Annotated in this window: 212 protein-coding genes, 2 tRNA genes, 1 pseudogene and 1 other annotated feature (2 of these 216 only partly in view); of the genes and pseudogenes, 106 read left to right on the forward strand and 109 right to left on the reverse strand. The window is 54.3% G+C overall.

The features are described from left to right. Positions 1–582, forward strand: partial view of a sugar transporter gene (locus AC6I8J_RS09545; protein ID WP_161735885.1) — the 3' portion only. Its footprint begins 603 nt before the window's first position; 582 of the gene's 1,185 nt are visible here — the last part of the coding sequence; its start codon lies off the left edge, out of view; it ends in the stop codon at positions 580–582. Positions 583–660: 78 nt separating this feature from the next. Here AC6I8J_RS09545 and bhsA (AC6I8J_RS09550) read toward each other — a convergent pair whose 3' ends face one another. Together bhsA (AC6I8J_RS09550) and bhsA (AC6I8J_RS09555) are read right to left on the reverse strand one after the other, a co-directional pair. After that, on the reverse strand, positions 661–918 hold the full coding sequence (gene bhsA / locus AC6I8J_RS09550) for a multiple stress resistance protein BhsA (protein WP_497825306.1): 258 nt from the start codon (positions 916–918) through the stop codon (positions 661–663). Between the two features lie 36 nt (positions 919–954). After that, positions 955–1,212 carry a multiple stress resistance protein BhsA gene (bhsA, locus tag AC6I8J_RS09555; RefSeq protein ID WP_161735883.1) on the reverse strand — a complete coding sequence of 86 codons (258 nt, stop codon included), beginning with the start codon at positions 1,210–1,212 and terminating at the stop codon, positions 955–957. Positions 1,213–1,520: 308 nt separating this feature from the next. On the opposite strand from bhsA (AC6I8J_RS09555), the gene AC6I8J_RS09560 reads away from it, so the two are divergent. Next, positions 1,521–2,171, forward strand: a complete 651-nt coding sequence (locus tag AC6I8J_RS09560; RefSeq protein ID WP_497825307.1) for a TetR/AcrR family transcriptional regulator — start codon at positions 1,521–1,523, stop codon at positions 2,169–2,171. A gap of 34 nt (positions 2,172–2,205) precedes the next feature. On the opposite strand, the gene rhaM is transcribed toward AC6I8J_RS09560, so the two are convergent. Genes rhaM through rhaB form a run of 4 tightly spaced genes read right to left on the reverse strand, consistent with a single transcriptional unit; the run spans position 2,206 to position 6,084 of the window. Continuing rightward, positions 2,206–2,520 (reverse strand): L-rhamnose mutarotase, encoded by a 315-nt coding sequence (rhaM, locus tag AC6I8J_RS09565; RefSeq protein ID WP_161735880.1) that lies wholly within the window; start codon positions 2,518–2,520, stop codon positions 2,206–2,208. Continuing rightward, complete coding sequence (gene rhaD, locus AC6I8J_RS09570) at positions 2,510–3,352, reverse strand: rhamnulose-1-phosphate aldolase (protein WP_285085750.1); 843 nt, start codon at positions 3,350–3,352, stop codon at positions 2,510–2,512. Before rhaD ends, rhaM begins: the two co-directional genes overlap by 11 nt. 10 nt (positions 3,353–3,362) lie before the next feature. After that, positions 3,363–4,619 carry an L-rhamnose isomerase gene (locus AC6I8J_RS09575; protein ID WP_497825308.1) on the reverse strand — a complete coding sequence of 419 codons (1,257 nt, stop codon included), beginning with the start codon at positions 4,617–4,619 and terminating at the stop codon, positions 3,363–3,365. Then, entirely contained in the window at positions 4,612–6,084 is a 1,473-nt protein-coding gene (gene rhaB, locus AC6I8J_RS09580) for a rhamnulokinase (protein WP_497825309.1), read from the reverse strand. The genes AC6I8J_RS09575 and rhaB overlap by 8 nt, the downstream gene beginning before the upstream one ends. Positions 6,085–6,375: 291 nt before the next feature. Here rhaB and rhaS point away from each other — a divergent pair, with 291 nt between their 5' ends. Together rhaS and rhaR are read left to right on the forward strand one after the other, a co-directional pair. Beyond that, positions 6,376–7,197 carry an HTH-type transcriptional activator RhaS gene (rhaS, locus tag AC6I8J_RS09585; protein ID WP_150010171.1) on the forward strand — a complete coding sequence of 274 codons (822 nt, stop codon included), beginning with the start codon at positions 6,376–6,378 and terminating at the stop codon, positions 7,195–7,197. 11 nt (positions 7,198–7,208) lie between these two features. Continuing rightward, the gene (gene rhaR, locus AC6I8J_RS09590) at positions 7,209–8,075 is read left to right on the forward strand and encodes an HTH-type transcriptional activator RhaR (protein WP_161735872.1); all 867 of its coding nucleotides are present in this window, start codon (positions 7,209–7,211) and stop codon (positions 8,073–8,075) included. 529 nt (positions 8,076–8,604) lie between these two features. On the opposite strand, the gene rhaT is transcribed toward rhaR, so the two are convergent. Continuing rightward, positions 8,605–9,639 (reverse strand): L-rhamnose/proton symporter RhaT, encoded by a 1,035-nt coding sequence (rhaT, locus tag AC6I8J_RS09595; protein ID WP_497825310.1) that lies wholly within the window; start codon positions 9,637–9,639, stop codon positions 8,605–8,607. Between the two features lie 358 nt (positions 9,640–9,997). On the opposite strand from rhaT, the gene AC6I8J_RS09600 reads away from it, so the two are divergent. Both AC6I8J_RS09600 and AC6I8J_RS09605 read left to right on the forward strand, forming a co-directional pair. Continuing rightward, positions 9,998–10,321: a hypothetical protein gene (locus AC6I8J_RS09600; RefSeq protein WP_497825311.1), complete on the forward strand. Its 324-nt coding sequence runs from the start codon at positions 9,998–10,000 to the stop codon at positions 10,319–10,321. Between the two features lie 43 nt (positions 10,322–10,364). Further along, positions 10,365–10,463 (forward strand): YoaK family small membrane protein, encoded by a 99-nt coding sequence (locus tag AC6I8J_RS09605; protein WP_008925225.1) that lies wholly within the window; start codon positions 10,365–10,367, stop codon positions 10,461–10,463. A 3-nt stretch (positions 10,464–10,466) separates the two neighbouring features. On the opposite strand, the gene AC6I8J_RS09610 is transcribed toward AC6I8J_RS09605, so the two are convergent. Continuing rightward, positions 10,467–10,733, reverse strand: coding sequence for a DksA/TraR family C4-type zinc finger protein (locus tag AC6I8J_RS09610; protein ID WP_098050469.1), 267 nt, complete (start codon positions 10,731–10,733; stop codon positions 10,467–10,469). Between the two features lie 196 nt (positions 10,734–10,929). Between AC6I8J_RS09610 and aldA the strand changes: the two genes are divergently transcribed. Further along, positions 10,930–12,366 (forward strand): aldehyde dehydrogenase, encoded by a 1,437-nt coding sequence (gene aldA, locus AC6I8J_RS09615; RefSeq protein ID WP_260058239.1) that lies wholly within the window; start codon positions 10,930–10,932, stop codon positions 12,364–12,366. Positions 12,367–12,829: 463 nt separating this feature from the next. Here aldA and AC6I8J_RS09620 read toward each other — a convergent pair whose 3' ends face one another. Beyond that, positions 12,830–14,098 carry an MFS transporter gene (locus AC6I8J_RS09620; protein WP_497825312.1) on the reverse strand — a complete coding sequence of 423 codons (1,269 nt, stop codon included), beginning with the start codon at positions 14,096–14,098 and terminating at the stop codon, positions 12,830–12,832. After that, positions 14,095–15,516, reverse strand: coding sequence for a M20 family metallopeptidase (locus AC6I8J_RS09625; RefSeq protein ID WP_497825313.1), 1,422 nt, complete (start codon positions 15,514–15,516; stop codon positions 14,095–14,097). The genes AC6I8J_RS09620 and AC6I8J_RS09625 overlap by 4 nt, the downstream gene beginning before the upstream one ends. Positions 15,517–15,656: 140 nt before the next feature. On the opposite strand from AC6I8J_RS09625, the gene AC6I8J_RS09630 reads away from it, so the two are divergent. Further along, a complete protein-coding gene (locus AC6I8J_RS09630) occupies positions 15,657–16,571 on the forward strand; it encodes a LysR family transcriptional regulator (RefSeq protein WP_497825314.1) in 915 nt (304 codons plus the stop codon). Positions 16,572–17,085: 514 nt separating this feature from the next. Here AC6I8J_RS09630 and AC6I8J_RS09635 read toward each other — a convergent pair. Next, positions 17,086–18,681, reverse strand: a complete 1,596-nt coding sequence (locus AC6I8J_RS09635; protein WP_497825315.1) for an ABC transporter substrate-binding protein — start codon at positions 18,679–18,681, stop codon at positions 17,086–17,088. A gap of 127 nt (positions 18,682–18,808) precedes the next feature. On the opposite strand from AC6I8J_RS09635, the gene pepT reads away from it, so the two are divergent. Continuing rightward, entirely contained in the window at positions 18,809–20,035 is a 1,227-nt protein-coding gene (pepT, locus tag AC6I8J_RS09640; protein WP_161736914.1) for a peptidase T, read from the forward strand. Positions 20,036–20,071: 36 nt separating this feature from the next. Here the strand turns inward: pepT and AC6I8J_RS09645 are convergent, their stop codons facing one another. Both AC6I8J_RS09645 and AC6I8J_RS09650 read right to left on the reverse strand, forming a co-directional pair. Next, on the reverse strand, positions 20,072–20,848 hold the full coding sequence (locus AC6I8J_RS09645) for a transporter substrate-binding domain-containing protein (RefSeq protein WP_161736913.1): 777 nt from the start codon (positions 20,846–20,848) through the stop codon (positions 20,072–20,074). Between the two features lie 62 nt (positions 20,849–20,910). Further along, the gene (locus AC6I8J_RS09650; protein WP_161736912.1) at positions 20,911–22,077 is read right to left on the reverse strand and encodes a methionine aminotransferase; all 1,167 of its coding nucleotides are present in this window, start codon (positions 22,075–22,077) and stop codon (positions 20,911–20,913) included. Between the two features lie 125 nt (positions 22,078–22,202). On the opposite strand from AC6I8J_RS09650, the gene AC6I8J_RS09655 reads away from it, so the two are divergent. Next, positions 22,203–23,084: a LysR family transcriptional regulator gene (locus AC6I8J_RS09655; RefSeq protein WP_253418684.1), complete on the forward strand. Its 882-nt coding sequence runs from the start codon at positions 22,203–22,205 to the stop codon at positions 23,082–23,084. On the opposite strand, the gene AC6I8J_RS09660 is transcribed toward AC6I8J_RS09655, so the two are convergent. The 4 genes from AC6I8J_RS09660 to AC6I8J_RS09675 form a co-directional block, all read right to left on the reverse strand. Next, positions 23,042–24,706 (reverse strand): methyl-accepting chemotaxis protein, encoded by a 1,665-nt coding sequence (locus tag AC6I8J_RS09660; RefSeq protein WP_497825316.1) that lies wholly within the window; start codon positions 24,704–24,706, stop codon positions 23,042–23,044. The two genes, AC6I8J_RS09655 and AC6I8J_RS09660, sit on opposite strands and share 43 nt — an antisense overlap. A 217-nt stretch (positions 24,707–24,923) precedes the next feature. Next, complete coding sequence (locus AC6I8J_RS09665) at positions 24,924–26,444, reverse strand: carboxylesterase/lipase family protein (protein WP_497825317.1); 1,521 nt, start codon at positions 26,442–26,444, stop codon at positions 24,924–24,926. A 427-nt stretch (positions 26,445–26,871) separates the two neighbouring features. After that, entirely contained in the window at positions 26,872–28,215 is a 1,344-nt protein-coding gene (hglS, locus tag AC6I8J_RS09670) for a 2-oxoadipate dioxygenase/decarboxylase HglS (RefSeq protein WP_161735158.1), read from the reverse strand. Positions 28,216–28,282: 67 nt separating this feature from the next. After that, a complete protein-coding gene (locus AC6I8J_RS09675) occupies positions 28,283–29,617 on the reverse strand; it encodes an MFS transporter (RefSeq protein ID WP_440829300.1) in 1,335 nt (444 codons plus the stop codon). 322 nt (positions 29,618–29,939) lie between these two features. Here AC6I8J_RS09675 and AC6I8J_RS09680 point away from each other — a divergent pair, with 322 nt between their 5' ends. After that, positions 29,940–30,860 carry a LysR substrate-binding domain-containing protein gene (locus AC6I8J_RS09680; RefSeq protein ID WP_161735160.1) on the forward strand — a complete coding sequence of 307 codons (921 nt, stop codon included), beginning with the start codon at positions 29,940–29,942 and terminating at the stop codon, positions 30,858–30,860. Here the strand turns inward: AC6I8J_RS09680 and smrA are convergent. Further along, positions 30,857–31,423, reverse strand: coding sequence for a DNA endonuclease SmrA (gene smrA / locus AC6I8J_RS09685; RefSeq protein ID WP_260058252.1), 567 nt, complete (start codon positions 31,421–31,423; stop codon positions 30,857–30,859). The two genes, AC6I8J_RS09680 and smrA, sit on opposite strands and share 4 nt — an antisense overlap. A gap of 317 nt (positions 31,424–31,740) precedes the next feature. Here smrA and fnr point away from each other — a divergent pair, with 317 nt between their 5' ends. Both fnr and uspE read left to right on the forward strand, forming a co-directional pair. After that, positions 31,741–32,493, forward strand: a complete 753-nt coding sequence (fnr, locus tag AC6I8J_RS09690) for a fumarate/nitrate reduction transcriptional regulator Fnr (protein WP_010244686.1) — start codon at positions 31,741–31,743, stop codon at positions 32,491–32,493. A gap of 117 nt (positions 32,494–32,610) precedes the next feature. Further along, positions 32,611–33,567, forward strand: coding sequence for a universal stress protein UspE (gene uspE / locus AC6I8J_RS09695; protein ID WP_013357947.1), 957 nt, complete (start codon positions 32,611–32,613; stop codon positions 33,565–33,567). 47 nt (positions 33,568–33,614) lie between these two features. Here uspE and pntB read toward each other — a convergent pair whose 3' ends face one another. After that, complete coding sequence (gene pntB, locus AC6I8J_RS09700) at positions 33,615–35,003, reverse strand: Re/Si-specific NAD(P)(+) transhydrogenase subunit beta (protein ID WP_285085742.1); 1,389 nt, start codon at positions 35,001–35,003, stop codon at positions 33,615–33,617. A gap of 3 nt (positions 35,004–35,006) precedes the next feature. Then, positions 35,007–36,539, reverse strand: a complete 1,533-nt coding sequence (pntA, locus tag AC6I8J_RS09705; protein ID WP_161735172.1) for a Re/Si-specific NAD(P)(+) transhydrogenase subunit alpha — start codon at positions 36,537–36,539, stop codon at positions 35,007–35,009. Positions 36,540–37,078: 539 nt separating this feature from the next. On the opposite strand from pntA, the gene ydgH reads away from it, so the two are divergent. Beyond that, positions 37,079–38,032, forward strand: coding sequence for a DUF1471 family protein YdgH (ydgH, locus tag AC6I8J_RS09710; RefSeq protein ID WP_061062532.1), 954 nt, complete (start codon positions 37,079–37,081; stop codon positions 38,030–38,032). Between the two features lie 204 nt (positions 38,033–38,236). Continuing rightward, complete coding sequence (locus tag AC6I8J_RS09715; protein ID WP_222925438.1) at positions 38,237–39,628, forward strand: basic amino acid/polyamine antiporter; 1,392 nt, start codon at positions 38,237–38,239, stop codon at positions 39,626–39,628. Positions 39,629–39,647: 19 nt separating this feature from the next. Here AC6I8J_RS09715 and AC6I8J_RS09720 read toward each other — a convergent pair whose 3' ends face one another. After that, positions 39,648–40,061, reverse strand: coding sequence for a hypothetical protein (locus AC6I8J_RS09720; RefSeq protein WP_161735178.1), 414 nt, complete (start codon positions 40,059–40,061; stop codon positions 39,648–39,650). Between the two features lie 178 nt (positions 40,062–40,239). Between AC6I8J_RS09720 and rstA the strand changes: the two genes are divergently transcribed. From rstA to AC6I8J_RS09750, 6 genes are all read left to right on the forward strand, one after another. After that, entirely contained in the window at positions 40,240–40,965 is a 726-nt protein-coding gene (gene rstA, locus AC6I8J_RS09725) for a two-component system response regulator RstA (protein ID WP_013357953.1), read from the forward strand. Beyond that, the gene (rstB, locus tag AC6I8J_RS09730; RefSeq protein WP_497825318.1) at positions 40,962–42,263 is read left to right on the forward strand and encodes a two-component system sensor histidine kinase RstB; all 1,302 of its coding nucleotides are present in this window, start codon (positions 40,962–40,964) and stop codon (positions 42,261–42,263) included. The genes rstA and rstB overlap by 4 nt, the downstream gene beginning before the upstream one ends. A gap of 19 nt (positions 42,264–42,282) precedes the next feature. After that, positions 42,283–43,770, forward strand: a complete 1,488-nt coding sequence (locus tag AC6I8J_RS09735; protein WP_497825319.1) for a carboxypeptidase M32 — start codon at positions 42,283–42,285, stop codon at positions 43,768–43,770. A gap of 159 nt (positions 43,771–43,929) precedes the next feature. Then, a complete protein-coding gene (gene asr / locus AC6I8J_RS09740) occupies positions 43,930–44,451 on the forward strand; it encodes an acid resistance repetitive basic protein Asr (RefSeq protein ID WP_161735186.1) in 522 nt (173 codons plus the stop codon). Between the two features lie 81 nt (positions 44,452–44,532). Then, complete coding sequence (gene ydgU, locus AC6I8J_RS09745; protein ID WP_008925242.1) at positions 44,533–44,631, forward strand: small membrane protein YdgU; 99 nt, start codon at positions 44,533–44,535, stop codon at positions 44,629–44,631. Between the two features lie 114 nt (positions 44,632–44,745). Beyond that, positions 44,746–45,555, forward strand: a complete 810-nt coding sequence (locus tag AC6I8J_RS09750) for a trypsin-like serine peptidase (RefSeq protein WP_497825320.1) — start codon at positions 44,746–44,748, stop codon at positions 45,553–45,555. A gap of 54 nt (positions 45,556–45,609) precedes the next feature. Here AC6I8J_RS09750 and hrpA read toward each other — a convergent pair whose 3' ends face one another. Further along, on the reverse strand, positions 45,610–49,512 hold the full coding sequence (hrpA, locus tag AC6I8J_RS09755) for an ATP-dependent RNA helicase HrpA (RefSeq protein ID WP_260058258.1): 3,903 nt from the start codon (positions 49,510–49,512) through the stop codon (positions 45,610–45,612). A 256-nt stretch (positions 49,513–49,768) separates the two neighbouring features. Here hrpA and AC6I8J_RS09760 point away from each other — a divergent pair, with 256 nt between their 5' ends. Further along, positions 49,769–50,368: an FMN-dependent NADH-azoreductase gene (locus AC6I8J_RS09760; RefSeq protein WP_161735191.1), complete on the forward strand. Its 600-nt coding sequence runs from the start codon at positions 49,769–49,771 to the stop codon at positions 50,366–50,368. A 64-nt stretch (positions 50,369–50,432) separates the two neighbouring features. On the opposite strand, the gene AC6I8J_RS09765 is transcribed toward AC6I8J_RS09760, so the two are convergent. Genes AC6I8J_RS09765 through AC6I8J_RS09775 form a run of 3 tightly spaced genes read right to left on the reverse strand, consistent with a single transcriptional unit; the run spans position 50,433 to position 53,595 of the window. Further along, on the reverse strand, positions 50,433–50,771 hold the full coding sequence (locus AC6I8J_RS09765; protein WP_253418707.1) for a YdbL family probable chaperone protein: 339 nt from the start codon (positions 50,769–50,771) through the stop codon (positions 50,433–50,435). An 11-nt stretch (positions 50,772–50,782) separates the two neighbouring features. Continuing rightward, the gene (locus AC6I8J_RS09770) at positions 50,783–50,971 is read right to left on the reverse strand and encodes a YnbE family lipoprotein (RefSeq protein ID WP_009090058.1); all 189 of its coding nucleotides are present in this window, start codon (positions 50,969–50,971) and stop codon (positions 50,783–50,785) included. Then, positions 50,968–53,595, reverse strand: a complete 2,628-nt coding sequence (locus tag AC6I8J_RS09775; RefSeq protein WP_497825321.1) for a YdbH family protein — start codon at positions 53,593–53,595, stop codon at positions 50,968–50,970. The genes AC6I8J_RS09770 and AC6I8J_RS09775 overlap by 4 nt, the downstream gene beginning before the upstream one ends. A gap of 145 nt (positions 53,596–53,740) precedes the next feature. On the opposite strand from AC6I8J_RS09775, the gene AC6I8J_RS09780 reads away from it, so the two are divergent. Beyond that, positions 53,741–54,733, forward strand: coding sequence for a 2-hydroxyacid dehydrogenase (locus AC6I8J_RS09780; RefSeq protein WP_161735199.1), 993 nt, complete (start codon positions 53,741–53,743; stop codon positions 54,731–54,733). Positions 54,734–54,779: 46 nt separating this feature from the next. Here the strand turns inward: AC6I8J_RS09780 and AC6I8J_RS09785 are convergent, their stop codons facing one another. After that, on the reverse strand, positions 54,780–55,055 hold the full coding sequence (locus AC6I8J_RS09785; protein WP_003853763.1) for a putative hemolysin: 276 nt from the start codon (positions 55,053–55,055) through the stop codon (positions 54,780–54,782). A gap of 184 nt (positions 55,056–55,239) precedes the next feature. Here AC6I8J_RS09785 and AC6I8J_RS09790 point away from each other — a divergent pair, with 184 nt between their 5' ends. The 3 genes from AC6I8J_RS09790 (at position 55,240) to ttcA (ending at position 58,433) form a co-directional block, all read left to right on the forward strand. After that, entirely contained in the window at positions 55,240–55,896 is a 657-nt protein-coding gene (locus AC6I8J_RS09790; RefSeq protein ID WP_150010231.1) for an MgtC/SapB family protein, read from the forward strand. Positions 55,897–56,128: 232 nt separating this feature from the next. Then, on the forward strand, positions 56,129–56,389 hold the full coding sequence (locus AC6I8J_RS09795) for a hypothetical protein (RefSeq protein WP_497825322.1): 261 nt from the start codon (positions 56,129–56,131) through the stop codon (positions 56,387–56,389). 1,108 nt (positions 56,390–57,497) lie between these two features. Then, positions 57,498–58,433 (forward strand): tRNA 2-thiocytidine(32) synthetase TtcA, encoded by a 936-nt coding sequence (gene ttcA, locus AC6I8J_RS09800; protein ID WP_161735202.1) that lies wholly within the window; start codon positions 57,498–57,500, stop codon positions 58,431–58,433. Positions 58,434–58,477: 44 nt separating this feature from the next. On the opposite strand, the gene ynaL is transcribed toward ttcA, so the two are convergent. The 3 genes from ynaL to AC6I8J_RS09815 all read right to left on the reverse strand — a co-directional run bounded on the left by ynaL (position 58,478) and on the right by AC6I8J_RS09815 (position 61,646). Next, positions 58,478–58,624 (reverse strand): proline-rich small protein YnaL, encoded by a 147-nt coding sequence (gene ynaL, locus AC6I8J_RS09805; RefSeq protein ID WP_272926957.1) that lies wholly within the window; start codon positions 58,622–58,624, stop codon positions 58,478–58,480. Between the two features lie 300 nt (positions 58,625–58,924). Continuing rightward, positions 58,925–59,908, reverse strand: coding sequence for a zinc transporter ZntB (gene zntB, locus AC6I8J_RS09810; RefSeq protein ID WP_161735206.1), 984 nt, complete (start codon positions 59,906–59,908; stop codon positions 58,925–58,927). 118 nt (positions 59,909–60,026) lie between these two features. After that, positions 60,027–61,646 (reverse strand): peptide ABC transporter substrate-binding protein, encoded by a 1,620-nt coding sequence (locus AC6I8J_RS09815; RefSeq protein WP_497825641.1) that lies wholly within the window; start codon positions 61,644–61,646, stop codon positions 60,027–60,029. A 152-nt stretch (positions 61,647–61,798) separates the two neighbouring features. Between AC6I8J_RS09815 and mpaA the strand changes: the two genes are divergently transcribed. After that, entirely contained in the window at positions 61,799–62,506 is a 708-nt protein-coding gene (gene mpaA / locus AC6I8J_RS09820; protein WP_222925433.1) for a murein tripeptide amidase MpaA, read from the forward strand. On the opposite strand, the gene ycjG is transcribed toward mpaA, so the two are convergent. Then, the gene (ycjG, locus tag AC6I8J_RS09825; protein ID WP_161735210.1) at positions 62,481–63,464 is read right to left on the reverse strand and encodes an L-Ala-D/L-Glu epimerase; all 984 of its coding nucleotides are present in this window, start codon (positions 63,462–63,464) and stop codon (positions 62,481–62,483) included. The two genes, mpaA and ycjG, sit on opposite strands and share 26 nt — an antisense overlap. Before the next feature lie 146 nt (positions 63,465–63,610). Between ycjG and tpx the strand changes: the two genes are divergently transcribed. Next, positions 63,611–64,114 carry a thiol peroxidase gene (gene tpx / locus AC6I8J_RS09830; protein WP_161735213.1) on the forward strand — a complete coding sequence of 168 codons (504 nt, stop codon included), beginning with the start codon at positions 63,611–63,613 and terminating at the stop codon, positions 64,112–64,114. Between the two features lie 329 nt (positions 64,115–64,443). On the opposite strand, the gene tyrR is transcribed toward tpx, so the two are convergent. Further along, positions 64,444–66,009: a transcriptional regulator TyrR gene (gene tyrR, locus AC6I8J_RS09835; RefSeq protein WP_161735216.1), complete on the reverse strand. Its 1,566-nt coding sequence runs from the start codon at positions 66,007–66,009 to the stop codon at positions 64,444–64,446. 229 nt (positions 66,010–66,238) lie between these two features. On the opposite strand from tyrR, the gene AC6I8J_RS09840 reads away from it, so the two are divergent. Genes AC6I8J_RS09840 through AC6I8J_RS09850 form a run of 3 tightly spaced genes read left to right on the forward strand, consistent with a single transcriptional unit; the run spans position 66,239 to position 69,012 of the window. Further along, positions 66,239–66,595 carry a GtrA family protein gene (locus AC6I8J_RS09840; protein ID WP_253418714.1) on the forward strand — a complete coding sequence of 119 codons (357 nt, stop codon included), beginning with the start codon at positions 66,239–66,241 and terminating at the stop codon, positions 66,593–66,595. Next, positions 66,595–67,545 (forward strand): glycosyltransferase family 2 protein, encoded by a 951-nt coding sequence (locus tag AC6I8J_RS09845; RefSeq protein ID WP_161735221.1) that lies wholly within the window; start codon positions 66,595–66,597, stop codon positions 67,543–67,545. Before AC6I8J_RS09840 ends, AC6I8J_RS09845 begins: the two co-directional genes overlap by 1 nt. Before the next feature lie 48 nt (positions 67,546–67,593). Continuing rightward, on the forward strand, positions 67,594–69,012 hold the full coding sequence (locus tag AC6I8J_RS09850) for a hypothetical protein (RefSeq protein WP_497825323.1): 1,419 nt from the start codon (positions 67,594–67,596) through the stop codon (positions 69,010–69,012). Between the two features lie 42 nt (positions 69,013–69,054). Here the strand turns inward: AC6I8J_RS09850 and AC6I8J_RS09855 are convergent, their stop codons facing one another. Genes AC6I8J_RS09855 through pspA form a run of 6 tightly spaced genes read right to left on the reverse strand, consistent with a single transcriptional unit; the run spans position 69,055 to position 73,070 of the window. Further along, the gene (locus tag AC6I8J_RS09855; RefSeq protein WP_260058269.1) at positions 69,055–70,116 is read right to left on the reverse strand and encodes a YcjF family protein; all 1,062 of its coding nucleotides are present in this window, start codon (positions 70,114–70,116) and stop codon (positions 69,055–69,057) included. After that, complete coding sequence (locus tag AC6I8J_RS09860; RefSeq protein WP_222925428.1) at positions 70,113–71,510, reverse strand: YcjX family GTP-binding protein; 1,398 nt, start codon at positions 71,508–71,510, stop codon at positions 70,113–70,115. Before AC6I8J_RS09860 ends, AC6I8J_RS09855 begins: the two co-directional genes overlap by 4 nt. After that, a complete protein-coding gene (gene pspD / locus AC6I8J_RS09865) occupies positions 71,491–71,739 on the reverse strand; it encodes a phage shock protein PspD (RefSeq protein ID WP_003853796.1) in 249 nt (82 codons plus the stop codon). Before pspD ends, AC6I8J_RS09860 begins: the two co-directional genes overlap by 20 nt. Before the next feature lie 55 nt (positions 71,740–71,794). Then, positions 71,795–72,145, reverse strand: a complete 351-nt coding sequence (gene pspC, locus AC6I8J_RS09870) for an envelope stress response membrane protein PspC (RefSeq protein WP_013357981.1) — start codon at positions 72,143–72,145, stop codon at positions 71,795–71,797. After that, entirely contained in the window at positions 72,142–72,369 is a 228-nt protein-coding gene (gene pspB, locus AC6I8J_RS09875; RefSeq protein ID WP_161735233.1) for an envelope stress response membrane protein PspB, read from the reverse strand. The genes pspC and pspB overlap by 4 nt, the downstream gene beginning before the upstream one ends. A gap of 35 nt (positions 72,370–72,404) precedes the next feature. Next, positions 72,405–73,070 (reverse strand): phage shock protein PspA, encoded by a 666-nt coding sequence (gene pspA, locus AC6I8J_RS09880; protein ID WP_161735236.1) that lies wholly within the window; start codon positions 73,068–73,070, stop codon positions 72,405–72,407. 164 nt (positions 73,071–73,234) lie between these two features. Between pspA and pspF the strand changes: the two genes are divergently transcribed. Beyond that, positions 73,235–74,236: a phage shock protein operon transcriptional activator gene (gene pspF, locus AC6I8J_RS09885; protein ID WP_161735239.1), complete on the forward strand. Its 1,002-nt coding sequence runs from the start codon at positions 73,235–73,237 to the stop codon at positions 74,234–74,236. A 92-nt stretch (positions 74,237–74,328) separates the two neighbouring features. Here pspF and AC6I8J_RS09890 read toward each other — a convergent pair whose 3' ends face one another. Beyond that, positions 74,329–75,564 (reverse strand): MFS transporter, encoded by a 1,236-nt coding sequence (locus AC6I8J_RS09890; RefSeq protein ID WP_497825324.1) that lies wholly within the window; start codon positions 75,562–75,564, stop codon positions 74,329–74,331. Between the two features lie 421 nt (positions 75,565–75,985). Here AC6I8J_RS09890 and AC6I8J_RS09895 point away from each other — a divergent pair, with 421 nt between their 5' ends. From AC6I8J_RS09895 to AC6I8J_RS09940, 10 genes are all read left to right on the forward strand, one after another. Beyond that, positions 75,986–76,471 (forward strand): Hcp family type VI secretion system effector, encoded by a 486-nt coding sequence (locus AC6I8J_RS09895; protein WP_497825325.1) that lies wholly within the window; start codon positions 75,986–75,988, stop codon positions 76,469–76,471. Positions 76,472–76,474: 3 nt separating this feature from the next. Continuing rightward, positions 76,475–76,891, forward strand: coding sequence for a polymorphic toxin type 44 domain-containing protein (locus AC6I8J_RS09900; protein WP_222925426.1), 417 nt, complete (start codon positions 76,475–76,477; stop codon positions 76,889–76,891). Then, a complete protein-coding gene (locus AC6I8J_RS09905) occupies positions 76,869–77,291 on the forward strand; it encodes a hypothetical protein (protein ID WP_161736798.1) in 423 nt (140 codons plus the stop codon). The genes AC6I8J_RS09900 and AC6I8J_RS09905 overlap by 23 nt, the downstream gene beginning before the upstream one ends. A gap of 335 nt (positions 77,292–77,626) precedes the next feature. After that, positions 77,627–79,249 carry an ABC transporter substrate-binding protein SapA gene (sapA, locus tag AC6I8J_RS09910; RefSeq protein WP_161736799.1) on the forward strand — a complete coding sequence of 541 codons (1,623 nt, stop codon included), beginning with the start codon at positions 77,627–77,629 and terminating at the stop codon, positions 79,247–79,249. Next, entirely contained in the window at positions 79,250–80,215 is a 966-nt protein-coding gene (sapB, locus tag AC6I8J_RS09915; RefSeq protein WP_161736800.1) for a putrescine export ABC transporter permease SapB, read from the forward strand. Continuing rightward, entirely contained in the window at positions 80,202–81,092 is an 891-nt protein-coding gene (sapC, locus tag AC6I8J_RS09920; RefSeq protein WP_013357991.1) for a putrescine export ABC transporter permease SapC, read from the forward strand. The genes sapB and sapC overlap by 14 nt, the downstream gene beginning before the upstream one ends. Further along, positions 81,093–82,088: a putrescine export ABC transporter ATP-binding protein SapD gene (gene sapD, locus AC6I8J_RS09925; RefSeq protein ID WP_161736801.1), complete on the forward strand. Its 996-nt coding sequence runs from the start codon at positions 81,093–81,095 to the stop codon at positions 82,086–82,088. It begins immediately after the preceding gene. Between the two features lies 1 nt (position 82,089). Beyond that, on the forward strand, positions 82,090–82,893 hold the full coding sequence (sapF, locus tag AC6I8J_RS09930; RefSeq protein ID WP_161736802.1) for a putrescine export ABC transporter ATP-binding protein SapF: 804 nt from the start codon (positions 82,090–82,092) through the stop codon (positions 82,891–82,893). A 141-nt stretch (positions 82,894–83,034) separates the two neighbouring features. Then, positions 83,035–83,823 carry an enoyl-ACP reductase FabI gene (gene fabI, locus AC6I8J_RS09935; RefSeq protein ID WP_090960651.1) on the forward strand — a complete coding sequence of 263 codons (789 nt, stop codon included), beginning with the start codon at positions 83,035–83,037 and terminating at the stop codon, positions 83,821–83,823. A gap of 217 nt (positions 83,824–84,040) precedes the next feature. Further along, positions 84,041–85,150, forward strand: a complete 1,110-nt coding sequence (locus AC6I8J_RS09940; RefSeq protein WP_222925424.1) for a CMD domain-containing protein — start codon at positions 84,041–84,043, stop codon at positions 85,148–85,150. A 5-nt stretch (positions 85,151–85,155) separates the two neighbouring features. Here the strand turns inward: AC6I8J_RS09940 and AC6I8J_RS09945 are convergent, their stop codons facing one another. The 6 genes from AC6I8J_RS09945 to AC6I8J_RS09970 form a co-directional block, all read right to left on the reverse strand. After that, entirely contained in the window at positions 85,156–86,052 is an 897-nt protein-coding gene (locus tag AC6I8J_RS09945) for a LysR family transcriptional regulator (RefSeq protein WP_161736805.1), read from the reverse strand. Positions 86,053–86,973: 921 nt separating this feature from the next. Beyond that, positions 86,974–87,543: a DUF4142 domain-containing protein gene (locus tag AC6I8J_RS09950; protein ID WP_161736806.1), complete on the reverse strand. Its 570-nt coding sequence runs from the start codon at positions 87,541–87,543 to the stop codon at positions 86,974–86,976. A gap of 228 nt (positions 87,544–87,771) precedes the next feature. Continuing rightward, positions 87,772–87,957 (reverse strand): con-10 family general stress protein, encoded by a 186-nt coding sequence (locus tag AC6I8J_RS09955; RefSeq protein WP_260058288.1) that lies wholly within the window; start codon positions 87,955–87,957, stop codon positions 87,772–87,774. A gap of 683 nt (positions 87,958–88,640) precedes the next feature. Continuing rightward, the gene (locus AC6I8J_RS09960) at positions 88,641–89,372 is read right to left on the reverse strand and encodes a YoaK family protein (protein WP_161736291.1); all 732 of its coding nucleotides are present in this window, start codon (positions 89,370–89,372) and stop codon (positions 88,641–88,643) included. Between the two features lie 143 nt (positions 89,373–89,515). Next, positions 89,516–91,060 carry a methyl-accepting chemotaxis protein gene (locus tag AC6I8J_RS09965; protein ID WP_497825326.1) on the reverse strand — a complete coding sequence of 515 codons (1,545 nt, stop codon included), beginning with the start codon at positions 91,058–91,060 and terminating at the stop codon, positions 89,516–89,518. Between the two features lie 186 nt (positions 91,061–91,246). Next, a complete protein-coding gene (locus tag AC6I8J_RS09970) occupies positions 91,247–92,833 on the reverse strand; it encodes a PTS transporter subunit EIIC (RefSeq protein ID WP_161736293.1) in 1,587 nt (528 codons plus the stop codon). A gap of 261 nt (positions 92,834–93,094) precedes the next feature. Between AC6I8J_RS09970 and AC6I8J_RS09975 the strand changes: the two genes are divergently transcribed. The 5 genes from AC6I8J_RS09975 to pdeR all read left to right on the forward strand — a co-directional run bounded on the left by AC6I8J_RS09975 (position 93,095) and on the right by pdeR (position 102,142). Next, positions 93,095–95,398, forward strand: coding sequence for an FdhF/YdeP family oxidoreductase (locus AC6I8J_RS09975; protein WP_161736294.1), 2,304 nt, complete (start codon positions 93,095–93,097; stop codon positions 95,396–95,398). Between the two features lie 112 nt (positions 95,399–95,510). Beyond that, positions 95,511–97,445, forward strand: coding sequence for an exoribonuclease II (locus AC6I8J_RS09980; protein WP_161736295.1), 1,935 nt, complete (start codon positions 95,511–95,513; stop codon positions 97,443–97,445). Between the two features lie 199 nt (positions 97,446–97,644). Then, positions 97,645–99,714 carry a carbon starvation CstA family protein gene (locus AC6I8J_RS09985; protein WP_222925420.1) on the forward strand — a complete coding sequence of 690 codons (2,070 nt, stop codon included), beginning with the start codon at positions 97,645–97,647 and terminating at the stop codon, positions 99,712–99,714. Beyond that, a complete protein-coding gene (locus tag AC6I8J_RS09990; protein ID WP_013358002.1) occupies positions 99,707–99,997 on the forward strand; it encodes a YbdD/YjiX family protein in 291 nt (96 codons plus the stop codon). Before AC6I8J_RS09985 ends, AC6I8J_RS09990 begins: the two co-directional genes overlap by 8 nt. A gap of 159 nt (positions 99,998–100,156) precedes the next feature. Next, positions 100,157–102,142, forward strand: coding sequence for a cyclic di-GMP phosphodiesterase (pdeR, locus tag AC6I8J_RS09995; RefSeq protein WP_161736297.1), 1,986 nt, complete (start codon positions 100,157–100,159; stop codon positions 102,140–102,142). Positions 102,143–102,154: 12 nt separating this feature from the next. On the opposite strand, the gene AC6I8J_RS10000 is transcribed toward pdeR, so the two are convergent. From AC6I8J_RS10000 to araD, 3 genes are all read right to left on the reverse strand, one after another. Beyond that, a complete protein-coding gene (locus AC6I8J_RS10000) occupies positions 102,155–103,021 on the reverse strand; it encodes a crotonase/enoyl-CoA hydratase family protein (RefSeq protein ID WP_003853843.1) in 867 nt (288 codons plus the stop codon). A 145-nt stretch (positions 103,022–103,166) separates the two neighbouring features. Beyond that, positions 103,167–104,150, reverse strand: coding sequence for a 2-keto-3-deoxygluconate transporter (gene kdgT / locus AC6I8J_RS10005; protein ID WP_161736298.1), 984 nt, complete (start codon positions 104,148–104,150; stop codon positions 103,167–103,169). A gap of 207 nt (positions 104,151–104,357) precedes the next feature. After that, positions 104,358–105,056, reverse strand: a complete 699-nt coding sequence (araD, locus tag AC6I8J_RS10010) for an L-ribulose-5-phosphate 4-epimerase (RefSeq protein ID WP_222925418.1) — start codon at positions 105,054–105,056, stop codon at positions 104,358–104,360. Positions 105,057–105,404: 348 nt separating this feature from the next. On the opposite strand from araD, the gene osmB reads away from it, so the two are divergent. After that, the gene (osmB, locus tag AC6I8J_RS10015) at positions 105,405–105,620 is read left to right on the forward strand and encodes an osmotically-inducible lipoprotein OsmB (protein WP_003853848.1); all 216 of its coding nucleotides are present in this window, start codon (positions 105,405–105,407) and stop codon (positions 105,618–105,620) included. Between the two features lie 79 nt (positions 105,621–105,699). Here the strand turns inward: osmB and yciH are convergent, their stop codons facing one another. From yciH to pgpB, 5 genes are all read right to left on the reverse strand, one after another. Continuing rightward, positions 105,700–106,023, reverse strand: a complete 324-nt coding sequence (yciH, locus tag AC6I8J_RS10020) for a stress response translation initiation inhibitor YciH (protein ID WP_013358006.1) — start codon at positions 106,021–106,023, stop codon at positions 105,700–105,702. Continuing rightward, positions 106,023–106,742: an orotidine-5'-phosphate decarboxylase gene (gene pyrF / locus AC6I8J_RS10025; protein ID WP_222925417.1), complete on the reverse strand. Its 720-nt coding sequence runs from the start codon at positions 106,740–106,742 to the stop codon at positions 106,023–106,025. Before pyrF ends, yciH begins: the two co-directional genes overlap by 1 nt. Before the next feature lie 196 nt (positions 106,743–106,938). Next, positions 106,939–108,108 carry a lipopolysaccharide assembly protein LapB gene (lapB, locus tag AC6I8J_RS10030; RefSeq protein WP_161736300.1) on the reverse strand — a complete coding sequence of 390 codons (1,170 nt, stop codon included), beginning with the start codon at positions 108,106–108,108 and terminating at the stop codon, positions 106,939–106,941. Between the two features lie 6 nt (positions 108,109–108,114). After that, the gene (locus tag AC6I8J_RS10035; protein ID WP_013358009.1) at positions 108,115–108,423 is read right to left on the reverse strand and encodes a LapA family protein; all 309 of its coding nucleotides are present in this window, start codon (positions 108,421–108,423) and stop codon (positions 108,115–108,117) included. A 134-nt stretch (positions 108,424–108,557) separates the two neighbouring features. Next, positions 108,558–109,316, reverse strand: coding sequence for a phosphatidylglycerophosphatase B (gene pgpB / locus AC6I8J_RS10040; RefSeq protein WP_013358010.1), 759 nt, complete (start codon positions 109,314–109,316; stop codon positions 108,558–108,560). Between the two features lie 227 nt (positions 109,317–109,543). Here pgpB and ribA point away from each other — a divergent pair, with 227 nt between their 5' ends. Beyond that, positions 109,544–110,137 carry a GTP cyclohydrolase II gene (gene ribA, locus AC6I8J_RS10045; RefSeq protein ID WP_161736302.1) on the forward strand — a complete coding sequence of 198 codons (594 nt, stop codon included), beginning with the start codon at positions 109,544–109,546 and terminating at the stop codon, positions 110,135–110,137. A 31-nt stretch (positions 110,138–110,168) separates the two neighbouring features. Here the strand turns inward: ribA and acnA are convergent, their stop codons facing one another. From acnA to topA, 5 genes are all read right to left on the reverse strand, one after another. After that, on the reverse strand, positions 110,169–112,850 hold the full coding sequence (gene acnA / locus AC6I8J_RS10050) for an aconitate hydratase AcnA (RefSeq protein ID WP_497825327.1): 2,682 nt from the start codon (positions 112,848–112,850) through the stop codon (positions 110,169–110,171). A 415-nt stretch (positions 112,851–113,265) separates the two neighbouring features. Beyond that, complete coding sequence (locus tag AC6I8J_RS10055; RefSeq protein ID WP_497825328.1) at positions 113,266–113,445, reverse strand: YciX family protein; 180 nt, start codon at positions 113,443–113,445, stop codon at positions 113,266–113,268. A gap of 4 nt (positions 113,446–113,449) precedes the next feature. Beyond that, positions 113,450–113,608: a YmiA family putative membrane protein gene (locus tag AC6I8J_RS10060; protein WP_003853864.1), complete on the reverse strand. Its 159-nt coding sequence runs from the start codon at positions 113,606–113,608 to the stop codon at positions 113,450–113,452. A 496-nt stretch (positions 113,609–114,104) separates the two neighbouring features. Continuing rightward, entirely contained in the window at positions 114,105–115,079 is a 975-nt protein-coding gene (gene cysB / locus AC6I8J_RS10065; protein ID WP_013358012.1) for an HTH-type transcriptional regulator CysB, read from the reverse strand. A gap of 259 nt (positions 115,080–115,338) precedes the next feature. After that, the gene (gene topA / locus AC6I8J_RS10070; protein WP_497825329.1) at positions 115,339–117,963 is read right to left on the reverse strand and encodes a type I DNA topoisomerase; all 2,625 of its coding nucleotides are present in this window, start codon (positions 117,961–117,963) and stop codon (positions 115,339–115,341) included. 371 nt (positions 117,964–118,334) lie between these two features. On the opposite strand from topA, the gene AC6I8J_RS10075 reads away from it, so the two are divergent. Continuing rightward, positions 118,335–118,583: a YciN family protein gene (locus AC6I8J_RS10075; RefSeq protein ID WP_150015109.1), complete on the forward strand. Its 249-nt coding sequence runs from the start codon at positions 118,335–118,337 to the stop codon at positions 118,581–118,583. Positions 118,584–118,610: 27 nt separating this feature from the next. Here AC6I8J_RS10075 and sohB read toward each other — a convergent pair whose 3' ends face one another. Further along, positions 118,611–119,657 (reverse strand): protease SohB, encoded by a 1,047-nt coding sequence (gene sohB, locus AC6I8J_RS10080; RefSeq protein ID WP_161736499.1) that lies wholly within the window; start codon positions 119,655–119,657, stop codon positions 118,611–118,613. A gap of 171 nt (positions 119,658–119,828) precedes the next feature. Between sohB and AC6I8J_RS10085 the strand changes: the two genes are divergently transcribed. Together AC6I8J_RS10085 and cobO are read left to right on the forward strand one after the other, a co-directional pair. Continuing rightward, positions 119,829–120,590, forward strand: coding sequence for a YciK family oxidoreductase (locus AC6I8J_RS10085; RefSeq protein ID WP_222925413.1), 762 nt, complete (start codon positions 119,829–119,831; stop codon positions 120,588–120,590). Further along, complete coding sequence (gene cobO, locus AC6I8J_RS10090) at positions 120,590–121,180, forward strand: cob(I)yrinic acid a,c-diamide adenosyltransferase (RefSeq protein ID WP_161736501.1); 591 nt, start codon at positions 120,590–120,592, stop codon at positions 121,178–121,180. The genes AC6I8J_RS10085 and cobO overlap by 1 nt, the downstream gene beginning before the upstream one ends. Before the next feature lie 54 nt (positions 121,181–121,234). Here cobO and rluB read toward each other — a convergent pair whose 3' ends face one another. Continuing rightward, positions 121,235–122,125 (reverse strand): 23S rRNA pseudouridine(2605) synthase RluB, encoded by an 891-nt coding sequence (gene rluB / locus AC6I8J_RS10095; RefSeq protein WP_061062581.1) that lies wholly within the window; start codon positions 122,123–122,125, stop codon positions 121,235–121,237. A gap of 781 nt (positions 122,126–122,906) precedes the next feature. Here rluB and AC6I8J_RS10100 point away from each other — a divergent pair. After that, on the forward strand, positions 122,907–123,554 hold the full coding sequence (locus AC6I8J_RS10100; RefSeq protein ID WP_161736502.1) for a serine protease: 648 nt from the start codon (positions 122,907–122,909) through the stop codon (positions 123,552–123,554). A gap of 12 nt (positions 123,555–123,566) precedes the next feature. Here the strand turns inward: AC6I8J_RS10100 and AC6I8J_RS10105 are convergent, their stop codons facing one another. After that, on the reverse strand, positions 123,567–124,187 hold the full coding sequence (locus AC6I8J_RS10105) for an L-threonylcarbamoyladenylate synthase (protein WP_497825330.1): 621 nt from the start codon (positions 124,185–124,187) through the stop codon (positions 123,567–123,569). 12 nt (positions 124,188–124,199) lie between these two features. Further along, positions 124,200–125,084 (reverse strand): RNase RNM, encoded by an 885-nt coding sequence (rnm, locus tag AC6I8J_RS10110; RefSeq protein ID WP_161736503.1) that lies wholly within the window; start codon positions 125,082–125,084, stop codon positions 124,200–124,202. A 153-nt stretch (positions 125,085–125,237) separates the two neighbouring features. Further along, positions 125,238–125,339: a sequence feature (Trp leader region), on the forward strand. A gap of 23 nt (positions 125,340–125,362) precedes the next feature. Here rnm and AC6I8J_RS10115 point away from each other — a divergent pair. The 6 genes and pseudogenes from AC6I8J_RS10115 (at position 125,363) to AC6I8J_RS10140 (ending at position 132,389) form a co-directional block, all read left to right on the forward strand. Continuing rightward, positions 125,363–126,928, forward strand: coding sequence for an anthranilate synthase component 1 (locus tag AC6I8J_RS10115; RefSeq protein WP_161736504.1), 1,566 nt, complete (start codon positions 125,363–125,365; stop codon positions 126,926–126,928). After that, positions 126,928–128,522, forward strand: a pseudogene (gene trpD / locus AC6I8J_RS10120) (bifunctional anthranilate synthase glutamate amidotransferase component TrpG/anthranilate phosphoribosyltransferase TrpD). Before AC6I8J_RS10115 ends, trpD begins: the two are co-directional and overlap by 1 nt. Before the next feature lie 2 nt (positions 128,523–128,524). Then, a complete protein-coding gene (trpCF, locus tag AC6I8J_RS10125) occupies positions 128,525–129,886 on the forward strand; it encodes a bifunctional indole-3-glycerol-phosphate synthase TrpC/phosphoribosylanthranilate isomerase TrpF (protein WP_222925410.1) in 1,362 nt (453 codons plus the stop codon). 45 nt (positions 129,887–129,931) lie between these two features. Then, entirely contained in the window at positions 129,932–131,122 is a 1,191-nt protein-coding gene (gene trpB / locus AC6I8J_RS10130) for a tryptophan synthase subunit beta (RefSeq protein WP_161736507.1), read from the forward strand. Next, complete coding sequence (trpA, locus tag AC6I8J_RS10135) at positions 131,122–131,925, forward strand: tryptophan synthase subunit alpha (RefSeq protein ID WP_161736508.1); 804 nt, start codon at positions 131,122–131,124, stop codon at positions 131,923–131,925. Before trpB ends, trpA begins: the two co-directional genes overlap by 1 nt. Before the next feature lie 149 nt (positions 131,926–132,074). Continuing rightward, positions 132,075–132,389 carry a BON domain-containing protein gene (locus tag AC6I8J_RS10140; protein WP_009089937.1) on the forward strand — a complete coding sequence of 105 codons (315 nt, stop codon included), beginning with the start codon at positions 132,075–132,077 and terminating at the stop codon, positions 132,387–132,389. A gap of 46 nt (positions 132,390–132,435) precedes the next feature. On the opposite strand, the gene ompW is transcribed toward AC6I8J_RS10140, so the two are convergent. Further along, positions 132,436–133,068, reverse strand: a complete 633-nt coding sequence (gene ompW / locus AC6I8J_RS10145) for an outer membrane protein OmpW (protein ID WP_237566755.1) — start codon at positions 133,066–133,068, stop codon at positions 132,436–132,438. Positions 133,069–133,322: 254 nt separating this feature from the next. Here ompW and AC6I8J_RS10150 point away from each other — a divergent pair, with 254 nt between their 5' ends. The 4 genes from AC6I8J_RS10150 to yciA are packed head-to-tail and all read left to right on the forward strand — an operon-like array spanning position 133,323 to position 135,573. Next, the gene (locus AC6I8J_RS10150; protein ID WP_497825331.1) at positions 133,323–133,739 is read left to right on the forward strand and encodes a YkgJ family cysteine cluster protein; all 417 of its coding nucleotides are present in this window, start codon (positions 133,323–133,325) and stop codon (positions 133,737–133,739) included. Between the two features lie 27 nt (positions 133,740–133,766). Continuing rightward, the gene (locus tag AC6I8J_RS10155; protein ID WP_222925409.1) at positions 133,767–134,501 is read left to right on the forward strand and encodes a YciC family protein; all 735 of its coding nucleotides are present in this window, start codon (positions 133,767–133,769) and stop codon (positions 134,499–134,501) included. Positions 134,502–134,552: 51 nt separating this feature from the next. Beyond that, positions 134,553–135,092 carry a septation protein A gene (locus tag AC6I8J_RS10160; protein WP_161733961.1) on the forward strand — a complete coding sequence of 180 codons (540 nt, stop codon included), beginning with the start codon at positions 134,553–134,555 and terminating at the stop codon, positions 135,090–135,092. Between the two features lie 58 nt (positions 135,093–135,150). Further along, positions 135,151–135,573, forward strand: a complete 423-nt coding sequence (yciA, locus tag AC6I8J_RS10165) for an acyl-CoA thioester hydrolase YciA (protein ID WP_161733963.1) — start codon at positions 135,151–135,153, stop codon at positions 135,571–135,573. A gap of 36 nt (positions 135,574–135,609) precedes the next feature. On the opposite strand, the gene tonB is transcribed toward yciA, so the two are convergent. Then, positions 135,610–136,359 carry a TonB system transport protein TonB gene (gene tonB / locus AC6I8J_RS10170; protein WP_161733965.1) on the reverse strand — a complete coding sequence of 250 codons (750 nt, stop codon included), beginning with the start codon at positions 136,357–136,359 and terminating at the stop codon, positions 135,610–135,612. 197 nt (positions 136,360–136,556) lie between these two features. Between tonB and AC6I8J_RS10175 the strand changes: the two genes are divergently transcribed. Beyond that, positions 136,557–136,853 carry a YciI family protein gene (locus AC6I8J_RS10175; protein WP_003853909.1) on the forward strand — a complete coding sequence of 99 codons (297 nt, stop codon included), beginning with the start codon at positions 136,557–136,559 and terminating at the stop codon, positions 136,851–136,853. Between the two features lie 76 nt (positions 136,854–136,929). Continuing rightward, complete coding sequence (locus AC6I8J_RS10180; RefSeq protein WP_253418760.1) at positions 136,930–137,115, forward strand: hypothetical protein; 186 nt, start codon at positions 136,930–136,932, stop codon at positions 137,113–137,115. 199 nt (positions 137,116–137,314) lie between these two features. Here AC6I8J_RS10180 and ycgZ read toward each other — a convergent pair whose 3' ends face one another. Further along, positions 137,315–137,557, reverse strand: coding sequence for a regulatory protein YcgZ (gene ycgZ / locus AC6I8J_RS10185; protein ID WP_161733969.1), 243 nt, complete (start codon positions 137,555–137,557; stop codon positions 137,315–137,317). A 345-nt stretch (positions 137,558–137,902) separates the two neighbouring features. Between ycgZ and AC6I8J_RS10190 the strand changes: the two genes are divergently transcribed. Then, complete coding sequence (locus tag AC6I8J_RS10190) at positions 137,903–138,220, forward strand: hypothetical protein (RefSeq protein WP_161733971.1); 318 nt, start codon at positions 137,903–137,905, stop codon at positions 138,218–138,220. A 22-nt stretch (positions 138,221–138,242) separates the two neighbouring features. On the opposite strand, the gene AC6I8J_RS10195 is transcribed toward AC6I8J_RS10190, so the two are convergent. Then, positions 138,243–138,416: a YciY family protein gene (locus AC6I8J_RS10195; protein ID WP_095707117.1), complete on the reverse strand. Its 174-nt coding sequence runs from the start codon at positions 138,414–138,416 to the stop codon at positions 138,243–138,245. 170 nt (positions 138,417–138,586) lie between these two features. On the opposite strand from AC6I8J_RS10195, the gene cls reads away from it, so the two are divergent. Continuing rightward, complete coding sequence (gene cls, locus AC6I8J_RS10200) at positions 138,587–140,047, forward strand: cardiolipin synthase (RefSeq protein ID WP_013358038.1); 1,461 nt, start codon at positions 138,587–138,589, stop codon at positions 140,045–140,047. Positions 140,048–140,092: 45 nt separating this feature from the next. Continuing rightward, positions 140,093–140,416, forward strand: a complete 324-nt coding sequence (locus AC6I8J_RS10205) for an HI1450 family dsDNA-mimic protein (RefSeq protein ID WP_003853921.1) — start codon at positions 140,093–140,095, stop codon at positions 140,414–140,416. A gap of 43 nt (positions 140,417–140,459) precedes the next feature. Here the strand turns inward: AC6I8J_RS10205 and oppF are convergent, their stop codons facing one another. The 7 genes from oppF to AC6I8J_RS10240 form a co-directional block, all read right to left on the reverse strand. Then, positions 140,460–141,461 carry a murein tripeptide/oligopeptide ABC transporter ATP binding protein OppF gene (gene oppF, locus AC6I8J_RS10210; protein WP_161733973.1) on the reverse strand — a complete coding sequence of 334 codons (1,002 nt, stop codon included), beginning with the start codon at positions 141,459–141,461 and terminating at the stop codon, positions 140,460–140,462. Beyond that, complete coding sequence (locus AC6I8J_RS10215) at positions 141,458–142,471, reverse strand: ABC transporter ATP-binding protein (RefSeq protein WP_161733975.1); 1,014 nt, start codon at positions 142,469–142,471, stop codon at positions 141,458–141,460. Before AC6I8J_RS10215 ends, oppF begins: the two co-directional genes overlap by 4 nt. An 11-nt stretch (positions 142,472–142,482) precedes the next feature. After that, a complete protein-coding gene (gene oppC / locus AC6I8J_RS10220) occupies positions 142,483–143,391 on the reverse strand; it encodes an oligopeptide ABC transporter permease OppC (protein ID WP_161733977.1) in 909 nt (302 codons plus the stop codon). Between the two features lie 14 nt (positions 143,392–143,405). After that, positions 143,406–144,326 (reverse strand): oligopeptide ABC transporter permease OppB, encoded by a 921-nt coding sequence (gene oppB / locus AC6I8J_RS10225; RefSeq protein ID WP_161733980.1) that lies wholly within the window; start codon positions 144,324–144,326, stop codon positions 143,406–143,408. A 92-nt stretch (positions 144,327–144,418) separates the two neighbouring features. After that, a complete protein-coding gene (oppA, locus tag AC6I8J_RS10230) occupies positions 144,419–146,059 on the reverse strand; it encodes an oligopeptide ABC transporter substrate-binding protein OppA (RefSeq protein ID WP_497825332.1) in 1,641 nt (546 codons plus the stop codon). Between the two features lie 154 nt (positions 146,060–146,213). Further along, a complete protein-coding gene (locus AC6I8J_RS10235; protein ID WP_497825333.1) occupies positions 146,214–147,839 on the reverse strand; it encodes an ABC transporter substrate-binding protein in 1,626 nt (541 codons plus the stop codon). 581 nt (positions 147,840–148,420) lie between these two features. Next, a complete protein-coding gene (locus AC6I8J_RS10240) occupies positions 148,421–149,068 on the reverse strand; it encodes a YchE family NAAT transporter (RefSeq protein WP_161733986.1) in 648 nt (215 codons plus the stop codon). A gap of 448 nt (positions 149,069–149,516) precedes the next feature. Between AC6I8J_RS10240 and adhE the strand changes: the two genes are divergently transcribed. After that, a complete protein-coding gene (gene adhE / locus AC6I8J_RS10245) occupies positions 149,517–152,204 on the forward strand; it encodes a bifunctional acetaldehyde-CoA/alcohol dehydrogenase (protein WP_161733988.1) in 2,688 nt (895 codons plus the stop codon). Between the two features lie 67 nt (positions 152,205–152,271). On the opposite strand, the gene tdk is transcribed toward adhE, so the two are convergent. Continuing rightward, positions 152,272–152,892, reverse strand: a complete 621-nt coding sequence (gene tdk / locus AC6I8J_RS10250; RefSeq protein WP_497825334.1) for a thymidine kinase — start codon at positions 152,890–152,892, stop codon at positions 152,272–152,274. A gap of 408 nt (positions 152,893–153,300) precedes the next feature. Between tdk and hns the strand changes: the two genes are divergently transcribed. After that, positions 153,301–153,711: a histone-like nucleoid-structuring protein H-NS gene (gene hns / locus AC6I8J_RS10255; RefSeq protein ID WP_161733990.1), complete on the forward strand. Its 411-nt coding sequence runs from the start codon at positions 153,301–153,303 to the stop codon at positions 153,709–153,711. A 77-nt stretch (positions 153,712–153,788) separates the two neighbouring features. Here the strand turns inward: hns and AC6I8J_RS10260 are convergent, their stop codons facing one another. The 5 genes from AC6I8J_RS10260 to rssA all read right to left on the reverse strand — a co-directional run bounded on the left by AC6I8J_RS10260 (position 153,789) and on the right by rssA (position 159,297). Next, a complete protein-coding gene (locus AC6I8J_RS10260; RefSeq protein WP_497825335.1) occupies positions 153,789–154,796 on the reverse strand; it encodes an NAD-dependent epimerase in 1,008 nt (335 codons plus the stop codon). A gap of 14 nt (positions 154,797–154,810) precedes the next feature. Continuing rightward, on the reverse strand, positions 154,811–156,151 hold the full coding sequence (locus AC6I8J_RS10265) for a UDP-glucose dehydrogenase family protein (RefSeq protein WP_222925404.1): 1,341 nt from the start codon (positions 156,149–156,151) through the stop codon (positions 154,811–154,813). 22 nt (positions 156,152–156,173) lie between these two features. After that, positions 156,174–157,082 carry a UTP--glucose-1-phosphate uridylyltransferase GalU gene (galU, locus tag AC6I8J_RS10270; RefSeq protein WP_161733996.1) on the reverse strand — a complete coding sequence of 303 codons (909 nt, stop codon included), beginning with the start codon at positions 157,080–157,082 and terminating at the stop codon, positions 156,174–156,176. Positions 157,083–157,275: 193 nt separating this feature from the next. Further along, positions 157,276–158,292, reverse strand: coding sequence for a two-component system response regulator RssB (gene rssB / locus AC6I8J_RS10275; RefSeq protein ID WP_161733998.1), 1,017 nt, complete (start codon positions 158,290–158,292; stop codon positions 157,276–157,278). A gap of 99 nt (positions 158,293–158,391) precedes the next feature. Further along, positions 158,392–159,297, reverse strand: coding sequence for a patatin-like phospholipase RssA (rssA, locus tag AC6I8J_RS10280; RefSeq protein ID WP_161734000.1), 906 nt, complete (start codon positions 159,295–159,297; stop codon positions 158,392–158,394). Positions 159,298–159,393: 96 nt separating this feature from the next. On the opposite strand from rssA, the gene AC6I8J_RS10285 reads away from it, so the two are divergent. The 5 genes from AC6I8J_RS10285 to xthA all read left to right on the forward strand — a co-directional run bounded on the left by AC6I8J_RS10285 (position 159,394) and on the right by xthA (position 162,169). Continuing rightward, on the forward strand, positions 159,394–159,849 hold the full coding sequence (locus AC6I8J_RS10285; protein WP_497825336.1) for a YchJ family protein: 456 nt from the start codon (positions 159,394–159,396) through the stop codon (positions 159,847–159,849). Between the two features lie 56 nt (positions 159,850–159,905). Further along, the gene (gene purU, locus AC6I8J_RS10290; RefSeq protein ID WP_111140030.1) at positions 159,906–160,754 is read left to right on the forward strand and encodes a formyltetrahydrofolate deformylase; all 849 of its coding nucleotides are present in this window, start codon (positions 159,906–159,908) and stop codon (positions 160,752–160,754) included. Positions 160,755–160,898: 144 nt separating this feature from the next. Then, positions 160,899–160,983, forward strand: a tRNA-Tyr gene (locus AC6I8J_RS10295). 36 nt (positions 160,984–161,019) lie between these two features. Further along, a tRNA-Tyr gene (locus AC6I8J_RS10300) sits at positions 161,020–161,104 on the forward strand. Between the two features lie 258 nt (positions 161,105–161,362). Beyond that, entirely contained in the window at positions 161,363–162,169 is an 807-nt protein-coding gene (gene xthA / locus AC6I8J_RS10305) for an exodeoxyribonuclease III (RefSeq protein ID WP_161734004.1), read from the forward strand. 33 nt (positions 162,170–162,202) lie between these two features. Here the strand turns inward: xthA and AC6I8J_RS10310 are convergent, their stop codons facing one another. The 3 genes from AC6I8J_RS10310 to AC6I8J_RS10320 form a co-directional block, all read right to left on the reverse strand. After that, positions 162,203–162,514, reverse strand: coding sequence for a DUF1496 domain-containing protein (locus AC6I8J_RS10310; RefSeq protein ID WP_161734006.1), 312 nt, complete (start codon positions 162,512–162,514; stop codon positions 162,203–162,205). Beyond that, positions 162,511–164,427, reverse strand: a complete 1,917-nt coding sequence (locus AC6I8J_RS10315; RefSeq protein WP_253418784.1) for a DNA topoisomerase III — start codon at positions 164,425–164,427, stop codon at positions 162,511–162,513. The genes AC6I8J_RS10310 and AC6I8J_RS10315 overlap by 4 nt, the downstream gene beginning before the upstream one ends. A gap of 192 nt (positions 164,428–164,619) precedes the next feature. Continuing rightward, a complete protein-coding gene (locus AC6I8J_RS10320; RefSeq protein ID WP_161734010.1) occupies positions 164,620–165,171 on the reverse strand; it encodes an NAD(P)H nitroreductase in 552 nt (183 codons plus the stop codon). 173 nt (positions 165,172–165,344) lie between these two features. Here AC6I8J_RS10320 and sppA point away from each other — a divergent pair, with 173 nt between their 5' ends. From sppA to pncA, 3 genes are all read left to right on the forward strand, one after another. Continuing rightward, positions 165,345–167,207 carry a signal peptide peptidase SppA gene (gene sppA / locus AC6I8J_RS10325; RefSeq protein WP_497825337.1) on the forward strand — a complete coding sequence of 621 codons (1,863 nt, stop codon included), beginning with the start codon at positions 165,345–165,347 and terminating at the stop codon, positions 167,205–167,207. A gap of 85 nt (positions 167,208–167,292) precedes the next feature. Then, on the forward strand, positions 167,293–168,306 hold the full coding sequence (ansA, locus tag AC6I8J_RS10330; protein WP_161734014.1) for an asparaginase: 1,014 nt from the start codon (positions 167,293–167,295) through the stop codon (positions 168,304–168,306). Positions 168,307–168,322: 16 nt separating this feature from the next. Continuing rightward, positions 168,323–168,931 (forward strand): bifunctional nicotinamidase/pyrazinamidase, encoded by a 609-nt coding sequence (gene pncA / locus AC6I8J_RS10335; protein WP_161734016.1) that lies wholly within the window; start codon positions 168,323–168,325, stop codon positions 168,929–168,931. Between the two features lie 30 nt (positions 168,932–168,961). Here pncA and AC6I8J_RS10340 read toward each other — a convergent pair whose 3' ends face one another. Both AC6I8J_RS10340 and msrB read right to left on the reverse strand, forming a co-directional pair. Next, positions 168,962–169,243, reverse strand: coding sequence for a YeaC family protein (locus AC6I8J_RS10340; protein WP_013358061.1), 282 nt, complete (start codon positions 169,241–169,243; stop codon positions 168,962–168,964). Between the two features lie 4 nt (positions 169,244–169,247). Beyond that, on the reverse strand, positions 169,248–169,658 hold the full coding sequence (gene msrB / locus AC6I8J_RS10345) for a peptide-methionine (R)-S-oxide reductase MsrB (protein ID WP_222925402.1): 411 nt from the start codon (positions 169,656–169,658) through the stop codon (positions 169,248–169,250). Between the two features lie 342 nt (positions 169,659–170,000). Here msrB and gapA point away from each other — a divergent pair, with 342 nt between their 5' ends. Both gapA and AC6I8J_RS10355 read left to right on the forward strand, forming a co-directional pair. After that, complete coding sequence (gene gapA / locus AC6I8J_RS10350; protein WP_497825338.1) at positions 170,001–170,999, forward strand: glyceraldehyde-3-phosphate dehydrogenase; 999 nt, start codon at positions 170,001–170,003, stop codon at positions 170,997–170,999. A 74-nt stretch (positions 171,000–171,073) separates the two neighbouring features. Then, the gene (locus AC6I8J_RS10355) at positions 171,074–171,973 is read left to right on the forward strand and encodes a D-hexose-6-phosphate mutarotase (RefSeq protein WP_161734020.1); all 900 of its coding nucleotides are present in this window, start codon (positions 171,074–171,076) and stop codon (positions 171,971–171,973) included. On the opposite strand, the gene AC6I8J_RS10360 is transcribed toward AC6I8J_RS10355, so the two are convergent. Then, the gene (locus AC6I8J_RS10360) at positions 171,970–172,821 is read right to left on the reverse strand and encodes an aldo/keto reductase (protein ID WP_161734022.1); all 852 of its coding nucleotides are present in this window, start codon (positions 172,819–172,821) and stop codon (positions 171,970–171,972) included. The genes AC6I8J_RS10355 and AC6I8J_RS10360 overlap by 4 nt on opposite strands. A gap of 72 nt (positions 172,822–172,893) precedes the next feature. Then, positions 172,894–173,643 carry a MipA/OmpV family protein gene (locus AC6I8J_RS10365; RefSeq protein ID WP_222925399.1) on the reverse strand — a complete coding sequence of 250 codons (750 nt, stop codon included), beginning with the start codon at positions 173,641–173,643 and terminating at the stop codon, positions 172,894–172,896. Between the two features lie 420 nt (positions 173,644–174,063). Here AC6I8J_RS10365 and yeaG point away from each other — a divergent pair, with 420 nt between their 5' ends. The 6 genes from yeaG (at position 174,064) to AC6I8J_RS10395 (ending at position 182,814) form a co-directional block, all read left to right on the forward strand. Then, complete coding sequence (gene yeaG, locus AC6I8J_RS10370; RefSeq protein ID WP_003852739.1) at positions 174,064–175,998, forward strand: protein kinase YeaG; 1,935 nt, start codon at positions 174,064–174,066, stop codon at positions 175,996–175,998. Between the two features lie 89 nt (positions 175,999–176,087). Then, on the forward strand, positions 176,088–177,362 hold the full coding sequence (locus AC6I8J_RS10375) for a YeaH/YhbH family protein (RefSeq protein ID WP_110330377.1): 1,275 nt from the start codon (positions 176,088–176,090) through the stop codon (positions 177,360–177,362). A 248-nt stretch (positions 177,363–177,610) separates the two neighbouring features. After that, the gene (locus AC6I8J_RS10380; RefSeq protein WP_161734026.1) at positions 177,611–179,338 is read left to right on the forward strand and encodes a potassium/proton antiporter; all 1,728 of its coding nucleotides are present in this window, start codon (positions 177,611–177,613) and stop codon (positions 179,336–179,338) included. A gap of 78 nt (positions 179,339–179,416) precedes the next feature. Beyond that, complete coding sequence (locus AC6I8J_RS10385; RefSeq protein WP_013358069.1) at positions 179,417–179,650, forward strand: DUF1480 family protein; 234 nt, start codon at positions 179,417–179,419, stop codon at positions 179,648–179,650. Positions 179,651–180,026: 376 nt separating this feature from the next. After that, entirely contained in the window at positions 180,027–181,493 is a 1,467-nt protein-coding gene (gene wbaP, locus AC6I8J_RS10390; protein WP_161734028.1) for an undecaprenyl-phosphate galactose phosphotransferase WbaP, read from the forward strand. Positions 181,494–181,620: 127 nt separating this feature from the next. After that, a complete protein-coding gene (locus tag AC6I8J_RS10395) occupies positions 181,621–182,814 on the forward strand; it encodes a multidrug effflux MFS transporter (RefSeq protein WP_161734030.1) in 1,194 nt (397 codons plus the stop codon). Here AC6I8J_RS10395 and dadX read toward each other — a convergent pair. Both dadX and AC6I8J_RS10405 read right to left on the reverse strand, forming a co-directional pair. After that, entirely contained in the window at positions 182,807–183,877 is a 1,071-nt protein-coding gene (dadX, locus tag AC6I8J_RS10400) for a catabolic alanine racemase DadX (protein WP_161734032.1), read from the reverse strand. The genes AC6I8J_RS10395 and dadX overlap by 8 nt on opposite strands. A 19-nt stretch (positions 183,878–183,896) precedes the next feature. After that, positions 183,897–185,198: a D-amino acid dehydrogenase gene (locus AC6I8J_RS10405; protein ID WP_013358073.1), complete on the reverse strand. Its 1,302-nt coding sequence runs from the start codon at positions 185,196–185,198 to the stop codon at positions 183,897–183,899. A gap of 504 nt (positions 185,199–185,702) precedes the next feature. Between AC6I8J_RS10405 and AC6I8J_RS10410 the strand changes: the two genes are divergently transcribed. Next, entirely contained in the window at positions 185,703–187,238 is a 1,536-nt protein-coding gene (locus AC6I8J_RS10410; protein WP_033732860.1) for a SpoVR family protein, read from the forward strand. Between the two features lie 41 nt (positions 187,239–187,279). Here AC6I8J_RS10410 and fadR read toward each other — a convergent pair whose 3' ends face one another. Next, positions 187,280–187,999: a fatty acid metabolism transcriptional regulator FadR gene (fadR, locus tag AC6I8J_RS10415; RefSeq protein WP_013358075.1), complete on the reverse strand. Its 720-nt coding sequence runs from the start codon at positions 187,997–187,999 to the stop codon at positions 187,280–187,282. Between the two features lie 471 nt (positions 188,000–188,470). Between fadR and dsbB the strand changes: the two genes are divergently transcribed. Beyond that, positions 188,471–189,001 (forward strand): disulfide bond formation protein DsbB, encoded by a 531-nt coding sequence (gene dsbB, locus AC6I8J_RS10420; protein WP_222925395.1) that lies wholly within the window; start codon positions 188,471–188,473, stop codon positions 188,999–189,001. 72 nt (positions 189,002–189,073) lie between these two features. On the opposite strand, the gene ycgN is transcribed toward dsbB, so the two are convergent. From ycgN to AC6I8J_RS10435, 3 genes are all read right to left on the reverse strand, one after another. Next, positions 189,074–189,520: a cysteine cluster protein YcgN gene (gene ycgN / locus AC6I8J_RS10425; protein WP_285088390.1), complete on the reverse strand. Its 447-nt coding sequence runs from the start codon at positions 189,518–189,520 to the stop codon at positions 189,074–189,076. Positions 189,521–189,585: 65 nt separating this feature from the next. After that, positions 189,586–190,245: a fumarylacetoacetate hydrolase family protein gene (locus AC6I8J_RS10430; RefSeq protein WP_222925393.1), complete on the reverse strand. Its 660-nt coding sequence runs from the start codon at positions 190,243–190,245 to the stop codon at positions 189,586–189,588. Between the two features lie 316 nt (positions 190,246–190,561). Next, entirely contained in the window at positions 190,562–190,837 is a 276-nt protein-coding gene (locus tag AC6I8J_RS10435; protein ID WP_161734038.1) for a YcgL domain-containing protein, read from the reverse strand. A 155-nt stretch (positions 190,838–190,992) separates the two neighbouring features. On the opposite strand from AC6I8J_RS10435, the gene minC reads away from it, so the two are divergent. The 3 genes from minC to minE are packed head-to-tail and all read left to right on the forward strand — an operon-like array spanning position 190,993 to position 192,825. Beyond that, positions 190,993–191,706 carry a septum site-determining protein MinC gene (gene minC / locus AC6I8J_RS10440; protein ID WP_161734040.1) on the forward strand — a complete coding sequence of 238 codons (714 nt, stop codon included), beginning with the start codon at positions 190,993–190,995 and terminating at the stop codon, positions 191,704–191,706. A 33-nt stretch (positions 191,707–191,739) separates the two neighbouring features. Continuing rightward, positions 191,740–192,552, forward strand: a complete 813-nt coding sequence (gene minD, locus AC6I8J_RS10445) for a septum site-determining protein MinD (protein ID WP_003852716.1) — start codon at positions 191,740–191,742, stop codon at positions 192,550–192,552. 3 nt (positions 192,553–192,555) lie between these two features. Next, entirely contained in the window at positions 192,556–192,825 is a 270-nt protein-coding gene (minE, locus tag AC6I8J_RS10450) for a cell division topological specificity factor MinE (protein ID WP_008925314.1), read from the forward strand. A gap of 53 nt (positions 192,826–192,878) precedes the next feature. Here the strand turns inward: minE and rnd are convergent, their stop codons facing one another. The 7 genes from rnd to AC6I8J_RS10485 all read right to left on the reverse strand — a co-directional run bounded on the left by rnd (position 192,879) and on the right by AC6I8J_RS10485 (position 201,097). Continuing rightward, positions 192,879–194,000 (reverse strand): ribonuclease D, encoded by a 1,122-nt coding sequence (rnd, locus tag AC6I8J_RS10455; protein WP_161734042.1) that lies wholly within the window; start codon positions 193,998–194,000, stop codon positions 192,879–192,881. Positions 194,001–194,098: 98 nt separating this feature from the next. Next, positions 194,099–195,775 carry a long-chain-fatty-acid--CoA ligase FadD gene (fadD, locus tag AC6I8J_RS10460; RefSeq protein ID WP_161734044.1) on the reverse strand — a complete coding sequence of 559 codons (1,677 nt, stop codon included), beginning with the start codon at positions 195,773–195,775 and terminating at the stop codon, positions 194,099–194,101. 206 nt (positions 195,776–195,981) lie between these two features. Beyond that, on the reverse strand, positions 195,982–196,578 hold the full coding sequence (locus AC6I8J_RS10465; RefSeq protein ID WP_061062628.1) for a Slp family lipoprotein: 597 nt from the start codon (positions 196,576–196,578) through the stop codon (positions 195,982–195,984). 60 nt (positions 196,579–196,638) lie between these two features. Then, positions 196,639–197,337, reverse strand: a complete 699-nt coding sequence (gene tsaB, locus AC6I8J_RS10470; RefSeq protein ID WP_161734048.1) for a tRNA (adenosine(37)-N6)-threonylcarbamoyltransferase complex dimerization subunit type 1 TsaB — start codon at positions 197,335–197,337, stop codon at positions 196,639–196,641. Between the two features lie 44 nt (positions 197,338–197,381). Then, on the reverse strand, positions 197,382–199,298 hold the full coding sequence (yoaA, locus tag AC6I8J_RS10475) for a DNA repair helicase YoaA (RefSeq protein ID WP_260058321.1): 1,917 nt from the start codon (positions 199,296–199,298) through the stop codon (positions 197,382–197,384). Positions 199,299–199,547: 249 nt separating this feature from the next. Further along, positions 199,548–200,285 (reverse strand): carbonic anhydrase, encoded by a 738-nt coding sequence (locus AC6I8J_RS10480; protein WP_260058322.1) that lies wholly within the window; start codon positions 200,283–200,285, stop codon positions 199,548–199,550. Between the two features lie 644 nt (positions 200,286–200,929). Then, positions 200,930–201,097 carry a hypothetical protein gene (locus AC6I8J_RS10485; RefSeq protein ID WP_202604891.1) on the reverse strand — a complete coding sequence of 56 codons (168 nt, stop codon included), beginning with the start codon at positions 201,095–201,097 and terminating at the stop codon, positions 200,930–200,932. Between the two features lie 341 nt (positions 201,098–201,438). Between AC6I8J_RS10485 and AC6I8J_RS10490 the strand changes: the two genes are divergently transcribed. Both AC6I8J_RS10490 and AC6I8J_RS10495 read left to right on the forward strand, forming a co-directional pair. Beyond that, positions 201,439–201,798 carry a hypothetical protein gene (locus tag AC6I8J_RS10490; RefSeq protein WP_260058323.1) on the forward strand — a complete coding sequence of 120 codons (360 nt, stop codon included), beginning with the start codon at positions 201,439–201,441 and terminating at the stop codon, positions 201,796–201,798. A gap of 67 nt (positions 201,799–201,865) precedes the next feature. Continuing rightward, entirely contained in the window at positions 201,866–202,210 is a 345-nt protein-coding gene (locus AC6I8J_RS10495; protein ID WP_260058324.1) for a RidA family protein, read from the forward strand. Between the two features lie 12 nt (positions 202,211–202,222). On the opposite strand, the gene AC6I8J_RS10500 is transcribed toward AC6I8J_RS10495, so the two are convergent. Next, positions 202,223–202,417 carry a YoaH family protein gene (locus tag AC6I8J_RS10500; RefSeq protein WP_013358092.1) on the reverse strand — a complete coding sequence of 65 codons (195 nt, stop codon included), beginning with the start codon at positions 202,415–202,417 and terminating at the stop codon, positions 202,223–202,225. 110 nt (positions 202,418–202,527) lie between these two features. Here AC6I8J_RS10500 and pabB point away from each other — a divergent pair, with 110 nt between their 5' ends. The 4 genes from pabB (at position 202,528) to pdeD (ending at position 207,794) form a co-directional block, all read left to right on the forward strand. Then, positions 202,528–203,907, forward strand: a complete 1,380-nt coding sequence (gene pabB / locus AC6I8J_RS10505; protein WP_222925385.1) for an aminodeoxychorismate synthase component 1 — start codon at positions 202,528–202,530, stop codon at positions 203,905–203,907. Further along, positions 203,891–204,454: a CoA pyrophosphatase gene (locus tag AC6I8J_RS10510; protein WP_222925384.1), complete on the forward strand. Its 564-nt coding sequence runs from the start codon at positions 203,891–203,893 to the stop codon at positions 204,452–204,454. Before pabB ends, AC6I8J_RS10510 begins: the two co-directional genes overlap by 17 nt. 188 nt (positions 204,455–204,642) lie before the next feature. Then, the gene (locus AC6I8J_RS10515; RefSeq protein WP_161733053.1) at positions 204,643–206,007 is read left to right on the forward strand and encodes an L-serine ammonia-lyase; all 1,365 of its coding nucleotides are present in this window, start codon (positions 204,643–204,645) and stop codon (positions 206,005–206,007) included. Positions 206,008–206,231: 224 nt separating this feature from the next. Further along, positions 206,232–207,794, forward strand: coding sequence for a cyclic di-3',5'-guanosine monophosphate phosphodiesterase PdeD (gene pdeD, locus AC6I8J_RS10520; RefSeq protein WP_161733055.1), 1,563 nt, complete (start codon positions 206,232–206,234; stop codon positions 207,792–207,794). Positions 207,795–207,927: 133 nt separating this feature from the next. On the opposite strand, the gene AC6I8J_RS10525 is transcribed toward pdeD, so the two are convergent. Next, positions 207,928–209,520: a TerC family protein gene (locus tag AC6I8J_RS10525; RefSeq protein ID WP_161733057.1), complete on the reverse strand. Its 1,593-nt coding sequence runs from the start codon at positions 209,518–209,520 to the stop codon at positions 207,928–207,930. 509 nt (positions 209,521–210,029) lie between these two features. Between AC6I8J_RS10525 and manX the strand changes: the two genes are divergently transcribed. The 4 genes from manX to AC6I8J_RS10545 all read left to right on the forward strand — a co-directional run bounded on the left by manX (position 210,030) and on the right by AC6I8J_RS10545 (position 213,267). Continuing rightward, the gene (gene manX / locus AC6I8J_RS10530) at positions 210,030–210,992 is read left to right on the forward strand and encodes a PTS mannose transporter subunit IIAB (RefSeq protein WP_222925383.1); all 963 of its coding nucleotides are present in this window, start codon (positions 210,030–210,032) and stop codon (positions 210,990–210,992) included. A 63-nt stretch (positions 210,993–211,055) separates the two neighbouring features. Further along, complete coding sequence (locus tag AC6I8J_RS10535; protein WP_033733019.1) at positions 211,056–211,856, forward strand: PTS mannose/fructose/sorbose transporter subunit IIC; 801 nt, start codon at positions 211,056–211,058, stop codon at positions 211,854–211,856. Between the two features lie 15 nt (positions 211,857–211,871). Continuing rightward, the gene (locus AC6I8J_RS10540) at positions 211,872–212,717 is read left to right on the forward strand and encodes a PTS mannose transporter subunit IID (protein ID WP_161733061.1); all 846 of its coding nucleotides are present in this window, start codon (positions 211,872–211,874) and stop codon (positions 212,715–212,717) included. A 91-nt stretch (positions 212,718–212,808) separates the two neighbouring features. Continuing rightward, the gene (locus tag AC6I8J_RS10545) at positions 212,809–213,267 is read left to right on the forward strand and encodes a DUF986 family protein (RefSeq protein ID WP_161733183.1); all 459 of its coding nucleotides are present in this window, start codon (positions 212,809–212,811) and stop codon (positions 213,265–213,267) included. Here the strand turns inward: AC6I8J_RS10545 and rlmA are convergent. The 4 genes from rlmA to AC6I8J_RS10565 all read right to left on the reverse strand — a co-directional run bounded on the left by rlmA (position 213,264) and on the right by AC6I8J_RS10565 (position 216,363). Beyond that, positions 213,264–214,073: a 23S rRNA (guanine(745)-N(1))-methyltransferase gene (gene rlmA, locus AC6I8J_RS10550; protein WP_161733063.1), complete on the reverse strand. Its 810-nt coding sequence runs from the start codon at positions 214,071–214,073 to the stop codon at positions 213,264–213,266. The two genes, AC6I8J_RS10545 and rlmA, sit on opposite strands and share 4 nt — an antisense overlap. Positions 214,074–214,210: 137 nt before the next feature. Beyond that, positions 214,211–214,420, reverse strand: a complete 210-nt coding sequence (cspE, locus tag AC6I8J_RS10555; protein WP_003852684.1) for a transcription antiterminator/RNA stability regulator CspE — start codon at positions 214,418–214,420, stop codon at positions 214,211–214,213. A 647-nt stretch (positions 214,421–215,067) separates the two neighbouring features. Then, positions 215,068–216,072, reverse strand: coding sequence for an MBL fold metallo-hydrolase (locus AC6I8J_RS10560; RefSeq protein WP_497825339.1), 1,005 nt, complete (start codon positions 216,070–216,072; stop codon positions 215,068–215,070). A gap of 18 nt (positions 216,073–216,090) precedes the next feature. Further along, on the reverse strand, positions 216,091–216,363 hold the full coding sequence (locus tag AC6I8J_RS10565) for a YebO family protein (protein ID WP_497825340.1): 273 nt from the start codon (positions 216,361–216,363) through the stop codon (positions 216,091–216,093). A 204-nt stretch (positions 216,364–216,567) separates the two neighbouring features. On the opposite strand from AC6I8J_RS10565, the gene AC6I8J_RS10570 reads away from it, so the two are divergent. Next, positions 216,568–216,804 carry a YobH family protein gene (locus AC6I8J_RS10570; RefSeq protein ID WP_161733067.1) on the forward strand — a complete coding sequence of 79 codons (237 nt, stop codon included), beginning with the start codon at positions 216,568–216,570 and terminating at the stop codon, positions 216,802–216,804. A gap of 30 nt (positions 216,805–216,834) precedes the next feature. On the opposite strand, the gene kdgR is transcribed toward AC6I8J_RS10570, so the two are convergent. Next, complete coding sequence (gene kdgR / locus AC6I8J_RS10575) at positions 216,835–217,626, reverse strand: DNA-binding transcriptional regulator KdgR (protein WP_222925382.1); 792 nt, start codon at positions 217,624–217,626, stop codon at positions 216,835–216,837. Positions 217,627–217,813: 187 nt separating this feature from the next. On the opposite strand from kdgR, the gene AC6I8J_RS10580 reads away from it, so the two are divergent. Beyond that, the gene (locus tag AC6I8J_RS10580) at positions 217,814–219,184 is read left to right on the forward strand and encodes an MFS transporter (RefSeq protein ID WP_161733071.1); all 1,371 of its coding nucleotides are present in this window, start codon (positions 217,814–217,816) and stop codon (positions 219,182–219,184) included. Between the two features lie 341 nt (positions 219,185–219,525). Here the strand turns inward: AC6I8J_RS10580 and htpX are convergent, their stop codons facing one another. From htpX to AC6I8J_RS10600, 4 genes are all read right to left on the reverse strand, one after another. Continuing rightward, entirely contained in the window at positions 219,526–220,407 is an 882-nt protein-coding gene (gene htpX / locus AC6I8J_RS10585) for a protease HtpX (RefSeq protein WP_161733073.1), read from the reverse strand. 244 nt (positions 220,408–220,651) lie between these two features. Next, entirely contained in the window at positions 220,652–222,691 is a 2,040-nt protein-coding gene (gene prc / locus AC6I8J_RS10590) for a carboxy terminal-processing peptidase (protein WP_161733075.1), read from the reverse strand. Between the two features lie 19 nt (positions 222,692–222,710). Then, the gene (gene proQ / locus AC6I8J_RS10595) at positions 222,711–223,412 is read right to left on the reverse strand and encodes an RNA chaperone ProQ (protein WP_033732888.1); all 702 of its coding nucleotides are present in this window, start codon (positions 223,410–223,412) and stop codon (positions 222,711–222,713) included. A gap of 96 nt (positions 223,413–223,508) precedes the next feature. Continuing rightward, complete coding sequence (locus AC6I8J_RS10600; protein WP_161733077.1) at positions 223,509–224,009, reverse strand: GAF domain-containing protein; 501 nt, start codon at positions 224,007–224,009, stop codon at positions 223,509–223,511. Positions 224,010–224,223: 214 nt separating this feature from the next. Here AC6I8J_RS10600 and yebS point away from each other — a divergent pair, with 214 nt between their 5' ends. The 3 genes from yebS to rsmF form a co-directional block, all read left to right on the forward strand. Beyond that, complete coding sequence (yebS, locus tag AC6I8J_RS10605) at positions 224,224–225,468, forward strand: membrane integrity lipid transport subunit YebS (protein ID WP_497825341.1); 1,245 nt, start codon at positions 224,224–224,226, stop codon at positions 225,466–225,468. Then, complete coding sequence (locus tag AC6I8J_RS10610; protein ID WP_161733081.1) at positions 225,437–228,070, forward strand: PqiB family protein; 2,634 nt, start codon at positions 225,437–225,439, stop codon at positions 228,068–228,070. Before yebS ends, AC6I8J_RS10610 begins: the two co-directional genes overlap by 32 nt. Before the next feature lie 329 nt (positions 228,071–228,399). Beyond that, positions 228,400–229,348, forward strand: the 5' portion of a protein-coding gene (gene rsmF, locus AC6I8J_RS10615) for a 16S rRNA (cytosine(1407)-C(5))-methyltransferase RsmF (protein WP_497825342.1). Its footprint extends 479 nt past the window's final position; only the first 949 of its 1,428 coding nucleotides appear in the window; it begins with the start codon at positions 228,400–228,402; its stop codon lies beyond the right edge, outside the window.

The following is a 229,348-nucleotide window of genomic DNA, read 5'->3' on the forward strand; positions in this document are numbered from 1 at the left end:
GTCCCGATGCTGTTTCGTCGTCCGGCGCTGGTCAGCATGTATCTGCTGGTGACGCTGGTGGTGACCGCGCATTACACCGCCTACAGCTATATCGAGCCATTTATGCAGACCGTCGCGCACGCCAGCGGCAATTTCACAACCCTGCTGCTGCTGCTGTTTGGTTCAGCGGGCATTATCGGCAGCCTGCTCTTCAGTACGCTGGGTAACAAATTTCCTTCCGCCCTGCTGATTGCTGCCATTGCGCTGATCACCCTTTGCATGGGCCTGCTGATCTTTGCCGCCGTCCGCCCTGCAGCTATCTCCACGCTGTGCGTTGTCTGGGGAGTGGCGATGATGATGATCGGGCTGGGTATGCAGGTGCGGGTACTCTCGCTGGCACCAGATGCCACGGATGTTGCAATGTCGCTGATGTCCGGTATCTACAATATTGGTATTGGCGCGGGCGCGCTGCTGGGTAACCAGGTCAGTCTCCATCTGGGCATGGCTGAAGTGGGGAATGTCGGCGGGATGATTGGTCTGGTGGCGTTGCTGTGGTGTGTTTATATTTTCCGACGCTATCCGCAGTTACGCAGTAACGGATAATCAGCGCGGTACTAAATAAAAAAGGCTTCAGATAAGTAGGTTTATCTGAAGCCTTTTTATGATTATTTATAGCGCCTGTTACTTATAAAAAACGGCTGTGCCATGCAGGTTGTTGCTGCCAGAGGTCGAAGTGATGCGGAAAGACTTTGCGCCGACATCGCTGGCCTTCTCTGACAGCTGCTGCTCCAGCGAGGTCAGATTCGTGCTGCCCGTTGCGCTGATGACACCGATTTTTTGCTGATCCAGCGGGGTGCTGCTTACCTGTTGGGCCGCCACGCTGGCAAAGGAGAGGCCACTTAGCACCGCCGCCGCGACCATCATATTGATACGTTTCATAACGAACCCCTTCTCACTTCATCTGTTGAAACCAAATTACTGATAAATCACAGCCGTGCCGTGCAGTTTATTCTGGCCGCTGGTTGAGGTGATGCGGAATGATTTCGCACCGGCTTCATCAGCTTTGGCACTCAGCTGTGATTCAAGGGAAGTCAGGTTGGTGCCACCTTGTACTGAGATGGTGCCTACTGGCTGCTGATTAGACGGCTCACTGGTCACGAGATCAGCGGCATAAGCGCCAAAGGTCAGGGTAGTCAGTAGCAGTGCTGCCAAAGTAGTTTTGATGGTTTTCATAAAATTCTCTCTATTCGGTATTTGAATTCGGATGGTCTGAGTCAAGTTGTCGTCGTTTAATTAACGAACGTTAAATAAATGATAGACTCTGATCCGATTCGTCGTCAATATTTATTTAATGAGCGTTATTTTATTCGTGATGTGGCGTGATTATGGGCTTCAGCCCCTTTTCTGACTTAACCATAGGGGCGGTAAGATTGCGCCGACGCACAAAATGACAACGCTTGTGGGTGACGTTTTTAATGGACCTTGCACATTTTTATAATGATCGGTAATTTAATAAGATGTTTTACTGTCTGAGAGGGTGTATGAGTCAGGTTCAGGATTGCGATGTAAAAAAATGCCGCGGCCGACCCAAAGTGTTCGATCGCGAAGCCGCGCTTGATAAAGCTCTGACCCTGTTCTGGACGCACGGTTACGAGGGAACCTCTCTCGCCGATCTGGTCGCCGCAACCGGCGCAAAAGCGCCAACCCTCTACGCAGAATTTGTGAATAAAGAGGGACTATTTCGCGCAGCGATGGAGCGTTATGTAGAGAAGTTCAGCGCATGGCGTAAAGCGGCATTAGGCGATGATCAGTTACCGGTGGATCGGGCCATTGAAGCCTATTTCCGCTCTACTGCAGCCTGTTTTACCGAACGTGACTCTCCCGGTGGGTGCTTCTTTATCTGCACCTCAACTGCCCTGTCGGCGGCGTCGGCAGAGATTGCCGCCATGCTACAACAGCAACATCAGTCGCAGGAGCATGTGCTGAGTGATTTTTTGCTGGCGCGCCAGCGACATGGCGAACTGAGTGCGGCAGTAAATATTCCGGCGCTGTCACGTTATCTGAGTTGTATGCTGCAGGGCATGTCAGTGCGCGCGCGCGAAGGCGCAGAGCGTGACGATCTTGAGGGTATTATTGATACGCTGATGGCCATGTGGCCAACGCTGACCGGCTTGTGTCAGGCTAAGCGTTAGAGTATCAGGGCGGCGATGCCGCCCTTTCCCTGCTTTATTCCAGAAAGAACACTGGTTTCAATGACTGACTGATCGGGCTGTTATCCGCATTAGACGGCATCACATCTTTCATTGATGCCCACCAGCGCTGACACACCTCGGTTTTTGCCACCGCTTCCCAGCGTGCTTCAGATTCAATCTCAACGCTGGCGAACAGCAGACTCCGCTCTGCGTCCAGCCAGATGGCATAGTTATGCGCGCCGTGTGCTTTCAGCGTCTCAGCCAGTTCAGGCCAGATTGGGGAGTGACGACGCTCATACTCTGCATGACAGTCGGCATTCACCTGCATCACAAAGGCTTTACGCAGCATTGGCTGGCCCCACATCCAGCGCCGGTTGCCACGGCTTCACGCCAAAGCGCTCACCCAAGGCAATCAGCTGTTCGGTGGTGATGCTCTGGCGAATTCCGCCCATTGAAAGCACTTTGACGATCACTTCTGACGATTTTTCCGCCGTATCAATCAGACCAAAGGTTTCATCGAGTGTCGGGCCTGTGCCAAAGACGCCGTGGAATGGCCACATCACCAGGGTGTGAGACTGCATCTGTCCGGCAGTCGCAGTGCCGATTTCATCGGTGCCAGGAACCATCCATGGCAGCACACCCACGCCATCCGGGAAGACCACCAGACATTCGGTACTGCCTTCCCACAGCAAACGGGTAAAGCGTGCAGAGTCCATCTCAACCACGTAACTCAGAGCCATAAAGTTGGTCGCATGGCAGTGCATTATCACCCGATCTGCGCCTTTGCTGACGGCTTTACGTACCGCATGAGACTGAAAGTGTGATGCCAGCTCAGAGGTGGGCAAACCGCCATTCGACAGGCCCCAGTGAATTTTATAGGAAAGTCCCTTGTCATCCACCTGCAGCAGTGCCAGACAATCCGCCGGATCCAACTGGACGTTGCGCATGAATTTACCTGACCCGGTTACCAGAAACCAGTCATTCGCCAGCGCTGGCGCTGGCTGTGTCAGCTCAATGCAACGCGGCTCCTTATAGAAATCGGTGGCGAAGGGCTTAACCTCCTCCTCCAGCAGACGGAGGCTGACGTTACCGCCGTTACGTTCGTCCCAGCCCTTGAGCCACATGTCGCTGGTCGCTTTGACCATTCCCTTAACAAATCCGGAAGAAAGAATGCTTTGCATAGTGAAATCCTTAACGTTGGCTCAAGATCTGTTGTTCATAATGACGGACATCGCCTAACCAGCTGGCATCAGCCGGGACGTCATGGCGCAGGCACCACGCTTCCCAGACCGCCTGCCATGGCAGTGATTTTTGCTCTTCCAGCAGGGTAAGCCGCGCGGTGTAATCGCCGCTGTTCTCGGCCTGCCGTAAGCGGTCGGTTGGCTCCAGTAAGGCACGCAGCAGCGCTTTTTTGGTATTACGGGTGCCGATAACCCAGGCGGCAATACGGTTAATTGAGGCGTCGAAGAAGTCGAGGCCGATATGCACTTTGTCGAACAGCTGGTGACGGACAATCTCACTGGCGATAGCCTGGGTCTCATCATCCAGCAGCACAACATGGTCGCTATCCCAGCGCACCGGACGGCTGACGTGCAGCAGCAGGCGCGGCACATAGAGCATGGCGGCGGAAATTTTGTCGGAAATCACTTCAGTGGGATGGAAATGTCCTGCATCCAGGCACAGCGCCGTCTGGCGACTGGCGGCATAGCCAAGATAAAACTCATTAGAACCTACGGTGTAGCTCTCAGCGCCTATGCCAAACAGCTTGCTCTCAACCGCATCGATATGATGCTGCGGGTTGATTTTTTCTGAGATGATTTCATCCAGCGCACTCATCAGGCGCTCACGCGGGGCAAGCCGATCCACGGTGATATCTTTCATACCGTCCGGCACCCAGATATTCATCATTGAGGGGGTGCCAAGCTGCTCACCAAATGAAGCGGAGATGCGGCGACTCGCTTTGCAGTGGTCGATCCAGAACTGACGGACGGTTTTATCACTGTGCGATAGCGTAAAGCCATCAGCGCTCTTTGGATGCGAGAAGCAGCTTGGGTTAAAATCGAGGCCCAGCTTATTCTCTTTGGCCCAGGCGACCCAATTGGCAAAATGGGCAGGTTCAATGGCATCCCTGTCCACCGGCTTGTCGCTTTCAAGGTAGATAGCGTGCAGGTTCAGGCGTTTAGCGCCAGGAATCAGCGACATAGCCTTGTCGATATCACTGCGTAGTTCACTGGCATTCCGTGCCCGTCCTGGGTAGTTACCGGTCGCCTGAATGCCGCCGGTCAGTGCGCCCTGGGGGTTCTCAAATCCCCGGACATCATCACCCTGCCAGCAGTGCATGGAGATCGGAATGCGATCCAGCTGGCGGATGGCCTGCTCAACATCAACCCCATTTTCAGCGTAGCGTTGTTTAGCCAGTTCAAAAGCCTGTTCAATCTGCTTAGTCATAAGCGGGTTCCTTAGCGGGTTGACTCAGCGTCGCGAAGCGTGCCTGACTGGCACTGAAGACGCTGTGTGTTTGCGGTTCGAATTTTTCGAGTGGGAAGTTGTTAATGACGCTGCAGCGGAAATCAGCCACATCGGTCAGCTCGCCCAGTGCAATCAGCTGGCAACCAACGTTACCCAGCGTGGAGGCTTCAACCGGGCCTGCCAGGACCGGGATCTGGCAGGCATCGGCGCAGAGCTGATTAAGAAAGTGGTTCTGGCTGCCGCCTCCCACCACGTGCAACTGGCTGAAAGGCTTGCCGCGCAACTGAGCCAGCTCCTGGATTACTTCACGGTAGAGCAGCGCCAGGCTATCAAATATGCAGCGAGCCAGCGCAGCGGCAGATTGTGGCACCGGCATGCCCTGCTCTGCGCAGGCGTTCTGAATCTCATTGACCATGCTGTCTGGATTGATGAAACGCGCATCATTGGGACTGATGAGTGAAACACAGGCGGGCTGACGGGCTGTCTCTTCAATCAGCATGCTGAGATCGTCAATCTGCAGTTCGCTGCAGATTCGCTGCAACAGCCACAGCCCCATGATGTTTTTCAGTACGCGATACCCCTCTGCGCCGCCTTCGTTGGTGATGTTGGCGCGCAGTGCAGTATCGCAGGCATAGGGCTGCAGACTTTCGAAGCCCATCAACGACCAGGTACCCGAGCTAAGATAGGCGGCGTCGTCCTGCATCAGCGGCGTTGCAAGAACTGCGCTGGCCGTGTCGTGAGTGGCGACGGCGATCACCGGAACCGCCGTGCCTGCGCGATTGATCCAGTGACCGACGGTATTGCCTGGTGCCTGCGGCTGGCCAAACCATCGCGCATCAACGCCCGCCCAGGCGAGCAAATCGCGATCCCACTCACCGCTGTGAATATTGAGCATTTGCGTGGTGGTCGCGTTGGTGTATTCCCAGTTGAGATTACCGGTCAGGCGATAATGCAGGTAGTCAGGTATCATCAACGCATGCGCCACGCGGGCCTGCCAGTCGGGCTGCTGCTGATGCAGAGCGCGCATCTGATAGAGTGTATTGAACGGCAGAAACTGAATGCCGGTTCGGGCATAAATGGCGCTACGGCTGAGCTCGTGCTGCGCCTGCTCCATCAGGCCATGCGTGCGCGCATCACGATAGCTGACCGCTTCACCCACCGGCTCACCCTCTGCATCCAGCAGCACCATATCAACACCCCAGGTGTCGATGCCGATACTGTCAGGGACGATGCCTTCATCATCTAACTGAGCCAGCCCGGCGCGTATCTCCTGCTCCAGCATAGACAGATCCCAGCAGTCATAACCGGCACGACGCTGGCGCTTATTTTTAAAGCGCCGGACCTCACGCAGTGCCAGCTGGCGCTGCGCGGCATCCCAGCTGGCGAGCATAACCCGTCCGCTGGATGCGCCGAGATCGATAGCAACAATGTTTCTCCTGGTCATGGCGACTTTTCCCTGTGATTAAGTGGTCACAGAGTAAAAATCTTGCCTGGTCGTCACCTTCCCGAGAATGCCAACAGGCGTTAGTGGCTGGCAGATGGGCAAAGAACTTCGTGAGAGAGATCACAGAGATGGCAGCAGAGGCGATGTGACCCCTGCCGCAAATCTGTTAACTGCCAGGGATTTCTTGAAAAATCAGCATGATTCCTGCTGAGTCCAGCTGAAAATTCAAGGTAAGGTAACAGCGTCCTGATTAGACTGCGTTACGGTTTTGTTAAGCAGCGAGAGACGACGATGACCATATTGCACAGTGCAGATTTTTTTCCCGAAGGCGATTACGCGATAGCGATTGAACCCCGCATACCGCAGGCAGCTTTTCCGGAACATCATCATGATTTTCATGAGATTGTACTGGTGGAGCAAGGCTCCGGCATTCATGTGTTTAATGGTCAGCCGCAGACGCTATGTGCGGGCTGTGTCTGCTTTGTGCGCGATCACGATCGTCATCTCTATGAGCAGACCGACAATCTTTGCCTGACCAATGTGCTTTATCGCAGTCCCGGCGCGTTTCGCTTTCTCTCCGGGCTGCAGGCTTTGTTGCCCTGCGATCAGGACGGGCAATATACCTCTCACTGGCGTATCAATCATAAAGTAATGGCGCAGGCGCTGAGCGTGACAGCGAAAATGCAGCAGGACGATACCTGGTCGCTGGAGAAACAGGCGCACCAGGAACAGCTCTTTTTACAGTTGCTGGTGCTGCTGCGTGAAGCCTGTATTGACGGGCAGAGTCAGGATCAGGAGGCACGGTTGCATCGCCTGCTCGACTGGCTCGGCGACCATTACAGTGACGAGATTGTCTGGGAGGAGCTGGCTGATCGCTTCTCCCTGTCACTGCGAACCCTGCATCGGCAGATGAAACAGCAAACCGGCAGTACGCCGCAGCGCTATCTGAACCGTTTGCGGCTGTTACAGGCTCGTCATCTGCTGCGTCACAGTGATATGCGAATTACCGATATCGCCTTCCAGTGTGGATTTGGTGACAGTAACCATTTCTCAACCCTGTTCAGGCGCGAATTTGGCTGCGCACCGCGAGCGGAGCGCCAGCAGATGTTGTAAAGGAGCAAAGTATGGCGTTGATACTCAGTCGGGATGACTATTTTCCCGCCGCCAGTTTACCGGTGGCGGTTGCCGAAAGGATGCCCCAACCCTCCTTTCCGCCCCATCAACACGAATTCAGCGAAATCGTGATTGTCTGGCGCGGTAACGGCCTGCATGTCCTCAATGATCGTCCCTGGCTGATAACCTGCGGCGATGTTTTTTATATCCGCGACAGTGACTGCCATAGCTACGATAGCGTCAACAATCTGGTGCTGGATAATATCCTCTACTGCCGTGACCGCTTTGGCCTTAGCCTTGACTGGAATCAGCTCCTGCCACAACAGGGACCGGACTCGCCCAGCTGCTGGCGTCTGACCACGCGCGGCATGTCACTGGCCCGTGGTGTTATCAGCCAGCTGGAGCGTGAAAGCCGCAAAAGCGATCCGCTGTCAGTGCAGCTCTCTGAGGCACTGTTTTTACAGCTGGCATTGATTCTGCGCCGCCATGGTTACGCTGCCGATCGCCCCTGGGCATTGCCGGAGGGGGAACAGCTCGATCTGCTAATGTCAGCCTTGCAGGGTGCCCTTGCCCGTCCCTTCGATCTGGCGGCATTTTGTCAGCAGAATCAGCTCAGTGAGCGGGCGCTGCGGCAGCTTTTTCGTCAGCAGACCGGAATGACCATTGGTCATTACCTGCGCCAGTTGCAGCTCTGCCAGGCAAAATATCTGCTGCGCACTCAGGATTGCCTGATTAGTGAGGTTGCCGCCCGCTGCGGCTTTGATGACAGTAACTATTTCTCGGTGGTCTTCACCCGTGATACCGGTTTAACGCCCAGCGCCTGGCGTCAGCGATTTATTGCGCCACGGCAGGTTTTGAAAAGTGCCGAGTCTGAATAAAAAGGGCCTGTGTTGGAGACCCATTCAACACCCTTGCGGCAAACAATTTAGCGCACTGAGATTGCCGCAATGAATGAGCAGCAATGCACATGCTACAAAGCGCAGGGAACACGGTCAGAAGAGGAAAGCGTCCCGCACCATGGACAAAAACGCCAGGCGTTTTTGAACAACGCAGAGCGCTGGCCCGGTAACGGGCGCACCTCAGGGATGAGGTGCGTACTAAAAACGCCGGGAGCGTTTTTGAACAACGCAGAGCGCTGGCCCGGTAACGGGCGCACCTCAGGGATGAGGTGCGTATTAAAAACGCCGGGAGCGTTTTTGAACAACGCAGAGCGTTGGCCCGGTAACGGGCGCACCTCAGGGATGAGGTGCGTAATTGTGCGGGTAGAGCATGCCATGGATGGCGGCTTTTGCGTCTTTCCGATCTGATCGTGTTCCCTGAGCGCGCACGATCTGACCGCATCTTTGCTAACGCTAAGGGCCTGTTATTCAGGCCCTTCCTGCATAAAGACAGCATTACTCTTCGCAATCAGGCCGCCATACCCAGCCCGACGATGTTAGCGGCAATGATGATCACCACACAACCGATCGATAACACGCTCACCGGGCGACGCCCTGCTGACTTCCACTCTTTCATCAGCAGGCCCACCAGGCCACCACACAGAACGTAAAGGCTCATGTGCAACATCCAGCTGACGTAGTCATACTGCGCCGGGATTCTGGCGTGGCCCCAGGCGTAAAAGAAGATCTGCAGATACCACATGGTGCCGCCGAGCACCGCAAAAGCGGTATTGGCAATCAGCAGCGACTTCCCGACAGAGAAATCTTTACGTACCGACAGCTCAGGCCGGGTGGCCAGCCGCCAGAAACAGAAGGCCAGATTCACCAGTGCACCGCCGCCCATGATAATGACGTAGCTGGGTAAAGCCACATAAAGCGGATCGATGCCCAGATTAGCGGCGGCCTGATGCATCGGTTTCGCCGCATCCATCGCAAAGGACATACCCGCTGAGAAAATGCCGCACATTACCGCCAGCAGCAGTCCTTTTCTGAGATTAAACTCTTCGGCGTTTATTCCCAGCGCCCGCTCCTTTAATAGCCCGGCACGTGTCACAATCCCAACGCCAATCAGCGCCACCAGCACGCCCAGCAGGGTTAACCGGCCCCCCGCCGAGGCGAACAGTTCGCCAAAACGGCCCTGCAGGAGTGGCGTCATCAGCGTGCCGACCACCAGGGTAATGCCAATTGCGATACCGATTCCCATCGACATGCCGAGGTAACGCATGGTCAGGCCGTAGTTAATATTGCCAATGCCCCACATCGCGCCAAACAGAAAGACCGGCGTCAGTTGCGACAGCGTGAAACTGCTGTAATAGGTCATAAAGTCTGGCAGTAAAATGGCACTCACCGCCCACGGCAGGATCAGCCACGACATCAGGCCACCAATTGACCACATGGTTTCCCATGACCATCTTTTCACCTGTTTAAAAGGCGCGTAAAAACATGCGGCGCTGGCAGCACCGACAAAATGCCAGAATATACCTGCAATAATGGCGCTGTTCATTGTTATTCCCCGGTTAGGTTGAGGCCTGTCGGAAACCTGTCAGCTTCCGTTCAGCATGCAGTCTACGTTTTGCAGGAATTCCTCAGCCTTTGGATAAATGCCGGAAGCCGCAGCGAAGTGGCAATATTTACCCGTTATCAACGTTAAGGATCACAATTTCAACGTTGTCAGATAACCGGACAATGAATATGTTAAGTATCTTATTATTCTGACTTTTTTATCATTTTGCTGTGTGGCGCAGCACACTTTTAAACTGACTGCCATTTAAACTGGTATGGTGGCAAAAGGGCAAAGAAGCCTTCTTTACCGCAGAGAAGGTCGTATAAACTGGGGCAAATTGATTGGATCAGGGATTGGGATGACAACGAAGTGGTTAACACTGTTTCTTTCGCAGTCAGTCAGCCGGGTGATGCTGGATGATCTCCGGGCGATATTACCTGCAGATGCGATAAAGGTGTTTGTGAATGGTCTGGATGAAACGCACTATGCCACCATTGAGTGTGTGCAGGCGGAGCAACATTGCGCCCTTATCACCTCGGCGATTGTGGTCTGGCGTCAGCTCGGCCATGTACATCATATTATTTATAAAAAAGGCGAGGTGCTGCGTGAGGAGAACGAGGCAACGCAGTTCCAGCTTTTCACCCTGCTGAAAACCCACCGCGCAGTCCTCCAGATCTCATGATAAGATCGCGCTCCCTGAAATCGCTGTTTGCAGCAGGTTGAATATGAGAATTGGAATTCTGTTTCCGATCGCCATCATCGTGGCGGGCGTGGGCTTTCTGGCGTGGTTTATTGGCAGCGGCCTGGCGATGCCAGGCTCCTGAGAGTTAGCGCAGCTGACTGTCTTTACTGCCCCGACGGTTATATAAGCTGCTGGTCTGCTGCTGTTTGTCGATTTTTTCCTGACACGCCACGCAGTAATGTACCCCTTTGAGTGCCTGACGGCGCGCTTCGGGAATCGGTTCGCCGCAGAGTTCACATTCGGTGGCGCTTTCGCCCTGCCCGAGCGATTGTCTGACCCGCTCAATCCCGTCGTTAACGGTGCTATCAATCTGTTCCTGTACTGCGCCTTCTGCCGCCCATCCGCTTGCCATGATTTAACCCCTTTTTCACGATTTCACTCCTTTAAATCTACAACAGATTGACGTTTTTGCCGCATAACTCACCGATATCTGTGATTGGCTGCCATCCGGACCACCAGGCTGGCAATAAGCTAAAGGTCACGTTTAGCGATCTGTTTCACCCTGCTATCACATTACTGCAACGTATCGATAGCGGAGAGCTAAGCGAATGACAACACATCATCAACATTACATTAATGGCGAGTTTGTCGCCCATCAGGGTGACCAGTGGATTGAAGTCACCAATCCGGCCACTGAAGCGTTGCTGTCACGCATACCCCAGGGCACCCGTCAGGATGCCAGCCTTGCGATCAATGCCGCCGAAGCCGCTCAGCCGGCGTGGGAAGCGCTGCCTGCGGCAGAGCGCGGCGTCTGGCTGCACAAAATCGCCGGCGCCATCCGCAACCGCGAGCCTGAACTGACGGCAACCATCGTGGCGGAAGGCGGCAAAACCCAGGGACTGGCCAGGACGGAAGTGCTGTTTACCGCCGACTACCTCGATTACATGGCGGAGTGGGCCCGCCGTTATGAAGGCGAGATCATCAACAGCGACCGCCCCAACGAAAACATCTTCCTGTTTAAAAAAGCGATTGGCGTCACCACCGGGATTTTACCGTGGAACTTTCCCTTTTTCCTGATCGCCCGCAAAGCGGCGCCAGCCCTGATCACGGGCAACACGATTGTGATTAAACCCAGCGAGCTGACGCCGAACAATGCCGCACTGTTTGCCGACATTATCCAGACGCTGGGTCTGCCCACTGGCGTCATCAACATTGTCTATGGTCTGGGACCGGAAGTGGGACAGGAACTGGCGGCAAATCCTAAGGTCGGGCTGGTGAGCCTGACGGGCAGCGTCGGCGCAGGTATCGCCACCATGGAAGCCGCAGCTAAAAATGTGACCAAAGTGTCGCTGGAATTGGGCGGCAAAGCGCCCGCCATCGTGATGGAGGATGCCGACCTGGATCTCGCGGTGCGATCTATTATCAGCTCACGAGTTATCAACAGCGGCCAGGTCTGTAACTGCGTGGAGCGCGTCTATGTGCAGGAAGGTATTTACGATCGTTTTATCAGCGCACTGACTACCGCATTTCAGCAGGTGACGTTTGGCGATCCCGCCGAACGCAGTGATATCGATATGGGACCGCTGATTAATGCCGCCGCACGGGATCGGGTCGAGCAGAAAGTGGCAGACGCCGTTGCCGCAGGCGCAAAAGTAGTACTGGGCGGCAAGCGTGCCGGAGAGCGAGGCTTTTTCTTCCAGCCCACGCTGCTGACCGATGTCCGTCAGGAGATGGCGATTATGCAGGAGGAGATTTTTGGTCCGGTGCTGCCGGTAATGACCTTTAAAACGCTGGATGAGGCAATTGCGCTGGCCAACGACTGCGAGTACGGACTGACCTCCTCAATTTATACGCAGAATCTCAATACCACCCTGATTGCGCTGCGCAAACTTAAGTTTGGCGAAACCTATGTTAATCGTGAGAACTTTGAGGCGATGCAGGGCTTTCACGCCGGATGGCGTAAGTCGGGTGTCGGCGGAGCCGATGGAAAACATGGTCTGGAGGAGTATCTGCAGACCCATGTTGCCTATCTGCAATTCAGTTAAGCGCAGGCTCGATTTTCAGACCTGACAGAGTCATGACAAGACTGAATCAGTGTGAGTGTGGCAGCACCCTATAGGCTCAACGCGCAGGGAACACGGTCAGAGCAGGAAAGTGTTCCCCGCCACGGACAAAAACGCCGGGAGCGTTTTTGAACAACGCAACGCGTTGGCCCGGCAACGGGCGCACCTCAGGGATGAGGTGCGTACTAAAAACGCCGGGAGCGTTTTTGAACAACGCAACGCGTTGGCCCGGCTACGGGCGCACCTCAGGGATGAGGTGCGTACTAAAAACGCCGGGAGCGTTTTTGAACAACGCAACGCGTTGGCCCGGCAACGGGCGCACCTCAGGGATGAGGTGCGTAATCGCGCGGGCCGGGCATGCCAGGGATGGCGGCTTTTGCGACTTTCCGATCTGACCGTGTTTTCTGCGCAGGCTCGATCTCACCACAGAACGTTTCTGATTCTGCTATGACACCCGCTTACTGCAGCGCAGCAGCGCGATACCGCTCAGCACAGCCACTGCCATCAGGTAGTAGCCTGGTGCCAGACTGCTGCCGGTGGCGGCAATCAGCATGCTGCAAATCAGCGGCGCAAACCCGCCGAATACCGTTACAGCCACGTTGTAACTGATCGCCATCCCGCTGGCGCGGGTAGTCGCCGGGAAGAGATCGGCCATCACCGACGGCACCGTCGAGAAGTAGATCGACTTCAGCAGCGCCATCCAGGCCACCAGCAGGATCAGCGTGGTGGGCGTGGTATGATCGACCATCCATTTAAATGCGGGATAGATGGTGACCACCAGTAACAGCAGCGATCCCCACATCAGCGGCAACCGGCCAATACGCTCCGCCCACAACCCCATGATGGGCGTTACCACCGTCAGGATAATCCCCGCTATCAGCGTGGCGGTGAAGGCGACCGAGCCTGGCAGGTGCAGCGTTTTGGTGGCATAGGTCGGAATGTAATTGAGCATGTAGTTGACTGCGGTCGAGATCACCATCACGCCAATTGCCAGCGCGATCAGTGCTTTCTGCCGCCCGAACAGCGTTTTAAGCGGTGCGGCTTCCTTTTTCTGCGATGCAAAGCTGGCAGGTTCCTGCACATGACGGCGAATGTAGATCCCCAGAGGCCCAATCAGTAAGCCGAAAGCAAACGGGATACGCCAGCCCCACGCCTGAATCTCACTTTCGCTCAGCCACTGTGTCAGCCCCAGCCCAAAAACCGATGCCATCAGCGTGCTCGCCCCCTGGGTGGCGAACTGCCAGCTGGCGATAAAGGCTTTGCGCTCAGGAAAGTGCTCCACCAGGAAGGCGGTCGAACTGCCAAATTCGCCGCCGGCAGAGAAGCCCTGAATCAGACGCGCCAGGATGATCAGCAGCGGTGCCGCCAGACCGATGGTGGCGTAGCCCGGCATAAAGGTAATGATCGCCCCGCCCAGCATCATCAGGTTAATCGACAGCAGCAGCGCCTTTTTGCGACCATGCCGGTCGGCATAGTTGCCGAGCACAATGGCTCCCAGCGGACGGATCAGGAAGGAAATACCAAAACTACCAAAGGTCAGCAGCAGCGATACCGACGGATCGCTGACCGGGAAGAAGACGTGCGCGATATAGCTGGCAAAAAAGCCATAAACCGCAATGTCGAACCACTCCAGCGCGTTACCGATGCAGGTGGCGAACAGCGTTTTGTGCAGGCTCGGTTTCACCTGCGGGGCACTTTGCGCGATGCTGCTCATTGTTCACCTCTCCGCCACTGATGGTGGCGCGTCATCAGCTGTTCGCCCTCTTCTCCCAGTTGCCAGAACAGCCGGGTCATGATTGCCAGACCCTCCCGTGCAATCGAGTTGAGCATATGTTCGTTAATGCCATGCTGGCCGCAGGCGGGATAGGAATGTGGCACCCACAGCGTCGGCAGTCCCAGAATGTCGGCGAAGACCTCATTGGGAAGCGAGCCGCCGAGATTGGGCAGCAGTGCCGGTTTTTTGCCGCTGCTACGGGCCAGCGTATCCAGCGCCCAGTCCACCAGCGGATCCTGCGGATCAAGCCGTGTTGCCGGTGAGCCGCGCAGAAACTCCACGCTGACGTTATCGAAACCGTGCTGATGCAGATGACGTTCGACATGCTCAACAAGATTTTCCCAGTCGGTGCCGACCACAAAACGCAGCTGACATACCGCTGTGGCGCTGCCCGGAATCGCGTTCATGGGTCGTGCCGGATTGCCGGTTTCAAAGGCCAGCACCTCCAGCGTGTTCCAGCCATAGAGCCGCTCGGCAGGTGTCAGACCAGGCTCGCCCCAGCCGTCAGCAAGTGTGGGATCGCCCGGCTTGCCGCCCACATCAATATCACTGAGGATGGCGCGCACGGCGTCGGTCAGAGAGTCCGGTTTCAGCGTGGTAACCTGTAATACGCCCTGCGCATTCACCAGGCAGGCGATCGCACTGGCCAACTGGGTACCGGGATTGCTCAGCAATCCGCCCCAGTTGCCGGAATGGTAGGCGTTGTCACGCGCCCGAATAGTCAGACGAAAGTTCACCGCACCGCGCGAACCCAGAAACAGTGTTGGCCGCTGCGCATTAAGACGCGGGCCATCCGAGGCGATAAAAAGATCGGCCTTTAACAGCGCCTGCTGTTGATGGCAGATCTCAGCCAGCCCCGGCGAGCTGATCTCCTCACCCATTTCAAACAGGATTTTGCAGTTGAAGCCTAGCGCGCCGCCGCGTGCCTGCCACACCTGCTCCAGCGCCGCGAAATTAACGCAGTGTTGCCCTTTGTTATCCGCGCTTCCCCGTCCATACAGGCGGTCGCCTTCAGCTGTGAGTTGCCACGGCGATAATCCTTCTCGCCAGTTTTCATCGTCGCCAAACACGACATCGCCGTGGCCATAGCAGAACAGCGTCGGTTTTAGCGGATCTTCAATGCGGGTGGCGATCAGAAACGGCGGGCTGCCGGGTTGCGGATTGTCAAACGGGTGCAGCGTAAACCCCATCTTCGCCAGTTGCGGGCCAATTTCCTGCTGCAGATAGTGGTCCAGCTCTGTCCGTCGGTTGGTGAGCTGGCTTTCTGTCACGCAGGCGACACGCCGTGCCAGCAGCTTCTGAAACTCACCGCTATCGAAATAGTGCATCGCCTGGTCAACTGCCTGTTGCTCTGTCATGTTTGCCCTGTCTGTTATTTTTATCGTGCTTTATCTTTGACAAACTTCACCCTTTGCCACAATTATCAATTTATCGAGTGCGCTTTGCTTTTAAAGCAAGGCTATGCTGCCCTTTTATGATGCATTTTGTCGGAGTGACCATGTTAAGCAGCGAGATACGCTATTTCCTGGCGGTTGTTGAGAGCGGCTCGCTGAGCGCCGCCAGTGAGAAACTGTTTGTCGCGGTGTCGGCGATCAGCCGTCAGATTCAGCGGCTCGAAGCGCAGGTTGGTGTGCCCCTGTTTGAGCGGCATGCGCGCGGCATGGTGTTGAATGAGGCGGGTGAGATTTTTGCGCATCACGTGCGTAAAAGTCAGCTTGATATGGAATATGCGCTTGCGGAGATTAAGGGCTTGAAAGCGGTACGCCGCAGCCTGATCCGTATCGCCTGCACGGATGGCATGGCGTTTAGTCTGTTGCCTGGCCTGCTGGCGGAGTTTCGACTGGCGAATCCCGGCGCACTGTTTGCGATTATTGTGACGCACTCCCAGGGCGTGGCGGCATGTGTCAGGGCGGGTGAATGCGATGTGGCGCTGCAATTCAGTCTCCAGCCTGAGCGCAGCGTTGAGGTGCTTGGCTCGTGGCCTGCCCCGGTGTTACTGGCGATGCATGAGTCACATCCGCTGGCGTCACGTGAGGTAACACTGGGCGATCTGCATCGCTGGCCGCTGGCGCTGCCGGGCCATCACACGACCGTGCGGCAGCTGTTTGATCTCTCCTGTCAGATGAATGACTCCGTGGTTGAACCGGTATTGACCTGCGACTATTTCGCTACGCTTTATCACTTTTTGCTGCATACGCCGCAGGCGGTGACCATCTGTAGCGCGTTTACCCTGTTGTTTGAGCGCGAGTCCCGAAATCTGGTGTTGCGATCGATGGGGGTGGACCAACTGAGTCAACGCACGCTGCAGCTTCAGACAGTGTCGGGACGTCAGCGCAATGCGGCTCTGACGCTGTTTTTGCAGTTTTTGCAGCATCGGCTGACTGAGATGGATCAGCAGGTGAGGATGGGATAAGGGGTACACTAGCGTGGGTATTTTGAATGGTATTTAAGATCTGCGCCGATTCGCTGTGAGACGGTGCCGGCTAAGGGAATACGACCAGACCGGAAAGTCGCAACAGCCGCCATCCATGGCATGCCCGGCCCGCGCGATTACGCACCTCATCCCTGAGGTGCGCCCGTTGCCGGGCCAACGCGTTGCGTTGTTCAAAAACGCTCCCGGCGTTTTTAGTACGCACCTCATCCCTGAGGTGCGCCCGTTGCCGGGCCAACGCGTTGCATTGTTCAAAAACGCTCCCGGCGTTTTTAGTACGCACCTCATCCCTGAGGTGCGCCCGTACCCGGGCCAACGCGTTGCGTTGTTCAAAAACGCCTGGCGTTTTTGTCCATGGCGCGGGACGCGTTCCTCCTCTGCTCGTGTTCCCTTCGCATTCAGCTTATTTGTTGCGGTTAGAATCAAACTCATGTGAGTTTGTCAGCAGTTGCAATGGCCCACTGATGTGCGGGCCATTGAAGTTAACTGCTACGGGTTACTGCTTAATATCAACCTGATAGAAGATGTGTTTGCCGAACGGGTCGACCTGATAGCCGCTGACCGATTTGCGCACCGGCTCAAAGATGGTGGAGTGTGCAATCATTACGGCGGGCATCTGGTCATGCATCATCTGCTGCGCCTGCAGATAGAGCGCAGTACGTTTGCCCTGATCCGGCTCAGCACGGGCTTCGGTGATTAACTTCTCGAACGGCTGATAGCACCATTTTGAGGAGTTGGAACCACCCTGTGCAGAGGTGCAGCTGTAGAGCGGGCCAAAGAAGTTATCCGGATCGCCGGTCGCGGTGGTCCAGCCCATCAGCGCCGCCTGATGCTCGCCGCTGCGAACGCGTTTCAGGTACTCGCCCCACTCATAGCTGACGATACTGGCTTTGATGCCAACTTTGGCCCAGTCCGACTGAATCATCTCCGCCATGCGGCGTGCATTCGGATTGTAAGGCCGCTGAACCGGCATCGCCCAGAGTGCAATCTCGGTGCCCGGTTTCACACCCGCCTGTTGCAGTAACGCTTTGGCCTTTTCTGGATCGTAGTCGTAATCTTTCAGATCTTTGTCCGCACTCCAGACGCCTGGTGGCAGGATATTTTTCGCGACCGTGCCGGTGCCTTTAAATATCGCCTCGATGATCGCCAGTTTGTTGATCGCCATTGCCAGCGCCTGCCGCACTTTAACGTTGTCGGTTGGCGCTTTGGTAGTGTTGAATGCCAGGAAGCCGGTGTTCAGACCCGCCTTCTGTTCCAGGGTGATATCCGGATTGGCGCGCATTTTGTCGAGATCGGCGGGATTCGGGAATGGCATCACCTGGCACTCGTTCTTCTCCAGCTTGGCATAGCGCACAGAGGCATCCGGCGTGATGCTGAACACCAGTCGATCAAGCTTCGCCTTACCCTGCCAGTAGTCCGGGAACGCTTTGTAGAGGATGCGGGAATCTTTCTGGTACTGCACCAGCTCAAACGGGCCGGTGCCGATCGGGTTCATATCGACCTTCTCCGGCGTCCCCGCTTTCAGCATGGCATCTGCGTATTCAGCCGAGTGGATTGAGGCGAAATACCACGCGAGATCGGCAAGGAACGGCGCTTCAGGATGGGCGAGCGTAAAGCGCACGGTGTGGTTATCAACCCGGTCGATACTTTTAATCAGCGTGGAGAGTTCGAGGCTTTCGAAGTTGGAATAGGTGCCGCCAGAGACGTTATGGTAGGGATTTTTCGGGTCCATCTGGCGCATAAACGAGAAGATCACATCATCGGCGTTAAAGTCGCGGCTGGGTTTGAACTGTTTGTTGCTCTGGAACTTCACGTTTTTGCGCAGATGGAAAGTGTAGACGGTGCCATCCGGGCTGATCTCCCAGCGTTCTGCCAGGCTGGGCACCAGGTCGGTGGTGCCAGGCGTAAAGTCCACCAGCCGGTTAAAGACCGGCACCGCACTGGCGTCAACACTGGTTCCGGAGGTATAGAGCTGAGGGTTAAAATTCTCTGGCGATCCCTCAGAACAGTAGACCAGCGTTTTGGCGTTAACGCTGCCAGCCAGCGCTATCCCAGCCGTAACAAGCGCTAAGGTGGCTATCTTGATTTTCATTATCATCCTCGCTTTGTATTGACTTCCGGTGATCACAATATCTAAATGAATCATTCAGATGCTTCATTGATAGCACGATTCGGCACCATAGCGAACCCCGCCCATGGCTGACTAATAAGGAATAGTGATGACAGACAAACTTGAGTCGCAACTCACCGAACGTTTTTTCCGTTACCTCGCCGTCAGCAGTCAGAGCGATGCCAAATCCACGACTCTGCCGAGTACGCCGAGCCAGCACGCCATGGCGGAACTGCTGGCGGACGAGCTGCGAGCGCTGGGGCTGGATGAGGTGGTGCTTGATAAACATGCTACGGTGACCGCGGTGAAACGTGGCAACCGTCCAGACGCACCGCGCATCGGGTTTATTACGCACATCGACACCGTTGATGTCGGTTTGTCGCCCGATATCCACCCGCAGATTCTCACCTGGCAGGGTGACGATCTCTGTCTGAATGCAGAGCAGGATATCTGGCTGCGCCGCGATGAGCATCCGGAGATCGCGCCTTACGTCGGCCAGCAGGTGATCTTTAGCGATGGCACCAGCGTGCTGGGCGCAGACAATAAAGCGGCGGTCACCGTGGTGATGACGCTGTTGGCGAACCTCAAAGGCGATCATGGCGATATCGTGGTGGCCTTTGTGCCGGATGAAGAGATTGGCCTGCGCGGTGCGAAAGCTCTGGATCTGGAAACGCGCTTTAATGTCGATTTTGCCTGGACCATCGACTGCTGCGAACTGGGCGAAGTGGTGTACGAGAACTTTAATGGTGCCGCGGCAGAGATTGTGTTTACCGGTGTGCCGGCACATCCGATGTCGGGCAAAGGCGTGCTGGTCAATCCGCTGTTGATGGCGCATGACTACATCAGCCTGTTTGATCGTCAGCAGACACCGGAGCACACCGAAGGCCGCGAAGGTTACATCTGGTTTAATGAGATTCAGGCCAACGCCAGCAAGGCGACGCTGAAGGCTTCAATCCGTGATTTTGATCTGACAAGCTTCGCAGCCCGTAAGCAGCAGTTGCAGCAGGCGGCAGCGGATCTTGCGGCGCGCTATCCCACCGGCGAGGTCAGCATCACGATCAGCGATATCTACAGCAACATCAGTAATGCACTGGGTGAGGATCGCCGGGCAATAGATTTGATCTTCAGCGCCTTTGCCGCGCTGGAGATTGAGCCGAAAGTGATTCCGATGCGTGGCGGCACGGACGGCGCGGCACTGTCCGCCAAAGGGCTGCTGACGCCGAACTTCTTTACCGGCGCACATAACTTCCATTCACGTTTCGAGTTTCTGCCGATACCGTCGTTTGTGAAGTCCTATCAGGTGGCAGAAAAGCTCTGTTATATGGCGGCGGGTTAAGCAGGGAAATCGGGCGCAGAACGCGCCCGATTGCGATTATGGCTTCGCGCTGACATCAATACCCGGGAAGTATTTTTCAGCCAGCTTTTTGAGGGTGCCATCGCCCTGCACTTTGGCGATCGCCGCGTCCAGCGACTGCTTCAACGACGCATCATCTTTGCGCAGGCCATAGCCGATGCCTGAGCCGAGAATCGCGTCATCTTCGACGGGCTTGCCCACAAAACCAAACCCTTTGCCCTGTGGCTTATCGAGGAAGCCAGACTGACCGGCGGCAGACATCACCAGCGTGCCATCAAGGCGGCCCGCGACCATGTCGTTGTAGACCTGGTTCTGATCCTGATACGACGTCACCGTCACGCCCTGCGTCTCCCAGTGCTTCTTCGCATAGGTTTCCTGAATCGATCCCTGCAATACACCAATGCTTTTGCCTTTCAGACCTTCGGCGGTCGGGGCCAGATTTTCACCCTTTTTCGCCACTAACATGGTCGGAATACGGTAGATTGGCTGCGTAAACGCGATGCTTTTGGCGCGCGCTTCAGTGATATTCATCGCCGAGTTAATGGCGTCGAACTTTTTCGCCTGAAGTGCCGGGATCAGCGCATCAAAGCTGCTCTCAACCCAGTGGCAGCTGAAGTTGCCTGCCTTACAGATGGCATTACCCAGTTCAATATCAAAGCCTTCCAGCTCACCTTTAGCGTTGCGGCTTTCAAACGGCGGATACTGTGACTCCACGCCGTAACGTAAATCCTGAGCCAGTGCCTGTACCGTTGTCATCATGCCCAGAGCGAGAAAAAGCGCGTTCAGTTTTTTCATTATTTATTTACCCCGAAAAGTCCTGGTTACCTGTTCCCCGTACTGAATCACGCTCGCGTGATTCAGTGAGAAAAAGCACATAGCGCAGCCGCGCCAGCCTCTAGTGTCGCCTCGTCTTTCGCAAAAGAGAGACGAATCAGTTTGTTGTCTGTGCCATCCATATAAAACGCCGACAGCGGTATGGTTGCCACACCGTGATCGACGATAAGACGTTTTACCATTTCACTGTCCGGTTCGTCACTGAAATGTCCATAGCTGGCGAGCATAAAGAACGAACCGGCGCTCGGTAGCAGCCGGAACGGCGAGTCCTGCATCAGAGCAATTAGCCGATCGCGCTTCTGCTGATAGAAAGCGTTAAGTGACAGGTAGTTCTCTGGCGTCTGCAGATAGTGCGCGAACCCAACCTGCATCGGCGTATCGGCGGCGTACATCATAAACTGATGCACCTTCACCAGTTCGGTCATCAGCTCTGCCGGTGCCAGACAGTAGCCTACCCGCCAGCCGGTGACGTGGAAGGTTTTACCAAACGAGGAGACGATGATACTGCGTGCGGCCAGCTCCGGATGCCTCGCCATGCCGCAGTGCGGCCGGCCGTCAAACAGAATATGTTCATAAACCTCATCGGAGAGCACCACGATATCGGTGTTGCGAATCAGAGCCGCCAGCTGATTGAGATCGTCGGGCGTCAGCACCTGCGCGCTGGGGTTGTGCGGCGTATTAATAATGATCATCCGGGTGCGCGGCGTGATCGCCGCACGCAGCTGATCCCAGTCGATAGCAAAAGACGGCACCTGCAGCTTCAGGCCTATCGGCGTACCGCCCTGTAACCGCACCACCGGCGCGTAGCTGTCAAACGCCGGTTCAAAGAAGATCACCTCATCGCCCTGATGAACCAGCGCGGTAATCGCCATATAGAGTCCCTGACTGGCGCTGCCGGTGATCAGTACCTCACTCGCGGCATCATATTTCTGTCCATAGAGCGTCTGCACTTTGCCGGCGAGTGCCTCGCGCAGGGCCGGCAAGCCCATCATAGCGGCATACTGATTGTGCCCCTCCTGCATGGCACGGCTGACCGAGTCGACCAGCGCCGGATCGCAGGGGAAACTGGGTGCGCCCTGCGACAGGTTAATCGCCTGATGCTGCGCCGAAAGCTGACCAATTACGCTGAAAATAGTGGTGCCGACGTCCGGCAATTTTGAGTGAATAGCGACAGGCGTTTTCAGGGACATATTTTCTCCGTCAGGTGCATAACTGTTCAGATGCGATAAATCGTTATTCAACGGGCTGTGGCTTGAGTCGGCAAGCGAAATGTCGTCATAATAGCCATGACAAAATTGCATAGCTGAGGTCCACCGTGTCACGCTCATCGCTGCCACTCAATGCCATTCACGCCTTTCTGGTAACAGCTCGTCACCTTAATCTGACCCATGCTGCCCGTGAGCTCTGCCTGACCCAGGGCGCGGTCAGTCGTAAGATTGCCGCGCTGGAGCAGTGGCTGGGCGTGACGCTGTTTGACCGCCATGCGCGCGGGCTGCGGCTGACCCCGCAGGGTGACGCGCTGCTGCCTGAACTCAGCCAGGGCTTTGATCTGATGGTCCAGGCCAGCGAAAAGGTCCGTCGCAGTCAGGTCAGCCTTCGCCTGAAAGCGCCGACCTGTGCTATGCGCTGGCTGGTACCGCGGCTGATGGCGCTTGAACGTCACTGCCCTGAACTGCATGTGGCCCTGACCACCACGCTGGATCATGCGGCCCAGCTTGAGAACTTTGATGCGGCGATTATCTATGGCAAGCCGCATCCTGACGGGATCTGCCTGTTCAGCGAGTCGCTGACGCCGGTGATAGCGGCTGGTCAGCCCTGCCCGGAAACGACGGCGGCGCTGGCCGCCATGACCTTTTTGCATCCCACGTCAGACACGCGTGACTGGCAGTGCTGGTTACAGGCGCAGCAGGTGACGCTCAGCATGAAGCGAAATCAGCATTTTGCCACGATGGATTTAGCGATCAGTGCCGCGATTCAGGGGTTTGGTGTGGCGATTGCCGACAGCAATCTGGTGGAGAGTGATATCGCCAGCGGCAGGCTGCTTAAGCCGTTCGCTGGCGAGGTCAAAACCGGAGCCGTTTACAGTTTACTGCAACGGCCCGCGCCGGATGCGCCACCGTTCCTGGCGGAACTGGTGGCGTGGCTGTGCAGGGATCAGAAGGTGACCCAGTCGCCGTTATCCGCCGGTTTAGCCTGAGGCGCATTCAGCACGGTTGCTTTCGGCGCGGCAGGTTTATTCGTGATGACCGGTGCGGTCTGGCGGTTGCTGGAGAGACGGAACTTCGACACAGAGGCCTGCAGCGCTTCTGTCTGCAATGCCAGTGCGCTCGCCGCGGCAGAAACCTCTTCAACCAGTGAGGCGTTCTGCTGGGTCACGCTATCCATTTCGGTTACCGCAGCACCCACCTGAGAGATGCCTTTGCTCTGCTCTTCCGAGGCGGAAGCAATCTGTTTCATGATCGCATCCACATCCTGCACTGATTTCAGAATATTGTTCATGGTGCCGCCGGTGGTGCTGACCAGCTCCGCGCCTTTCCCTACACGCTGCACCGAGTCTTCAATCAGCGTCGCGATCTCTTTGGCGGCGTTGGCGCTACGCTGTGCCAGGTTACGCACTTCAGATGCCACGACCGCAAAACCACGCCCCTGTTCGCCGGCACGTGCCGCTTCGACCGCAGCGTTCAGCGCCAGGATATTGGTCTGGAAGGCAATGCCGTTAATCACGTTGGTAATCTCAGCGATCTTCTTCGAGCTGCCGGAGATGCCATCCATGGTGCTGACCACTTCACTCACCAGCTGACCGCCACGTTGTGCCGTGGTGGTGGCGGTTTCTGCCAGCAGGCTGGCCTGACGAGCGTTATCGGCGTTGAATTTCACCGTGGCCGTCAACTGCTCCATGCTGGCCGCAGTCTGTTCCAGCGCAGCGGCCTGCTCTTCGGTACGTGAAGAGAGGTCATTGTTACCGGCAGAAATCTCTGCAGCACCGCGCGAGATGTTCTCGGTGCCGCTGCGAATGGCGCTGACCGCTTCCCGCAGACTATCCTGCATAGCGCTCAGCAGCGGCACCAGTTTACCGACACAGTTGCGACCGAAATCGGCTACCGGCTGGCTGAGATCGCCTGTCGCGATCACCGCGAAGTGGGTACGAATACTTTCCAGCGGACGAACCAGCATCGCCACCAGATAGCGGTCGGTAAACAGCAGAATCAGCAGGCCAATAATCACCGTGATGGTAATAATCGTTTTGGTCATCGCGGTGAGGTGATCAACTTCAACCCGGGTTTTGTCCAGTTTTTCGGCTGCGCCCTGGTTAAACTTCTCTGCGCTGACGCCAAAGGCACGACTGAGCGGCGGTGTGACATTGTTCGCCTGCTGGCGATACGGGTCCGGTGAGGCCTGGCGGGCCAGTTGCAGTTGTGGCGTTACGCCCTCATCCACCAGCTTTTGCCAGCTCTGAATTACGCCATCGACGACTCCCGGATTCATCGGACCGGGTGCAAGCTGTTTAAAACGCGCCAGTTGCTGAGTCATGCTGTCCAGCGCCTGCTGCACAGGGGCATAGGCCTCATCAGTCAGCGTTTTACCTGCTGCTTTGCTTTCCATTACGCGGGAAAGGCGCGTGATAACACGAAAATATTGATCGTTGCCTTTGCTCAGCACCGTCATTTGCTCAACCAGATGACGGTCAACATTGTTGCCTTCGCTGAGCGCGCCAAGCGAGTGGATGCTGTACAACCCGACGCCGCTCCACAGTAAACAAAACAGGCCCAGAATAGTGAGCATCACTGCGCGAATGGTAAAATTTTTGAGCATTCCCATACCAAAATCCTATACACGTTGACCCGCAAGCGTCGGGCATAGGAGATTTATCGGCATGAGATAGTGAAAATGTAACTGTTTTGTTACCTATTAATTTACAGCGTCAACGATGAGTTAATCAGTAAAAAATCCTTAAATTCATAAAGTTAAAATTAAATAAGTAGATTAATTGCATTCGCATAACTTAATGGTTAGCAGGCTAATTTTCATCATCTGCTTAAAGCCTGACCATACGCGTCATCAACAGCCTGAAAAGCCGCATACGGGCGCGCATAAAGTTTCTTTTCAGAGTCAACCCGCTCATACGCTTATCCCCAAGTGACATTGTCACGTCATTGCCTGGATGCCAGGCTGGCCAGATAACTTCGCCTTCAAGCTGATGCTTATATTCCGTGGCGTCACGGGCAAAGGTAAACCAGTATTCGCTGACACGTGCCGCAAAAGCGCGATCGGCTTCACTGAATGGCCGCGCTTCATTGGGATCCGGCATCTGACTCAGGGTGTTCAGGACATAAGGCATTTCGTTACCGTGCCAGGTGCCATGGGGATAAAGGTCGCGAGCGTGCTCAGAAACATAATCGAACCAGTAGCGCCAGCCCGGCATGCCGGCATTGTGCTGCGCCCGCATCACCAGCCACGGCACCAGGCTGAAAGCCATATCACGCGCCACGGCACGTCCCAGCAGCTGATCGTCATGGATGTCATACATCCATTTCAGCGTCCGATAGGTGAGCCGGTTTTTATTGCGCAGCTGATGCAATACTGCGGTGGCATCCACGCCAAAATATTCCAGCACGCTGGCTTCATCGCTGTTACTGCCCGCCATCAGCGGCAGGCGATGCTGTTTAGCTGCCATAAAGGTTTTCAGCATCGGCTCAGGCAGCACGGCATCACCGGCAATCGGCACCGGCGGGATCGCCAGTGGCCCTTCCAGCGACCAGAAGGCATCGGCAGGCAGTGCGCGCAGGTCATCCGCGCTGGCATCGGGCGGCAGACCAAAATGGCGGGCTACCGCTATTCCCTGCTGACGCGCTTTTTTCAGCGGCGTATCCGGCAGGCTATAGGCACTTTGCACGATCCCTTTATGGAACAGCCCTTCAGCCAGCGGCGAACAGCAGTGGGAGAGCACGCTGCGCGCGCCAGAGGATTCACCGAAAAGCGTCACATTGTGGCGATCGCCACCAAAAGCTGGAATGTTGCGCTGCACCCACTGCAGTGCGGCAATCTGATCGAGCAGGCCAAAATTGTTTACTCTACCCGCAGCAGGGTATTCCGCATCCAGCGCAGGATGGGAGAAGAAACCGTGGTGACCCAGCCGGTAATTCAGCGTGACCACCACTGCACCACGTGACGCCAGCGGCTTACCGTTGTACGGCGCCAGCCCGCCTGCACCGATGGTGAAGCCCCCACCGTGCAGCCACACCATTACCGGCAGCGGCTTTGACGGCGCCACATCGGGTGTCCAGACATTCAGGTAGAGGCAATCTTCACTAAACTCACCGGGATCGCCACCGCCCACCGCCTGACAGTATGTGCGATTTTGCCAGCCAGAAGCCCCAAATGCGGTGGCATCGCGCATCTGATGCCAGGGCGTGACCGGCTGTGGTGGACGCCAGCGCAGCGCGCCAACCGGAGCCGCCGCATAAGGTATGCCTTTGAATACGAAAAGGTCATCGTCCATGCATCCACGCAACTCCCCCTCGGCCGTCATGATCCTCAGACCTGTTTCGTTTTTCATTCCCGTTTCCCTGTTCAGACGTTCCTCCATTATTTGCAGGCCCGCCACCATTGTCCAGGTATGGAGGGGATTTGCAGATTATGCCGAAACATCAGAGGCGGGCGTGAATATGCTCATCAACAGGTTCAGAGCTACTGTCTCAGTCAGGGTTTAGCATTGTTTATCCTTTTACCCAGGATGAGTACCGTGCCATATCGCCTGAAAGCGGTGACCGGCTGTGATTCTGTGCAGTTTTTAACATCGTTAAGTAGTCAGAATGCTAACCGATTAAGATACTTACGCCGCGAAATCTGCGCTGGCCGGTAAAGGGTAATTTTTCTTTAATGAGATCAGTCTGTTTCCCTGTTGCTCTGCTTCAGGAGCAGAGCTTTAATATCCGGATTAGTTAAGCTGTTACGGGCAACGGAGGTGTTGCCCGAGGATAACATCAGGACGGCCGTACTCCGCACTGTGCCAGCGAGCGCTGCTGGCGCTCTTCGTATAACACCATCTCATCCAGCACCGCAGAGCCCAGCGCTGCTTCAAACGTCTGCCGGCTCGCCTGTCCCGCTGAACGGACCTGCGCCCGATCGCCGAGGTTGGACTGAAAAATTCCCGCCGCGCTGACGGGCAGAAAATCTTCATAGACGATCGGGTCTGCCAGTACACGCCCCTCCCTGATCAGATCCTCAAGCACTTCACCCTTGTCCGGCGGCGTGGCAACGCCCTTTTCACTCAGGCGATAGTGGAACCAGGCCAGCCCCTGCTGGCGTAGCGTGGTCTCGTCGTCGGGAAAGTCGCGGAATATGGCCGCCAGATGTTGCTGGTGCTGCTGATTGTCCTGACCACTCCCCGCCTCGCTGAGCAGCCGATCGTAGAGCGCACGACCTGCAGGCGTCAGCGCCGCGCCGCGCTGCTCAATTTCACCGAAGCGCGCTGTATGGGTGCCCTGATGCCCGTCCTTAAAGATGATCGGCTCTTCCAGCGCTTTGAAGCTGGTCTGACGCAGCAGAATCGGCACCTGACGACGCGGCGGTCCTTCGATCAGCGTTTTCGGATCGATGCCGCGCGATGGCATCAGTTGCTGAACGCGGTCAATATCGAGCGTGCGCGGGGTGAGATGGTTGATGTGGCAGCCGGGAAAGCAGACGACATCTGCGATCAATCGATGCTGCTGGTTCAGCGCCTGATAGGTCTGACTGTCCACGCTACTGTGGGCGTGCCAGCGGAAGGTTTCCAGTGCTTCGGTAACAAACTCGGTAGCCTGAACGTCAGTTAATCCGCCCTGCTGCTCATGCAATTGCAGCAGCGCCCGGCAACGGGAAGTGAATATGTCGCGTGCGGCCAGAATCTCCGCCGTCTTTTCGCGCAGCGCGGGATCGTCGATCAGTTCAGGACGTAACAGCGAGGTAAAGACCCGGAAAGGATTGCGCCGCAGCGCCGCATCGGTGACCGGCCGGAACGCCGTAGAGTGCACCGGCACACCCGCCTGAGAGAGATCGTAATAGCCAACCGGATACATCCCCATCACCGCAAACAGCTGCCGCAGCGTGGCTAATTCGTCTGCCGTGCCCACACGGATTGCGCCGTGTCGTTCAAGGCTGAGTCGGTCAATTTCATCGGCGGCCGTGAGACGATCTTTCAGCGCGATATCGGCTTCCAGCGAGCGCTCGTTGACGGTGGCGACCAGTTGCATCAGCGTGCCATACTGCGGCACCTCCTGCTGGTACATTGCTGACATCGCCTGAGAGAAACGGGTGCGGATGAGATCCGCACTGATAAACTTGTCCATCTTATCCACCTGACACCATGAGCGTTGCTGCTAATGTAATGCAACGCGCTGGCCTCAGTGGAAAAAATCACGAATCTGTGATCGGCTTAAAGCCGTAGCGGTTTTTTAACAGCAGCATCAGGGTAGTGATCACAGCGGGTATCGCCAGCAGCAAAAATATCACGCTGAAAGACCAGCCGAGTGACATCATCTCTGCGCCGACGAAGGCGCTCAGAATTGCGCCGATGCGCCCCACGCCATGCATCCAGCTGGAGCCGGTGGCGCGAGCGTGTGTAGGATAGTAGCTGGCGGATAAGGCATTCATCCCGGTATTAGCACCGTTAAAACAGAAGCCACTGCAAAAGGCGATCGCGCTCATTATGCCGACTTCGGCGGGCGAAAAGCCAAGCGCCACAATAAACAGTCCGCCGCAGCCGTAGATGGCCGCCAGGGCCAGATTGGCATTGAAGCGATCCATCATCCAGCCCGCAAAGAGTGAGCCCAGCGTTCCGCCTGCCTGATACATGGCGGTGATGATCGCCGCTTCGGTCACTGACATACCCAGGGTATTCACCAGAGATGGCAGCCAGCTGCCAATCAGGTAGACCATGAACAGTCCCATGAAATAGCCCCCCCACAGCATTGTGCTGCCAAACAGATAGCGGCGCGACAGGACGGTGCTAATCGCGCCGCCTGCCGGCAATGTCGCTTCAGGCGCGTGAAATGCGCAATCAGGCGCCGTTTTTCCCGGCATCATCCGTTCGAGGATGGCGTGAATGCGGGCAGCGGGTGCGCCACGACTGATAAGAAACCGCACTGACTCCGGCAGGCCGCGGAACAGGAATGGCAACACCAGCAGCGGCAGAATGCCACCCAGCAGCAACACAGAGTGCCAGTTATAACGCGGTAATAGCCAGGATGCGGCAAATCCACCACTGGCGGCACCAAAGGTAAAACCGCAGAACACCACAGTGATAATAAAGGCCCGTCTCCGTTCAGGCGCATATTCCGCCACCAGCGTACCGACGTTGGGCATTGCCGCACCCAGTCCCAGACCGGTCAGGAAGCGGAAAAGCATCATCTGCTCGATGTTCTGAGACAGCGCTGTTGCCAGTGTCCAGAGACCAAAAAAGAAAACGCTGAGGATAATCATCATACGTCGGCCATAGCGGTCAGCCAGCGGGCCCGCGACCATGGCTCCCAGCGCCAGCCCGATCAATGCTGCGCTGATGACAACCCCGAGCTGGTGATTGGTGACGCCCCATGCAGCTTTAAGTGTTGGCGCAATAAATCCCATGATCGCAATGTCCATGCCATCGAGTGCCACCACAATAAAACAGAGCGCAATGAGCCGTTTTTGCCAGTGGCTCAGGCTCTGCTGGTTGATAAGCTGGCGGACATCTACCGCCCCGATGCTGGTCAATGAACACTCCCTGGCAATAGCGCAATCTGGCATCAGATTAAGTAAAAAAAACGGCGTTTATGATAGCCCATCGTTAACCTTAAGCGGTCAGATTTTTATATGATAGTGAGAATTATTCAACTTTAAGCCGTTAAGCTCTTGATATATCGTAGTCTCAGAAACCAGTGCGTCTGTGACAATATGAGATGAGCGCTTCTTAATCAGAGAGTTAGCGGATTAAGTAGCCATTCTGCCACGCTTGTTAAAATAAATTTGCAGCAAAGTTAACAGAATTCATTTTAAACAGTTGCCTGTAAGCGGTCATTCTCATTAAGTTTAAGGTATGGAAAAAAATATCCTTTTCAATCAGCGCATTCGCTTGCGCCATCTACATACCTTTGTTGCTGTCGCGCAGCAAGGCACACTGGGCCGGGCAGCAGAGACGCTGAGCCTGAGTCAGCCTGCTCTGTCCAAAACCCTGAATGAGCTGGAAGAGCTGACAGGCGTTCGTCTGTTTGAGCGGGGTCGCCTGGGTGCCCAGCTCACCACGATGGGAGAACAGTTTCTGACGCATGCAGTGCGGGTGCTTGATGCGCTGAATCATGCCGGACAGAGCTTTAATGAGCAGTCGGGCGATGCCCCAGTGATTATCCGGCTGGGCGCGCTGACTACTGCTGCGATGGGCATGCTGCCCCGCATCCTTGATCGTTTTCATCAGCTGCAGCCTAACACCACTATCCAGGTGGCGACGCTGCATAACAATGTGTTACTGGCGGGATTGCGCGGCGGCGAGTTTGACATCGGTATTGGCCGGATGGCGGACAGCGATATGATGACCGGGCTGACTTACGAACTGCTGTTTCTGGAGTCACTGAAGCTGGTGGTCAGGCCCGAACACCCATTATTGAGTGACAATGTCACGCTGTCGAGGGCAATGCAGTGGCCCGTGGTGATTTCCCCGGAAGGCACCGCACCGCGCCGGATTGCGCAGCAGATGCTTGATGAACAGGGCTGCACGCTGCCACCCCATTGCATTGAAACGTCGTCGACTTCACTGGCGCGCCAGCTGGCGCTTCGCTACGACTACATCTGGTTCGTGCCGTCCGGCGCGATTAAAGAGGACCTCAGCCATAACGCGGTCTGTGCGCTGCCAATCAACTCCTCCGGGCCAGGCGAGCCAGTGGGCATCATTACCCGTACCGGCGCAGAGCTGAGCCTGAGTGCTGAAGTGTTAATGTCCACCATCCGTAAGTTTCACAGCTAGCGGCTGCGTTTCGCATGCCGTTCGCGGTTTTCAAGGCGCGCCTTATCGGTCTTCCGCAGTCCCACATAGAGCGCCCCGGCTCCGCCATGGCGGGTCTGGGCCACGCAGTAAGTCTGCACGTCATCAAACTGCTGTAACCAGCGCGCCAGATAGCTGCGCACAATATTGGCATGGGATTCGTCATCACGGCCCTTGCCATGAATGATAAGCAGATTCCGTAAGTCCTGCTTTTGCGCCTGCATCATAAAGTTAAACAGCGCCTGACGGCAGGTCTCCACTGGTTGCCGCAACAGGTTGAGACTGGCATCCAGTTTGTACTCACCCCGACGCAGCTTATCCAGAATACCCTGCTGTATGCCGTCGGCTTTATACTCCAGCGGTGTGTTAAGCGGGATAATCTCCAGATAACCCCGTGTCAGGAAATTCTCCTGCTCCTTCTCTCCTGGCGGTTTACGGGGCGCTTTAGTCGAGGGCGACTTAAGCCATAACGTTGTGGTGGTGTCTTTTAACGGCGTGACATCGCCCATGGCATCCCGAAAGAGATCGTTGTCATCAAGGTTCATGGTTTTCTCACACCTGATTAAAATTGATGGAACCTACAAAACAGGCTTAAGCAGTTAGCGTAGCAAAAGCTGCAATCGCCGGGCTACCCCGCTTTTATCCATGTTGCCGCTGATGAAGATATGGGTAACAGATCACAAAAGCGGAAACTTTTCGTGACAGTTAACGGTAACGGCATTCTGAGAAGCCCGTCACATCAGCGTTTATCGATGTGTGCTTCATCCATAATGTTTGTGGGTGTAAAACTGCTCGGATGAGTTCCCTTCAGCACAAAAAATGTTAAAATTGACACCAGTCAATAATCGTCGAGCAAACCATTATGATCCCTGAAAAACGCAGCATTCGTCGTATTCAGTCGGGCGGTTGTGCCATTCACTGCCAGGATTGCAGCATCAGTCAGCTCTGCATCCCCTTCACGTTAAATGAACATGAGCTGGATCAGCTCGACAATATCATTGAGCGTAAAAAACCAATTCAGAAAGGGCAAACCCTTTTCAAAGCAGGCGACGAACTGAAATCTCTGTATGCGATTCGTTCCGGCACGATCAAAAGTTACACCATTACCGAGCAGGGTGATGAGCAAATCACCGGTTTCCATCTGGCGGGCGATTTAGTCGGCTTTGATGCCATCATGGGTTCCAGCCATCCCAGCTTTGCGCAGGCGCTGGAAACTGCAATGGTCTGTGAAATCCCGTTTGAAACCCTGGATGACCTGTCAGGAAAAATGCCTGCCCTGCGTCAGCAGATGATGCGTCTGATGAGCGGTGAAATCAAAGGCGATCAGGATATGATCCTGCTGCTGTCGAAGAAAAATGCCGAAGAGCGCCTGGCGGCGTTTATCTGGAACCTTTCCCGTCGTTTCGGCCAGCGCGGTTTTTCTCAGCGTGAATTCCGCCTCACCATGACGCGTGGTGACATTGGTAATTACCTGGGCCTGACGGTTGAAACCATCAGTCGCCTGCTGGGTCGTTTTCAGAAGTCCGGTATGCTGGCGGTGAAAGGGAAATACATCACTATTGAAAACCACGCCCTGCTGGAAGAGTTAGCCGGTCAGAGCCATCAGGCCGCCTGATCCGCAGCCGGATCAATAAATCTTATTTTGTTGATCCGGCAGTAACTTTTTCCCTTCTTCCGCTGTGCAACATAGGCTATCTTTATTCCAGTCGCTCTGGTTTAAGGAGAACGCCTCATGTCCCAGTACCAAAATATTCTGGTCGCCATTGATGCCCAGCAAGACGATCAGCCCGCGCTGCGACGTGCGGTCTATCTGAATCAACGCATTGGCGGAAGGATCAAAGCCTTTCTGCCTATCTATGATTTCTCATACGAGATGACCACCCTGCTTTCGCCTGACGAACGCGCATCAATGCGCCAGGGCGTCATCAGCCAGCGCACTGAATGGATCCGTGAGCAGGCCCGCGCTTATCTGGATGCCGGTGTCGAAATTGACATCAAAGTGATCTGGCACAACCGTCCTTTTGAGGCCATCATTCAGGAAGTGCTTGCCCATCAGCATGACCTGGTGCTGAAGATGGCTCATCAGCATGATCGTCTTGAATCCGTGATCTTCACCCCGACTGACTGGCATCTGCTGCGTAAATGCCCGTGTCCGGTCTGGATGGTCAAAGATCAGCCGTGGCCGGAAGGCGGTAAAGCTATTGTCGCGGTCAATCTTGCCAGTGAAGAGCCACATCACGATGGCCTGAATCAGAAGCTGATTCGTGAAACGGTGAAACTGGCAGAAAAAGTGAATCAGACCGAGGTGCACCTGGTCGGCGCTTATCCGATTACGCCTATCAACATCGCTATCGAACTGCCGGACTTTGATCCCAGCGTTTATAACGATGCGATTCGTGGTCAGCATCTGGTGGCGATGAAAGCGCTGCGGCAGAAGTTCTCGATTGGTGAAGAGTTCACCCATGTGGCTAAAGGCCTGCCGGAAGAAGTCATCCCGGATCTGGCGGCGCATCTGGGTGCTGGTGTGGTGGTGTTGGGTACCATAGGACGTACCGGCCTGTCGGCAGCCTTCCTGGGTAATACGGCGGAACAGGTGATTGATCATCTGCGCTGCGATCTGCTGGCGCTCAAGCCTGACGATTTCAAATCGCCGATTGACCTGGATGATGAAGAGGATGAGGAGGATTGATTCTCCCCTGATAGAGGACGGGCGGCGGATTAGCCGCCCTTTTTTTATTACAGCGCTTTGAGAATGGCTTCCACGCTGGCTTTGGCATCGCCAAACAGCATCTGACTATTCTCTTTGAAGAACAGCGGATTCTGTACGCCAGCATAACCGGTGTTCATTGAGCGTTTAAACACCACGACATTGTGCGCTTTCCACACTTCCAGTACCGGCATGCCCGCAATCGGGCTGCGGGGGTCATCCTGCGCCGCCGGGTTAACCGTGTCATTGGCACCGATAACCAGCACCGTGTCGGTGTCGCTGAAATCGTCATTGATCTCATCCATCTCCAGCACCACGTCATAAGGTACTTTGGCCTCGGCCAGCAGCACGTTCATGTGACCCGGCAGACGCCCTGCCACCGGATGAATGCCGAAGCGCACGTTGATGCCGAGTGCACGCAGTCGGGCAGTAATTTCCGCAACCGGGTACTGCGCCTGCGCCACTGCCATACCGTAGCCAGGGGTAATAATCACCGAGCTGGATGCCTTGAGCATCTCTGCGGTTTCTTCAGCTGTGATTTCACGATGCTCGCCCGCTTCCTGACTGTCATCGCCGCTGCTGACTTCCGTGCCAAACCCGCCCGCAATCACGCTGATGAACGAACGGTTCATCGCTTTGCACATGATGTAGGAGAGAATCGCACCCGACGACCCCACCAGTGCACCGGTTACAATCAGCAGATCGTTGCTCAGCATAAAACCGGCAGCGGCAGCGGCCCAGCCTGAATAGGAGTTCAGCATCGACACCACAACCGGCATGTCCGCGCCGCCGATAGAGGCAACCAGATGCCAGCCAAACGCCAGCGCAATCACTGTCATCAGGAGCAGTGCAAACACCTGAGCACCCGTGCTGCTGGTGTTAACAAACCACAGCAGCAGCAGGAACGAGACGACCAGCGCCAGCAGATTCAGCTCGTGACGATGCGGTAACGCCAGCGGTTTTGAAGAGATTTTGCCGCACAGCTTGCCAAACGCTACCAGCGAACCGGTGAAGGTGACAGCACCAATAAAGATACCGATAAACACTTCGCTCAGATGGATATTCTCCATCACGGCTGGCAGGCCAGGCGCGTGGTCGATGTAACTGTTGATGCCGACCAGCACAGCGGCCAGGCCGACAAAGCTGTGCAGAATCGCGACCAGCTCCGGCATTTCTGTCATTTCGACTTTCTTCGCCAGACGAATCCCGATAGCGCCGCCAATGACCATCGCCAGCAGGATCCAGACGACATTTCCGCTGTCCGGGCCAAAGATGGTGGCAACCAGCGCAATCGCCATGCCGCTGATACCAAAAATATTCCCGCGCTTTGAGGTCTCGTGACGCGAGAGACCCGCAAGGCTACAGATGAAAAGAATTGCAGCCACAATATAGGCTGCAGTGACTAATCCGCCAGACATGTGTTACCCCTTACGAAACATTTTCAGCATGCGCTGGGTGACGGTAAAGCCACCAAAGATATTGATGCTGGCAATCAGCACGGCAATAAAGGAGATAAAGGTGACCCAGCCACCGTGGCCCATCTGCAGTACCGCACCGATGACGATAATGCCGGAGATGGCGTTGGTAACGGACATCAGCGGCGTATGCAGCGCGTGACTGACGTTCCAGACCACGTAATAACCCACTACACAGGCGAGCGCGAACACGGTAAAGTGGGAGAGGAACTCAGCTGGCGCTACGTTTGCGAGGCAGCCAAACAGCACGACAGCCAGTGCGATCAGCAGGTAGTTACGCCACGGAGACACAGGCTTTGCTTCAGCCTTCTCTGCGGGTTTCTGGGCTGCCGGTTTAGCCTGTGGCGCAGCAGAGACCTGAATCGGCGGTGCTGGCCAGGTGACTTCACCCTCACGCACGACAGTCACGCCCCGCACCACTACATCGTCGAAATCGACCTGGATTTCGCCATTTTTCTCTTTACACAGCAGCTTAATCAGATTGACAAGGTTGGTGCCGTAAAGCTGGGAAGATTGAGTTGCGAGACGGCTGGGCAGATCGGTATAACCGATAATTTTCACGCCGTTAGGCGTTACGGTCACCTGATCAGCGACGGTCAGCGCACAGTTGCCGCCGGTCTGCGCCGCCAGATCAACAATTACGCTGCCTGGTTTCATGCTGGCGATCATCTCTTCGGTGATCAGTTTCGGTGCCGGTTTACCTGGGATCAGCGCCGTGGTGACAATGATGTCCACCTCTTTAGCCTGGCTGGCAAACAGTGCCATCTCCGCTTTAATGAACGCCTCGGACATGACTTTAGCGTAACCATCGCCACTGCCCGCTTCCTCTTCGAAATCGAGTTCAAGGAATTCGGCACCCATACTCTGCACCTGCTCTTTAACTTCAGGGCGGGTATCAAAGGCCCGGACAATCGCGCCCAGACTGCCCGCTGCACCGATCGCGGCCAGCCCTGCCACACCGGCCCCAATCACCATAACTTTGGCCGGTGGCACTTTTCCGGCGGCGGTGATCTGACCGGTAAAGAAGCGTCCAAATTCATGGGCGGCTTCGACGATAGCGCGATAACCGGCAATGTTCGCCATCGAGCTCAAAGCATCCAGCGACTGCGCCCGCGAAATACGCGGTACCGAGTCCATTGCCATGACGGTGACCTGACGCGCAGCCAGCTTTGAAAGCAGGTCGGGATTCTGTGCAGGCCAGATAAAGCTGACCAGCGTGCTGCCCGCCCGGGTGAGCGCAATCTCATCCTCATCCGGTGCATTCACCTTCAGAACGATATCGGACTGCCATACCTGTTTCTGGTCGCAGAGTGTGGCACCTGCTGCTCTGTAGCTTTCATCATCAAAGCTGGCGCGTTGACCGGCGTCATGCTCCAGGGTGACGCTGAAACCCAGCTTAATGAGTTGTTCCACGGTCTTTGGCGTGGCAGCCACGCGCGACTCGTTTGGCAACCTTTCCTTGGGGATTCCAATTAACATAGTGTTTCCTTTCATCGGTTAAGGATGATGGCCCGGATCTGCATGACGACATCGCAGCTAAAACAGCGTTTCAGCGACTTATAGTCGGAATGCATGTATTTCAAAGTGTTTATAACCTACTTAAAATGTGACGAGCGATCCAGAGCAGCTACGCAGAGTAGTGACATTCACATGATTATTCAGGATTCTGCTAAAAAAGCTGCGTAATCCCACTGCGAAACAGTCCTGCAAGCAGATAATCTGCCAGAATAAATTGTGCCCGGCCGAATTAACCTTCAATAAAAACCTTTATTTAACAATGCATTAACTGTTTAAGCGCTAACAGTTACCGCTTTTAATGGTAACCCGCACGAAAACACGCCATAACTGTGTTTGATGACAAACAAATGAAAAAATCATGGTTGAATAACGCGATCTGACACAAAAAATCGCTGCGACAGTCTGTTTATAACATGCAATAATCAGCGGCTAATCTGTTATACATCAAGAGTCCAGCACGTTTTCGTACTCATTTTTGCGTAAGGCGAAGGATTATTTTTATGAAGCTGAAGAACACTATTCTGGCGTCCACTCTGTTGTCTCTGCTGGCAGCCAATGCATTCGCTGCGCAGGAGTTAACGCCAGAAAAAGCGGCCGCGCTGAAGCCATTCGAACGTATTAATATCACCGGTCGTTTCAACGCAATTGGCGACGCAGCCGATGCGGTCTCTAAGCGTGCAGATCAGATGGGCGCTGCCTCTTATTACATCCAGGCGATCAACGACAGCAACGGCAACAGCGGTAACTGGCGCGTTACGGCTGACCTCTATAAAGCTGATGCCCCGGCAGCCACCCAGTCCACGACCTACCGTCGTTTCAATGGCGTCAATGAACTGCCAAAAGCAGAAGCGTATAAGCTTGAACCGTTCGATACCGTTTCGGTCAGCGGCTTCTTTGCCAGCCAGCCGGATGTGAACGACGCGATTTCAAAAGCGGCTAAACAGAAAGGCGCGGCCTCCTTCTTTATCGTTCGCCAGATCGATGCCAACAGCGGCGGCAATCAGTATGTCACCGCCTATGTTTATAAAGCGGATGCTAAAGAACGCAAGGTGCAGACACCGAATGCGATTCCTGCCGATTCAGAAGCGGGTAAAGCCGCTCTGGCTACCGGTGGCGCTGCGGCGGCTAACGTCGAAATTCCAGGCGTGGCCTCGTCTGAAACGCCAAGCAACAAAGTGGGCCGTTTCTTCGAAACCCAAAGCTCTACCGGCAAGCGCTATACCGTCAATCTACCAAACGGTAAATCCGTACAGGAAGTGAACGCAATCACTGCCGCGCAGATGCAGCCGTTTGATACCGTCACCTTCACCGGGCACTTCGGTACACCAACGGCGATTTCAGAAGAAGTGGCAAAGCGTGCAGCCGATAAAGGTGCCAAGTTCTACCACGTCACCCGTCAGTGGCAGAACCAGAGTGGCGGCAACCTGACCGTTACGGCTGACCTGTTTAAGTAATCCCTCCAGGGCGGCACCCGCCGCCCTGCTGTTTGCATAATTCCTGCGCTGTTTTGCATAGTCACGCATTGCCATCCCCTGCCACTCTCCGTAAAATCCTCCGCCTGTTTACCGGATATTGTCCCTGTATTCTGCCTTTGGTGTGACATAACCCAGCGACAGAATCCGATTTACCCAGCCATATATGCTAGCGGGAAGGTAGTTTTGGAGAAAAAATTAGGTCTCGGTGCGCTGACGGCGCTGGTGCTCAGCTCAATGCTGGGCGCAGGCGTGTTCAGTCTGCCGCAAAACATGGCCGCAGTGGCCGGTCCGGCCGCGCTGCTGCTGGGGTGGCTGATTACCGGTGTCGGCATTATTTTTCTGTCGCTGGCGATGCTGCTGCTGACCCGCCTTAAGCCCGAACTGGACGGCGGCATCTTTACCTATGCACGCGCCGGGTTCGGCGAACTGATGGGCTTCTGTTCCGCCTGGGGCTACTGGCTATGCGCCGTAATCGCCAATGTCTCCTATCTGGTGATTGTCTTCTCTGCCCTGAGCTTCTTCACCGATACACCCGACCGGATTATCTTTGGTGATGGCAATACCTGGCAGGCGATGCTGGGTGCGTCCGTGCTGCTGTGGCTGGTTCACTGGCTGGTACTGCGCGGCGTGCAGACCGCGGCCAGCATCAATCTGATGGCGACGCTGGGCAAGCTGGTGCCGCTGCTGCTGTTTATTGTACTGGCGGTGATGGCGTTCAACTATGATCGTTTCCGCTTCGATTTTTCCGGTGTCACGCTGGGAAAACCGCTCTGGGAGCAGGTTAAGCAGACTATGCTGATTACCCTGTGGGTCTTTATCGGGGTTGAAGGTGCTGTGGTCGTCTCTGCCCGTGCACGCCAGAAAAAGGATGTGGGCCGCGCAACCTTATTCGCCGTGCTGGCTGCGCTGCTGGTCTATCTGCTGGTGACACTGCTGTCGCTTGGCGTGGTGCCGCGTGCTGAACTGGCTGAAATGCGTAACCCGTCAATGGCCGGATTAATGACCCGACTGATGGGGCACTGGGGCGATGCGGTGATTGCGGTGGGTCTGATTGTTTCCGTGTGCGGTGCCTATCTGAGCTGGACGATTATGGCCGCGGAAGTGCCGCTGATTGCCGCGCAACAGGGTGCTTTTCCCCGCAGTATCGCCCGGCAGAACCGCCATAACGCGCCAGCTGCCTCGCTGTGGCTGACCAACGGCAGTATTCAGCTCTGCCTGATCCTGATTGCCCTGACCGGTGCTGACTACAACAACCTGCTGACCATCGCCTCGGAGATGATTCTGGTGCCCTATCTGCTGGTGGGGTTATATCTGATCAAAGTGGTGCGCGGACAGCATAAGCCGCTGGCGATGGCAATCGGTGTGGGTGCCAGCGTGTATGGCATCTGGCTGTTGTACGCCTCGGGACCCATGCACCTGATGATGTCAGTGGTGCTTTACACACCGGGCCTGCTGCTGTTTCTGTTTGCACGACGCGGCGGCCGCGGCGATATTGCGCTGACCTCGCTGGAGCGCATTGCGATGGGATTGCTGATTGCCGCGACATTGCCCGCCGTGTGGGAGCTGACGACTTAACGCCCGATAAAAAGGGGTCTCAGTGTGCCTGCACTGGAATGGATACACACAGCAGGTCATCCTGCTGTGTGAGGTTCAGCGGCTTCGCATACTCATAGTGGATGGCATCCAGCTGCTCCGCCGAAAGCGGATAAGGGAGCTGGATATCAAAGCGACTAATATGCTGTTGTTCTGCGAGAGTAATCAGGCGCGCGATATTAATTTCGTCGCTAACCTGAGTGGAAATGATTTGTAATGCTAATTCTTTTAACGGGTCGTCACTGCCCTGTAAACGGTGTGCCGATTTACGTGTCACCATGCCAAATATCGGCATCACACCATAAATAGCATCGACGAAGCTCCAGCGCTTTTTGCAGGAAGCGGAAAGAAAGTCACTGTAATTGAAGCAGATGCGGTCAGGGTATATGGCTGATGCCAGCTCTTTATCAGACACACTAACGCTCCTCATGGTAATCATCAATATCCCAAACCTGGCGCAAAAAGGCCGCGCTAATGATTGCACATTTTGCCGGTTATATACCAGCAAGCCACGGATATTTCGTGCGATAACGTAGAGCTCAGGACCAGGAAAAGATATGCTTTCATTCATCCCTGACTCTGCCCTGTGAACTATGAACAAAATTGTTTATGTAGAAGATGAACCCGAAGTGGGTTCGCTGATTGCGGCCTATCTTGGCCGTCACGATATTGAAGTCATTGTTGAAACACGCGGCGACCGTGCTGAAGCGGTCATCGCCGAACAGCAGCCCGACCTGGTGATGCTGGATATCATGTTGCCGGGCAAAGATGGCATGACCATCTGTCGCGACCTGCGGGCCAACTGGCAGGGACCAATCGTGTTGCTTACCTCACTGGACAGCGACATGAACCATATTCTGGCCCTGGAGATGGGTGCGCAGGATTACATCCTGAAAACCACACCACCCGCTGTGCTGCTGGCCCGCCTGCGCCTGCATCTGCGCCAGTCCCAGCATGGGCAGCCGGAAGATGCGCCTGCTGCGCCTGCCGCGAATCGTATGCTGCGTTTTGGCTCGCTGACCATTGATGCCCTGAACCGTCAGGTGACGCTGTTTGACGAGCAGATCGCCCTCTCCACTGCGGATTTCGATCTGCTGTGGGTTCTCGCCAGCCATGCAGGTCAGACGCTTAACCGTGATGCACTGCTGAAAACATTGCGTGGCGTCAGTTATGACGGCCTGGACCGCAGTATCGACGTGGCCATCTCCAGGCTGCGTAAAAAGCTCCACGACAGTGCCACCGAGCCGTTCCGCATTAAAACCATCCGCAATAAAGGCTATCTGTTCGCACCCCAGGCCTGGGATACGCGCGAATTATGAGAAAGCTTTTTATTCAGTTCTATCTGCTGCTGTTTGTCTGCTTTCTGGTCATGGCGCTGCTGGTGGGTCTGGTCTATAAGTTCACCGCTGAGCGCGCGGGCCGGCAGTCGATGAATGATCTGATGGCCAGCTCGCTCTACCTGATCCGCAGCGAACTGCGTGAGATCCCGCCGCGTGACTGGAACAAAACCATCAAGAGTCTTGATCTCGGCCTGTCGTTCGACCTGCACATTGAGCCGATGAACAAATATCAGCTCGATGAGACCAACATGCGGCGGTTACGGGCAGGCGAGATCGTGGCGCTCGACGATCAATACACCTTTCTGCAGCATATTCCGCGCAGCCACTATGTCTTATCGGTGGGGCCGATTCCCTATCTCTTTTATCTGCACCAGATGCGACTGCTGGATATTGCTCTGCTGGTGTTTATTGGCATGTCGCTGGCGCTGCCGGTGTTTATCTGGCTCCGCCCGCACTGGCAGGAGATGCAGCGCCTGGAAAAAGCGGCACAGCGCTTTGGCCGGGGCGAACTGGATGTACGTACCCATTTCGACAGCACCTCCAGTCTGTTCCGGCTGGGTATCGCCTTTAACCAGATGGCCGAGAACATCAACACGCTGGTCGCCAGCAAGAAGCAGCTGATTGACGGTATTGCCCATGAGCTGAGAACGCCGCTGGTACGCCTGCGCTACCGGCTGGAGATGAGCGATAACCTTACGGATGGCGAACGGGTGGCGCTGAATCGCGACATCGGCCAGCTTGAAAGCCTGATTGAGGAGCTGCTGACCTATGCGCGTCTTGACCGGCCGCGCGTCGATCTGAATCTTAAATCGCTGGATCTGGCCAGCTGGCTGAGCGAGCGGCTGGACGATTTCCGCACCATCAACCCGGACATGCGACTCGACCTTGATCTGCCGCAGCGTGAAAACATCGGCATTTCTGACACCCGATTGATGGAGCGGGTGCTGGATAACCTGGTGAACAACGCGCTGCGTTATGCGCAGCAGCGACTGCGCGTCAGTTTATGGTTCGACGGTCCGGTCGGTTGTCTGCAGGTTGAAGATGACGGCCCGGGCATTCCGACCGACGAACGTGAACGGGTTTTCGAACCTTTTGTCCGGCTTGATCCCAGCCGCGATCGCGCCACAGGCGGCTGCGGACTGGGCCTGGCCATTGTTCACTCCATTGCCCAGGCACTCAGCGGCAACGTAACCATTGAGTCCAGCCCGCTGGGCGGTGCCAGCGTTCGCTTTTGCTGGCCGGTTGATCTAACCTTGCGTGAAATTCCGCTGCGTTAAAATCCACAAGGAGTCTTACGTGACCTCAGCGTATCAACAACTTACCAAAACGTTCCAGCGCCTTTCCCGTTTCAGTCACGTCACGGCCATCGCTGGCTGTGACATGCAAACCACCATGCCACCTGGCGGCAGTCAGGCGCGTGGTGAAGCGCTGGCCGAAATGAGCGTATTGCAGCACCAGATCCTGACCGCCCCACAGGTCGGCGAGTGGCTTAAAGCCGCCGAGCAGCAGTCGCTGAACGATGTCGAGCGGGCCAACCTCAACGAGATGCAGCGCGCATATCAGCAGGCCACCCTGCTCCCTGATGATTTTGTTGAAGCCAAATCGATCGCCGGTTCCGTATGTGAACATGCATGGCGCACTCAGCGTCCCGCCAACGACTGGCAGGGCTTTGCCGCCAACCTCAAAGAAGTCGTACGACTGAGCCGCGAAGAGGCCCAGCGCCGCGCTGACGCCCGTGGCTGTTCGCGTTACGATGCGCTGCTGGATCTCTATGAGCCGGGTATGACCCGCGCCCGACTGGATGAAACCTTTGGCGAGCTGAAAACCTGGCTGCCCGATCTGCTGCAACAAGTCGTGGATAAACAGGCACAGCAGTCATTTATCACGCCGCACGGGCCGTTCGCCGTTCCAGCGCAGCGCCAGCTCGGTCTGAGCATTATGGAGACGCTGGGTTTCGACTTTAACCATGGCCGCCTCGACATCAGTGCGCATCCCTTCTGTGGCGGCGTCCCGGAAGATGTGCGCATCACCACCCGTTACAACGAGAATGAATTTCTCAGCGCCATGATGGGCGTGATTCACGAAACCGGTCATGCCCGCTATGAGCAGAATCTGCCGCAGCAGTGGCGCGGTCAGCCAGTGGCGCTGGCGCGCTCCACGGCTATTCACGAATCACAAAGCCTGTTTATGGAGATGCAGCTGGGTCGCAGCCGCGAATTCCTGCAGCGCATTTTGCCGCAGGTGATCGCTACCTTTGGCGATCAGCCCGCTCTGCAGGCGGATAATTTCGTGCGCCTGACCCAGCAGGTGAAACCCGGCCTGATCCGGGTTGACGCAGATGAACTGAGCTACCCGGCGCATGTCATTCTGCGCTATGAAATCGAGCAGGCGCTAATTGAAGGCGAGATTGAGGTTGAGGACATCCCGGCGCTGTGGGATGAGAAGATGATGCAGTCACTGGGTCTGGATACCCGGGGTAATTATCGCGATGGCTGTATGCAGGATATCCACTGGACCGACGGCGCATTTGGTTACTTCCCGACCTATACGCTGGGCGCGATGTATGCCGCACAGCTGTTCCGGTCAGTTCAGAAGGCCATCCCTCAACTCAGCGAGCTGATTCAGCATGGTGAACTGCAGCCGGTATTTGACTGGCTGCAACAGAACATCTGGCAGCACGGCAGCCGTTTCTCCACCGACCAGTTGCTGATCAATGCTACCGGCGAAGCGCTGAATCCGGCTCTCTTCCGCCAGCATCTTGAACAACGCTACCTGAATAGCTAAGCTTCCGGGCGGTCTGCTGACCGCCCTTTTCCGCCTTTGTACAATCGGTTACACGCCGATACCAAACACCCACGGACACCGTTCATTGATTTCCCTATAGTCTCTTCACCGGCCCCGCAGTGGGCTACACATGAAAAAACAGTCTCCGAGGGATTTGCAATGAAAAAATTATTTGCACTGGTTGTCGCCGCTGCTATGGGTATGTCTTCTGTTGCTTTCGCTGCTGACACCACAGCTGCTCCAGCTGCTGCGCCAGCCGCAACAACAACTACCGCTGCAGCACCGGCTAAAACCGTTCACAAAACTGCGCACAAGAAACACCATAAAGCAGCTCAGAAAGCCCAGGCTGCTAAGAAACACCACAAAAAAGCAGTGAAAAAAGATGCCGCGCAGAAAGCGCAGGCGGCTAAAAAAGTGCACCACAAGAAAGCGGTAAAACCTGCTGCACAGAAAGCGCAGGCGGCTAAAAAAGTTCACCATAAAAAAGCAACTAAACCAGCCGCTCAGAAAGCCCAGGCTGCTAAAAAAGTTCACCATAAAAAAGTAACTCAGCCAGCTGCTCAGAAAGCCCAGGCTGCTAAAAAAGTGCACCACAAAAAAGTGGTAAAACCTGCTCAGAAAGCGCAGGCCGCTAAAAAAGTTCACCACAAAAAAGTTGTGAAACCAGCAGCTAAAAACTAAGGTCGCCTTCAGCGCACGGCCACGAGATGATAATTAAAAACACCCGGTTATGCCGGGTGTTTCTTTACTGGAGTGGATGAAATGACGAGAGTGGATGAAATAGTGCGTCGCTATCGCTTCGAAATTATTCTGCTTGTTATGATCCTGTGTGGCATTGTTGCAGCCAGCTTTTTTATTTAGCCGCTGTAGCGTACTGATTAACCAATAAAACTCCCTTTTTCAACGCTCACCGACTATAGTTACCGTACTTACGTAATAACAATAACGTTAATTTTTGTCGCCATTGAGATTTCTATGCGCCTGGCTACCCTGTTAATGGTTGGACTCTTCAGCTTTGCCACCACGGTTCACGCCGATGATGACGATGACTCGCCTACTCCTGCTGAAATTAAGATGCTGTTCTTCGGCAAGGATCATCGCCAGGCAATCACCGATATTACCGCTGCCCCCTGGGATGCCATTGGTCAGCTGGAAACCGAAAGCGGCAACCTCTGTACTGTCACGCTCATCTCTCCGCATCTGGCGCTGACGGCCGGACACTGTCTGCTCTCTCCACCGGGTAATTTCGATAAGCCGGTGGCACTGCGATTTATGGCCAGTGATAAAGGCTGGCGTTACGAGCTTCATGATATTGATGCGCGCGTTGAACCCTCGCTGGCGTCAAAATTAAAAGCGGATGGTGAAGGCTGGATCGTGCCGAGCAGTGCTGCGCCCTATGATTATGGCATCGTGATTTTACGCAATCCGCCCTCTGCAATTACGCCGATTCCATTGTTCGATGGCTCACGCAGCGACCTTACTGCGGCGCTGAAGCTGACCGGACGCAAAGTGACGCAGGCAGGCTATCCGGCCGATCATCTGGATACGCTCTATTCTCACAGTGATTGCCTGATTACCGGCTGGGCGCAGCGTGCCGTGCTGTCGCATCAGTGTGACACCCTGCCGGGCGACAGTGGTTCACCGCTGCTGCTCAAAAGCGATAAAGGCTGGCAGTTAATCGCGGTACAAAGCTCAGCACCGGCAGCGAAAGATCGCTATCTGGCTGACAATCGCGCGATTTCGGTCACCTCGTTTAAAGATAAGCTGGAATCTCTCGCGCAGTAGCCTTCCCAACCCTTCACTGTTGATGCGTGCCTGTTAAGGCACGCATCCTGGCTTTTATCCTGCTATCTGCTCCATTGTCTGCAGAATTCGCTTATCTGAGATGGGGTACGGCGTACCCAACTGCTGAGCAAAGAAGCTGATACGCAGCTCTTCAATCATCCAGCGGATATTCTGCACCTCTTCATCATCCTGACGCTGCGGCGGCAATTTGTTACGCCACGCCTGATACGCCTGTTCCACTGCCTGCACTTTTAACATGCGCGCACGATCGCTGTGTGGATCGGCAGGCAGTTTTTCCAGCCGACGCTCAATGCCATGCAGGTAACGCAGCGTATCCGCCAGCCGCTGCCAGCCGTTTCCGGTGACAAAGCCGCGGTAGACCAGGCCACTTAATTGTGCCTTGATGTCGGACAACGCCAGCGCCATCGTCATATCGACCCGGCCCTTCAGACGCTTATTGATGTTGAAGACGGCCGTCAGGATCTGTTCAACCTGCTTCGCAATGGTCACTACAGTCTCATTGAGTTCGCCGCGAACTTTGTCACGCAACTGCTCAAATGAGGTCTGATCCCAGGCCGGACCGCCCGCTTCATCCATCAGTTTGTCGATGCCGCAGGCGATGCAGTCATCAATCAGCTCCAGCACTTTGCCATAAGGGTTGAAGTAAAGTCCGAGCTTGGCTTTGTTCGGCAGCTTCTCGTGCAGATATTTAACGGGTGACGGCACATTCAGCAGCAGCAGACGACGCTGACCGCGCCACATCATTTTCTGCTGCTCCTGCTCGCTGTCAAACAGGCGAATGGCGACGCTCTCTTTCTCATCGACCAGCGCAGGCCAGGCTTTGACCTGATAGCTACCGCGCTTCTGTTCGTAGCTGCGCGGCAGTTCACCAAAGCTCCAGATATGCAGACCACTCTGCTCCAGCCCGTCATCTGCCACTTTCGATAGCGTCTCCTGCACTTTGCCTTTCAGCTGTGCCTTGAGCGCGGTGAGATCTTTGCCTTCCAGCAGTTTGCGGTTGTGCTCATCCAGCACACGGAAGGTCATTTTCAGATGATCGGGCACCTGTTCCCACTGCCAGTTTTCCCGCTCCAGCGTGACACCAGTCATGCGGCGAAACTCACGCGACAGCGCATCGAGCAGCGGCATCTCCATTGCGTTGACACGCCCCAGGAACGCCTCGGCGTAGTTGGGTGCCGGCACCAGGTTGCGGCGCAGCGGCTTGGGCAGTGACTTAATCAGCGCGATGATGAGCTCACGACGTACGCCCGGGATTTGCCATTCAAAACCGCTATCTTCAATCTGATTCAACAGCGGCAGCGGAATATGTACCGTCACGCCATCCGCATCGGCCCCCGGCTCGAACTGGTAACTCAGCTTCAGTTTAAGGTTGCCCTGATGCCAGAAGTTAGGATAATCAAGCTGGCTGACCTTATCCGCGCCCTCTTTGATCAGCATCTGTTTGTCGAAGTTCAGCAGCTCCGCGTTTTCACGGCTGGCCTTTTTCCACCAACTGTCGAAATGCTTCGCTGAAACAACCTCTTTGCCAATGCGCTGGTCATAAAAAGCAAACAGCGTTTCGTCATCTACCAGAATATCGCGACGGCGGGATTTGTGTTCCAGATCTTCGACTTCACTGCGCAGCTTCTGGTTAGCACGGAAGAAAGCATGTCGGGTCTGCCAGTCGCCCTCCACCAGCGCGTGACGGATAAACAGCTCACGACTCAGAGTGGGATCAATGCTTCCATAGTTCACCTTGCGCGCGGCGACAATGGGCAGACCATAGAGCGTAACCTTCTCGGCAGCCATTACCGCGCCCTGCGATTTCTCCCAGTGCGGTTCACTGTAGCTGCGTTTAATCAAATGCTGCGCCAGCGGTTCAATCCACTCCGGTTCAATGCGACCCGCAGTGCGGCCCCACAGGCGGCTGGTCTCGACCAGTTCTGCCACCATGGTCCATTTCGGCGGTTTTTTAAACAACCCGGAGCCGGGGAAAATCGAAAAGCGGGTATTGCGTGCACCGGTGTACTCCTGCTTGTCGGTGTCCTTCTGGCCGATATGTGACAGCAGACCGCTGAGCAGCGCGCAGTGAACAGGCTGCAGTTCAGCCGGCTCGCTGTTAACCGAAATGCCCAGTTCGCGCACTACCTGCCGCAGCTGGGTATAAATATCCTGCCATTCCCGCACCCGCAGATAGTTCAGGAAGTCACTTTTGCACTGGCGACGGAAGAGGTTGCCGGACAGCGCTTTCTGCTGCTCCGCCAGGTAGTTCCACAGGTTCACATAGGCGAGGAAGTCGGAATCTTTGTCGGCAAAGCGCCGGTGCTTCTCATCGGACGCCTGCTTTTTCTCTGCCGGGCGCTCGCGCGGGTCCTGGATCGACAGACCGGCAGTGATGATCATCACTTCACGTACGCAGCCAAATTTCTGCGCTTCCAGCACCATCCGCGCCAGACGCGGATCGACCGGCAGCTGTGCCAGCTGACGCCCGGACCCGGTGAGTTTGTAGTGTCCGCTCTCCTCATTCAGGGTCAGCGCGCCCAGCTCTTCCAGCAGGCGGATGCCATCCTGAATATTGCGCTTATCGGGCGCTTCCACAAACGGGAAGGCGGCGATATCGCCTAGTCCCAGTGAGGTCATCTGCAGGATCACCGACGCCAGGTTGGTGCGCAGGATTTCCGGATCGGTAAAAGCCGGACGGCTCAGGAAGTCATCTTCCGAGTAGAGGCGAATACAGATACCGTCCGAAACACGGCCGCAACGCCCTTTTCGCTGGTTAGCGGAGGCCTGCGATATCGGCTCAATCGGCAGGCGCTGCACCTTGGTGCGGAAGCTGTAGCGACTGATACGCGCCGTGCCAGGATCGATGACATATTTGATGCCCGGGACCGTCAGTGAGGTTTCCGCGACGTTGGTCGCCAGCACGATGCGACGGCCACTGTGCGACTGAAATACCCGGTTCTGTTCCGCGTTCGACAGTCGCGCATAGAGCGGCAGCACTTCGGTGTGCGGCAGGTCGCGTTTGTTCAGCGCATCGGCGGTATCACGGATTTCGCGCTCACCGCTCATGAAGATCAGGATATCGCCGCGACTCTCGCGTCCCAGTTCATCCACCGCATCAAAAATCGCCTGCAGCTGATCGCGATCGCCATCATCCGCTTCTTCAACCACCGGCCGGTAGCGCACTTCGACCGGATAAGTCCGGCCGGAGACTTCAATCACCGGCGCGTTGTTGAAGTGCCGCGAGAAGCGCTGCGGATCGATGGTCGCCGAGGTGATAATCACTTTCAGATCGGGGCGGCGCGGCAGCAGCTCACGCAGATAACCGAGCAGGAAATCGATATTCAGGCTGCGCTCGTGCGCCTCATCAATGATGATGGTGTCATATTGCATCAGCAGGCGATCCTGCTGGATCTCCGCCAGCAGGATCCCGTCGGTCATCAGTTTAATCTGCGTCAGTTCGCTGACCTGGTCGTTAAACCGCACTTTATAGCCGACACAGCCACCCAGTGAGGTGCTGAGCTCATCAGCAATACGGTTCGCCACGGTGCGCGCAGCCAGACGGCGCGGTTGCGTATGACCAATCAGACCCGTGATACCGCGTCCCAGCGCCAGACAGATTTTCGGCAGCTGCGTGGTTTTACCTGAGCCGGTTTCACCCGCAACAATCACTACCTGATGGTTGCGAATCGCGGCGGCAATATCCTGCTGTTTCTGACTGACCGGCAGATTGTCCGGAAAGGTAATGGCTGGCGTAGCCGCGTGGCGCTGGGCCACGCGCTGTTCAGCAGCAATAAATTCCTGCTCCAGCTCACGGGCAATGCCCTGCTGTGCCTCGGAATTTTTAGCTTTTCTGGCACCCTGCAAGCGGCGCTGCAGACGCTGGCGATCGCGCAGCATTACACCGTCGAGCCGTGGCCAGAGCGCTGCCAGTGGGGAAGTATCGGGAGATGACATAATAGTGACGTACCTTACTCAGACGGTGTCGCTGCGAGAAGCAGCGCCCTGCAAGCCGGGATAACCAGCTGATTCAATAAAATAATTGTGCGCATCATAGCACATTCTGAACCGTTCCGGCGGCTGGCCCCGGTTACGCTTATTCAATAAATTCGAACATGGGTCTCGAAATATTGCGCTTTCACCGCGCCATTGATAACCGTAGAGTGTAAACCATTGAGCGGAAAGTCTTCCGCGTAACAGACAGGAAACCACCATGACCAAAGTTTTAGTTCTGAAATCAAGCATCCTTGCAGGCTACTCACAGTCAAGCCAGCTCGCTGACTTCTACGTTGAACAGGCAAAGGCACAGGGTAAAGAAGTCACTGTACGTGATCTGGCCGCTAACCCGATTCCGGTTCTGGATGGTGAGTTAGTGGGTGCAATGCGCCCATCCGAAGCGCCACTGTCACCACGTCAGCAGGAAGCACTGGACCTGTCCGATGAACTGATTGCAGAACTGCAGGCTCATGATGAAGTGGTGATTGCCGCGCCAATGTACAACTTCAACATCCCGACGCAGCTGAAAAACTATTTCGACCTGATTGCCCGTGCTGGCGTGACGTTCCGCTACACCGAAGCAGGTCCGGAAGGTCTGGTTAAAGGCAAAAAGGCCGTGGTGATCTCCAGCCGTGGCGGCATTCATAAAGATACCCCAACCGATCTTCTTACCCCATACGTTAAGCTGTTCCTGGGCTTCATCGGCATCACTGACGTTGAGTTCGTGTTTGCTGAAGGCATCGCTTACGGTCCTGAAGTGGCCAGCAAAGCGACCGCTGAAGCGAAAGACGCTATCAAGCAGATCGTGACGGCATAAGTCTCACTCATCTCAGGATGACGCTGTAAAAGACCGGGCCATGCGCCCGGTTTTTTTTCGCCGGTTACTGACTGCTCTGTGCCACTTTTCTCAGCCACTGACCGTTAATGCCGCGCACATATTCTCCCGCTGCCGCACGGCCCACCAGCTTCTGTCCGGCAATACTGGCGATGTCAGCCGTAGAGAGATTATTCTGCTCTGCCAGCCGCTGATACTCCTGCTGACGTCCGGCATTAATCCGCTGCACCAGCGCCAGCGTTTCACTGTCCTGCGAACGTGCCGCCAGATAGCCGGAAAGCGTTTCACCTGCCCGGCCCGATTGCCGCGCCTCATCGAGCGTCAGTGCCCAGGCAGGCTGAGCTATCGCCAGGACGAGGAACAGCGCCGCGCTTATGCGTTTCATCGTTGCTCTCCTCAGAACAGACCGCTCTGGTTTTTCAGTAACGCTTCCACATCTTTATCGACTTTGATGTGGATCTCATGTTCGATTTTCACGTTCATATTGATGGTGATGGGATCTTTGGGTGCCGTGACTTCAATGCGCGGCACGCAGCCGATGCTCAGCAGTCCGGCTGCCAGAACCAGTAGTGCCCTCAGGCTCATGGTGAAGTGTCCTTGTTCGATGGCAAAGTCGCATGTTGCTCTAACCAGGATTGCAAATTATCGCCAAAGCGCAGGCTGCGCCAGAGCTGAAACAGGTTTTCCTGATGATGATAGTTGAGATTAACCGTCTGACGACGGTTACTGAACGGGCTCACGCCCTGCACCTGCGCCTCCATAGTGAGGTCGCCAAGATTATCCAGATTGATCGTGGCCCAGCTGCGGGAGACTTCCATATAGCGTAACCAGTCCAGCGCGGCGCCCGTCGCCACGTTATTGCCGGTAATGGCATCTGCCATATCTTTATCCAGCCGGAAGGTCAGCGGACCGCTGTTGGCAATCCACCCTTTCTCCACCAGCCAGCGTGGGTTATTGAGCCACAGCGGAAGCTCACCGTTAACCTTGCCCGACATGGCGAACTGTTTAGGCTTCAGCGCCGTGACAAGTTCGCTGAGGCTGATTTGACGCAGCGACACCCGGGCTGGCTCATGCTGAGGCATACGCAGGGATGGCAGCGTGATTTGTCCGCCCAGCAGATCGAGGCTGACATCCTGCAGCGTCAGCGGCGCCTGTTCAGACCATGGCCAGTTCCCCTGCAGGTCGGCGCGAATGTTCTGCATCGCAAACTGGTTCTTAACCTCGGCAATGCGCAGTGATACCGGGCCGTGCTGCCCAAACTGCCACTGCTGATCATGAAATCGGAACGGCAGCGAGAAGTCGATACCGTTCACCTGGCTGTCAGGCGTCCAGACGCTGCCCTGTCTGACCGTCCAGTGGCCTCCGGCCTGGAAGCCCTGATCGCTGGCGGCGGAAAAAGCGACCTGTGCCTGCAGACTGCCGCCCTGAATCTGCATTTTCATGTCGGGGCTGAGCAGTGGCTGAAATACTGTCAGCGACTGAGCGGGCCACCAGGCCTGGCCGCGTAACCGTTCGCCGTCCCAGCGACCATTCACACGCAGCGGGCCGACCTTGCCCGCTTTTAACTCGCCCCGCCAGAGGAAATAGCCGGGATCACGACCTTTAGCCTCAAAGTCGAGCATGGAATCTGCCAGATGTCCGCCATAGCTGAAGCGGGTCTCTCCTGCCTGCAGGCGGAAATGCCCATTGAACGCCGGATGCGCCGCATCACGCTGCCAGTCTACCGGTGCAGTCAGCGTCAGACGCGGTTTTGCTATGTTGACGCTGCCGTACGCCAGCTGATTAAAGCCGGCAGACAGGGTGTCAAGATGGATCAGCGTATCGTGCCAGCCACCGGTTCCTTTAACATCCCAGCGCGCCTGCAGCGGCAGCATCTCGCCTCCGCCCCAGTAGCGCCAGTTCCATTCGCCCTTATCGGGCCAGAAGTCTGTGGCGCGACCATCGAGATGCAGCCGGAAGCGGCCAAAACTGGCATCGTGTGCGTTGAGAATCGCCTGCAGGCGACCATCAATGCCCTGTGAGGAGAGCCGCACACCCGCCAGCGGCCAGCGCGCCTCGTCCACTTCCAGCGTTGACAGCAGCCGACCGCGCAGACGCAGCAGCGATTTAGGTTGCAGCACCAGCTGAGGATCGAGTAGCGATCCACTGAGCACACCAGGAATCGAGCCATAAAGTTGCAGATCGGCCAGTTTGCTTTCACCGGTCAACTGAAAGGGAAGGTTGCTGTTGGTCAGGCTGAGGTTACCAGGACCGACGCCGAGCACCACGTTGCCCTTGCCGCCGCGTCCCTGGGTCAGCAGGTTAACGCGACCGCTAATCTGGCTACTTTCAAGGCCAGACTGCCAGTTATCCAGCGTCAGGTTAACAAACCCTGATAGCGGCTGAGCCTTCAGCGGCCAGAAGTATTCGCCCTTTTCAATCCGAATCTGATCGCGGCTGATCTGCCACGGCAGTCTGAGAAGCGACCTGGTCACTTCGGCCATTGCCACGCGTAGCTCGCCCTGCTGCTGCTGCCAGTTAAGCGTCAGCTTCAGGGGATGCGGCAGCGCGTCCAGCGCCAGCTGTCCGGTCACATCGCCGTTCACCGGCAGATCAGTGGCAAAGGTGGGTAACGCCAGATGACCACTCAGCGTGACGGGGTCAGGCAGTGCAGGATGGGTGAGCGTCAGGCGACGGATAGCGAGCTGCTGACCGGTCAGCGTGGCCGCCAGCTGCAGATTATCGCCCTGGTAACTGAGTTGCTGGCGATCTTTTTCCAGCGTCAGATCCAGCGCGCCCGCATACGTCTGCCACGGCATAACGATTAATTTGCCCAGATGAACGTCGGCGCCAGGCAGCATTGCCTGCCATTCGGCCAGCGTTTTGGGCGCAGCCGTACTGTTACTGGCAGGTAATTGTTGCAGGCAGGCGCTATCCAGCGTCAGCGCTTCAGCATTGAGTTTCCAGCGTGACTGATGCCAGCCCAGTGACACCGCCTTTACGGTGGCCAGTGAGCAATCGCCAGCGAGATAACGGATCTGAGGTAACCACAGGCCACCTTCACGCCAGCGGGGTGCGCCTGACAACGCAATGCGCGTCCCGTCAGGCAGCCAGATGCCGGCCAGCCGCGGCAGCCATTGCGTCACAGTTAAGATCAGGCCGAGCAGAAGCAGGATAACCGCCAGAATGGCCGCCAGCCGTCGCCGGAAAATCCGTGGCATAAAAGCCATAATCCTTTTCCTTACAATATCCTGACAACGATGATGGCATGTAATCTGCCAGAGGTGAAGGCCTGCGCCAGGCGCAAATCAGCAGTTTCAGCAAAGTCGGTCAGAAAACGTTATCCTTGGTTTATCACTCTGCAGGAGCATAACAATGAAGATCGCGGTTTACAGCACTAAACATTACGATCAGAAATACCTTGAGCAGGTCAATCAGCAGTTCGGCTTTGAACTGGTGTTTTATGACTTTTTACTCTCTGAAAGCACGGCTAAAACCGCTGTGGGTTGCGATGCCGTCTGCATCTTTGTCAACGATGACGGCAGCCGTCCGGTACTGGAAGAACTGGCCGGACTGGGTGTGAAATACATCGCGCTGCGCTGTGCCGGTTTCAATAATGTCGATCTGGCTGCGGCGAAAGAGCTGGGTCTGGAAGTCGTCCGGGTTCCAGCCTACTCACCAGAAGCGGTGGCTGAACATACGATCGGCCTGATGATGACCCTGAACCGCCGTATTCATCGCGCTTATCAGCGTACCCGTGACGCGAACTTTTCGCTCGATGGGCTGACCGGCTTCAATATGCACAACAAAACTGCGGGCGTTATCGGCACCGGTAAAATCGGGATTGCGACGATGCGCATTCTGAAAGGTTTTGGTATGCGGTTGCTGGCGTTTGATCCTTACCCAAGCGAACAGGCACTGGAGCTGGGCGCGGAATATGTCGATCTGAAGACGCTGTTCGCTGAATCCCACGTCATCACGTTGCACTGCCCGCTGACGCCGGAGAATCATCATCTGCTTAACGCCGACGCGTTTAAACAGATGCGCGATGGCGTCATGATTATCAATACCAGTCGCGGTGGTCTGATTGATTCACAGGCGGCCATTGACGCGCTAAAACAGCAGAAAATCGGCGCGCTTGGCATGGATGTCTACGAGAATGAACGCGATCTGTTCTTTGAAGATAAGTCGAATGATGTGATTCAGGACGACGTATTCCGTCGTCTGTCAGCGTGCCATAACGTTTTGTTCACTGGCCATCAGGCGTTTTTAACCGCAGAAGCGCTGACCGCCATTTCTGAAACGACGCTGAGTAATCTCAGCCAGCTCGATCGGGGTGAAAACTGCCCGAACCGACTCTCAGCCTGACTGTTCTCGGTGTGACTGCGCGGGCCGGAGAAATCCGGCCCGTTCATCAGCGCGCGCAATTCCCGCCAATCAACGCCTGCTCATCACAGCGGCGTCCATTCACTAACTGACACATTCCCACGCGCGAGCCATCCAGCTGATGCGAAAATGCCAGCGTTCCGCCTGCATTCGAACAGGTGCTTTCTGCCAGGGAAGACATCACCACCCGTGGCTGGATATGGGCGGCGGTGGCTTGTTGCGGTGGCTCGTTATCATCACTGTTGCTGCTACAGGCAGAGAGTAATAGCGCGGCACCGGCCAGCAAAAAGGTGGCTGCTTTCATCAGTCGGACTCCGGGAATTGAGGTAAAAGGCTGGCTCAGCATATGTCAGGCAGCACAAGGGGTCGAGAGGTGAAACAGCTTTTTACAAAATTCTGCAGCGTCATTTGCAAGCAGAATTATCTTGTTTACCTGTTATCACTGAACTGCCACCCTTTTTCAGCCCATATTAATTCGGAGTAAACCCATGTTAATGGATATGTTAATTCGCATAGCGCTGGCCGGTATTCTCGGCGGCCTGATAGGCCTGGAGCGGCAGATGCGGGCTAAAGAAGCGGGATTACGTACGCATATTCTGGTCGGTATCGGCAGTGCCATGTTTATGCTGGTGTCGAAATATGGCTTCGCCGACATGCTCAGCAGCGACCACGTAGCACTGGACCCCAGCCGTATTGCCGCTCAGGTGGTCAGCGGAATGGGCTTTCTTGGCGCGGGCACCATTATGATCCAGAAGCAGGTGGTGAAGGGTTTAACCACGGCGGCCGGCCTGTGGGTAACGGCAGCGATTGGTCTGGTAATCGGCAGCGGCATGTATGAGATCGGCATCTATGGCACGGTGCTGGCGCTGGTCGTGCTGGAAGTGTTTCGCCGCCTCAGTCATCTTTTAATCGGCAAACACCATACACTGCTGGTTTTTCTTAAGCCTAAAAGCGTGCCGCTGGTATTGCTGGTCATGCAGCGGGAAGGCATACGCTACGGCAATGTGACGGTGATTAATCGTGATGAAGAGAGCGGTCTTTGTGAACTCAGTGTCCAGGTGACGCTTTCCCGCAAATCAAACGATGCGTACCTTTATGATAAGGTTATGGAGATCAAGGGCGTTCAGTCGCTGGAAATGATGTGATTCCGCCACAAAAGCCGCTCATACCCGATGTCTCCCTGCAGGCATCCGGACATCGCAGAAGGCGGTGAGTAGCAGCCAGCGCCTTCTGCACTCCCCTATCCAAATCTGGCTGACCGCACATCTGGCTATCCTGTAAAGAAGCTGACTGACTGACCTGAGACATAGTGCGTGCCGATAATTAATGGCATAATCCGTTATTGTTTATCAATGTAATCATTTTACCCGGGGACAAATGCGCCAAGACTCTGACCATTCTGAAGACACCCTGCCTGCTGCTTCGCGCAAAAATTACCAGCCAGCATTAATCTTGCTGATTTTTACACTGATTGCGGGTGCTGCGGGGATCATGATGATACTGGATCATCGGAACTCGGTTAATAACGCGCTGGAGACCGGACAATGTCTGGCTGAAGAAAGTGCGGAAGATATTCTGGAAGTACTCAGGCATTTTTTACATCATGCTTATCGCTGGATTTTTAAGGCCTGCGGCTGAATTCAGTGCAGCATAAAATGGAGTAAGCCATGCCGGTTGACCAGCAGCAGAACACCGCAATACATAACCGCAACATAGCAAAGTAAAAAGAGTATCAGCGTCACAATAAATCTGGTGCCGTACTTTTTTATTTTACGATTTTTATCGGGATGCCTCATAGACATTAAATATTGATTCATTTGTTATTCACATTGATAGCCCGACATTAAACGGCTTCACAGGCAGTCTGTATTGACGAAATGTGCGAACCGACAGTTCACTTTATAAGAGAGTCTGCGTAAACGCATTTAAGCATAAAACGTAAACACCCGCTCTTGCGAAATCTGCTTATCGGATGTCCTTAACATCACCAGATTTATTAAAAAATCACTTTTTAGTGCGTGCGAAGAGATGATAAAACCACCGTTTTAATGAGATGCATAACACGCCAGTACGTCTGAATTTATTATTATAAACCCAACGGGTCAACGCACATTCAACAGCGCCCTTTTTTAAGATTATCACCTGAAAAACGAAAGCAGCGATTAATATCTGACTCTCTGATAATTTAATGAAAACATTTCTTTTGATGTACATCAAATCATAACAATACAACCCGAAATCTATTTAGTCCCGATTGAGTCATGGCAGCGCATGCTGTGTTTTTTATTAATTCGGTAGTGCTGATGAAAATTTTTTTAATTATCTCTGTCATTTTTATGGCCACAGGCTGTGCGGTTAAAAGAGATCATGCGCGGACTGATGCTTACCCGTCATCACCGCCGTCCTGCTCAACGCACAGTGATGAAATTGATTGTCAGTGGAAAGATGTGCCCGTCAGCTGACATCGCGCAGCTGAACGCTTTCCGTTTGCTCACGACGAAGCAAAGCCTGCCCTCTATCCTCACGCGCTTGCTCAGCACCGCATTCCGACAATGATTGCCCAGACGGGTCACGCGGCCTTTGACTCTGACGGCGATTATCCGCTGATTACTTCACTCCGGGCTGGCTTTCGCGGCAACAATCCGTACCATACGCTGCATATTCGTAACATCACAGTGAAGTGACCGGCTGGGCGTGCATCAATTTGCCCTTTAGCTACGCTTTCTGGTTTTTGAGATAGGTAAAAATGCAAGATAATCAAACGGTTGACAAGAAAGAACAGTACAACCTGAATAAACTGCAGAAGCGTTTGCGTCGTAATGTCGGCGAAGCGATTGCAGATTTTAATATGATTGAAGAAGGTGACCGCATCATGGTCTGCCTGTCGGGCGGTAAAGACAGCTACACCATGCTGGAAATTTTACGCAGTCTGCAAAAAAGCGCACCGGTCAACTTCAGCCTGATTGCCGTCAATCTCGACCAGAAACAGCCGGGCTTCCCTGAGCACATCCTGCCGCAATATCTTGAGTCGCAGGGTGTTGAGTACCGGATTGTCGAAGAAGATACCTACTCCATCGTCAAAGATAAGGTACCTGAGGGCAAAACCACCTGCTCACTCTGCTCGCGCCTGCGCCGTGGCATTCTCTATCGCGTCGCGACAGAACTCGGTTGTACTAAAATTGCGCTGGGCCACCATCGCGATGACATCCTGCAGACGCTGTTCCTGAATATGTTCTACGGTGGAAAACTGAAAGGGATGCCGCCAAAGCTGATGAGCGACGATGGTAAGCAGATTGTGATCCGTCCACTGGCCTACTGCCGTGAGAAAGATATCATTCGTTTCTCCGAAGCACGTCAGTTCCCGATTATCCCGTGCAACCTTTGCGGTTCTCAGCCGAACCTGCAGCGTCAGGTGGTAGCCGATATGCTGCGTGACTGGGATAAGCGCTATCCTGGCCGCATCGAAACCATGTTCAGCGCGATGCAAAACGTGGTGCCGTCGCACCTGGCCGATGTCAATCTGTTCGATTTTAAAGGCATCAAACATGGCGATGCAGTCGTTGATGGCGGCGATCTCGCCTTTGACCGGGAAACGCTGCCATCACAGCCTGTCGGCTGGCGGGTCGATGAAGACGATGCACCCGATATCAGCGTGCGTCTGGATGTACTACAGATTAAATAAGTCCGGAAAAGATTAAGGGCGTGCTGCAGGCAGCACGCCCTTTTTTATATGTTGCGATGTGGCGGTGGATCCATTATCGGCGGAAATTCCGGATCGGTTGGTGGATCAGGCTGCGGTTGCGGCTGGGGAATTGGCTCAGGAATCGGGACTGGATCCGTGGGGATCGGCTCGCTGTTAAGAATCGCGCTCATGCCGTACTCCTTTTCTTGCGAATGGACTTTAAGCTTAGATAAGGAACGGCGTTACAGCCAGGCAGACAAAAAAAAGCCGGCACACTGGCCGGCATGTTTCGAATTAAATGTGCTATGCATCAATTCTAAATATGGAAGTAAGACAATATGGAGCGCAACGCCCATCGCTTGACGTTGCATTCACCTGCGGGAGAGAGTTTGCGTCAGCAGCGACAATGGGTTCTTGATGTCGATCAGCTTTTGTTCGCTTAACGGGATTTTCAGCCCACATAGCGGGATTGCCGCATTACCTTTGTCGCATCAGAGCCAGTGCCGTTTACGCAGATAACCTGCGACCCCTACTGCCAGTGCCACCAGCAGCAGACAGAAGATTGAAAAACCATATTTCCATTCGCCGCCCGGAATGCCGCCCAGATTGACACCAAACAGGCCGGTCAGGAACGTGGCGGGCAGAAAGATCATCGCCATCAGTGACATGGTATAGGTGCGGCGGTTCATCGACTCCGCCATCGCAGAGGCGACCTCATCAGCCAGAATCGCAGTGCGCGCCACGCCTGCATCCAGATCATCCAGCCCGCGCCCCAGACGGTCGGCAATTTCCTGCATCCGGCGGCGTTCACTGTCATCCATCCAGGCCAGTTTTTCACTGGCCAGCCTGGCATAGACATCGCGCTGAGGGGCCATATAACGCCGCATCACAATCAGCTGTTTGCGTAGCAGGCCCAGCTCGCCGCGCGCGGGCATCCGCTGATCGAGCAGCGCATCCTCCAGCTCGATAATTTTGTCATGTAACTCTTCAATAAATTCGCTGGTGTGATCGGTCAGCGCATCACAGACATCCACCAGCCAGCTGCCGCAGTCAATCGGGCCATTGCCGTTTTGCAAATCGGTGAGCACTTCATCGACGGCAGAAACTTTGCGCCGGCGGGTGGAGACGATGAGCTTATCGTTGATAAACACCCGCATGACCACCAGCTGGTCGCGACGTGCATCGGTGTTGTGGTTAACGCTGCGCAGCACAATCATAAATCCGTCGCCCAGCCTGCTCACGCGGGGACGCATGCTGTCGCCCGCTAACGCGTCACGCACAGCATCGGGGATTTGTGGCGTGGACTGCAGCCATTCGGCGCTCTTGCGATGGGTATAGTTCAGATGCAGCCAGCAGGGCTGCTCACACTGGATGACTTCATCTTCAGCAATCGGGATCATTCCCCCCTTGCCATCCAGCTGGCAGGAAATGATGGCATCTGAAACCTGTAATGCTTTTCCTTCAATAACGTCCACTCCGTCGCCTCTCTACTAAAATCAATATGATACAGTCTAGCGTGACGGCGTTGAGTTGCAATCTCCGGGCTGTGTAGAAAGATGTCAGCCGATGGCCGGAAAACCGGCCATGACAGGCTTAGTGCTTTTCAATCCAGAGTTCACGGCTGTAGGCGACGTCTTCAGGATTGGTGATGGGGTAGCCTTTGACCCAGGGTTTAATCAGGCGGCCATTAGTGTACTGATAGATAGGGGCAATGGGCGTCTGTTCAGCCAGGATCTGCTCCGCCCGGTTGTAGTCGCTGTTGCGCGCCTGGTCATTTGTCTCTTTGCTGGCTTTGGCGATGGCCGCATCATAATCCGCGTTGCTGAAACGCGAAATATTACTGCTGTTGCCTGAGGTCAGAAGATTCAGGAAGGTAGATGGCTCATTGTAGTCACCCACCCACGAAGCACGAATCACATCAAAGTTCCCGCTATTACGGCTGTCGATATAGGTTTTCCACTCCTGATTCTCCAGCGTGACATCTACCCCGAGGTTCTTTTTCCACATCGAGGCCACAGCAATCGCAATTTTCTGATGACTCTCAGAGGTGTTGTAGAGCAACTTAAGTTTGAGCGGCTTAGCGGGGCCATAACCGGCGGCGGCGAGCAGCGCTTTCGCCTGCGCGTTCAGGGTGTTCTGATCGTGCTGCTGCATGAAAGTGGGCAATGGCTTAAAGCCTGCTGTTACATCTGGTGTAAAGTGCCACGCCGGCTTCTCACCGGTGCCCAGCACTTTTTCAGCAATGACTTTGCGATCGATAGACCATGAAAGCGCTTTGCGGACCCGCACATCGGCAGTCGGCCCCTTCTGCGTGTTAAAAGCATAGTAATAGGTGCCTAACTGGTCAGGTGTGTAGACCTCACCCGGCAATGTTTTTTTCAACATCGCATACATATTTTTAGGGAAGGATTCGGTGATATCGACATCATTTGCGCGATAGCGCTTAGTGGCGCTCGACTCTTCATTGATCGGGACAAAGGTCACTTTTGTCAGCACCGAATGCGCATCATCCCAGTAGTCCGGATTACGGGTCAGGACGATTTTTTCATTTACGGCCCGCTCACTGAGCTGATAGGCACCGTTGCCCACCAGTTTGCCGGGTGCCGTCCAGCTGTCGCCCTCCTGCGCAATCGTCTTCTGAGGAACCGGGAAGAGCGCGACGTTAGCCACCAGCGCCGGGAACCACGGCACCGGACGATCCAGCGTCACTTTCAGCTGCGTTTTACCCTGAGCGACCACACCCAGCTTATCGGGCGTCATTTCGCCTTTGGTAATGGCTGCCGCATTTTCAATGCCGCTTAAACCCGCGAACCAGGCAAAGGGCGAACTGTTTTCAGGAGCGACCAGGCGCTGCCAGCTGGAGACAAAGTCCTGTGCGGTAACCTGATCGCCGTTTGACCAGCGCGCGTTATTGCGCAGGGTGAAGACCCAGGTTTTGTTGTCGCTACTGCTCCAGCTCTGCGCCACGCCCGGCACAATTTTGCCCTGCGCATCCTGATTGGTCAGGCCTTCAAACAGATCGCGAATCACCTGAATTTCCGGCAGTCCGACTGCTTTAAGCGGATCAAGTGAAGCGGGTTCATCTTTAATGTGGCGAACGATCTGCTGCTGTTCAGCCAGCTGTGCGCCAGCGGGTGGATTCGCCGCGATAGCGGGTGTGATAACACTGCTCAGACTGATTGCTGCCAGCGTCATGCGAAAGGTCTTAACCATCATCACTCCTTTACCCCAAAGAAGTGCTGCATCAGTCTGTTGCTGATACAGCTTGTGCAGGGCACTTTAGCGCAAATGGCTGACAGATAAATAGCTATTTTCCGCACACGGCTTTTCCGCTACTTTGAGTAAAATCCTTTGAGGAAATGAGTATGTCACCACTCCATCCGCGACCCCTGCGGGGCAAACTTGACGTTCCCTATCAGCAGTATGGCCGCTCTGTGCTGGGCGCACCGCTGCTGTGGTTTCCGGCCCCATTGGGCGATCCCGACAGCGGTCTGATCCTTGCCGGCACCCACGGTGATGAGAATGCGGCCATCGCGACGCTCTCTGCCGCATTACGCACGCTGCCCGACGGCATGCGTCGGCACCATGTGGTATTAGCGGTCAATCCGGATGGCTGCCAGCTTGGGCTGCGCGCTAACGCAAATGGCGTCGATCTCAACCGTAACTTCCCCGCCGCAAACTGGCGATCAGGCGAGACGGTATATCGCTGGAACAGCGCGGCCGATGCGCGTGATGTGGCGCTCTCAACCGGTACGCATCCGGGTTCGGAACCGGAAACCCAGGCACTCTGTGCTCTGATTCATCAGCTTAAGCCGTGCTGGATCGTCTCATGGCATGAACCGCTGGGCTGCATTGACGATCCGCATCAGGTGGATATAGGCGGCTGGCTGGCCAGCCACACCCGCCTTCCCCGAGTCAGCAGCGTCGGCTATGACACGCCAGGCTCATTCGGCAGCTGGTGTCACGATCTCAGTCTGCCCTGCGTCACCGCTGAAATGCCGGTGATTTCCGTGGATGAAGCCACAGAGACTTACCTTGAGATGATGGTCAACCTGCTGCGCTGGCAGCAATAATCAGTTGACCGTTGCGCACGTTGATCGCCGGTTCTGCATCGGCCGCCAGCCAGGTTGGCCCGTCAAGATCGGCGAAGCGGGTCTGCGGCACCAGCGGCAACGCAGCACGTATCGCCCGCGAGGTGCAGAGCATGCAGCCCAGCATCACCGTAAAGCCCTGCTGCTGAGCCGCATCGGCCAGTGCCAGCGCCTCGGTTAGTCCACCCGTTTTATCCAGTTTAATGTTGACCATCTCATAACGGCCTCGTAGTGCCGCCAGGCTTTCGCGGGTATGACAGCTCTCATCAGCGCAGATCGGTAACGGATGGATAAAATTCTCCAGTGCCGCATCCTCATCCGCGGGCAGTGGCTGCTCAAGCATCGCCACATTGATATCGGCCAGTAGCTGACAGCGTGCTGCCAGGCCTTCGGCGTGCCATGACTCATTCGCATCCACAATCAGGGTCGCGTCCGGCACGGCGGCGCGGATCGCCATCAGCCGTTCGGTGATGAAATTATCGTCAAGCTTAACCTTCAGCAGCGTTGCACCATGCTGCCACAGCGCCAGCGCGCTGCTGGCCATCGCTTCCGGGGTATCGATACTGACGGTCTGTGCGGTGACCACATCCTCAGGCGCGGTAACGCCGCTAAGCTGCCAGAGGCTGCTCTGCTGCTGATGTGCGGCCAAATCCCACAGGGCGCTGTCAATGGCGTTGCGCGCGGCACCAGCAGGCAGTGCCTGTTGCAGTGCTTCGCGCGTCATGCCCTGTTGCAGCGCAGGCAGCAGCGTGGCGATTTGCGCCAGTACTGACGCCTCGCTTTCACCGTAGCGCGCATAAGGGGTCGCTTCTCCGACGCCTTTGACGCCGTCTTCCTCAATTTCAACCACCACCACTTTAACTTCGGTTCGCGTTCCACGGGCAATGACAAACGGCGTATGCAATGGCCAGGCTTCGGGGTAACTTTTTACCGTTCTCATTTCCACTCCAGAATGCAGGACGCAGTGGCAGCCCGCCACGTTAAATTCAACAATTGAACTCGTAAACCCTTAACATTTATGTCATAAACAACGGCTATCTTTAGCCGTTTTGTGTTGGATGTTTTTTCTCATCAAAAGGAATCACTATGTCTCAGACTGTTCATTTTCAGGGTAACGCCGTACCAGTTGCTGGTCAGTTTCCTCAGGCTGGCGATAAAGCTAAAGCTTTTACGCTGGTCGCTAAAAATCTGGTCAACGTTGCGCTCTCTGAGTATGCAGGAAAACGCAAGATTCTGAACATTTTCCCGAGTGTTGATACCGGCGTCTGTGCTTCATCAGTGCGCAAATTCAATCAGGCCGCGAGTGAACTGAATAATACGGTGGTGCTGTGTATTTCAGCGGATCTGCCGTTTGCCCAGTCACGTTTCTGTGGCGCAGAAAACCTGAGCAACGTAGTGACCCTGTCGACGCTGCGCGGCTCAGAGTTTAAGTATGATTATGGCGTGGAAATTGCCGATGGTGCGCTGGAAGGTCTGACTGCTCGTGCGGTGATCGTGCTGGATGAGAACGATAAAGTGCTCTACAGCCAGCTGGTTGATGAAATCACTACTGAGCCTGATTACGACGCTGCGCTGGCCGCGTTGAAGTAATACAAAAAGCGGATAGCCAGGTTATTCGCCGATGTTACAGATAATGTCTGGCTCGATTAGCTGTCAGAACGCGCCTGCACAGAAAATTGGGTCAGATCGGAGAGACGCAAAATCTGTCATCCATGACCGCCCGGCCCGCACAATTACGCACCTCATCCCTGAGGTGCGCCCGTAGACGGGCCAACGCTTCGCGTTGTTCAAAAACGCTCCCGGCGTTGTTACTACGCACCTCATCCCTGAGGTGCGCCCGTAGACGGGCCAACGCTTCGCGTTGAGTTAATCTATGACTGCCAGATTCGCCATGAGTCTGCTAAGAGGAACTGAAAAGCTTATTCGCTTTCGGTACGCTTCTGCCCCAGACCATATTCCCGCAGCTTATTGGCAATCGCGGTGTGCGAAACACCCAGCCGTTTTGCCAGCTTTCGGGTACTGGGATAAGAGAGATAAAGCCGCGTCAGAATCGAACGTTCGAAACGGCTGGTGATCTGATCCAGTGTCCCTTCCAGGGCTTCATCTCCGAGTGACACATCCAGCGCCTGTTCGGGCAACACGATATCCTGCGGACGCAGCTCGTAACCTTCCAGCTGGGTTAATGCCCGATACAGCGCGTTTTTCAACTGACGCACGTTGCCAGGCCAGGCATAACGGGTCAGAAACGCATTGAGCTGTGGCGAGAGACGCGGACGCGCCATTCCCTGCTCATCCGCGAAGCGGGCCACAAACATCTCAGTCAGTGGCAGAATGTCCTGTGGACGATCGCGCAGCGGCGGCAGTTGCAGCGTCAGCACATTGAGACGATAAAAGAGATCTTCGCGGAACTCGCCCCGCTGCACCAGTTCAATCAGGTTCTTCTGTGTGGCGCAAATCACCCGCACATTGACATGCACTTCATGCTCTTCGCCGACGCGACGGAAAGTACCGTCATTAAGAAAACGTAGCAGCTTGGTCTGCATTCTTGGCGACATCTCGCCAATTTCATCCAGCAGAACCGAGCCGCCATTGGCCTGCTCAAAAAAGCCTTTTTTGCCTTCCAGCGCATTCGGATAAGCGCCGGCAGCATGACCAAACAGCTCGCTTTCCGCCACGTCGTCGGGCAGAGAGGCACAGTTCAGCGCCAGGAAAGGATTTTTCCCGCGGGCACTGCGCAGATGACAGGCGCGTGCCAGCATATCTTTCCCGGTCCCGGTGTCGCCAACAATCAGTAGCGGCGCATCAAGCATCGCCAGTTTACGTGCCTGATCGACCACCTGACGCATCTTCGGCGTGACGGCAATGATATGGTCAAACTCCGATTCGTCGGTAACCACCAGATTCTGCAACTGGCGGCCCATACGGGCTGTCGACTTCAGCATCACCATCGCCCCAACCGGCCTGTCGCTCTGGCCCTCTTCACCCGGCAGGTAGATGGGACGTGCCTCCATCAGAAAATCACGCCCCTCAATGACGACATGCTGGGCCTGCGCCTCAACACGATCGCTCTCGAGCCAGCGCAGGAAATTAAAGCCGTTAATCAGATGACCGGCGCTAAAGTTGCGCATCTTCTCTTCATCGAGATTAAACAGGTTCTGAGCAGCGGGATTCGCCAGTTCAACCTTGCTTTTCAGATCGATAGAGAAGACCGGATCTGGCATCGCCACCAGCAGCGCACTCAGCGCGCGATGCTCCCGTTCAGAGGGCATGTACGTCACCGTGCGCACATCTGTTACGCCGGGTGTACGGCGGATTTCCGCCATCAGATTACTGAAGGCGTCAAATTCCAGTGCAGAAAAGTTCAGGTAGATGCGGCCCAGTGCCGTGATTTCGATACCGCGTAAATCAATGTTGCGTGCCACCAGCAGGTCAAGCAGTTCACGCGTCAGACCGATACGGTCCTGACAGAACACTTCCAGACGCATTGCGTTCGCCTTAATCAGGTTCAGATAAAACAATAATACGCTATGTGGCGCACCTGCAGAAAGGTGTCTGTCAGGAAATGTTGACAGTTCTGGCTCGTATGGTGGAGTTTTGTACTAACCTGCTGTCGACGATCATTTCCGGTTGAATGTCAGTCTTTGTCAGCACCGGACTGTTGATTGCGGGCTGATTACGGTATATTTTTCTTAACTGAGTAGAATTGATTTTAAAATGCTGACTTTCTTCGCAAAATATCTGACTGTGGGTATGGTTAATACCCTGATTCATTGGCTGACCTTTTTCCTCGCCCTGAGCATGGGTCTCATGCAATCGACCGCTAACCTGATTGCTTTTTGCATGGCCGTCACCTTCTCTTTCTTTGTTAATGCGCGCTGGACCTTTAAACAGCAGGCCACGGCATGGCGTTATATTCTTTACCTCGTTTTTATGGGCGCGATGGCATTCAGCGTAGGTTATCTGGCTGACCGGTTGGGCCTCTATCCAATTATTACATTGATTGCCTCATCGGCTATCAGTCTGGTATGTGGCTTTCTTTTTTCCCGCTTTGTTGTATTCAAAGGAGAATAATGAAAATCTCTTTGGTGGTGCCGGTATTTAATGAAGAGGAGGTCATCCCTCTTTTTTATGATGCGGTCAGAAAATATGAAGCGCTTGCAGAGTGGCAGGTTGAGATTGTTTTTATCGATGATGGCAGCACAGACGCAACGTATAAGCTGATAACGCAACTGAGCCAGCGCGATCCACTGGTGTGCAGCCTGTCATTTATTCGTAATTTCGGCAAGGAACCGGCGCTATTTGCCGGACTGGAAGCCGCCACCGGCGACGCCGTTATCCCGATTGATGTGGATTTGCAGGATCCGATCGCGATTATTCCCGACATGATCCGAAAATGGCAGGCGGGCGCTGATATCGTGTTAGCCAAGCGGATTGACAGACGTGCCGATGGTCACCTCAAACGCAAAACTGCGCACTGGTTTTATAAACTGCACAACAGTATCAGCGATCCGCAAATAGAAGAGAACGTCGGTGATTTCCGGCTGATGTCGCGTGAAGTGGTCGAGAATATTAAGCTGCTGCCCGAGAAAAATCTCTTCATGAAGGGCATTCTGAGTTGGGTCGGCGGACAGACGGACATCGTGGAATATGTACGCACTGAGCGAATTGCTGGCCGCAGTAAATTCGGCGGCTGGAAGCTGTGGAATCTTGCGCTTGAGGGACTGACCTCATTCTCTACTGTTCCGTTACGCATCTGGTCATATCTGGGTTTCTTAGTGGCCTCGCTGGCCTTTCTGTATGGACTCTGGATGATCGTGGATAAACTGCTGTTCGGTAATCCGGTGCCCGGCTACCCCTCTATTCTGGTTTCTGTGCTTTTTCTCGGTGGGGTTCAGCTTATTGGCATTGGTGTGTTGGGTGAATATATTGGCCGCATCTATATGGAAACCAAAAACCGGCCTCGCTATATTTTGCGAAAATCCGCGACGACCAGACTAACCCCGCCTCAGAACACGGATTAAACCGCGCGTTCAGGCGCAGAGAGATGGCCTGATTAATAAGGATGTAAAATGTTCGCCACTGATACCGTACTGACACACCGTAAGGTTTTTTTACTTATTGCGATCGTTTTTCTGATTGCTTATAGCCCCGCTTATTTAACCCATTACGCCTATACCGATGACTGGACAAATCTCTACTGGGCTAACTCTGACAAGCTCAGCATCTTAAACTGGGACACGTTATCCGGCAGGCCGGTGTATGGCGTTATTCAGTACAGTGCTTCTTTTCTGGTGGAGAGCGTAGAACGACTGGCGCTGTTGCGTTCTGTCGCCCTTGTTCTGCTCATTTTTACCGGGTATTACATCTATACCCTTTGTCAGAAAGATGCGCTGCTGGAGAATCAGGCTCAGCGGATCACTTTTGCATTATTGATTTGTCTGCTCCCTTCATTTCAGGTTTACGTTGCATGGGCATCCTGTTTCCCCTATATCGCTGCGATTTTACTGGCGGGTGCCAGCTACCGTTTGTCGATTAAACCGGGCATCCCAGCCAGGCTGTTAGCATTCTGCCTGCTGACCATCGCTTTCTGTCTCTACCAACCGGTCGCAATGAGCTTTACCTTCTTTGCTGCGCTGGACCTTTGCTTTTCCGCGCGGAAAATTGATAAGAAACAGGCGCTAATCTCACTGATGGTGCTGGGCGCAGGCATGTTTGCTGCGCTACTCGCCTCGAAGGTGCTGCCCGTTCAGCTTTATGGTCACACGCTGCCCCGCTCGGCATTCAGCTACGACATCCCGGTTAAGCTGAAATGGTTTTTTACCGAGTACCTGAAAAACGTTATCTGCAACTTTGATCTCGGTGCAAAAACGGTGTCGGTGATCCTCTCTGCGACCATTATTGGTTTTGGGCTTAAGAAAATTAAAGCCGCAGGCAACGACAAATTTTATCTGATGTTCGTCTTACTGCTGATCGCCGCACTGCCCAATCTGATTGTCAGCGAAAGCATGGCTGCTTACCGCACGTTGATTGCCGGTGCATTGATTACCACCAGCGCATTTATTCTCGGCCTGTTTGAAATCAGCAAAAAGATAAAATGGAAAAAGCCTTTTTATACGCTGCTGGTGATAGCGGCTGGCTCGCTGACGATAAGCCATCTGATCAACGGCTACTCCGTTCCGGCTCGCAAAGAGTTTGCCCTGCTCGATCAGGCAATCATTCAGCAGGTTCCGAAAGATTTTAAGGGCGCACTCTATTATCGCCTGACCGGGGAGTACCTGCCGAAGGTTGCGACGTTACGTAAATATGATGATTTCGGCGGGCTGGGCCTGAGCATGTCATGGACATTCACCGGAATGGCGCATTTTATCAGGGAGAAGAATGGGATGGCTTTTACGCTGCCAGCGGACCCGGTGATCACTGATGAATCTGCCTGTCCGGGTGAGTGCCTGACTATCGATTCGCGGCAGGTCCTGCGTCAGCCGCATTAAATAATAAAGGCGGCAAGGCCGCCTTTATTGTCCTCCAAAGGTTCAGGCGGACTTATTGCCGCCCTTCTGCAGCGCCTCTTTTAACTGGCTCAGCAGCTCACGACGAAAGTCGCCGAGCCTCGGCTTATCCTGCTCCAGCCAGGGCAATGGACGGCAAAGCTCCATCGCTTTTATGCCCAGTCTTGCGGTTAATAACCCTGCACCAATACCCTGCGCGGCCCGCGTAGAAAGCCGGGCGGCAATGTCCTGCGACATCCAGTCCATACCCACTTCCCGCACCAGTTCAGATGCCCCGGCAAAGGCCATATTAAGCAGCACCAGACGGAATAGCCGGATGCGGCTGAAGTAACCCAGCTCAATGCCATAGATTGCCGCGATACGGTTGACCAGCCGCAGATTACGCCAGGCGATAAACGCCATATCCACCAGCGCCAGCGGGCTGACCGCAATCATCAGTGTGGCTTCCGCTGCATGACGGCTGATCTCGCGTCGCGCCTGACGATCCAGCACTGGCTGCACCAGCTGTGCATATAAACGGACAATTTCACTGTCATTGTGGGTTTCGTGCAGTGAAGCATGCCAGCGCTGCAGAGCCGGATGCGCCTGATCCAGCTCCGCCTGCAGCGCCAGCTTTTCGCAGAATGCGCGGCCTTTGCCGATACCATGACTGTGCAGCAGCTCGCGGCCCACATCCCGCTCCTCTGCGCGCTGACGCAACTGATAGAGGCGACGCCACTCGGTGGTCAGCGCGCCCACACCGGCCAGGACGATCAGGCCACCTGCCACGCCGCTGCCCAGCGAAAACCAGTCGCGGGCCAGCCAGGCATCGTGCGTCCACTGTACACCCTGCGCCATCACGCTGACGCCGAACAGCAGCGCGCCTGCCGTCACCATTTTGCGCCACAGGCTCCGCTTAGGCTTCAGCGCGGCTTCTACCGCCCGTTCACCTGCGCCCTCCTCTTCAACGGCGGCATCTTCATCCTGCACCGCCAGAAACGCAGCCTGCGCTTCTGCTTCAAAGGTTTGCGCCGGACGCAGCGGCGTCGTGCTGCTCTCATCCAGCGGATGGGCAAAATCGATACGCGGCTTCAGCGGATCGCTCATCGCAATTTATCTCCCAATAAAAATTCCAGCGCGGCATCCATGCGGATATGCGGCAGCGGACGATCAACGTCAAGCTGCTGCGGCCGGAACTGTTCAAACTGAAAACCCTGCTGCTGCCAGAAAGCGTTACCGGGCAGGCGCGGCGGCACTTCGCCGGGATAGACGGTGAGCGGCTCGCCATCGGTCAGTCGATGACCGCGCAGGGCCGGGATCTTCTCGCCACGGTGATCGACCAGCCCGCTTTGCGTCGCCTGCACTGACGCCAGCCCGATGCAATCCATACTGATGCCTTCAAATGCCGCGTTCTGCCACGCATCCTGCACCAGTTGCTGCAACAGAGACACCATGTTGCCATGCTGATCGCTGGTAATGTGGTCCGCCTTGGTGGCGGCAAACAGTAATTTGTCGATTACCGGTGAGAACAGCCTGCGGAACAGGGTGCGCTGACCGTAATGAAAACTCTGCATGAGTTGCGTAAGTGCCAGTCGCATATCATTAAACGCCTGAGGTCCGCTGTTCAGCGGCTGCAGACAGTCCACCAGCACAATCTGGCGATCAAAACGCAGGAAATGGTTTTTATAAAAGCCTTTAACCACATGCTGACAGTAGTAGTTAAACCGCTGCTGCAACATGCTGAAGTTGCTGCCTTTGTCGGCCTGCGCAAGCTTAGTCAGTTGCGCCTCATCAGAAGTCGGCCAGGGGAAGAACTGCAGCGCGGGCGCGCCTGCCATATCGCCAGGCAGCACGAAGCGGCCCGGCTGAATAAAGTGTAAGCCTTCCGTTTTACAGCGATGCAGGTAGTCGGTCCAGGCGGCAGCAATTTCCGCCAGCTGGGTTTCATCGGCGGGTGCTAACGGGTCGAGTTTTTCGCAAAGTGCGCGCCACGACTTAGCCCACTCAGCGCGATCGCCCTGCAGCAGAGCGTTCATCTGTCGGGACCAGGTGAGGTAATCCTGCGCCAGCATCGGAAGATCGAGCAGCCATTCGCCGGGATAGTCGACAATCTCAAGATAGAGGGTCGCCGTCTCTTTCAGATGGCGCAGCAGTGAATCATTAGGCCGGTAGCGCAGCGCAAGACGCATTTCGCTGACGCCGCGGGTTGGCGTGGGCCAGGCGGGCGGCGTGCTGTAGAGCTGTGCCAGACCTTCGTCGTAGGTAAAACGCGCCGTGCCCATGTCGCGCTGCGGCACCCGTTTCACGCCCAGCAGGCGTTCATCCCGCACAACGGAAAACAGCGGCAAACGTGCGCCGCTGTGAACCGTTAAAAGCTGATTAACCAGTGAGGTGATAAAGGCGGTTTTACCGCTGCGGCTTAAACCGGTGACCGCCAGCCGCAGGTGGCGATCGACGCCACGGTTCATCAACGCCACTAATTCAGTTTGCAGTCTTTTCATCGTTCTCCCTGATGAAGCGCGATGCCACCCGGTTCATCACGCGTTTCAGCAGTGGCTCAAGTGCCACAGCCAGCAACAGACGTAACGGGCGTCGCGCTACCGATTTTACCGCCCAGCCAGTCACACCAGCAGGACCGTAGGTAACAGCATTGATAATGATGAATTTAGCCGCCGACTTCAATGCAGGTGCCGCGCGGTGACGAAAAGCAGTGGATCGCGAAAAAGACATCAACACCTCCATAGAGAGAGCGGACGGGCCTGAAGACGGCCCGGGAATAAAATAATCAAATCTGGCGGAAACGGCTGCGTACGCTGAAGGTTTCAGACGTGACATAGCGCTCCAGGTCGCGCACGTTGCGCTCATCCCGTTGCAGGGTGCTCTCCAGCTGATCCAGCAACTCGCTGGCGGTTGGCTGGCGTTCGCCGTCACTGGCATTGGCAGGCTTCTCATCCAGCACAAAACCCAGCACGAAGTAGGCGATCACCGTAAAGACAAACAGTCCAAAGAACAGCGATAACACCACAATAACCCGCAGCAGGCGAACCGGAATGTCGAGATACTCTGCCAGACCCGCGCAGACGCCCATCAGCTTGCCTTCATCAGGCTTGCGCCATAATTTACGACCTTTCATCATGGCTGCCTCCAGTTAGGATGCTCGGCGTCCAGAATCGCTTCCAGCGCATCAATACGTTCACGCATCCGCTGCGCATCCTGCGTGACGCGCTGCAGGCGCTGGATTTCGCTTTGCGACAGTTCCGAACCGCCGCTGCGTTTGTTGCTGTAATGCAGCCATAACCAGATCGGTGCGACAAACAGCACGAAGATCGTTAGCGGTATGGCGAGAAAAAGTGCGCTCATTGACTCTCCTTAATCACTTATCGCAACGTCGATGATTACTCACTGCGGTTCATTTTGGCTTTCAGCGCATTAAGCTGCTGGCTGATTTCATCATCCGCTTTCAGGTCAGTAAACTGCTGGTCCAGAGTTTTAGGTTTACCAAAACCGTGGCTTTCAGCTTCGGCTTCCATGTGGTCAATGCGACGTTCAAAAGATTCAAACCGAGCCATCGCTTCGTCGATTTTGCCGCTGTCGAGCTGACGACGCACATCGCGTGATGAAGAAGCCGCCTGATGACGCAGTGTCAACGCCTGCTGACGAGCACGCGTCTCGCTCAGTTTTTTCTCCAGCTCGCTGATTTCGCCTTTCATGCGTTCCAGCGTCTCTTCAACCTGGCCCACTTCCTGTTTCAGGGAGGCGATCAGGTCGGTGAGTTTCTGTTTTTCAATCAGCGCCGAACGCGCCAGATCATCTTTGTCTTTGCGCAGCGCCAGCTCCGCTTTTTCCTGCCAGTCAGCCTGTTGCAGCTCAGCCTGATCAATACGGCGTGACAGCTGTTTCTTTTCAGCCAGCGCCCGGGCAGAGGTGGAACGCACTTCGACCAGCGTGTCTTCCATTTCCTGAATCATCAGGCGGACCAGTTTCTGTGGATCTTCCGCACGCTCCAGCAGGGAATTAATGTTGGCATTTACGATGTCAGCGAAACGAGAAAAAATACCCATAATGATGTTCCTCTTTTAATGTTTTAAAACGTGATGCCCTGCCTGATTAATACAATATGCGTGCCAACTTTTTATCATATTGATTTCAATGTAATTTTAAATTTTACAGCCTTTTCGCCTTGTTTTAAGATAGTCAAAATGATTAAGGGATGGCGAAATTCATCATGACAGGCACTAATGATAATCTGCTGGGTGAGTCTAATAATTTTCTGGAGGTACTGGAGCAGGTTTCAAAACTGGCTCCCCTTGAGAAACCGGTGATGGTGATTGGCGAGCGCGGCACGGGTAAAGAGCTGATCGCCAGCCGACTGCACTATCTTTCTGACCGTTGGCAGGGACCCTTTATCTCACTGAACTGCGCCGCGCTGAATGAGAATCTGCTCGACTCTGAGCTGTTTGGTCATGAAGCCGGCGCCTTTACCGGGGCACAGAAGCGCCATCTGGGACGTTTTGAACGTGCTGACGGCGGCACGCTGTTTCTGGATGAGCTGGCAACCGCACCAATGCTGGTGCAGGAAAAACTGCTCAGAGTAATTGAGTACGGGCAGCTGGAGCGCGTAGGCGGCAATCATGCCCTGCAGGTTAACGTACGGCTGGTCTGCGCCACCAACGAAGATTTGCCTGCCCTGGCGGCGGCAGGGAAATTCCGCGCCGATCTGCTGGATCGTCTTGCCTTTGATGTGGTTCAGTTGCCGCCTCTGCGCGAACGTCGCAGCGATATTCTGGTGATGGCCGAGCATTTTGCCATCCAGATGTGCCGCGAGCTTGGCCTGTTGCTGTTTCCCGGATTTACCGCTAAAGCGCAGCAGGCCCTGCTTGATTACCACTGGCCCGGCAATGTTCGCGAGCTAAAAAATGTGGTCGAGCGTTCGGTTTATCGTCACAACAGCAGCGAGTTGCCGCTGGATAATGTCATTATCAACCCGTTCGCTTCACGCTCTGAACCGGTTGTGCTCCCGCGATTCAGTCAGGAGACGCAGCGTGGCGGCCTGCCTGCTCTGCCGCTGGATCTGCGTCAATGGCAGAATCAGCAGGAGCGGGATCTGGTCGATGCCAGCCTGCACCAGGCTCGTTATAACCAGCGCCGCGCTGCCGGATTATTAGGCGTCACCTATCATCAGTTGCGCGCAATGATGAAGAAGCACGATATAAAAGCAGAGAGTTAATTTACGCCACCCCAACCTATGATTTTTCTCGTCCTTGTGAATTAACAACCCGGTATAAACCGGGCTGTTTTTCACGTAGAGCCATCTATCCATTATGTGTTGTGCGACTTAGTCCCCATTTTTTCAGGTTGCCTGATGGCAGGAACCAGACCGACGCCAGCGGTAGCCATCACCACGGCCAGCGCTGACATCAGCAATACAGCACTCATACCAAAGTGTGTTGCCAGCGGACCCGCGACCAGTTGTCCAAAGGGAATGGCGATAAAGGAACCCATCGCATCATAAGCGTACACGCGAGCCAGCTTATCCGGTGGAATATGAGTCTGTAATGCGTGCGCCCAGGTTACGCCGAACAGGCCCAATGACATGCCAGCAATAAAGAACCCTGCTATCAGCAGTGCTGCTGACGCATTCTGGCTCAGCATAAGTATTGGGAGTGCGTAAAGACCTGCCAGCATCGCGCCAATAAAGAGATCACGACGTGGATGCCATCTCATAGCCAGAAATGAACCTGCAATTAAACCCGCGCTATGGGCGGCCACAATAATCCCCCACTGCGCCCGTCCGAAAGAGGCGTCGGCAATCATCGGGCCAAATACCTCTGCAATTCCATTGAACGCGACGTTGATAATGGCAAACTGAAGGACTATCGACCAAATCCAGCTTCGTCCGGCGAACTCTGCCCAGCCTTCTTTGATATCACGCAGGATATTGCCTTGCGAAGCCGCGGCTTTATTCGATTTCACACGGATCAGGAAATAGAGCGGCGCGGAAACGGCAAAACCCAGCGCATCAATTGCCAGTCCCCATCCCGGCCCGACAGCGCTGGTGATAATTCCCCCCAGCGATGCCCCCATTACCGTACCGCCATAAATCCCCAGCTGAATTAAAGCATTAGCCTGACGCAAATCCGTTGCAGGAACCACCTGCGGAACCAGCGCAGACGAAGCTGGCAGAGCGATGCCTGCTGCCGCACCATTCAGGGCACCCAGCAAAGTCAGGCTAATGACGGTTGCTGAACCATTGAGTACAGACCAGGCGACGATAGCCTGAGAAACAGCGGCAACCAGCGCCGATACAACTAATACATGGCTGCGTGAGTAGCGATCGGCAATGACACCCCCTACCAGCAGAAATAGCACGTTGAACAGTGAGCGGGACGCAACAACTACCCCTAAGTCAGAGGCAGAACCACCAATATCCAGTACCGCAAAAGCCAGCGCAATGGGAGCAATTCCATTGCCCAGTACGGTGAAGAGACGTCCGAAAAAGAGGTAACGAAAGGATGAATGCTGAAAAGCCTGAGCGTTTTTTTGGAATTTATTCATTGCCAGGAAGTAGGTGACCAGAAGATGAGCTTATAGTACCTGCGTTTTTGTAAAAGTTAAGCGCGATATTACACTTTCCAGCGTCAGATACATCGAATGCATGCGGATATAAACACAATCTATAATTCAAGGGATTACATGATTTACTATTCTGGTTTGAATCTTAACTAAACTATTGATACCAATATCCGTTAATAGTGAAGTGGCTTTTAATCAGATTTACAGCAATTAATTGAATAATCCATTTCGCACTACATAACCATGGTGTGGAAAGATCCCAGCCATTACATATGAAATTATTAAATATTGATCTTTATCATTATGCCTTCGATTTTTTTAATATGCACTTGAGGTTTATGCGAAGCCAGCATTAACTCTCCTCCAAAAGGAATATAACTTAACCCATTAAAGGATTTTTAATATGGCTATTCCAGCATATCTTTGGTTGAAAGATGATAGTGGTGCGAGCATCAATGGTTCAGTAGATGTTAAAGACCGAGAGGGAAGCATTGAAGTTACGGGTTTTTCTCATAACTTAAGACTGCCGACTGATTCTATGACAGGCAAGCCCACAGGGACAAGAAAACATGCACCCATCATCGTTCAAAAAGAATTCTATTCCTCTTCGCCCTACCTTTATAAAGCAGTGGCAACTGGACAAACATTAAGGTCAGCCGAGTTCAGATGGTACAATATCAACTACGCAGGTCAGGAAGAAGAATACTTCAACATATTACTTGAAAATGTCAGAATTGTCGGTATCTCGCCCATTATGCATGACACTAAAGACCCTGAAAAAGAAAAACATAATCATCTTGAATGCGTTGAGTTTGCTTACGAGAAAATAACCTGGAAGCATTGTGATGGTAACATCATTTTTTCAGATAGCTGGAATGAAAAGGCATAAATCATGAGATATCCTGCCTTAGCGGCATCTCCATCTCCTCCTTATGATATTCTTTCATTTACTCCAGCTGGAGTTTTGTTGATAAACAATATGATGGTTGCACGTTTTCACAGGGGACCCTCAGCCCTGACATATGTCTGGTTTTATAACCAGGTTAAAGGACATGGCCCATGGGATTATAAATTTCAACAGGGGAGCCAATATGAACATTTTGGTAATTTTCATTATGGTGCTGTGGGGCATGCCGCTGGAATAAAAGACGCTGTTCTTCTTCGCGCAGCCGGTTGGGCGCAAAACCGGGCCGGAACCCGCAGAGAGGAATTTGATGTCTGGTATGGCGCAGCGCCTTTTGGAGATGACCCTGACGATCAATACTGGATAAGAGCTGGGATAGATTATGCAAAACGTTCCGGTTTTTAAAAAGCGCACGCTGGTTCTGATGCTGATGACTATTGTCTTTGCAGGCTGGCGGCTTTCGCAGTTATCACCGCTTGAACAGTCAATCATCAGGAAAGTTAACGTCAGCAGCCGGATTAACCTTTACATCACCGAAGCCAGTGCGGGTGCCACAACTGCCTTCTCATACCGTTTTTATCTTTATGATGCATCCCGAAGCGATGAATCTTTTAAAGAAAGTCTGAACGACGACCTAAAGCCTTTCCTGATCACCTCAGATGATGACGTCTTTCCTCGCGTTCGTGATAAGGCGATATATTTGACGATTAACGGCGAGATTTTCGCTTTCCACAATTTGCCTGGTATTCGCATCAACGAGGAGCCCTATTCCGTCCCGGTCTTCCTCACCGCCTCACCACTTTGATCCCCTTTGCTTGCAATCTCTTCCCCGTCCAGACAGGCATGCCACTCTACAAAAGCCAAAAAAAAAGCCCGCCAACAGGCGGGCAACAATACTGGAAGCAATGTGAGCAATGTCGTGCTCTTCTTCGGCAGAGCCACCGTCGAAGTGCAGGTGAATAATAATCATTCTTATTATCATCTGTAAAGCAGTTATTGAGAATCTTTCTCATTACCACACCTTCTGTGTGCGCATTATGCGTTGCGATGACGAAAATCAGGCTGCCAGTGGCTGCAGGTTTTGGGACTATGCCCGCTTTGCGATACACTTCGGTTAATGCCTCAAAATCGTTGAGTTCTATGTTAAAACTACTATGTTCGCTGTTGCTTGGCCTCAGCGCGTTAAGTGCCCCTGCGTGGTCAGCGCCTGCCGGTGATATACGTCAGACCGGCTTTGTCTATTGCGTCAGCGGGACGCTGAACACCTTTAATCCGCAGATGGCCAGCAGCGGGCTGACTGTCGATACGCTGGCAGCACAGTTGTATGACCGCTTACTGGATGTCGATCCCTACACCTATCGTCTCAAGCCCGATCTGGCGTCGAGCTGGGAAGTACGCGATAACGGCGCGACGTATCGTTTTCATCTGCGCAGTGGCGTCCAGTTTCAGCAGACTAATCAGTTTCGCCCGACCCGGCCGCTGAACGCCGACGATGTGGTCTTCAGCTTCGCAAGGATGTTTGACCGTCATCACCCCTGGCATAACGTCAATGGCGGTAACTACCCCTACTTTGATAGTCTGCAATTTGCCGATTCCGTACAGAGCGTGAAGAAGATCGACAACAGAACGGTTGAGTTCAGGCTTAACAGCCCGGATGCCTCGTTCCTGTGGCATATGGCGACCCACTATGCGCCGGTATTGTCGAAAGAGTATGCCGACCAGCTCACCGCTAAGGGCCGTCAGGAAGAGATGGATCGTCAGCCAGTGGGCACCGGTCCTTATCAGCTCAGTGAATATCGCACCGGTCAGTACATCCGTCTGGCGCGCAATCCTCACTACTGGCGTGGGGTGCCGCGTCTGCAACAGGCGGTGATCGATCTTGGCTCCGGCGGAACCGGCCGCCTCTCCAAACTGTTAACCGGTGAATGCGATGTACTTGCCTATCCCGCTGCAAGCCAGCTCAGCATACTGCGCGATGACCCGCGCCTGCGGATGACGCTGCGTCCCGGTATGAACATCGCCTATCTGGCTTTTAATACCCGTAAACCGCCGCTCGACCGCCCTGAAGTGCGGCATGCGCTGGCGCTGGCCATCAACAATGAGCGGTTGATGGAGTCGATTTATTACGGCACTGCCGAAACGGCCGCTTCGATATTACCGCGCGCATCATGGGCTTATGACAATGATGCACGCATTACCGGCTATGATCCCGGGAAGTCCCGCGCCGCGCTGGCTGCACTCGGCATCAGCGATCTTCATCTGAGGCTGGTTGTGCCTGCCGCCTCGCAGTCGTGGAATCCCAGCCCGCTGAAAACCGCCGAACTGTTACAGGCGGATCTGGCGCAGGTTGGCGTCCGGCTGACAATTGTGCCGGTAGAGGGACGTTTTCAGGAGGCGCAGCTGATGGCAATGAATCATGATCTGACGCTGTCAGGCTGGGCAACCGACAGTAACGATCCGGACAGCTTCTTCCGCCCGCTACTCAGCTGTGCGGCGATTCGCTCGCAGACCAATTACGCGCACTGGTGCTCTCCGGCTTTTGACGAAACGCTGCAGAATGCTCTGTTATCACAACAACTCTCTGGCCGCATCGACAGTTATGACAAAGCGCAGCAGATTCTTGCGCAGGAGTTACCGGTGCTGCCGCTGGCCTCCTCTCTGCGACTGCAGGCATTTCGTCATGATATCAAAGGGCTGGTACTGAGTCCGTTTGGCAACGCCTCGTTTGCCGGAGTTTATCGTGAAGCTGATGAGGGTAAGTAAGTGATTATCTATATTTTGCGCCGCCTGCTGCTGCTGCTCATTACCCTGTTCCTGCTGTCGCTGGTCAGCTTCAGCCTGAGCTACTTTACCCCTAACGCCCCGCTGGAAGGCGCTGCGCTCTCCGATGCCTGGTGGTTCTGGTTTAAAGGGATGCTGCAGTTTGATTTCGGCGTCTCCAGCACCAACGGTCAGGAGATTGGGCTGCAGCTGCGTGAGGTTTTCCCGGCCACCATGGAGCTCTGTATCCTGGCGTTTCTGTTTGCGCTGCTGGTCGGTATCCCGCTGGGGATTTGCGCCGGTGTGATGCGCAATAAATGGCAGGATAAAACTATCAGTGCGGTGGCCCTGATCGGCTTCTCTGCACCCATTTTCTGGCTGGCACTGCTGCTGACGCTATTCTTCTCGCTGACCCTGGGCTGGCTGCCGGTATCGGGACGTCACGACCTGCTCTATCCGGTGCAGAATATCTCCGGCTTTGCGCTGATTGATGCCTGGCTGAGTCCTTCGCCCTGGCGGCATGAGATGATTATCAGCGCCCTGTCCCACCTGATTCTGCCGGTGCTGGTGCTGGCGATGGCGCCGACCACAGAAGTGATCCGGCTGCTGCGCAACAGCACCAGCGATGTGATGGATAAAAATTATGTCAAAGCAGCGGCCACGCGCGGTCTTTCGCGCTTTACGGTGATCCGCCGCCATGTGTTGCACAACGCGTTACCGCCCGTCATCCCGCGTCTGGGCCTGCAATTCTCCACCATGCTGACGCTGGCGATGATCACCGAAATGGTCTTTAACTGGCCTGGTCTGGGCCGCTGGCTGATCAACGCGATTCGTCAGCAGGATTATGCGGCGATCTCAGCGGGTGTGATGGTGATTGGCGGGCTGGTGATTCTGGTGAATGTGATTTCTGACGTGATTGGTGCGGCAATGAATCCGCTGAAACATAAGGAATGGTATGCCCTCAGATAATATTTACGCCGAAAAACGCCTGCCCAGCGCGTTTCGTCAGAGCTGGCATCATTTCTATGGCAACCCGATTTCGATGGTCGGCCTGTATGGCTTTGGCGCATTGCTGCTGCTCTGCCTGTTTGGCGGGTTCATGGCACCTTATGGTATCGACCAGCAGTTCCTGGGATATCAGTTGCTGCCGCCGTCATGGTCGCGCTACGGCGATGTCTCGTTTTTCCTCGGCACCGACGATCTGGGCCGTGACGTACTGAGTCGCCTGCTGAGTGGTGCCGGCCCGACGGTGGGTTCGGCGATTCTTGTGACGCTATTCGCTACGCTGGGCGCGCTGGTGCTGGGCGTGCTGGCGGGCATGACGCACGGCATTCGCTCGGCGGTGATGAACCACGTGCTGGACACCCTGCTCTCTCTTCCATCGCTGTTGCTGGCGATTATCGTGGTGGCGTTTCTCGGGCCGCGTCTTGAGCATGCCCTGCTGGCGGTCTGGCTGGCGCTGATGCCACGCCTGGTGCGCGAGATTTACAGTGCCGTGCATGATGAGCTGGAAAAAGAGTATGTGGTTGCCGCACGCCTGGACGGTGCGCGTGGCCGTAATATTCTGCGCTACGCTATATTGCCAAACATTTTACCGTTGCTGATTACCGAAATTACACGCGCGCTGTCGATGGCGATTCTGGATATTGCCGCACTCGGCTTTCTTGACCTCGGCGCGCAATTGCCTTCGCCGGAATGGGGTGCGATGCTGGGCGATTCGCTGGAGCTGATCTACGTTGCGCCCTGGACCGTGATGTTGCCCGGTGTGGCGCTGATGGTCAGCGTATTAATTGTTAACCTGCTCGGTGACGGCATCCGTCGCGCCGTCGAAGCGGGAGTGGAATAAATGCCATTACTTGATATCCGTAATCTGACCATTGAATTTATGACCGCTGACGGGCCGGTCAAAGCGGTCGACCGTGTTAATCTGACGCTGGGCGAAGGTGAAATACGGGGTCTGGTTGGTGAATCCGGCTCCGGTAAAAGTCTGGTCGCCAAAGCTATCTGCGGCGTGACCAACGATAACTGGCGCGTGACCGCCGATCGCATGGTATTTGATGATGTGGACCTGCTGCGCCTCTCCCCGCGCGAGCGCCGTCGCATTATCGGACATAACGTCTCAATGATTTTTCAGGAGCCGCAATCCTGTCTCGATCCCTCTGAGAGCATTGGCCGTCAGCTGATGCAGGTGATCCCACGCTGGACGTATAAAGGTCCATGGCTTAAACGCTTCTGGTTCTGGCGCAAAACCCGCGCTATCGAACTGCTGCATCGCGTCGGCATCAAAGATCATAAAGACATCATGCGCAGCTTCCCCTACGAGCTGACCGAAGGCGAATGCCAGAAAGTGATGATCGCCATTGCGCTGGCTAACCAGCCGCGTCTGCTGATTGCCGATGAACCGACCAATGCTATGGAACCCACGACGCAGGCGCAGATATTCCGCCTGCTAAGCCGTCTGAACCAGAATAACAACACCACTATTCTGCTGATCAGCCACGACCTGCGCAGCATGAGTCAGTGGGCGGACCGCATTAACGTGATGTACTGCGGTCAGACGGTGGAAACCGCTCAGAGCGAAGATTTAATGAGTACGCCGCATCATCCTTATACGCAGGCGCTGATTCGGGCGATGCCCGACTTTGGCCGCGCGCTGCCGCATAAAAGCCGTCTCAATACGCTGTCAGGCGCCATCCCCTCGCTGGAAAGCCTGCCGATTGGCTGCCGTCTGGGGCCGCGCTGCCCCTACGCGCAACGCAAATGTGTTGAAACGCCGCGCCTCACCGGCAGTAAGACACATCTCTTCGCCTGTCATTTCCCGCTGAATATGGAGGGCCAGTAGCATGGAGACCCTGCTGGAAGTGCGCAACCTGAGTAAAACCTTTCGCTATCGCACCGGCCTGTTCCGCCGCCAGCACGTTGAAGCGGTGAAGTCGGTCAGCTTTACCCTGCGCGAAAAGCAGACGCTGGCGATTATCGGTGAAAACGGTTCCGGCAAGTCCACGCTGGCGAAGATGCTCAGCGGCATGATCGCCCCCACTGAAGGTGAGATTCTGATTGACGACCATCCGCTTACCTTTGGCGATTACGGCTATCGCAGCCAGCGCATCCGCATGATTTTTCAGGATCCCTCAACCTCACTCAATCCACGTCAGCGCATCAGCCAGATCCTGGAGTTCCCGCTGCGACTCAATACCGAACTCACTGCGGAAGAGCGCGAAAAACGCATTATCGCTACTCTGCGTCAGGTGGGATTACTGCGCGATCATGCCGGATATTATCCGCACATGCTGGCACCCGGTCAGAAACAGCGTCTGGGCCTGGCGCGCGCGTTGATCCTGCAACCCAAAGTGATTGTGGCCGATGAAGCGCTGGCCTCACTGGATATGACCATGCGTTCCCAACTGGTGAATCTGATGCTGGAACTGCAGGAGAAACACGGAATCGCCTACATTTATGTCACTCAGCATCTGGGCATGATGAAGCACATCAGCGATAAGGTGCTGGTGATGCATCAGGGCGAAGTGGTCGAGCGCGGCGGCACGGCTGATGTGCTCGCCTCCCCGCTGCACGATCTGACCCGACGCCTGATCAGCAGCCATTTTGGCGAAGCACTGAGTGCCGAAGCCTGGCGGCGCGAGCGCTGATTTTTGCTGCATATCGCGGAAATTGCGGGCCGATTTACCTGATTTATGAGAGACGTGCTAGAATCCGCACGTCGATTAACGTCGGTCGCTTACTTTTTAACCATGCGGCCGCCAACTACAATGACCATAAGGATTACAGCTATGGGTTTTCTTTCCGGTAAGCGCATTCTGATTACTGGCGTTGCCAGTAAACTTTCCATCGCCTACGGTATTGCACAGGCGATGCACAAACAGGGCGCAGAACTGGCTTTCACCTACCAGAACGACAAGTTAAAAGGTCGTGTGGAAGAGTTTGCTAAAGATTTGGGTTCAGACATCGTGCTGCCATGTGACGTAGCCGAAGATGAGAGCATCAAATCGCTGTTCACTGAACTGGCAAAAACCTGGCCGAAATTTGACGGTTTCGTTCACTCTATCGGTTTCGCCCCAGGCGATCAGCTGGTTGGCGATTACGTGAATGCCGTTACACGCGAAGGCTTTAAAATCGCGCATGACATCAGTGCTTACAGCTTCGTCGCGATGGCCAAAGAGTGCCGCGAGATGCTGAATCCAAATTCTGCGCTGCTGACCCTCTCTTACCTGGGTGCTGAACGCGCGATCCCGAACTATAACGTCATGGGTCTGGCGAAAGCGTCGCTGGAAGCTAACGTGCGTTACATGGCAAACGCGATGGGCCCTGAAGGCGTGCGTGTTAACGCCGTTTCTGCCGGTCCAATCCGTACCCTGGCCGCATCAGGCATCAAAGATTTCCGTAAGATGCTGGCACATTGCGAAGCGGTTACCCCGATTCGCCGTACCGTTACCATCGAAGATGTCGGCAATTCAGCAGCATTCCTCTGCTCTGATCTGGCTGGCGGCATCACCGGTGAAGTGGTACACGTTGATGGCGGCTTCAGCATCGCCGCAATGAACGAACTGGAACTGAAATAAGTTCTGCAAGGGCGAGCCTGGCTCGCCCTTCTCAATACGCCCGCCTTGCCCTTCCCGCCTGATTTCGCTGCCGTTATACCGTAACGCTATTAATTATCACCGATCATTCTTTTGCCCCGGACGGCCCATCAGCGACGATAAGCCTGCCCTTCGGTTAATGCACATTTTCAGATTGTGCCGCCTGCATGCCGAACCTGAATTTGTAAAAGGATTGATCATGGAACAACGCCGCTATCCGGGCCATAACCACTGGTTTTACGAGAGCCAGACCAGTCCACGTACCGCTCAGGCCGCACCGCTGGTGCCAGAGGCCGCCCATATCGACGATCGTTTCCTCCTGGGCTGCTATGCCGATAACGCCGTGGTGCAGTCATTGCTGCGCACGAATCAGCCAGCCCTGCTGGCAGCACGCGATCTGGCACAGCTGCTGTTTCCCGATCGCGTTGTTACCTCGCTGACGCACACCTTAACGCTCTACGACCGCCTCAGCACCGCGCTGACCGTGGCGCAGGTCGCAGGTGTACAGCGGTTGTGTAATCACTACTCTGCCCGCCTGAATCCGCTGCCCGGCCCTGACTCTTCGCGCGAGAGTAATAACCGCCTGACCCAGATTACGCAGTATGCGCGCCTGCTGGCGATGCAGCCTGAGCTGATTAACGCCAGTGCGATCACCGCTCTGGATGCCGTAGGCCTGACCGAACCCGATATTGTGACGCTGAATCAGGTGATCGGCTTTGTCAGTTATCAGGCCCGCGTCGTCGCCGGATTACAGGCGCTGCAGGCCCAGCCGGTACGCTGGTTACCGGGCACCACTGCCCCATCCGACGCCGACGCCACCGGTTTTGACCAGCCTGCCCACTGGCAGCCCGTGCTGAAGCCGCTGGAGCTGCGGTATGCCAGTGCCGAGCAGCTCGCTGCCGTTACCCGCTGTCAGTCTTTGCCCGGCATGCAGGATGCGGTATGGCTGCTGGTTCACGACCCGTCGACGCTCTATGGCTGGGCGCAGCTGCGTCAGCATCTCTCGCAGGAAAACACCCTGGCAGAGGCGACCGCCGCCCGTATTCTGGGCAGTCGCTGGGCGTTCCGGCTGCTGGCCGGGAATGAGGTTTTAATTGACGGTGTGGACGGGGTATCTCAAGGTGAAGAGCAGCAGATTATTGCGCTGGCAGCGCAGCTGACCCGCTCTCCTGAGCGATTCAGCGCGGCTCACCTGCAACCGCTGATGGAGGCGGGCTGGGAGCCTGAGGCACTGTTCGCGCTGATTCAGCTTGTCGCGATAGGAAACTGGAACAGTCGCCTGTTTTACGCCCTGGGCGAAGCGCAGTAGCCGGGCTAAACCGGCAACAGACCACGTGCTTCGTCAAAAAAGTGCTGAGCCAGCGGTGTGGCTCGGCCAGGTTCGGCGATGACCAGCGCCGCCTGCCGCGCCATCGGCGGCAGCGTAATGGCGCGCTGCTGTAATCCCTGTAATGAAGCGGGCAGCAGATGACCGACCGGCGACACCAGAAGCCCCAGACCGACCTGTGCACACTGCATCAGCTGCATGACAGAGGCGCTCTCCACGATAACCCGTGGCACCAGCGTCGCTTCGCGAAAAGCCATATCAAGATAACGCCGGAAATAGCGCGTCGGCTCCGCCAGGCAAAGCGGCTGCTGTGCCAGCTCGTCCAGCGTAAGCGGAGTTTCTGCCACCAGCGCCGGGAAATGGTCGGGATGGAATATGGCTTCAACGCCCCGATCGGCCAGCATCTCGGTCTGGAAATGAAGCTCCCGTAGCGTCGCCATTTCGAAAAAGCCAATACCGACATCCACGGTGTGGCTGTTTAACGCTTCCAGCAGCTGGTCAGCACTGAGCACCGCAATGCGATAGTCGAGTTGAGGATAGCGCGCCTGCACGGCTTTCAGCAGAAGCGGCAATGCCACGCTGCACTGCGGCACTACGCCAACCCGCAGCGTACCGTTCACCCCATGTTTCAGCGATTCCACTTCCAGCTTCAGTCCCTGATAGACCGAAACAATTTCCCGCGCCCACGCCAGTACCCGATCGCCCTCTGGCGTAAAACCGGCAAAGTTATTGCTGCGGTTAATCAGCGGCAGGCCCAGTTCGCGCTCAAGATTTTTCAGGCGCATGGAGAGTGTGGGTTGTGTGACAAAACTGGCTTCCGCGGCCCGTCCGAAATGACGTTCCCGCTCCAGGTTACACAGGTAAATAAGTTGTTTAATGTCGATGTTCTTTTACCATCAGTAACTTACAGATTAATATTTTAGAGGGGCATACTTTTATGCACTAAGCGATGGATTAAAATTTAACTACCCTCTTACTGCCATTATTACGTTTATATTATGCCTAATGCAGTCATGCTTCAAACTGGCAGAGACCCGACCCGTCAGACAGTGAGTCAGTAAAGCTCCTATCCTGTTCTGCCTGAGCCTGTTGTAAAGCAGAGCTTCCGTCTACACTTTCCCGTAGCGCTCATGACATCAGAATAAATTAATTTGAAAACAAGAAGATATGATTCAATTCTGTTTAGCCGCTCTCACAATTGGCGCATCTGTGGATACAAAGAATTTCTCTGCAGTGATTGATTTGTGTCTGATTAGTTAAAATTCGATGAGGTTAAGAATATTTATGGATGAAGTCGACCAGGCTCAGGTGCGTGAAGAAGCGCATCTTTCCGCATCTCTTGCAGCCCGTAAGCCAAAATTCAAAAGTCTCAAGGATCTCAAGGATTAAGCATGTGATGTAAAGATGAAGCTGTGGTAGCCAGCACTGCGGTCTGTTCAGTTGAGTGCGATGAAGACTATCACAAGTCTCGTCGGGTACAGAGCCAGCTTACAGGCGAATAGCCATCCTGTAGCCCTTCTTAACTCAGGTCTGGCCGAACTTCTGGTCAACAATGCTTTAGACGCGTTCCGGCTCACTACCAGACCTGGAAATGGACACGGTTGCGACCTTTATTTGATAGTCATGGCGGTCTTCTGCTCACACGTGGCGTCAGTCCGGCCCACTATAAAGACCTCTCTGGAGAGACTTAAGCATGCAGAAAGAGGCTAATCAGTCGATATTTCCAGCCAGCGCTGAAAAAGGCGTCCGGTCAGCAACACGGTGTTCACCGGACGGCTTCATTACGCATTAACCGGTTAATCCGGTTACATCGCCATATGCTCGGCAGATTTCAGATGCTGCTCGACTACAGGGGTATGTTCGTCTGCCAGTGTCTTCACATCCGGATCTTTTATCTTCATGGCATCACTCTTCAGCGTCGAAAGCACCATCTTATGGTCCATTACGCCTGCGTTTTCCATATACATTTTATCAAATGCGCCACCGCTCTGCTTTTCCAGTTTATCGGCCATGGCCTTGTGTTTAGCATCCGGCTCAGCAGGCAGTGTCACGCCTTTTTGTTGCGCAACCGCCTTAACTTTTGTCAGGGCGCTACTGTGATCATCGACCATTTTCTGAGCAAAGATTTTGACGTCAGCGCTTTGTGTTTTACTCAGCGCAATTCTGGCTGCGGCAACTTCGTTAATGTTGGCCTGCGCCATATCTTTCAGCGCTTTTTCATCGCCCGCGCTGAGCTTACCTTTGGCAACGGTCTGCTCTGCATTCCCGCCCTGCGGGGCGCTCGTCTCAGTCTGGGCCTGCACGCTGACAGTGCTGAACAGGGTGACGACTGCCGATATAGCCAGCAACCCTTTGAGGGAGTGATTCTTTTTCATTATATTCTCCTTAATATCACGAAGAGATCGATGGCAGATAACGCTCTTTATCATCGACGTGAAATAACAAATGTCATGGTCCATAAAGTGGACCTCCGATTTTAAGAAATCAGTCAGAATGTTGTTCTGCCACTGAATGGCTGTAACTTACGCAAACAGACAATAAAAAAGCAGGCACAAAGTTTCGGACAGAGCACCTTTCAATTAAACCTGACGCCGTTCATCAATTTAAACACGGCCTTCCTGTGTCTTACCCCTTCGACTGACTGAGCCGCCTTTACGGCCGGCCTCAACCGCCCTCTCAGGGTTATTTTTGAAATTTCCACTGCTGGCCTTCCCTCCTTTACTTCCTGCTTCCGCAGCACGCTGTGGATTTTCTGCAAAATTACCTGCCCCGCCCCGATGATTTGTCATATTTTTTCCTCATATATCATTTTAAATAGGGTTTACTCATTAAGCATGGTTGCCTTTGCAGATAATCACAAACATAAACAGATAATTGCAGCAGAACAAAAACATTAAAAATGTCTTCCGCTCCGCTTATAAAGAATTTTTATCTATCATAAGCAACAGCTTCGGAATAAAGCTTGTACAAAAAACCCACTCATTGTACAACTTAATTTAAGTTTCTTTTGAGATGATTCTTATGACCCACTCTTCTGTAACCGGCATTTTAATCAGTTATTATCAGTTTATGAGCTGGTATAAGGGGTCTGCAGAAATGCATGAAAACCAGAGCGGGATAATTTCGACAAAGACAAAAAATAAAATACTGGCATGACCGAACGGGCCATTAACTCAATGATTTATTGATTTTTATATGAGCGTTCAAAGATAAGAAGGAACGCTGACGGGCAGGCGATATTCTCTCAGTTCGTTTTCCAGTTAATCATTGTGTCATGCCGATGTTAATTATCCATGAGCACATTTAAGCGTGTTTGTGCTACTGATTTGGTGGCAGCATTAACCAGAATATAATGCTTATTATTATCCTGCTATAGCTCAGCTCTTTAACCACACGGTTCATCTGCGCTGGCGGAATGATGCAATCCGGATTTGCGCAATCCTGATACAAGCAGCAGAGATAATTGTCTGGCTTAATTAAGTATGCCCTTTGATTTTACTGGCCTGGTAAAGATGGCGTTCAGCGCCAGACAGAGTAACCCGGCTCCCACCGGCAATAAAAAATCATAGCTGAGCAATCTGTAAAGCCCTATACCGGCAATTCCGCCAACCAGAAACGAGAGCAGTGTCAGGCAGTGCAGCCGCAGCCGCCCCAGCCAGATCGGTGCATCTTTCGGTGATACTTTGCGCCGCAGCACCTCAAACAGCATCGCCAGCTCGATTCCAATATCGGTCGCCGTACCGGAGACATGAGTGGTGCGAACGCGGGCATTGGAGATGCGCGTTACCACCGCATTCTGCAGCCCCATCAAAAAACTCAGACTCAGGATCAACACTACACCGGGCGACAGCGGCGGAAAGTGATTCTCAATTATGCCCAGCGTAATCAGCGCGATGCCCTCAATCAGGATAACGAAGGCATAGATAGTACGGATATTCCTGCGGTGCCCGGCATTAATCATCAGCGTTGAAAAAACGGAGCCCGCAATAAACAGCAGGACGATAGACAGAAAAAACAGGCCCGGCCCGAGACTGGCTTTTGCCAGATGATCGGAAAGCAGCGAGACATTTCCGGTCATGTTAGCTGAAAAGAAACCGACAATTTCAAAGGCGGCGGTATTGAGCGCGCCTGCAGCAGCGGCAAGCGTGCAGGCCAGTCGGGTATCGGCGCTGTTGCTGCGGGCACTTTCTGTGCTGATTAGCATGACAACCCCGTATTCAGTGAAAAGCTGTATAATCCGCTCATTCTGCCGCCGTCACAAGGCGCGGAATCAAACATGCTCTTCTCTGCCTGACGAGACGCATCACAGCATCCCGCGCTGCATAGACGCAGCGCGGATGAAACCAGTTAGCTGTTTGCCAGACGGAAGGTGGAGACCGACTGCGTCAGGTACTGCACCTGCTCCTCCAGCGAGGCCGACGCCGCCGCAGATTCCTGAACCAGCGCCGAGTTCTGCTGGGTGACGCTGTCCATCTCGGTGACCGCCTGTTCAATCTGACCGATGCCGCGACTCTGTTCATCAGATGCGGTAGAGATGTGCTCCATCAGCAAATTCACGCGGCTGACTGAGGAGATAATCGCGCTCATCGCTTCGCCCGTCCGGCTGACCTGATCGGAACCGGCGTGGATGATGGAGACAGATTCTGCAATCAGCCCCTCAATCTCTTTGGCTGCGGTAGCACTGCGCTGGGCCAGATTACGCACTTCCCCTGCGACTACCGCAAAGCCACGTCCCTGCTCACCCGCACGGGCGGCTTCGACGGCCGCATTCAGCGCCAGAATGTTCGTCTGGAAAGCGATACTGTCGATAACGGTCGTGATCTCTTCAATCTTCTTCGAGCTGGCGTTAATCAGCGCCATCGATGTCACCACTTCCTGCGAGACTTTTTCGCCGCTTTCCGCATTTTTCACCGCTTCACTGGTCAGACGACAGGCTTCAAAGACGTTTTCAGTGTTCTGTTTCACCGTTGCGCCCAGCTGCTCCATGCTGGCTGCGGTTTCCGTCAGCGCGGCGGCCTGCTGTTCGGTGCGCGAGGCGAGATCGATGTTACCCGCCGCAATTTCCTGCGAGGCGTTAGAGACTGAGCGGGTTGAATCCCGCACCTGCAGAATAATGGCAGTCAGCGCGCTGCGCATCTGCTCCAGCGAACCCATCAGCATCTGAATTTCACTGCGTGAACCCGGTTTCACTGGCACTGTGGCATCCAGAACGCCTGCCGCAATAAGCTTACAATGTTCCTGCGCATCATTGATTGGCGAAAGCACATAGCGCTTCATGAAGATGTAAATGGCGATGACGATGCCAAAAAAAAGCACGCCAAAGAGACCCAGCAGGGTAACACCCGAGGTGAAGTGACTCTGTGCGTCGCTGTTGAGCTTTTTGGCGTAGGTTTCGTGCTGCGCCAGAACACGGTCCAGAATGATTTCATACTGACGATCAAGGCGAACCACGGTGGCAATCTGATTTTTAAAGCGCACCTGATCGTGCGCCTCTGCCGCCTCGATCAACGGCTGTAAACCCTGCTGACGATAGGCCTGATAAGCCTGGCTATAGGCGTCGGCTTCCGCCTCTTCGCCCGGCAGACGCGGCGCGTTCATGTAGGCCTGGAATGCGGCATCCGCTTTACCCGCCACGGTCCGCACGCTGTCCAGCGTGGCGGGATTGCTGGCGTCACTGCCCTCAATCTCCTTCATGTACTCCATCAGACGGACACGCAGCGTACGGCTATGGTTGATCGGGTCAATCACCGAAAGCACCACGCGGATCTCTTTGTTGACCGCATTCAAAGAATGATTGCTCTGAATCAGCAGCCAGGTACTGATTGCCACGCTGGTAAGAAACAACGCCAACAGGAAGGTGAAGATAATCAGGGAGGACTTTTTTAACGACATCGCGAAGTTCCGATAATAAGGAGGATGAGTCGCTATATCGGCAGAAAGATGCGGCCCATTAGGGCTGGGCTTTTTTTAGTTACAATAAGCGGGACGGCAGCGATCTGCATATCTGCAGGAAGAGGTGCTAACCGCCCGCGAGCGCCGGACGGTTAGCGAAGTAATCACGTCTGAAGAGAACTGTCGTTACGCGACGCCCAGCGCCATTTTCACTTCGTTAGCGATCTTCTCAACCTGCGGGCCGTAGATCACCTGAATGTCATGCTCGCTGACGCGATTTACCCCGTTAGCACCGGTGCTCATCAATGTCTGATCGACCACCTGATTCATCTCTTTGACCCTTACCCGCAAACGGGTAAAGCAGCAATCGACATCTTCAATATTGGCCTGCCCGCCCAGCCCGCTGATGATCACCTGTGTCCGCTCATCCGCAGCGACCTGCTGCGGTTTCTCTTCCTCCGACTCGCGGCCCGGCGTCTCGACATGCATCCGGGTGATCACCAGCCGGAATGCGTAGTAGTAGATCGGCGCGTAGATTGCCCCCAGCGCCAGCGTCCACCACCAGTGGGTTTTCGCGCCGCCCAGCATGCCAAACACTATCAGATCGATGACACCACCCTGCACATTGCCGATCATCAGATGCAGCATCGACATCAGCATAAACGACAGGCCGGTCAGGAAAGCATGCAGCAGGTAGAGCACCGGCGAGACAAAGATAAAGCAGAACTCCAGCGGCTCGGTAATCCCGGTGGTAAATGAGGTCAGTGCGCCCGCCATCACCAGTGCTTTGACACGCTGTTTATGTTCGGGCCGCGCGGTGTGGTAGATCGCCAGCGCCGCAGCGGGCAGACCAAACATCATCACCGGAATCTTGCCCTGTGCCAGAAACTGCGTGGCGGTGCGCAGCGTCTCATCGGGGATAGAACCCGGATGAGTCAGCGAGGCATTAAAGATGTTGAGCGCACCGACAACGGTCTGACCATCGACCACCGCCATGCCGCCAATCGGCGTAAAGCGCACGGTTTCATTCAGGATGTGATGCAGACCGGTGGGGATCAGGATGCGCTCAAAGGCACCCAGCAAAAATGCGCCGTACTGCCCGCTTTTGCCAATCATCTGACCTATCCAGGCGATACCGTCACCAATAGTCGGCCAGATCAGGGCCAGTAGTACCCCAACCAGCGGCAGACAGACCACGGTAACGATTGGCACAAAACGCCGTCCGCCAAAGAAGCTGATCGCCGTGGGCAATTGCTGGGTATAGAAGCGATTATGCAGTACCACCGTGATCAGACCGGCAATCACCCCGCCCAGCACGCTCATGTTATAGGTAAAGACACCCAGCATGTTGATATATTCCGCTGAGGTCATCATGGCGGTGGTCTGATCCATCCCCGCCTGCTGCAGTGCTGCCGGTGTGGTGGTGGCGGCGGTGATCCCTTTGGCCGCCAGCGTCGCGCTGATACCGACGTTCATCACGATATAGCCAATCACCGCGGCAAAGGCGGCGGTAGGTTTTTCCGCTTTCGCCAGTCCGATGGCACTCGCTACTGCAAAGAAGACCGGCAGGTTAGCAAACAGCGCCCCGGCGACTTTGCGGATAAACCCAATGATTAACTGCGGCACCTGCATCTGCGCAAAGGCCTCGCCGGTCACCGCCGGGTTCTGCATCGCTGCCGCCAGCCCGAGGAAAATACCGGCGGCAGCGATGACCGAGATTGGCATCATCAACGCTTTGCCGAACGCATGAATCTGGCTGGTCAGCTGTTTCATAGATTTGTGCCCTCTCTGAGAGTGAACAGCAAGTATTAGCGCGTTGTGGTGAGAACTCCCGTTATCAGCCAGTTAAAGGCGAGTAAAATCTGACCACCATCACAAATCTGGCCGATGCACGATAAACGCCAGCTATCGCACCATTAAGTCAATCAATTAGACAAGGTATGAGGATATCTGCAGACTTTGTTTCACCATCAGGCTATAACCTGATAACAAACACCAAACAATAATTCCTACTATAAAAAGCCTGCACTCAATATGAAATTTAAACGCCAAATCAAACCCTACCGCGCGGCTGCGGGCGGCTGGGGTTCACTGGAAGCCACCACGCGTTTCGTTCTTGACAGCAAAGCGGCACTGAAAAATATGCGCAACCTGATGCGCATGAATAAAGCACGCGGTTTTGACTGTCCGGGCTGCGCATGGGGTGATGACAATAAAAGTACCTTCAGCTTCTGCGAAAACGGAGCTAAAGCGGTGACCTGGGAAGCAACACGCCGCATGGTCGACAGCGATTTTTTCGCGAAGCACAGCGTGACAACGCTCTATACCCAGAGTGACTACTTCCTGGAGTATCAGGGGCGTCTGACCCATCCACTGCGCTATAACGCGGAAACCGACCACTACGAGCCCATCAGCTGGGATGATGCGTTTGCGCTGATCGCGCAGCACATTAAGGCGATGGACCATCCGGACCAGATGGAGCTTTACACCTCTGGTCGCGCCAGCAATGAAGCCTCCTGGCTTTATCAGCTGTTTGGCCGCCTGATGGGCACCAATAACTTCCCTGACTGCTCCAACATGTGCCACGAAGCCAGCGGCACTGGTCTGAAGCGCAGCATTGGCGTCGGCAAAGGCACCATTCGCCTGGATGATTTCGACCACGCTGATGCCATTTTTGTCTTCGGGCAGAACCCTGGCACCAACCATCCGCGTATGCTGCACAGCCTGCGTCACGCTGCCGATCACGGCGCGAAGATCGTCACGTTTAATACCCTGCGCGAGCGCGGTCTGGAACGTTTTGCCGATCCGCAGAAACCGCTGGAAGTGGTGACCTCGAAAGCGGGCAATATCAGCTCCTCTTATTACCAGCCGAACCTTGGCGGTGATATGGCAGCGGTGCGGGGCATGGTCAAATCCCTGCTGGAAACCCATCGCGCGCGTCTGGCAGCTGGTGAAAGTGGCCTGTTTGATCAGACGTTTATTAATGCCAAAACCAACGGTATTGAGGCCTATCTCGACGCCGTGGATAACACCAGCTGGATGCAGATTGTGGCGCAGTCTGGTCTGACTCAGGCGCAAATCCGCGAAGCTGCGGCGATCTACCAGAGCGCTGACCGCGTGATCTGTACCTGGGCGATGGGCATTACCCAGCATAAACACTCGGTCGACACGGTGCGCGAAATCACCAACCTGCAGCTGCTGTTTGGTCAGCTGGGCAAAAAAGGTGCAGGCCTCTGCCCGGTTCGCGGTCACAGCAATGTGCAGGGCAACCGTACCATGGGTATTGATGAGAAACCGGCTAAAGCCTTCCTGGATGCGCTGGGTAATCATTTTGGTTTCGAGCCACCGCGTGCGCCAGGCCACAACACCGTTGAAGCGCTGAACGCGATGCTGCGTGATGAAGTCAAAGTGCTGATCGCGCTGGGTGGCAATCTGGCTGCGGCTGCGCCCGATTCACCCCGCACCGAAGAGGCGCTGTCACGCTGTGGTCTGACCGTACATATCAGCACCAAACTGAACCGCAGCCATCTGGTGCCGGGACACGAAGGGCTGATTCTGCCAACGCTGGGGCGCACCGAGCGCGATATCCAGGCGACCGGCAATCAGTTTATCACCGTGGAAGACTCCTTCAGCATGGTTCACGCCTCTGAAGGGATCGGTATTCCGCTGGCGGAAACGCAGCGTTCAGAAACCTCGATTGTTGCGGGTATCGCCCAGGCGGTGCTGGGCGATGAGAAAGTGAAATGGCGCGAGCTGGCGGGTGATTACAACCTGATCCGTGAGCACATTGCCGCGACGATTCCGGGCTTTGCCGACTTCAACGCCAAATGCGATATCCCGGGTGGTTTCTATCTGGGCAATGCAGCAGCGGAATTGCGCTTTAATACGCCAAGCCAGAAAGCGGAGTTCAACGCCTCGGCGCTGCCGACCTCGCTGTTCCCGACGCTGGATCAGGATGTGCCGTTCACGCTGCAGACGCTGCGTTCCCATGACCAGTACAACACCACTATTTACGGTCTTGATGATCGTTACCGTGGCGTGTTTGGTCAGCGTGAAGTGGTGTTCATCAACCCGGACGATATGGCAGATCTGGGCTTCACCGAAGGCCAGAATGTTGATATCGAAACGCTGTGGAATGATGGCATCACCCGTCGTGTCAGCGGCTTCAAACTGGTTCCCTACAATATTCCGCGCGGTAACCTGGCGGCTTATTACCCCGAAACCAACCCGTTGGTGCCGCTGAACAGCTTTGGCGATGACAGCGGTACACCGACCTCTAAATCGGTGCCGGTAAAGCTGGAACGCTCTGAGGCACTGGCCGATCAGCGCATCGCCTGATAGCGCCTTCGCCACTCCCTGAAAAGCCGGTTCGTCCGGCTTTTTGCCTTGCCGCGCGGCGTCGATTCGCGTAAAACTGTCAGCCGCAATCAGCCAACGAAACGTAAAAATTATGTTCCAGGATAACCCGCTGCTCGCGCAGCTGAAAGAGAAGCTCCATTCGCAAACGCCTCGTGCTGAAGGCGTCGTTAAAGGCACCGAAAAAGGCTTCGGCTTTCTGGAAGTCGATGCGCAAAAAAGTTACTTCATCCCGCCACCGCAGATGAAGAAAGTGATGCATGGCGATCGTATCACCGCCGTGATCCACAGTGATAAAGATCGCGAAAGCGCTGAGCCGGAAACCCTGATTGAACCGTTCCTGAGCCGCTTTGTTGGCCGGGTGCAGAAGAAAGACGATCGCCTGTCGATTGTGCCGGATCATCCCCTGCTGAAAGATGCCATTCAGTGTCGCCCTGCACGCGATGTCAGCCATGCATTTGAAAATGGCGACTGGGCTGTGGCGGAAATGCGTCGCCATCCACTCAAGGGCGATCGCGGCTTTTATGCCGAACTTACCGATTTTATTGTCAAAGCCGATGACCATCTGGCGCCGTGGTGGGTGACGCTGTCGCGTCATAACCTTGAGCGTGAAGCGCCCGATGTCAGCTTTGGCGAGATGATGGATGAAAATCTGACGCGTGAAGATCTGACCGCGCTGGATTTCGTCACCATCGACAGCGCCAGCACCCAGGATATGGATGATGCGCTCTATGTGGAAGCGCACGATGATGGCACGCTGCGTCTGACCATCGCCATCGCCGATCCGACTGCCTATGTGGCGGAAGGCAGTCAGCTCGATAAGCTGGCGGCACAGCGTGCGTTCACCAACTACCTGCCGGGCTTTAACATCCCGATGCTGCCGCGCGAACTCTCTGATGATGTCTGCTCGCTGCGTCCGAATGTGCGCCGTCCGGCGCTGGCCTGCCGCGTCACGGTGGCCGCCGATGGCACCTTAAGTGATGACGTTGAGTTCTTTGCTGCCTGGATTGAGTCCAAAGCCAAACTGGCCTACGACGACGTCTCTGACTGGCTGGAAAACAGCGGCACCTGGCAGCCGGAGAGTGAGGCGATTGCGGAACAGATTCGTCTGCTGCACCGTCTCTGCCTGGCGCGCAGCGAGTGGCGCCAGACCCACGCGCTGGTGTTTAAAGATCGCCCGGATTACCGCTTCCTGCTGGGTGAAAAAGGCGAAGTGCTGGAGATCGTGGCTGAACCTCGCCGCATCGCTAACCGCATCGTTGAAGAGTCCATGATTCTGGCAAACGTCTGTGCGGCGAAAGTGCTGCGTGACCGTCTCGGCTTTGGTATCTACAACGTCCATGCCGGTTTCGACGCCACCAATGCTGAGCAGGCTGCCGCCGTGCTGGCCAATCACGGTATTTCCGTGGATGCACAGGCGATCACCACGCTGGATGGTTTCCGCGTGCTGCGTCGTGAGCTTGATGCCCAGCCGACCCAGTTCCTCGACAGCCGCATCCGTCGTTTCCAGACCTTCGCGGAGATCAGCACTGAGCCTGGCCCCCACTTTGGCCTGGGTCTGGAGGCATACGCCACCTGGACCTCACCGATTCGTAAGTTCGGCGACATGATCAACCATCGTCTGCTGAAGGCGATTATTCGCGGTGAGACTATTGCCCGCCCGGATGATGCAGTAACGGTGACGATGAGTGAGCGCCGCCGCCTGAACCGGATGGCGGAACGTGATGTTGGCGACTGGCTCTACGCCCGTTATCTGGCCCCGTTTGCGGCCACTGACCGTCGCTTCAGCGCTGAGATTATTGATGTTTCGCGTGGCGGTATGCGCGTTCGCCTGGTCGAGTTTGGCGCCGTCGCCTTTATCCCGGCACCGTTCATTCACGCAGTGCGTGATGAGCTGGTCCTCAGCCAGGAAAATGGCAGCGTACAGATCAAAGGTGAAGTGGTTTACCGCGTCACTGACGTCATTGATGTCACCATCGCCGAAGTCCGTATGGAAACCCGCAGCGTTGTGGCCCGTCCCGCCGTCTGAACACGGTGTGTTTAAGCGATAAATCTGGCGGGATACCTGGTTATCCCGCCTGTTTCTACCCTACCTGCGTTGCAAAAACGTTAAATTTGTACCCCGCTTCACACTTCTCCACTGATTAACTTTCACTTACATTCCATTACATTAAGTTTAACTCGTTGTTTTCGATCGCTTTCCTCTCGGTCCCTACAAGGAGTTAGTCATGAAAAACGTCAAAACCAGTGTGATCTGGTTAGTAGTGGCGTTAATCGGCGCGGGCGCTTTCGCCATGCTGGCCCTCAGCCGCGGCGAACACGTCAACGCAGTCTGGCTGGTGATAGCCGCTGTCGCCTGTTACAGCATCGCTTATCGCTTCTACAGCCTGTTTATCGCCCGCAATATCTTCGAACTGGACGATCGCCGGATGACCCCCGCCGAGCGGCTGAGCGACGGACTCGATTATGTCCCGACCAATAAATGGGTGCTGTTTGGTCATCACTTTGCGGCTATTGCCGGTGCCGGTCCGCTGGTCGGCCCGATTCTGGCGGCGCAGATGGGCTTTCTGCCGGGAACCATCTGGATTCTGGTTGGAGTCATGCTGGCGGGCGCGGTTCAGGATTTCCTGATCCTGTTTATCTCAACCCGCCGTGATGGCCGCTCGCTGGGCGAGATGGCGCGGCAGGAGCTGGGTGCGTTTGCCGGTGTGGTGACGATGCTCGGCGCGCTGGGTGTGATGATCATTATCCTGTCGGCGCTGGCGCTGGTTGTCGTGAAGGCGCTGGCGAACAGCCCATGGGGCCTGTTTACCATTGCAGCCACCATTCCCATTGCGCTGTTTATGGGCGTCTACATGCGCTTTATCCGGCCCGGTAAAATCGCCGAAGTGTCACTGATTGGCTTTGTGCTGATGATGGCGGCGATTATTTATGGCGGCGACGTCGCACAGCATCCTTACTGGGGGCCCTTCTTTACCCTGAAAGGCACCTCACTGACCTGGGTACTGGTGATTTACGGCTTTATTGCTTCTGTGCTGCCGGTCTGGCTGCTGCTGGCACCCCGCGACTACCTTTCGACCTTTCTTAAAATCGGCGTGATTGTCGGGCTGGCAGTGGGCATCGTTTTTGCCATGCCTGAGATGAAAATGCCAGCGGTGACCAAATTTATCGACGGCACCGGCCCGGTCTTCTCCGGTGCGATGTTCCCGTTCCTGTTTATTACCATTGCCTGCGGTGCGATCTCCGGCTTCCATGCACTGGTCTCCAGCGGCACAACGCCGAAGCTGGTAGAGCGGGAAAGTCATATCCGCTTTATTGGCTATGGTGCGATGCTGATGGAGTCATTTGTGGCGATCATGGCGCTGATTTGTGCCTCGGTGCTGGATCCGGGCGTCTACTTTGCCATGAACTCACCCGCTGCACTGATTGGCACCACCGTTGAAAGCGCTTCACAGGTGATCAATGGCTGGGGCTTTGTCGTGACGCCTGAAATGCTGAGCGGGATTGCGCGGGACGTGGGTGAAGGCTCGATTCTCTCCCGCGCAGGCGGCGCGCCTACTTTCGCGGTCGGCATGGCCCACATCATTACCGAGATCTTTAACAGCCGGGCGATGATGGCCTTCTGGTATCACTTTGCCATTCTGTTCGAAGCGCTGTTCATCCTGACCGCCGTGGATGCGGGTACCCGCGCCTGCCGTTTTATGGTGCAGGATCTGGTGGGAACCGTGGTGCCTTCTCTGGCGAACAACCGATCCTGGCTGGGGAATATGGCGGGTACCACCGTCGCAGTCGCGGGCTGGGGCTTCTTTGTCTATCAGGGCGTGGTCGATCCACTGGGCGGCATTAACACCCTGTGGCCACTGTTCGGCATCGGCAACCAGATGCTGGCGTCGATGGCATTGATTCTCGGCACCGTGGTGCTGTTTAAAATGAAAAAGCAGCGCTACGCCTGGGTAACTATTCTGCCCACCGTCTGGCTGTTTATCACTTCGATGACCGCGGGCTGGCAGAAAATTTTCCATGAAAAACCCTCCATTGGCTTCCTGGCCCAGGCGAGTAAGTTCCGCAAAGGGCTGGATGAAGGGGTGATCATTGCGCCAGCAAAAAGCGTGGCGGATATGCAGACCATTGTGTTCAGCAATCAGATCAATGCGGCGCTGTGCGCTTTCTTTATGCTGGTGGCGGTCACGATGCTGGTCGCCGCGTTCTTTGTGATTCGTCGTGCGCTGAACAGTGCGGTGCCGACCACCAGCGAGACGCCTGCGGCGCTGCGTAACAAGGTGGTACGTCATGTCTGATGCCATTCATCAGGGCCATCGTCCACAGGGTGAGTGGCAGATTATTCGCTGCCACCTGACGGCTTCGCCGATGCCGCAGGCACTCAGCTGGCGGGGATTCTGGCGCGGTCTGCAACAGTGCTTCCGCTTAATGGTCGGGGTCCAGGATTATCAAAAATATCTGCAGCATATGCGTCTGCATCATCCCGACCAGCCGCCGATGAATGAGCGTGATTTCCACCGCTACTGCCTGGATGCCCGCTTCCCCAGCCAGGCGGGTAAATTGGGTAAATGTCCCTGCTGACCGCACGCTACAGCCCCGCGTCGTCGGGGCTTTTTTGTGCCATTCTTATCTGGATGGGAAAATATATTTGGTTTGCATCTTGTGCTGGCGTCAGATGATGAATACTGTTGCTAAAATAATGAGATAACGCCTGCATAGCACTTCCCGGAGGAAGTTTCCATGACCGATGAACACGGGCAAACGTTGTTGTACACTCTTTTTGGTACAACCAGCCCTCATTGGCGTCTGACCGCGGACAGCGATGCGTTGCATTTTGCCGAAGATGAGTCATCACAAACCAATATTGCCCTGCCGCTGACCCCCGGTCAGGCCGCCATGATCCGCGCGATGCCGGTCATCACCTCAAGCATCAATCTGACTATGACCCTACAGGGCATTGACGTGCCGATGCATTTTGTCGGACGTAAAGTGAATCAGGCTTCATGGGCTGGCACCGCCTCTGCCTGGGGTGATACGTCTGCGGTTGCCCGCGATTTAACTCTCGGGCTTTCATTCGCTGAACAGGTGGTTTCTGAAGCTAATTCGGTGATTGTCATCCTCGATCAGCGCGGCAATATTCAGCGTTTTAACCGCCTGAGTGAAGAATATACCGGCCTGAATGAGCACGAGGTTATTGGCCGTAACGTCTTTCAGCTTTTTATGACCAAACAGGAAGCCTCACAGTCACGACGCAACATTGCGGGCTTCTTCCGCGACGGCAACTCTTATGAGGTTGAGCGTTGGGTTAAAACCAAAAAAGGTCAGCGACTGTTTCTGTTTCGTAATAAGTTTGTTCACAGCGGCAGTGGAAAAAATGAAATTTTCCTCATCTGTTCTGGCACAGACATCACTGAGGAACGACGCGCCCAGGAACGTCTGCGGGTACTGGCAAACACCGATACGGTGACCGGTTTACCCAATCGCAACGCCATTCATCAACAGATTAGCCTGGCGCTGGAGCGTTCTGAAGGTGATGAGACCGGCGTGGTCTATCTCGATCTCGATAATTTTAAGAAAGTGAACGACGCCTACGGTCATATGTTCGGCGATCAGTTACTGCAGGCAGTATCACTGGCCATCCTCAGCTGTCTGGGTAAAGACCAGACTCTGGGCCGTCTGGGTGGCGACGAATTTGTGGTGCTGGCTGAGCACACCAGCCAGGCGGCACTGGAAGCAATGTCTTCCCGCATTCTTGAGCGGCTGCGTCAGCCGTTCCGTATCGGGCTAATTGAAGTTTACAGCGGTTGTTCTATTGGCATCGCTTTCGCGCCGCTGCATGGCGACGATCGCGAGAGCCTGATTCGCAACGCGGACACCGCGATGTATCACGCCAAAGAGAATGGGCGCGGCAAGTTCTGCGTGTTTGCGGCTGAGATGAACCAGCGGGTCTTTGAGTATCTGTGGCTGGATACTAACCTGCGCAAGGCGCTGGAACTGGATCATCTGCTGGTGCACTACCAGCCAAAAATCGACAGTGATGGCCAGGTCCGCAGCGCCGAAGCACTGGTGCGCTGGAACTCACCTGAGCGTGGTCTGGTCTCGCCTGCTGACTTTATTCCCTATGCTGAAGAGTCAGGGCTGATTGTGCCGCTGGGACGCTGGGTCATGCTCAACGTGCTGAAGCAGATTATCGCCTGGCGTGAGCAGGGCATTTTTCTGCGCGTCGCCGTCAACGTTTCGGCCCGTCAGCTGATTGATCAGAGCATCTACACTGACCTGAAACAGGCGCTGCACGAAGCTCATGTCACCGACTGCCCCATCGATATTGAGCTGACCGAAAGCTGCCTGATTGAGAATGAAACTGAAGCGCTGAAGCTGATGAAGCAGTTTCAGGAACTGGGCGCACAGGTGCACCTGGATGACTTTGGCACCGGTTACTCCTCGCTTTCTCAGCTGGCACGCGTGCCAATCAATGCCATCAAACTCGACCAGAGCTTTATCCGCGACATTAACAAGCAGCCGGTTTCACAGTCGCTGGTGCGCGCTATTGTCGCCGTTGCCAAGGCGCTCGATTTGCAGGTAATCGCTGAGGGTATTGAGAACCCGGATGAAGAGAAGTTTGTCCTCAAAAGTGGTGTCGATGGGCGTCAGGGTTACTATTACGCAAAACCAATGCCCGCGGAACAATTTGGGCATTGGCTGGCTAAGCATCCTGCCCGCGTTTAACGCTGGTTAAGATTAACCCGCTTTACGCAGTGATGCGCTGTGGCGGTTTTGTAACTGTACCAGGCGTTCCATGTAAGCAATGTCTTTGGGTTCGATAGTAAAGGCATAATCAACCCAATCCTCAGTGATATCCATCAGCTCAGCGCGTGACAGTTGCAGCACGCGCTGGCGCGCTTTCAGCATTGCCCGTACGCCATTGAGCTTAGGCCGTAACGTATCGATAAAGGTGCGTGTGGCACGATAGCTGTCGCCAGGCTGGAAGACTTTATCCACCAGTCCGCGCGTCTCATACCACTCCGCGCTATGGGACTCCCCTTCACAGATTAACTCCTCAGCCAGTTTCATGCCGGAACGACGCGCCACCAGCGAATAGCCGCCCATGCCAGGAAACAGGTTAAAGGCAATTTCCGGGAAGCCCATCCGTGCGTTGTTCTGCGCCAGAATGAAGTGATGCGCCAGCGCCGCTTCAAATCCGCCGCCCAGCGCACTGCCTTCAATCATCGCCAGCGTCACCGCGCCGGTATCGAAACCGCGTGCGGCCGAATGGATACAATCCACACAGGCACGGGCATAGGCTCGCAGCGCCTCACGGCGGTTATTGCGAATGCACTCGACGAAGAAACGCAGATCGCCCCCGGCGTTAAACATCTGCGGCACCAGTGAGCCGGTGACCCAGAAATCAATTGGCAGACCGGAGCGCTGAGCGGCATAGCTCAGATTCATGATCTCCTCAATCAGTTCGTGGTTGAAGCTCGGACGGGGCTGAGCACGCAGCATCATCCACATGGTACGACGCCCTTCTTCGTAATAGGCGACTAACTGCGTGGTATTGCCGACTTCGGTAAATAATCTGCACGTTGCTTGGTTAATAACTGTCATTGTCTCATCCTCTGTTTATATTTTGATGCGTTAAATACGCCACATCAGCGTAATGCAGAGTGAGGCCAGACCAAATGAGAGATTGATTTACAACATAAAATCCAGAGTGATCCCCGACTGGCGCGTCGGGGATTGATTAGGCGGGTTACTTAATAGCGGCACGCTGTCCGACGGCAACATGAAGACGCTTAAGACGTTTTGAATAGATGGCGGTGATGATGGGCACCAGCACAGAGGTCACAATCACGGAAGTGGCCACCAGCGCCGTGGCCGCCGGGGCAACCGGTTTAAACTGTGGCAGCATTTCGGCAATCAGCACCGGTGTAGCCACCGCCGCGCCTGCCGTACTGGATGCGGCCACGCCCGCCGTGCCATCCCCCCCACCAATCAGCCGATCGGCCAGAATAAGCGGGATGCCGGTGATGATGATAACTGCCACGCCCAACATGATGCCCAGCAGGCCGGTTTCCGCAATGACACCCAGGTTAATGGTGTTGCCCAGTGCAAAAGCGAAGAAGGGAATCAGCGTATGTACCGCTTTTCCGAAGAAGTCGCGCAACTCCGGATCAAGATTCCCTAATGCAAACCCCACCACAAACGGCAGGACCGCGCCGACAAACACGTGCGGCTCGAATGACGCGATACCGGCGGTGCCCAGAATCACCATGGTCATTAATGGCCCGGACTCCAGCGACATCAGCACAAAGGCACCGGCTTCCTCTTTAGAACCGTACTGTTGCATGATGGAGGCATAAAGACCGCCATTGGTCATATCCATCGCGGCGACCAGCGCCAGCGTCGATAAGCCGGCAAACATCCCCACTTCTACGCCATTTTCCGGCATCACTCGTGAGGCGATTGCGGCCACCACCCATGCCACGGCAATTTTGGTGAGCACCAGCGTGCCGGATTTGCGTAGTACCGTTCCGGTGGCGCTGAGTTTTATCGACGCCCCCATGCAGAAGAACCAGACGGCCAGAATGGGCACGGTGCCGGTCATCAGACCGTTGGTGAAAGAACCGAAATATTTCCCGGCCCCCGGTGAGAACGTATGGCAGAGTGCGCCGATAAACAGCGGAATGAGCATCATGCCGCCCGGAATTTTATCTATTGCCCGTTTGATGTGCATATACATGTCACCTTTGCTATGCCAGAGGGTGCCCGAAGGCGATGCAGGCAAAGTAGTGACTTGAGGTAATCAAAACAGTGATCGACTCGATAAAATGAAACGCTGTTTTATTTTTAATGATAAGTTGTTTTGTTAATTATGACGGGGATCGCCATACCAGTCTCAAAAGAGACTAATAAAAAGCGGGACGCTATTGCGTCCCGCCTGTTATTTTTGCCCGTACCAGGCATTCTCGCCATGCTTTCGCAGATAGTGCAGGTCAAGCAGCGTCTGGTTAATCGGCGGCAGGTCTGGTGTCAACTGCCGGCTGAACAGGCCCATATAGGCCACCTCCTCCAGCACTACCGCGCTATGCACGGCCGCATGGGCGTCTTTGCCCCAGGCAAACGGGCCGTGCGAGTTGACCAGCACCCCAGGAATTGCCGAAGGTGACAATCCGCGCTGCGCATAGGTTTCGATAATCACTTCCCCCGTATTCCACTCGTACTCGTGCTGAATCTCTTCGTTGCGCATTGCGCGGGTACAGGGGATCTCGCCATAGAAATCGTCAGCGTGGGTGGTTCCCCAGGCAGGAATCGGTCGTCCAGCCTGCGCCCAGATGGTCGCATGCCGCGAATGTGTATGGACAATACCACCGACTTCTGGCCAGGCGAGATAGAGCGCACGGTGTGTCGCCGTGTCCGATGAAGGGCGTTTATCCCCTTCCACTACCTCGCCACTCGCCAGATCGACGACCACCATGTCGTCGCGCTTCATCACGTCATAGCTTACGCCAGACGGTTTAATCACCAGCAAACCCTGTTCACGATCAACCGCGCTGACATTGCCCCAGGTGAAGGTCACCAGGTTGTATTTAGGTAGATCCAGATTCGCTTCCAGAACCTGTTGTTTAAGGTGTTCCAGCATGCCTTTTCTCCTGCTGACAATCGTCCCTGAATTTTGCGGAGTCAGACGCCAAAGGGTTATGGAGCAAATGGCTATAAACGCAGAAGGAATGGCTGTGAATGCAAAAATGTGTCGTGATTTCAGAATTTTCTATCTTCGGAATTTATCCGGAATGCTTAGAATCTTCTCAGGCAATGCCTGGACCTGTCCGGTCCGGCATTGTGCCTCACCCGCTACAAACGGTTTGTCCATGGTGATCACATTTCGATGCCGTCACGGACGCGGCAATGATGCGACACAAGCGGGCTGAGGAAATATCGGAGCTATACTAAGAGTGTTGCCTCTGTGAGCACATCAAAGGAGAAGTGTATGACAACAACAATGAAACGAATCACTGCCGTTGTACTGGCGACCACGTTAGCTGTTGCACTGAGCGGCTGTTCTAACTGGTCTAAGCGTGACCGCAATACCGCCATTGGTGCGGGCGCGGGTGCGATTGGGGGTTCAGTATTGACCAATGGTAGCGCACTCGGCACAGTCGGCGGCGCCGCTGTCGGTGGTATTATTGGTCATCAGGTCCACTAAGGACCTTATTAAAAGAATAATCGGCTACGCTAAGCATCTGCATGACAATCGGGCTACTCTGGTAGCCCGATTTTTTTATTCATCCGCCCGCCAGTTTGACCTTCATCCCTTTGGCTTCCAGCAGGGTTTTCAGCAAGTCGCGTTTATCGCCCTGAATTTCAATAACGCCCTCTTTTACCGAACCGCCACAGCCACATTTCTTTTTCAGTTCTGCCGCCAGCAGCGTCAGAGCCGCATCATCCAGGTCGATGCCGGTGATCAGGCAGACGCCTTTGCCCTTGCGTCCGCTGGTCTGACGCTGGATCCGCACAACACCATCCCCTTTTGGCCGCTCTGCTTTTGGCTCCGGCTGCGTGATGCGCCCGCTGTCGGTTGAATAAACCAGTGGATTGTCATTCGCCATTATTGTGTCTCCAGACTGGCCAGAATCGCCTGCAGGGCGGCGGCGGGGTCGGCGGATTGCGTAATAGGACGCCCGATAACCATGTAGTCTACGTCCGCCTGCTTCGCCTGCTGCGGTGTCATGATACGACGCTGATCGCCGGCATCGCTGCCTGCCGGACGAATCCCCGGCGTGACCAGCGCAAACTCCCTACCCATCACCTGTTTGAAGCGGACCGCTTCATGTGCGGAACAGACCACCCCATCCAGTCCGCACGACTGGGTCAGTTTTGCCAGTCGCTCTGCCTGTTCGGCAGGGGAAAGCGTAATGCCCAGCTCTCTGAGATCGCCTGCATCCATGCTGGTCAGTACGGTCACCGCAATCAACAGCGGCGCATCTTTACCAAAGGGAAGCAGCGCCTCACGCGCCGCGTTCATCATCCGCGCCCCGCCGCTGGCATGAACGTTGACCATCCAGACGCCAAGATCGGCAGCGGCAGCTACGGCATGCGCGGTGGTATTGGGAATATCGTGAAATTTAAGATCGAGGAACAGCTCAAAACCACGCTGCTGCAGAGTGTTAACCAGCGAGGGACCAAACAGCGTAAACATCTCTTTGCCCACTTTCAGGCGGCAACTGCGGGGATCGATCTGGTCGACGAAACGCAATGCGCTGTCGAGGTCATGATAATCCAGCGCTACCAGAATCGGCGAAGCGGTCACGTTGTGGGGTGAAGGCATGGCATTTCCTCTGCAGTAAGCACCCGCAGGCGCGATTGACAAACGGCAAGCATTCTACCCGCGGTGTCTGGCCATCACAATCGCCATTGCCATTCTGCCTGGCAATAAGTGCACGACTGCTAAAGTTGGTTGATGAGTATTTATATAGTATGTTGTAACTATTATGGGTGCAATTAAATCGGTCATAACGGCCACTTTACTGGCCGTCGAGACCACGAATCGGCTTCACTGAAGACCACGTCCGGCAGGATGGGCAGTGCCAGTAAAGTGCGTGCGCGGTAAAACCACACTTCTGACAGCGATAGCGCGGCTTGGTGCGGATCTGTTCACCCACCATGTCGCGCAGCACCATCAGACTCTCTTTGGCCCGGCCATCTTCTGCTTCACGCAGATTTAAATCCATCAGGCGATGGAAAACACGCATCGTCGGATGGCGCTCAAGCTGACGACTGATATAGTTTTGTGCCGCTTCAGCGCCCTGCTGCTGCTCAAGGATGTCAGAAAGATAAAGTTCCGCTGCCGCGCCGGTGTTCTGTTCCACACAGCGCTGCAGAAAGTCTGCCCAGGCGTCAGGCTGATTGAGCCGCTGGAAACAGGTTTCCAGCATGCTCAGCGTTTCACTCACCAGCTCTTTATCCTGATCCAGCACGCGCTGCAGATGACCCACCGCTCTGGCGAAATCTTCTTTTTCCATCAGAATACGGCCCATCATGATAGAGATGCGTGCACTGTTGCGATCGGCTGCCTCCCCTTTCTTCAGCAGGCCCATGGCACGGTCCAGATCGTCGCTGCTCATCGCCTGTAACGCCAGTTCGCAGTAGAAGTGGGCGATTTCGCCCTTCTGCTTCTCTTTGCCGAGCTTAACCAGACGTTCTGCAACCTCGATGGCCTGTAGCCAGTCACTGGTGGCCTGGTGAATCAGCAACAGCTGCTGCAGCGCGCCGATGCGAAAATCCGTTTCATCGGTGAGCTGCTTAAACATATCTTCTGCGCGGTCATATAAGCCCGCTGCCATATAGTCGCGACCGAGTTGCTGAATGGCTAGCAGACGCTGCTCGTAGCTCAGGGAAGCACTTTCCATTAATGCCTGATGGATACGGATAGCGCGGTCGACTTCTCCGCGCGATCGGAACAGGTTACCCAGCGTCAGATGTGCCTCTACCGTGCCGCTGTCCTCTTTTAGCATATCGAGGAACAGGTCAACGGCTTTGTCCTGCTGATTTGAGAGCAGGAAATTGACGCCCGCCACATATTCACGTGACAGCCGGTTGGCTTCCTGTTGCTTATCCTGATGCGCGCTGCGGCGGCCCATATACCAGCCATAGGCAGCCGCAACCGGCAGTAACAGAAACAGCAATTCATGCATTGAGGATTATTCCCGGCCAGCCGGAGAAGATGGCGTGGTCGCCAGGGCGGTGCTCTGCTCAATTTGCGTCTGCATACGCTTAATTTTCCGATTGGCATTGGCCAGTGAAACACGGGTCCGCAACCAGAACAGCCCACAGATGACCCAGCCAAGCACAAAACCTGCGCCAAACAGTGATGCCAGTAAGGTCGAGATGCTGAACTCACCCTGCGCCAGCAGATAGTTAAAAGTAATGACCTGGTCGTTATGCGCGCCTAAGGTGACGGAAATAATAAAAATGACCAGTACCACTAAAAAAATCAGCAAATATTTCACAGTGCATCCTGTTGTGAGGTTATCGGGTAGAATTATGCCAAAACTCCGGCAAAAATGCTGCTCCCAGCAGCATCGGGCGAGTCGCTTTTGCGCAGGCCCGACTAATAATATGGGGTCTTAAGGGTGAATTACAATCAGGGCTCCCGCTGTGCCACCTCTTTTTGCTCCTCCGGCGGCAGCGTCAGCGGGCCACAGAAACGCTGTGCCAGCCATGTCGCAACGGTGACCAGCAACCAGGAAAGCACGGTTGCCATCGCCAGATCGCGTGGCCAATGCATGCCCAGCAGCAAACGGCTTGCCATCACGCCCGTCGCCCACAGAAAAATGACCACCACGGTTTTATAATGCCGACGCGGCCAGAGCAGACCCAGTGCCAGCAGTGCCCAGCTGGCGGCAAACATGGTATGCCCGGACGGAAAAGCAAAGCCAGTTTCAAACGCCCAGTGCCGTTTCAGCCAGCCCGGAATCTGTGTCTCATCGGCAATCAGTGAAGTCACCATTTCACCACGCTGTTTACGTTTCAGCTCGTAAAAAGTCTTCTCATCCAGCCCGTGATGCTGCTCCAGCCAGATCACATAGGGACGCGGCTCCTGAATCTGCTCTTTGATAAAAGATTTGGTGTATTGCCCCGCCAGAATAGTGGCGTTCATGATCAGCAGCAGCAATATGGCAGGCTTCAGGCGAAAGCGCAGGCACCAGAGCATCCAGGCGCTCAGCAGCACGCTGGTGACGATACCCCACGGATTGGTGACGGTTTCCGTCATCCAGAAGAGACCTTTCAGCAGCGCATTGCTTTCACCTGGCTGCCAGCGCCAGCCAGTAAGCCAGACGGCAACCGGCATGATGAGCAGCAGCAGCATTCCGAAGGTGGTACGACGCGAAATCTTAAACATCTTCTTCCCTTATCCTGGCGTCAAATGACAACATTTGCATAACTTTAGCTTAAAAAAGAATAACATAACCGTTGCCGATTGGATAATTGTGCTTTATCACTGCAATTGGTCTCAGAGATTACCAGCCCGCTTCCGGGTTGTGGCACAATATTGCACGTTTGTCGGGCCACACTGGCCTGTGCGCTATCATGATGATAGTGCATCCTCTGAAGGTTCTGGAGAGTCACATGCAGCTTAAACGGGTGGCAGAAGCCAAACTGCCCACGCCATGGGGAGATTTCCTGATGGTTGGTTTTGAAGAATTGGCAACCGGACATGACCATGTTGCACTGGTCTTTGGCGATATTAATGATAACGAGCCGGTACTGGCGCGCGTTCACTCCGAATGCCTGACCGGCGATGCACTCTTCAGCCTGCGTTGCGACTGTGGTTTTCAGCTGGAAGCCGCGCTCAATGCCATCGCAGAAGAAGGTCGCGGCGCGCTGCTCTATCACCGCCAGGAAGGCCGTAACATTGGTCTGCTGAATAAGATCCGCGCCTATGCGTTGCAGGATAAAGGTTATGACACCGTAGAAGCGAACCATCAGCTTGGCTTTGCCGCCGATGAGCGCGACTTCACCCTGTGCGCAGATATGTTTAAACTGCTGGGCGTGAATGAAGTGCGTCTGCTGACCAATAATCCGCGCAAAGTGGAGATCCTCAGCGAAGCCGGGATCAACATTGTTGAACGTGTGCCGCTGGTCGCAGGACGAAATCCGAAGAATGCGCACTATCTGGATACGAAAGCGGAAAAGATGGGGCATCTGCTGCCGAAGTCATAAATGAAAAAGCCGGGTTTCCCCGGCTTTTTTATCAGTCCAGCATATTGCGGATAACGTAGTGCAGGATGCCATCATTGCGGTAATAGGTCAGCTCATTGCCGGTATCAATGCGACAGCGGGTGTCCAGCTCTTCCTTACTGCCGTCAGCACGGGTCAGCGTGACTTTCACACTGCAGCCTGGCGTCAGTGCCTGAAGGTTTTCCACATCAATCCGCTCTTCACCCGTCAGCCCCAGGCTTTTACGCGTCACGCCCTGCGGAAACTCCAGTGGCAAAATGCCCATCCCAATCAGGTTGGAGCGATGAATACGCTCAAACGATTCGGCAATGACCACCCTCACCCCCTGCAGACGCGGCCCTTTAGCGGCCCAGTCGCGGCTGGAGCCAGAACCATACTCTTTACCCGCAATGACCGCCAGCGGCACCCCTTCAGCCTGATATTTCATCGCTGCATCGTAGATGGCCAGCTGTTCGCCACTCGGATAGTGTCGGGTATAGCCACCTTCTACGCCTGGCACCATCTCATTGCGGATACGGATATTGGCAAAGGTGCCGCGCATCATCACCTCATGGTTACCACGACGCGACCCATAGGAGTTAAAATCGTTGCGCTCAACGCCGTGTGACAGCAGATAGCGTCCGGCGGGACTTTCCGCTTTAATGCTGCCCGCTGGCGAGATATGGTCCGTAGTGACAGAATCGCCAAGCAAGGCGAGCACCCGCGCACCGCGAATATCCTGCACCGGCTTAGGCTCTTTCTGCATATCATCAAAGAACGGCGACAGACGGATGTATGTCGAGCCTTCATCCCAGTCGTATGTTGCCGCTTCACTGACCCTGATCGCCTGCCACTCTGGCGTGCCATCGAAGACTTCGGCGTACTCTTTATGGAACATATCACTGGTGACCTGCTGCACGGCTGTGGCGATCTCTTCCGGTGACGGCCAGATATCTTTCAGATAGACCGGCTGGCCCTGGCGATCGTGGCCAAGCGGCTCCGTCTGCAGGTTGATCTTCATGTTACCCGCCAGCGCGTAAGCCACCACCAGCGGCGGCGAAGCCAGCCAGTTGGTTTTAATCAGCGGATGAATACGACCTTCAAAGTTGCGGTTGCCGGATAAAACGGCACCAACTGTGAGATCGCCCGCTTTGATCGCAGTCTCAATCTCATCTTTCAGCGGGCCGGAGTTACCGATACACGTGGTGCAACCATAGCCGACCAGATTAAAGCCCAGCTCGTCGAGGTACGAGGTCAACTGCGCGACGGCCAGATAATCGGAAACCACTTTAGAACCGGGTGCCAGCGAGGCTTTAACCCACGGCTGACGTTTCAGACCACGCTCTACCGCTTTCTTCGCCAGTAAACCGGCCGCCATCAGCACGCTTGGGTTAGAGGTATTGGTACAGGAGGTAATCGCACTGATCACCACCGCGCCATCGGTCAGTGTGTGAGTCAGGCCGGTGCCGCTGTCGGTATACTCAACATTTTTATGCGGTTTTTGCGCCTGATTCACTTCCAGCTCGTTGCTGGCATCAAACGCAGCGGGCACATCGCCCAGCGACACCCTATCCTGCGGACGTTTTGGTCCTGCCAGGCTCGACTCCACCTCGTTCATATCCAGTGCCAGGGTACTGGTGAAACGCGGCTCATCGCCGGGATTGCGCCACAGCCCCTGCGCTTTGGCATACGCTTCCACTAAAGCTACCTGATCGGCATCGCGTCCGGTCAGCGTCATGTAGCTCAACGTGACGTCATCAACCGGGAAGAATCCGCAGGTTGCGCCATACTCAGGGGCCATGTTGGCAATGGTCGCACGATCTGCCAGCGGCAGGTCGGCCAGGCCGTCACCGTAAAACTCAACGAATTTACCGACAACGCCATGCTTACGCAGCATCTGAGTGACAGTCAGAACGAGGTCAGTTGCGGTAATGCCTGCGCGCAGTTTGCCGGTAAGTTTGAAACCTACGACATCCGGGATCAGCATGGAGACAGGCTGACCCAGCATGGCTGCTTCCGCTTCGATGCCCCCGACTCCCCATCCCAGCACGCCAAGCGCGTTGATCATGGTGGTATGAGAATCGGTACCGACCAGCGTATCGGGCCAGGCATACTCTTCGCCATCAAGGGTTTCATGCCAGATCGCCTTGCCGAGATATTCCAGGTTCACCTGATGACAGATACCGGTTCCTGGCGGCACGACGCGGAATTTATCAAACGCTTTCTGACCCCAGCGAAGGAAAACATAGCGCTCATGGTTACGCTCCATCTCCAGCCGGACATTCTCTTCAAAAGCGTCATCATCACCAAAATGGTCCACAGTGACCGAGTGGTCGATAACCAGATCGACGGGCGACAGCGGATTCACTTTGGCTACATCGCCGCCCAGACGGTTCACGGCTTCGCGCATGGCCGCCAGGTCGACCACCGCCGGCACGCCGGTAAAGTCCTGCATTAATACGCGGGCTGGCCGGTAGGCGATTTCGCGGTCGGCGTGGGCATCTTTCTGCCAGTCAACCAGCGCCTGGATGTCCTCAGTGGTGACAGAGTCGCCATCCTGCCAGCGCAGTAAGTTTTCCAGCAGAACTTTGAGAGATTTGGGCAGGCTATCAATATTGCCCAGTTGTTGAGCAGCGCGGGGAAGACTGAAGATGTGATAGTTATTGGTGTCGACCTGCAGTATTTCCTGACTCTGCTCGCGTAGGGTAGACGACATAGCTCCTCCTTTTTCGTTCATGGTCTTAAACCTTAGTGAGACAAAGGTTTATGTTAAAGATAGACCACAAATTCGTTAACGTTTTGATTACAACACAAATTGCTACAATCGCCTGAAAACGAAAATGCCCCGTGAAAACACGAGGCATCAGAAAGAGGTGATTTAATTCAAATTACAGTGTTATCCACACCGCCGCAGACCAGAACGCAAAGGAGAAAGCATACGCGCTAAGCCAGGACATTTTAATAATATTCATTTGGTTCACTCCTTCGCCGGAATCGGGCGTAAAAGTTTTTGCGGTCGCCTGTCAATCGGCGACACCCTTTGGTCTTACTGGATGTGGATAGGGGCATTTAAAAGCCCACCGGAAACTCCGGTTATAAAAGAGCAATGACGAAGAGATGGTCTTACAACGTTATTTGTTTTCAGGATCCAGAAACGACTCTATAAACAGTCGCTGGTTATCACTCAAATCCCATGACTCGGGGATAGACACTTTTTCGTCCTTTGCAAGGGCTTCTTTTCCTTTACAGGATACTGGCTTGTGCTGACCCGTGGTCAAAGAACGTTTATGACTGAGTGTATGTGCCCACATGGCTTTAGCCCCAGATACGCCAAATCATTAACGCTACAACTACCCAGAACAGCGCAGAGGCAGCGAATACGGTTAACCAGGCATTGCGACGGGTATTGCCAGTACGCTCAACCTTGGTGCTTTTTGCCGGGAAACCCGGTTGTACAGTCAGTCGTGTATTCATAGTTTTTGATAATCACTCTCAACAAAATGATTGATAACATCGATTAAGATTTAGGAGGAATCCTAAACGCGTTAAGGCCAAAAATCCAGTTATTTTTATTGAGTAAAACGATTAACGGTATTAATCAATAGGCTTCGATAACGTAAGAAATCATTAACTCCCGAACGAATATTTAATTAAACAGTCAGCTAAAAAATTTGAGTTAAATTAAAAACAGATCCATTTAAAACTAAAGATACATCTAAAGAACCTTATGTTTACTGGCTCCACACATCAGCTCTTAACTGGAGTATGGGAATAATCCTGGCGAGTCGCAAAGTGACATAGTTAAAAGTGTGTTGTATTTCGCATTTAAGAAAGCCCAACCGGAAAACATGTGATCAATGTTTCATTTACAAAAAAATCATAAAAACTTTTGATTCTCATTTGGCGCTAAAGCCTGACAACAAAAAAGGCTGCACCAGGCAGCCTTATGTTGTCGCGGAGAGCATCAACGCTATTTAAATGGCAGCTTAATGTCCTTGAACATCGCCTCAATGTCTTCATTTGAGCGCAGCGCCACGGCGGTATCCACCACGTCTCGGGTCAGGTGTGGTGCAAAACGCTGGATAAAATCATACATATAGCTGCGAAGGAAGGTGCTGCGGCGGAAGCCAATTTTGGTAGTACTGTTGGTAAAGATATCGGCAGCTTCAATACGAATCAGATCAGGATCGGCCACCGGGTCCACCGCCATACTGGCAATCACCCCCACGCCCAGACCTAAACGGACATAGGTTTTAATGACGTCGGCATCAGTAGCGGTGAAGACGATGCGGGGTGTTAATCCTGCCCGATTAAAGGCCGTATCAAGTTCCGAGCGCCCGGTAAAGCCAAAGGTGTAGGTCACCAGCGGATATTCAGCCAGCTCTTCGATGCTCACCTGCCCTTTTCCGGCCAGCGGATGATCCGCCGTGACGACAATCGCGCGGTTCCAGTGGTAGCACGGCAACATGATGAGATCGTCATAGAGATGCAGGGCTTCAGTGGCTATGGCAAAGTCCGCATTGCCTTTGGAAACCGCTTCGGCGATCTGGGTTGGCGAACCCTGATGCATATGTAAAGAGACGCGCGGATAGCGCTCGATAAATCCTTTGATGACGCCTGGCAGCGCGTAACGTGCCTGGGTATGTGTGGTGGCGACATAAAGCGAGCCTTTATCCGGCCAGGTGTGCTCGCCGGCAACGGATTTGATCGCATCGACTTTGGAGAGAACTTCACGCGCTATACGGATGATCTCTTCGCCTGCAGGCGTCACCTGAGTGAGATGTTTACCGCTGCGGGCAAAAATTTGCACGCCCAGCTCATCTTCCAGCATACGCACCTGTTTACTGATGCCGGGTTGAGAGGTGTAGAGACCTTCCGCTGTCGAAGAGACATTGAGATTATGGTTCACCACTTCGACGATATAGCGCAACTGCTGTAATTTCATATCTATTCCATCCCGGTAAGTTACAGAGTCGCATCCCCGCTTGACGTATAGTCGCAAGGGTCAAGAAATGCTATGCATCAGGAAAGGTCGGAAATGCTATAACAACTATATCATTTTAAGTGACAGAGTAGAACGGATTGATATAAGGCTCAGAAAAAGGCCAGCGAGCGCTGGCCTGAATGTGGTGCGTTGTCAGTGTCAGTGGTCAAATCGGGTAAAAACAGTAAGAAGAAGGCCAGCAAACGCTGGCCTGTGTGGATTACTTTTTCGCTTCCTGCCACTTTCCGTCTATATAGAAGGCGGACCAGCCGGTTGCCTTACCCTCTTTTTCAGAGGAAACATACTGCTGTTTGGTTTTGCGGCTGAAGCGCACCAGCGTTTTATTGCCTTCCGGATCGGCGGCTGGCGCGTCGGCCAGATATTTCAACTTCTCAGGCAGACGATCTTTGAAGCGCTGAAGCTCCTCCACCAGCGGTGCACGCGTTTCGCGTGATTTCGGGAAGGTGTTAGCCGCAAGGAAAACACCCGCTGCGCCGTCACGCAACACGAAGTAAGCATCGGACTTCTCACACGCCAGTTCTGGCAGTGGAACCGGATCTTCTTTTGGCGGTGCGACTTCACCACTGCGCAGAATCTTGCGGGTGTTTTTGCACTCTTCGTTGGTACACGCCATGTACTTACCAAAGCGTCCCATCTTCAGGTGCATCTCCGAACCACACTTCTCGCACTCCACTATCGGGCCGTCATAGCCTTTGATGCGGAATTCGCCCTTCTCGATTTCGTAACCGTCACATTCCGGGTTATTACCACAGACGTGTAGTTTACGCTCATTGTCGATCAGGTAGCTGTCCATCGCGGTGCCACACTTATGGCAGCGTCGACGGGCACGCAGGGCGTTAGTTTCAGCATCATCGCCTTCCAGAATATTGAGGACTTCATTTTCCGGAATCAGGTTGATGGTCTGTTTGCAGCGCTCTTTAGGCGGCAGCGCATAGCCGGAGCAGCCCAGAAAAACGCCGGTGCTGGCGGTACGGATTCCCATCTGACGACTACAGGTCGGACACGCAATCGAGGTCAGCACCATCTGGTTCGGTTGCATGCCACCTTCTTCAGGATCTTTCTCTGCCAGTTCAAGCTGCTGAGTAAAGTCGGCGAAGAAGTGATCGAGAACCGCTTTCCATTGCGCCTCGTTATTGGCTACCTGATCGAGGCTGCTCTCCATGCGGGCGGTGAAATCATAATTCATCAGTTCGCGGAAGTTCTCTTCCAGACGATCAGTAACGATTTCACCCATTTTTTCCGCATAGAAGCGACGGTTCTCTACCCGCACGTAGCCACGATCCTGAATGGTCGAGGTAATAGCCGCATAAGTGGATGGACGACCGATGCCGCGTTTCTCAAGTTCACGCACCAGTGACGCTTCGCTGAAGCGCGCCGGTGGCTTGGTGAAGTGCTGACCCGGAAGAAGCTGTTGCAGATCCAGAACATCACCCACGCTGACGGCTGGCAATGTACGATCTTCATCATTCTTACGCAGCGCAGGCATGACTTTGGTCCAGCCATCGAAACGCAGAATACGGCCTTTCGCTTTGAGTTTAAATTCACCCGCCGCCGCTGTAATGGTGCTGGAATCATATTTTGCTGGTGTCATCTGACAGGCAACAAACTGACGCCAGATCAGCTGATAAAGTTTCTGCGCATCCGCTTCCATATCCTTCAGCTTTTCCGCCACCACTTCCACATCAGAAGGACGTATCGCTTCGTGCGCTTCCTGGGAGTTCTCTTTGCTGGCGTAAGTAATGGCGGTTTCAGGCAGATACTTTTTACCGAAATGATTTTCGATATAGCCACGCGCCATGGCGACCGCATCCTGACTCAGGTTGGTTGAGTCGGTACGCATATAAGTGATGTGACCGGCTTCGTACAGGCGCTGAGCCATCATCATCGTTTTCTTCACGCCAAAGCCGAGACGGGTACTGGCAGCTTGCTGCAGCGTCGAGGTGATGTAAGGTGCGCCCGGCTTGCTGCTGGTCGGCTTATCTTCACGGTCGACGATCTCATAACGCGCTTTTTCCAGCAGCGCTACCGCGGCATAGGTCTCGTCGCGATTGACCGGACGGAAGGCTTTGTCACCTTTGTGCGTCACGTCCATCGACAGTTCATCGCCTTTTGGCGTGGTCAATGCGGCATTAACTTCCCAGTACTCTTCGGGAACAAAGGCTTTGATCTCACGTTCACGTTCCACCACCAGGCGAACCGCAACAGATTGCACACGGCCGGCAGAGAGGCCACGGGCGATTTTTTTCCACAGCAGCGGTGAGACCATATAGCCCACCACGCGATCCATGAAACGGCGCGCCTGCTGCGCATTTACCCGGTCAATATTCAGTTCGCCCGGCTTTTCAAATGCCTGACGAATCGCATTTTTGGTGATTTCGTTGAAGACCACACGACTGAAGCGCGAGTCATCGCCACCGATGACTTCCCGCAGGTGCCAGGCGATGGCTTCCCCTTCACGGTCAAGGTCGGTTGCGAGATAGATGTGGTCAGCATTAGCGGCTAACGCCTTCAGTTCAGCAACCACTTTCTCTTTGCCGGGCAGAATCTGATAATCCGCTTCCCAGCCGTGATAGGGGTCTACACCCATGCGGCTGACGAGTGCGGCTTTCTCATCTTTTTTAACTTTTTTGACTTTCTTGTCAGTTGAAGCGTCTTTGACTTTCTTATCTGTCGAGGCGTCAGCACTCTTCTTCGCGGTTGAACCACTGGTCGGCAGATCCCGGATATGACCTACGCTGGATTTAACCACGTAGTCACTACCCAGGTATTTATTGATTGTTTTAGCCTTTGCCGGGGACTCAACAATAACGAGTGCTTTACCCATATTTACCTTTACCTAATGAAAACATCCTGCTTAACGGGAGAGGATTGGATGCCCAAAAACCCAGTGGGTTCAATATTGCTGCGCCTGTTTAACATTTCAAGGCGGAGGGGTCAATCTCAGATCAGATGATGCGGCCTGCTGCAACTGCATGATAAAGCGTGCTTTTTCCATCTGAACTCTTCGCACATCCCGGTGCAAAATCCCTGAAATCGGAATCGCCCACACTCTACCTGATAAAATCTGTTACGCAACTTAATTAGCACTCAGCCCGAACTTACGCCAGGTTTTCATCGTTCAGACCGATTTGTCACAGTGCGAGACAGGCCAGTAATATAGAAAGAATTTGGATGCTGTCAAAAAGGAGCGAATAAATGCAGAGATCGACTCAGGCTATTTCCCGTCAGGCGTTGCTGGAAAAGGCCAATGCGTTGATTAAAGAACATGATGATTATTTAGCAGGCATGCAGGCGGATGAGGTGATTCAGCAGGCGGATGTGCTGGTCTTTCGCGGACCGTTCTTTCTTGATGCGGATGGACTGCCGACCACGAAAACCACGGCGGTGTTTAACGTCTTCAAATACCTTGCTGTGGAGCTGTCGCCGCGCTATCACCTGGAATAAAAAACCCGGCACAGGCCGGGTTTCGCATCAAAGCAGTGGCTTTTCGCCGCGCTGCCAGAGTTTCAGCAGCAACCGTTCCGCCACCGAGCCGGCGCTCTGGGTAAAACGGTCCATCATTTTACGCCGGCGTGCATAATGCACGCCAAGTACGCTGAATTGATCCATCTGACGGATGATCAGGTCATCGCTGGTGCCGATTTCGTCAATCAGGCCGAGATCCAGCGCCTGACGACCATACCAGTGCTCTCCGGTTGCCACCCGGTCAATATCGAGTGACGGGCGCATCTGGTGAACAAACTGCTTGAACAGCAGGTGCGTTTCATCAAGATCTTCCTGAAATTTCTCGCGCCCTTCTTCGGTATTCTCACCGAACAGCGTCAGCGTGCGCTTGTACTGTCCGGCAGTATGCAGCTCAACATCAATATCGTTACGCTTCAGCAGGCGGTTGAAGTTAGGGATTTGCGCAACCACGCCGATGGAGCCAATGATCGAGAACGGTGCCGCCACAATGCGATCGGCCACGCAGGCCATCATGTAGCCCCCGCTGGCTGCCACTTTATCTACGGCTGCCGTGATGTGCAGACCCGCATCGCGCAGACGCTGCAGCTGCGATGCTGCCAGGCCATAGCCATGCACCACGCCGCCTGGGCTTTCCAGGCGCAGCAGCACTTCGTCGCCAGGCTGCTTCACCGCCAGCACAGCTGAAATTTCTTCACGCAGTGAGCTCACCTCACCGGCGTCCATGCTGCCTTTAAAATCAAGAACGTAGAGCGTGGGCTTAACGCTGTCTGTCTGTCCCTGCTTTGCCGCCTGTTTTTCCGCTTTGGCTTTCAGCTTTTCACTTTTTTTATGATTTTTCAGCCAGACCTTCTGCGCCTGCGGCTTCATTTTTGCCAGCTGCAAATCCTCTTTCATCTGCTGATAGTCATCACCCAGATGGGTCAGACGAAGCTGACCATTTTGTGCCCGTTTGCGTAACGCGGCATTCATGATAATCATGACAATCGCAGCGACGGCAACCACCAGTGTCACCGCTTTCGCTAAAAACAGTCCATACGTTGAAATAAAATCCATCAGGTCGCCTTCACAAAGAATAAAAAAACAATTCGCCAGTTTAGCCGTTTTACCCTGCTCCGTCGCCTGAAATGCCAGCAGCCGGCACAGAATGGGTAGTCTGGCGATTGCGCCCATTCGTAAATTCGGGCATAAAGCGGAATCATGTTGTTTTCGCCGGAGGACCCCGCTGTGCATTATCAACCGAAAAGCGACCTGCTCAATCACCGTATTATCCTTGTCACGGGTGCTTCAGATGGCATTGGTCGGGAAGCGGCGCTGACGTATGCCCGTTATGGTGCTGAAGTGATCCTGATGGGCCGTAGCCCTGAGAAACTTCAGCGGGTTAAAGAGGCAATCGATCAACTTAATAAATGTGCTGCTCATACCGTCGTGTTCGACCTGGCTGAAGCGACGCCGGAACGTTGCCATCAGGTAGCAGAACAGCTGTCACAGCAGTTTTCTCGCCTTGATGGCGTGCTGCACAATGCCGGTATCCTTGGTGAAATCGTTCCGCTGGCGGAACTCGACCCTCAGATCTGGCAGCAGGTGATGAACATCAACCTGGACGCCACCTTCTTCCTGACCCAGGCGCTGTTGCCGTTGCTGTTAAAGTCAGATGCCGGTTCACTGGTCTTTACCACCTCCAGCGTTGGCCGTACCGGTCGCGCGGGCTGGGGCGCTTATGCCGTCTCTAAATTTGCCACCGAAGGGATGATGCAGGTACTGGCCGATGAGTATAAAACGCAGGCATTGCGGGTGAACTGCATTAATCCGGGCGGAACGCGGACCAAAATGCGCGCCAGCGCCTTCCCACAGGAAGATGCTAACAAGCTGAAAACACCTGCCGATCTGATGCCGCTCTATCTTTATCTGATGGGTGATGACAGCCGGCGCAAAACCGGTATCAGCTTTGATGCGCAGCCGGGCAGAAAACCCGGAGCCGCAGAGTAATGGCTGACGATCGTCATCAGCAGCGTCAGCAGCGCCTGAAGGAGCAGGTCGATGCGCGGATTGCAGCAGCCACCGAGGTGCGTGGCATCCTGATGGTGTTTACCGGCAATGGCAAAGGCAAAACCACTGCGGCTTTTGGTACCGCCCTGCGCGCCACCGGACACGGTAAACGCGCAGCGGCTGTTCAGTTCATTAAAGGGGACTGGCCGAATGGTGAGCGTAACCTGCTGGAACAGCATGGTGTTGAGTTTCAGGTGATGGCAACCGGTTTCACATGGGACACACAGAACCGCGAAACGGATACTGCCGCCTGTCTGGCCGTGTGGCAGCATGCAAAACGGATGCTGGCCGATACGCAGCTCGATTTGGTCGTGCTCGACGAAATAACCTATATGGTCAGCATGGATTATCTGCCGCTGGACGATCTGATCACTGCCCTGCAACAGCGCCCGGCGCATCAGAGCGTCATCATTACCGGACGTGGCTGTCATCGTCGCCTGACTGAAATGGCGGATACGGTGACGGAAATGCGGCCGGTGAAGCACGCTTTTGATGCCGGTATACAGGCTCAGCAGGGAATTGACTGGTAACATAAAAAGAAAACGCAGCCCTGGGGCTGCGTTTTTAGCGATCGGGCAACGATATTAACCGGCGTTACGTTTGCTGCCCGGATTGCGGCGTGGCGCACGTGGCGTGCTGCTCACTTTACTGTGACGTTTTACTGCACGACGAATCTGGTTCGCCTTGGTGCGACGACGATCTTTTTCGACCACCAGCTTGGTGACCGTTTCATCATCCAGCTCCACCAGGTTACGCAGGTAGTTCACCGCAGGCAGATCCAGTTCGGTCCAGCCGCCGCGCGGCAGGCCTTTTGGTAAGGTGATATCGCCATAGCGCACGCGCATCAGACGACTGACCTGTACGCCGACCGCCTCCCATAAACGACGCACCTCACGGTTACGTCCTTCCGTCAGAGTGACGTTGTACCACTGGTTAATGCCTTCTCCGCCGCCAAACTTCAGGGTTTTAAACGCAGCCGGGCCATCTTCCAGCTGAACGCCCTTGCTCAGCTGACGAATTTTATCGTCGTCTACCTGACCAAACACGCGCACCGCATACTCACGTTCCACTTCACGGCTCGGATGCATCAGGCGGTTCGCCAGTTCACCGTCGGTAGTGAAGAGCATCAGACCACAGGTGTTCACATCCAGACGGCCAACGGCAATCCAGCGTGAACCGCGCAGACGAGGCAGACGGTCAAACACCGTCGGGCGGCCTTCAGGATCGCTGCGGGTACAGAGTTCACCTTCCGGTTTGTAGTAAGCCAGCACGCGGCAAACTTCGGTTGCTGATTCAGCAATCGATACCAGATGGCCATCAATACGGATTTTCAGAGATTTGCTGCTTTCGACGCGGTCGCCCAGGGTGGCGATTTTGCCGTCAACGCTGACACGGCCGGCAGCAATCATTGATTCGATTTCACGACGCGAGCCATGTCCGGCACGCGCTAAGACTTTCTGTAACTTTTCGCTCATTGAGCTTCCTCTTTGTCGCCTTCCCAGGCGTCATGATTGGGTGATAATCCTTTCTAAATCAACAAGTTAACTTAGCAAGTTTGCCCCATTATACAGGCATTTAACGCTGAAGTAACGCCCTTTATGGATAGTGCCATCGTAAATAAAGAAAGGTTAACCTCTCATAGTTTGAGCTCTGATAATCCTTGCTGCTGATTTAATAAAAAACGCGGCGTATGGTAAGAGAATATGTTTAATAAAACGCGTGTATCAAAAACTTTATAGCTGATCACTATTAAATTTTCTAACCACCCGTTTTTCATCAACGCGATATTCTGAGAATAAAACCTTAACGCTATCTTACACTTCCATCACTCTTACCGGGCTTTATAACATCTAAAAAAAATATCAAAGACAGCATAAAATGCTGGTTAATTGAATTTAATAATTCCGTATGCACTGCCAAAATCAAAAAGTCAGATTATTCCTAATGCAGATTGATTTAAAACCTTATTTCTCATGCAATTTGATTGTTATTAGCTTTAATAAATTGTACGACATTATTAAGCTGATACACTTTATCACGGCAGCATAATAAAAAAGCAAAGCACGCGATAAAGCGTTCTTGCGACATTTGAGTCTTGCTTAATTGATTCGTTAATAAAAATAGTGTTTTTACATTAATCCAATAAACCGGCGCATCCGGAGTTGTTGCGTTAATACGGTTCAGTGATGAACCTTGCTTGCATGTCAAAAATCTTCACCAGGGATTTCCCGACATGCCTGAATAAAGAAAAACATCATGAGAAACCTCTTTCTGAGCCCGGTGCTTGCTGCACTGGTGCTGAGCGGGTGTTCCGTGGGCCACACCGAGTACAGTCGTACGGCGATGCAGCACGTAGATATGAGCGTGACAGGCATTCCGACGATCCTCGGTCTGGGCACACTGGGCACCAGCATTCCTCTGACGCCTGAATATAGCCTTACGGCTGCGCACGTGGCTAAAACCGCCGTGCAGCGCGTTAAGTCTTATCACCCTTATTGCGACCTTGCGATTATTTATCACAAGAATGATGCCAGCACGCTGACTAAGTTCCGCAGCAGTGACATCGGTGATCCAGTTAAAATGTATGGCTACAGCTTTATTTCAGCGATGCCGGTTGAATCGTCCGGGGTTAATTTAGCCCGCACGGCTATTCGGAATAAATGGAATAAAAGTCCCTGCTTAGCGATGGCCTCGAATGCGGGCGTCGTTCAGGGAATGTCTGGCGGTGGCGTGTATAACCGGGATGATACGCTGGGCGGCGTTATTGTTGGCTATTCTGACTCGATCAGGAATGGGCGTAATAACAAAGTGATCCTCAAAGATGTATCACTTTATATTCCTTACGGTCAGTTTAAGAACTGGTTAGAGTCGAATCTGGCTCAGACACCGACGCGCGGTGTCTGAAGCCCGACGTAATTACAGGAACGGGCGGGTATCGCCCACGCCTTCACGCACGATTTCCGGCGAATCGGTGGTCAGATCGACCACCGTGGTCGGCTGCTGACCCAGCGTACCACCGTCGATGATCAGATCGACCAGCTTACCAATGCTGTGCTGGATCTCTTCCGGGTCTGACTCGGTAAAATCGTTGCCTGGCAGAATCAATGAGGTCGACATCATCGGCTGATTCAGCACTTCCAGCAGCGCCAGCGCTACCGGATTGGAGGGCACGCGCAGACCAATGGTCTTACGCTTTTCATTCATCAGGCGACGCGGCACTTCTTTGGTCGCCTTGAGAATAAAGGTGTAGTTGCCGGGCGTATTGTTTTTCAGCAGACGAAAAGCCGAGTTACCCACCTGCGAATAAACCGACAGCTCAGAGAGATCCCGGCACATCAGGGTGAAGTTGTGGTGCCCGTCGAGCTGACGGATACGGCAAATCCGCTCCATCGCGCCCTTCTCTTCCAGCCGACAGCCCAGCGCATAGCCGGAATCGGTGGGATAGACAATGACGCTGCCTTTGTTCAGGTAGTCGACCGCCTGGTTAATCAGCCGTGGCTGGGGATTGTCCGGATGAATGTGAAACAATTGACTCATAGAAACCTCGTGTCACCTTTCCGTGATTGTCAGGCCGGGCGCGAGATCCGGGAAGCGTTCCCAGACCGGCTCAACCGCTGCGGGCAGCCAGAGTTTACGACCCAGTTCAATCCACGGGCAGGGTTGATGAAAATCAGAACCTTGTGATGCGGCCAGTGCATTATCTCTGGCATATTGTGCCAGCGTTGTACGCTCATTGGGTGGCTGCTGGCACTGCGCGACTTCCATCGCATCGCCGCCCGCCTCGCGGAAATGGGCGACCAGCCGTTTGAGCCACTTCGCCGATAAGCCATATCGGCCAGGATGCGCCAGCACGGCACACCCACCAGAATGATGAATCGCATCAATGGCTTGTTTAATTGTACACCATTGTGGCGGCACGTAGCCGGTTTTGCCACGCGCCAGATAATTTTTGAATACCTGTACCATATTGTCCGCTTTGCCCTGCTCAATCAGGAAGCGGGCAAAGTGACCACGGGTAATGACGCCGCCATCAGCCAGACGCATCGCACCCGCCAGCGCATCCGGGATACGTGCCTTCGCGAGTCGCTCACCAATCTCTTGCGCCCGCGTCCGGCGGCAGTCATGTTGTCCGGCCAGAAAGGTCACCATCGCCGGATGGTGAATATCAATGTTCAGGCCGACGATGTGAATCTCATGGTTCTCCCACAGCGTGGAGATCTCTGCCCCGGGCAGCACTTTTATTGGTAAATCGTGGTCGCGTGCCGTTTGCTGCGCTTCCTCTACCCCTGCAACGCTGTCGTGATCGGTGATCGCCAGTACGCCCACGCGCATCTCAACGGCTCGCTGCACCAGCGCGGCTGGCGTCAGTAAGCCATCGGAGGCGCGCGTGTGGCTGTGTAAATCATAAACCGGGAAACGGGCGATATCGCTCAAGAGAACTCCTGCTAAAACTAAACCGGCCAGCATGATAACGATTTTCACGGTCAGTGAAAAAGTGTATTGACATTTACGCCATGAACCCGTTAACTAGTACACAAGTTCACACGTAACGGGTATTCAATCATGGCTGTTGTAATCACGCATTTAAACGGTTGGCGCAATGTTCCCGAAAACGGGCGACAGGATCGTGCACACTTTGCGTAAACGCTGTGCTAATACCTGAGCCCGCCACCGAGCGGGCTTTTTTTTGAGCGAAATTCAGAGAAATCATCATGCCAAATGCGAAACCTACAGTGAAGTTGATTACCGGCACCGCGCCTTACCGCGAAGATCCGGCCGCAGTGTTTCACCAGCTGTGCGGCGCACGTCCGGCAACCCTGCTGCTCGAATCTGCGGATATCGACAGCAAGCGTAATTTAAAAAGTCTGCTGATTGTCGACAGCGCGCTGCGTATCAGCGCCATGGGTAATACGGTTGTCGTTCAGGCGCTGTCAGAAAATGGCCGTGCCGTGCTGCCGCTGCTGGATGAGGCCCTGCCCGCTTCCGTCAGCAATCAGGTCCGTCCCGATGGACGTGAGCTGACTTTTCCGCAGAGCACCGATCCGCATCAGGACGAAGATTCCCGTCTCAAAGCACTCTCGGTGTTTGATGCACTGCGTCTGATTCCACAGCTGGTTAACGCCTCTGCCGACGAGCGCGAAGCCGTGCTGCTGGGTGGCCTGTTTGCCTATGACCTGGTGGCTGGTTTTGAAACCCTGCCGGAACTGGATAATCAGCAACGCTGCCCCGACTACTGTTTCTACCTGGCAGAGACGTTACTGGTGATCGATCACCAGACCCGCAGTGCGCGTCTGCAGGCCAGCCTGTTCTGCCCGTCCACCAGCGAGTTCCAGCGTCTGCAACGCCGTATTGAGCAACTGCACGGCCAGATGCTGCAGCCAGCACCTGCGCTGCCGGTACAAAAGGTCGAACAGATGACGCTGACCACCAGCCAGAGCGATGAAGAGTATTGTGATGTGGTTCGCACCATGCAGCAGGCGATTCGCATCGGTGAAATTTTCCAGGTCGTGCCATCACGCCGCTTCTCACTGCCGTGCCCGTCACCGCTGGCCGCCTATGACACGCTGAAAAACAGCAATCCAAGCCCGTATATGTTCTTTATGCAGGATCAGGATTTCTCCCTGTTTGGCGCATCGCCGGAAAGCTCGCTGAAGTATGACGCGACCTCTCGTCAGATTGAGATCTACCCCATTGCCGGTACCCGTCCACGTGGTCGCCATGCCGATGGCTCACTGGACCGCGATCTCGACAGCCGCATTGAGCTGGAGATGCGCACCGACCATAAAGAGCTGGCTGAACATCTGATGCTGGTGGATCTGGCGCGTAACGATCTGGCGCGCATCTGCGTGCCAGGCAGCCGCTACGTGGCTGACCTGACCAAAGTTGATCGCTACTCGTTCGTGATGCATCTGGTTTCCCGCGTCGTCGGCACGCTGCGCGCCGACCTCGACGTGCTGCACGCCTATCGCGCCTGTATGAACATGGGCACGCTGAGCGGTGCGCCAAAAGTTCGCGCTATGCAACTGATTGCCGGTGCTGAACGCACCCGTCGCGGCAGCTATGGTGGCGCGGTGGGCTACTTCACCGCGCAGGGGGATCTCGACACCTGCATCGTTATTCGTTCGGCCTATGTCGAAGATGGCGTCGCCACCGTTCAGGCGGGCGCTGGTGTGGTGCTGGATTCGAATCCGCAGGCTGAAGCGGATGAAAGCCGCAATAAAGCCCGTGCCGTTCTGCGCGCTATCGCGACTGCCCATCACTGCAAGGAGATCTTCTGATGGCCGATATTCTGCTGCTCGATAACATCGACTCTTTTACCTATAACCTGGTTGATCAGCTGCGGACCTTTGGTCACAACGTGGTGATCTACCGCAACAACCTGCCCGCTGAACTGCTAATTGCACAGCTGGAGCGGATGGAAGATCCGGTGCTGATGCTGTCACCGGGTCCCGGCGCACCAAAAGATGCCGGTTGTATGCCGGAACTGCTGCGGGTGCTGCGTGGACGTCTGCCGATTATCGGCATCTGCCTGGGCCATCAGGCGATTGTGGAAGCCTATGGCGGCCATGTAGGCCAGGCGGGCGAAATCCTGCACGGCAAAGCCTCGTCTATCGTCCATGACGACGAGGCGATGTTTGCCGGCCTGAGTAATCCACTGCCGGTGGCGCGCTATCACTCGCTGGTGGGCAGCAACACGCCGGATGAGCTGACAGTCAACGCCAGCTTTAACGGGATGGTGATGGCGGTTCGTCATGAAACCGATCGCGTCTGCGGGTTTCAGTTCCATCCTGAATCGATTTTGACTTCTCAGGGCGCGCGCCTGCTTGAGCAGACGCTGGCCTGGGCGCTGGCAAAGTAACAGGGAGAATAATCATGCAACAGACACTGGAAAAACTTTACCAGGCGCAGACGCTGAATCAGGCGGAGAGTCATCAGCTATTCAGCGCCATTATTACCGGACAGCTGGAGCCAACGCAGCTCGCTGCCGCGCTGATCGCCATGAAAGTACGCGGTGAAACACCGGAAGAGATCGCCGGAGCCGCGACGGCGCTGCTGGAAGATGCTAAACCATTTCCCCGCCCGGAATACGCGTTTGCCGACATCGTTGGCACCGGCGGCGATGGCAGTAACAGCATTAATATCTCCACGGCCAGCGCCTTTGTTGCCGCAACCTGCGGTCTGAAAGTGGCGAAGCACGGCAACCGCAGCGTCTCCAGTAAATCGGGTTCGTCTGACCTGCTGGCCGCCTTTGGAATCAACCTTGATATGCCCGCTGACCGGGCGCGTCAGGCGCTGGACGACCTTAACGTCTGCTTCCTGTTTGCGCCGCAGTATCACACCGGCTTTCGCCACGCGATGCCAGTGCGCCAGCAGCTGAAGACCCGCACGCTTTTCAACGTGTTAGGCCCATTAATCAACCCGGCGCGCCCGCCACTGGCGGTGATTGGCGTCTACAGCCCGGAACTGGTGCTGCCGATTGCGCAGACCCTGAAAGTACTGGGTTATCAGCGCGCCGCGGTGGTTCACGGTGGCGGCATGGATGAAGTGGCGCTGCACGATGTGACCCATGTGGCTGAGCTGCGTGAAGGGGAAATTACCCGCTATCAGCTCTCGCCGGAAGACTTTGGTTTTGGCTTCCATCCCAAAGAGGCGCTGGCGGGCGGCACGCCGGAAGAAAATCGTGACATTCTGACGGCTTTACTCCAGGGTAATGGCCAGCAGGCCCATGAGGAGGCGGTCGCCGTCAACGTGGCGATGTTGCTTAAAGTATTCGGTCAGGAAGATCTGCGTGAAAACGCACAGCAGGCGCTTAACGCCATCCGCAGCGGACAGGCTTATGAGCGTGTTGTCGCACTGGCAGCAAGAGGATAATCATGAAAGGCACCGTGTTAGAAAAAATTGTTCAGGACAAAGCGATTTGGGTGGAAGCCCGTCAGCAGCAGCAGCCTCTCTCCACCTTTCAGAACAGCATTGAACCTGCCAGCCGTCATTTCTATGACGCGCTGCAGGGTGCAAGAACTGCGTTTATCCTGGAATGTAAAAAGGCGTCGCCCTCAAAAGGTGTGATTCGCGAGGATTTCGATCCGGCCGCCATAGCCGGGGTTTACCGCCACTATGCTTCTGCGGTGTCCGTGCTGACCGATGAGAAATATTTTCAGGGTGACTTCGCCTTTCTGCCGATTGTCAGCGCCGCCATCACCCAGCCGGTGCTGTGCAAAGATTTTATTATCGACCCTTATCAGATCTATCTGGCCCGCTATTACCAGGCGGATGCGATCCTGTTGATGCTGTCGGTGCTGGATGATGAGCAATATCGTCAGCTGGCCGCCGTAGCGCACAGCCTGAAAATGGGCATCCTGACGGAAGTGAGTAATGAAGAGGAACTGGAGCGGGCTATCGCGCTGCAGGCAAAAGTCGTGGGAATTAACAATCGCGACCTGCGCGATCTCTCTATCGATCTCAACCGCACTCGTCAGCTGGCGCCACGTCTGTCACACGGCGTCACCGTAATCAGCGAATCAGGCATAAACAGCTACGCAGATATTCGTGAGCTGAGCCACTTTGCCAACGGCTTCCTGATTGGGTCTGCCCTGATGGAAGAAGCTGACCTGACCGGTGCGGTACGTCGGGTTACGTTGGGTAGCAATAAAGTGTGCGGTCTGACCCGTGCCGAAGATGCCCGCGCTGCGTATGAAGCCGGTGCAATCTATGGCGGTCTGATTTTCGCGGAAGGGTCACCGCGCCAGATTGACACCGCCGCGGCACAACATGTGATTGCCGCCGCGCCGCTGCGTTACGTCGGGGTTTTCCGCAACCACTCCATCAGTGACGTTGTCACGCAGGCCAGTGCGATTTCGCTGTCAGCAGTGCAGCTTCACGGCAATGAAACGCCGGAATTTGTGGCAGAATTGCGTGCTTCCTTACCTGCAGAGATTCAAATCTGGAAAGCACTTCGCATTGAAGGCGCATTACCTGCGCGCGACTGGCCACATGTCGACCGCTATGTATTTGATAATGGTGATGGCGGAACCGGACAGTGTTTTGACTGGTCGCTGTTACAGGGGCAGACATTGGACAATGTGCTGCTGGCCGGTGGCCTGAGTGCGGATAACTGTGTTGAAGCCGCGCAGCTGGGCTGTGCCGGACTGGACTTCAACTCTGGTGTGGAAAGCGCGCCTGGCATCAAAGATGCCCGAAAAATTGCCGCGGTGTTTCAGACGCTGCGTGCCTACTGATTTGCCTGGCCTGCTCAACGGCGGGCCCGAGAAAGGAAGAGAAAAATGACGTTACTGAATCCCTACTTTGGCGAATTTGGCGGAATGTATGTTCCGCAGATCCTGATGCCAGCCCTGCGCCAGCTGGAAGAGGCGTTTGTCGACGCCCAGAAAGATCCTGAGTTTCAGGCCGAGTTTACCGACCTGCTGAAGAACTATGCCGGTCGTCCTACTGCCCTGACGCTGTGTAAAAATCTGACGAAAGGCACCAAAACCCGCCTCTATCTTAAGCGTGAAGATCTGCTACACGGTGGCGCGCATAAGACCAACCAGGTGCTGGGTCAGGCATTGTTAGCTAAACGTATGGGCAAAAACGAAATCATTGCCGAGACCGGTGCCGGTCAGCACGGCGTCGCTTCCGCGCTGGCCTGTGCGCTGCTGGGCATGAAGTGCCGCATCTATATGGGTGCGAAAGATGTCGAACGTCAGTCTCCTAACGTGTTTCGTATGCGTCTGATGGGTGCAGAAGTGATCCCGGTTCACAGCGGCTCCGCCACGCTGAAAGATGCCTGTAACGAAGCGCTGCGTGACTGGTCTGGCAGCTATGAGACTTCACACTATATGCTCGGCACCGCGGCGGGTCCCCATCCCTTCCCGACTATCGTGCGTGAGTTCCAGCGCATGATTGGTGAAGAGACCAAAAAGCAGATTCTGGAAAGAGAAGGCCGCCTGCCTGACGCGATCCTCGCCTGCGTAGGCGGCGGTTCAAATGCCATCGGGATGTTTGCCGACTTCATCGATGAGACCAGCGTGAAGCTGATCGGCGTGGAGCCCGCGGGTCACGGCATTGAAACCGGCGAGCATGGCGCACCGCTCAAACATGGTCGCGTCGGCATCTACTTCGGTATGAAATCGCCGATGATGCAGACCCACGATGGCCAGATTGAGGAGTCTTATTCAATCTCTGCCGGCCTCGACTTCCCGTCAGTGGGTCCGCAGCATGCGCATCTGAACAGCATTGGTCGCGCGGAGTATGTCTCCATTACCGATAATGAAGCGATGGACGCCTTTAAACAGCTGTGCCGTGCGGAAGGGATTATTCCGGCGCTGGAGTCTTCTCATGCTCTGGCGCATGCCCTGAAGATGATTCACGCTGAACCAGAAAAAGAGCAGTTGATCGTGGTCAACCTCTCTGGCCGCGGCGACAAAGATATTTTCACCGTTCATGACATTCTGACAGCGCAGGGAGAAATCTGATGGAACGTTACAATCAACTGTTTACACGGCTGTCAGCGAATAACGAAGGCGCTTTCGTTCCTTTCGTTACGCTGGGCGATCCCTCTCCGGAGCTTTCACTGCGCGTGATTGACGCGCTGGTGGAAGGTGGCGCGGATGCACTGGAGCTGGGTATTCCCTTCTCCGATCCGCTGGCAGATGGCCCGACCATTCAGAACGCCACGCTGCGCGCCTTTGCGGCGGGTACCAACACCAGCCAGTGTTTTGAAATGCTGGCGACTATCCGCCGTAAATACCCGGATCTGCCGATTGGCTTGCTGATGTACGCTAACCTGGTTTTCACCAACGGCGTGGATGCGTTCTATGCCCGTTGTGCTGAAGCCGGTGTGGATTCGGTGCTGGTTGCGGATGTGCCGGTTGAAGAGTCTGCACCCTTCCGTCAGGCGGCGCTGCGTCATGGCATAGCACCTATCTTTATCTGTCCGCCTAACGCCAGCGATGAGCTGCTGCGCGAGATCGCGTCACACGGACGGGGTTACACCTACCTGCTGTCACGCGCGGGTGTGACCGGTGCTGAAAACCGTGCCAGCCTGCCGTTGCAGCACCTGATCGACAAGCTGCGTGAATACCACGCCGCGCCGCCGCTGCAGGGCTTTGGTATTTCAGAACCGGAACAGGTGAAAGAAGCGATCGCTGCCGGTGCAGCGGGTGCTATCTCCGGATCTGCGATTGTCAGAATCATTGAAAAACACCATGCAGAGCCTGAGGTCATGCTGAGTGAACTGAAGAATTTTGTCAGCCGCCTCAAGGCCGCCAGCCGTTAATCCTGCCATCATGCCTTATCGCGCGATAAGGCATGATTTGTTTCCTTTTTTTTCATTCCGCTATTTGCCCTTTTTGCAAAATCTGCACCACAATGACAATGCGCCGTTACGGTAACGTCGCATCCATTTTGTGACAGGGAGAGAAAGCAATGAAATTCGTTAAACTGCTGACAGGTGCTGTACTGGCGGGCGTGGTTGCGCTGACACTGAGCGCCTGTGCGCCAACCGCAACCAAAGAGGGAACCGGTGGCTATATTGATGACACCGTGGTGACCACAAAAGTAAAAGGTGAACTGCTGAAAGATGACTCGCTGAAATCGACTGAAATCAACGTAGAAACCTTCAAGGGTAAAGTTCAGCTGAGCGGTTTTGTTTCATCACCACAGATGGCGAATCGTGCCGTTCAGGTTACGCGTAGCGTGCCGGGCGTGAAGTCAGTCGTCAACAATATGCAGATCAAATAACGTCGTAACAGAAAAAAAGGCCGCTGATTCAGCGGCCTTTTTCTCATCAGAAACGGTAACCCGCTCCGAAGAAGAAGACCCAGGGATCGATGCGCATATTGATATTCTGCTGCTCGCCTCCTGCTTTAAACTTCACTTCCGTATCAATATCCATGTACCACACTGATGCATTCAGCATCCAGTCACGGTTAATCTGATAATCCAGACCGACCTGACCCGCCACACCCCAGGAGTCCTTCACGCTGAGATCGGTCAGGCCCGCATCGCGGCCCGTCTGGTTGAAATCGGCATCATAAAAGGTGGTGTAGTTGATCCCCACGCCAACGTAAGGGCGCGCTTTGCTTTTGCTGTCAAAGAAATAGTACTGCGCCATCAGCGTCGGCGGTAACTGGCGAACGGTAGCCAGCGTACCCGTCGGGCCAAGACCGACTTTGTGACGGAAAGGCGTGGCGGCCAGTAACTCAACACCAATATTGTCTGTTGCCATGTACGTGAAGGTCAGGCCGAGTTGTGTGTCATTAGTGGCGCTGAACTCGCCCATTCCTAACACATTATCGGAACCCTCAGTCGGCCGGACGGTAGCGCTGCCGGCACGCATAAAGAAGTCGCCTGCTTCGTGGGCCATCGCCAGTTGAGGCAGGGCCAGGGCCAGCAGCATCGCGCATTTTGCCAGTTTCATTATCACTCCTTTGCTTAATGTTAATGTCGCGAACGGAATCGCTTTTTTTGCTGGCAATTATTTAACGCGATTTACAGAAAATTGCACTCAGTACCCCTGAGATAAATTGCTTAAAAAACAATGAATTGATTTAGATCAATTTCGGCGCTGTCAGCAGCATGCAAATTCCGCTTGCTGAATAATTTCGCCGGCCCTATGTTGCTTATCTTCATTGTTGATTTTGGTTCGATGCCCTGGGAGGGGCGGGTGATCAAATGAGTGAGCTCTCTAACCCTTGTGTCAGCTGTGGCGCCTGCTGCGCCCATTTCCGCGTCTCATTTTACTGGGCTGAAGCCGATGATGCGGGCGGTCTGGTTCCCACTGAATTAACGGAGCCTTTAGGCCTGTTAATGCGCAACATGCGGGGTACCAACGATCGTGCGCCCCGCTGCGTCGCCCTGCAGGGCGACATTGGCGGCTGCGTTTCCTGCGGCATTTATGAACAACGTCCGACGCCCTGTCGGGAGTTTTCAATGTCGGGTGAAGCAGATATCCATAATGAAGCCTGCGATCGCGCCCGCGCGCGTTATGGCCTTCCTGCCCTTTTTGCGCCCTCTTTACCTCATATTACAGAAAGTTATGCCCTGCCGGGTGCCCCGGAGCTGCCAGAACATGTACAATCGCCGGGTTAATTAACCCGGTTCCTCCAAGGAGTGTACATGTCTATCACGGCAAGCTCGTTATACCGTGACACAGGAAATTTCGCGCGCCATCAACTGGCTACGGTGCTGTTGATGTCGCTGCTGGCCGCGTTTGTCACCGTCATGCTGGTGCATGTGCTGACGCCTGGTGCCGATCAGATGGCCATCCTGCAGCAGGGCGATGACAGCGCCAGTTCGTTATTTGAGATGGTGCAGAATATGTCACCGGAACAGCAACAGGTACTGCTGCGCGCCTCAGCGGCCAGCACTTTTGCCGCGCTGATGGGGAATACCCTGCTGCTTGGCGGTATGCTCTATCTGATCCCGATGGTCTCTTCCGGCCAGCGTGTCAGTGCGTTGCGGGCCATTGGTGCCTCAGCACCGCTGCTGCCAAAGCTGCTGCTGCTCACCTTCCTGATGACGCTGGTCGCGCAGCTGGGCTTTATGGTGCTGGTCGTGCCAGGCATTCTGCTGACGATCCTGCTGTCGCTGGCGCCGGTGATGGTGGCGAGTGAGAAGATGGGTGTCTTTGCCGCCATGCGCGCCAGTATGCGGATGGCGTGGAAGAATGTCAGGCTGATCGCCCCGGCGATTTTGCTCTGGCTGCTGGCTAAAGTCATTGTGATGCTTTTCTTCTCATCGCTGACGGTATTACCCCTCAATGTCTCGTCGGTGATTTTTACCGCGGCTGGCAATGTGGTTTCAGCGATGTTGATTATCTATCTTTATCGGCTCTATATGCTGTTACGTTGATTGGCGGTGTGCCTTCGGGCACATTCGCAGCCAACTCTGAATGGAAAAACTATGAAGCAGCTACTCGACTTTCTCCCCCTGGTGGTCTTTTTCATCTTCTATAAGCTGTATGACATTTTTGTCGCCTCGGGCGCGCTGATCGTGGCCACCGGCCTGGCGCTGGTTGTCAGCTGGGTGCTCTATCGCAAGCTGGAAAAGATGACGATTTTCACCTTTGTGCTGGTGGCGGTTTTTGGCACCCTGACGCTGGTGTTCCACAACGATGAGTTCATTAAGTGGAAAGTCACGGTGATCTACAGCCTGTTTGCCGCCGCCCTGCTCTACAGCCAGTGGTTTATGGAGCAGACGCTGATTCAGCGCATGCTGGGCAAAGAGTTACACCTGCCCGATGCGGTCTGGCGTCGGCTCAACGTTGCCTGGGCGCTATTCTTCTTCATCTGCGGCCTGGTAAACATCTATGTCGCCTTTTGGTTATCTCAGGCGTTTTGGGTTAACTTTAAAGTGTTCGGTCTCTCCGGTCTGACCTTACTGTTTACCCTGCTCAGCGGGCTTTACATCTGGCGACAGATGCCGCAGCAGGAACAAAAATAATCATCTGCCCGGTCCGCCGGGCATTTTTTTAGCATTCACCTGCATAGAAGTGGAAGCAATGGGCGAAAAACATAAATTGCCGAAAGGCGAAATGGTGCTGCGTACGCTCGCCATGCCAGCAGACACCAACGCCAACGGCGATATTTTTGGTGGCTGGCTGATGTCACAGATGGATATGGGTGGCGCTATCCTGGCGAAAGAGATCGCTGAAGGACGCGTGGTGACGGTTCGCGTCGACGGCATGTCATTTATGAAGCCCGTCGCGGTGGGCGATGTGGTGAGCTGCCATGCGAGCTGTCTTCGTACCGGCAACAGTTCCATGACGATTAATGTGGAAGTGTGGATCAAAAAAGTGTCGTCTGAGCCGATTGGACAAACTTACATTGCGACGGAAGCGGTGTTTATTTATGTGGCGGTCGACAATGCGGGCAATTCCCGTCCTCTGCCAGCCGGTCGCGCCAATCAGCAGCCTGCTGGATAAGTGACGGGTCAGGCGGCGTCTGCCTGACCCGGTACCTTATTCAATGCTGGCACCACCATTAATTTTAAACACGATATTCATGGTAAGACCCTGTCCTGGCTTTCCTTTCTCATAGCGCCAGGTTTTCATCGCCTGCTTAACGCCCCGCTCAAACATATTGCGCGGTTCAGCAGAGAGAATCTGGATGTTATCTACCCGTCCGTCGCTGTCCACATCAAACTTCACCCTTACACGTCCTTCTACCCGCAATGCAAAAGCACGCTGAGGATAGCCAGGCTTACTCACGCTCAGTGCCTTAGGGCCAGTTGAGGCCGATGAGCCAGGTGACGGTGTAGATTTTGGCGCCGTGGTCGGTTTGTTTTGCGTCGCCGGGGCTTCCTGCTTAAACGGGTCGGCCTTCGGTTTGCTCTCCTGACGCGGCTTCACCTCGCGTTTTGGCTGCTCCCGTTTGTGTTCCGGCTTTGGTTTAGGCTTAGGCTTAGGCTTCGGTTCAGGTTTCGGAAGGGGTACCGGCTCCGCTTTTGGCGGTTCCGGCACTGGCTGTGGCTCCGGTTCAGGCTGCGGTTCAGGTTGTGGCGCAGGCGGCTCTGCGATAGCCGGTGCTGGCTCGGGCTGGACTTCGGGCGCGACCATGGTAACGCTGATGGGCTGCGATGCTTTGGGCACCTCAATCACCTGCTGGAATGAAGCATAAAGAATTCCGGCAATCACGACTCCATGCAGAGCAACAGACAACAACATGGAGACAGGCGTGCGTTTAGGAAATGGCATAGTCAGCGTGGTCATAACAGTCGCAGTGATTGAATAGAGCAGCGATTTTAAATGCAAATAGCAATCAGTTTCAATAACTCCCGCCATCCGGCCTGAAGAAAAGCGCTTTTTAGCCCTTTATGCTGAGCCATTAGCCGCCCACAGGTTTCGTTTGCACTCTAATCGTCAATCCCTTAACGTGTTGCAAAATTCTGATAACCAGGAGTTCCTTAGTGCTTTACGTCATTTATGCAGAAGATACTGCAGAGTCACTGGAAAAACGTAACGCCGTGCGCCCTGCCCACCTGGCGAGGCTCAAACTGCTGCAGGAGGAGGGACGCCTGATCATCGCAGGCCCAATGCCTGCTGTGGATAGCAACGATCCCGGCGTGGCGGGCTTCACTGGCTCAACCGTTATTGCTGAGTTTCCGTCCTTAGAAGCCGCACAGTCATGGGCCCAGGATGATCCTTACTTTGCGGCGGGCGTCTATAAACAGGTCTCGGTTAAGCCGTTTAAACGCGTCTTCTGATAACGTATCTGCAGTCAAAATGGCGTCTGTGCCTGGCACAGACGCCATTTTTGTTTTGAATATTCAGAGAGGAAAGATGCAGATAATCATTCTGGGGCTACTGGCAATTATCGCTTTACTGATTGGCGGTGCGCTATACCTCTGGCGAACAGAGGGCTGGCGTAGTAAAAAGCAGTGGATTGTGATGCTGATCGTGCTGGCGGCAGCACTGCAGTTGGTGAATGTAACGCTGATGATGACGTCACAACGTCTTTCGGGTTAATGATTCATGCAGCTTATTGCGATATCAGCGTAAATACCCCTGTCAGAAAAAGCTTTCGTACTGCATTACTCCTCTGCCCATACGGCTGAACGCGACGCTCTCCGCCTGACCGTTAAGAGCTTATTTATGGCTAAGCGGGCCTGCTCGTTAAGTTAGCCCGCTTTGTTTTCCCGTCACTCACTGGCATAGTGGCGTTGAATTAACCCCTGTCCAGAATCAGACCAATCAGCGCATGATAGTGCTGCTCTTCTTCCGGGCTGGTGACATGCTGTAAACGGCTGATCAGCTTTGAGCAAATCGCTTTACGGTTCAGGCTACGGCCAGAAGCGATGATTTCCGTCACGACAGACCCCAGAATGGCCTGCTGTGAAGGCTGTGCAGCACTGTGTAAATAAGCGGAGAGGTCAGATACTGAAGCGGGAATACGAACGTTAGTCTGCATGGTTGGCCCTCATAGGATTCATTAAAAGTTAGTAACCGATACGGTAAAGTTATACAACAACCCCTTAACTGTACAGATATTTAACTCAAAATTTCGCCGTGCCTGCTGATTAAATGAATAAATCATTTAGGAACAGTGACTTGCAAAAATGTAAAGTTGTACAGGTTTAACGTCAGCGGCTGTACACCTCTTAAATTACACCTTGAGATAGCCTGTTTAGCTTTAAAAAATGATCTCTGTGTCATTTTTTTAGCCGTCGGGAGGAATTATCTGGCAGAGCTGTCTACATTTAGCTTTTGTGAGTTAAACCTCTGAATGGAAGCACAGCGTAATCGCGGGCAAATTATGAATAAAACCTATCCCGGCCAGTCACTTACTCTGATCGAGCCACTGTTATCCCGAATTGTGGCGATTATTGATCCGAAAATCGAAGTCATGAGTGGTTATCCTGCAAATTGCTCTGCATGGCTGACCCTCTATTACCAGCGTAAATCGGGAAAATGGTCTTACGAATGGTACGATCGGACGGGGTATCGCAGACCAGCGGCGCTGGGCAGCACGATGGAGTGCCTCATGCGCGAAGTCAGTGACCGGGGTGCGTCGCGTCAGGAGCATGCTATAGCGCGACGAGTCATGGCAGAGTCGGGATTTTTTGAAGCCTGAGCAGGGCTGCTGCCGATATAACCTAAACTAACTGCGTAATAAACAGGATCGAGCGACGTTGCTGCTGTGCCAGTTGATGGCGAATGCAATGGATACGCTTGTAACGCCGCGACTGCCCTTCCAGCCAGCGGGAGCGGCGGCGATGCACCTGACGTAACATTCTCCAGCGCGCCACTTCATTTCTGCTTCGTTTCATCACTTCCTCTCTGACTTCATACATGCAAGACCTGTGCGAGGGCATTATAGAGATCTCCGTCGTAATGCCAAATCAGATCTCTCATCGAGACTGTCCGGGATAAAGGGTTTCGTTAGCGATGATCTGCACGTAAACTTGCCAGACGAAAGCGCGAACGGGATGTCCACTTTATGACCACTTTTTATACCCTGATCAGCTGGTTGCTGGTATTTGGTTACTGGCTGCTGATCGCCGGGGTTACGCTGCGTGTATTAATGAAGCGCCGGGCCGTAACCTCGGCGATGGCATGGCTGCTGGTTATCTATATTCTGCCGCTGGTGGGTATTATCGCTTATCTCTCGTTTGGCGAACTGCATCTGGGCAAACGTCGCGCGGAGCGCGCCCGCACTATGTGGCCGTCGACCGCACGCTGGCTCAACGACCTGAAACAGTGCCGTGAAATTTTTGCCACCGAGCACAGTGACGTTGCCCGTTCACTGTTTGAGCTTTGCTACCATCGTCAGGGCATTGCCGGGGTTAAGGGCAATCAGCTTCAGTTGCTCACCAGCGCCGACGACGTCATGCAGGCGCTGATTCGTGATATCCAGCTGGCCCGTCATAACATTGAGATGGTGTTTTACATCTGGCATCCCGGCGGCCTGGCGGATGAAGTCGCCGAATCGCTAATGGCCGCATCACGCCGTGGCGTTCATTGCCGACTGCTGCTCGACTCCGCAGGCAGCGTCAACTTTTTCCGCAGCCCATGGGTCGGCATGATGCGCAATGCCGGTATCGACGTCGTGGAAGCCTTGCAGGTCAGCCTGCTGCGCGTCTTCCTGCGGCGAATGGATTTGCGTCAGCATCGCAAAATCGTTCTGATTGATAATTACATTGCCTATACCGGCAGCATGAACCTCGTGGATCCACGCTTCTTTAAACAGAGCGCGGGTGTAGGCCAGTGGATTGACCTGATGGCGCGTATGGAAGGCCCGGTTGCGACCGCGATGGGCATTGTGTTCAGCTGTGACTGGGAGATTGAGACCGGTAAACGCATTCTTCCCCCACCGCCCGATCGCAACATCATGCCGTTTGAGCAGGAGAGCGGCCACACCGTGCAGGTGATCGCCTCCGGACCTGGCTTCCCGGAAGATATGATCCATCAGGCGCTGCTGACCGCGGTTTATTCAGCGCGTGAACAGCTGATTATGACCACACCCTACTTAGTGCCCAGCGACGATCTGCTGCATGCTATCTGTACCGCTGCGCAGCGTGGCGTGAGTGTCAGCGTGATTGTGCCGCGCCACAACGACTCCCTGCTGGTCGGCTGGGCCAGCCGCTCCTTCTTCAGCGAACTGCTGGAAGCGGGCGTGAAAATCTATCAGTTTGAAGATGGTCTGCTGCACACTAAAAGCGTGCTGGTCGACGGACAGCTGAGTCTGGTGGGAACCGTTAACCTTGATATGCGCAGTTTATGGCTGAATTTTGAAGTGACGCTGGTGGTGGATGATGCAGGATTTGGCAGCGATCTCGCCTGTGTGCAGGATGACTACATTGCCCGCTCCCGCCTGCTGGACGGTAAGCGCTGGGCAAAACGTGCCTGGTGGCAGCGCATCGTCGAACGACTGTTTTACTTCTTCAGTCCTTTACTGTAAAACGAGCCAGATTGTGTAAATGGCCGCAGGCCGACAGGACAGACTATGGATTTGAATAATCGCCTTACCGAAGATGAAACGCTGGAACAGGCCTACGATATTTTTCTCGAACTGGCCGTCGACAATCTCGACCCGGCAGACGTCATTCTCTTCAATCTGCAGTTCGAAGAGCGCGGTGGCGCAGAGCTGTTTGATCCCTCTGAAGACTGGAAAGACCATGTCGATTTTGATCTGAACCCGGACTTTTTCGCCGAGGTAGTCATCGGGCTGGGTGAAGCGGATGGTGAGCCAATCACTGATGTCTTTGCCCGCGTGCTGCTGTGCCGCGAGAAAGATCACAAGCTCTGTCATATCCTGTGGCGCGAGTAAGCATCAGATAAGAAAACGCCGGGCACATGCCCGGCGTTTTGCTTTAGAGCGGATCGACCTTGAGGCAAGAGACCGCATGGTGGAAACTGCCTTCCAGCAGCGGCCGGGTTTTCGCACACTCCGGGCCGGCGATCGGACAGCGGGTGCGGAACACGCAGCCTGACGGCGGATTAATCGGCGACGGCAACTCCCCTTCCAGCAGCTGAATCTGCTTATTTTTTTCCAGATCAGGATCGGGGATCGGCACGGCAGACATCAGCGCACGGGTGTAAGGATGCTGCGGATTGCTGTAGACCTCGCTGTAGGTACCCAGCTCCACCGCATGCCCCAGATACATCACCAGCACCCGATCAGAGATATGCTTCACCACAGCCAGGTCGTGGGCAATGAAGATTAGCGACAGCCCCATCTCACGCTGTAACTGTTGCAGCAGATTCACCACCTGAGCCTGAATCGAAACATCCAGCGCCGAGACCGGTTCATCGCAGATGATCAGCTTCGGCTCCAGAATCAGCGCACGGGCGATACCGATACGCTGACACTGACCGCCCGAAAACTCATGCGGGTAGCGGTTAATCAGGTTGGGCAGCAGCCCCACTTTCATCATCATATTTTTGACGCGGTCTTTCACTTCCTGCCGCGCCATTTTTGGATGGTAGGTGCGCAGTGGCTCGGCGATGATATCGCCGATGGTCATACGCGGGTTCAGCGACGCCAGCGGATCCTGGAAAATCATCTGGATATCGCTGCGCGCCTTGCGCCACTCCTCTTCACTCTGCCCCAGCAGATCGCGGCCTAACCAGGCCACCCGACCTTCCGTGGCTTTAACCAGACCGATAATGGCGCGTGCCAGTGTCGATTTGCCGCAGCCAGACTCGCCTACCACGCCCAGCGTTTCTCCCTCATAAAGGCGCAGGCTGACGCCATCCACTGCCTTCAGGGTTTTTGACGGCTGCCAGAACCACTGCTTGCCATCTTTGATATCAAAATGGACTTTGAGGTCGGCGATTTCCAGTAACACTCTTTTTTCAGCTACGGTGCTCATACTAACTCCTCCACCGGCTTAAAGCAGGCACGCAGACGGCCTTCGCCAAACGGCTCCAGCGGCGGAGCCTGGGTGCAGATATCCATTGCGTGCGGACAACGCGGCTGGAACGGACAGCCCTGCGGCAGCCGCAGCAGGTTGGGTGGATTGCCCGGAATGGTGGTCAGGCTCTCGCCCTCCGCATCCAGGCGCGGCACTGCATTCAGCAGACCAATTGAGTAAGGGTGCGCAGGCTGATAAAAGACATCGCGAGCGCGGCCATACTCCATGGTGCGTCCGGCATACATCACCAGCACCTTATCGCAGATCCCGGCCACCACGCCGAGATCGTGGGTGATCATGATTATAGCGGTGTTGAATTCACGCTTCAGATCGTTGAGCAACGTCATGATCTGCGCCTGCACCGTCACATCCAGCGCCGTGGTCGGTTCATCGGCAATCAGCAGTTTTGGCCGGCACAGCAGCGCCATGGCAATCATCACGCGCTGACGCATCCCGCCGGAGAACTCATGCGGGTACATCTTCATGCGTTTACGTGCTTCCGGCATTTTCACCGCGTCCAGCATTCTCACTGACTCTTCAAACGCCTGTGCGCTGTTCATCCCTTTGTGTAGCTTGAGCACTTCCATCAGCTGCTCGCCCACCCGCATATAGGGGTTCAGCGACGTCATCGGGTCCTGGAAGATCATTGCAATCTGTTCGGCGCGCAGTTTATTAAGCTGGTTCTCAGGCAGGTTCAGGATCTCTTTGCCGTTGAACATCGCCGAGCCGCCAATGCGGCCATTTTTTGCCAGCAACCCCATCAGGGCAAAGGCCGTCTGTGATTTGCCGGAACCGGACTCGCCAACAATGCCCAGCGTCTCACCGGCGCGCAGCGAGAAGTTGAGGTCATTAACGGCGGTCACATCCCCATCGTGCGTGCCAAAGGTCACGCGTAAATCTTTGACCGTAAGTAGCTGTTCGCTTCCCGCGCGGGCCGCCATTGCTGGCTGAAATTCATGAATAGTCATCGGGAAACTCCTTAACGATCTTTCGGGTCGAGGGCATCACGCAGGCCATCGCCGATAAAGTTGAAACAGAACAGCGTAACCACCAGGAAGCCCGCTGGATAGAGCAGCAGCCAGGGTGAGACTTCCATCGAGTTGGCGCCGTCGCTGAGCAGTGCGCCCCAGCTGCTCAAAGGCTCCTGCGTACCCAGACCGAGGAAGCTCAGGAAGGATTCAAACAGGATCATGCTTGGCACCAGCAGCGAGGCGTAAACCACCACCACGCCCAGCACGTTTGGCACGATGTGGCGCACCACGATTTTCCAGGTTGATACCCCGCCGACATGGGCCGCTTCGATAAACTCTTTACGCTTCAGGCTCAGCGTCTGGCCGCGCACAATACGCGCCATATCCAGCCATGAAACCATGCCGATAGCGGCAAAAATCAGCAGGATATTACGACCAAAGAAGGTCACCAGCAGGATGACGAAGAACATAAACGGGAAAGAGTTAAGGATTTCCAGAATACGCATCATCACCGAGTCCGTTTTGCCGCCGAGATAGCCAGCAATCGAACCATAAAGTGTGCCCACGATCACCGCGATCAGCGCTGAGGCCACACCCACCATCAGGGAGATACGGCCACCAATCGCCACGCGCACCAGCAGGTCACGACCCGATGAGTCAGTGCCGAACCAGTGGCCGGAAGTGGTATCCGGCGGCGAGGACATCATGGCCCAGTCGGTATCGTCGTAGGTGAACTGCGCCATCATCGGCGCAAAGATCACGAACAGGGTAATCACCAGCAGCACCAGCAGGCTGATTAAGGCCGCCCGGTTATGGATAAAACGACGACGCGCGTCCTGCCAGAGACTGCGCCCTTCTACTTCCAGCTTCTCACTGAACGCATCAAGAGCTTCGCTGTTTTTCTTACTTAACATCATGGCGAACTCCGCAATCAGTAACGAATTTTTGGATCGATAACGGCATAGAGCACGTCAACAATCGCGTTGAAGATAATGGTCAGCAAACCGACCAGAATGGTCAGGCTCATCACCAGTGAGTAGTCACGGTTCAGCGCACCGTTCACAAACAGCTGACCGATACCCGGCAGACCATAGATCGACTCAATGACCATCGACCCGGTGATGATGCCGACAAACGCCGGTCCCATGTAGGAGATCACCGGCAGCAAGGCGGGCTTCAGCGCATGACGCAGCACAATGCGGCGCAGCGGCAGGCCTTTGGCGCGCGCGGTGCGGATAAAGTTGGAGTGCATCACTTCAATCATCGATCCACGGGTAATACGCGCGATACTGGCGATATACGCCAGCGACAGCGCCACCATCGGCAGCAGCATGTAGTTCCACTGCCCGCCATTCCAGCCACCGCCCGGCAGCCATTTCAGGCTGATGGCGAACAGCAGGACCAGCAGCGGTGCGACCACGAAACTGGGTATCACCACACCGGTCATTGCCACCCCCATCACCGCGAAGTCCCACAACGTATTTTGTTTGAGCGCAGCGATGACGCCGGCGGTCACGCCCAGCACTATCGCCAGCAGGAACGCGGCCAGACCGAGTTTGGCAGAAACCGGGAACGCATGTGCGACCAGATAGTTGACCGAATAGTCTTTGTATTTAAACGACGGGCCGAAATCGCCGTGCGCCAGCTGCACCAGGTAATCGACATACTGTTTACCAATGGGATCGTTGAGGTGGTACTTCGCCTCAATGTTGGCCATGACTTCGGGTGCCAGCGTACGCTCACCGGAAAAAGGACTACCGGGGGCCAGGCGCATCATAAAGAAGGAGATAGTAATCAGGACGAACAGCGTCGGTAGCGCTTCAAGCAAGCGACGCAGGATGAATTTTAACATTGCCGTACCTACCAGGCTGTTGCTTCACAACATATAAAAAATTAAAAAAGGCGGCGCCAGACGCGCCGCCACTGCTGATAGCCTGAATGCTATTAGTGTTTGATGATGTAGAAGTTTTTATCCAGGGTTTTATCCAGTGGATCTTTACCGGTATAACCGCCGACATAAGGTTTCACCAGACGCGTATTTACGTAGTAGTAAACCGGTACGATGGTGCTGTCTTTATCCATGATCTGCTCAGCCTTCTGATAATCCACTGCGCGGGCTTTCGCATCCGGGGCTTTGATCGCGTCACGCACCACTTTGTCAAACTCATCGCTCTTGTAGTGCGATGTGTTACTGCTGCTGTTGGACACCATGGTGTTCAGGAAGGAAGTGGGTTCGTTGTAGTCCGCACACCAGGCCGCACGCGACACATCGTAGTTACCCTGATGACGGGTATCCAGGAAGGTTTTCCACTCCTGGTTTTCCAGCTTGATGTTTACGCCGATGTTTTTCTTCCAGATCGACGAGGCGGCAATCGCGAGCTTCTTGTGCAGATCGGAGGTGTTATACAGCAGGTTAAAGGTCAGCGGTTTGTCAGCGTTGTAGCCCGCTTCAGCCAGCAGCTTCTTCGCTTCGGCATTACGTTTGTCCTGTGACCATGTGAACCAGTCTGGCGGCAGAATGTCCATGCCGTCGGTCGCTGGTGGCGTGTAGCTATAGGCAGGTTTCTGGCCCTGCGCCAGCACTTTATTCACCATGATGTCACGATCCAGACCCAGCTTCAGGGCCGCGCGCACGCGAGGATCGGTGAATGGCGCTTTCTGGTTGTTGATTTCGTAGTAATAGGTGCAGAGATATGGATCGACGTGCAGCTCTTTACCGTTGTCACGCTGCAGCTTTTTAAACAGCTCAATTGGCAGGTTGTTATAGGTCATGTCGCTGCCGTTCTCGGAGAAGTAGCGGTTAACGTCACTGACTTCTGAACTGATCGGCAGGAAGGTGACTTTGTTCAGCACCGTATGTTCATTGTCCCAGTAGTTCGGGTTACGCACCAGGGTGATACGTTCGTTAATCACGTGCGCTTCAAGCTTAAAGGCACCGTTGCCGACCCAGTTCTGCGGCTGCGTCCACTGATCGCCAAATTTCTCAATCGCCGGTTTGTAAACCGGTGACATGACGGAGTTAATCAGCAGCTTATCAAAATAGGGAACCGGCTCGCTCAGGGTGACTTCCAGCGTGTGGTCATCAATAGCTTTTACGCCCAGATCGGTAACTGGTTTTTTACCGGCGATGATGTCATCGACGTTCAGGATATGACCATACTGCGGATAGCTGGCATACGGTGAGGCGGTTTTAGGATCGACCAGACGCTCCCAGCTGTAGACGAAATCCTGCGCGGTGACCGGCTCGCCATTGGACCATTTGGCATTTTTACGTAAGTGGAAAGTCCACACTTTGAAATCTTTATTTTCATAGCTTTCCGCTACGGCCGGGATCGGTTTACCGTTGCTGTCATTGACCAGCAGACCTTCGTAAAGATCGCGCGCCACGTTATCTTCCGGCACGCCTTCGATTTTGTGCGGATCGAGCGACTGTACTTCATCGCCATTGCCGCGAACCAGCTCCTGTTTAGCGGCCAGCTCAACGCCCGCAGGCACGGTTGCCGCGAAAGCCGCATTCCCTGCCAGGGCACTCACTGCGGCAAAAACGCCCGCTGCAATCAGGCTTTTTTTCGTGATGTTGTTCATTATTACACTCCAGTTTTATTATCGTCACCGTGGCGATGCTCCGCCACGGCGTCCCCCGTCTCCGGGCTCCCTGGCCTGTTCCCAGGGAGATTGACCCCAAAATGGTCTGTACGCTGATGCGTGTCCCGACTGTCTCGCCGAAACGGCGATCAGATCAGTGTTGTTTGATGAAATAGTACTTCAGGTCTGTCATGTCCTGCGGGTCTTTGCCCGTAAAGCCGCCAACCCAGGGCTTTACCAGGCGCACACTTACGCGGTAGTAAACTGGCACAATTGGTGAGTCTTTGTCGAGTTGTGTTTCAGCCTGCTGATACAGGTCGACGCGCTGCGCCTCGCTGCCCGCCGTCAACGTTTCCGCCATTAAGCGATCGAAGGTCGCGCTGCTGTAAAACGCGGTGTTGATCGAGGCGTTACTGATCAGCATGTTCAGGAAGGTGGAGGGCTCGTTGTAATCGGCACACCAGGTGACACGTACCACGTCATACTGGGCCTGATGACGGGTCTCCAGCATGGTTTTCCACTCCTGATTCTGCAGCGTCACCTTCGCGCCCAGATTTTTCTGCCACATCGACGCGGCGGCAATCGCCTGCCGCTTATTTTGATCAGAGGTGTTATAGAGCAGCGTAAAGTTCAGCGGATGGCTGGCATCAAAACCCGCCTCTGCCAGCAGCTTTTTCGCCGCCTCATTACGCTGCGCCTGGGTCCAGGTGAACCATTCAGGCGGGGATAGCTTAATACCAGCCGTGAACGGTGGCGTGAGGCTATAGGCCGGAATCTGTCCCTGAGCCATGATCTTATTGGCAATCACCTCGCGATCGAGGGTCATTTTCAGCGCAGCGCGCACCCGTGCATCGGTGAACGGCGCTTTTTTGTTGTTGATTTCGTAGTAGAAGGTGCAAAGCAGCGGACTGACTTTGACTTCATCACCCAGCTCTTTGCGCAGCTTGCCAAACATCTCTGGCGGTATCGCACTGTTAGTGATATCCGTGCCACCACTGCGATAGCGATTAATGTCACTGTTTTCAGTAGCGATCGGCAGGAAGGTCCCCTGCTCAATCACCGTATGCGCATTGTCCCAGTAGAGGGGATTACGCGTCACAACGATTTTTTCATTCACCACCCAGTCGCTGAGTGTATAGGCACCGTTACCGATGTAGTGACCGGGACGGGTCCAGGCGTCGCCCCACTGCTTAATGGCTGGCGCATAAACCGGCTTCATCGCCGTGTGCGCTAACATCGCCATCAGGTAAGGCACGGGTTCACTCAGGGTGATCTGCAGGCGATGGGCATCAAGTGCTTTTACGCCCAATTGATCGGGTGATGCTTTACCGGCAAGGATGGCATCAATACCGGCAAAATGAGCTGCCTGCAGATAGCTGGAATATGGCGATGCTGTTTTCGGGTCCACCAGCCGACGCCAGCTATAAACGAAATCAGCGGCCGTCACCGGTTCGCCATTGCTCCACTTTGCATCATCACGCAGAGTAAAAATCCAGACCGTGGGTTGTGGATTTTCCCAGCTTCTGGCGACGCCCGGCACAACCTGACCGCGGTTATCGGTGTTAACCAGGCCATCCAGCAGGTTATGGATAACATTAGATTCCGGCACGCCTTCGGTTTTATGTGGATCCAGCGAAGAGACTTCGCTTCCGTTGTTGATCACTATTTGCTGTTGGGCGGCCAGAACCGTTCCAGGCGGAATGGTGGCGGCATAAGCCGGAGAAAAAGCCGTGAACAAAAAGAGTGCGATTGCTGACCGCTGTTGTTGCAAGTTTTTCATCCCAATCATGCGAAACGCCAACCTTTAATTAAGTATCCCGATAGGCTTAAGCAAAAAGCGTTCTCACTTTGGACTTTCGGAGAAAAAATTTACGCTGGGCCAAAAATTATCAGAAGCCGCGAAGGGGCGCCAAAGCAAAATAGCTAAAATGTTAACTAATTCTCTTTTATCATGAGATGTCAGGCAGCGAAAGTGTTAATTTTCGTCCTGAAAATATTATATCGATATGAAAAATAGGCTATTTAGCTGGAAACCTGTTTCCAGGGCGTTATGCAGCTACAAAAAGCGTCTGTTTTGGTATTTGTATTGATAAAAAGAGCATCGACGTGATGAAATTCAGGCTGGCCGCTGAAGCCTGGGTATTTATCGGGTTGAGCGGAGATCAGATAGCAGATTATCGTGTGAAAATAGTGACATTATTCTGAGAAAAAAAGTCTGTGAGCAAACCCACAGTAACGGAATTTATAATCGTCTGTTTTTATTAAGCAGGATGAATGACTGCATTACTATGGTGCAATAAATTACCTTACTGCACCAATTCAGGTCACCAATTCGCTTCGCTGCATGAAATAAGTGAGTTTCTAGTTCAGCAAGCCGGGGAAAATCGACTTCATGCCGGTCACAACAAATTCAATACCCAGCGCCATCAGTAACAGGCCCATAATTCGGGTAATGACGTTGATACCGGTCTGCCCAAGAATGCGCACCATTAACGGCGCGGCGCGGAACAGCAGCCAGCAGCAGAAGGCAAAAATAGCAATGGCCAGGGTGAATCCCAGCAGATTGAGCCAGCTGTGGTAGCGGGTACTCCAGACGATGGTTGAGCTGATGGCACCCGGCCCCGCCATGAGTGGCAATGCCAGCGGCACAACCCCCACGCTTTCACGAATCGCCGTTTCTGACTTCTCCTGTTTGTTCTGCTTATCCTCGCCCAGCTTGCCGCTGATCATCGACATGGCAATGGTGACGACCAGAATCCCGCCCGCAATCCGGAAGGAATCAATCGAGATGCCAAACACATGCAGAATCGCATCGCCGAGGAAAAGTGACGTCCAGAGAATAATGGCAACGGCCAGATTAGCTGTAAGGTTGGTTTTGTTACGCTCAGCTACCCCCTGATAACGGGTCATGCTGATGAACACCGGAATAATGCCTACCGGATTGACCAGCGCAAAGAGCCCGACAAAAAATTTTATGTAGCCTGATAGATCTAACAGCGCTGGATTCACAACTCTACTCCGTACCACAGGGGGGAAAACGCGCCTAATGTATGTGAAAACGTGCAGAGACGCCAGATGTGCGCCTGGGTATTTATCCTGATGAACAGCAAAGCAATTAGCGCTTTCCGCCAGAGATTAAAAAGTGGCTGGATTTAGCCACTGCCAGGACGGCTGAGCACAGGAGCACGCTGACTTAACAGGAAAGCACTATAAAGGGCTGCTGAAAGGTGTCAGCTTGCGCTTAAATTGATCTGCATCAAAATTGACCTACCCCAAACCAGGTAATCTTTTCTTAACGGAAGAATAAGAAAGCTCGCTAACGCCAGCAGAAGACTCGTTCAGTAAACAGTTGAAAATCCGGGATTTACCTGTCAGCCAGTCACGTTATTTCAGCATGACTATACTCAGGACGCAGGATTGTTTACTAAAAAAGTTTAACTTCCTTCAGGAGAACACCATGGCCGTAACCAATGTCGCTGAACTCAATGCACTGGTCGAACGTGTAAAAAAAGCCCAGCGTGAATATGCCAACTTTTCTCAACAACAGGTCGACGCCATCTTCCGTGCCGCCGCCCTTGCCGCCGCTGACGCCAGAATCCCGTTAGCCAAGATGGCCGTTGCCGAATCCGGTATGGGCATCGTCGAAGACAAGGTCATTAAAAACCACTTTGCTTCCGAGTATATCTACAACGCCTATAAAGATGAAAAAACCTGTGGTGTATTAGCCACTGACGATACGTTCGGTACGATTACCATCGCCGAGCCGATTGGCCTGATTTGCGGTATCGTCCCGACAACCAACCCAACGTCAACCGCCATCTTTAAAGCATTAATCAGTCTTAAAACCCGTAATGGCATTATCTTTTCGCCACACCCTCGCGCCAAAGATGCGACAAACAAAGCTGCCGATATTGTCTTGCAGGCCGCCATTGCTGCCGGTGCGCCGAAAGACATTATCGGCTGGATCGATGCCCCGTCTGTTGAACTTTCAAACCAGCTGATGCATCACCCTGACATCAACCTGATTCTCGCCACCGGCGGTCCGGGCATGGTGAAAGCAGCATACAGCTCCGGTAAACCGGCGATTGGTGTCGGTGCCGGTAACACGCCGGTAGTGATTGATGAAACCGCCGATGTGAAACGTGCCGTTGCCTCCATTCTGATGTCAAAAACCTTTGATAACGGGGTGATCTGCGCCTCTGAACAATCTGTCATTGTGGTTGATTCAGTTTATGATGCCGTGCGTGAACGTTTCGCCAGCCATGGCGGCTACATGCTGCAGGGTGCTGAACTAAGCGCCGTACAGAATATCATCCTCAAAAACGGCGGTCTGAATGCGGCGATCGTGGGTCAGCCTGCCTTCAAAATTGCAGAGATGGCCGGTCTCACCGTGCCGCCGAGCACCAAGATCCTGATTGGTGAAGTGAAACTGGTGGATGAGTCTGAGCCATTTGCCCACGAAAAACTCTCACCTACCCTCGCAATGTATCGGGCAAAAGATTTCCAGGATGCTGTAGATAAAGCCGAGAAACTGGTCGCCATGGGCGGTATCGGTCACACCTCCTGCCTTTACACCGACCAGGATAACCAGACTGAGCGCGTGCACTACTTCGGCGACAAAATGAAAACCGCGCGTATTCTGATCAACACCCCGGCCTCTCAGGGCGGTATCGGTGACCTCTACAACTTTAAACTGGCGCCGTCTCTGACGCTGGGTTGTGGTTCCTGGGGCGGTAACTCTATTTCAGAGAACGTCGGTCCAAAACACCTGATCAATACCAAAACTGTCGCCAAGCGAGCTGAGAATATGTTGTGGCATAAACTTCCTAAATCCATCTACTTCCGTCGGGGTTCACTGCCAATTGCGTTGGAAGAGGTGGCAACGGACGGCGCGAAACGTGCCTTTATCGTCACTGACCGCTTCCTGTTCAATAACGGTTATGCTGACCAGGTGACCCGCGTGCTGAAATCACACGGCATCGAGACTGAAGTATTCTTCGAAGTTGAAGCTGACCCAACGCTGAGCATCGTACGTAAAGGTGCAGAGCAGATGAACAGCTTTAAACCTGACGTCATCATTGCCCTGGGCGGCGGTTCCCCAATGGATGCCGCGAAAATCATGTGGGTGATGTACGAACATCCCGAAACCCATTTCGAAGAGCTGGCGTTACGTTTCATGGACATCCGTAAACGTATCTACAAGTTCCCAAAAATGGGCGTCAAAGCACGCATGGTTGCCATCACGACTACCTCAGGTACCGGTTCAGAGGTCACACCGTTCGCTGTGGTAACCGACGATGCGACCGGTCAGAAATATCCTCTGGCTGACTATGCATTGACACCAGATATGGCAATTGTCGATGCCAACCTGGTGATGGATATGCCACGTTCACTCTGCGCCTTCGGTGGTCTGGATGCAGTCACCCACGCTCTGGAAGCCTATGTTTCTGTGCTGGCGAATGAATACTCTGATGGTCAGGCGCTGCAGGCACTGAAACTGCTGAAAGAGAATCTGCCGGCCAGCTATGCCGAAGGCGCTAAAAATCCGGTGGCGCGTGAACGCGTACACAATGCCGCAACTATCGCCGGTATTGCGTTTGCCAACGCATTCCTCGGGGTCTGTCACTCAATGGCACACAAACTGGGTTCAGAGTTCCATATCCCACACGGCCTGGCTAATGCCCTGTTAATCTCGAACGTTATTCGCTACAACGCGAATGACAACCCGACCAAACAGACCGCATTCAGCCAGTATGATCGTCCGCAGGCGCGTCGTCGTTACGCAGAGATTGCTGACCACTTAGGTCTGAGCGCACCAGGCGACCGCACCGCGCAGAAAATTGAGAAGCTGCTGGTATGGCTGGACGAGATCAAAACTGAACTCGGTATTCCGACCTCAATCCGCGAAGCCGGTGTGCAGGAAGCGGACTTCCTGGCGAAAGTCGACAAACTGGCCGATGATGCGTTCGATGACCAGTGTACCGGCGCGAACCCACGCTATCCGCTGATTGCTGAGCTGAAACAGATTATGCTCGATACCTACTACGGACGTGAATTTGTCGAACCGTTCTCAAGTGTCGCCGAAGCTGTCTCTGAGCAGCCGGTGAAAGGCGTGAAGGTTGATAAGAAAGTGAAGAAAGTCTGATAGTCCGGTTCTGACTGTCTGATAAAAAACCCGCCGCGGCGGGTTTTTTATTACCTGAATGATGCGGTTAATTCAGCGGAGTCTGTGCGCCATGAATCGCCTGTAACGACCCCTGCTCTATCGCCTGTTTATAATGCTTACGGCAGACGGAGATATAGCGTTCGTTACCGCCAATGACCACCTGCTCGCCTTCGCTGAAAGGTTTACCCTCGCGATCCAGTCGCAGCACCATGCTCGCCTTGCGGCCACAATGACAAATGGTTTTTAATTCAACCAGCTTGTCAGCCCATGCCAGCAGATACTGACTGCCCACAAACAGTTCACCGCGAAAGTCGGTTCTCAGGCCATAGCAGAGCACCGGAATATCCAGATCGTCTACGACATCAGAGAGTGCTTTAACCTGCTCCCGGGTCAGGAACTGACTCTCATCAACCAGCACACAGTGGATTGGCTGCGCGGCATGCTCGGCGGCAATGTCACTATAGAGTGCGGTTTCAGCATTGTAGAGCATGGCCGGTGACGAAAGTCCGATACGGGAACTCACCTGCCCGGCACCAAACCGGTTATCGATTTCAGCGGTATAGACCAGCGAGCGCATGCCGCGCTCCTGATAGTTATAGGAGGATTGCAGCAGTGCCGTCGATTTCCCTGCATTCATGGCAGAGTAATAAAAATAGAGTTGAGCCATAGGAGCGTATCTTCATCAGGACTTAACGGAATGGCGCGCATATTAACACAAAGTGCAGGTAATACATTGCGGTGTAGCGGTAATTAAAGCGTAACGGCTGACCGGTTATTCATCCTGGTGCATAGCCGGGAGCCGGTTATGTGCGCTTCACGCTGGATAATTTTTGCTTATTTTACCCGCAACAAAAGGAATGACATTTTTGTTACCACGCTAAATACATTAAATTTATTGCATATCAGACTTGCGGAAACTCTTTTTTTATTTGCCATAACCGTGAAATTTTCACTGTGATTATTTTAATTACTCAGGGAATTATCGTTCTGATATTGTTTTAAGATTGAAGTTATTTAATGTCACCACTACTATTAGCGGGCAACACAACTTTTTCCTTATTCAGAGACCAGGACAATGAGCGAAGCACTAAAAGTTCTTAATAATATCCGTACGCTGCGCGCCCAGGCCAGAGAGTATTCCGTCGAAACGCTGGAAGAGATGCTGGAAAAACTGGACGTGGTGGTAAAAGAACGCCGCGAAGAAGAGTCACATTTTCAGGCAGAAAATGAAGAACGCACGCGTAAGCTTAATCAGTATCGTGAAATGCTGCTGGCGGATGGAATCGACCCGAATGAACTGATTAACACGCTGACCGCCACTCACCGGGTTGCGGCAAAAGGTAAACGCTCAGTGCGCCCGGCCAAATATGGTTATACCGATGAAAAAGGCGAGTCCAGAACCTGGACAGGTCAGGGACGGACACCGGCCGTGATTAAAAAAGCGCTGGAAGAACAGGGTAAAACGCTGGACGATTTTTTACTGTAATGCTGACTGCTTCGCTGCTTAAGCGTTAGCCTGCTACCCCAATAAAAAAGGAAGCCGGAGCTTCCTTTTTCTTTTAATCAGACGCGGTAGAAATCGCGATACCAGTCAACGAAATTTTTAACGCCCTCTTCGACCCCGGTCTGCGGTTTAAAACCAACGGCCTTATACAGCGCTTCGGTATCCGCACTGGTTTCCAGCACATCACCGGGCTGCATTGGCATCAGGTTTTTCTTCGCCGTAATCCCCAACACTTTCTCAATCGCTTCGATATAGTTCATCAAGGTAACCGGCTGACTGTTACCAATATTATAAACCCGATAAGGCGCAGAGCTGGTTGCAGGTGAACCGGTTTCAACAGTCCAGTTATCATCCTGCTGCGGAATAACATCCTGCAGACGGACAATCGCTTCAGCAATATCGTCAATATAGGTAAAGTCGCGTTTCATCTGGCCCTGGTTATAAACATCTATCGCTTCACCTGCAATCATTGCCCGGGTGAACTTAAAGAGTGCCATATCAGGACGGCCCCAGGGACCGTAAACGGTAAAGAAGCGCAATCCGGTCGTCGGCAGCTGATAAAGATGCGAGTAAGTGTGCGACATTAACTCGTTAGCTTTTTTAGTCGCCGCATATAAAGAAACCGGATGATCAACGCTATCTTCGGTTGAGAACGGCATTTTGCGATTCAGGCCATAAACTGAACTGGATGAGGCATAGAGCAGATGTTCAATTTTATGATGACGACAGCCTTCAAGGATATTGAGGTGACCGATCAGATTCGAGTCTGCGTAGGCATGGGGATTTTCAATGGAGTACCTGACGCCAGCCTGAGCGCCAAGGTGAATAACGCGCTGGAATGTGTGCTGGTCGAACAGTGACGCCATTGCGTCACGGTCCGCCAGATCCATCTCAATAAATGTAAAACCAGAATCGGCTTTAATTAAATTGAGACGGGCATGCTTGAGATTTACGTCGTAATAATCATTCAGGTTGTCGATACCGACAACCTGGTGACCGGCGGCCAGCAGACGCTGACTGACATGAAAACCAATAAAGCCTGCGGCGCCGGTGACCAGAAAGTTCATAAATCCCTCGTTAATTATGCAGTTTGAATAGACGCTCCGCGGCCGATTGCATAATAAACGAAACCGCGTTTGCTGATACGCTCTGGATCATACAGGTTACGACCATCAAAAATCACGGCTTCTTTCAGTGCATTTTTGATAACGTCGAAGTCAGGCGCACGGAAATTTTGCCACTCCGTACAGATGACCAGACCGTCTGCGCCCTGCAGTGCGGCTTCTTTGGTACCCATCAGCTTCAGATCGCTGCGGTGACCATAGATGCGCTGCGCTTCATCCATTGCTTCAGGGTCAAACGCCTGAACAGATGCGCCCGCTTCCCACAGCGTTTCCATCAGCACACGACTGGAGGCTTCACGCATATCGTCAGTGTTCGGCTTAAATGACAGACCCCAGAGTGCAAACGTCTTACCTTTCAGATCGTCACCAAAATGACGCTTGATAAAGGTAGGCAGCTTGTTTTTCTGGTTGTCATTCACATCTTCCACCGCCTGCAAAAGACGTGGCTGATAGCCAATGGACTCAGCGGTACGGATTAACGCCTGCACATCTTTCGGGAAGCAGGAGCCGCCGTAGCCACAGCCAGGATAGATAAAGTGATAGCCAATGCGGGGATCAGAACCGATACCCTGACGTACTTTCTCAATATCCGCACCTAAACGTTCAGCCAGGTTAGACATCTCGTTCATAAAGCTGATTTTGGTTGCCAGCATGCAGTTTGCGGCATACTTGGTCAGCTCCGCGCTGCGGATATCCATCATGATCATGCGATCGTGATTACGGTTAAACGGCTCATAGAGCTCGCGTAACAGTTCTACCACGTCGTCGTTGTCAGTACCGACAACAATACGCTCCGGACGCATACAGTCATTAACTGCTGCACCCTCTTTCAGGAATTCCGGGTTTGAAACCACATCGAAGGTGATGTTGGCGTCACGCGCTTTCAGCGCTTCCGTCATTACTGCACGAACTTTGTCTGCTGTGCCAACCGGAACGGTTGATTTGTCGATAACCACCTTGTGATCGTTCATATGCTGCGCAATAGTGCGCGCTACGGCGGTCACATATTTCAGATCGGCAGAGCCGTCTTCATCCGGTGGAGTACCGACTGCAATAAACTGCATAACACCATGGTTTACGCCCTGCTCAGCATCGGTGCTGAACTTAAGACGACCCGCTTCGTAATTGGACATTACCAGCGGTGTTAAACCTGGTTCGAAAATAGGAATGATGCCTTTTTTCAGATTTTCGACTTTATTAGCGTCGACATCAATGCAGAGAACGTCATGTCCGACTTCGGCTAACACCGCAGCCTGAACCAGACCGACATAGCCGATACCAAATACAGTGACTTTCATCGAGTTATCCTGTGTTTATGAATTACTTTTTGTTGCCAACTGCGCCATCGAGCCATTCAGAGAAATCTTTGCCCAATACCGGATGACGAACACCGTACTCAACGAAAGCCTGCATGTAGCCCAGCTTATTACCACAGTCATGGCTCACGCCTTTCAGGTGATAAGCTTCAACCGTCTCTTTTTCCATCAGCATCGCAATGGAGTCAGTCAGCTGAACTTCGCCGCCTGCACCTGGAGGAGTTTTCGCCAGCAGTGGCCAGATGTCTGAAGACAGCACATAGCGACCTACAACGGCCAGATTTGATGGTGACTCTGACGCTTTAGGCTTTTCAACCACACCAACCATAGGTGCGCTGTCGCCTGGGTTCAGTTCTGCGCCCTGGCAATCAACAACACCGTACGCGGTAACATCGTCAACCGGCTCAACCATGATCTGGCTGCGGCCAGACTCTTCATAACGGCTCAGCATTTCTGCCAGGTTATCTTTGGTTGGGTTAGATTCATATTCGTCGATGATGACGTCTGGCAGGATGACCGCAAATGGCTCATCACCGATCAGCGGGTGTGCACACATCACAGCGTGACCCAGACCTTTAGCGATGCCCTGACGGACCTGCATGATGGTAACGTGTGGCGGGCAGATTGACTGGATTTCATCCAGCAGCTGACGCTTAACGCGTTTTTCCAGCATTGATTCCAGTTCGAAGCTGGTATCAAAATGGTTTTCGATGGCATTTTTTGATGAATGCGTAACCAGCACAATTTCGTTGATGCCAGCAGCGATACACTCGTTGACGACATACTGGATTAACGGCTTATCAACCAGCGGTAACATCTCTTTTGGAATCGCTTTGGTAGCCGGGAGCATACGCGTACCCAAACCCGCTACCGGGATTACCGCTTTTTTTACTTTGGTATTATTGGCAGACATTAAGATACCTCTCTTATAGGCCGTTCAAGTTAATACTTGATATGTCGGTTTAAAATCGGAAATGAGTATATCAGTTAGTATCGAACGGATTTATCCTGGAAGGGACTAAACTGTCGAAATTAAGACTATTACCCAACTGTAAAGCTAAACTCTGGCCCTGAGTTCATCGCCAGAATCTCTCTGTTTTTTACCCTTACTCTTCTGCAGACAGCATCAGCCGGATGCGACCACCCGCGCCCCATACGTGGCACTGCCAGTTATCTGCGCGCTGACTGATTTGATTAAGATGGGTGCTGCCCATAGTGCCAAGCGGGACACCATTACTGAGCTGAATCTGATGGGCATGCACATGTAGTGTGGCGTTTAATCCGGCCGAAACCAGAATCAGATTTTTTAAACCGCGATGATAGTAACCAACCAGTAGCGGGAACTGACCGCTCAGGTTCGCCTGACGCAGCAGCAGATTGACCTGTCTGAGTAGTCCATTCAGCTCCGGAAGACGCTGTTTTTGGCCCGTGAGCTGCTCCTGCAGCAGGCCATTAAACAGTGCGCGCAGCAGCAGTGCCGCCAGCACGCCGTTATCACCGGCGCGCGTCACATCGAGACAGTAAAACGCCAGATCTTTGTCGGAGAGTGCCGCGATATCAAGTACCAGACCAGGCTGCTCGGCCATCGTCAGCTGACGATAGTTAATCCGGCAGTTGGCAATGGTCTGCTGTACCGGCGGCTGAAGTTGCTTGAGCAGCTTGGCGGCTGCTTTTGGATCGCGAACCAGCGCATCCCAGTCCTGGAAAAGCTGCTCATCCTCCTCCACTTTTGAGGTGAACATTGAGGGATAAAGGCACTCATAAACCGCTTCACGGAAGCGTTCGAAGTTTTTGAGTGGCTTAAGCAGCACATCCTGCACCCCAAGACGCAGCACATGAGCGATATCGGACATGTTTTCAGTGGCCGAGATGATCAATATCGGCACGACATTGCCACGGGTACGAATATGTTCAACAAACTGGATGCCACTCATACGGGGCATTTCCAGATCGCAGATAATCAGGTCGACAGTATGCTGTTGTAGTTGTGCAATTGCTTCCAGACCATCTTCCGCTTGTAACGTCACAGCACCCATCGATAACAAAAATTGGTCCAGCAACGAACGGAAAACAGCCTCATCTTCGACAATGAGTATCTTTTTGCCGAGTAGTGGTTTTTCCATTCTTTCCCCCTGCGTACCAGATAATTCAATAGTGGTTCATAAAACGCAGTTGCGCCTTTCAGTATTGCCCGAAGTCACCGTTTTGAATGAACAACCTGATTATCTGCCACGGACCAGTGGTAATAGTTCATCCATTTTCTTCTCTACGGCGGCCCTGCCTGCCTCAATGGCCTCTTCAGCACGATGAAAATCCAGCGTCGAAATTTGCGGACAGATCGGCTGTATCAAAACATCGGGCGGATCGCCTGCCATACGGTTTCGCTTAAGGCGATTCTCCAGTACCTGAATAGAAGTAGACATAATCTCCATCGCGCCAGGTGACTGAGATGCACGGCGCTGGGTGAAATTCACCAGGCGCTGTCGCAACTTCCCCCCCCAACTTAATGCCGCTGCGGCGGCTTCTTCTTCACTGTTCTGAGGTGTAACGGAAAAGAGATCCTGCTGCATTAAATGTGCGTCATGCTGTAAGTCAACGGCGATAACAATGTCTGCCCCCAGGGCGCGCGTCAGTGAAATCGGCACCGGGTTAACCACAGCACCATCCACCAGCCAATACCCATTGTAGCCCACCGGCGGTAATAAACCTGGCATACTGCAGGATGCGCGTACTGCCTGATGCAGATCGCCCTCGGTCAGCCAGAGCTCACGTCCGGTACTGAGGTTGGTCGCCACCACGCCAAAGGGTTTATTACAGTGCTCAATCGCATCATTGGGAATCAGCTGACGGACATGGCTGAATACTCTTTCGCCGCGTAACAACCCGCCACGCTGCCAGGAGACGTCCATCAGGCGAATCACATCCCAGTAGCGAAATGCACTGACCCATTTTTCCATCAGCGGTAAACGGTTATTCACATAGGCAGACCCGACCAGTGCGCCGACTGAGCAGCCTGCAACAACGTCAATCTCAATACCGGCCCGCTCCAGCGCGTTAATCACGCCAATATGCGCCCATCCCTTGGCCGCGCCAGATCCAAGAGCCAATCCAATTCTTACCTTTCTCATTTGTATCTGGTCCTGCCGTCAATACGTAGCGTCACAACGTGGGGTCAGCTAACATAGCGCGCTTGTGAAATCGACTCATCATTCCCGGGAGACAATGTGTCAGAAACCTGCCCATGTTGTAGCGGAGAGCAGTATAGCGTATGTTGCGGGCCCTTTCTGCAGGGTAACCAGACTCCTGTTACAGCTGAACAACTTATGCGATCCCGTTATTGCGCCTATGTTCAGCAGAATGCGGACTATCTGGTTGCAACCTGGCATCCTGACAAACGCCATCCGGGGCTGTCGGGGCTTTTATCTGAAAGTTTTTCGGGCACCGAATGGCTTAGCCTGAATGTAACCCGTTGTAATCATGGAAACCATGAGAACGAAGCTTTCGTTACCTTTTTTGCGCGATACCGCGAGAAAACAAACATTCATACCATTCATGAGCGTTCACGCTTTCTTCGCGAGGATCAACGCTGGTACTATGTTGACGGTACAATACCGCCCGTCGGGCGTAACGATCCCTGCCCGTGCGGCAGTGGCAAAAAATACAAAAAATGTTGTGGTTAAGCTGACGGCTACCCCAGCGGTTTACACCCTAATGCTTTGACAGGACTCTGATTGAGATGCAAGCGCAAACCATGCAAAGAAAAGTTTTACGAACCATTTGTCCCGATGCAAAAGGTCTGATCGCCAAAATCACCAATATTTGTTACAAGCACGAACTTAATATCGTGCAGAACAATGAGTTTGTTGATCATCGCACCGGGCGTTTTTTCATGCGCACCGAGCTGGAAGGAATTTTCAACGATAATACCCTGCTCGCTGATCTCGACAGCGCCCTGCCGCAGGGTTCAGTGCGGGAACTTCACAGTGCCGGTCGCCGTCGCGTGGTGATTCTGGTGACTAAAGAGGCACACTGCCTGGGCGATCTGTTAATGAAGAGCGCGTTTGGCGGCCTGGATATGGAAATTGCAGCGGTAGTGGGTAACCACGATACCCTGCGTTCACTGGTTGAGCGTTTCGATATTCCGTTTGTGCTGGTGAGTCATGAGGGGCTGACGCGGGAAGAGCACGATAACCGCATGGCAGAAGAGATTGACCGCTATCAGCCCGATTACGTGGTGCTGGCAAAATATATGCGCGTTCTGACGCCCGCTTTCGTACAGCGTTATCCGAACCAGATTATCAATATTCATCACTCCTTTCTGCCCGCCTTTATTGGAGCCCGCCCTTACCACCAGGCTTATGAGCGTGGCGTGAAAATCATCGGTGCTACCGCGCACTACGTGAATGACAATCTCGATGAAGGTCCCATCATCATGCAGGATGTGATTAACGTTGATCACAGCTATACCGCGGATGAGATGATGCGTGCCGGTCGCGACGTAGAAAAGAATGTACTGAGCAACGCACTGTATAAAGTGCTGGGACAGCGCGTGTTCGTTTACGGCAACCGTACGATTATTCTTTAATCAGCCAGGACGCTGAATTGCCTGCAGATTCAGCGCTACGTGTAAAAAGTGGGCAAACAGTTGTGGTTTTGCCAGTGGGCGCTTTACACCCTTATCGCATTTGGTATGATGCGCCCCGCTTTAAGAGACAAAGATTCAGGCCATGGTGGGATTCCCGAGCGGCCAAAGGGAGCAGACTGTAAATCTGCCGTCACAGACTTCGAAGGTTCGAATCCTTCTCCCACCACCATCTGAATCTGAATCATCTTAAGCCACTTCAATCCCTGGTGGGATTCCCGAGCGGCCAAAGGGAGCAGACTGTAAATCTGCCGTCACAGACTTCGAAGGTTCGAATCCTTCTCCCACCACCATCCTGCATGTCGCACTTAATCCCAAAAAAACACCACAGCCTCCTGTTCTGCGCGGAGAGGGATGAGAACCTTCGATTAAGGTTCGGGTCGGGCATCGTGCACACGACTCCCAAAACGATACCTGAGCTTCCTGGTCTGCCTTACGCCTCCTCACGTTTCTTACCCGCTTTCGCACAATCTCAGTCTGTTCCGTCATGACTTTCTCAATAAAAATCGCTACCATCTTCGCCCATTACTTGCTGAACAATGGTCGATCTCATGAAATTTGTTTCATTTAACATCAATGGGTTGCGTGCCCGCCCACATCAGCTTCAGGCGCTTGTCGAACAGCATCAGCCCGATGTGATCGGTCTGCAGGAAACCAAGGTCCATGACGACATGTTCCCGCTGGAGGAGGTGGCAAAGCTTGGCTATCACGTCTTTTATCATGGTCAGAAAGGCCATTACGGCGTGGCGTTGCTAACCAAAGCTCAGCCAGTGTCAGTCAGCCGGGGTTTTCCGGGCGATAATGAAGAATCCCAGCGCCGCCTGATCATGGCGGAAATTCCCAGCCCGATTGGCGACATCACGGTGATTAATGGCTATTTCCCGCAGGGTGAAAGTCGCGACCATCCCACCAAGTTCCCGGCTAAAGAGAAGTTCTATCGCGATCTGCAACGTCTGCTGACCGAGGATCTGCCTGCTGATAAGCCGGTTCTGATTATGGGCGACATGAATATCAGCAGCACCGATCGGGATATTGGTATTGGTGAGGAGAGCCGCAAGCGCTGGCTGCGCACCGGCAAATGCTCCTTCCTGCCGGAAGAGCGCGAGTGGATGGACCGCCTGCTGGGCTGGGGACTGGTTGATACCTGGCGTGAGCACAATCCGGAGGTGGCGGATCGCTTTTCCTGGTTCGATTACCGTTCGAAAGGGTTTGATGATAATCGCGGGTTACGCATCGATCTGGTGCTGGCGAGCAAAACCCTGGCGTCGCACTGCGTTGAGACCGGCATTGATTATGAGATCCGGGGCATGGAAAAACCATCTGACCACGCCCCCATCTGGTCAACCTTCCACTTTTAATTAATGGTCGCGTGGCAGAGCGCCACGCGACGGCTATTTCACTATCTTCCAGATAAGGTTGTTGGTGCCAAGAGACTGTTCATCACGCGCACACTGCAGCAGCACGCCCTCAGATTTCACTACCGCACCTTCTGTGTAGTTGCGGTTCTCAAAGATACAGCAGCGGAGACAGTCCTGCTGACGTCTCTCTGACTGCGTCCAGGCTTCAGGCGGCATATCCACCACTACATCAGTGTTTACACCATTGTTGCCCTGTTGTGGCATCGACTGATAACGACTGTTGGCCTGCACTGCGCTGGTCGCCAGCATCAGAGCCAGGGCCAGTAATACTGAATAATGCCTCATTCCGTCTCCTTCACTTTACGCCTGGTTTTGCGCACCGGACGTTTCTGTCCGGTGGACGGTAATCCCCGAAATGCATGCGCCGCAGGCTGCTGCCGCGCCTGCTGGATAAGGCCGGTTAAGGTCTGCACCAGCGGCTGCATAAACTCATCATAGCGGCAGGCCTTTTCGCTGATACGCGTCAGTGTCGATTCCCACTGCGCCGTCATATCCGGGCGCGCGGCCAGATCGGGCAGAGAGTGAATCAGGGCGCGTCCTGCATCCGTGGAATTGATGTAACGGCCCTTCTTCACCAGGAAGCCACGACGAAACAGTAATTCGATAATGCCGGCACGTGTGGCTTCCGTTCCTAAACCATCGGTCGCACGCAGCACTTTCTTTAATTCTTTATCCTGAACGAAACGGGCGATGCCGGTCATTGCAGAAAGAATCGTCGCATCGGTAAACGGGCGTGGCGGCTGAGTCTGCTTCGCCAGCACCTCGCCACGCTCACACAGCAACTCATCACCCTTCGCCACCTCTGGCAGCGGCATGCCGTCGTTCTCTTCATCACGCTCTTTGCTGCCCAGCAGTGCGCGCCAGCCCGCCTCAGCCAGGAAGCGCGCTTTCGCCACAAATTTTCCGCCCGCAATATCAAGGTCGATGACACATTTACGGAATACTGCATCCGGGCAGAACTGCATCAGATACTGGCGTGCCACCAGCTCATAGATATGCTGTTCATTTTCGCTGAGCTTTACCGCGCTGCTTCGGGCCGTGGGAATAATGGCATGGTGAGCATCGACTTTTTTATCATCCCAGCAGCGATTTCTGCGATCGGCGTTAAAGTCTGCTGGTGGGGTAAGCTGGGGCTGATGCGCCTGTATCGCCTTTAAGACTGCATGACGACCAACAAAATGTTCTTCCGGCAGATAGCGGCTGTCTGAACGCGGGTAGGTAATCAGTTTGTGTGTTTCATAGAGCCGCTGACAGGCGTCCAAAACCGTCTGGGCACTCAGTCCGTACCGTTTTGCGGCCTCGATCTGCAGGCTGGACAGGGAGAATGGCAGCGGAGCGACGTCATTTTCGCGCTTATCACTGTAAGCTGTGACGATGGCGGGTTGACCGGTGATACGCGCTACCACATGATCGGCCAGTGCGCGTTTAAGCAGACGCCCCTCTTCATCCTGCCACGGCTCACAGGCTTCGCTGGGAATCCAGCTGGCAACAAATCTGGCACCATCCGGCGTGAGGATATGTGCTTTAACTTCGAAGTAGTCTTTCGGCACGAAGTTTTCGATCTCCTCATCGCGCCGGACTACCAGCCCCAGTACCGGTGTCTGCACCCGACCTACCGACAGCACGCCATCGTAGCCAGCATTGCGTCCCAGCAGCGTCCAGGCACGGGTCATGTTGATGCCGTAAAGCCAGTCCGCCCGGGCGCGGGCCAGCGCAGAGACGCACAGCGGGATAAACTCGCGATTCTCACGCAGGCGATTTACGGCTCGATCCACTGCCTGAGGATTAAGATCGTTGATCAGACAGCGCTGCACTTTGCTGCGTTTTTCAGCCGGCAGGTTAAGGTAATCCAGCACCTCATCCACCAGCAACTGCCCTTCCCGATCCGGGTCACCGGCATGCACCACTTCACTCGCCTGCGCCAGCAGACTTTCAACCACTTTCAGCTGCTTCGCGACCGACGGACGCGGTTTCAGCTGCCATTTTTCCGGGATGATCGGCAGATCGTTCAGCGACCAGCGTGCGTAACGGCTGTCATAACTGTCGGGCTGCGCCTGCTCCAGAAGGTGTCCCACGCACCAGGTGACGATCTGATCGTTGCCGCAGGCAATAAAGCCATCACCGCGGCGATGCGGTTTCGGCAGCACATCTGCGATAGCACGCCCAAGGCTCGGTTTTTCCGCAATAAACAAACGCATTGAATCAGGACATCCTTAACATCAGGGGAACACAGTGATAACCGGTTGTTCGCTGTCGGTTTGAATCTTGGGGCTATGTTAGCCTGGCAGGGCTTCGGGCGTAAGCGTGACGCGCGGTGTTAGCGATCGTTCGCACAGGAACCGTGCAAAAGGCAGGGCTGAAATGCACCCTGCCGGAACCGGACATGCAGATTAGAAGTAGCGGACGAAAGGCGCGGTGTCAGGCGGGAGCACCGTGGTGCTGGATTTCAGTTGCGGGGTCCCCAGATAAAGGAAGCCAACAATGGCATCCTGCTCGCGGCAGCCAAAACCCTGCCGTACCTGCTCGTCATCGGTCCAGGGACCGCTGCGCCAGATACCGTTGTAACCCTGAGCAAGCGCTGCCATCTGCATCGCCATCACCGCACAGCTGGCCGAGGCAATCTGTTCCCAGCGCGGCACTTTGTGGTGCTCTTCGCAATGTGCCACCACGGTAATAATCATCGGTGCGCGAAACGGCGCCTGGCTCGCTTTATTAATCGCCTTTTCATCCAGCTGGCTATCGCGTGCCGCCCTCTCCAGCAGTTGACTCATCCGGTCACGCCCTTCATTTTCTACAATGATGAAGCGCCAGGGTTGCAGCGTGCCGTGATCCGGGGCGCGCATGCCAGCCCGCAGGATATTTTCCAGTGCGTCACCTGCGGGTGCCGGCTCAGTCAGGCGTGAAGCCGAACGTCGGTTGACCAGTAACTCCAGTGCGTCCATGTTTCTCTCCCGATCTCTGTAATGTTGCCATTATCCTGGCACAGGCAGATTTTTTGTAACAGTGCGCAGTGATTTCCTGCTGACTTTTCACACGCCGCTCTTTAGGATGAGCTCGTCGGGGAAGTCTGGTCCGCGCGGCGGCCACTTCCTGCTACATATTTATGGAGAGTCTGATGCGCACATTGTGGCGAATAATTGCAGGTCTGTTCCGCTGGAGCTGGCGGGTATTGAATTTTATCAGGGAATTTATTCTGAATATTTTCCTGATTTTGTTGATTGTGGTGGGTGTAGGGATCTGGCTTCAGGTCAGCGGATCGGGCGGCAGTTCAGCGCCGATTCAGCAGGGCGCGCTGAAGGTCGATCTCAGCGGCGTGCTGGTGGATAAACCGTCGGTAAGCAACCGTCTGAGTAAAATTGGTCGCCAGCTGCTGGGTGCCAGCAGTGATCGCTTACAGGAAAATTCGCTGTTTGATGTGGTCGATGCCATTCGCCAGGCAAAAGGTGACAGCAACATTAAAGGCATGGTGCTCGATCTACGCGAGTTTGCCGGTGGCGATCAGCCTTCGCTGCAATATGTGGGTAAAGCGCTGCGTGAATTCCGCGACAGCGGCAAGCCAATTTATGCTCTGGGCGACAGCTACAGCCAGGCGCAATACTACCTTGCCAGCTACGCCACGAAAATCTATCTGTCGCCGCAGGGCACCGTGGATCTGCATGGTTTCGCCACCAATGGACTCTACTACAAAACCCTGCTGGAGAAGCTGAAAGTCACCTCACACGTCTTCCGTGTCGGGACCTATAAATCAGCGGTCGAGCCATTCCTGCGTGACGACATGTCACCAGCGGCACGTGATGCTGACAGCCGCTGGGTCGGTCAGCTGTGGCAGAACTACCTGAATACCGTGGCGGCGAATCGCCAGCTGACGCCGGAACAACTCTTCCCTGGCGCGGCAGCGATTATTGCTGGTTTAAACGCGGTTAAAGGCGATACCGCGCAATATGCGCTGGATAACAAGCTGGTCGATGCCCTGGGTTCCCGTGCAGCAGCCGATCAGGAGCTGGTAAAAACCTTTGGTCTGGATAAGCAGAGCAACGATTACCGTAACGTCAGCATCTATGACTACAGCGTGAAACCAGCCTCCTCGCACCAGGATGGCAACATTGCGGTCGTCATGGCCAGCGGTGCCATCATGGATGGGGAAGAGACGCCGGGCAACGTGGGTGGTGATACCACGGCCGCGCAGATTCGCGATGCGCGTCTCGATCCAAAAATCAAAGCGATCATTCTGCGGGTCAACAGCCCGGGTGGCAGCGTGACGGCTTCGGAAGCCATTCGTGAAGAGCTGGCGGCGGCCCAGGCCGCAGGTAAGCCGATTGTGGTCTCTATGGGCGGCATGGCGGCATCCGGCGGTTACTGGATCTCAACGCCTGCCAGCTATATTGTGGCGAACCCCAGCACGCTGACCGGCTCGATTGGTATCTTCGGTGTGATTAATACGCTGGAGAACAGTCTGGACAGCATTGGCGTACACACAGATGGTGTCGCGACCTCCCCGCTGGCGGATATCTCTACCACCAAAGCGCTGCCAGCGGAAGTTCAGCAGCTGATGCAGCTGACTATCGAAAATGGCTACCGCAACTTTGTGGGTCTGGTGGCGAAGTCGCGTCATAAAACCCCAGAGCAGATTGATGCGATCGCGCAGGGCCATGTCTGGACCGGCAGCGATGCCAAAGCCAATGGTCTGGTGGATGCGCTGGGTGACTTCGATGATGCCGTGAAGAAGGCGGGCGAGCTGGCTAAAGTCAGTAAACCTATGCTGAGCTGGTATCAGGATGAACCGACTTTCCTGGATATGGTGCTGGGCCAGATGAACGCCTCTGTACAGGCCGTATTGCCGGATACGCTGAAAGCCTGGCTGCCCGCACCGATGCTGGATGTGATGAGTGCCATGAAAGCCCAGCCGGGTCTGTTCGACAAGCAGAACGATCCTCAGAATCGTTATGCCTTCTGCCTGAACTGCGGCGAAGTGCGATAAACCTCTCAGCCCGGCCGCTGGTCGGGCTGCTTTTCCCCGCTATTCCCCTTATACTGCGCGTTTTATGGCGAGTCTGAGTTCTCTAATGCAAAAGAAAAACATCTACGTTGCCTACACGGGCGGGACAATCGGTATGCAGCGCTCTGCGCAGGGCTATATTCCGGTCTCAGGGCACCTGCAGCAGCAGCTGGCGAATATGCCCGAGTTCCACCGCCCCGAGATGCCTGATTTCACCATTCATGAATATCAGCCGCTGATCGACTCATCCGACATGACCCCGGAAGACTGGCAGTTTATCGCCAACGATATCCGACAAAATTACGATCGCTACGATGGCTTTGTGATTCTGCATGGCACTGACACCATGGCGTTTACCGCCTCTGCGCTCTCGTTCATGCTGGAAAATCTGGCCAAGCCGGTGATCGTGACCGGGTCGCAGATTCCACTGGCGGAACTGCGCTCAGATGGTCAGCAGAATCTGTTGAATTCTCTTTATGTAGCGGCTAACTATCCGATTAGCGAAGTGTCTCTGTTTTTCAATAACACACTTTATCGCGGTAACCGTACCACCAAGGCTCATGCCGATGGCTTCAACGCCTTTGCTTCGCCGAACCTCTCCGCACTCCTGGAAGCGGGCATTCATATTCGCCGCCTCAATACGCCACCTGCCCCGTCCGGTCAGGGTGAACTGAACGTTCACACCATTACACCTCAGCCCATTGGTGTGGTCACCCTCTATCCAGGAATTTCCGCCGACGTGGTGCGTAACTTCCTGCGTCAGCCGGTGAAGGCGCTGATCCTGCGTTCTTATGGCGTGGGCAATGCCCCGCAGAACAAGGAATTTCTGGCCGAACTTCAGCAGGCCAGCGAACGTGGTATCGTGGTAGTAAACCTGACCCAGTGTATTTCAGGCAAGGTGAATATGGGCGGATACGCCACCGGCAATGCGCTGGAAGAGGCTGGCGTGATTAGCGGATTTGACCTGACGGTAGAAGCCGCGCTGACCAAGCTACACTTTTTACTCAGTCAGGAACTCTCTGCCGATCAAATCCGTGCCAGAATGCAGCAGAATTTGCGCGGCGAACTGACTGAAGACTGAAACGGAGCGACATGTAATGAAGCGGGCACTCATCATTATTGATATTCAGAACGATTTTTGCCCCGGCGGCCCGATGGCAGTCCATGAGGGCGACCACACGGTCGAGGTGGCTAATCGCTATGCGCGTTTGTTCCGTGAGAACGGTGAATGCGTACTGGCCCTGCAGGACTGGCACCCGGCCGATCACGGCAGCTTTGCCTCGGTTTCCGGTGAGCCGGTCTACACGCTGGGCGAGTTAAATGGTCTGGCGCAAATCTGGTGGCCCGATCACGGCATTCAGGGCTCAGCAGGTGCGGATTTCCATCCCGGTCTGGATCGTTCACTGTTCGATGCGACGTTCCATAAAGGTGAAGATCAGGATGTCGACAGCTACAGCGCCTTTTTTGATAATGGCCACCGTCGTAAAACCGAGCTGGACAGCTGGCTGCGTGAGCGTGGCATCACCCATCTGGTGATGCTGGGGCTGGCGACAGATTACTGCGTGAAATATAGCGTGCTGGATGCGCTGGAATTGGGGTATCACGTCGAGGTGGTCAAAGAAGGTTGCCGCGGCGTTAATCTCAATCCTGAGGACAGTGAAATCGCCTTTGCTCAGATGACGGCGCAGGGCGCGATTCTGATTTAAAAAAGGAGCTGGCATGACGCCAGCTTTTTTTTAGTGCAGATGAATGCGGGTGACATCCGGATCGATGCCGAACGCTTCTTTCAGCTCTTTTTTCGACTTCATCACCATCTCGCCGCCCTTAGCGATGGTCATATGCTGCGGCGCATCGTTATGTCTTGCCTGCCACAACATAACCAGTTGCAGACAGTTGTCGCGCTGTTCCTGCGTCAGTGCCACGCCATCCGGCCATTTTCCAATCTCAACTGCTGTTGCCAGTCGTTCGTAGACTTCAGGTGTCATCGACGCAAGCATCGCTTCAAGTTGTTCCTTCATCGCCTTACCCTTTGGTCTGTTCGCCCTGCTCGTCGGTGAAATTCAGCGAGGCGGAGTTAACACAGTAGCGTTCACCGGTCGGTTGCGGGCCATCGGGGAAGACATGCCCCAGATGCGCATCGCAGCTGCCACAGCGGATCTCAACACGCTGCATGCCGTGTGAATTATCTTCGATGTAGCGAATTGCATCGTCACTGAACGGCTGATAGAAACTGGGCCAGCCACAGCCAGAATCATATTTAGTCTCTGAGAGAAAAAGTGGCGCCTCACAGACCAGGCAGTGGTAAATCCCTTCCTGCTTGTTGTGCAGCAGTGCGCCGCTGTAAGGCGGTTCCGTTCCGCGTTGCTGTGTCACATAACGCTGCATTTCTGTCAGCTCGGCGATTTTTGCGTCGGGTGCGGTGTCTTTAGCCATTTTTAGGATTCCGGGGAAGTGCCATTCTGAAAAATTCGACTATTATTCTAACAAATGATCAACATTACCGGGTCTTTTTTTGTGCTCACCCTTTCAAGCCGTCCACTGCAAAGCGTAATTGTGACTTTGATCACCTTTTATCCCGGGCATCCCTATATATTCGGCGATTGGTTCGACGAAACGCGATATCATTGGCGGCGCGCAAGCGGTTGCGCATCGAATTATTCCTGTCAGGCGAATTGACCTGTCGCAACAATTGACACGATTCCGCTTGACGCCTGGTAAGGTTTTTGTAATTTTACAGGCAACCTTTTATTCACTAACCAATAGCTGGTGGAATATATGACTATCAAAGTAGGTATCAATGGTTTCGGCCGTATCGGTCGCATCGTTTTCCGTGCTGCTCAAAAGCGTTCTGACATCGAAATCGTTGCTATCAACGACCTGCTGGACGCGGATTACATGGCGTACATGCTGAAGTATGACTCTACGCACGGTCGTTTCGACGGCACCGTAGAAGTTCAGGATGGCGCACTGGTGGTTAACGGTAAAAAAATCCGTGTTACTGCTGAACGTGATCCAGCGAACCTGAAGTGGGATGAAGTGGGCGTTGACGTTGTTGCGGAAGCAACCGGTATCTTCCTGACCGACGAAACCGCGCGTAAACACATCACCGCAGGTGCTAAGAAAGTCGTTCTGACCGGTCCATCTAAAGATGACACCCCAATGTTTGTTCGTGGTGCAAACTTCGACAAATATGATGGCCAGGATATCGTTTCTAACGCCTCCTGTACCACCAACTGCCTGGCACCGCTGGCAAAAGTCATCAACGACAGGTTCGGTATCGTTGAAGGTCTGATGACCACTGTTCACGCTACCACTGCTACCCAGAAAACCGTTGATGGCCCGTCTCACAAAGACTGGCGCGGCGGCCGTGGCGCATCGCAGAACATCATTCCTTCATCAACTGGCGCAGCAAAAGCCGTTGGTAAAGTTCTGCCAGAGCTGAACGGCAAACTGACCGGTATGGCATTCCGCGTACCTACCCCTAACGTTTCCGTTGTTGACCTGACCGTGCGTCTGGAAAAAGCGGCCTCTTACAAAGAAATCTGTGCTGCCATTAAAGCTGCTGCAGAAGGTGAGATGAAAGACGTTCTGGGCTACGTTGAAGATGACGTGGTTTCTACCGACTTCAACGGCGAAGTCCTGACTTCAGTGTTTGATGCTAAAGCGGGTATCGCGCTGAACGACAACTTTGTGAAACTGGTTTCCTGGTATGACAACGAAACTGGCTACTCAAACAAAGTTCTTGACCTGATTGCGCTGGTTTCTGCTAAATAAGGCAGACAGACATCATTAAGATTAAGGGCGACTTCGGTCGCCCTTTTTTTGATCCGCACAGGAAGGAATCGAACATGCAAGATAAACTGTTTTCTCTGCCCGTAGTCACGCAGATCTCCCCTTACCTTTCCCAGCGTCAGGTTGGCGAACTGCCGACGATTGTCATCAGTCACCCTAAGGTACGCGCAGCGATTACGCTGCAGGGCGCGCACCTGATCGCCTGGCAGCCGAGTGGCGAAAAGCCGGTACTCTGGCTGAGCGGCAAAAGTCTGTTTTCACCAGGCAAAGCGATTCGTGGCGGTGTACCGATCTGCTGGCCCTGGTTTGGTCCGGCAGGCGAACCGGCTCACGGTTTCGCCCGGATTCAGACATGGAAACTGACGGCGCATGATGAGAATGAAGATGGCGTGATGCTGACGCTGGTGCTGGAGAGCAACGCTCAGACGCTGAAACTGTGGCCACACGAATTTACCCTTATCGCCCGCTTCCGCCTGGGTCAGCATTGTGAGATTGAGCTGGAAGCTCATGGTGACTTTGAAGCCACGGCAGCGCTGCATAGCTACTTTACCGTCAGTGACATCAACGGGGTTGAGGTCTCCGGTCTGGGCAACCGCTATATCGACAAAGTCAATAATGGCGAGGTTGCCAGCAGTGATGGCAGACAGCGTTATCCTGGGCGCATCGACCGTATTTTTACTGCAGCAGAAGATTGCTCGGTCATCAATGATACGGCGGGTGAACGGCAGATTGAGGTTTATCACCATCATCATAGTGACGTTGTCACGTGGAATCCGGGTGTTGAACTCTCCTGCAGTATGTCGGACATGGCAAATGAAGGTTACAAGACGATGGTCTGCGTAGAGACGGCACGTATCAGCAAACCATTACGCAGCGCAGGTGAAAAGCCAGCACGTCTGGCTACAACATTCCGCCTGAAGAAGAAAGCCGCAGCCAGCGACAGGGGCAACGGCTAAACGATATCCAGCGGTAATTTATGCTGTGGTGCTGGCCAGGCACGATCGATGAGCTGCAATTCTTCATCGGTCAGTTCCACCTCCAGTGCCGCAGCATTCTCATGAACATGAACCACAGAACTGGCTTTGGGAATGGCAATGACGCCAGACTGACGAATTACCCAGGCCAGCAGTAATTGCGCCACGCTGATGCCCTTCTGTTGTGCAATCTGATTCAGCACCACGTCGGTAAACAGCGCGTCCCGTAGCCGTCCAGCCTGTGCCAGCGGACAATAGGCCATCACCGGCACGCCACGCTGCTGACAGACGGGCAGCAGATCAAATTCAATACCGCGTGAAGCCAGATGGTAGAGTACCTGGTTGGTCGCACACTGTTCGCCTCCGGGTTCGTCCCACAGTTCGGCCATATCATCAGTATCAAAATTCGAGACGCCCCAGTGACGAATCTTGCCCTGCTGCTGCAGGCGCTCCATGGCGCGCAGAGTCTCTTCCAGCGGGATGTTACCGCGCCAGTGCAGCAGGTAGAGATCAAGGTAGTCGGTCTGCAGACGGCGCAGGCTGCGCTCACAGGCTTCAATGGCATCCACTTCGCCGGCATTCCACGGATAGACCTTCGACACCAGCAACGCTTTATCGCGACGCCCCTGCAGTGCCTGCCCGACCACCTCTTCAGCGCCGCCGTCTGCATACATTTCGGCGGTATCAATTAGCTGCAATCCACATTCAAGACCTGCCTGCAATGCCGCGACTTCACCGGCCCGCTGCGCCGGGTTTTCGCCCATATACCATGTGCCCTGCCCGATTAACGGCAGGTTATTGAAGCCAGCGAAGTTAATCGTGTTGTGCATTCTGCTCTCCCGCCTCATTCTGAGGCCCCATAAAAGAACAGAGGGCACTGGGTGCCCTCTTTCGGTGCGTTATCAGAAGGTGTAGCTGACACCTGTCCAGATCGTCGTCTGCCCGCTCTTATCAATCATTGGACTGTCTTTGATTTCGCTGTCAAAGCGGGTGTAACGTCCTACCACGCCAACATTCCACTGCGTTGCAATCTGATAGCTGGCACTCAGCTCAACATAAGGTGACCAGCTGTCGTCCGGATTGTAACGACTGATGCCGGTACGTGCGCTTTCATGCGCGGAAACACCGTAATAATAACGGTTTTGATTGGCGCTATTCCACATGGCACCGATGCCCGGCGTCAGGCTGAAGTCGCCCATCTGGATGGGGTAGAGGTAAGTCAGGTCCCAGATCATGCCGTTGCTGTTATTCAGCACGTCGCCCAGCAATGCCGTACGGACAACCCCCCAGTCGGCGGTGTGACGATAGGTTGCGCCACCCATTAGCGTCATGCGGCGCTTATCCAGCCCTTTCATATCGCCCAGATCGTTGTCGCTGGGTTTGTACTCCTGCGGTGAGCCCAGTAGCGTCAGAGAGAGCTGATTCTGAGGATCTTTCCACAGGTAGTAACCGCCCTGCAGGCTACGGAACCAGAAGTTTTCACCTTCATAATTGATAACCGGAACCGGAAGATAACGGTCCTGTCCGCCACGATAAGGTGAGTCGGCATAGATAACCGATGCCCCTACAGAAAGCGGAGCGGCACTGGCGTGCGCCGCCAGTAAACAACAGGGTAAAAGTGCAACAAGCGTCTTAAATTTGAATTGGTTCACAATTTATTCATTCCATAAATATAACAATCAAACAGGAAGTCTAACGTTTTTTTACGGCTGGATTAACTTATATCGAAATCCTTTAAGCAACCAACAGATGAATGTGGCACCAAAGGTTAAAAACACGTTAAGTTAAAGCATCACCCATACGAACTCATCTCTTAACTGATCCGGATTCGTCTTGATCTCCCCCTCATTCGCTCAAACCCGTGGAGGAAATTTCCTAGAAGCCATCTACAGTTAGAATTAACAGCAGAGATTTTGTACGAGCAGAGTAACCATAAAAGTTGTGTATCCCGATAAAAAAGATCAGGTTGGCATAAGGGTTGCTGTACTCAACAGAGAATATCTTCCGGGAGCTGCTACACGTCTTAAATTACGCTCCTTACCTGTGCTAAAAACGAAAGGACGGGCATCGCTATGAATATATTCGATCACTATCGTCAGCGTTATGAAGCTGCCAAGGACGAAGAGTTCACACTGCAGGAATTTCTTGCTATCTGTAAGCAGGATCGCAGTGCATACGCCAACGCTGCAGAGCGACTGTTAATGGCCATCGGAGAGCCAGTAATGGTCGACACTGCTCAGGAGCCACGCCTTTCCAGAATATTCTCCAACCGTGTGATGGGACGCTATCCGGCGTTCGAGGAATTTTATGGCATGGAGGAAGCGATTGAACAGATCGTCTCCTATCTGAAACATGCCGCTCAGGGACTTGAGGAGAAGAAACAGATCCTCTATTTACTGGGTCCGGTCGGTGGTGGTAAATCTTCCCTGGCGGAACGGCTTAAGTCGCTGATGCAGCGGGTGCCCATCTATGTGCTGAGCGCTGACGGTGAACGCAGTCCGGTCAATGATCATCCTCTCTGCCTGTTCAATCCGCAGGAAGACGCGCATATTCTCGAAAAAGAGTATGGCGTGCCGCGCCGTTACCTCGGCACCATCATGTCGCCGTGGGCCGCGAAACGCCTTCACGACTTTGGTGGCGATATTTCGCGGTTCAAAGTCGTAAAAGTCTGGCCGTCGATTCTGGAACAGCTGGCGATCGCCAAAACCGAGCCGGGTGATGAGAACAACCAGGATATCTCTGCTCTGGTGGGTAAAGTGGATATCCGTAAACTGGAAAACCACGCGCAAAACGATCCTGATGCCTACGGTTACTCTGGTGCACTCTGCCGCGCGAACCAGGGCATCATGGAGTTCGTGGAGATGTTTAAAGCGCCGATTAAGGTGCTGCACCCCCTCCTGACAGCAACGCAGGAAGGGAACTACAACGGCACCGAGGGGATTTCGGCGCTGCCGTTTAACGGCATTATTCTGGCGCACTCCAACGAATCAGAGTGGGTGACGTTCCGTAACAACAAGAATAATGAGGCGTTCCTTGACCGCGTTTATATCGTCAAGGTGCCCTACTGCCTGCGGGTTTCTGAAGAGATCAAAATTTACGACAAACTGCTTAATCATAGTGAGCTGGCAACCTCGCCCTGCGCACCGGGTACGCTGGAAACGCTGGCACGCTTCTCTATCCTGTCACGTCTCAAGGATCCGGAGAACTCCAGTATCTACTCTAAAATGCGGGTCTATGACGGCGAAAGCCTGAAAGATACCGACCCTAAAGCGAAGTCATGGCAGGAATATCACGACTACGCCGGTGTGGATGAAGGTATGAACGGTCTTTCAACCCGCTTTGCCTTTAAGATCCTGTCGCGGGTATTTAACTTCGATCACGCCGAAGTAGCGGCTAACCCGGTGCATCTGTTCTACGTGCTTGAGCAGCAAATCGAACGTGAGCAGTTCCCGCAGGATCAGGCTGAGAAATACCTTGAGCACCTCAAAGGTTATCTGATTCCCAAATATGCTGAGTTTATTGGCAAAGAGATTCAGACCGCCTATCTGGAATCCTACTCTGAATATGGTCAGAACATTTTTGATCGCTATGTGACCTATGCCGACTTCTGGATTCAGGATCAGGAGTATCGCGATCCCGATACCGGACAGTTGTTTGACCGTGAATCGCTCAACGCGGAGCTTGAGAAGATCGAGAAGCCTGCTGGTATCAGTAATCCGAAAGATTTTCGTAACGAGATCGTCAACTTCGTGCTGCGCGCCAGGGCACACAATAACGGTCGCAATCCAAACTGGACCAGTTACGAGAAATTGCGCACCGTGATTGAGAAAAAAATGTTCTCGAATACGGAAGAGTTGCTGCCGGTCATCTCGTTTAACACCAAGACCTCTACCGATGAGCAGAAAAAGCATGATGATTTTGTCGATCGCATGATGGAAAAAGGCTATACCCGCAAACAGGTTCGCCTGCTGTGCGAATGGTATCTGCGTGTGCGTAAATCGTCCTGATAAGAGTCTGTAAGCTTGCCGGTAAGTGATACCGGTCTGACAGGGTCGGGTTCGCCCGGCCTGCTTACAATGTAGTTTGGGGGAATACCATGGCCTATTTCATCGATCGCCGGCTTAACGGCAAAAACAAGAGCGCGGTTAACCGCCAGCGCTTCTTGCGCCGTTATAAGTCGCAAATTAAGCAGTCGATCTCCGAGGCCATCAATAAACGCTCGGTGACCGACGTAAGCAGCGGTGAGTCCGTCTCTATCCCGATTGACGATATTAATGAGCCCATTTTCCATCAGGGCCGCGGCGGTAACCGCCATCGGGTCCATCCGGGCAACGACCATTTTGTTCAGAATGACCGCGTTGAGCGTCCGCAGGGTGGCGGTGGTGGCGGCAGTGGTCAGGGCAATGCCAGTCAGGATGGTGAAGGTCAGGATGAGTTTGTCTTTCAGATATCGAAAGATGAGTATCTTGACCTGCTGTTTGAAGATCTCGCCCTGCCTAACCTGCGTCGCAACCAGCATCGTCAGCTTAATGAGTATAAGACCCACCGGGCCGGTTTCACCTCTAATGGCGTGCCAGCCAATATCAGCGTTGTGCGCTCACTGCAGAACTCACTGGCGCGTCGTACGGCGATGACGGCAGGTAAACGCCGCATGCTGCACGAACTGGAAGAGACGCTGCAGGAAGTTGAGAATGCTGAACCGGCACAACTGCTGGAGGAGGAACGGCTGCGTAGAGAGATTGCCGAGTTACGGGCGCGCATTGAACGGGTGCCCTTTATCGACACCTTCGATCTGCGCTACAAAAACTTTGAGAAGCGCCCGGAGCCCTCCAGCCAGGCGGTGATGTTCTGTCTGATGGATGTCTCCGGTTCGATGGACCAGGCGACTAAGGACATGGCAAAACGCTTCTATATCCTGCTCTACCTGTTCCTGAGCCGCACCTACAAGAATGTCGATGTGGTTTATATCCGCCATCATACGCAGGCTAAAGAAGTGGATGAACAGGAGTTCTTCTACTCTCAGGAGACCGGCGGCACCATCGTTTCCAGTGCGCTGAAACTGATGGATGAGGTAGTAAAAGAGCGTTATGACCCGGCGCAATGGAATATCTATGCAGCTCAGGCCTCCGATGGTGATAACTGGGCCGACGATTCGCCGCTCTGTCATGAGATTCTGGCGAAGCACATTCTGCCGGTCGTGCGTTACTACAGTTATATCGAGATCACCCGCCGGGCGCATCAGACCCTATGGCGCGAGTATGAGCATCTGCAGGCGACGTTTGATAACTTTGCCATTGAACATATTCGTGAGCCGGAAGATATCTATCCGGTATTCCGATCGCTGTTCCATAAACAGGCAACGGAAGCCTGATGCACTAAGCCGGTTAATCACCGGCTTTTTTTATCTGCCGAATAACATGCTAAAACAGTCTGTTTTCTCCCGCTTGCCTGCCAACCCCCTCATTCTTCACATTAATCTGATTCCATATGCTGTTAAGCAATTCGTATAATACGCATTTTCACAATGACAACTCCTTGATAAAACATTATCTTTCAGAGATAGCATGGATATTTGTCACCCCTTGCTGCATCGCACTGTCATATCTCAGGAGACCGGGTTTGAACCACACTATTGTCTACAGTCTGTTTATCATTGGTTCCGTGCTGGTCGCATCGAGTATTCTGCTCAGCTCTTTCTCGTCCCGGCTGGGCATTCCTATTCTGGTTATCTTCCTTGCACTGGGTATGCTGACCGGTATTGATGGTATCGGCGGCATCGCCTTTGATAACTATCCCGCGGCGTATCTGATTTCAAACCTGGCACTGGCGATCATCCTGCTGGATGGTGGCATGCGAACCAAAGCCAGCTCGTTTAAAGTCGCGCTGGGGCCTGCGCTGTCGCTGGCTACCGTCGGGGTAATGATCACCGCAGGTCTGACCGGCGTGGTGGCCGCCTGGCTATTTAACCTGGACATGATGCAGGGCTTCCTGATTGGCGCCATTATCGGATCCACAGATGCCGCCGCCGTCTTCTCCCTGCTGGGTGACAAAGGCCTGAATGAGCGCGTCAGCTCTACGCTGGAGATTGAGTCGGGCAGTAACGACCCAATGGCGGTGTTTCTGACCATCACCCTGATAGAGATGATTGAACAGGGCCGCAGCGGCCTTGACTGGATGTTCCTGGTGCATCTGGTGCAGCAGTTCGGTCTGGGTATCGTGTTGGGCCTGGGTGGTGGCTGGGCGCTGCAGCAGTTGATTAACCGGATCAGTCTGGCCCCAGGGCTTTATCCGCTACTGGCGTTGAGTGGCGGCATTCTGGTGTTTGCCCTCACCACCGTGTTAGAGGGCAGCGGCATCCTGGCGGTCTATCTGTGCGGCTTCTTACTGGGCAACCGCCCGATTCGTAACCGTCACGGCATTCTGCAGACCTTTGATGGGATGGCCTGGCTGAGCCAGATTGGCATGTTTATTGTGCTGGGTCTGCTGGTGACGCCGTCTGATTTATGGCATATCGCGGTACCCGCGATGATCCTCTCCCTGTGGCTGATTCTGGTGGCGCGTCCGCTGTCGGTGTTTATTGGCCTGTTGCCATTCCGCAACTTCACCACCCGCGAGCGGGTCTTTATCAGCTGGGTCGGCTTACGCGGTGCGGTGCCGATTATCCTCGCAGTCTTCCCGATGATGGCCGGCTTAGAGAACGCCTCGCTCTATTTCAATATCGCCTTCTTTGTGGTGCTGGTCTCCCTGATGTTGCAGGGTACCTCGCTGGGCTTTGCGGCGAAAAAAGCCAAAGTAGTGGTGCCGCCGACCGCCTCGCCGATCAGCCGTATCGGTCTGGACATTCACCCGGAAAACCCGTGGGAGCAGTTTGTCTATCAGCTCAGCGCCGACAAGTGGTGCGTCGGTGCCGCGCTGCGTGACCTAAAGATGCCGCGCGAGACCCGCATCGCTGCCCTGTTCCGTGACAATGTACTGATGCACCCCAACGGCGGCACACGGCTGAAAGAGAACGACGTCATCTGCGTGATTGGCCGTGAGCGCGATCTTCCGGCGCTGGGCAAAATGTTTAGCCAGTCGCCGCCGGTTTCGCTCGACCAGCGCTTCTTTGGTGACTTTATTCTGGATGCAGAGGCCCGCCTGCGCGACGTTGCGCAGATTTACGGACTCGAGCTGGATGAGCGCACCAACGATCAGCAGTCGCTGGGGCAACTGGTGCTGGCGATGCTGGGTGGCTCGCCAGTCGTCGGCGATCAGGTGGAGTGGAATCAGCTGACCTGGACCGTCGCGGAGAAAGAGGATAACCGCATCGTAAAGATTGGTGTCCGTCCGGCTGAAGAGAAGGAATAATCCTAATCATTCAGCCACGTTATTTTCTCTCAGTGCGCTAAGCTTAACAGTCAATGCCAGTTAAAACGGGAGAAATGAATGGGACACGTGGTTAAAATTGGTCGTTATGAGATTGTAGATGCCGATCTTGACAGTGAGAACGCCGACACCGTCAGTATCCCCTGTCACACCAATCCCGGCTTAATTACCCAACTCGATGGCTGGGATCGTGATACCAGCGTACCGGCCTGGATTGACGGGGAGCCAGTGAATCTGCAGATTGGCCACTACGATAAACAGCAGGACCGCTGGATTTTAAAGAAACCTGCCTGAGTCACTATCACTACCGCCAGTCATATGATTTGGCGGTAATTCCTAAAAAGTGTCTTAAACAGTTTGGTTATAACTGACCTCTTCCTTATTTTATTAAACAAAAACATGTAGTTATAGATTTAAAACTTTAATCACTTTTGATGTTTTCAGATTTTTTCCGTATTAACTCTGTCAAATAACTCCTGCATACTCATTCTCAATGCTGCAACATTTCGTGATTACCATCACGCTTTAATCGTTACCTTTTTTGCAGCTGCACTGGCTGTACTGACTGCAACAGACTGAAAATTATTTTTTAATTTTTCAGAGGCCCACTCCTGAGCGCGTATTTGATTCTGATCAGGCCATCTTTTACTTGAGAAAGAGAGCAGGTTTTATGGCAAGTACATTGATAATGAATAGCCCGAGCCGCTCGTGGAGCGGAACGCGTAAAAATATCATCGTGAAATTCGCCCTGAGTTTTTCCGATCTGATTGCACTCAACCTGGCGCTGTTTTTATCTGCCGCGACGATACAGGGTATTTGGGGCGAGCTGGATACTTTTATTCCACCGCATCAGATTGAATATCGTTTTGTGGCTCAGTTTATTATGTCAGTCATGTGTACCGGCTGGTTTTGGGTACGTCTGCGCCATTACACCTATCGCAAACCCTTCTGGTTTGAACTGAAAGAGATCGTTAAAACATTATTTGTTTTCTCGCTGCTTGACCTGGCGCTTATCGCCTTCTCTAAATGGGACTTCTCCCGCATGGTGTGGGTCTTCAGCTGGACATATGCCCTGCTGCTGCTGCCGCTGATGCGTGCTCTGGTTAAACGTGCCATTAACAAGGCGGGCCAGTGGCAGAAAGAGACCATCATTATCGGTTCCGGCCGCAATGCCACTGAAGCGTATGCGGCGCTGCAGAGTGAAGAGATCCTGGGCTACAACGTGCAGGCCTTTATCTCGGTGGATGAGGTTCCTGCTCAGCAGAGCGTGAATGGTGTGCCAGTGATCACCTGGAAAGACATTAACTGGCAGACCATTGACCGTGACAATGTGCAGTTTATTGTTGCCATGGAGTATGAGCAGCAGCCGATGCGCGATCGCTGGCTGAAATTCCTGTCGAAGATGAACTGCCGGTCCGTCTCGGTGATCCCGACGCTGCGCGGCGTGCCGCTTTACGGCACCGACATGTCCTTTATCTTCAGTCATGAAGTGATGATCCTGCGAGTCAGCAATAACCTGGCGAAGCACTCCTCACGTTTCATGAAGCGTGCCTTTGATATCGTCGTAGCGTCGATGCTGCTGCTGTTCCTTGGCCCAATCTTCGCCCTGCTCTGCTATATGGTGAAACGTGACGGCGGCAATGCAATTTATGGTCACGAACGTGTGGGCCAGAATGGCAAAAAATTCAAATGTCTGAAATTCCGTTCCATGGTGACCAATTCCAAAGAGGTGCTGGAGAAATTGCTGGCGACCAGTGAAGAGGCACGGATGGAGTGGGACAAAGATTTCAAACTGAAGAATGACCCGCGCGTAACCCGGATTGGCAGCTTCCTGCGTAAAACCAGCCTCGACGAATTGCCGCAGCTCTGGAACGTGATTCGCGGTGAGATGAGTCTGGTCGGCCCGCGTCCGGTCATCGAAGCTGAACTGGAGCGTTATGCCGGTGACGTCGACTACTACCTGATGGCCAAGCCAGGCATGACCGGCCTCTGGCAGGTCAGCGGACGTAACGATATCGACTATGATACCCGCGTCTATTTTGACTCCTGGTATGTCAAAAACTGGGCGCTCTGGACCGATATCGCGATCCTGTTCAAAACCGCAGGCGTGGTGCTACGCCGCGACGGTGCTTACTAAGCAAGACCCTGCGATGCCTGTTTACAGCAGGCATCGCACTTTCCGCACGACTTCCTCTATCTTTTTTGCCTCTGAATCATTACCCTCTGCGCTCGTTTTTTAACAGAACGTTTACCCTCTGGTTGTTATGCAAAAATTTACTCTGCTGTTATTAAGCCTGGTGCTGCTGGCACCTTTAGGCATCGATCTCTATTTGCCCACGCTGCCGCAAATCGCTGAAGGGCTGGATACGCCGGTCTCACTGGTACAGACCACCATTCCTCTGTTTCTGCTGGTGATGGGACTGGGCCAGCTGGTGACCGGTCCGCTGGTGGACAACTATGGCCGTAAGCCGATTGCCCTGCTGGGGCTGGGCCTTTACATCACCGGCAGCGCCATCGCCGCTACCGCCACCTCATTTCCGCTATTCGTCCTTGCCCGTCTGGTGCAGGGCTGTGGCGTCTGCTGCAGCGCGGTAGTCGCCTTTAGCGGCGTCCGCGACCGCCTCAGCGGTGATGATGCCGCCCGCGCCTATGGTTTTCTGAACGGTGCACTGAACATCGTTCCAGCCCTGGCACCGCTGCTGGGCGGACTCCTGGCCAGCGCCTTCGACTGGCGCGCACCCTTCTGGTTCCTCTGCGCCTACGGCGTGCTGATTACGCTGCTGGTGATTATATGGCTGCCAGAAACACGTCCGGCTGATACGCTGCGGGTAAAAGGATTACCGGTTAAACAGTACGCTGAAATTCTGCGTCAGCCGCGCTTCCTGGCCTTCGCCTTTGCCAATGCCGGTGCGCTGGGTATGGTGCTGACCTATGTGTCGCTGGCACCGCAGGTACTAATGACCGAAGGCGGGCTGACGCCGATCCAGTTCTCGTTTGCGTTCGGCGCTAACGGTTTCTGGATCATGTTTGTCAGTATGTTCGTGAATAAAGCGATTCGTAAAGCAGGTCGGCCGTTCTGCCTGGCAATGGGATTCTTCACCATGCTGCTGGGCGCGGTGCTGCTGGTGGCAGGGATGCAGATTTTCCCGGCGGAGATGCAGACGCACTGGGCGCTCTACATGTTCCCGGTCGCCGTGTCGGTGGCCGGACTGGCCTTTACTGTGGGACCGGCCACCAGCTATGCGCTGGAGCCCTATCAGCAACAGGCGGGCGTGGCGTCCGCCCTGCAGGGCTTTATTCAGATGGCCGGTGGTGCGGCAGGCAGCCTGGTGATCGTCGCGCTGCCGGTGGCGGAGAAGCTGTCGCTGAGTCTGATGATGCTGCTGGGTGCAGCGCTGGCCTTTATCGCCTGGCGCTGCAGCAGAAAGATGCGCGGCAGCCTGACCGCGCTTAAATAACCGTGACCGGGACGCGGGGTGCCAGCGCGCACATCAGTTCGTACCCTACCGTTCCGGCCGCTTTTGCCACCTGATCGATTTTCACCTGCTCACCCCACAGCTCAACAGAAGAACCGATGCCCGCCTGCGGACAGGGGGTTAAATCCACCGTGATCATATCCATGGAAACGGCACCAACCACCTGCGTCATCACGCCATCGACGCAGACCGGCGTGCCCGTAGGGGCATGGCGCGGATAGCCATCGGCGTAACCACAGGCTACGACGCCAATCCGCTGCGACGTGCTGGCGTGATAACGGTAGCCGTAACCGACGCCATCGCCCGCCTGTAACTGCTGAACCGCAATAATCTCACTGCTCAGGGTCATCACTGGCTTCAGGCCACTGCCGGCAATGTCCTGCCAGTCACCGCTGGGCGACGCACCGTACAGAATAATACCGGGCCGGACCCAGTCAAAATGCGCTTCAGGATGCCATAAGGTGCAGGCGGAATTCGAGAGCGACCGCGGGCAGTTCAGCCCCTCCGCCGCCTGATCAACACGCTGCAGCGGTGCAATCAGGCCCTGCGGATTTTCGGCATCGGCAAAATGGGCCATCAGCGTCATCTCACCAACATTGCTCAGCGCCCGCAGCTTCTGCCAGGCGCCAGAAACCTGCTCCGGGCGAAAGCCCAGACGGTTCATGCCGCTGTTCATTTTGAGATAGATATCAATCGGCGCAGAAAGGCTCGCACTGGCTAGCGCCTTGATTTGCCAGTTACTGTGTATGCTGGTGGTCAGGCGATAGCGGTCAATCAGCTGCAGATCCTCTGGCTGGAAAAATCCCTCCAGCAGCAGAATCGGTTTTTTCCAGCCCTGCTCGCGCAGCAGAATGGCTTCTTCCATATTAAGCAGCGCAAAGCCGTCGGTGGCAGATAACGCTTCGCGTACACGATCAATGCCATGGCCATAAGCATTGGCTTTCACCACTGACCAGACGCGGGATACGGGCGCCGCCTGGCGAACAACCGTCAGGTTATGACGAAGCGCCTGTTGGTTAATGGTAGCGACAATCGGACGTGACATCCTCTCTCTCCCTGAATACTTAACGAGTTGCGTTGGCGTTACGCAGCGGCGATGAGGTCGCCGCGAAACCGGGTAAGTAGCGGAACACCGCTAAGTCATCCGCCGCAATGGCTGGCTTTTTACCGGAGATGAGATCGGCCAGCAACTGACCAGAACCACACGCCATCGTCCAGCCCAGCGTACCGTGACCGGTATTGAGATAAAGATTGGAGAGTGGCGTGGCACCGACAATCGGCGTACCGTCTGGCGTCATCGGACGCAGACCGGTCCAGAAACTCGCCTGCGCGAGATGACCGCCTTCAGGATAGAGATCACTGACCACCATCTCCAGCGTTTCCCGCCGCGCTTCGGTGAGTCTGGTGTTAAAACCAACAATTTCCGCCATCCCGCCGACGCGGATACGATCGTCAAACCGGGTCACCGCCACTTTGTAGGTTTCATCCAGAATCGTCGAAACCGGTGCAGCCTCAGGATTTTTAATCGGAATAGTGAGTGAGTAGCCTTTCAGCGGATAGACCGGAATATCAATGACGTTTTTCAGCAGTGCGGTCGAGTAGGAACCAAAGGCCACTACATAGCTGTCCGCCTTGATGATCTCCTCGCCGCACTTCACACCATAAATGCGATTGCCATCGCGCAGCAGGTGATCGACCGGGGTGTTAAAGCGGAAAACCACGCCCGCCTCTTCGGCCATTTTTGCCAGTCGCTGCGTAAAGAGCTGGCAGTCACCGGTTTCATCGTTAGGCAGGCGCAGTCCACCAGTGAGTTTATGCTGGGTTGCCGCCAGCGCCGGTTCCACGCGAGACAGCTCATGCGCCTCCAGCAGCTCATAGGGCACGCCCGCGTCGCGGAGCACCGCAATATCTTTACTGGCGCTGTCGAACTGCTGCTGCGTGCGGAAAAGCTGCAATGTTCCGCCCTGACGACCCTCATAGGCGATGCCGGTCTCAGCGCGCAACGCTTTCAGACAGTCACGACTGTATTCGGCAATCCGCACCATGCGGCTTTTGTTCTGTTGATAGTGGTTGATGTCGCAATTACGCAGCATGTGCCACATCCACTCCAGCTGAAAACTACTGCCATCCAGCCGGATAGCCAGCGGCGCATGACGCTGGAACATCCACTTCACTGCTTTCAGCGGCACGCCTGGTGCCGCCCAGGGCGCGGCATAACCCGGTGAGATCTGACCAGCATTTCCTGCGCTGGTCTCCATCGCCGCAGCAGGCTGACGATCAATGACCGTAACCTGATGTCCGGCACGCGCCAGATACCAGGCACTTGCCACGCCAACCACACCACTTCCAAGAATGACTACGTGCATAGCTCCCCCACCCGGCATGTAAAAGCATAATTCACTGTTCAGGAGATGATAGTCAGCGGATTTACACAGCGGACACCACCCCATAAATTCAGCATCTATTTCACATCTTTTTCACTTTTCAGGTAACTAAAATCTTGTCGCACAGCCAATTTCAGCGCTTTATGCGTCTTATTCCATAAACACAGAAATAAATGACAACGGAGGCAGTTAAATCTGCGCATGGCAGGAGAATGCTTCAACCCCATACATTCTGCTTATAAACAGGATGATATTCCGCGTTTTAAAATAACGTTCGAATTAAAAGCTATTAATTTCTCTGCCGCATCTGTCTGAATGATTTTGTGCCAAAGAATTCGTTTGAGTTCGCATTTCGGATAAGCGACAGTGGGCTATCATTGTTGTGTTCGCTCAGTTTTTTTCGGGTTCCCTTTTTCAGGATGAAGCCTTAAATAACCAGAACGGGTTGTCTTTCGGGTCAGCCGGTTTGCAAAAAAGAGGTGCGCTATGACGACGATCTTTGACGAAGCCATCAGAGACAGCAAACGACTCAATGACGGACCAGACTGGACATTTGAACTGCTTGATGTCTATTTAGCAGAGATAGACCGGGTTGCTAAACTGTACCGGCTTGATACCTACCCGCACCAGATTGAAGTGATTACCTCAGAACAGATGATGGATGCCTATTCCAGCGTTGGCATGCCCATCAACTATTCACACTGGTCATTCGGTAAAAAGTTTATTGAGACCGAGCAGCGCTATAAGCATGGTCAGCAGGGTCTGGCCTATGAAATCGTTATCAACTCCAACCCCTGCATCGCCTACCTGATGGAAGAGAACACCATGACCATGCAGGCGCTGGTGATGGCGCATGCCTGTTATGGCCATAACTCCTTCTTCAAGAATAACTATCTGTTCCGCAGCTGGACGGATGCCGGATCGATTGTCGATTACCTGCTGTTCGCCAAAAACTACATCAGTGACTGCGAAGAGCGCTATGGCGTCGAAGAAGTCGAGCGGCTGCTCGACTCCTGCCATGCCCTGATGAATTATGGCGTTGATCGCTATAAACGCCCGCAAAAAATCTCCCTTCAGGAGGAGAAGGCGCGACAGAAAAGCCGCGAAGAGTATCTGCAGAGCCAGGTGAACACCCTGTGGCGTACGCTGCCACGGCGTGAAACAGAAGCCGTGGCCTTTGAAGCCGCGCGCTACCCTTCTGAGCCGCAGGAAAACCTGCTCTACTTTATGGAGAAGAACGCTCCGCTACTGGAGCCCTGGCAGCGTGAGATTCTGCGCATCGTGCGCAAGGTAAGCCAGTATTTCTATCCGCAAAAACAGACCCAGGTGATGAATGAAGGCTGGGCGACCTTCTGGCACTACACCATCCTGAATCACCTCTATGACGAAGGCAAAGTGTCTGAACGCTTTATGATGGAGTTCCTGCACAGCCATACTAACGTCGTGTTTCAGCCACCCTATAACAGTCAGTGGTATAACGGCATCAACCCTTACGCCTTAGGCTTTGCGATGATGCAGGATATTAAGCGCATCTGTCAGTCACCGACCGAAGAGGATCGCTACTGGTTCCCGGATATCGCCGGTTCAGACTGGCTGGAAACGCTGCATTTTGCGATGCGTGAGTTCAAGGATGAGAGTTTTATCAGCCAGTTCCTGTCGCCGAAAGTGATGCGTGACTTCCGGTTGTTTACCGTGCTGGATGATGACCGCAATAACTATCTCGAAATCGCCGCTATTCATGATGAAGCAGGCTATCGGGCAATTCGCCAGCAGCTCTCTGCGCAGTACAACCTGAGTAATCTCGAACCCAACATTCAGGTCTATAACGTGGATGTGCGCGGTGACCGTTCACTGACTCTGCGCTATGTGCCGCAGAGCCGGACGCCGCTCGATAAGAGTCGTCGCGAGGTGCTGAAGCATGTGCATCGTCTGTGGGGATTTGATGTGATTCTGGAACAGCAGAACGAAGATGGCAGCGTTGAGTTACTGGATCGTAATCCGCCGCGCGGTTCATCGCTCTGACAGGCTAAACATAAAAAAACCGGACGCGATGTCCGGTTTTTTTATCGCTTATTGCCGAGGTCGTCTGGCAGGTTCTTCTGCATACTGTGCCAGATTTCGCCGCTGCGGCGGCCATAGTTGCGCACCACCTCTACAATCTCATCCTGTCCTGGCTCTTTGTCGCACAGCGCCAGAAGTGTCAGATAGAAATCACGCGCAACCTGACGCGCTTCCGCACTGGAAAAGTAGTGACGACCTACACGGGTATAGAGGCCTTTCAGGCCATTGAGGATCAGACCGTAAATCGGATTACCTGATGCAAATGCCAGACCGCGGAACACCCGATAGTCGAGTTCGGTATAGGCATCCGCCTGATCGGCCGCGGCACTTACCGTCTCCAGCACTTCACGCGCCTTGTCCGGATGATGGCGCAGCGCACGGCTGATAAAAATTGATGAAATATTGCTGCGGACTGACAGCAGGTTGTCAATCAGCACCGGCACACTGTCGTGATCAAGGCGGGCAAGCGTCTCCAGAATATTCAGGCCAGATGTCTCCCAGAAATCGTTCACGCGCGTCGGTTTGCCGTGCTGAATCGTCAGCCAGCCGTCACGTGCCAGACGCTGCAGCACTTCACGCAATGTAGTGCGTGTCACCCCAATCAATTCAGAAAGCTCACGCTCAGCAGGAAGAATCGATCCGGGCGGAAAGCGACTGTTCCAGATGCTTTCAATAATATACTCTTCAGCAAATCCCGCTGGACTCTGAGCCTTTATAACCATAGCAATGTGTTCTCGTTGCTTTTCTAATCATGATGGGGACTCATCATACCAGACGCCCTATAGCGGATATAGCCTGCGTAACCATTAAAACCGGGCGCGGGCGCATATTTCAGACTGGCTGGCGACGAGTGCAACTGTTATAAGGCAACGGCCGGGTGCACGTTTTTCTGCGCGGGAACATTCAGTCTCAAAAACCAGCAGAAAAACATCCTGAAAGTACAGCATGCTGGTACCGGATGGCCTGCGCTTGCCGTTTCGCTTCCTGTCGATCGCAGCCGGGTTTTCTTAACGTCCCCACCTTCAAGCTGTTTACTGAGCAGGCAAAACCCTGAGGACCTCCGCTTATCCTCATGTAACCTGCTCTGGATCAGAATCAGGTCATGTTTGCACACGATTTTTCCCTGTCCCTAGCTGGTTTGCCCGCGCTTTTGGTTTACACTGCGTGGCATTAACGTTTACAGGGAATGCAATATGTTGCGATATCTGAATCAATGTTCTCGTGGTCGGGGAGCCTGGTTATTACTGGCACTGACAGCGCTTACACTGGAATTAACGGCACTCTTCTTTCAGCACGTGATGGGACTAAAGCCCTGCGTGATGTGTATTTATGAACGTAATGCGCTGTTTGGTGTACTGGGCGCGGGTCTGGTGGGTGCGATTGCACCGAAATCACCGCTGCGTCTGGGCGCTCTGGCGTTATGGATCTACAGTGCCTGGGAGGGTCTGCGTCTCTCTTATGAACACACGATGATTCAGCTGCATCCAAACCCGTTTACTACCTGTGATTTTGCCGCCCGTTTCCCCAGCGGATTACCGCTGGATAAGTGGCTGCCGTCGGTGTTTCTGGCCAGCGGTGACTGCGCAGAACGTAGCTGGACTTTCCTGACGCTCAGCATGCCGCAGTGGATGATAGGGGTATTTGCCGGTTATCTGCTGGTCGCAGTGCTGGTACTGATTGCCCAGCCTTTCAAACCTAAGCGTCGCGATCTCTTTAGTCGCTGACACGAAACGTTGCTGAGATCAAAAAAGGCTGCCAGTGGCAGCCTTTTTACGTTTCAGATGAGGCAGTGGCGCTTAGCCGTTGCGATCGGGACGATCAATAATGTGATCTTCCCAGTCCCGCACTTCACTCTCCCGCACTGCAATATAACGCACCGAAATTCGCTGCGCATGCATCGCGGTTTTCGAACCAGCCCGCAGCGGATGCCAGACCGGCAATCCTTTGCCCTCGCCCAGCAACCGGTAGGCGCAGGTGCGCGGCAGCCAGTTGAAGGTAGTCAGATTTTCGCGCGTAAGCTTGATGCAATCCTCTTCTAATTCGAAGCGGCGTTCATAGTTACGGCACTGGCAGGTTTTAATATTGAGCTGATTGCAGGCGACGTTGGTGAAGTAAATCTCATCCGTGTCAGCGTCCTGCAACTTGTTAAGGCAACACTGGCCACAACCATCACACAAGGATTCCCATTCCTCATTGCTCATTTGTGCCAGGCGTTTTTGTTGCCAGAAAGGGGTGTCAGTCATGATGATTTGTCCGGGTTGTGCCTGAAACGCACCTTATAAAGCCTATGCTGCGGTGATGCAAGTTTTTAGAGTACGCGCGTGCTGATGCCGTGACCCGCCAGCGACACGTCCAGCTTGTCACCCGAGCGCATCGGACCCACACCCTCAGGTGTCCCGGTCAGAATGACATCGCCTGCACGCAACGTAAAATAGTGGCTCATATGTGCAATCAGCGGCAGAATTTTGTGAATCATATCGGCTGTGTTGCCGTGCTGACGCACTTCTCCGTTTACCACCAGCTTAAGCTCGACATTCTGTGGATCATCACTGAATTCGGCTACCGGGATGAAACCGGAGATGGGACAGGCGTTATCAAAGCCTTTGGATTTTTCCCATGGCTGGCCCGCTTTTTTCAACCCGGACTGCAGGTCACGCAGCGTCAGATCCAGCGCCACGCCATAGCCTGCAATCGCCTTAGCCACGTGTTCTTCACTCGCCTGCTTCAGCGTCGCACCTATCAGCACCGCCAGTTCTACTTCGTGATGAACTTCGCCAAAGGCGTCGGGAATAGAGAGCGGCTGGCGCAAATCACATAGCGCTGTTTCCGGTTTGATAAAGATTACCGGCTCGGTTGGGGTCGCACTGCCCATCTCTTTAATGTGTTTTGCATAATTACTGCCGACGCAAACCACTTTGCTGACCGGAAAATCTAACAGAGCGCCTTGCCAGTTATGATGCTGATACATGCTCATCCCCTGTTCAGGTTAGGTGTTGTGCCAGCGCGGCTGGCGGGTTGATGTTTGCTGATGCGTTGATCGAAATGCCAGCAACAGAGCGTGATAATAAGATCCTTTTAACCATCCGGGGTGCGGAATTTGTCAAAAAGCGTAAACGATGCCCCTGGCGTGCTGAATAATCGTACAAATAAGGTGTGAAAATGTGGACTGGGTATTTAAACAGGGGTAAACAGATAAGCTGCGCCGTTAATTTTGCGCAGCTTCAGAGCAATATTAACCCTGCAGTGTCGCACCGACAGGATTTATATTTACAGAAGAATCCGAGTTAAACTTTTTTATCGGCCTCTAAATGAATTTTTAGCAGACTTTCAATCGGCGGTGGAAGCTGTAAATAATAACCCTGCTCGCTCAATCCCTGCTTAACTTTATTGATATCTGCGTTAGCCAGCCTGTCGCGGTCCGCCAGCTTCAGCACCATCGCCAGTTGCGGCTTGCCAAATCCTTTCAGCAATTCTTCCGGAACGCGCGAAAAATCGTCCTTTTTTTCAACATAGAGATAAGTCTGGTCACGTAACGGGCTTCTGTAGATCACACAAAACATATTTTTTACTCGAATTAACCGGCGTTGAGGCTTGTCTGAATATAGCTGTAACTATAACATGCTTGCAGAACTTCGAATATTCACCGTTAGCGCTTCAGCGATGATTTTATCATCGCCGGGTTAACGGTAGTGAAAACAGGACTGAGTCGGGACAGATGTCGCAAACGCCAATCGAATTCAAAGGTAGCAGTTTCACCCTGTCTGTCGTCCATTTGCATCACCATGACCCTGTGGTGATTCGCAAGGCACTCCAGGACAAGATTGACCAGGCTCCCGATTTCCTGAAAAACGCCCCGGTGGTGCTAAACGTCGCCACATTGAGTGCCGATGTTAACTGGAAACAGCTACAGCAAGCCATTCTTGCTACCGGTTTACGCATTGTCGGCGTAAGCGGCTGCAAAGATGATGCTTTGAAACGCATGATCGCCCGTGCAGGGCTGCCGGTACTGGCAGAAGGCAAAGAGTCCAGACCGCGCGCCGAGACACAGCAGCCGGCCCCCATTCCTGAACCACAGCCGGTTGTAACCGAGACGGCAGCAGCGAAAACCCGCATCGTGAACACGCCGGTGCGCTCAGGCCAGCAGATTTATGCGCGTGACGCCGACTTAATCATCACAAGCAGCGTCAGTGCCGGTGCCGAACTGGTCGCCGATGGCAACATTCATATTTACGGCATGATGCGCGGTCGCGCTCTGGCAGGTGCCAGCGGCGATCGCAACTGCCAGATTTTCTGTACTAACCTGGCTGCCGAGCTGGTCTCGATTGCCGGAGAGTACTGGATCATGGATCAGATCCCGCAAGAATTTTTTGGTAAAGCCGCGCGCCTGTGCCTGCAGGATGGCGCGCTGACTATCCAGACACTTAATTAGGCCCCTTTTCTTTTGTTAAGGAAATCAACATTTATGGCACGCATTATTGTAGTTACATCCGGTAAAGGGGGCGTTGGTAAGACCACGTCAAGCGCGGCCATCGCCACCGGTTTAGCGCAGAAAGGCAAAAAGACGGTCGTTATCGACTTTGATATCGGTCTGCGTAACCTGGATTTGATCATGGGCTGTGAACGCCGTGTGGTCTACGACTTCGTTAACGTTATCCAGGGCGATGCCACGCTGAACCAGGCGCTGATTCGCGACAAACGCACTGAGCAGCTCTACATTCTGCCTGCATCGCAGACCCGCGATAAAGATGCGCTGACCCGTGAAGGTGTTGAGAAAGTCCTGAACGATCTGGCCGCAATGGAGTTTGACTTCATCGTCTGTGACTCACCGGCAGGGATTGAAACGGGCGCACTGATGGCACTTTACTTTGCGGACGAAGCAATCATCACCACTAACCCGGAAGTCTCTTCTGTCCGCGACTCCGACCGTATCCTCGGCATCATCTCATCGAAATCCCGCCGCGCTGAAAACAGTCAGGACCCGGTGAAGGAGCATCTGCTGCTGACCCGCTACAACCCTGGCCGGGTAAACCGTGGCGATATGCTGAGCATGGAAGATGTGCTGGAAATTCTGCGCATTCCTCTGGTCGGTGTGATCCCTGAAGATCAATCGGTGTTACGTGCCTCTAACCAGGGTGAGCCGGTGATTCTTGACGGCGAATCTGATGCTGGCAAAGCCTATGCCGATACCGTTGAACGGTTACTCGGCGAAGTACGCCCCTTCCGCTTTATCGAAGAAGAGAAGAAGGGTTTCCTGAAACGCCTGTTCGGGGGATAAACCATGGCATTACTTGATTTCTTTTTATCCCGGAAGAAGAACACTGCCAACATAGCCAAGGAACGGCTGCAGATTATCGTGGCAGAACGGAGAAGGGGCGACAGTGAGCCCCACTATCTTCCGCAACTTAAGCGCGACATTCTGGAAGTGATTTGCAGATATGTGAAGATCGATCCGGAAATGGTCACGGTACAGCTCGATCAGAAAGGTGATGACATCTCGATTCTGGAGCTGAACGTCACGCTGCCAGAAACGGATGAAGTGACTAAATGACGCTGACCGTTTCCTGAATTTCCCCTGCGCAGTGGCAGGGGAAGTTTAACCGGTTAACAACCCGCAAGAATCTCCTCAATGCCGGGTTTCAGCAGTTCGCCCCGCCATCCGGTGAGTAATTCCGGCTGACGTCCCTGTGGCTTCAGGCCCCAGTGCTGGCTTAATACCTGATTAATCTGACGTCGTGACGCCAGTAACTCCTGACTGAATCCGCTCTGCTCACTGACCTGCTGCACCAGCGCCTTCATCGCCTTAAACACCTGCTTATAGTGCGGATGGTCGATCAGATTGCCCAGCGGTGCCGGCAGTTCATTCTCGTCAAGCGCCTCCGCTTCGGCCACCAGCGCCACCAGCGTTTTGCCGTGGAAACGGATTTCGTGGCCTGACAGCCCCAGATGATCCAGCTCCCCCAGAGAGCCAGGCATAAAGCGCGCCACTTTCCACAGATGCTCTTCGCGCACCACAAAATTCACCGCCATATCTTTTTCACGCGCCAGTTTCAGACGCCAGGCCGCCAGCCGCTGCAGTGCCGCCAGCTGACGCGGACGCAGTTGCCAGGCATTGGTGATATCCCGCCAGGCTTCATCCGGTGCCACGCTGTCGAGACGGCGCTGACAGAGGTTATCGCACTCACTGAGTGCCGCCGCCATGTTGCCAGCCTCTTCCGTGTTGATCATCAACTGACGGGCAATCGGCAGCAGATAGTGAACGTCCGCCGCCGCATACTCGCACTGACGCTGGGTCAGAGGGCGCGCCAGCCAGTCGGTACGGGATTCACTTTTATCCAGCTCGACCTGGGTAAAATGCGCCACCATGGAAGCAAAGCCCCAGGAAAGTGGCTGGCCGGAGAAGGCTGCCAGAATCTGAGTGTCAATCATAGGCGTCGGCAGCACGCCGAAACGGTGCAGGAAGACTTCCAGATCTTCCCCTCCGGCATGCAGAAATTTAGTCACGCGGGTGTCGGTCAGCAGCGCAATAAAGGGTGACCAGTCACGGATATTCAGCGGGTCAATCAGCACCAGCTGGTGATCGTCGAACAGCTGGATCAGGCCAAGCTGAGGGTAGTAGGTGCGGGTGCGGACAAATTCGGTGTCCAGTGCCACCGCTGTATGCTGGCGGGCTTTCTGACACACGTCAGCCAGTTGTTCATCCTGGTCGATAAGGGAATAATTCACGTCTGATTTCCACCGCAGCCAACAACGCGCGGCGCTCCATGTTAAAAACAATAAAAACGCCGGACATGCCGGCGTTCAACCTCAATTCTTATACAGATTCAGTTCGCGCCGGGCTTCGCCTCGTCGCGCAGCTCACGTCGCAGGATCTTTCCGACGTTGGTTTTCGGTAACTCATCACGAAACTCAATGATTTTTGGCACCTTGTAACCGGTCAGCTGGCGGCGACAGTGATCGAGCACCTCTTCTTTGGTCAGCGACGCCTCTTTTTTCACGATGCAGACTTTTACTGCTTCGCCTGACAGGTCGCTGGGCACGCCAATTGCCGCGGCTTCACGCACTTTCGGGTGCTGCATCAGTACATCTTCGATCTCATTCGGATAGACATTAAAACCGGAGACCAGAATCATATCTTTTTTGCGGTCAACGATGCGAATGAACCCTTCCTGGTCAACGGTAACAATATCACCGCTGTGGAGCCAGCCATTTTTCAGCACTTCCGCTGTTGCTTCCGGATGCTGCCAATAGCCCAGCATCACCTGCGGACCGCTGATACAGAGTTCGCCCGGCTCCCCCGGCACTACTTCGTTTCCGGCATCATCGAGAATGCGTACGTCGGTCGAAGGAACCGGCAGGCCGATACTGCCCGTATGGCAACTGATGTCATACGGATTGACGGATACCAGCGGCGAACATTCGGTCAGGCCGTAGCCTTCCAGCAGATAGTGTCCGGTGAGCTTTTCCCAGCGCTCAGCCACCACTTTCTGCACTGCCATTCCGCCACCCGCAGAGAGGCGCAGCGTTGAAAAATCGAGTTTATTGAACTGCTCATCGTTGAGCAGCGCATTAAACAGCGTGTTCACGCCGGTAATCGCGGTAAACGGAACTTTACCCAGCTCTTTAACGAAGCCGGGAATATCGCGGGGATTAGTGATTAACAGATTCTGACCGCCCAGCTCCAGGAACAGCAGGCCATTCACGGTTAAAGCGAAGATGTGGTAAAGCGGCAGCGCGGTGACAACAAATTCTTTTCCGTCACGCAGTACCTTACCGTATGTCGCACGGGTCTGCTCCAGATTCGCCTGCATGTTGCGATGGGTCAGCATTGCCCCTTTCGCCACGCCGGTGGTGCCGCCGGTGTATTGCAGGAAGGCAAGATCGTCATTCGAGACAGTCGGTCGCTGATAATTGAGCGTGGCACCCACTTCCAGCACCTGACGAAACGAAATGGCGCCGGGTAAATGGTATTTGGGCACCAGCTTCTTCACATACTTGACAACAAAATTAACCAGTGTGGCTTTTATCGGTGCCAGCTGATCGCCCATCCGGGTCAGGATGACATGCCGCACAGCGGTTTCAGCCACCACTTTTTCCAGGGTATGCGCAAAATTTGAGACAATAACGATGGCGCTGGCACCACTGTCATTGAGCTGATGCTTCAGCTCACGCGGCGTGTAGAGCGGATTCACATTGACCACGACCATACCGGCACGCAGTACACCAAACAGGGCCACCGGATACTGCAGTAAGTTAGGCATCATCAGCGCCACCCGATCACCTGCTTTCAGGCCCAGCTGATGCTGGAGATAAGCAGCAAAGGCACGGCTCTTCTCTTCCAGCTGACGATAACTCATCTTCTGACCCATGTTCAGAAATGCGGGTTGATCGGCGTAGCGTTTTACTGCCTGCTCAAAAAGATCCACCAGCGAGGTGTAACGATCTGCACTTATTTCGGCAGGTACATCTGCCGGGTAGCGTTTCAGCCAAACCTTATTCAAGGATCCACCCCGATAATTATGTTGTATTTCCATCGCCGCCTCAGCCAATCTGGTTTGTTAACAATATTTTAACTGATTGTACCAGTTTGCCTGTTTCGGCATGTTGAGGTTGCGAAGTGCATCACTAAATTTCGTGCCGGGAAAACAGGCCAATAAAAAGCCCGGTAGCGAGCGCCGCGACCGGGCTGGATAAATCATGTTTACACTTATTCGGTCAGGATGGTCTGCACCTCTGAGGGTCCGGTGTTGACCATTCCCCAGTAGGGATTAGGTCCCCAGTATCCGCCGCGATGACGGGTCGGACCATACCAGATCCAGGGATCCATCGGCTGTGGCGGTGCGGTTACCTGCTGGGCAATGCGCCAGCGCTGATAACCGCGCACATCAATGACCACAAATTTGTAATCGGCCTCACCAATTTTACCCTGCTCCGTGCCCTTCAGCGTACCCAGCACGGTAACGTACTGGTTTCTGACATCCACCGGATCAACAAAGCCGTGAATGTCTGCATAAATCCGGCCAACCGAGGCCGCCCCCAGACGCGGTCTGGCGCTCTCATCCAGCGGTTGTGCCGCAATCTCAAGCCGGGTTTTGCCGTTCAGGTTAGTGACATTCACTACCTTGCCGCCAAAGCGCGATTCCTGCCCGACAAAGAGCGAAGGATCGCTCATCACCCGCAACAGATCCTGCTGTGGCTGAGGTGAGCTGCCCTGCAGTGTGTCAGGAATGGAGACACAACCGGTTAACGCCAGCACACAGGTCAGCAGCAGACCTGAAAGCCCTTTACCACACATTGACGACATAGACGTTCTCCCGTTAGGTAAAGCGTTAGACTGGATGCATAACAATAAGTTGCGTGTATTTTACCGGCCAGGTAATTTTTTCCAGGCGACTTCATTACGCAGATACGTCGGCTCCGCCGTCTCCGGCAGCAACGTATTCCCCTGCGCCAGCGCAAGCATCGCCAGTGGCAGCATATCCTGTGCGGCAGGCAAAGTAACGTCGCTGGTGTTCAGGGTCAGATCGTGTCCCTGCTGCAGGGCAGGATAGGCCTGCCAGCCGGTGCCGGCGGTCATCCAGTCGCCAGAGAGCGCCTGCATCCGGGTGAGTGCTGCCTCAGGGGACAGCACGCATTCGCTGGCTTCACCCTGCCAGACACCCTGCTCATCACGCTGATATTCGGCCCAGTAAACCTCGCCCATTCGCGCATCGATAGCGGTTAACACCCGGGTTGCACCGTGCAGACGCCAGGCCCCTTCCGCCAGCGTCGCCAGGGTGGAAACGGCGATCATCGGCAGTGATGCGCCCAGTGCCAGGCCCTGAGCAATACCAATACCGATCCGCACGCCGGTAAAACTGCCAGGACCCCGGCCAAAGGCGAGCGCGTCCAGTTCGGTCAGTTCCAATTGCTGCGCCAGCAGCAGTTCCTCGACCAGCGGCAGAATACGCTGCGTATGATCGCGCGGAGCAATCTCGAATCGGGCATCAATCTGTTGCTGATTCAGCAAGGCGGCTGAACAGGCTTCTGTCGCCGTATCCAGCGCTAAAATTCGGGCTGACATGACTACCTCAGAAGAAAGAAAACGGCGCGCATCTTAGCATAAAATTACGCGTCTGGTTCGGGTTGCTGGCGGATAAAGGCGATGGCCTGAGCAATGTCGCGGGTGCGCGGCGTCGGCGGCAGGCTGTTAAGAAACAGTGCGCCATAAGGCCGTGAGACCAGACGCTGATCGCAAATGACCAGCACACCACGATCGTCCGTATCACGGATCAGACGGCCTACACCCTGCTTCAGGGTAATCACCGCATCCGGCAACTGCACATCCGCAAAGGGATCGCCGCCGCGAATCCGGCAATCTTCCATTCGGGCTTTTAGCAGCGGATCTTCCGGTGAGGTGAACGGTAGTTTGTCGATGATCACCAGGGACAGCGCATCACCCCGCACATCCACGCCTTCCCAGAAGCTGCTGGTCGCCACCAGCAGAGCATTACCCTTCTCGATAAACTGCTTCAGTAACTGACCTTTGCTGGTTTCACCCTGCACCAGCACCGGCAGTGTCATCGAGGCGCGAAACTCTGCGGCCAGCTCTCGCATCATCAGATGCGAAGTACAGAGGAAGAAACAGCGGCCTTTATTCGCATCGATCAACGGTTTCATCATTGCGGCCAGCTGGCGCGCGCCACCGGGACGGTTAGGTTCCGGGAGATTGCGTGGTACACAGAGCAAAGCCTGCTTCGCAAAGTCAAACGGACTGTTCAGGATCAGGCTCTTTGCCGCATTGACACCCAGCCGTTCGGCAAAGTGGGCCATTTTCTCATCTACCGCCAGGGTGGCCGAGGTGAAAATCCATGCGGCCTTGCGGTTATCCATCACCTCACGGAAGCGTTCCGCTACCGATAGCGGCGTGAGCGCCAGGATAAAGTGGCGGGAAGTGCATTCATACCAGTAGCTGTAGCCCGGCTCGTTAATCGCCCGTAACCGTTTTAACCGGGTACGGTAGAGTGCGGCGCGCTCAAAGGCGGCATCCAGCAGAGCTGAGCGACCCAGCGAGAGTTTGATGACGTCATAGCAGAGCTCCAGTGCATCATCCAGCAGGGTGAACATACGCAGAATCTGATTATCGCTCAGCAGCTCGCGCAGATTTCCGCGATAGCCGGGATCGCCCAGTGACAGGCGGAAATCCTGCGCGCATTGCGCCAGGCGGTCAGCGGATTTCTGCAGCTGCTGGGCATCGCGAACTTCGGTGCGGTAGGCGGTAATGATATCTTTGGCGAGATCGAGTAACTGACGGCTGGAAAGCTGTTGACCAAAATACTGACTGGCGATGTCAGGCAACTGATGAGCTTCGTCGAAGATCATCACATCCGCTTCGGGAATAAGTTCGCCGAAGCCGCCCTCTTTCACCACCAGGTCGGCAAGAAAGAGATGGTGGTTCACGACCACCACATCGGCGTCCATGGCGCGCTTACGCGCTTTGACCACGAAGCACTCTTTATAGCGCGGGCAGTCGGTGCCGAGGCAGTTATCGTTGGTGCTGGTCACCAGCGGCCAGACCGGACTGTCTTCGGTGACGCCCGCACAGCTGCTGATGTCACCATCTTCCGTCTGTGATGACCAGCTGCGCAGCGTCACCAGGTCAGTCAGCCCCTGCGCGGTGAGATCGCCGCCCGCCATCGACTGCTGTTCCATACGTTCCAGACAGAGATAGTTGGAGCGCCCTTTCAGTAAGGCGGTTTTACCTTTGAACTTCAGCGCCTTGATCATCGTGGGCAGATCGCGGGCATAGAGCTGATCCTGCAGCGCTTTGGATCCAGTGGAGACAATCACTTTTTTACCAGCCCGTAAAGCGGGTGCCAGGTAGGCATAAGTTTTTCCGGTACCGGTACCGGCTTCGACCACCAGTTCACCCTGCTGTTTTACGGCTTCAGATACCGCCTGCGCCATCTCACGTTGTGCTTCACGCGGCTTAAAGCCTGCGATCGCCAGCGCCAGCGCGCCATCCACTGCAAAATCGTCTGCCACATACCCTCACTAAAAACGGCAAAAACACTGTAATTATGTCAGTATTGGATTAACAAAGCAAAATCGAAAAATATCAAAAACTTATAATTCTCATGCCGATACCAACACCCTCTTATATCAGCCCGATTTACAGCTGACAGGCACAGAAAAGGCGGCCCGAAGCCGCCTGAAAAAAACCCGTCGCGTTGCCGATATGCCTGATGACATATCAGTCAATTGCACAGGCAGAAGAAGCGCTAAAAACCGTTATTACTGCACAATCATCCGGCCATTCAGATGCTGCAGCGGACGATTATTGGTGGTTTTCAGTGCCTGTTTAAAGGCGTCGAGCTGCGCCTGAGAGAGCGTAACCGGCTCTTTCAGCACCAGCCAGCGAATACCTTCGCTGCAGGGTGGCGTCGTAAGTGAACCACTGAAGCGATAGTAGTGCAGGTCTCTGGGAAAGAGTGCGCGCAAATCTACCTGCCGGTTAATGTTTACCTGTTTGTTTTCCTCTTTCGGCATTGCGTCAATTAAGGGCACCAGTGCCGGATTCTCTTTACCAACCTTAAACATCACCGCGACCACGGCGAGATCGCCATCCTCTTTGCTGTGAACAAAGTGGGCTTCAAGCGGAAAAGTTTCTCCGTTAATCTGGTTTTCACTCGGTGTATGAAAATGATACTGACGCAGTGTGAATTTTTCACCATCCAGCACAAAGTCATCTTCCTCATCAACCGTTACCTGAATGGTGTGACCGTTGTTAATCACCTTCTCAGCGGATGTGTGGTAAGCCAGATCAAGTGGCTGTAAATGTCCCTCGATCGGATTTGTAATATTAATGGGCGACTGTGACTTGCCTTCGTGACACATATGGAAGTCGCTGGTCAGTTCACTCCAGTGCGCCGGACCGGCTTTGCCTTCATAGGTCCAGTGCGGCTCCGCGGCACCTGCTGCGCTGACAGACGAAATCGCTATAACCAGACTTAACATTTTTAGTTGTTTCATTTTATCCCTGCTTAATAAGCTAATGTGCGGCTGGAATACTATTCCTCTCAGCTTTGCGTCAGCAAGATGACAAAATGCGGTTAATTAAAACAGGAATGAATAATGAGTAGATAATTTCTATCGATGTTAATTTAATAAATATTACTTGTAGATTTTTTATTTCAAATAACGATTTTTACGATCATTAATATGGACTTCCTGCTTCAGGAAATCGACTCAGCAACAAACCTGAAGAAAAAATGGGTCGGCAGGCTCAGAGAGAAAACAGCACAGAAAGAGGTGAATCGGTGCAGGCTACAGAAGTGAGAAACCGCAAAACTGCACGACTGGCGGTTTTGCGGTGTAAGCCTGAATCAGAAGAAAGGCACCTCGACAACTATCCCTTTGAGACGGTTAAACATCCTTTTCTAACGGATCGTCCTCCTCATCCTCTTCTTCATCTTCCGGATAGATCTCAGCATCATCTGGCAACGGTTCATCATAATCAGGACGTTCAGACATAATTACCTCCGGTGATAAATAGCAGTGCTGCTATTTCAACTGAGCATAGTTAACTGTCACCACCGGCCGCATATTTTCCGCCTGAAGTGTGAGCCAGGCGTAAAATTGCTGTAATAGACTGAAAATGAACTCACCGCATGGCGCTAATGGCGTATGTAGAGCGCACCCGCCAGCATGATGATAAACAGCACCGCAAAGGTGATCACGCCTGGCTTAGTGCCTTTGGATAAACCCACAAACGCCGCGATAACAATAAACAGCAGCGTCAGTGCGCCAGCCATAACCCAAAAAAGATACTGCGTATTCGCCATGCTCTCATCCTCATCCAGTGGCGCGATTTTACGGCTGATTTATAACATTTTTAAGCCGGCACTGTCCTGAATTCTGTCCCGTTGCCCGCCTGTCAGGGCTGGCAGCAGGAGCGGCAATCGCCCTCCACCCTGAAAGCTGCCAGCCCGACAGTGTGATGCAGTTAGCAAATGCAGAGGAACGCAGCGAGGAAACAAAGGCCCGGCTTATAATGATTAAATCAGCTTACTGTTGGGATGTGGCACCCGTAAGCTGACGTGCTGAGACTGGCTTAACATTGTCGTTCAGGCGATGTTATGCAGATGGCCTTAACCCGACTGCCTGACTCAGGCGGAGGCATGTTATGAACTATTACCGCATCGGCTCTCTGGCTGGCGTGCTGCTGCTTTGCGGCTGCCAGGCTCCCACTTCTGATCAGGCTCGTCTGCAGCCACCCGTTTTTCAGGGTCAAAGCACCCGTACCGTCCCTCAGCTCAGCGACTGTATTTATCGTGGCTGGTCAACCACCAGCGTTATTGCCAGAGATAACACCACCCACACCCAGCCGAACGGCAACGAGATCAGCGTCTTTACCTGGGAAGATTCGATTTTTGCGGATATCTCTCCCCACAGAAAAGGGGCAAAGGTAAAATATTTCACGACCTTCCGTATGGCTCCTCAGGTAATAGCGGACAGACAGGCGATTGTGCAACGCTGCCTGTAAGGCGTAAGGCGTGACAGCGATGTCGGGAGTGTGCCAGGCTAATGCGCACTTAACCAGGGAGAAACCGATGAGTATTACCCGCATTGACCCGGAACATCGTATGTCCGAAGCTGTGATCCACAACGACACCATCTATTACACCAGTGTGCCTGAGAATCTGGATGCCGACGCAGAAGCGCAGACCGCCAATGCGCTGGCGGTCATTGACGCGATCCTGATTCGCCTCGGCAGTGATAAAAGTAAGATCCTGGATGCGACGCTGTTTCTGGTGGATAAAGCCGATTTCCCCGCCATGAACCGGGCCTGGGACGCCTGGGTCTCACCGGGTAATGCGCCGGTGCGCTGCACCGTTCAGGCCGGCCTGCTGAATCCAAAGTACAAAATCGAAATTAAAATAATCGCTGCACGTTAACGATGTCGGGTGTTATTCCTCTTCGTTTTCTTCATCTTCGTCGTCGAATAACGCCCGAATCTGTTCGCCCTTGTGATTCTGACGGATTTCCTGCGCCACCTGGGCGATCGCTTCACCGCTCGATAAACCACCCGTCATCAACTCCTGAATACGTTCAACGGCCTGCTGTTGCTGCTCATGTGAGAGAGCCGGTAATCCAATAAACATGTTCTACTCCTGCGTTGGGGCAGACAGTATCCCATGCGGAACTAACAGGTGCCAGTCGGGAAAAAATATGTCAGTCTGACCGCCTCTTTGCTTTCTGATTTGTCTGCCTGATGATTGTTGAAACCCTCACGCTTGATTATACCCCGGATGCGCTGACACAGCGTTTTGCCACCCTTGCCCATCTGCCGTGGGCGATGCTGCTCTCCTCCGCGCAGGCCAGCCACAGCGACAACCGCTTCGACATTCTGACCGCCGATCCCCGCGTCACCCTGGTGACCCGCGGGCCGATCACGACCATCAGCGACACGACCGGCACCACCGAATCGACCGCGGATCCCTTGCTGCTGGTGCAGCAGCAGTGTGATGCGCTGGGCATCAGACCCACAGCCAGTGAGGCTTTGCCGTTTCAGGGCGGTGCGCTGGGCCTGTTTGGTTATGACCTGGGCCGCCGGTTTGAGTCACTGCCCCAAAAAGCCACAGCCGATCTCACCACGCCGGACATGGCGGTGGGGATCTATGACTGGGCCTTGATTGCCGATCATCATCAGCAAACCCTGACGCTGGTGGCGTTGAAGAACGCTGAAGCGCGCGCCGCCTGGCTGGCGCAGTGGCCCGCGCGTGAAATCGTGCCCTTTTCACTGACCAGCCGCTGGCGCTCCAATCTGAGCTATGCCGATTACGCCGCACGCTTTGCCGCGGTTCAGGCCTATATTCAGGCCGGTGACTGTTATCAGGTTAACCTGGCGCAGCGTTTTCAGGCCGGTTATCAGGGTGATGAGTGGCAGGCGTTTACTCTGCTTAACGCGGCTAACCGGGCGCCGTTCAGCGCGTTTCTGCGCCTGCCGGAAAGTGCGATTCTCAGCCTGTCGCCGGAGCGCTTTCTGTCGCTGAATCAAAACCAGATTGAAACCCGACCGATTAAAGGTACCCGGCCACGCTGTGCCGATCCGATTGCCGATGCGCAACAGGCTGAGGCACTGCGCCATGCGGAGAAAGATCGGGCTGAAAACCTGATGATTGTCGATTTGCTGCGCAACGATATTGGCCGCGTGGCGCAGCCCGGCTCGGTCACGGTGCCTGAACTGTTTGTGGTTGAACCCTTCCCCGCCGTCCATCATCTGGTGAGCACGGTGCGCGCACAGTTGCCTGACACCCTGCAGGCCACCGATCTGCTGCGCGCCTGTTTTCCGGGCGGCTCGATAACCGGTGCGCCCAAAATTCGGGCGATGGAGATTATTGATGAGCTGGAGCCGCAGCGGCGCAATGCCTGGTGCGGCAGTATCGGCTATCTCAGCCTGTGTGGCCGGATGGACACCAGTATCACGATCCGCACGCTGATCGCCGAAGGCCAACAGCTTTACTGTGCCGCGGGTGGCGGCCTGGTAGCAGACAGCGATGCTGAAGCGGAATATCAGGAAACGCTCGATAAAGTCAGCCGGATTTTACCGGCACTGGAACAGACAGGAGGTTCAGTTGGCACTGACGCTTGAGGTTTTTCGCAGCCGTTTTCTGCTGCAGCAGCCGGCCCGCAGCACGCAGCATCTCTCCGGACGTCATGCCGCGGTGCTGGTGCCGATTATAGCCCGCCATGAACCGGGGCTTTTGTTGACGCAGCGCTCGCACGCCCTGCGCAAACACGCCGGACAGGTCGCCTTTCCCGGCGGGATGCAGGATGACACCGACGCCTCGCTGATCGCCACCGCCCTGCGTGAAGCGCAGGAAGAGGTCGGTATCGATCCACATCAGGTCGAGATATTAGGCGCGCTGCCCGCTGTCACCAGCAGCACCGGCTTTCAGGTGACACCCGTGCTGGGCATTATTCCGGCCGACCTGCGCTTAACGATTAATCCGGATGAGGTGAGCAGTGCCTTCGAGATGCCACTGGCCGAGGCTTTGCAGCTCAGCCGCTACAGCGCGCTGGAGGTGCATCGGGCGGGTGTACGCCATCCGGTCTGGCTGTCGCGCTATCAGGATTATCTGGTGTGGGGCATGACAGCAGGAATTATCCGTTCACTGAGTACGCAGATCGCCTTCTGAGACCTTTCTTCCTCTTTTTTATTCCCTTCCAGCCCATCAGCGACCTGCCGGGCTGCGCTATAATTTTTTCTATCTGTTTTGATAAGTTTATTTCATGCGAAAAGCTGCTCTTTTCCGGTGCATGACCATTACTATGGGCGCCATAAACTGCCCCGGCAGACTGAGAATAAATGTGAGGAGTGTCACCTGTGATTAGTGTTTTCGACATGTTCAAAGTGGGCATTGGCCCCTCGAGTTCGCATACTGTCGGCCCGATGAAAGCGGGTAAACAATTTGTGGATTTGCTGTGCGAACAGGAAAAGCTGCAGGAGGTCACCCGGATCGCCGTGGATGTTTACGGTTCTCTGTCTCTGACCGGTAAAGGCCACCACACGGATATCGCCATTATTATGGGTCTGGCGGGCGAATCGCCGGACACGGTGGATATCGATGCGATCCCCGCTTTCATTAAAGATGTCGAACAGCGTGAGCGACTGCTGCTGGCGAAAGGCGCGCATGAAGTCGATTTCCCGCGTGAAGGCGGCATGGTGTTCCGCAGTGAGAACCTCTCATTGCATGAAAATGGCCTGCGCCTGCTGGCATTCGCGGGCGACCTGCTGATCCTGTCGAAAACCTATTACTCTGTGGGCGGCGGATTTATTGTGGATGAAGAGCACTTCGGTCAGTCGGCACTGGATGAAGTCTCTGTGCCCTGGCCGTTCCACTCCGCCAAAGATCTGCTGGCGCACTGCCGCGAAACCGGTCTGTCGCTGTCGGGTCTGGTGATGAAAAATGAGCTGGCACTGCATAGCCGCGACGAGATTCATGCCTATTTCACCCACATCTGGCAGACCATGCAGGCCTGTATTGATCGCGGTCTGAATACTGAAGGCGTGTTGCCCGGACCGCTGCGCGTACCCCGTCGAGCCGCCTCCCTGCGTCGCCTGCTGACCTCCTCCACCAAGCACTCCAGCGATCCGATGATTGTTATCGACTGGATCAATATGTATGCCCTGGCGGTCAACGAAGAGAACGCCGCGGGTGGCCGTGTGGTGACCGCGCCGACGAACGGTGCCTGCGGTATCGTGCCTGCAGTGCTGGCTTACTACGATCACTTTATCGAGCCGGTGACGCCCGATATTTTCCTGCGCTATTTCCTCGCCTCTGGCGCTATAGGCGTGCTGTACAAAATGAACGCCTCTATTTCAGGCGCGGAAGTGGGCTGCCAGGGTGAAGTGGGTGTCGCCTGTTCGATGGCGGCCGCTGGTCTGGCAGAGCTGCTGGGCGGTAGCCCGGAGCAGGTGTGCGTCGCCGCTGAAATCGGCATGGAGCATAACCTTGGACTGACCTGTGACCCCGTGGCCGGTCAGGTTCAGGTTCCCTGCATTGAACGTAATGCTATCGCCTCGGTAAAAGCCATTAACGCGGCGCGTATGGCACTCCGTCGCACCAGTGAACCCCGCGTCTCGCTGGATAAGGTTATTGAGACCATGTATGAGACCGGCAAGGATATGAACGCGAAATACCGTGAAACTTCCCGTGGCGGTCTGGCGATTAAAGTTCAGTGTGACTAAGCGAAACGTTTAATCGTTTAAATAACATGCAAACGTAATAAAATCCGCATCCTGCGCTATCTCAGCGCAGGTTTAAACGGTAGAGTGTTTTCCGCGCAGCCGTCCGGTCTGCGCAGCTTTCCAGACCCGCTTTTCTGCATTCCGGCCTCAATATTGATCTGGCCGTGCCGATACTAACCCCGTATTTTTTGCTTTTTTCTGGCTTTTTGGGAAGGTGGATACTGATGTTTATGGCCCAGCAATTTGTTGGACAATTCAGGCGCAAGCGTTTGCTGATCGCCCTGTCAATCGCCACCGTAATGCTGATATTAACGCTGGCCTTTCGCTATATCGAAGAGAAGTCACGTATTGAACAGCAGGCGATGGCTTTTGCCGACAAAGCGATTATGCGGTTTGACAGGATGTTTTCACCGCTGGAGGTTTCAGCCAATAATACGCTGGGGCTGGTAGGCGTTCCCTGTCAGGACGTGCGTTTTCCGCTCGTCGAAAAAATTTCATCACTGCAGACGGTTCGTGCCATTCTACTGGTCGAAAACGACATGCTTTACTGCTCCAGTATTTACGGCTCGCGCAATATCCCTTTCAGCCAGACTTATCCTGACCTTGCCTTCAACAGCCAGCGTATGACCCTGTCAACCGACCAGTATCTGCTGAAAGGCTCGCCGGTCTTACTGCTATGGACGCCAAAAAGTCTGGATAACCGGTCGGGAATATTGCAGGTCATCAACATTGAAATGATGAGCAATTATCTGCTGGAACCCCAACTGCCCTGGGTGGAACGCGCCGTGTTTAACGTCAATGGTGAGAGCCTGGAATATGGCAATCCGCTGATACAGCCAACGGTGCCGGCAGATGACGAAGTGAGCTACGAGCAGGGCTCGCTGCGCTACCCGTTTACCCTTACCCTCTATGGCCCTTCGCCGACACGGCTGGCGCTGGCGACACTTCCCTCACAGTTGCCGCTGGCGCTGCTGCTGAGCCTGCTGATGGGCTATATTATCTGGCTTGCGACGGCAAATCGCATGAGCCTTAGCTGGCAAATCAGTTATGGCATCACGGCCCGTGAGTTTATGGTCTATTGTCAGCCGCTGATCAACAGCAAAAGCGGCGGGTGTGACGGGATAGAATTACTGCTGCGCTGGCATAACGCCCGACAGGGCTGGATCGCACCGGATGTCTTTATTCCGCTGGCCGAGCGCCAGAACCTGATCAAGCCGCTGACGCGCTTTGTGCTGAACGAGGTAGTAAGGCATCTGCCTCAGTTGCCCAATGATCCCGCCTTTCATATCGCCATCAATGTGGCCGCCAGTCATTTCCGCGACCGCGCCATTCTGGAAGATTTGCAGAACCTGTGGTGGCCTGCCAGTCCGGTGCCGCAACTGGTGGTGGAACTCACTGAACGGGATGCCCTGCCGGTCGTCGATCAGTCGGTGATTGCACAACTGCACGACATTGGCGTCCGGCTGGCGATTGATGACTTTGGCACCGGTCACAGCTCGCTCTCCTACCTGAAAGATTTACAGCCAGACGTGCTCAAAATCGACAAGATTTTCACAGCGGCCATCGGTACGGATGCCATTAACGCCACGGTAACGGATATGGTGATTTCGCTGGCCCAGCGCCTGAATATCAGTCTGGTCGCCGAAGGGGTAGAGACGGCTGAACAGGCAGCTTATCTGCGCGAACGCGGTGTGGATCATCTGCAGGGCTACTATTTTGCCCGCCCGATGCCGCTGGAAGATTTTCCAGCCTGGCTGACGCTGCATCAGGCTGATACGCACCGTTAACTGCCGCGTCAGCGCCGTTCCGCCCTTATACGACTTCCCCACAAAAAAACAGCCGCGGCGTTTCAGCAGCGGCTGTCAGAGAGATTCAGCGCGGCCGGTAATACCGGCAGCGCCTCAGCAACAACGGGAAGCGTTAACCCTCTTCCTCTTCGTCATGCGGTTTATCTTTGGTGACACGCACCAGATCGATACGGTAATCCGTCGCTTCGATAATCTGGAAGTGCAGCGGCGTAATATCAATCACCTCGCCAGGAAGCGGTAACTGCCCTTTCTGTTCAATCAGCAGGCCCGCCAGCGAGGCGTGATCTTCTGTCGGATCGACCAGCTCATGGAAGTCGAGTAACTGCTGCAGCGAGTGCAGATCGGTTCCGCCTTTCACTAACCAGCCATCGCCATCTGCAACAATATCAGGCGTTTCGTCTTCATCCGGGAATTCACCCGCAATCGCTTCCAGCACGTCCAGCGGCGTAATCAAACCCTGCACCACGCCAAACTCATTGGTGACGATCACGAAGCTGCCTTTAGCACGACGCAGCACGCCAAGCAGGTTGATCGGATCCAGCGTCTCCGGCACCACAATGGTCGGTGTATTCGCCGCGAAGGTCGCCACATCAACACCCTGCTCCAGCGCCACCAGCAGCTCTTTGGCGCGCACCACGCCAACAATTTCATCCAGTTCACCCCGGCAGACCGGGAACAGGCTGTGAGGCGTATCCAGCAGCTGACCGCGAATCTCATCCACCGGACGATTCGCATCGACCCAGGAGATATCACCGCGCGGCGTCATAATGCTGCGAATCGAGCGGGAAGCCAGGGTCAGCACACCATTAATCATGTAACGCTCTTCATCTTTAAACGCTTCCTGCGGCATCGCTTCCGTCAGCGCAGACTCTTCACTGGTGCTGGTGTTACCGCTGCTATTGCCATTGCTGGATGCCAGCGCACGATTACGGCCGCCCATCAGGCGCAGAATGGCCTCTGCGGTACGCTCACGCATTGGACGATTTGACTGATGGCGAATAAAGTTACGACGTGCAATCTGGTTGAACAGCTCAATCAGAATTGAGAAGCCAATCGCCGCATAGAGGTAGCCTTTAGGAATATGGAAACCAAAGCCTTCTGCCACCAGCGACAGACCGATCATTAACAGGAAGCTCAGACAGAGCACCACTACGGTCGGATGCGCGTTAACAAAGTTGGTTAACGGTTTAGACGCCAGCAGCATCACCCCCATGGCAATCACCACGGCGGTCATCATCACCGGCAGGTGATTCACCATACCTACGGCGGTAATCACCGCATCCAGCGAGAAGACCGCGTCCAGCACCACAATCTGCAGCACCACTGCCCAGAAACTGGCGTATCCGCGATTTGCGGAACCATCAAGCTGACGGTTCTCCAGCCTCTCGTGTAGCTCCATGGTCGCTTTAAACAACAGAAAGAAACCACCGAACAGCAGGATTAAATCTCGTCCGGAAAAGCTGAAACCGCCTACGCTGAAGAGAGGCGTTGTCAGCGTGACGATCCAGGAGATCAGCGACAGCAAACCCAGCCGCATCACCAGCGCCAGCGACAGGCCGATCAGGCGTGCTTTATCACGCTGCTTTGGCGGCAGTTTGTCGGCCAGGATGGCAATAAACACCAGGTTATCGATACCCAGTACGATTTCCAGCACGATAAGCGTCAGTAAACCCGCCCAGATTGAGGGGTCGAATAAAAATTCCATTATTTATGACTCCAGAACAGGGAACAGATCGAGCCGGTGCCTGTCAGCGCAGCGAAGCGTGACATCCGGGTAGTCGGGAAAGCGGTGAAAACGCCGTGAGGCGAAGGGTGACGCGCCAGCAGGCGCAAAGAACAGATTAAGCGACGTCGGTGACGATCCATAAAGGTGGGCTGAAGCCCGTTACTCCTGAGCAATAAACAGAACGTTAATGTATCAGGTCGGCAAATTGCGTCAAAAAATTTTCTTATTTTTACAATCTCTGTAAGGGATGATCGGGCGCATAAAAAAGGTAAAGCGCCACTTCACGGGGTGAATAGCTGACGGACATCACATAATTTATTTTTTCGATCACTAAAATAAATCGCGACTTTACCGCCTTGATGAAGTTAACCCCTGTTTTTTCGACGCTATATCAGAAAGTCGAATGACCGGGTTAAACGTATAATCAAAACATGTCTCAATACAGTTCATTTACTCAGATGAGCATCTCTAGCGAACGGAGGTAGCACGTGACCATTGCGATTGTAATTGGTACACACGGCTGGGCAGCGGAACAACTGCTGAAAACAGCAGAAATGCTCTTAGGCGAGCAGGAGAATATCGGCTGGATAGATTTTGTCCCCGGTGAAAATGCAGAAACGCTGATTGAAAAATATCAGGCACGACTGGCAGAACTGGATACCAGTAAAGGGGTTCTTTTTCTGGTCGATACCTGGGGCGGCAGCCCGTTCAATGCGGCCAGCCGCATTGTTGTCGACAAGCCACACTATGAGGTTATTGCCGGGGTCAATATTCCGATGCTGGTTGAAACGCTGATGGCGCGCGATGACGATCCCGGATTTGACGAACTGGTCGCCGTGGCGGTGGAGACCGGTCGTGAAGGGGTCAAAGCCCTGAAAGCCAAAGAAGAAGCACCGACACCGGCTGCTGAGAAACCGGCCGCGGCGGCGCAACCAGCTAAGCCGATGGCCCCCGGGGATCACATGAAAATCGGGCTGGCGCGCATTGATGATCGTCTGATTCATGGGCAGGTCGCGACGCGCTGGACTAAAGAGACAAACGTTCAGCGTATTATTGTGGTCAGCGATGAAGTGGCCAACGATCATGTGCGCAAAACCCTGTTGACGCAGGTCGCGCCGCCCGGCGTGACGGCTCATGTGGTGGATGTCGACAAAATGGTCCGGGTATGGAACAACCCGAAGTATGGTCAGGATCGCGTCATGCTGCTGTTTACCAACCCTACCGATGTCCTGCGCGTAGTTGAACAGGGTGTCGATATTAAAACGGTCAACATCGGTGGTATGGCGTTCCGCCAGGGGAAAACCCAGGTCAATAATGCGGTCTCGGTTGATGAGAAAGATATTGCCGCATTCCGCAAACTCAATGAACGTAATATTGAACTGGAAGTGCGTAAAGTTTCCAGCGATCAAAAACTGAAAATGATGGATCTGATTGCGAAAGTAAACGCGTAACAGAAGCACTTCTGCGCCTGCGTTTCCGGGCTCCTGATTAACCTGCTGAGGACAAGAAGTATGATGGAAATAACCTCGCTACAAATTATTTTGATTTTTATTGTCGCCTGTATTGCCGGTATGGGGTCAATTCTGGATGAGTTCCAGTTTCACCGTCCGCTTGTCGCCTGTACGCTGATTGGTATCGTACTGGGTGATATGAAAACCGGTATTATCATCGGCGGTACGCTGGAGATGATTGCGCTGGGCTGGATGAACATCGGTGCAGCGGTTGCCCCTGATGCCGCCCTCGCCTCTATCATCTCGACAATCCTGGTCATCGCTGGTGGTCAGAGTGTGGGTGCCGGTATCGCGCTGGCGATTCCGCTGGCTGCAGCCGGACAGGTGCTGACCATTATCGTGCGTACGCTGACCGTGGCCTTCCAGCACGCGGCTGATAAAGCCGCCGAGAAAGGCAATCTTACGGCCATCTCCTGGATTCATGTCTCTGCCCTGCTGTTACAGGCAATGCGTATCGCCATCCCGGCGCTGATTGTGGCGATTTCTGTCGGCACCAGTGCCGTTCATGCGTTGCTGAGTTCTATTCCTGAAGTGGTCACCAATGGCCTGAATATCGCCGGTGGCATGATTGTGGTGGTCGGTTACGCGATGGTCATCAACATGATGCGCGCAGGCTATCTGATGCCGTTCTTCTACCTCGGCTTTGTAACCGCAGCGTTCACCAACTTTAACCTTGTGGCGCTGGGCGTGATTGGCGTGGTTATGGCAGTGCTCTATATTCAGCTCAGCCCGAAATACAACCGTGTGGCGGGAGCACCCACAGGTGCTGCAACCGCAAACGATCTTGATAACGAACTCGATTAAGGAACAGGTGATCACATGGTTGATATGACGAAAGTTGAAAAGAAACTGACCCCCGGTGATGTCCGCGCCGTCTTTCTGCGCTCTAACCTTTTCCAGGGTTCATGGAACTTTGAGCGTATGCAGGCGCTGGGCTTCTGCTTCTCAATGGTGCCGGTCATCCGCCGTCTCTATCCTGAGAATAACGATGAGCGCAGGCAGGCGATAAAACGTCATCTGGAGTTTTTCAATACCCATCCCTATGTCGCCGCACCGGTACTGGGCGTCACCATGGCGATGGAAGAGCAGCGTGCCAACGGCGCACCTATCGACGACGGTGCGATTAACGGCCTGAAAGTCGGGCTGATGGGACCGCTGGCCGGTGTTGGCGACCCGATCTTCTGGGGTACGGTACGTCCGGTGTTTGCCGCACTGGGTGCCGGTATCGCCATGAGCGGCAGTCTGCTGGGTCCCCTGCTGTTCTTTATACTGTTTAACCTGGCTCGTCTGCTGACCCGCTACTACGGCGTGGCGTATGGCTATCGCAAAGGAATCGACATCGTCAGCGACATGGGCGGCGGTTTCCTGCAGAAGCTCACGGAGGGCGCCTCGATTCTGGGGCTGTTTGTCATGGGGGCGCTGGTCAACAAGTGGACGCACGTCAACATCCCGCTGGTGGTGTCGCGCATTACTGACTCTACCGGCAAAACCACTGTTACCACGGTACAGTCGATCCTCGATCAGCTGATGCCAGGCATTGTGCCACTGCTGCTGACCTTTGGGTGTATGTGGCTGTTACGCCGTAAAGTGAATGCGCTATGGATTATCGTCGGCTTCTTTGCCATCGGTATCTTTGGTTACTGGATCGGCCTGCTCGGTCTGTAATTTCATCCTGCCGGGAGCCTCTGCTCCCGGCTTTTAAGCGTGGTGAGCTGAGCCACAACCGGCTGAGCTCACCCTGTTTGAGGTAGAAGTGATGTCTTTAACTGACGCGTTGATTGCGTGTTGTGTCGCCGTCCTGATGGGATTTGCCGTTTACCATGAGGCTATTCTGCCACGTCGGCACGGGCCGACCCGCCTACGGGTAACACTGCGCAGGCAGCATAAACTCGACAGTCTGATTTTCATCGGCCTGCTGCTGATTTTGCTGTGGAACAATGTCAGTCATCATGGCCCGCAGCTCACCACCTCACTGCTGATGGTGCTGAGTTTTATGGCGTTCTGGCTCTTCTGGCTGCGCAAACCCACGCTGCTGATGAAGAATGAGGGATTGTTTTACGCCGGCGTCTGGATCGATTACCGGCGGATTCAGGGCATGAATCTTTCTGAGGATGGCATTCTGGTCATTCAGCTGGAACAGCGCCGTCTGCTGATTGCCGTGCAGCAACTCGACGACCTGGAGCGCATCTACAATACGCTGGTCGACGCGCGCTAGTCGCGCTGCCACATTGTCAGGGTAAAATCCGCATCGCAACCGAACAGCTCACTCTGCTGCAGCGTTTGCCAGACGTCTTCACGTGCCCGCCAGGCAAAAGGCGTCATCTGCAGCAGGGTTGTGGCGGCTGCGCCGGTTAATGCCATCGGGTAGCGCAGGGCATGCTGCGCTACCTGCCGGAAGCCGGGATAATCTTTCTGCTCTGGCACATGCAGCTGCACTTCGCGGTAAATCAGCGCTTTGAACTGTTGCAGATGGTGCGGGCCTGGGGTAACCGTCAGCACCAGGCCACCCGGCTTCAGCACACGGGCCAGTTCCGCTTCGTTGCAGGGTGCGTAGATGCGTACAATCGCATCCAGTGAGTGATCGGCAAAGGGTAAGCGCTGGCTGGAGGCGACGCAGAAGCGCACCGCAGGGTAACGCTTTGCTGCCAGCCGGATGGCCATTCGGGCGACATCCAGCCCATAAATCTGGGCCTCTTCGCCTGCCGCCTCTGCCAGTGCTGCGGTGTAGTACCCTTCACCGCAGCCGATATCCAGGATTTTACACTCTGGCTGATTCAGCACCGGCGCAAGCAGGTTGACTACCTGCTCACGCAGCGGCTGATAATAGCCTGCCTCAAGAAATTCCCGTCGTGCCTGCATCATCTCTGCACTGTCACCCGGTTCACGTGACCGTTTATGCTGAACGGGCAGCAGATTGACATACCCTTCTTTTGCCTGATCGAACTGATGGCGGTTTTCGCAGCACCAGCTGCGGTCGGTAAAGGTCAATGGAGAGTGACAAAGAGGGCAGGTCAGGGACATCAGGTGCTCCGGCATCAGATAACGCGGCGCAGTGTAACCTTAACGTTTCCGCATCGGAAGCATAAAGAAAGCCCCGGCTGTAGAGCCAGGGCTTTAAGATTCCGTGTCAGGGTGCAATGCACCGAGGCGGAGTCGAATCAGATAGCAGTGACGTTAACAGCTGCCGGGCCTTTCTGGCCGTCCTGAATTTCGAACTCAACGCTCTGGCCTTCAGCCAGGGTTTTAAAACCGTTGCCCTGAATAGCAGAGAAGTGTACGAACACATCTTTGCTGCCGTCAGCAGGAGTGATAAAACCAAAACCTTTAGACTCGTTGAACCACTTAACCTGACCTTTAATCTTTGCCATTTTGCAAATTCCTTTAGATGTTTATTTAGCCCGAAAGCTGTCTTACAGAAAAACCAGAGACATTACTGCATGAGGCACTAATTAAGGTTCGGCAAGGAAGCGGTATTCAACGTCAACGTCTTTACTCGTACTTCTTTACTGAAGATGCCATGCATAAACAGAACTGTACCTCGTTTAACCCACGAATTGTTATCACATATCCCAAAAATAATGGCAAGCCATTTTTAAAGCCCTGACGCGCCTGCGCACATATTTGCCAGAAGGCTCACATTGCCTGTTCCGCGGGGTCTACAAATGTGTCTGAGAATAAAGTCCATGCGCGGCCAGCGCGCGCTCCTGCCTGTGTTGCCAGGCATAACCCGATGGATACCATAAGAAATTAATATTTCACAAATATGGCAATAGCGAAATTAATAAGCGAAGCGGTAACGGTTGTAGATATCCAAAATCTGGCGTCAATCCTGTACAGCGTCTTTTATTTCGTACAAATAACGCTTTTTTTGCACCAAAAGCAGGAGCCAGCCATTAGCCTTGCTCCAAATAAAAGCAGGGATGCGGATTTTACTTATTAAGAATTTAACTTTCGATTTGAAAAATTGATGTCTGATAAAAACCTCCGTCTTTTATTTACACCGGAGGCTTTAGGATTATTCCTGGCTGCGATTATTCAGACTGCGACCTTCGCCTATTCGCCAGGGGGCGAAGCGGCCATTATGTTCGTCTGCCCGCTGTAGCGCATTCGCCAGTTCCTGTGGTGGCGCATCCAGCGACTCATCGGCCAGTTCAAACACGCCCCAGTGAATAGGCAGCGTCAATGGCCTGCCTGCTGCCTGCCATAACGCCACCGCCTGATCGGGATCCATGTGCTGGCTTGCCATGAACCATTTAGGTGCATACGCGCCAATCGGTAACGCAGTCACGCTGAACGGGCCAAGCCGGGCCGGAATCTCCTGCAGGCGGTCACTGTAGCCACTGTCGCCAGAAAACCAGAAACGCAGTGAGGCAGAGCGTACGACCCAACCGCACCAGAGTGAACGGTTGCGATCGCATGGGGTTCGCATACTCCAGTGACGGGCTGGCACCGCATCAAAACAGAGATTACCGAGCGTTACCTGCTGCCACCAATCGAGCTGGTGCACCTGATTTACGCCCTGCGCTCTGCACCATTTCGCCAGTCCCAGCGGCACAATAAAGGTCGCCTGCGGAAAATGCCGGATAATCGCTTTAACCGTCGGTTTATCCAGATGATCGTAATGGTTGTGTGAAATCAGCACGACATCAAGCCGTGGCAGATCAGCGATGCTGATGGGTGCGGGTGTTTTACGCTGTGGCCCCGCAAACGCCAGCGGCGAGGCGCGTGAGCCGAGTGCCGGATCGATCAGGATATATTGTCCCTTAAGCCGTAACAGTACGGCAGCATGTCCAAGCCACCAGATACGATCGTCACTGCCGCTGATATCCGCGGGCTGCCACCATTGCCTGGTGAACGCCGCATAACCCTGCTGTGGGGGTATTGGTAGCCCCAGTGCTTTGCGCTCCCTGCGCCAGCGTTTCAGGTCACCCGGCCTGCGCTGCTCCGGTTCAGGATTACGAAATCCCTCTGGCGTGTGATGCGTTTTGCTGCTGTCATACCACGGATTTTTCCAGGCCATTCCGTCTCTCTGGTGTGATTAACGTTCCGGGATTAACCGGATAAAGTCGCGCTTTTCCCGATCGTCTTCGGTTTTTTTACTTTCTTCCCCAGGCTGCATCTCAATCAGACGGCGCAGCAGCTGATTCTGTTTCTTCTGCTCTTCAAGTAAGGATTCCAGTAAACGGATCTGCTCACCCGCGCGCACGCTGGCCCGGTTTACAAAGAACCAGGCGATAAACGCCACAATCAAAATAATGACCAGCAGACCATAGCTGACCAGGGGGCCCGAATTTGCGGCTAACTCATTCATAACTGCCTCGTAAAACTCAGTGGAAATTAAACAACCGCTCATTCTACCTGTAGCCATCGCAAAAGATAATGGGAGATACATCAATGCAGAATTTGCCGTTTCAGTTATCTCTGATCGATCCCGTCAGAAAAGCGAGGCATGCTGGTATCATCATAACCGGCAGCACCAGGTGGCGCGCTGAGTTATCTTTCACAAGGAGACACAATGAAACTGTTTATTCGCACAATAGGCCTGCTGGCGGTGATCTGGCTGGCAATGCTGTTTACCGGCTATGGCGTGTTAACCGGCAGTACTAAAAATGCCGCCGGACTTGGCCTGCAGTGCAGCTATCTTACCGCTCGCGGCGTCATCAACGCGCAGTATCTGCATACCGACAGCGGTGTGGTGGGCGTGACGGATTGTCCGTTGCTGAAGAAAAGCGGAGAAGTGATCGATAACTAGTGATAAAGCGGGCCGGATGGCCCGCTTTGTTCAGAATGGGTAGTCGTGATAGCCCATTTCTGCTGAGAGCGTGCGGGCCGCCCGATGCAACATCGCCACATAATCCTGGCGGGCATCTTCTGAAAAACGAATGGTGGGAAATGAGATACTGAGTCCCGCAATCACTACGCCAAACCGATCAAACACTGGCACGGCAAGGCAGCGTAGCCCCTCTTCCTGCTCTTCATTATCTTCGCCATAACCCTGCACTCTGACCTGATCCAGCGTCGTGATCAACGCCTCCGCGCTCAGCAGCGTATTGGCCGTGCTGCGTTTGAACTCCACATCCCGCAGAATTTCCTCAACATCGCTGCGATCGCGCCAGGCGAGCAGGACTTTACCAATTGCGGTGGTATGCAGCGGGTTGCGGCGGCCAATGCGCGAATACATGCGCAGATTGTAAAGCGAGTCGATTTTATGGATGTAGACAATACTGTCCTCTTCCAGCGCCCCAAGGTGAATCGTCTCTTTGGTCAGACGCGACAGCTCGCGCATCTGCACATCCGCGCTGCGGATTAAATCGACGTTCTGTAGCGCTTTGGCACCCAGTTCAAACAGCTTCAGCGTCAGTGAATACTTCTCGCTTTCACCTTCCTGCGTGACATAGCCCAGCGACTTCATGGTCTGCAGAAAACGGTAGACGGTGCTTTTTGACATCATCACGCGCTGCGCAAGCTCGGTAATACCGTGATCGCGCTCTTCACCCAGCGCCTGCAAAATGCCAAATACTTTAAGCACTGAAGAGACGGAATCGGGCTGTTTATCATTTTCAGCAGAGGACATCGCGCACCTTGTTAAATCTGTTTCAAAAAAAATGGAACGGACTGTCAGTATAGAGTGACGCACAGGTCGGCAGCAATGCTTTAACCATTGAGTCATATTTTAAGACAGTTTTTTATTCGTCCGGACGCTGCTTTTCCGCGCTTATTTCATTAGCATGATGATATTCACCCTCTTTAGTAATTAACTTATGACACGCTCTCCTCCTCAGGATGGATTACCCACGCGTCAGCGCTATATGGCCATCGTTACCATTGCGCTGGGCCTGACCATGGCGGTGTTAGACGGCGCGATTGCCAATGTCGCGTTACCGACCATATCGCGTGAGCTGAATGCCAGCCCGGCGCAGTCGATCTGGATTGTGAATGCTTATCAGATTGCGATTATCGTCTCGCTGCTGTCGCTCTCGTTTCTGGGCGATATGCTGGGCTACCGCCGCGTCTACCAGGCAGGCCTGGCACTGTTTATTGCGACATCATTGTTCTGCGCCTTTTCGACCACGCTAACCATGCTGACCTTTGCCCGTGTGCTGCAGGGCCTGGGCGGCGCGGCGCTGATGAGTGTGAATACCGCGCTGATACGCATTATCTATCCACAGCGGTATCTGGGACGCGGTATGGCGATCAACTCGCTGGTGGTGGCGGTGTCAACTGCGGCAGGGCCGACGGTAGCGGCAGCAATACTCTCGGTCGCCAGCTGGAAATGGCTGTTTCTGATTAATGTTCCGCTGGGTGCCATTGCGCTCTGGCTGGCGCTGCGAACGCTGCCTGATAACCCGCAGAAAGCCACAACACAAAAATTCGATGTGCCCAGCGCGATCATGAATGCCCTGTTCTTTGGTCTGATCATCTCCGCGCTGAGCGGCTTTGCTCAGGGACAGAGTCATCTGCTGGTGCTCTCCGAGGTCATTGCGCTGCTGGTCATTGGCTGGTTCTTTATTCGTCGTCAGCTCAACATGGCGGTGCCGCTGCTGCCGGTTGATCTGCTGCGTATCCCGATTTTCAGCCTGTCGATGGGGACGTCGGTCTGTTCGTTCTGCGCCCAGATGCTGGCGATGGTTTCACTGCCCTTCTTTCTGCAGAACGTCCTGCAGCGTAATGAGGTGGCAACCGGTCTGTTGCTGACGCCCTGGCCGCTGGCAACGATGGTATTTGCGCCGATTGCCGGCCGCCTGATTGAACGGGTGCATGCCGGGCTGTTGGGTGGAATTGGACTGGCGATGTTCGCGCTGGGACTGTTCCTGCTCGCGTGGCTGCCGGTAAATCCGGATGATGGCGATATTATCTGGCGCATGATGCTGTGCGGTGCCGGTTTCGGGCTGTTCCAGTCACCCAACAACCACACGATTGTCACCTCCGCGCCACGTAATCGCAGTGGCGGTGCCAGCGGCATGCTGGGTACTGCGCGCCTGCTGGGACAGAGTATGGGTGCCGCGCTGGTCGCACTGATGTTTAATCTGTTTAATGAACGTGGGACGCACGTTTCGCTGCTGCTGGCGGGCAGCTTTGCCGCCGTGGCCGCACTGGTCAGTGTGTCGCGGATGACGCAGACCCGCGCCTGATGGCAGAAACAGAAAAGGCGACCCACCTGGCAGAGGGTGAGCCGATTCGCTGTCAGGCCGGGCCTTCACAGGGAACCCGGTCAGCTCGGAAAGACTTCTGTCATCCATGACGGTCGTCCCGCACCATTGCGCACCTCATCCCTGAGGTGCGACCGTAAACGGTCCAACGCTTTGCGTTGTTTAAAAACGCTCCCGGCGTTTTTGTCCTGGCGCGGGACGCTTTCCTCCTCTGCCCGGGTTCTCTGCATGTTGAGCTAAGATATTGCTGTCAGAGGCAGTCTGATTACGGTTTTAAAACAGAAAAGGCGACCCGCGGGTCGCCTTTTTTGCTCTGCTTAACGCTACTTCAGATACTGACCGCTGCGCAGTGCTTCAATACGCTTATCTAACGGCGGATGCGACATAAACAGCTCGCTGAATGATTTACCTTTACCGTTGATACAGAATGCCAGCATGCTGCTCGGCTCCTGCGGTTCGTAGCTGGTTTTCAGGCGCTGCAACGCCGCAATCATCTTCTCACGACCGACCAGCTTCGCTGAACCGGCATCGGCGTGGAACTCACGATGACGCGAGAACCACATGGTGATGATGCTGGCAAGAATACCAAATACCAGCTCCAGCACCATCGACACCGCAAAGTAGACCAGCGGATTGCCGTTGCTGCTCTCTTCGCCATCACGGTTGCCGGACATAAAACCCGCCGCAATCTGTGCCAGAATACGTGAAACGAAAATCACGAAGGTGTTCACCACCCCCTGGATCAGCGTCATGGTAATCATGTCACCGTTGGCGATGTGCGACACTTCGTGCGCCAGCACCGCTTCCGCCTCATCACGGCTCATGTTCTGCAACAGACCGGTTGAGACAGCCACCAGTGAGGCGTTACGACGCGCACCAGTCGCAAAGGCATTGATATCAGGTGCGTGATAGATCGCGACCTGTGGCATCGCAATGCCCGCCTGTTGGGCCTGACGGCCAATGGTATCCACCAGCCAGCGCTCGGTTTCATTGCGTGGCTGTTCAATCACTTCACCGCCAACCGAACGCAGCGCCATCCACTTCGACATCAGCAGTGAAACAAACGCACCGCCGAAGCCAAACAGGCCTGCCATGATCATCAGGCCCTGAACACTGCTTGACTGGATCCCTGTCAGGCTGAGAATCAGCCCGAATACCAACATCACAGCCAGGTTGGTCATCAGGAAAAGAGCAATACGCATCATTTTTGTTAATCTTCCTCAGTAGTTCACGCGCCTATACGCGGATACATATCCTATGAGCATTGGGCGGCTTTTCAAGCGACCTTAACGTTTAAGTGCCTAAAAAGACATAACTTTACATTCTGACACGCCTGATGAGCAGCTCAGCCTTCAGCCACCTTCACCAGCACTAATCATTGCTTACTGGAAACTTTTCTGAGTACAAAAAAAAGCACCGCTGAGCGGTGCTTTTTCTGGCAACAGCGGATTATTTCGCCGCTGGCGCCTCTGGCTGGGATTTCTCCAGTTGCGCAAGATCGTTCGCGATCTTCACCGTCTCGTCGAGATAGGGATCCGGCTCTTTATAATCTTTCGGCAGCTCATCCAGGTTTTTCAGCGGTTTTTTGCCTTCGGCCTGATAGCGCGCGTTGATTCGCTCCAGTCGTGACGCATCATCTTCGTGGTTCTCTTTCTCGCGCTGGGCAAGATTGAGTGACACGATATTGCGCTTATCTTTCAGGGCATTGTAACGGGCAATGTCCTTCATAATGTACTGGAACTCGCGATCCTGAGCGATACGGTCCGCATGCTGCTTCGTCAGCTGCGCAACCAGCGGTTTAACATCACCGGTTTTGGTATAGGTTGCCGCTTTGATGCTGTCCCACGGCAGCGCGTTATCTTCAAATTTCTCACCGGTTTCAGCCGCTTCAACGCCGGTTGGCATCAGCAGATCCGGCGTGACGCCTTTACGCTGTGTACTGCCGCCGTTAATGCGATAGAACTTCTGGATCGTATAAGAAACGGAGCCTAACGCTGGCCATTCCGGACGCAGCATCTGATCGTAAATGCGGTTCAGCGAGCGATACTGCTGAACGGTGCCTTTACCAAAGGTTGGCTCGCCGACAATCACTGCACGACCATAGTCCTGCATCGCAGCAGCAAAGATCTCAGAGGCGGAGGCGCTGAAGCGATCGACCAGCACCACCAGCGGGCCTTTGTAGTAGACCACGCCGTCGTTATCACTGTCTTCACGCACCCGACCATTATTGTCGCGAACCTGCACCACCGGACCACTCGGAATAAACAGGCCGGAAAGCGAGACCGCTTCGGTTAGCGCACCACCGCCATTGGTACGGAGATCGATCACGACGCTATCGACGTTCTGTTTCTGCAGTTTCTGCAGCTGTACTTTCACGTCGTCGGTGAGGCCGACATAGAAACCAGGAATATCGAGCACGCCCACTTTCTGCTTGCCGACATTTTTGATGGTCAGTTTAACCGCGCGATCTTCAAGACGGATTTTCTCACGCGTCAGCGTTACAGTACGGGTTTTAGTACCCTTACCGGCGGGCAGAACTTCCAGGCGCACTTTGCTGCCCTTGGGTCCTTTAATTTTTGCCACGACATCATCCAGACGCCAGCCAATCACATCTTCCATCGGCTTGCCTGGCTGACCAACACCGACGATGCGATCGCCAACGGTAATGGCTTTGCTCTTCGCGGCCGGGCCACCTGCGACCATCGAGTTGATCACGGTGTAGTCGTCATCCATCTGCAGTACCGCACCGATGCCTTCCAGTGACAGGCTCATCTCCGTGTTGAACTGCTCAGTGTTACGCGGCGACAGATAGCTGGTGTGCGGATCGATTTCGCGGGCGAACGCGTTCATCACCAGCTGGAAAACGTCTTCACCGTTGCTCTGGGCCAGACGACGGATAGCAAAGTTGTAACGCTTGGTCAGAACGTCGCGGATCTCGTTATCGTCTTTGCCCGCCAGCTTCAGACTCAGCTGGTCATATTTGACCTTGGCATCCCAGAGCGCATTGAGTTCAGCCTGATCTTTCGGCCAGGGCGCTTTGGCGCGGTCAATGTCGATTGTGTCATTGCCGCTGAAATTCATCGGACGCGCCAGCACCGTCAGCGCATACTGATAGCGCTCAAAACGGCGTTTCTGCGCCAGATTATAAATATCGTAAAAGAGATCCAGCTTGCCACTGCGCAGCTCATCGCCGACGGTGGTTTTTTTGCTGGCAAACTGCGCCACATCTGACGCCAGCAGCACATTGTGGCTGTAGTCGAGCATGTTCAGGTAGCGATCAAAAATTTTCGCTGAAAAGTTCTGATCCAGATCGAACTGGCGGTAGTGGGAACGGGTAAAGCGCGAGGTGACGCGCTCACTGACCGTCGGATCCTGCGGGTCTTCGTGAAGCTGGGGAATCTGATCGGCGCGGGTAATATTCTCTGCGCCGAAGGTTGGGCCTGCTAAGAGCAGGCCCGCAATAAGTCCAACTTTAAAAAGGGTGTTCATGCCGGGGTTAGCCTCCGTTTCAGAACTGCAAGTGTTCTGCGCGCACAATCATTGCCATGCCGGAAGCGAGCTGGACCCGAACGCCGTCTTTTGATACTTCAAGAACGGTAGCGTCCATCGCACTTTTGCCTGCTTTAACTTTAATACTCTGGCCGGGTTGCAAAGTTGAGGTATCAGTGATGGGTCGGGCTTCCTGCTCCGGACGTGGGGCTGGCTTGCGATGCTGTGAGGCGGTCGCACGCGGTGCAGTCGTCTGCGGACGTGGTTTACGCGCAGCATCGCCTTCTGCAGGCTTACGTGGCGCGGGCTTGCGTGGACGACGCGGTGCCGCGCCCTCTTCGCTTTCACCCGCTTCACGACGTGCAGCACGCTGCTGGTCACGCTGCGCCTGGACGCGTGCTTTCGCTTCTTCCAGTTGCTTACGTGCATGCTCAACGTGTTGCTCATCCAGCACGCCACAGGCGTTACCGTCGAGATCGACACGAATCGCACCGGCTTTGATGCCGTACAGATAACGCCAGCTTGACGTATAGAGACGCAGCGCGGAACGCAGCTGTGTTTTGCTCAGACCCATTTCGCCCTGAACACGCTCGACCAGATCCTGAAAGATACCGATTTTGAGCGGACGCGCTTCACCTTCAGCGCTAAAGCAGTGCGGAAAGCGCTCCGCCAGAAAAGTGATGACTTCTTTACTGCTATTCAACTTAGGTTGATTTTCCATGAAATTTCCTGATTACAACGGGTTTGCCGACCAGCGCAGGCATGAACAGGCGACATTATAATGACAACATCGCTAAATGCCATGTGATCCAGTCGATTAGCTGCGCGTCAGCTGCAGATATTTTTCTAAGTCGCTGTTCGCAAGCACTTCACAAAGCCCATCAGTCAGTTTGACCAGCCCCGATTCGTCGTCGCTGTCAAAGCGATTGTACTCCACGCTATCGATGTCCAGCACCCCAACCACAGTGCCATTCACTTTCAGAGGAATCACAATCTCAGCATTACTGGCAGCGTCACAGGCGATGTGGCCCGGGAAAGCATGCACATCATCGACTCGTTGCACTTTTTCTTCTGCCAGCGCCGTGCCACACACACCTTTACCGACCGGAATGCGCACACAGGCGATTTTCCCCTGGAACGGGCCAAGCACCAGCGTATCGGCTTCCGTAAGCAGATAGAAACCTGCCCAGTTCACGCCATCGAGACGTTCGTACAGCAGCGCGCTAAAGTTTCCCATTGCGGCGAGGAACGCCGTTTCTCCCGCCAGCAAGGCGCGCATATCGCGATTCAAATCGGCGTAAAAGGCAGTTTTGTTCATTATTTAACCGTTACCAATGACATCTGAACGGGGCAATAGAGACCGTTCGTTAAAAATAAGTTTTAAATATCCAGAGCCACAAGGTGAATCATAGCGTTAGTTGCTATACCCTTAGCATTCTGTGGATCGAAGCGTGATGCCCGAGACAGGCACACAGACAATGTCTTAATGACCAATATCTGTTCCCTCTGAAGAGCGAAAATTGCATCACCCTATGAAAATTCACGCTATCAGCCAGACATTGCCTCACGCACGTTATCAGCGTTGCCCGCAATGCGATACCCTTTTTTCCTTACCGGATGTGAAAACGCATCAGTCGGCACACTGCCCGCGCTGCAACGCTGAGATTCTCAGTGGACGCGACTGGCCAATGACCCGACTGATGGTCATGGCCGCCACCATGATCGTGTTAATGCCCTTCGCTTTTTCCCTGCCGCTGGTGGATATCCGGCTGCTGGGTATGCGCATTAATGCCAGCGTGCTGGAAGGGGTGATTCAGATGACTCAGCAGGGTGATGTGCTGACCGCTTCGATGGTGGCGTTCTGCACCATTGGTGCGCCGGTAACGCTGGTCGCCGGCATCTGTTATCTCGGTATTGGTCATCGTCTGGGCATGAACCTGCGGCCCGTATTGATCATGCTGGAGAAGCTCAAAGAGTGGGTAATGCTCGATATTTACCTGGTCGGCATCGCCGTGGCATCCATCAAGGTGCAGGACTATGCTTCGCTGGAGATTGGCTATGGGCTGGCGGCCTACATTGCCCTGACGGTGCTGAGCGTGCTGACCATGATCCATCTGAATATGGAACAGCTGTGGGAGCATTTCTACCCGCAAAGCCCCGGCAATATGGCCCGTGACGACATGCAGGTCTGCCTCAACTGTCATAACACCGGCATCGCTGATGAACGGGGCCGCTGCCCGCGCTGCCATACGCCGCTCGACTTCCGTCGCCGCCACAGCCTGCAGAAATCCTGGGCTGCGCTGATCGCGTCGATTGTGTTCTTGATCCCTGCGAATCTGCTGCCTATTTCCGTGGTTTACCTGAACGGTTCACGGCGCGAGGACACCATCTTCTCCGGCATCCTGGGGCTGGGTGAAGGCAATATTCCGGTGGCAGCGATTGTGTTTATCGCCAGTATTCTGGTGCCCTTTACCAAGGTACTGGTCATGCTGACGCTGCTGCTTAGCATTCATTTCCGCTGTGAACAGGGACTGAGAACCCGCATCCGGTTGCTGCGGTTTGTGACCTGGGTTGGCCGCTGGTCCATGCTCGATCTGTTTGTCATTTCGTTAACCATGTCGCTGGTCAACCGTGATCAGCTGCTGGCTTTTACCATGGGACCGGCTGCGCTGTTTTTTGGCGCGGCCGTCATCCTGACCATTATGTCTGTTGAGTGGCTGGACAGCCGCCTGCTCTGGGATGCACATGCAACAGGAAACGCCGACTACACCGACTAACGCAACGCTGCGTAATAAGCGCAAAATTTCGCCCTTCTGGCTGCTGCCGGTCATTGCGATGCTGATCGCCTGCTGGCTGCTCTGGACTAATTATCAGGAGCGCGGCACCACCATCACCATCAATTTTCAGACGGCGGATGGTATCGTGCCGGGTCGTACCCCGATCCGTTATCAGGGCGTAGAAGTGGGCACCGTGCAGGGCATTAATCTCAGCGACGACTATCGTAGAATCCAGATTAAAGCCAGCATCAAGAGCGACATGCGCGACGCGCTGCGTGAGGATACTCAGTTCTGGCTGGTGACGCCCAAAGCCTCACTGGCGGGCGTCTCGGGTCTGGATGCGCTGGTCGGCGGTAACTATATCGGGATGATGCCGGGTAAAGGTAAACCCAGCGAGGCGTTTACCGCGCTGGATACGCAACCGAAATACCGGGTCAATACCGGCGAATTGATGATCCATCTGCATGCGCCCGATCTTGGCTCTCTCAACACTGGCTCGCTGGTCTACTACCGTAAAATTCCGGTTGGTCGGGTCTATGACTACAGTATTGATAATAAGGCCGATGGCGTGGCAATTGATGTGCTGATTGAGCGTCGCTTTATTAATCTGGTGAAGACCAACAGCCGCTTCTGGAACGTGTCGGGCGTCAATGCGGACGTCAGCCTGAGCGGCGCTAAAGTGCAGCTGGAGAGTCTGGCGGCGCTGGTCAATGGCGCGATTGCGTTTGACTCACCGCAGGGGGCGGAAACCGCCAAAGCGGAGCAGAACTACCGGCTCTATCCCGATCTGGCGCACAGCCAGCGCGGCGTGCAAATCACGCTTGACCTGCCTGATGGTAAAAATCTCAAGGCCGGCAGCACCCCGCTGATGTACCAGGGCCTGGAGGTGGGTACGCTGACTAAACTGAACCTGCTGGATGGCGGCAAGGTGACCGGCGAGCTGACGATTGATCCTTCTGTGGTTGGACTGATGCGCAGCGGTACCCGCATCGAAATGCACAGCCCGAAAATCAGCCTGACCGATACCAGCCTCAGCGCGCTGCTGACCGGTAATACGCTGGAACTGGTGCCGGGTGAAGGCGAGCCGCAGCAGCACTTCACCGTGCTGGCGTCGAATGAGACACTGCTGCAGAAACCCAACGTACTCACGGTCAAACTCAGCGCACCAGAGAGCTACGGCATCGATCAGGGCCAGCCGCTGATGCTGCACGGTATGCAGATTGGTCAGGTCATGTCACGTTCGCTGGATGAAAATGGCGTCAATTTCGTCGTCGCGGTCAATCCTGAAAATCGCAATCTGGTGCATGGCGACAGCAAATTTATCGTCAACAGTCGCCTCGATGTGAAGTTCGGTCTTGATGGCATGCAGGTATTAGGTGCCAGCGCCCGCGAGTGGGTAGATGGCGGCATCCGGCTGGAGCCGGGCAAAAAAGGCGAGCCAAAAAGCGCCTATCCGCTGTTTGCCGATGCTGAAAAAGCGGACGAAGGCATTACCGGCGATGGCCCGTCCACGACGCTGATGCTGACCGCCAACAGCCTGCCTGACGTACAGGCCGGTTCGGTCGTGCTTTACCGTAAATTCCAGGTGGGCGAGATTGTCAAAGTGACGCCGCGCGCTGACGCTTTTGATATTGCGGTGCATATTCAGCCGGAGTATCGCAAGCTGCTGACCAGCGAAAGCGTGTTCTGGGCTGAGGGTGGCGCACGCGTCAGCCTTAACGGCAGCGGTCTGACGGTGCAGGCATCGCCCCTTAACCGTGCGCTGAAAGGCGCAATCAGCTTCGACAATATGAGTGGTGCGCAGTCGGTCAAAGGGGCTAAACGCATGCTCTACTCCTCTGAAACCGCCGCCCGCGCGGTGGGCAGTCAGATTACGCTGCACACCTATGACGCCAGCAAGCTCTCTGCCGGGATGCCGATTCGTTATCTGGGTATCAATGTCGGTCAGGTGGAGTCACTGTCGTTAAGCAAAGATAACAATCAGGTCGTGGCGAAAGCCGTACTCTACCCTGAATATGTGAATGATTTTGCCCGCCTCGGCAGCCGTTTCTCAGTGGTTTCACCGGAGATTTCCGCTACGGGTGTAAATCATCTGGAGACCCTGTTACAGCCGTACGTCAACGTTGATCCGGGCAAAGGCGGTGCTGCACGCACCTTTGAATTGCAGGAAAGCACCATTACCGATTCGCGCTACCTGAATGGCCTGAACATTTATGTTGATGCCACTGAGGCCGGTTCACTGTCGCTGGGTACGCCGGTGCTGTTCCGGGGTGTGGAAGTGGGTACCGTCACCGGCACGTCACTGGGTAATATGGCCGACCGCGTGCAGATCGCCCTTCGCATCAGTAAGAAGTACCAGCATCTGGTGCGGAACAATTCGGTGTTCTGGCTGGCGTCCGGATACAACCTCGACTTCGGTCTGGTGGGCGGCGTGGTGAAAACCGGGACCTTCCAGCAGTTTATTCGCGGCGGTATTCAGTTTGCGACGCCACCAACGGTGCCGCTGGCGCCACAGGCGAACCCGGATAAACATTTCCTGCTGCAGGATGAAGCGCCGAAAGAGTGGCGTACCTGGGGAACGGCGATTCCGTCTCCGCGTTAATTTACTCTGAACGAGCCGCTTCTTTCAGACGGCTCAAAACGTAAAGCGATGGGAGTATACGCCTGTAGCAAAGCATCGCGGGCCATGGACAAAAACGCCGGGAGCGTTTTTGAACAACGCAACGCGTTGGCCCGTTTACGGGCGCACCTCAGGGATGAGGTGCGTAATCGCCCGCGCTGAGCATGCCTGGGATGGCGTCTTTAGCGTCTTTGCGAAAGGCGTATGCTCCCTGAGCCTTCACGTTATTCTCACTCTCAAACGGGCAGCCTGGCTGCCCGTTTTCTTTCCTCATGGTACACTGCCGCCTTTGCCTTAACTGGAATGTGCCCGTGTCAGATGCGTCTTCGTTTTTCCCCGCCGATTTTCTCTCATTAATGCGTCAGAGCCTGCCCGATGAGGCGAGCTTCGCGCAGTTTATCGCCTACAGTCAGCAACCGCTGCGCCGCAGTATTCGCGTCAATACCCTGAAGATCAGCGTAGCTGACTTCCTGAGCCAGACCGCCGGGTATGACTGGAAGCTGACGCCGGTGCCGTGGTGCGAAGAGGGATTCTGGATCAGCCGGGAAGATGAGAGCCTGCCGCTGGGTAGCGTCGCTGAGCATCTCAGCGGCCTGTTCTACATTCAGGAAGCCAGCTCCATGCTGCCGGTAACTGCACTGTTTGATACCCAGCCAGAGGTCAGCGCCGTGATGGATATGGCGGCGGCACCGGGTTCCAAAACCACCCAGATTGCGGCGCGAATGGGCAATCAGGGCGTAATCCTGGCAAACGAATTCTCCTCCAGCCGGGTCAAAGTGCTGCACGCTAACATCAGCCGCTGCGGCGTCAGCAACAGTGCCCTGACGCACTTTGACGCGCGGGTCTTCGGGCCCGCCCTGCCGGAGCAGTTCGACGCCATCCTCCTCGACGCACCCTGCTCCGGCGAAGGCGTGATTCGTAAAGATGCGGATGCACTGAAAAACTGGTCGCTGGCGAGTACCGAAGAGATCGCCGCGACCCAGCGTGATCTGCTCGACAGTGCCTTTCACGCACTCAAACCTGGCGGCACGCTGGTTTATTCAACCTGCACCCTGAATCAGATTGAGAATCAGCAGGTGATTAGCTGGCTGCTGCAGCGCTATCCGGACGCGGTTGAGGTCGTGCCGCTCGACAGGCTTTTTGAGGGTGGTGATCAGGCCGCGACGCCCGAAGGCTATCTGCATGTCTTTCCGCAGATGTTCGACAGCGAAGGCTTTTTCGTGGCGCGTCTGCGTAAAATCGCGTCAGTCGAGCCCTTAC

Source organism: Pantoea sp. X-Soil-ISGK-355, from assembly GCF_059730805.1.

What these genes read in the sequence shown, in the direction of transcription:
- bhsA (WP_497825306.1), bottom strand. Translation starts at nt 918, where the DNA reads ATGAAACGTATCAATATGATGGTCGCGGCGGCGGTGCTAAGTGGCCTC.
- bhsA (WP_161735883.1), bottom strand. Translation starts at nt 1,212, where the DNA reads ATGAAAACCATCAAAACTACTTTGGCAGCACTGCTACTGACTACCCTG.
- AC6I8J_RS09560 (WP_497825307.1), top strand. Translation starts at nt 1,521, where the DNA reads ATGAGTCAGGTTCAGGATTGCGATGTAAAAAAATGCCGCGGCCGACCC.
- rhaM (WP_161735880.1), bottom strand. Translation starts at nt 2,520, where the DNA reads ATGCTGCGTAAAGCCTTTGTGATGCAGGTGAATGCCGACTGTCATGCA.
- rhaD (WP_285085750.1), bottom strand. Translation starts at nt 3,352, where the DNA reads ATGCAAAGCATTCTTTCTTCCGGATTTGTTAAGGGAATGGTCAAAGCG.
- AC6I8J_RS09575 (WP_497825308.1), bottom strand. Translation starts at nt 4,619, where the DNA reads ATGACTAAGCAGATTGAACAGGCTTTTGAACTGGCTAAACAACGCTAC.
- rhaB (WP_497825309.1), bottom strand. Translation starts at nt 6,084, where the DNA reads ATGACCAGGAGAAACATTGTTGCTATCGATCTCGGCGCATCCAGCGGA.
- rhaS (WP_150010171.1), top strand. Translation starts at nt 6,376, where the DNA reads ATGACCATATTGCACAGTGCAGATTTTTTTCCCGAAGGCGATTACGCG.
- rhaR (WP_161735872.1), top strand. Translation starts at nt 7,209, where the DNA reads ATGGCGTTGATACTCAGTCGGGATGACTATTTTCCCGCCGCCAGTTTA.
- rhaT (WP_497825310.1), bottom strand. Translation starts at nt 9,639, where the DNA reads ATGAACAGCGCCATTATTGCAGGTATATTCTGGCATTTTGTCGGTGCT.
- AC6I8J_RS09600 (WP_497825311.1), top strand. Translation starts at nt 9,998, where the DNA reads ATGACAACGAAGTGGTTAACACTGTTTCTTTCGCAGTCAGTCAGCCGG.
- AC6I8J_RS09605 (WP_008925225.1), top strand. Translation starts at nt 10,365, where the DNA reads ATGAGAATTGGAATTCTGTTTCCGATCGCCATCATCGTGGCGGGCGTG.
- AC6I8J_RS09610 (WP_098050469.1), bottom strand. Translation starts at nt 10,733, where the DNA reads ATGGCAAGCGGATGGGCGGCAGAAGGCGCAGTACAGGAACAGATTGAT.
- aldA (WP_260058239.1), top strand. Translation starts at nt 10,930, where the DNA reads ATGACAACACATCATCAACATTACATTAATGGCGAGTTTGTCGCCCAT.
- AC6I8J_RS09620 (WP_497825312.1), bottom strand. Translation starts at nt 14,098, where the DNA reads ATGAGCAGCATCGCGCAAAGTGCCCCGCAGGTGAAACCGAGCCTGCAC.
- AC6I8J_RS09625 (WP_497825313.1), bottom strand. Translation starts at nt 15,516, where the DNA reads ATGACAGAGCAACAGGCAGTTGACCAGGCGATGCACTATTTCGATAGC.
- AC6I8J_RS09630 (WP_497825314.1), top strand. Translation starts at nt 15,657, where the DNA reads ATGTTAAGCAGCGAGATACGCTATTTCCTGGCGGTTGTTGAGAGCGGC.
- AC6I8J_RS09635 (WP_497825315.1), bottom strand. Translation starts at nt 18,681, where the DNA reads ATGAAAATCAAGATAGCCACCTTAGCGCTTGTTACGGCTGGGATAGCG.
- pepT (WP_161736914.1), top strand. Translation starts at nt 18,809, where the DNA reads ATGACAGACAAACTTGAGTCGCAACTCACCGAACGTTTTTTCCGTTAC.
- AC6I8J_RS09645 (WP_161736913.1), bottom strand. Translation starts at nt 20,848, where the DNA reads ATGAAAAAACTGAACGCGCTTTTTCTCGCTCTGGGCATGATGACAACG.
- AC6I8J_RS09650 (WP_161736912.1), bottom strand. Translation starts at nt 22,077, where the DNA reads ATGTCCCTGAAAACGCCTGTCGCTATTCACTCAAAATTGCCGGACGTC.
- AC6I8J_RS09660 (WP_497825316.1), bottom strand. Translation starts at nt 24,706, where the DNA reads ATGGGAATGCTCAAAAATTTTACCATTCGCGCAGTGATGCTCACTATT.
- AC6I8J_RS09665 (WP_497825317.1), bottom strand. Translation starts at nt 26,444, where the DNA reads ATGAAAAACGAAACAGGTCTGAGGATCATGACGGCCGAGGGGGAGTTG.
- hglS (WP_161735158.1), bottom strand. Translation starts at nt 28,215, where the DNA reads ATGGACAAGTTTATCAGTGCGGATCTCATCCGCACCCGTTTCTCTCAG.
- AC6I8J_RS09680 (WP_161735160.1), top strand. Translation starts at nt 29,940, where the DNA reads ATGGAAAAAAATATCCTTTTCAATCAGCGCATTCGCTTGCGCCATCTA.
- smrA (WP_260058252.1), bottom strand. Translation starts at nt 31,423, where the DNA reads ATGAACCTTGATGACAACGATCTCTTTCGGGATGCCATGGGCGATGTC.
- fnr (WP_010244686.1), top strand. Translation starts at nt 31,741, where the DNA reads ATGATCCCTGAAAAACGCAGCATTCGTCGTATTCAGTCGGGCGGTTGT.
- uspE (WP_013357947.1), top strand. Translation starts at nt 32,611, where the DNA reads ATGTCCCAGTACCAAAATATTCTGGTCGCCATTGATGCCCAGCAAGAC.
- pntB (WP_285085742.1), bottom strand. Translation starts at nt 35,003, where the DNA reads ATGTCTGGCGGATTAGTCACTGCAGCCTATATTGTGGCTGCAATTCTT.
- pntA (WP_161735172.1), bottom strand. Translation starts at nt 36,539, where the DNA reads ATGTTAATTGGAATCCCCAAGGAAAGGTTGCCAAACGAGTCGCGCGTG.
- ydgH (WP_061062532.1), top strand. Translation starts at nt 37,079, where the DNA reads ATGAAGCTGAAGAACACTATTCTGGCGTCCACTCTGTTGTCTCTGCTG.
- rstA (WP_013357953.1), top strand. Translation starts at nt 40,240, where the DNA reads ATGAACAAAATTGTTTATGTAGAAGATGAACCCGAAGTGGGTTCGCTG.
- rstB (WP_497825318.1), top strand. Translation starts at nt 40,962, where the DNA reads ATGAGAAAGCTTTTTATTCAGTTCTATCTGCTGCTGTTTGTCTGCTTT.
- asr (WP_161735186.1), top strand. Translation starts at nt 43,930, where the DNA reads ATGAAAAAATTATTTGCACTGGTTGTCGCCGCTGCTATGGGTATGTCT.
- ydgU (WP_008925242.1), top strand. Translation starts at nt 44,533, where the DNA reads ATGACGAGAGTGGATGAAATAGTGCGTCGCTATCGCTTCGAAATTATT.
- AC6I8J_RS09750 (WP_497825320.1), top strand. Translation starts at nt 44,746, where the DNA reads ATGCGCCTGGCTACCCTGTTAATGGTTGGACTCTTCAGCTTTGCCACC.
- hrpA (WP_260058258.1), bottom strand. Translation starts at nt 49,512, where the DNA reads ATGTCATCTCCCGATACTTCCCCACTGGCAGCGCTCTGGCCACGGCTC.
- AC6I8J_RS09760 (WP_161735191.1), top strand. Translation starts at nt 49,769, where the DNA reads ATGACCAAAGTTTTAGTTCTGAAATCAAGCATCCTTGCAGGCTACTCA.
- AC6I8J_RS09765 (WP_253418707.1), bottom strand. Translation starts at nt 50,771, where the DNA reads ATGAAACGCATAAGCGCGGCGCTGTTCCTCGTCCTGGCGATAGCTCAG.
- AC6I8J_RS09770 (WP_009090058.1), bottom strand. Translation starts at nt 50,971, where the DNA reads ATGAGCCTGAGGGCACTACTGGTTCTGGCAGCCGGACTGCTGAGCATC.
- AC6I8J_RS09775 (WP_497825321.1), bottom strand. Translation starts at nt 53,595, where the DNA reads ATGGCTTTTATGCCACGGATTTTCCGGCGACGGCTGGCGGCCATTCTG.
- AC6I8J_RS09780 (WP_161735199.1), top strand. Translation starts at nt 53,741, where the DNA reads ATGAAGATCGCGGTTTACAGCACTAAACATTACGATCAGAAATACCTT.
- AC6I8J_RS09785 (WP_003853763.1), bottom strand. Translation starts at nt 55,055, where the DNA reads ATGAAAGCAGCCACCTTTTTGCTGGCCGGTGCCGCGCTATTACTCTCT.
- AC6I8J_RS09790 (WP_150010231.1), top strand. Translation starts at nt 55,240, where the DNA reads ATGTTAATGGATATGTTAATTCGCATAGCGCTGGCCGGTATTCTCGGC.
- AC6I8J_RS09795 (WP_497825322.1), top strand. Translation starts at nt 56,129, where the DNA reads ATGCGCCAAGACTCTGACCATTCTGAAGACACCCTGCCTGCTGCTTCG.
- ttcA (WP_161735202.1), top strand. Translation starts at nt 57,498, where the DNA reads ATGCAAGATAATCAAACGGTTGACAAGAAAGAACAGTACAACCTGAAT.
- ynaL (WP_272926957.1), bottom strand. Translation starts at nt 58,624, where the DNA reads ATGAGCGCGATTCTTAACAGCGAGCCGATCCCCACGGATCCAGTCCCG.
- AC6I8J_RS09815 (WP_497825641.1), bottom strand. Translation starts at nt 61,646, where the DNA reads ATGGTTAAGACCTTTCGCATGACGCTGGCAGCAATCAGTCTGAGCAGT.
- mpaA (WP_222925433.1), top strand. Translation starts at nt 61,799, where the DNA reads ATGTCACCACTCCATCCGCGACCCCTGCGGGGCAAACTTGACGTTCCC.
- ycjG (WP_161735210.1), bottom strand. Translation starts at nt 63,464, where the DNA reads ATGAGAACGGTAAAAAGTTACCCCGAAGCCTGGCCATTGCATACGCCG.
- tpx (WP_161735213.1), top strand. Translation starts at nt 63,611, where the DNA reads ATGTCTCAGACTGTTCATTTTCAGGGTAACGCCGTACCAGTTGCTGGT.
- tyrR (WP_161735216.1), bottom strand. Translation starts at nt 66,009, where the DNA reads ATGCGTCTGGAAGTGTTCTGTCAGGACCGTATCGGTCTGACGCGTGAA.
- AC6I8J_RS09840 (WP_253418714.1), top strand. Translation starts at nt 66,239, where the DNA reads ATGCTGACTTTCTTCGCAAAATATCTGACTGTGGGTATGGTTAATACC.
- AC6I8J_RS09845 (WP_161735221.1), top strand. Translation starts at nt 66,595, where the DNA reads ATGAAAATCTCTTTGGTGGTGCCGGTATTTAATGAAGAGGAGGTCATC.
- AC6I8J_RS09850 (WP_497825323.1), top strand. Translation starts at nt 67,594, where the DNA reads ATGTTCGCCACTGATACCGTACTGACACACCGTAAGGTTTTTTTACTT.
- AC6I8J_RS09855 (WP_260058269.1), bottom strand. Translation starts at nt 70,116, where the DNA reads ATGAGCGATCCGCTGAAGCCGCGTATCGATTTTGCCCATCCGCTGGAT.
- AC6I8J_RS09860 (WP_222925428.1), bottom strand. Translation starts at nt 71,510, where the DNA reads ATGAAAAGACTGCAAACTGAATTAGTGGCGTTGATGAACCGTGGCGTC.
- pspD (WP_003853796.1), bottom strand. Translation starts at nt 71,739, where the DNA reads ATGTCTTTTTCGCGATCCACTGCTTTTCGTCACCGCGCGGCACCTGCA.
- pspC (WP_013357981.1), bottom strand. Translation starts at nt 72,145, where the DNA reads ATGATGAAAGGTCGTAAATTATGGCGCAAGCCTGATGAAGGCAAGCTG.
- pspB (WP_161735233.1), bottom strand. Translation starts at nt 72,369, where the DNA reads ATGAGCGCACTTTTTCTCGCCATACCGCTAACGATCTTCGTGCTGTTT.
- pspA (WP_161735236.1), bottom strand. Translation starts at nt 73,070, where the DNA reads ATGGGTATTTTTTCTCGTTTCGCTGACATCGTAAATGCCAACATTAAT.
- pspF (WP_161735239.1), top strand. Translation starts at nt 73,235, where the DNA reads ATGACAGGCACTAATGATAATCTGCTGGGTGAGTCTAATAATTTTCTG.
- AC6I8J_RS09890 (WP_497825324.1), bottom strand. Translation starts at nt 75,564, where the DNA reads ATGAATAAATTCCAAAAAAACGCTCAGGCTTTTCAGCATTCATCCTTT.
- AC6I8J_RS09895 (WP_497825325.1), top strand. Translation starts at nt 75,986, where the DNA reads ATGGCTATTCCAGCATATCTTTGGTTGAAAGATGATAGTGGTGCGAGC.
- AC6I8J_RS09900 (WP_222925426.1), top strand. Translation starts at nt 76,475, where the DNA reads ATGAGATATCCTGCCTTAGCGGCATCTCCATCTCCTCCTTATGATATT.
- AC6I8J_RS09905 (WP_161736798.1), top strand. Translation starts at nt 76,869, where the DNA reads ATGCAAAACGTTCCGGTTTTTAAAAAGCGCACGCTGGTTCTGATGCTG.
- sapA (WP_161736799.1), top strand. Translation starts at nt 77,627, where the DNA reads ATGTTAAAACTACTATGTTCGCTGTTGCTTGGCCTCAGCGCGTTAAGT.
- sapC (WP_013357991.1), top strand. Translation starts at nt 80,202, where the DNA reads ATGCCCTCAGATAATATTTACGCCGAAAAACGCCTGCCCAGCGCGTTT.
- sapD (WP_161736801.1), top strand. Translation starts at nt 81,093, where the DNA reads ATGCCATTACTTGATATCCGTAATCTGACCATTGAATTTATGACCGCT.
- sapF (WP_161736802.1), top strand. Translation starts at nt 82,090, where the DNA reads ATGGAGACCCTGCTGGAAGTGCGCAACCTGAGTAAAACCTTTCGCTAT.
- fabI (WP_090960651.1), top strand. Translation starts at nt 83,035, where the DNA reads ATGGGTTTTCTTTCCGGTAAGCGCATTCTGATTACTGGCGTTGCCAGT.
- AC6I8J_RS09940 (WP_222925424.1), top strand. Translation starts at nt 84,041, where the DNA reads ATGGAACAACGCCGCTATCCGGGCCATAACCACTGGTTTTACGAGAGC.
- AC6I8J_RS09950 (WP_161736806.1), bottom strand. Translation starts at nt 87,543, where the DNA reads ATGAAAAAGAATCACTCCCTCAAAGGGTTGCTGGCTATATCGGCAGTC.
- AC6I8J_RS09955 (WP_260058288.1), bottom strand. Translation starts at nt 87,957, where the DNA reads ATGACAAATCATCGGGGCGGGGCAGGTAATTTTGCAGAAAATCCACAG.
- AC6I8J_RS09960 (WP_161736291.1), bottom strand. Translation starts at nt 89,372, where the DNA reads ATGCTAATCAGCACAGAAAGTGCCCGCAGCAACAGCGCCGATACCCGA.
- AC6I8J_RS09965 (WP_497825326.1), bottom strand. Translation starts at nt 91,060, where the DNA reads ATGTCGTTAAAAAAGTCCTCCCTGATTATCTTCACCTTCCTGTTGGCG.
- AC6I8J_RS09970 (WP_161736293.1), bottom strand. Translation starts at nt 92,833, where the DNA reads ATGAAACAGCTGACCAGCCAGATTCATGCGTTCGGCAAAGCGTTGATG.
- AC6I8J_RS09975 (WP_161736294.1), top strand. Translation starts at nt 93,095, where the DNA reads ATGAAATTTAAACGCCAAATCAAACCCTACCGCGCGGCTGCGGGCGGC.
- AC6I8J_RS09980 (WP_161736295.1), top strand. Translation starts at nt 95,511, where the DNA reads ATGTTCCAGGATAACCCGCTGCTCGCGCAGCTGAAAGAGAAGCTCCAT.
- AC6I8J_RS09985 (WP_222925420.1), top strand. Translation starts at nt 97,645, where the DNA reads ATGAAAAACGTCAAAACCAGTGTGATCTGGTTAGTAGTGGCGTTAATC.
- AC6I8J_RS09990 (WP_013358002.1), top strand. Translation starts at nt 99,707, where the DNA reads ATGTCTGATGCCATTCATCAGGGCCATCGTCCACAGGGTGAGTGGCAG.
- pdeR (WP_161736297.1), top strand. Translation starts at nt 100,157, where the DNA reads ATGACCGATGAACACGGGCAAACGTTGTTGTACACTCTTTTTGGTACA.
- AC6I8J_RS10000 (WP_003853843.1), bottom strand. Translation starts at nt 103,021, where the DNA reads ATGACAGTTATTAACCAAGCAACGTGCAGATTATTTACCGAAGTCGGC.
- kdgT (WP_161736298.1), bottom strand. Translation starts at nt 104,150, where the DNA reads ATGCACATCAAACGGGCAATAGATAAAATTCCGGGCGGCATGATGCTC.
- araD (WP_222925418.1), bottom strand. Translation starts at nt 105,056, where the DNA reads ATGCTGGAACACCTTAAACAACAGGTTCTGGAAGCGAATCTGGATCTA.
- osmB (WP_003853848.1), top strand. Translation starts at nt 105,405, where the DNA reads ATGACAACAACAATGAAACGAATCACTGCCGTTGTACTGGCGACCACG.
- yciH (WP_013358006.1), bottom strand. Translation starts at nt 106,023, where the DNA reads ATGGCGAATGACAATCCACTGGTTTATTCAACCGACAGCGGGCGCATC.
- pyrF (WP_222925417.1), bottom strand. Translation starts at nt 106,742, where the DNA reads ATGCCTTCACCCCACAACGTGACCGCTTCGCCGATTCTGGTAGCGCTG.
- lapB (WP_161736300.1), bottom strand. Translation starts at nt 108,108, where the DNA reads ATGCATGAATTGCTGTTTCTGTTACTGCCGGTTGCGGCTGCCTATGGC.
- pgpB (WP_013358010.1), bottom strand. Translation starts at nt 109,316, where the DNA reads ATGTTTAAGATTTCGCGTCGTACCACCTTCGGAATGCTGCTGCTGCTC.
- ribA (WP_161736302.1), top strand. Translation starts at nt 109,544, where the DNA reads ATGCAGCTTAAACGGGTGGCAGAAGCCAAACTGCCCACGCCATGGGGA.
- acnA (WP_497825327.1), bottom strand. Translation starts at nt 112,850, where the DNA reads ATGTCGTCTACCCTACGCGAGCAGAGTCAGGAAATACTGCAGGTCGAC.
- AC6I8J_RS10055 (WP_497825328.1), bottom strand. Translation starts at nt 113,445, where the DNA reads ATGTGGGCACATACACTCAGTCATAAACGTTCTTTGACCACGGGTCAG.
- AC6I8J_RS10060 (WP_003853864.1), bottom strand. Translation starts at nt 113,608, where the DNA reads ATGAATACACGACTGACTGTACAACCGGGTTTCCCGGCAAAAAGCACC.
- cysB (WP_013358012.1), bottom strand. Translation starts at nt 115,079, where the DNA reads ATGAAATTACAGCAGTTGCGCTATATCGTCGAAGTGGTGAACCATAAT.
- topA (WP_497825329.1), bottom strand. Translation starts at nt 117,963, where the DNA reads ATGGGTAAAGCACTCGTTATTGTTGAGTCCCCGGCAAAGGCTAAAACA.
- AC6I8J_RS10075 (WP_150015109.1), top strand. Translation starts at nt 118,335, where the DNA reads ATGCAGAGATCGACTCAGGCTATTTCCCGTCAGGCGTTGCTGGAAAAG.
- sohB (WP_161736499.1), bottom strand. Translation starts at nt 119,657, where the DNA reads ATGGATTTTATTTCAACGTATGGACTGTTTTTAGCGAAAGCGGTGACA.
- cobO (WP_161736501.1), top strand. Translation starts at nt 120,590, where the DNA reads ATGGCTGACGATCGTCATCAGCAGCGTCAGCAGCGCCTGAAGGAGCAG.
- rluB (WP_061062581.1), bottom strand. Translation starts at nt 122,125, where the DNA reads ATGAGCGAAAAGTTACAGAAAGTCTTAGCGCGTGCCGGACATGGCTCG.
- AC6I8J_RS10100 (WP_161736502.1), top strand. Translation starts at nt 122,907, where the DNA reads ATGAGAAACCTCTTTCTGAGCCCGGTGCTTGCTGCACTGGTGCTGAGC.
- AC6I8J_RS10105 (WP_497825330.1), bottom strand. Translation starts at nt 124,187, where the DNA reads ATGAGTCAATTGTTTCACATTCATCCGGACAATCCCCAGCCACGGCTG.
- AC6I8J_RS10115 (WP_161736504.1), top strand. Translation starts at nt 125,363, where the DNA reads ATGCCAAATGCGAAACCTACAGTGAAGTTGATTACCGGCACCGCGCCT.
- trpCF (WP_222925410.1), top strand. Translation starts at nt 128,525, where the DNA reads ATGAAAGGCACCGTGTTAGAAAAAATTGTTCAGGACAAAGCGATTTGG.
- trpB (WP_161736507.1), top strand. Translation starts at nt 129,932, where the DNA reads ATGACGTTACTGAATCCCTACTTTGGCGAATTTGGCGGAATGTATGTT.
- trpA (WP_161736508.1), top strand. Translation starts at nt 131,122, where the DNA reads ATGGAACGTTACAATCAACTGTTTACACGGCTGTCAGCGAATAACGAA.
- AC6I8J_RS10140 (WP_009089937.1), top strand. Translation starts at nt 132,075, where the DNA reads ATGAAATTCGTTAAACTGCTGACAGGTGCTGTACTGGCGGGCGTGGTT.
- ompW (WP_237566755.1), bottom strand. Translation starts at nt 133,068, where the DNA reads ATGAAACTGGCAAAATGCGCGATGCTGCTGGCCCTGGCCCTGCCTCAA.
- AC6I8J_RS10150 (WP_497825331.1), top strand. Translation starts at nt 133,323, where the DNA reads ATGAGTGAGCTCTCTAACCCTTGTGTCAGCTGTGGCGCCTGCTGCGCC.
- AC6I8J_RS10155 (WP_222925409.1), top strand. Translation starts at nt 133,767, where the DNA reads ATGTCTATCACGGCAAGCTCGTTATACCGTGACACAGGAAATTTCGCG.
- AC6I8J_RS10160 (WP_161733961.1), top strand. Translation starts at nt 134,553, where the DNA reads ATGAAGCAGCTACTCGACTTTCTCCCCCTGGTGGTCTTTTTCATCTTC.
- yciA (WP_161733963.1), top strand. Translation starts at nt 135,151, where the DNA reads ATGGGCGAAAAACATAAATTGCCGAAAGGCGAAATGGTGCTGCGTACG.
- tonB (WP_161733965.1), bottom strand. Translation starts at nt 136,359, where the DNA reads ATGACCACGCTGACTATGCCATTTCCTAAACGCACGCCTGTCTCCATG.
- AC6I8J_RS10180 (WP_253418760.1), top strand. Translation starts at nt 136,930, where the DNA reads ATGCAGATAATCATTCTGGGGCTACTGGCAATTATCGCTTTACTGATT.
- ycgZ (WP_161733969.1), bottom strand. Translation starts at nt 137,557, where the DNA reads ATGCAGACTAACGTTCGTATTCCCGCTTCAGTATCTGACCTCTCCGCT.
- AC6I8J_RS10190 (WP_161733971.1), top strand. Translation starts at nt 137,903, where the DNA reads ATGAATAAAACCTATCCCGGCCAGTCACTTACTCTGATCGAGCCACTG.
- AC6I8J_RS10195 (WP_095707117.1), bottom strand. Translation starts at nt 138,416, where the DNA reads ATGAAACGAAGCAGAAATGAAGTGGCGCGCTGGAGAATGTTACGTCAG.
- cls (WP_013358038.1), top strand. Translation starts at nt 138,587, where the DNA reads ATGACCACTTTTTATACCCTGATCAGCTGGTTGCTGGTATTTGGTTAC.
- AC6I8J_RS10205 (WP_003853921.1), top strand. Translation starts at nt 140,093, where the DNA reads ATGGATTTGAATAATCGCCTTACCGAAGATGAAACGCTGGAACAGGCC.
- oppF (WP_161733973.1), bottom strand. Translation starts at nt 141,461, where the DNA reads ATGAGCACCGTAGCTGAAAAAAGAGTGTTACTGGAAATCGCCGACCTC.
- AC6I8J_RS10215 (WP_161733975.1), bottom strand. Translation starts at nt 142,471, where the DNA reads ATGACTATTCATGAATTTCAGCCAGCAATGGCGGCCCGCGCGGGAAGC.
- oppC (WP_161733977.1), bottom strand. Translation starts at nt 143,391, where the DNA reads ATGATGTTAAGTAAGAAAAACAGCGAAGCTCTTGATGCGTTCAGTGAG.
- oppB (WP_161733980.1), bottom strand. Translation starts at nt 144,326, where the DNA reads ATGTTAAAATTCATCCTGCGTCGCTTGCTTGAAGCGCTACCGACGCTG.
- oppA (WP_497825332.1), bottom strand. Translation starts at nt 146,059, where the DNA reads ATGAACAACATCACGAAAAAAAGCCTGATTGCAGCGGGCGTTTTTGCC.
- AC6I8J_RS10235 (WP_497825333.1), bottom strand. Translation starts at nt 147,839, where the DNA reads ATGAAAAACTTGCAACAACAGCGGTCAGCAATCGCACTCTTTTTGTTC.
- adhE (WP_161733988.1), top strand. Translation starts at nt 149,517, where the DNA reads ATGGCCGTAACCAATGTCGCTGAACTCAATGCACTGGTCGAACGTGTA.
- tdk (WP_497825334.1), bottom strand. Translation starts at nt 152,892, where the DNA reads ATGGCTCAACTCTATTTTTATTACTCTGCCATGAATGCAGGGAAATCG.
- hns (WP_161733990.1), top strand. Translation starts at nt 153,301, where the DNA reads ATGAGCGAAGCACTAAAAGTTCTTAATAATATCCGTACGCTGCGCGCC.
- AC6I8J_RS10260 (WP_497825335.1), bottom strand. Translation starts at nt 154,796, where the DNA reads ATGAACTTTCTGGTCACCGGCGCCGCAGGCTTTATTGGTTTTCATGTC.
- AC6I8J_RS10265 (WP_222925404.1), bottom strand. Translation starts at nt 156,151, where the DNA reads ATGAAAGTCACTGTATTTGGTATCGGCTATGTCGGTCTGGTTCAGGCT.
- galU (WP_161733996.1), bottom strand. Translation starts at nt 157,082, where the DNA reads ATGTCTGCCAATAATACCAAAGTAAAAAAAGCGGTAATCCCGGTAGCG.
- rssB (WP_161733998.1), bottom strand. Translation starts at nt 158,292, where the DNA reads ATGGAAAAACCACTACTCGGCAAAAAGATACTCATTGTCGAAGATGAG.
- rssA (WP_161734000.1), bottom strand. Translation starts at nt 159,297, where the DNA reads ATGAGAAAGGTAAGAATTGGATTGGCTCTTGGATCTGGCGCGGCCAAG.
- purU (WP_111140030.1), top strand. Translation starts at nt 159,906, where the DNA reads ATGCAAGCGCAAACCATGCAAAGAAAAGTTTTACGAACCATTTGTCCC.
- xthA (WP_161734004.1), top strand. Translation starts at nt 161,363, where the DNA reads ATGAAATTTGTTTCATTTAACATCAATGGGTTGCGTGCCCGCCCACAT.
- AC6I8J_RS10310 (WP_161734006.1), bottom strand. Translation starts at nt 162,514, where the DNA reads ATGAGGCATTATTCAGTATTACTGGCCCTGGCTCTGATGCTGGCGACC.
- AC6I8J_RS10315 (WP_253418784.1), bottom strand. Translation starts at nt 164,427, where the DNA reads ATGCGTTTGTTTATTGCGGAAAAACCGAGCCTTGGGCGTGCTATCGCA.
- AC6I8J_RS10320 (WP_161734010.1), bottom strand. Translation starts at nt 165,171, where the DNA reads ATGGACGCACTGGAGTTACTGGTCAACCGACGTTCGGCTTCACGCCTG.
- sppA (WP_497825337.1), top strand. Translation starts at nt 165,345, where the DNA reads ATGCGCACATTGTGGCGAATAATTGCAGGTCTGTTCCGCTGGAGCTGG.
- ansA (WP_161734014.1), top strand. Translation starts at nt 167,293, where the DNA reads ATGCAAAAGAAAAACATCTACGTTGCCTACACGGGCGGGACAATCGGT.
- pncA (WP_161734016.1), top strand. Translation starts at nt 168,323, where the DNA reads ATGAAGCGGGCACTCATCATTATTGATATTCAGAACGATTTTTGCCCC.
- AC6I8J_RS10340 (WP_013358061.1), bottom strand. Translation starts at nt 169,243, where the DNA reads ATGAAGGAACAACTTGAAGCGATGCTTGCGTCGATGACACCTGAAGTC.
- msrB (WP_222925402.1), bottom strand. Translation starts at nt 169,658, where the DNA reads ATGGCTAAAGACACCGCACCCGACGCAAAAATCGCCGAGCTGACAGAA.
- gapA (WP_497825338.1), top strand. Translation starts at nt 170,001, where the DNA reads ATGACTATCAAAGTAGGTATCAATGGTTTCGGCCGTATCGGTCGCATC.
- AC6I8J_RS10355 (WP_161734020.1), top strand. Translation starts at nt 171,074, where the DNA reads ATGCAAGATAAACTGTTTTCTCTGCCCGTAGTCACGCAGATCTCCCCT.
- AC6I8J_RS10360 (WP_161734022.1), bottom strand. Translation starts at nt 172,821, where the DNA reads ATGCACAACACGATTAACTTCGCTGGCTTCAATAACCTGCCGTTAATC.
- yeaG (WP_003852739.1), top strand. Translation starts at nt 174,064, where the DNA reads ATGAATATATTCGATCACTATCGTCAGCGTTATGAAGCTGCCAAGGAC.
- AC6I8J_RS10375 (WP_110330377.1), top strand. Translation starts at nt 176,088, where the DNA reads ATGGCCTATTTCATCGATCGCCGGCTTAACGGCAAAAACAAGAGCGCG.
- AC6I8J_RS10385 (WP_013358069.1), top strand. Translation starts at nt 179,417, where the DNA reads ATGGGACACGTGGTTAAAATTGGTCGTTATGAGATTGTAGATGCCGAT.
- wbaP (WP_161734028.1), top strand. Translation starts at nt 180,027, where the DNA reads ATGGCAAGTACATTGATAATGAATAGCCCGAGCCGCTCGTGGAGCGGA.
- AC6I8J_RS10395 (WP_161734030.1), top strand. Translation starts at nt 181,621, where the DNA reads ATGCAAAAATTTACTCTGCTGTTATTAAGCCTGGTGCTGCTGGCACCT.
- dadX (WP_161734032.1), bottom strand. Translation starts at nt 183,877, where the DNA reads ATGTCACGTCCGATTGTCGCTACCATTAACCAACAGGCGCTTCGTCAT.
- AC6I8J_RS10405 (WP_013358073.1), bottom strand. Translation starts at nt 185,198, where the DNA reads ATGCACGTAGTCATTCTTGGAAGTGGTGTGGTTGGCGTGGCAAGTGCC.
- AC6I8J_RS10410 (WP_033732860.1), top strand. Translation starts at nt 185,703, where the DNA reads ATGACGACGATCTTTGACGAAGCCATCAGAGACAGCAAACGACTCAAT.
- fadR (WP_013358075.1), bottom strand. Translation starts at nt 187,999, where the DNA reads ATGGTTATAAAGGCTCAGAGTCCAGCGGGATTTGCTGAAGAGTATATT.
- dsbB (WP_222925395.1), top strand. Translation starts at nt 188,471, where the DNA reads ATGTTGCGATATCTGAATCAATGTTCTCGTGGTCGGGGAGCCTGGTTA.
- ycgN (WP_285088390.1), bottom strand. Translation starts at nt 189,520, where the DNA reads ATGACTGACACCCCTTTCTGGCAACAAAAACGCCTGGCACAAATGAGC.
- AC6I8J_RS10430 (WP_222925393.1), bottom strand. Translation starts at nt 190,245, where the DNA reads ATGTATCAGCATCATAACTGGCAAGGCGCTCTGTTAGATTTTCCGGTC.
- AC6I8J_RS10435 (WP_161734038.1), bottom strand. Translation starts at nt 190,837, where the DNA reads ATGTTTTGTGTGATCTACAGAAGCCCGTTACGTGACCAGACTTATCTC.
- minC (WP_161734040.1), top strand. Translation starts at nt 190,993, where the DNA reads ATGTCGCAAACGCCAATCGAATTCAAAGGTAGCAGTTTCACCCTGTCT.
- minD (WP_003852716.1), top strand. Translation starts at nt 191,740, where the DNA reads ATGGCACGCATTATTGTAGTTACATCCGGTAAAGGGGGCGTTGGTAAG.
- minE (WP_008925314.1), top strand. Translation starts at nt 192,556, where the DNA reads ATGGCATTACTTGATTTCTTTTTATCCCGGAAGAAGAACACTGCCAAC.
- AC6I8J_RS10465 (WP_061062628.1), bottom strand. Translation starts at nt 196,578, where the DNA reads ATGTCGTCAATGTGTGGTAAAGGGCTTTCAGGTCTGCTGCTGACCTGT.
- tsaB (WP_161734048.1), bottom strand. Translation starts at nt 197,337, where the DNA reads ATGTCAGCCCGAATTTTAGCGCTGGATACGGCGACAGAAGCCTGTTCA.
- AC6I8J_RS10480 (WP_260058322.1), bottom strand. Translation starts at nt 200,285, where the DNA reads ATGAAACAACTAAAAATGTTAAGTCTGGTTATAGCGATTTCGTCTGTC.
- AC6I8J_RS10485 (WP_202604891.1), bottom strand. Translation starts at nt 201,097, where the DNA reads ATGGCGAATACGCAGTATCTTTTTTGGGTTATGGCTGGCGCACTGACG.
- AC6I8J_RS10490 (WP_260058323.1), top strand. Translation starts at nt 201,439, where the DNA reads ATGAACTATTACCGCATCGGCTCTCTGGCTGGCGTGCTGCTGCTTTGC.
- AC6I8J_RS10495 (WP_260058324.1), top strand. Translation starts at nt 201,866, where the DNA reads ATGAGTATTACCCGCATTGACCCGGAACATCGTATGTCCGAAGCTGTG.
- AC6I8J_RS10500 (WP_013358092.1), bottom strand. Translation starts at nt 202,417, where the DNA reads ATGTTTATTGGATTACCGGCTCTCTCACATGAGCAGCAACAGCAGGCC.
- pabB (WP_222925385.1), top strand. Translation starts at nt 202,528, where the DNA reads ATGATTGTTGAAACCCTCACGCTTGATTATACCCCGGATGCGCTGACA.
- pdeD (WP_161733055.1), top strand. Translation starts at nt 206,232, where the DNA reads ATGTTTATGGCCCAGCAATTTGTTGGACAATTCAGGCGCAAGCGTTTG.
- AC6I8J_RS10525 (WP_161733057.1), bottom strand. Translation starts at nt 209,520, where the DNA reads ATGGAATTTTTATTCGACCCCTCAATCTGGGCGGGTTTACTGACGCTT.
- AC6I8J_RS10535 (WP_033733019.1), top strand. Translation starts at nt 211,056, where the DNA reads ATGGAAATAACCTCGCTACAAATTATTTTGATTTTTATTGTCGCCTGT.
- AC6I8J_RS10540 (WP_161733061.1), top strand. Translation starts at nt 211,872, where the DNA reads ATGGTTGATATGACGAAAGTTGAAAAGAAACTGACCCCCGGTGATGTC.
- AC6I8J_RS10545 (WP_161733183.1), top strand. Translation starts at nt 212,809, where the DNA reads ATGTCTTTAACTGACGCGTTGATTGCGTGTTGTGTCGCCGTCCTGATG.
- rlmA (WP_161733063.1), bottom strand. Translation starts at nt 214,073, where the DNA reads ATGTCCCTGACCTGCCCTCTTTGTCACTCTCCATTGACCTTTACCGAC.
- cspE (WP_003852684.1), bottom strand. Translation starts at nt 214,420, where the DNA reads ATGGCAAAGATTAAAGGTCAGGTTAAGTGGTTCAACGAGTCTAAAGGT.
- AC6I8J_RS10560 (WP_497825339.1), bottom strand. Translation starts at nt 216,072, where the DNA reads ATGGCCTGGAAAAATCCGTGGTATGACAGCAGCAAAACGCATCACACG.
- AC6I8J_RS10565 (WP_497825340.1), bottom strand. Translation starts at nt 216,363, where the DNA reads ATGAATGAGTTAGCCGCAAATTCGGGCCCCCTGGTCAGCTATGGTCTG.
- AC6I8J_RS10570 (WP_161733067.1), top strand. Translation starts at nt 216,568, where the DNA reads ATGAAACTGTTTATTCGCACAATAGGCCTGCTGGCGGTGATCTGGCTG.
- kdgR (WP_222925382.1), bottom strand. Translation starts at nt 217,626, where the DNA reads ATGTCCTCTGCTGAAAATGATAAACAGCCCGATTCCGTCTCTTCAGTG.
- AC6I8J_RS10580 (WP_161733071.1), top strand. Translation starts at nt 217,814, where the DNA reads ATGACACGCTCTCCTCCTCAGGATGGATTACCCACGCGTCAGCGCTAT.
- htpX (WP_161733073.1), bottom strand. Translation starts at nt 220,407, where the DNA reads ATGATGCGTATTGCTCTTTTCCTGATGACCAACCTGGCTGTGATGTTG.
- prc (WP_161733075.1), bottom strand. Translation starts at nt 222,691, where the DNA reads ATGAACACCCTTTTTAAAGTTGGACTTATTGCGGGCCTGCTCTTAGCA.
- proQ (WP_033732888.1), bottom strand. Translation starts at nt 223,412, where the DNA reads ATGGAAAATCAACCTAAGTTGAATAGCAGTAAAGAAGTCATCACTTTT.
- AC6I8J_RS10600 (WP_161733077.1), bottom strand. Translation starts at nt 224,009, where the DNA reads ATGAACAAAACTGCCTTTTACGCCGATTTGAATCGCGATATGCGCGCC.
- yebS (WP_497825341.1), top strand. Translation starts at nt 224,224, where the DNA reads ATGAAAATTCACGCTATCAGCCAGACATTGCCTCACGCACGTTATCAG.
- AC6I8J_RS10610 (WP_161733081.1), top strand. Translation starts at nt 225,437, where the DNA reads ATGCAACAGGAAACGCCGACTACACCGACTAACGCAACGCTGCGTAAT.